This is a genomic window from Luteimonas terrae, assembly GCF_004358165.1.
GTDB classification, from domain to species: domain Bacteria; phylum Pseudomonadota; class Gammaproteobacteria; order Xanthomonadales; family Xanthomonadaceae; genus Luteimonas; species Luteimonas terrae.
Genome location: NZ_SMTG01000004.1, coordinates 1 through 227,614 on the forward strand (window position 1 = coordinate 1; position 227,614 = coordinate 227,614).

Genomic DNA, 227,614 nt, shown 5'->3' on the forward strand with positions numbered 1-227,614 from the left:
AGCGACTTCGAGCCCTCCCCCGCCTGCGGGGGAGGGTTGGGGGGGGGGCAAACCAGCACGTTGCAGGCGCGTCCGGCTCGGGCGGCACGCCACGTGCACGACGCGGTGTCCCGACGATCCGGCCGTTCGCCCCGATCTTGGCCCTCCCCCGCATGCGTGGGGAAGGCGCCCGCCCCGGCACGGACGGGGCGCGACAAAAACTCGCCATCCGAACCCCCGGAACCGCGCTGCAAAGGGCCTCCCACCCCGCCATAAACCCGTCGCCCCGCCTCTGGCACGCCGCTTGCCTGATCCGTGCGACACCCCGCCCATTGGAGGGCACATGGCCGATTTCCTGGGAATCCACGGCACCGCGCTCGCGATCCGCGAGCAGCGTCTGCAGCTGCTGGCCGCGAACATCGCCAATGCCGACACACCGAACTACAAGGCGCAGGACCTCGACTTCAACGGGGCCCTCAACGCCGCGTTGCAGGCGCAGCGCGGCGGGCCGCTGGAACCGGGCAACGCCATTTCCACCGCGGCCGGGAACGCGCATTACCTGCGGCCGAGCAGCCAGCCCAGCCTCGACGGCAACACCGTCGACGGCGACCGCGAAAACGCGGCGTTCGCGCAGGCCTCGCTCGAGTACCGGGCCTCGCTGTCCTTCGTCGAGGCCAAGGTCCGCGGCATGTTGACCGCGATCACCGGCCAGTAAGGAGACCGACCATGAGCAATCTGCCCATCTTCGACGTCGCCGGCTCGGCGATGACCGCGCAGTCGGTGCGCCTGAGCACCGTCGCCTCCAACCTCGCCAATGCCGATTCGGTGTCGGGCGATCCCAATACCGTCTTCCGCGCCAAGCAGCCGGTGTTCACCACCGAACAGGTCGGCAGCAATCCGGCGCTGCAGGGCGTGCGCGCGGCGCAGGTGCTCGACAGCCAGGCGCAGCCGATCAAGCGCTACGAGCCCGGCCACCCGCTGGCCGACGGCAACGGCTACGTCTATGCGCCGGATATCGACCCGGTCTCGCAGATGGTCGACCTCATTTCCGCCTCGCGCAGCTACCAGGCCAACGTCGAGGTGTTCAACAGCGCCAAGGAAACAGCGCTGGCCACCCTGAACATGGGCCGCTGACGGCCCGCCCCTTCGAGACCGCCATCATGGCCACCGTCGACACCACCACCCTGGCAGGCCTCGGCCTCACGCCGAAGCAGAAGCAGGCCGAGCCGTCCACCGGCGCGCTGGGCCAGGCGAACTTCCTGCGGCTGATGACCGAGCAGCTCAAGCACCAGGACCCGCTCAAGCCGCTCGACAGCCAGCAGTTCCTTGGCCAGCTGGCGCAGTTCTCCACCGTGCAGGGCATCGACCAGATGCAGACGGCGATGGGCTCGATGGCCAGCGTCATGGAATCCGACCAGACCCTGCGCGCGGCCACGCTCGTCGGCCACGACGCGCTGGTGGAAACCTCCAAGGTGCAGCTGGCGCCCGGCGCGCCGCTCAGCGGCGAGATCCAGGCGACCCGCGCGGGCGCGCAGACCATCGAGATCGTCGATTCGGGCGGCACCACGGTACGCAAGCTCACGGTGCAGGCCGACGGCGCCGGCGCCACGCCCTATCACTGGGACGGTCTGACCGATGCCGGCGTGCCGGCCTCGGGCGGCACCTACACCATCAAGGCGGTCGCGGGCAGCGCCGCCGACGGTGCCGGCACGGGCGAAGCCCTGTCGGTGCGCGTGAAGGCGAAGGTGGAGAGCGTCTCCATCGAGGCCAGCGGCCTGACGTTGAACATGGCCGGCATCGGCAGCCACTCGCTCGCCGCCGTCCGCCGCCTCGGCTGACCGCCGCTCCCCTCCTTTTCCCGATCCAGACTCGTTCCGGAGACCCAAGATGAGCTTCCGTATCTCGCTGAGCGGCATGAACACCGCTTCGTCCGACCTGAGCGTCACCTCGCACAACATCGCCAACGCCAACACCGTCGGCTTCAAGCAGAGCCGCGCCGAGTTCGGCGACGTGTTCGCGGTCTCGCCCTACGGCCTGGCCAAGAACGCCGTGGGTGCCGGTTCGCGCCTGCAGCGCGTGGCCCAGCAGTTCAACCAGGGCAACATCGACTTCACCGGCCAGGCGCTGGACATGGGCGTGTCGGGCCAGGGCTTCTTCACCCTGTCCAACAACGGCCAGACGGTCTATTCGCGCGCCGGCAACTTCACCACGGACAACAACGGTTTCGTGGTGAACCCGTCGGGCCAGCGCCTGCAGGTCTATTCGCCGACCGGCGACGGCCGCAGCTTCAACACCGGCAAGCTCGGCGATCTGCAGCTCGCCACCGGCGACGCGCCGCCCAAGGTCAGCACCAAGGTCAACGTGGGCGTGACCCTGCCGGGCAACGGCGCACCGCCGACCAACACCCCGTTCGACGCGACCGATCCGACCACCTACACTCACACCACCTCGCTGACGGTGTTCGACTCGCTGGGCGCGTCGCACTCCCAGGCGCTGTACTTCACCAAGACCGGCAACGCCAACGAGTGGACCGTGCAGACCCAGATCGACGGCGTCGACGTGGGCGGCCCGCAGACCCTGCAGTACTCCGACACCGGCGCACTGATCTCGCCGGCCGGCGGCAACATCGCCCTGCCCGCGCACACCCCGCCGGGCGGCGCCGGCCCGATGACGCTGTCGCTGGAACTGGGCAACTCGGTGCAGTACGGCCAGAAGTTCGCCGTGTCCGAGCTGACCCAGGACGGCTTCACCACCGGCAGCCTGTCGGGCATCTCGGTCTCGGCCGAGGGCGTGGTCCAGGCCAGCTACAGCAACGGTGTCACCAAGCCGCTGGGCCAGGTCGCGCTGACCATGTTCGCCAACCCGCAGGGCCTGCAGCAGGCCGGCGACAACGCGTTCTCCGAGACCTTCGAATCCGGCCAGCCCCTGCGCGGCGCCGCCGGCACCTCGCAGTTCGGCCTGGTCCAGGGCGGCGCGCTGGAAGCCTCCAACGTCGACCTGACCGAACAGCTGGTCAGCATGATCACGGCCCAGCGCAACTTCCAGGCGAACGCGCAGATGATCCAGACGCAGGACCAGATCACGCAGACGGTGATCAATCTGCGTTGATGAGGGGAAGCCGCGTCGTCCTCACCGGGCGATACGGTTGAAGTCCCTTGGAACCGCCCCTTCCCCCGCCCGCGGGGGAAGGCTGGGATGGGGGCAAAGTTTGGGGTCGCGAAAGCGAAGGGCATGCGCAACACGCCATGCGCTCGCATCATTTTTTCGCCTTCCGATGGTTTGCCCCCACCCAACCCTCCCCCGCGCGCGGGGGAGGGCTTCATTCGTCGCGCGATCGTTCTATATGCGCGATCCGGCTTTCGAGCCATCCATCGATCACGCTGCAGACGCCCTCCGGGTTCTGCAGGACATCGTGGTTCCAGAAACGCAGCACGTGGAATCCGCGGCGACGCAGGCACGCATCCCGACTCGCATCGGCACGCGAGCCGTTGTGCTGCCCACCGTCCACTTCGATCACCAGCGCCGGTTCCAGGCACGCGAAGTCGGCGATGAACGGGCCGACCGGATGCTGACGTCGGAAGCGGGCGCCGCATCGCTGGCGATCGCGCAGATGACGCCATAGCGCGATCTCGGCCGGTGTCATCGCGTGGCGGAGACGTCGAGCAAGATTCTGGCGTTGTCCAGTGCGCATCTGGATTCCCGACGGATGCCGGGCTGAAGCTCGATCAAGAGGCCGAACTGCGCCAGCGGATCATTGATCGCCCGAGCGTGGGGTTTGCCCCCACCCAACCCTCCCCCGCCCGCGAGGGAGGGCTTTTGCGGTCACGCGCCGGCGCGGAGACCTGCCCCTTCCCCCGCCTGCGGGGGAAGGCTGGGATGGGGGCAAGGGGTCAGGTCGAAGCATTCGGCAACGCAGGCGGGAAAGCACGCGAAAAGCCCACCGCGGCACAGGCCTTGCAAGTCCACTCCCATGGACAAGGCCCTCTACATCGCGATGACCGGCGCCAGCGCCACGCTGCGCGCCCAGGCGAACGTCGCCCACAACCTCGCCAACGTCGACACCGTCGGCTTCCGCGCGACCCTCAGTGCCACGACTGCGATGCCGGTCACGGGCGACGGTTTGTCGTCGCGTGTGGCCACGGCCGAACGGGTGGTCGGCGTGAGCAACGCCACCGGCGCGCTGAGCACCACCGGCAACGTGCTGGACGTGGCGCTCAATGCCGACCGCTGGTTCGCGGTGCAGGATCCCCAAGGCGGCACCGCCTACACCCGCGCGGGCGACCTGCGGGTCAGCCAGAACGGACTGCTGACCACCGGCAGCGGGCTGCAGCTGCTCGACGCCGGCGGCGCGCCGATGGCGATTCCGCCCAACGACGGCCTGGAGATCGGCGCCGATGGCACCGTGTCGGTGATTCCGCAGGGCTCGCCGCGTTCGTCGATGACCCAGATCGGCCGCCTGCAGGTGGTCGAGACCACGACGGCCGACCTCACCCGCGGCGAGGACAGCCTGCTGCGCGCGAACCCCGCCCGCCCGGCACCGCTGCCCGCAGCCGGCGCGGTGCTGCAGACCGGCGTACTGGAAAGCAGCAACGTCGATGCGACCGGTGCGCTGGTCTCGATGATCGAACTCTCGCGCCAGTTCGAGATGCAGGTACGCGTCTTGCAGGCCGGAGACGAGTCCGCGCGCTCGGCCAATTCGCTGCTGTCCTCGCGCTGATCCCACTTTCAGGAATAGACCGCCATGACCACACAGGCACTCTGGATCGCCAAGACCGGCCTCGACGCGCAACAGACGCGCATGGCGGTCATTTCCAACAACCTGGCCAACGTCAACACGACCGGCTTCAAGCGCGACCGCGCGAACTTCGAAGACCTGCTCTACCAGGTGCAGCGCCAGCCCGGCGGTGCGTCCTCGGAGCAGACCACGCTGCCCAGCGGCATGGCGACCGGCACCGGCGTGCGCGTGGCGACGACGGCGAAGTCCTTCGTGCAGGGCAACCTGTCGCAGACCGGCAACGCGCTGGACGTGGCGATCAATGGCCGCGGTTTCTTCGAGGTGCTGATGCCCGACGGCAGCAGCGCCTATACCCGCGACGGCGCGTTCCAGATGAACGCGGAAGGCGAGATGGTCACCAACGAGGGCTACCCGGTGCAGCCGGGCATCCAGATCCCCGAAGGCACGCAGAGCATCACCGTCGCCTCCGACGGCACGATCAGCGTCAAGCAGGCCGGCTCGAACGAATCCACCCAGATCGGCGCGCTCACCCTGACCGACTTCGTCAATCCGACCGGCCTGCAGTCGCTGGGCGGCAACCTCTACACCGAGACCACCGCGTCGGGCCCGGCGCAGACCGGCGCACCGGGCGAAGGCGGCGCGGGCCTGTTGATCCAGGGTTCGCTGGAAAGCTCCAACGTCAACACCGTCGAGGAACTGGTGTCGATGATCGAAACGCAGCGCGCGTACGAAACCAACGCCAAGGCGATCTCGACCGTCGACCAGATGCTCGGCTACCTCAACAACAACCTGTGATCGCGACCATGCGCCTGCTCCTGCCTTCCCTGCTGCTCGCCGCGCTGCCGCTGTCGGGTTGCGCGAGTTTCGTCGGCGACGTGCAGCCGTTCCCGGTGCACCCGGCGGCGGCCACCGCGGCTTACGGCCCACAGACCGCCTACGTGCAGCCGGTGTCCGGCGACGGCGGCGGTTCGATCTTCGCCGGCGCCCGCGACGGCAGCGGCAATCCGGGCATCCGTCTGTTCCAGGACAACAAGGCGCGCGAAGTCGGCGACCTGCTGACCATCGTGCTGGTCGAAAGCACCAGCGCGCGCAGCAATGCGCAGACCGGCATCAGCAAGAGCTCGACGATCGGCATGGGCGCGCCCACGATCTTCGGCCAGCAGGTCACGCTCAACGGCCAGAACGTGCTGCAGGCCGAAGTGGAAGCCGCGCGCCAGTTCGCCGGCCAGGGCAACTCGACCCAGAGCAACGCGCTCGCCGGCAACATCACCGTGACCGTCATCGAACGCCTGCCCAACGGCAACCTGCGTGTCGCCGGCGAGAAGCAGGTGCGCCTCAACCAGGGCGACGAACTCGTCCAGGTGCAGGGCATCGTGCGCGCCTCCGACATCGGTCCCGACAACCGCGTGTCCTCCGACCGCGTGGGCAATGCCCAGATCCTCTACGGCGGTCGCGGCGCGATGGCGCGCTCGAACGCGATGGGCTGGCTGGGCCGCTTCTTCAATTCCGCCGCTGCGCCCTACTAAAGGCCTGCCGACATGTTCTCCTCACGTCTCATCACCGCCGGCATCGCGCTGCTGGGCACGTTGGTGCTCGCACTGCCGGCCGCGCCGGCACACGCCGAACGCGTCAAGGACCTGGCGCAGGTCGCCGGTGTCCGCGGCAATCCGCTGGTCGGTTACGGCCTGGTCGTCGGTCTGGACGGCAGCGGCGACCGTACCTCGCAGACGCCGTTCACCGTGCAGAGCCTGCGCACGATGCTCGACCAGCTGGGCGTCACCATTCCGCCGGGCGTGAACCCGCAGCTCAAGAACGTCGCCGCGGTCGCCATCCAGGCCGAACTGCCGCCGTATGCCAAGCCGGGCCAGACCATCGACGTCACCGTGTCGTCGATCGGCAATGCAGGCTCGCTGCGTGGCGGCGCGCTGCTGATGGCCCCGCTGCGCGGCGCCGACGGGCAGATCTACGCGATCGCGCAGGGTTCGCTGGTCGTCAGCGGCTTCGGTGCCTCGGGCCGTGACGGCTCGAAGATCTCGGTCAACGCGCCCAACGGCGGCAGCATTCCCAACGGCGCGATCGTCGAGCGCGCGGTGCCGGGCGCGGCGCAGAGCGCGGCGGGCAACGTGACGCTGAACCTGCACCAGTTCGACTACACCACCGCCTCGCGCATCGTCGAAGCGGTGAACCGCAACTTCGGCGTCGGCACCGCGCAGGCGATCGACGGCGTGACCATCGAGATCACCCCGCCGGCGATGGACCGGATCGGCTTCCTCGCACAGCTCGAATCGCTGGACGTCTCGCCGGGCGCGGCCGCGGCCAAGGTCGTCGTCAACGCGCGCACCGGTACCGTCGTCATGGGCGGCATGGTCAGCGTGCTGCCGGCGGCGGTGTCGCACGGTTCGCTCACCGTGTCGGTGGTCGAGGGCGCGGCGATCAGCCAGCCCGAAGCGTTCTCGCGCGGCGGACAGACCGTCGTCGTGCCGCAGTCCACCGTCAGCGCCACGGCCGACGGCGGCAAGATGTTCATGTTCCAGGGCGGCACGTCGCTGGAATCGATCGTGCGTGCGGTCAACGCCGTCGGCGCTGCGCCGGGCGATCTGGTCGCGATCCTCGAAGCGCTCAAGCGCGCCGGCGCGCTGCGCGCCGAGCTCGAGATCATCTGACGACCCGCCATGCGTATCGCCGCCGCCAATGCCATGCCGCTGGATGCCGCTGCGACGCCGTCGCAGCCGCGCATCCGCGAAGCGGCGCGCGAGCTGGAAACCCAGTTCGCGCACATGCTGGTGAAGTCGATGCGCAGCACCACGTCGGGCGATCCGCTCGGCGGCGACAACAGTACGTATCGCGACATGTACGACCAGCAGCTGGCGCGCGAGATCACCAAGGGCAAGGGCCTTGGCCTCGCCTCGCAGATCGAGCGCCAGCTGCAGCGCAGCACCGGCGAAGCCGTCGACGAAATTCCGCTGGATACGCGTCTGCCCGGCACCACCGGCGCCGCGCCGATGCCGCTCGCGCAACCGCCTGCCGGCATGACACTCGGCATGGCGCCGTCGGGCGTGCTGTCGGGCGGCATGCGCGCCTACGGCATCGGCGGCACGATGCTGAGCGCTGCGCCCGGCGGCACGCTGGCACTCGCGTCGACCAGCAGCGGCGTCTCGCTGCAGGCGCTGCCGATGCCGGCCCTGCCCGCGCCGCCGGCCGACGCCGCGTTCGACAGCAGCGTCGCGCTCGACAGCAGCAGCCCGGAAGCCTTCGTGCAGTCGATCTGGCCGCACGCGCAGAAGGCCGCCGCCGAACTCGGCGTGCCGGCGAAGGCACTGGTCGCCCAGGCCGCGCTGGAGACCGGCTGGGGCCGGCGCCTGGCCGGCGAGAAGGGCGTGAACTCCAACAACCTGTTCGGCATCAAGGCCGGCAGCCGCTGGGGCGGCGACAGCGTCACCACCGGCACCCACGAGTACGTCAACGGCGTGCGCCAGAACGAGCGCGCGCGCTTCCGCGCGTATGCCTCGCCCGCCGAAAGTTTCGCCGACTACACGCGCCTGATCGGCAACGACCGCTACGCCGCCGCGCGCGGCACCGGCGACGACGTGCATCGCTTCGCCAGCGCGCTGCAGCGCGCCGGCTACGCCACCGATCCGCGGTACGCCGCCAAGCTCACCGCGATCGCCAACGGCCCGACGATCAGCAACGCGATCGCCGGCATGGAACAGCGCGCCCTGCCCGCCTACGACACCGGCCTGCGCTACGCCCAGTCGATGCCCGCGCCCGGCACGCGTCTTGCAGCGGCGGACATGGGCGGCACCGATGTCGGGCTGCTCGCGTCCCTGGGCACGCGCAACCGCATGCCGATGGGCCCGCGTTACTAGCCGTCGTGACCAGGCGTAAAGGACTCCGATGACCGGCATGCTCTCCACTGGCAGTTCCGCGCTGCTCGCGTTCCAGCGCTCGCTGGGCACGATCAGCCACAACGTCGCCAATTCCACGACCGAGGGCTACAGCCGCCAACGGGTGGATCTGGCCGCGCGCGCGGGATCGCCGACTGCCGGTGGTGGCTACATCGGCCAGGGCGTGGATGTCGCGCGCCTGCAGCGCTTGGCCGACGGCCTGGTGTTCGGCCGCCAGATCGACAGCAGCGGCGAGGTGGGCCGCCTGTCCAGCCTGGCGTCGATGTCCAACCGCATCGACACCCTGTTCTCCGACGGCTCCACGGGGCTGTCGCAGCCATTCAACGCGTTCTTCAACGCCAGTCGCGGCGTCGCGGCCGATTCGACCTCCACTTCCGCGCGCAGCGCCCTGCTGGCCGCGGCGCAGGCGCTGACCGCGCGCTGGAATTCGCTCGATACCCAGCTCGGCACGATCGAGGCGGAGACCGACGCCAGCCTGGTCGGCAAGATCGGCGACGCCAACCAATTGATGCGCGAGATCGCGAACCTCAACGCGTCGATCGCCGCCAGCGGCAACCTGGTCACGCCCGACATGCTCGACCAGCGCGATCTGCGCGTGGGCAAGTTGGCCGCGATCACCGGCGCCAGCGTGATCAAGGCCGACGACGGTTCGCTCAACGTGTTCACGCTGGGCGGCCAGCCGCTGGTGCTCGGTGCGAAAGCCTCGACGCTGACCACGGTGCAGGACGCCTATCACCCCGACCGCAAGCAGTTGGCGCTCGACACCGGCAACGGCACACCGGTGCGGCTGGCGGACAGCAACGTCTCCGGCGGGCTTGGCGGCATGCTCGAGTTCCGCAGCCGCGTGCTCGACCCGGCGCGCGCCGAACTCGGCCGGCTCGCCACCGTCATGGCCAGCGAGTTCAACGCCGCGCAGCGCGCCGGTGTGGACTATAACGGCGATGTCGGCACCGATCTCTTCACCTTTGCCCCGCCTCGGGTCGCCGGCAATGCCGCGAACACCGGCTCGGCCGCGTTCCTGACCGGCATCGCCAACGCCGGCGCGCTGACCGGACACGATGTGACGCTGCGCTTCGACGGCGCCGCCTGGACAGCGCAGCGTAGCGACACCGGCGCACCGGTGCCAATGAGCGGCAGCGGCACCGCGGCCGATCCATTCGTCGTCGACGGCGTGTCGCTGGTCATGAGCGGCAGCGCCGCCGCCGGCGACCGCTTCGCCCTGCGCCCGACCGCCGACGCGGCCGGCAGCCTGAAGCTCGCGATCACCGACCCGGCGAAGATCGCCGCGGCCGGCGCGATGACCTCGACCGGCGACCTCGGCAATCTCGGCAACGCACGCGTCGCGTCCACCAGCGTCACCAATGCCGGCACATTCGCCGGTTTCAACGGCGCGACCATCGAATTCCTCGACAGCACCCAGTACACGGTCAATGGCGCCGGGCCGTTTGCGTGGACGCCGGGCAGTCCGATCAACGACCCGGACGGTGCCTGGTCGATCACGCTCTCGGGCACGCCGTCGCCCGGTGACGGCTTCAGCCTCGGCCGCACGCCGGCGCGTTCGTCCAACAACGCAAATGCGCTGGCGTTCTCCGGCCTCGACACCGCCGGCACGCTCAACGGCGGCACGGTATCGCTGACGGTGGGCTTGAGCGAACTGGTCGCCAAGGCCGGCGTCGAAGCGCGCCATGCCTCGCTCGGTCTGGAAGCGCAGCAGGCCATCGACGCGCAGGTCACCGCCGAGCGCGAGTCGGTCAGCGGCGTGAACCTCGACGAGGAAGCCGCCAACCTGATGAAGTTCCAGCAGGCCTACCAGGCCGCCGCGCAGGTGCTCAAGACCGCCGACACGCTGTTCCAGACCCTGCTGGTTTCGGTCAGCCGCTAAGGAGATGCCATGACGCTTCGACTCTCCACCGCCGGCATCCACCAGCAGGGCCTGTCGGCACTGCTGCGCCAGCAATCCAACGTCGCCCGCGCGCAGTTGGAACTGACCACCCAGCAGAAGCTGATCAATGCCGCCGACGATCCGTCGGGCATGGCCAACGCGAAGCGCCTGGAACATGCACTGTCGACGCTGGAACAACAGGACAAGGATTCGGCGCTCGTCGAGCACCGGCTGCGTTCGCAGGAGCAGGCGCTGACCGATGTCGGCACGCAGCTCGATCGCGCGCGGCAGCTGACCGTGCAGGCCGGCAACGGCGCGCTGTCGGATGCCGACCGCGCGTCGATCGCGGGCGAGCTGCGGCAGATCCGCGAAGCCATCGTCGCCATCGGCAACCGCGACGACGGCACCGGCAACAGACTCTTCGCCGGCTCGCGTGATGGCGTGTCGCCGTTCGTGGTCGATGCCAACGGCGGCGTCAGCTACATCGGCGACGACGGCCGCAACCAGGTCGAGGTCGCGCCGGGCCTGCGCATCCGCGACACCGATCCGGGCAGCGACCTGTTCCTGCGCGTGCGCACCGGCGACGGCCTGAGTCGCGCGACCGCGGGCACAGGCAACACCGGCAGTGGCGTCCTGGGGAGCGCGACGGTGACCGATACGGCCGCATGGGCCGGCCGCAGTCTGAGCGTGCATTTCACCGCGCCCGATACCTTCGAACTGCGCGACAGCGCCGGGGCCGTGGTCGCCAGCGGCCCGTACGTCGCCGGCAGCACGATCTCGGGCGGCGGCATCCAGATGACGATCAGCGGCACGCCCGCGACCGGTGACAGTTTCACGATCGGCAAGGCGCCGACGCAGGACGTATTCGGCACGCTGGAGACGCTGGCGAATGCGCTCGATGCACCGGCGATCACGGCCAGCGAAAAGGCCGCGCGCCAGAACGCGATCAACCGCGCACTCGGCGACGTCACCGCGGCGCAGGATCATTTCCTCTCGGCACGCGCCGATACCGGCACGCGCCTCGCCGCACTCGACGACGCGACCGATGGCCGCGAGTCGTATGGCGTGAGCCTGGAGACGATGCTGTCGACCCTGCGCGACGTGGACCCGACCGAAGCCGCCAGCCGGCTCGCCCTGCAGTCGACCGCGCTCGAGGCGGCGCAACGCACGCTGATCAAGGTGCAGCAGATGTCGATCTTCCAGTTGCTGTAAGTGGTGCTCGGCTGCGGTCGGCCGTCGCTGCCAGCTGCGGATCGGCACCACGTCTCTTTTGGAACGCGTGACCGACCCCTTCCCTCGCCTGTTGGGGAAGGGTGGATGGCGGCAGACCCTCACGTCAGTAATCAGTCGGTGCCGAGCAGACGCGTTGCCCGCGTCGAAGATGTCGAGGTCTGGCCCTTCGCCCCCACCCAACCCTCCCCCGCACGCGGGGGAGGGCCGTGAAGCATGCGCGGTCCTCCGCTCAATGCGCCGCACACATCGCCGCAGGAGCGCGCCTGCGGGGCGCCCAAGGCCAGTGCGCCAAGAGAATAGTTGGAGCGCGCGCGAGCGCACTCGCGCATCGCGTGACTTCGCGGGCGCCGCCCACCGCAGGCAGAAGTGTCGTCCGGAAGGGTGGGTCGAGCGCAGCGAAACCCATTACCCCGCTACCTTCGAGTCCGCACGCGCGTGAGAAACGTGCCCTCGGAAGCGCGAAGGTTGTTTTGGTCCACAGCGCCCGGCCCACCTCCGGCATGGCAACGATGGGTGTCGCTGCGCTTTATCCATCCTGCGAAGCTGCCTAGCACCTTCCCGCATCTGGAAACAGCCCTGTCCGGCATCCCGCGAAAGAATATTGCGCATCCGCCCTAAAGGATCTTCCGGGGGTGCCGTTATCCATGTCAGCAGCGGCGAGGGCCAATCCCGGCCAACACCCTGCGGAACCGGCAAAGGCCCACTCGTCGCCGCCGGACCTACCCTCCAGGAGAGCTTCCATGTCCCAGATCATCAACACCAACGTGATGTCGCTCAACGCCCAGCGCAACCTGAGCGCGTCCGGCAACGACCTCGCCACCTCGCTGCAGCGCCTGTCCTCGGGCCTGCGCATCAACAGCGCCAAGGACGACGCCGCCGGCCTCGCCATCTCGCAGCGCATGACCACCCAGATCCGTGGCATGGACCAGGCCGCCCGCAATGCCAACGACGGCATCTCGCTGGCGCAGACCGCCGAAGGCGCACTGAGCACCATCGGCGACAACCTGCAGCGGATCCGTGAGCTGACTGTCCAGGCCGCAAACGGTACAAACTCGGCTGAAAATAGGGGCGCGATCCAGAAAGAGATCGATCAGCTCGGTGAAGAAATCACCCGCGTTCTTGGCAATACCACCTTCAACGGCGAGGCTCTTTTCCCGACAGCTGGCAAGACGTTCGCAATCCAAGTCGGTGCTAATGCGGGCGCGAATGACAAGATCGATATTGTGATCCCCCCAATCGCGATCACTGTGTCTGACTTTGACGTCGAGGCCACTGCCTTTGGTGCAGGTACTGGTGCTGCCACCACGATGACCGCAATTGACGATGCGCTCACGCTTGTGAACGAAGCTCGCGCCGATCTTGGTGCGGCGCAAAACCGCTTCAGCTCGGTCGTCTCGAACCTCTCGATCAACTCCGAGAACCTGTCGGCCGCCCGCAGCCGCATCCAGGACGCCGACTTCGCCAAGGAATCGGCTGCGCTGACCCGCAACCAGATCCTGCAGCAGGCCGGTACCGCGATGCTGGCCCAGGCCAACCAGAGCTCGCAGAACGTCCTCAGCCTGATCCGCTGATTGCAACACCGGGGCGTGGCCATCACCACGCCCCGTTCCGCTGCGGCTTCGACACCGAGGCCGCAGCGGAACGGGACCACCGCTTCGATCCTTCGCAATTCCCGCACACGACACAAGGCCCGCCATGACCGCAGACCTCGCCATCGCCATGCAGCAGACCGCGCGTCCGGCATGCGCAGGCGTGCAGGTCGGAGGGACGCGCTGATGGCACTGGGTGCAGTGGGCTCCGGCCTCGATCCGGCGACCACCGCCGTGCAGCTTGTCGCCGCCGAGCGCATGGTCGCCGACCAGCGCCACGCGACGACCGAAACCAAGATCAAGGCCGAAGTCTCGGCCGTCGCCTCGCTGCGTTCGGCGATGACGGCCCTGCAGTCCGCGGTGCGCACCTTGTCGACGCCCGCTTCGGGCCAGCCGCGCAGCATCGGCATGTCGGCGCCCAGCGGCTTCACCGCCACCGCAGCCTCCGGCGCACCGGTCGGGCAGTACCAGGTCGAAGTGAAACAGCTCGCCACAGCGCACAAGCTGGCCTCGGCCGGGCATGCGCCCGACGCGCGCTTCGGCGCCGGCACCCTGTCGATCTCGGCTGGCGAGCACAGCTTCGATGTCGAGATCGTCGACGGCAAGGACACGCTGGCCGATATCCGCGACGCCATCAATGCCAAGGCCGCCGGCAAGGGCGTACAGGCGAGTCTGGTGAACGGGGATGGCGGCACGCGCCTGGTGCTGACCGCGCTCGACGGCGGCACCGCGAATGCCGTGAGTGTCACCGCGACCGGTGCCACCGGTCTGACCGCTCTGGTGAGTGCCGACCCGCAGACCGGCACGACGACGCTGATCCCCGCGCAGGATGCGCAGATCGTCGTCGACGGCATCGCCCGCACCAGCGCGTCGAACACCATCACCGATCTGCTGCCCGGGATCAGCTTCACCCTGACCGAGGCAAAACCCGGCACCACGGTGCAGATGGACGTCGCCATCGACGCCGAGGCGCAACTGACGGCGGTCAAGACCTTCGTCGAGAAATACAACGCCGCACTGAGCACCATCACCAGCCTGACGTCCTACAACGAGGTCACCAAGACTGGCGCCGCGCTCAACGGCGATTCGATGGTGCGCGGCCTGACCCGGCAGTTGCGCGACATGGTGGGCAGCGAAGTCACCATGCTCAAGGACATGGGCATCGAGATCGCGAAGGACGGCAAGCTGACCCTGAAGGAAGACGACTTCAAGGTGGCCGTGGCCGCCGACCCTGCGCTGGTCACCAAGGCCTTCGGTACCGGCGACACGCTGGGCACCAAGCTGGGCAAGCAGATGACCGACCTGCTGGCCTTCGACGGTCCGCTCAAGACGCGTGACGAAACGCTTACCCAGCGCACCAGACAGCTGACCCAGCAGCGCGAAGCGCTCGACCGCCGCATGTCGCTGGCCGAGGCGCGCTACAAGGCGCAGTTCGTTGCTCTGGATGCGATGGTTACCCAGCTTCAAAGCACCAGTAACTTCCTGGCCCAGCAGCTGGCCACCTCGAAAAGCTCTTCGTGAGAACCGCCATGCACGCACGCAACTTCGCCAACCAGTACAAGCAGATGGGCGCCAGCAGTGCGGCGCTCGACGCCAGTCCGCACCAGCTCATCGCGATCATGCTGTCGACCGCGCGCGAGCGGATCCGTCTGGCCCTGGCCTGCCTGGAACGCGGCGACGTGCCGCGCAAGGCGCACGCGATCACCGATGCCTGCGCGATCATCGGCGGACTCAACAGTTCGCTGAACCTCGAAGCCGGCGGCGAGATCGCCGACGGACTGGCCGCGCTGTACGACTACTGCCAGCGCCGTCTGCTGGAAGCGAACCTCAACAACGACAGCTCGCCGTTGCGCGAGATCGATGACATCCTCGGCGACATCGAAGGCGCCTGGCGCCAGATCGCCCCGAAAGACTGAGCCATGGCCACCCAGCACCCCGCCCTCGACCGCGTGCCCGACCTGCCGGCCGATGCCGTGCGCGCCGCGATCGGTGCGGAGGACTGGGACACCGCCGCCGCGTTGCTTGAATCGCATCACGGCGAGATCGTTTTCGCCCTGTCGAAGGTCGACCTGAAGGTCAGCGCGCGCCAGCCGTGGCTGGATCTGCTGGCCGCGCACGATGGTCTGATCGGCGAACTGCGCGATGCGCGCGACGCCGCCTCGGCCGAACTCGCCCGCCTTGGCCAGGGTCGTCGCGGCGCCAACGCCTGGTTGCGGGAGCTCGCATGAGCACCGGCGCGCCGCTATCGCCTACGCAGGCGCACGAGGCGCTGTTCGGCGACATCCTCACCCTGCACGAAACCCGCGCGGCGACCTTCCTGCCCGGCGCGCTCGACGACGCCAGCCTGCAGCGCATCGCCCTGCAGGGCGAAGCCCTGCTGCGGGGCCTGGCCGTCATCGACGATGGGGCGCCGCGTGCCGACGACCCCGAGCATCCGGTCGACCCGGCCCTGCTGCGCATGGAAGCCAAGCTCGACGTGCTGACCCTGCTGATGACCGGCTTCGCCGCCTCGCAGGGCGCGCTGGATGCGCCGGTCGATCTCACCTGGTCGGCGCGAGGCGCCGAAGTGCTGGTGCAGGGCGCGTTCGCGATCGGCAGCGAAGGCACCTTCCGCATGGCCGCCAGCGAGTGGCTGCCGACGCCTCTGATGTTGCCGGCCAGTGTCATCGCCAGCGAAGCCGGCGACGGAAACGCGACGCGCGTCTGGCTGCGGTTCGGACCGCTGTCGCCTTCCATGGAAGACGCCCTCGAACGCCACGTGTTCCGCATCCACCGCCGCGAAGTGGCGGAAATTCGCCGGCGTTGATCGCACATCCCGCGTGATGTCCAGCCTGTCGCGTGATCTTGATCTTCGTTAAGGTACAGATCGGGGACACACGAGAACGGGGGCACGGACGTGATTCGGGTACTGATCTGCGACGACCACGCGCTGGTGCGCGCGGGTGTTCGCCGTCTGCTCGAGGCAATGGACGGCGTTGAGGTGGTGGGGGAATCCGGCAATGCGGACGACGTGGTCATGCGCGCCCGCCAGGTCCTGCCGGACATCGTGGTGCTGGACCTGTCGTTGAAGGGGCGCAGCGGGTTCGACGCGCTGACCGAACTGCGGCAGGCGGTGCCCGAAAGCGCCGTGGTGATCCTGTCGATGCACGAGGACGTGCTGCACGTCCGTGAAGCGCTGTCACGCGGCGCGCTGTGCTACGTGGTCAAGGACGCACCGCCGGCGGAACTGGAGATCGGCCTGCGCGCCGCGTCCAGCGGCCGCACCTTCCTGAGCCCGCAGGTCTCCGCACCGCAGCTGCGCAGCTATCGCGCCGAGCGCGCGCCCGGCGATGTCGAGAATCTGCCGCGGCGGCAACGCGAGATCCTCAGCGCACTGGGCGCCGGCCGCAGCACCAAGCAGATCGCCGCGGACCTGGCGATCAGCGTCAAGACCGTCGAGACGCATCGCTCGCGGATGATGGAAGCCTTGGGCTGCCGGAACGCCGGCGAACTGCTGCGGATCGCGATGCGGCATCACGATCGGCCCTGAGATCGAGTCGAGCCTTCGGATCTACGCGCGTCTGGCGCTGGCGCGTGAAACGGATGATCGTCGCGATCCCGACACCTCCGAAAATCGCGTGCGAGCACGCTTACACGGCGTGTCATGCGCGCTGGACGCCTCTGCAGAAGCTGGCGGACAACGCTTGAAGCCCTCCCCCGCTCGCGGGGGAGGGTTGGGTGGGGGCGAACGGCCCGATCGCGTTGACGTCAGGCAGCAGACGAAGGCTGGCATGCCTCCGACACAGGCTGCCGCACGAGCCGTGCGCCTCGTCCAGCTGATCGTTTGCCCCCATCCCAGCCTTCCCCCGCATGCGGGGGAAGGCGCGGTGCGCGAAAGCTGATGTCGTCGCTTTGTTAGGAAGAACCGGACGCCAGATGGCGCGACGGATTTCCCACACGTGCACCCGCGAAAATCGCGTTTGATGAGAATTTTCTGACACCGGTCACGGCACAGCTCTTGCCATGTGTCGCGGTCGCCGAGGCACGGTACGCAAATCACCCGAAAAACCGGTCTGTGATCGACATCACACGTGACCACGCACGTCAGATCGCGTCACTTCACCTCAGCCTCACGTCATTTTCACGACGCAAAGTAAGGGCACGCCTGACATGCCTACAGGAACGCCCTGAATGGGCGGCAGGTTTGCCCTGATTCGTGCGTCGAAAACCCGACTTCACCATATCTCCACACGCTGACACGGGGTCGGCACGGGGATTCGAAGTCATGAAGGGCACGCTTCGCGGCACGATGGCACAGGGCGTCAATCTGACGCCGCAGCTCCTCCAGTCGATCCGACTACTGCAGCTCACCTCGCAGCAGCTGGCCACCGAACTCCAGCAGACTCTTGAGCGCAATCCGCTGCTCGAACAGGACGAGCCGGAGCTGGAAACCGAATCCCCCGAATCCGACATCGCCGGCTTCGAAGCCGCGGCGTGGGACGAACTCCCCGAGCCGGCGTTCCTGGCGGGCATGGGCAGCAATGGCAGCTTCGGCGGCCTCGACGACGACGCCACCGCGCGCATCGCCGACGGCGAGTCGACCGACATGCGCCAGCGCCTGCTGTCGCGCCTGGCGCTGGAGTGGGCCGCCGGCGATCTGCCGCTGGCCGCGTTCTGGCTGGACCGCTGCGACGACAACGGCTACCTCGAGCAGTCGCTCGACGAACTGCAGGCCGAAGGCGAGATCGAGTTCCCGGGCCGCGCCGACGATCTGTCGGTCGTGCGCCAGCGTCTGCTGCACGGCGAGTGGCCGGGGATGGCCGCCGCCGATCCGACCGAATGCCTGTCTGCGCAGCTGCGCGTGCTGGCCGCGTCCGACGCGCGTTCGCTGGCCCTGCGCATCCTCGCCGACCATGTCGAACTGCTGGCCGCGCACGACGACACCGCGCTCGCGACCGCCCTATCGGTCGACGTTGCCGCCGTGCGCGACGCGGTCGCGCTGATCCTCTCGCTGCGTGCGCACCCGGTCGAAGCCCCGGCCTCGGTCGAGGACAGCCACATCGTGCCGGACGTCGTGACCTGGTTCGCCGGTGGCGCCTGGCGCGTCGCGCTGGGCCGCCACACCACGCCGCGCGTGCGCATCAGCGCGCATTGCGAGCGCGCGCTCGCCGGCAGCGACCACACCGTGCTGCGCGGCCTGCTCGACGAGGCCCGCTGGCTGGTCCGCGGCCTCGCCATGCGCAATGACACCCTGATGCGCACCGCGCAGCTGCTGGTCGAGCGCCAGCGCGGTTTCCTCGAGCAGGGCGACGAGGCGATCCTGCCGCTGACCCTGCGCGAAGTCGCCGACGCGATCGGCGTGCACGAGTCCACCGTCTCGCGCATCGTCGCCGGCAAGTACATCCAGACCCCGCGCGGCACGATCGAACTCAAGCGCCTGTTCGCCGTGCGCCTGGAAGGCGCCGACGTGTCGGGCAGCGCGGTCCGTGCGATGGTCAAGCGTCTGATCGACGACGAGCCGCGCCACGCGCCGCTTGCCGACGACGTCATCGCCGGCATCCTCGCCCGCCAGGGCGTGCGCATCGCCCGCCGCACCGTCGCCAAGTACCGCGACCAGTTGTCGATCGGCCCCGCCAAGGCCCGCTCGATCCGTTCCGCCGCTGCCCTGCAGGTCGCCGCCTGATGAACACCGCCCGCATCCTCGTCATCGAACAGGACATGGAGCGCGCGGAGCGCGTCGCGACCCTGCTCGAGTTCATGGAATACACGCCGCGCATCGTCGCCGGCCTCGAAGACCTGGACCTCAGCCGCGCACAGGCCGCCGACTGGCTGGCCGTGGTCGTGGGCGACATCGACGGCGCCGAGCTGGCCGGCTTCACCGCGTGGCTGTCGAAGCAGTCGCTGCATCCGCCGGTGCTCGAACTGCCGGGCCATGCGCCGGACGCGCTGTGGCGCTCGCGCCTGCACCGCCAGTCGGTGTGGGCCCTCGATTTCCCGCTGCGCCGCAGCCAGCTTCAGGACTGCCTGCAGCGCGCGGCCATCAACCATGCCGAAGCGCAGGCCCGCGCCGCGCGTCCGCAGAGTGGTCCGACCGGCCACAGCGCCGCCGCCGTGTCGCTCAACCGCATGATCGACCAGGTCGCGCCACACGACACCACGGTGCTGATTCTCGGCGAGTCCGGCACCGGCAAGGAAGTCGCCGCGCGCGCTGTGCACGACCGCAGCGCGCGTCGCGAGAAGCCTTTCGTTGCCGTCAACTGCGGCGCGATCCCGGCTGATCTGCTGGAGAGCGAACTGTTCGGCCACGAGAAGGGCGCGTTCACCGGCGCGCTCACCCAGCGCAAGGGCCGCTTCGAAATGGCCGAGGGCGGCACCCTGCTGCTCGACGAAATCGGCGACATGAGCCTGCCGATGCAGGTCAAGCTGCTGCGCGTGCTGCAGGAGCGCTGCTTCGAGCGCGTCGGCGGCACCGGCACCATCAAGTGCAACGTGCGCGTGATCGCCGCGACCCACCGCGATCTGGAATCGCGCATCGAGAACGGCCAGTTCCGCGAGGACCTGTTCTACCGCCTCAACGTGTTCCCGATCGAACTGCCGGCGCTGCGCGAGCGCACCGAGGATCTGCCGGCGCTGATCGCGGCGATCTCGCGCCAGCAGGCCGAACAGGGCCGCGGCCAGGTCACGCTGTCGGCCGATGCCGTCGCCACGCTGCAGCAGCACCGCTGGCCGGGCAACGTGCGCGAACTGTCGAACCTGCTCGAGCGCCTGGCCGTGCTGCACCCGGCCGGCACCGTGCGCGCCATCGATCTGCCGCCGCGTTACCGCGCCGCGCTGCCGACCGGCGAACTGCTCGACGAGGCGCCGGTACTTCGTCAGATCGCCGAACCCGACGCGCCGATCGCCCGTCTCGTCGCGGCACCGCCGCCGGCGATGCCGGCAGCGACCGTCGAGGCGCCGGCGCTGTCGTTCGACAGCCTGCCCAGCGAAGGCATTGACCTGCGCGACCACATCGCCGCGATCGAACTGCAGCTGATCCGCGCCGCGCTGGCCCAGGCCAATGGTGTCGTCGCGCATGCCGCGCCGCTGCTGGGTCTGCGTCGCACCACGCTGGTCGAAAAGCTGCGCAAGTACGGCATCGATCGCGAAGCCGACACCACCACGGCGGCTGCGGCAGGTTTCTGACGAGCCGCTGGCACGGGAATTGCCTGAACAGCGCAAAGACGCTGCGAAGCCACGCCCATGACCGACGCCATCTCCTCGATCCTCAGCCAGATCCGCGCCCACGAAACGCGCGCACGCGGCGATGTCGGCAACACGAATGCGATCGATGTCGGCCTCGGCAACGCCCAGCTGGGCCGCGTCGAAAGCGGCACGAAGGCACCCGGTTTCGGTGAGCTGCTGTCGGGCGCGATCGACAAGGTCAGCCAGACCCAGGCCCACAGCAGTGCGATGCAGACCGCGTTCGAGATGGGCGACCCGCGCGCCGACCTCGCCCGCACGATGGTGGCGATGCAGCAGTCCTCGGTCGCGTTCCGCGCGACGGTCGAAGTCCGCAACCGCCTCGTCCAGTCCTACCAGGACGTCATGAACATGCCGGTGTAAGTGCGACGCGCTGACTGCTCCGCCCCGCTCTTCCACCTCTCTTTCCAGCATTCCGAAGCCCGCCCATGAGCGCCGTCTCCGTACCCAACGCAGGACTCCCGAAGGCCGCCGCCGCGCTGCGCGACCTCGGCCGCTTCCAGGACATTCCGGTGGTGCGCCAGGCGGGGCTGTTCCTGCTGGTCGCGGCGACCATCGCGCTGGGCCTGTGGCTGTTCTTCTGGACCCAGAAGCCGGACTACGTGATGGTCTCGGCCGGTCTCGACGCCAAGTCGACCAGCCAGGCTGCCGACACGCTGCGCAGCGCGCAGATTCCGGTGAAGCTCGATGCCGCCACCGGCGGTCTGTCGGTGCCGGCCGACCAGGCGGGCGCGGCGCGCATGGCGCTGGCCTCCGCCGGCCTGACCGCCGCCGGCCCGGCCGGTTTCGAGGCGCTGCAGGGCGACCAGGGGTTTGGTACCAGCCAGTTCGTCGAGAACGCGCGCTACCAGCACGCGATGGAAATCGAACTCGCCCGCACCATTTCCAACCTGCGCCCGGTCCGCGAAGCGCGCGTGCATCTCGCGATTCCCAAGCCGTCGGCCTTCACCCGCCAGAACGAGCCGGCCAGCGCGTCGGTCGTGCTGCAGCTGCATGCCGGCCAGGCGCTGGAGCAGAGCCAGATCGACGCGGTCGAGCGTCTGGTCGCGTCCAGCGTGCCGGACCTCTCGCCCGAGCGTGTGACCGTGGTCGACCAGTTCGGCCGCCTGCTCTCCAGCCCGGATCCCGACAGCGCCGAGGCCATCACCGGCAAGCAGTTCGAACAGCAGCGGCGCCAGGAAGCGCTGTACGTGCAGCGCATCGAGGAACTGCTGGCGCCGATGACCGGCCCCGGCCGCGTCAGCGCCAAGGTCAGCGTGGACATGGACTTCGCGACCACCGAACAGGCCAGCGAGACCTACGGCCCGCAGGCGGCCATCGTGCGCAGCGAGCAGCTGTCCGAGAGCGGCAACCTCGGCGCCGCCGCGCCTGCGCAGGGTGTGCCCGGCAGTGTGGCCAACACGCCCAGTGCCGCCAACACCACGGATCCGACCAACCCGCAGGCGCAGACCGCGCAGGCGACCGCCACCGGTCCGGGCAGCCGCAGCTCCACGCGCAACTACGAGATCGACCGCACGCTGACCCACACCCGTCAGGCCGTGCCGCGCATCCGCCGCGTCACCGCCGCGGTGCTGGTCGACAACGTCGCCGGCGCGCCCGGCGCCGATGGCGCGGCAGGCGAAGCGCGTCCGCTCAACGAGGCCGAGATCACCCGCATCGAAACTCTCGTGCAGCAGGCGATCGGCTTCGACGCCCAGCGCGGCGACGCGGTCTCGGTGGTCAATGCGCCGTTCGCCCGCGAAGCGGTCGAAACGCCCGACGGCCCGCCGATCTGGCAGGACCCCAAGATCATCGAGATCGCCCGCATGGTGCTCGGTGGCCTGGCGGTGCTGCTGGTGATCGTGTTCGTGCTGCGCCCGGCCTTCCGCCAGCTGATCGGCACGCGCCAGCGCGGCGGCAGCGGCGAGCTGGTGCCGGCCGGTGCGGCCGCCGGTGCCGGTGGCACGACCAACCTCGGCACGGTGACCGCCGAAGTCGTCGACGACGACGAGGTGCCGGTGAAACTCTCGCCCGCGTATTCCCCGAAGCCGGCACTGCCGCCGGCCCCGGGTTTCGACCAGAACCTGCAGACCGCACGCGATGCGGCGAGCGCCGATCCCAAGCGCGTGGCCCAGGTCGTGCGCGAGATGGTGGCTTCCGATGGCTGATTCGACCGAACCCCTGAGCGGCACCCAGCGCGCGGCCGTCGTGCTGCTCTCGCTCGGCGAGGCGCAGGCCGCCGAAGTGCTGCGCCACATGGACGCCAAGGACGTGCAGAAGCTCGGCGTGGCGATGGCCACCGTCGGTGACGTCTCGCATCGCATGGTCGAGAAGGTCATCGGCGAGTTCGCCGACGTCATCACCCAGCCGGCGAAGATCGGCGACGGCGCCGACGAGTACGTGCGCGCGGTGCTCAAGCAGGCACTGGGCGAGGAACGCGCCAGCAGCGTCATCGACCGCATCCTCACCGGCCAGAACACGCCGGGCCTCGATGCGCTGAAGTGGATGGAGCCCAAGGCGATCGCGGATCTCGTGCGCCACGAGCATCCGCAGATCATCGCGATCGTGCTCGCGCATCTCGAAGGCGACCAGGGTGCCGAAGTGCTCAAGTGCCTGCCCGAAGCGCTGCGTGGCGACGTGCTGATGCGCGTGGCCACGCTCGACAGCATTCCGGCGCACGCGCTGACCGAACTCAATGACGTCATGGCGCGCCAGTTCACCGGCACCAAGACCGCCAAGCCCGCCGTCGTCGGCGGCGCCAAGGTCGCCGCCAGCATCCTCAACTTCATGGACGCGGGCAGCGACGAAACGCTGCTGCAGTCGATCAGCGAAGTCGACGGCGCGCTGGGCGACGAGATCCGCGACCTGATGTTCGTGTTCGACAACCTCGCGACGATGGAAGACCGCACGATGCAGGCGATCCTGCGCGAAGTGTCGTCCGACACGCTGGCGCTCGCGCTGCGCGGCGCCGATCCGCGCGTGCGCGCCAAGGTCACCGGCAACATGTCGCAGCGCGCGGCCGAGATCCTGATCGACGACATGGAATCGCGCGGGCCCGTGCGCCTGGCCGAAGTGGAAGCCGCGCAGAAGGAAATCCTCGCGCAGGTGCGCAAGATGGCCGAGTCCGGTGACATCACCCTGCAGACCCGTTCGGAGGACTTCGTCTGAACGCCGTCGCGCTCGACATGGACAACGCCGAACGCTGGATCGCACCCGGCTTCGGCGAACTGCCGCGCCCGATCCGCAAGCCGGTCGACGTGCCGCGCCCGCCGACCGCCGCCGAGATCGAGGCGATGCGCGAAGCCGCGCAGCAGGACGGTCACGCCGCCGGTTATGCCGCCGGCCTTGCCGCCGGCCAGGCGGAGATCGACCGTCGCATCGCGCAGTTGCAGGGCGTGCTCGACGGCTTCACCCGTCCGCTCGCGCGGCTCGATGGCGAAGTCACCGATGCCCTGTCCGACCTCGCCGTGCGCATCGCCGGCGCGCTGGTCGGTCGTGCGTACGCGGCCGATCCGACCCTGCTCGCCGATCTCGTGCGCGAAGCGCTCGATGCGGTCGGCAGCGGCTCGCGCGAGATCGAGCTGCGCCTGCAACCCGATGACTTCAACGTGCTCGCCCCGCACCTGTCCGGCCTCGCCGGCGTGCGCGTGACGCCCGACCTGTCGCTCGGACGCGGCGAACTGCGCCTGCACAGCGAAGGCGTGCGCGTCGACGGCACGATTGCTGCACGGCTGCAGTCGGTGATCGAACACATGCAGGCCGAGGACGCCGAACCGTGATGATGAGCCCGGCCCTGCAGGCGGCGAGCATCGCCGCGCACGACGACACGCTGGCCGGCTGGCACGGCGCGCGCAGCCTGCGCCTGGCCGAGCGCCTGCGCGGCGCGATGCCCGAGGCGCCGCATCGCGGCCTGGTACGCGAGGGCGTGCTGCGCCGCGCGGTCGGCCTGACACTCGAAGCCTCCGGTTGCACCGCGCCGCTGGGCTCGCGGTGCCGCGTGGCCACGTCGGGTGACCGCTGGGTCGATACCGAAGTCGTCGGCTTCTCCGGCGACCGCACCTTCCTGATGCCCACGGGCGATCTGCAGGGCCTGCTGCCGAACGCGCGCGTCATCGCCACGCGCACCAAGGGCGAAGTCGCCGTCGGCGAAGGCCTGCTCGGCCGCGTCATCGACAACGATGGCGAACCGCTGGACGGTAAGGGCCCGATCCGCGCCGAAGGCTACGTGCCGTTGGCCGGCACGCCGATCAATCCGCTGTCGCGCCAGCCGATCGAGGAATCGCTGGACGTCGGCGTGCGCGCGATCAACGCGATGCTGCCGATCGGCCGCGGCCAGCGCGTCGGTCTGTTCGCAGGCTCGGGCGTGGGTAAATCCACCCTGCTCGGCATGATGACCCGCTTCACCAAGGCCGACGTCATCGTCGTCGGCCTGATCGGCGAACGTGGCCGCGAAGTGCGCGATTTCGTCGAAGCGACGCTGGGCGAAGAAGGCCTGCGCCGCGCGGTCGTGGTCGCCGCGCCGGCCGACCGTCCGCCGCTCGCGCGTCTGCACGGCGCGCTGCGCGCGACCGCGATCGCCGAGTGGTACCGCGACCAGGGCCTCGACGTGCTGCTGCTGATGGATTCGCTGACCCGCTTCGCCCAGGCGCAGCGCGAGATCGGCCTGTCGGTCGGCGAGCCGCCGACCACGCGCGGCTATCCGCCGAGCGTGTTCGCCAAACTCCCCGCACTTGTCGAACGTGCCGGCATGGGCGCCGACGGGCACGGCTCGATCACCGCGTTCTACACCGTCCTCACCGAGGGCGACGACCAGCAGGAGCCGATCGCCGACGCCTCGCGCGCGATCCTCGACGGGCACATCGTGCTGACGCGTCGCATCGCCGAGTCCGGGCAGTACCCGGCGATCGACATCGAACAGTCGGTCAGCCGCGTGATGCAGGACATCACCGATGCGCCGACGCGCGAACACATCCGCAAGCTCAAGCGGATGATCGCCGCCTACGGTGCGCAGCGCGATCTCATCGCGATCGGCGCCTACCAGCGCGGCAGCGATCCGGTCGTCGACGAAGCCCTGCAACGCTGGCCCGCGATCCAACACTTCCTCGGCCAGGACGTGCGCGAATCCTCCGACGTGCCGGCCAGCCGTGAGGCGCTCGCGCGCCTGCTCGACGGCGGCGCCGGCCAGGCCTTTCCACTCAATCCGAATAACGCGAGCTGACCCGCATGCGTTCGCAACGACTCGACCCGTTGATCAAGGTGGTGCAGCAGCGCCAGGACGAAGCCGCGCGCCGCGTCGCCGAGCGCGAGAAGGTCGTGCGCGAGCAGCAGGACCGCCTCGAAGCGCTGCGCCGCTACGCCGACGAATACGCCGCATCGCCGGGGACGGCGAGCATCTCGCCGGCACTGCTGGTCAACCGCATGGCCTTCCGCGAGCGCTTGAATGCCGCGGTCGTGCAGCAGGCCGGCATCGTCGATCACAGCCGCCAGGTCAGCGACGTCGAACGTGCGCGCCTGCTGATCGCCAGTCGCGAGACGCTGGTGCTGGAAAAACTCGCCGACAGCTATCGCGCGCAGGAAGCCAAGGTCGAACAGGCCAAGGCCCAGCGCGAACTCGACGAGATCGGCGGCCGCCGCGCGCGCGCCACCGCCACTGCGGAGGATGCGTCGTGAGCACGGCTGCGCCATTGCCGATGTTTGCCGCGTCGCTGGCCGGCGCGACTGCCACGCCGGCTGCGCGCCCTGCCAATGCCGCTGCCGAAGGCGGCACCGATTTCGCACGTGTGGCCGCGGATCTCGCAGCTGCGCTGCAGATGGGCGGCGCCGCACCGACGCAGCCCACCACTGTCGCTCCGGATCCCGCCATGGCTTTGATGCTTCCCGCTGCGGGCACGTCCGCGCAGGCCACCGCCGGCACACAGCCGACGACGACCCGTCATGCGACGCCGGTGGAGGCGCAGCTCGACATGCGGCGTTTCACGAAGCCGGCGGATGCTGTCCTCGATCCGGCATTGACGACGTTGCCCGACGACGTCGCCGCGCTGCTGGCCGCGGCCCCGCAGCCGCCTGCCGACACCGCGGCGTCGCCCGACGACGCCCTGTCACAGCAGATGTTCGCGCTGCTGTCCGGTCTCGCACCGCCTGCGGTGCCGGCCGATGCGACGCCCGCGAGCGATGCCGCCGATGTGCTGGCAGGCATGCGGGCATCCACGCTGCCGATGCAGATGCCGACGACTGCGCAGAACGCGACGGGTGCTGTTGCTGCACCTGCCGTTCCGCTGCAGGCCACGGACGCCGGCGCCGACACATCCGCAGCGTCGGCGCTCGACCTGTCGTCGCTGCTGTCCGAACTGCCGGCGATGCCGCGCACGTCCGAGGTGGCCGCAGTCGCCACGCCGGTCGCCACCGCCGCAGGCGCGCAGATCGTTGCGGCCGCGATGCAGGACATGGCGCGCGAGGAAGACATCGCCACGATCGACAGCATCGATGCCCTGCCGCCGGGCATGCCGCTCGCGGTCCACGGTTCGATCCGTGGACCGAACCTGCCCGTCGCACCGTCGCCGCTGCAGATGCCCGCGCATCCCGATGCCGGCTTCGACGACGAACTCGGCGCGCGCATGGCCTGGGTCGCCGAGCAGAAGCTGGGCCATGCCGAGATCCGTCTCAATCCCGAACACCTGGGGCGCATCGATCTGAAGATCCAGCTCGAAGGCACCCGCGTGTCCGCCGAGTTCAACAGCGCCAACGCCGACGTGCGCCAGGCGCTCGAAGCGACGTTGCCCAAGCTGCGCGAGATGCTGGGCCAGCACGGTCTGCAGCTGGGTCACGCCGATGTGGGCCAGCGCCAGCAGAACGCACCGCAGTCGCAGGGGCAGAGCGCGCCGGCATTCGGCAGCGGCTTCGGCGACGAGCGTGCGAGCGCGAATGTCGCGGCATCGACGCCGGCGCCGGTCGTGCGCAGTCGCGGGTTGCTGGACGAGTACGCCTGAGACATCACGCCCGATGCGTGATCGCACGGGCTGACGGTTCGCCCCCACCCAACCCTCCCCCGCCTCGCGGGGGAGGGCTCGCGTTTCGCGCGCTCGCAGCGTGCCGCCCCTTCCCCCGCTTGCGGGGGAAGGTCGGGATGGGGGCAAGCCGTCGGATCGAGGCGGGATGAACCCGGGCGAGACCCGCGACGGTGAACCCCCCGTCGACTTTCCGGCGCCGGACGCCACACCCCACCGCCAACACCCCGGCACACGCCTTGCATCCGGTGGGTATCCATCCCCGGAGTCGTCCCGTGTCCGCTGCCCCTGCACAAGCCCCCGCCCCGAAGAAGAAGAGCAAGCTGCCGCTGATCATCGGCGCGGTGGTGCTGCTGGCCGGTGGCGCCGGCGGTGGCTGGTGGTTCACCCAGCACAATGCGCCTGCCGCGCATGCGGCCGAGGGTGAGGACGCCGCTGCGCCGACCACCGCCAAGGGGCCGGCCACCTACTTCGCGCTCGACCCGTCCTTCGTCGTGAACCTCGCCGACACCGACATGGCGCGCTATCTGCAGGCCGACGTGCAGCTGGTCACGCGCGACGCGGCCACGCACACCGCCATCGAGGCGCAGGCGCCGGCGCTGCGCAACCGTCTGCTGCTGCTGTTCGGCACCCAGACCGCCGCGCAGCTGGCCCAGCGCAGCGGCAAGGAGCGCTTGCAGGAGCAGGGCCTGGCCGAAGTGCGCAAGCTGCTGAAGGAAGAGGGCCAGCCGGACAAGGTCGACGGCGTGATCTTCACCAGCCTGGTCGTGCAGTGATGAGCAACGAGCTGCTCTCCCAGGACGAGATCGACGCGCTGCTGCACGGCGTCGACAGCGGCGCGGTGGACACCGATCCGCCGGCCGCGCCCGGTGAAGTGCGGCCCTACGATTTCGCGAAGCAGGGCCGCGTCGTGCGCGGCCGCCTTCCGGGCCTGGACGCGATCAACGAACGCTTCGCGCTGGCCTTCAAGGTCGGCCTGTTCAACCTGCTGCGGCGCTCGTGCGAACTGACGATCCGCGGCGTGGACGTGGTGCGTTTCGACGAGTACATGCACTCGATGCCGCAGCCGGCCAATCTCAACGTCATCCAGGCCCGGCCGCTGCGCGGCAACGCGCTGGTGGTGTTCGAACCGCGGCTGGTGTTCACCGTGGTCGACAACTTCTTCGGCGGTGGCGGGCGGTTCCCGGCCAAGGTCGCCGAGCGCGAGTTCACCCCGACCGAGCAGCGCATCGTGCAGCTGATGCTGCGCCAGGTGTTCACCGACATGGCCACCGCGTGGCTGCCGGTGCAGGCGCTGGAGTTCGCGCACACCCAGACCGAGAGCAACCCGCTGCAGGTCGAACTGATCGACCCGCGCGACCACATCGTCATCAGCCGCTTCAGCATCGCGCTCGACGGCGGCGGTGGCGATCTGCACATCGCCCTGCCCTACAAGATGCTCGAGCCGTTGCGCGACCACCTCGAGGCCACCGGCCCGCGCCGCCAGCGCAGCGACTCCGACGAGACCTGGGCGCGCCATCTGCGTGCCGGCGTCGAGGCCGCGGCGCTGGAGTGCAGCGTCTCGCTGGCGCATCGCCAGATCAGCCTGCGCGAACTGGCGCGCCTGAAAGTCGGCGACGTGATCCCGATCGAGCTGGCACGCCCCGTGCACATGAGCGTCGAGTCGACGCCGATGTTCGAAGGCGAGTTCGGCACCCACAACGGCTTCAACGCATTGAAGGTCACCCAGGTGAATTTCCCCCAGGTGGCCCCGTCCAACGATTCCCACGAGTTCCAGGCCGCGACCCCATGAGCACCGATCCCACCACCGCCGCATTCGATCCGCTGACCGCCGACGCCGGCTCACCGCCGGCGGGCGACCTGAATCTCGACGTCATCCTCGACGTGCCGGTGCAGCTGTCGCTGGAAGTCGGCCGCACCCGCATGCCGATCCGCAATCTGCTGGCGCTGACCCCGGGCGCGGTGGTCGAGCTGGAGCGCGCCGCCGGCGAACCGCTGGACGTGTACGTCAACGGCACGCTGATCGCGCACGGCGAAGTCGTGGTCGTCAACGATCGTTTCGGCGTGCGCCTGACCGACGTGGTCAGCCCCGCCGAGCGCATCAAGCGCCTGAAGTGACCGCGATGACGAGCGCCCTGTCCGCCCACGCCACGCTCGCCGCGGCGCAGGCCCCGGTGTCGGTGGGCGCCGCCGACACCTCGGCACCGGCCGACACGCCGGTCGCGGCGCCCGTCATCGCCACCGCCTTCGGCGCCGACGCCTTCGTCGTCGACATGCCGACAGCGTCTGTGACCGCGATCGGTCATGAAGCCGTCGCGGCGCAGACCACGGCCGCGGCCCAGCCGATCGGCCGTCCTGCCACCGACAGGACCGCGCAGGTCGTGCAGCCGGGCGCTGCATTGCCTGCCGCCGCGCCGTCGAGCGCCGGCAGCATCGGTGGCGCGGTCCTTGCACTGGTCCTGGTCGTGGGCCTGATCGTGGCGCTGGGCTGGTTCGCCCGGCGCATGCCGGGCATCGGCGGCGCCAGCAATCCGGCGCTCAAGGTGCTCGGTTCGCTGTCGCTGGGCCCGCGCGAGCGCGTGGTGGTGGTCGCCGTCGGCGACACGCAGCTGCTCGTGGGCACCGGCGCGACCGGCACCCGCGTGCTGCACACGCTCGAAACGCCCCTGCCCGTGCCCGAGGCGAAGCCGACACCGGTGTTCGCCCAGGTCCTCGCCCAACAGTTCGGAAAGAAGAAGTCGTGACCAGCCTTCGCGCCCGTATCGCCACGCTGCTGCTCGCCGTGCTGCTGCCGTTGTCCGGCGGCGCACTGGCGCAGACCGCGCCGTCGCCCGCGCCGGCGCCGATCGCCGTGCCCGCGATTCCCGACAGCGGCGCACCCGGCTTCGCCGATCTCGCCAGCCAGCCCATGCCGGCCGTAACGGTCGGCCAGGTCGGCGGTGAACCTGTGAGCATGCCGTTGCAGGTGCTGGCGCTGATGACCGGCATCACCCTGCTGCCGGCCGCACTGCTGGGCATGACCGCCTTCACCCGCATCATCATCGTGCTGGGCCTGCTGCGGCAGGCGCTGGGCACCGGCCAGACCCCGAGCAACCAGGTGCTGCTGGCGCTGGCGCTGTTCCTGACCTTCATGGTGATGACGCCGGTGTTCGACGCCGCATGGGCGTCCGGCATCGGGCCCTATCTCGACGGCAACATGGATTTCCGCACCGCGTTCGCCGCGGCCAGCGAGCCCTTCCGCGACTTCATGCTAGCCCAGGTGCGCGAGACCGACCTGATGACCTTCGCCGGACTTTCCAACAGCGGCCCGTACGCGAGTCCGCAGGACGTGCCCTTCGGCGTGCTGGCCGCGTCGTTCCTGACCAGCGAGCTCAAGACCGCGTTCGAGATCGCGTTCCTGATCTTCATTCCCTTCGTGATCATCGATCTGGTCGTCGCCAGCGTGCTGATGTCGATGGGCATGATGATGATGTCGCCGATGCTGATCTCCGCGCCGTTCAAGATCCTGCTGTTCGTGCTGGTCGACGGCTGGGTGCTGGTGGTCGGTTCGCTCGCCGCCAGCTTCAACGCGGTCTGATGTCATGACGCCCGAAACCGCACTCACCGAAATCTCCCGCGGCATGGAAATGGCGCTGGTCCTCGGCGGCCCGCCGCTGATCGCGGTGCTCGCGATCGGCGTGATCGTCGGCATCCTGCAGGCCGCCACCCAGATCAACGAGCCGACCATCGCGTTCGTGGTCAAGGCGATCACCCTGGTCGCGACCTTCGCGCTGGTCGGGCATTTCCTGCTCGGACGGATGGTGGCGTTCACCACCGAGCTGTTCCATCGGATTCCGCATCTGATCGGGTAAAGGCAGTGCCCGTCCGTAGGATGGGTAGAGCGCAGCGACACCCATCGTTGCGGTGCGCCCGCATGGGATGGAACAAGTCCGCGACTCGACGCTCGCCGAGCGCGCGTCGTTTCCTAAGCCGACTTGGCGAGATGCCCTGCCATGGGGACGAGACTCACAGTCCGCGCTATGGGTTCCATCCATGGAAGCCTTTTCGCTTCCAGACTGGCTCCATCCCCAGCTTCGCCGCGTAGATCCATATGCACATCACCATGAGTGCGGAAAATGCGAAGAGCAGAAAGAACGCTACCCCAACGGTCACGTCATTCGCGGTGGTCAGAGCGATCAAACCGCGGGATCTCAGGCTGATCGGTTCGCTGGCGTCTCTGTATCCGAAGGCCAGCAGGAGGGGCGGAAGGACTGCCATTACGAAGCCGCTTGCCCCTAAAGCAACTAGCTTTCCTGTCGACTCCGTGCGCGTGAGGTATGAACGCCGGCGATACGCGTGCAGAACGAAGCCGCCGGATACAAGCGGAAACAGGACCAACATGCAGAAGTAAAGGCTCGGCAGGTAATCGAGCGCAGGATTCCTCGCCTGAAACCCTGCAAAAGCACTGTCGGGAAGAAGCAATCCAGAGGCGACAAACGAGGTGACGTCGACGTGCACGACCGCTAACCCAATTGCAATGGCGAGGTAGATGCCACCCGACCAGAGCATAAGATCCGGCCCGTCATGCAATGGCCGCCGAAGCTCATTTCGTTTTTTGCGCATTGTTGCTCGCCCCCCGTTATCGCCCTATCGAAAATCGTATCGCGTTCCAGTAATACGCTCTGGGGCTCCCCTGTAAGTATTTGATTCCCAAAAGGGCGATGATGGGTTTCGCTGCGCTCTAGCCATCCTACGAATCGTCGCCCAGCGAACGCTGGGCCCATTTTGATCTTCGACCCGTTCGCGAAAATGGATCCCAGCTTGACCAGACATGCGTCTGTTGAAAGCCACTGGAACGACGGCAAAACCCGCTCTCCGCCCCCGGCACAGAACCTGCATCCCACCCGCGCAGCCTTCAGGCCGCGACTCCGGACCGCAGCTTCCCTCGATGGACACCGTCACCCTCACCACCTCGACCGGCGTCGATCTGTTCGCGATGCTGGCCGCCGTGCTCTGGTATGCGATCCGCATCGGTGCGGCGCTGCAGGTGCTGCCGGCGATCGGGGGCCGGACGATGCCGGTGCGGGCGCGCCTGATCCTGGTGATCGCGCTGTCGGCGACGATGAGCACGGTGCTGCCGGCGCCGCCGCCGATGGGCGTGGATTCGGCCACGGTGCTGGGCGTGCTGCGCGAGTTCACCGTTGGCATCGCCATCGGTCTGGTGCTGCGCATGGCCTTCGAGGCCGGGCAGCTGGCCGGTGAACTGGTCTCGCAGGGCATGGGCCTGTCGTTCGCGACCATGGCCGATCCGCTCAGCGGCGCGTCTTCGCCCGTGCTGTCGCAGTGGTTCTTCCTCGTCTTCTCGCTGCTGTTCTTCACCCTCGACGGGCATCTTGCGCTGATCGGGCTGCTGCACGACAGCTACGCCAGCCTGCCGATCGGCCAGGCGCTGCCGGACTTGCAGGCGCTGCTGTCGGCAGTGCCGGCATTCTTCGCGACCGCGCTGCGCGCCGGTGTGCTGCTGGCGCTGCCGGTGGTGATGGCGCTGCTGTCGGTCAACATCGCCTTCGGCGTGCTGTCGCGCGCCGCGGCGCAGCTCAACCCGATGGCGATCGGTCTGCCGGTCTCGCTGCTGACGGGTCTGATCCTGCTGATGCTGCTGATGCGCCAACTGCTGGCGCCGGTGCAGGCGCTGTTCGATTCGGCGTTCCTCGCCGCCCGCGGCCTGATCGGCTGAGGCCCGGGCGATGAGCGAGACCGATCAGGAAGACAAGACCGAACTTCCCACCGAAAAACGGCTCCGGGAAGCGCGGGAAAAGGGCAATGTGCCGCGCTCGCGCGAGCTGGCCAACGTGGCCGTGCTCGGCTGCGCGGTGCTGGCGCTCAAGGCCACGGCCGGCAGCATCGGCGCGACCAGCATGGACTGGATGCGCGGCGCGCTGACCATCGACCCGGCCATCCTCGGTACACAGGGGCGGCTGCTGCCCCACGCCGCCGGCCTGTTCGGAAAGCTGATGCTGACGATGGCGCCGCTGCTGCTGGCCGCCCTGGCCGCGTGCGCGATCGCCCCGGCGGCGATGGGCAGCCTGCGCTTCGCCGGCCAGTCGCTCAAACCCGATTTCAACCGCCTCAACCCGAAGAACGGCCTCGGCCGCATCTACGGCAAGGAAGGCATGGCCGAGCTGGTCCGCTCGCTGCTGCGCGTACTCCTGATCGGCGGGGTCGGCATCTGGATGGTCTACCACGCGTTCTCGTCGCTGCTGTCGATGCCGCTGGCCTCGCTGGAGCAGTCGGTCGCCGGCGGCGTGCACATGGCGATGAACGCCCTGCTGGCGATGGTCGGCGCGCTGGGCCTGCTGGCGCTGATCGACGTGCCCTGGCAGCACATCCAGTACCGCAACAAGCTGAAGATGACCAAGCAGGAAATCCGCGACGAGTACAAGGAAAGCGAAGGCAATCCCGAACTGAAAGCGCGCGTCCGCCAGGTGCAGGCGCAGATGTCGCGCGGCCGGATGATGGATGCCGTGCCGACCGCCGACGTGGTGCTGGTCAACCCCACCCATTACGCCGTCGCGCTGAAGTACAGCGCCGAAGACGGCATGCGCGCGCCGGTCGTCGTGGCCAAGGGCACCGACGAGCTGGCGCTGGCGATCCGCAGCATCGCCGACAGCCACCGCATCGCCATCGTCGAGGCGCCGCCGCTGGCACGGTCCTTGTACAGGCAGGCGCAGGTCGATCAGGAAATCCCGGTGAAGCTCTACGCCGCCGTCGCTCAAGTGCTGTCCTACGTGTACCAGCTGCGCGCCTGGGCGCCCGGCCGCGGGCCGATGCCGTCGCTGGCCGAGCTTGATGCCGGCCCCGAGGGCGCGATCGACTGGGATCCCATGGATAACGGCCCGATGTCCGGCAATGACGTCAAGGGACCGACGCGATGAGCGCACAGCCGGGTCGGTTCTCCGTCGGCGGCGCCATGGGCGCGGTGAGGAGCGGCGCCGCGGCGCCGGTCGTCGTGCTCGCGCTGCTGGCGATGATCATCATCCCGCTGGCGCCGCCGGTGCTGGACGCACTGTTCACCATCAACATCGCGCTGTCGCTGGTGGTGATGCTGGCGGTGGTCTACGTGCGCAAGCCGCTGGATTTCTCGATCTTCCCCAGCGTGCTGCTGCTGGTCACGCTGCTGCGCCTGGCCCTGAACGTCGCGTCCACCCGCGTGGTGCTGCTGCACGGCCACCAAGGCCCCGGCGCGGCCGGCAACGTCATCGAATCCTTCGCCCACTTCGTCATCGGCGGCAGCTTCGCGGTCGGCATCATCGTGTTCGCGATCCTGACGATCGTGAACTTCGTCGTCGTCACCAAGGGCGCGGGCCGCATCTCGGAGGTGTCGGCGCGCTTCATCCTCGACGCCCTGCCGGGCAAGCAGATGGCGATCGACGCCGACCTCAACGCCGGCGTGCTGACCCGCGAGGAAGCCAAGCTGCGTCGCCAGGAAGTCCGCGACGAGGCCGACTTCTACGGTTCGATGGACGGTGCCTCGAAGTTCGTCCGCGGCGACGCCATCGCCGGCATCCTGATCCTGGTCATCAATATCGTCGGCGGTCTGCTGATCGGCGTGATGTCGCACGACATGGGCTTCGCTGAGGCCGCGCGCACCTACGTGCTGCTGGCGATCGGCGACGGCCTGGTCGCGCAGTTGCCGGCACTGCTGGTCGCCACCGCGGTCGCGATGCTGGTCACGCGCTCGACCGGCGAGCAGGAGATGGGCGAGGCGGTGTCCAAGCAGGTCTTCGGCCACCAGCGTGCGCTGACCGTCTCGGCGCTGCTGATGTTCCTGATCGGCATCATTCCGGGCATGCCGAACCTGCCGTTCCTGATCCTGGCGGCGGTCCTGGGCTTCGTCGCGTGGAAACTGCGCGGCAAGCCGGAAGCCGAGGCGCAGGCCAAGCGCGAGGCCGAAGCCGTCGCCGCGAGCACCGCCGCCTCGCCGCTGGCCGAACTGAGCTGGGACGAGATCCGCCCGGTCGAACCGCTGGCGCTGGAGGTCGGCTACAAGCTGATCTCGCTGGTCGACAAGGCCCAGGGCGGCGAACTGCTGGCGCGTCTGAAGGGCGTGCGCCGCAAGCTGACCCAGGACATCGGGTTTCTCATCCCGGCCGTGCACGTGCGCGACAACCTGGAACTGGCACCCGGCGCCTACCGCCTGCTGGTCCACGGCGTGCCCGTAGCCGGCGGCGAGATCCACCCCGACCGCGAACTCGCGCTCGACCCGGGCCGCGTGTTCGGCCCGCTCGACGGCATTCCCGGCAAGGATCCGGCCTTCGGTCTGGATGCGACGTGGATCCTGCCGAGCCAGCGCGCGCATGCCGAATCGCTGGGCTACACCGTCGTCGACGCAGCGACCGTGGTCGCCACGCATCTGTCGCACCAGGTCCGCGAGCGCAGCGCCGAACTGCTGGGCCACGACGAGGTCCAGCAACTGCTGGCCACGCTGTCGAAAACCACGCCCAAGCTCGTCGAAGACCTGACGCCCAAGCTGCTACCGCTGTCGGTGGTGGTGAAGGTGCTGCAGTCGCTGCTGGCCGACCGCGTGCCGGTGCGGCAGATCCGCCAGATCGTCGAGACGCTGCTCGAGCACGGCGTGCACACGCAGGATCCCGCGCAGCTGACCGCCGCGGTGCGCGTGGGCCTGGGCCGCTTCATCGTCCAGGAACTCAACGGCATGGCCGACGAATTCCCCGTCTACACCCTGGCGCCGCAGCTGGAACGGGTATTGCAGGACTCGGTCAACGGCCAGGGCGCAGCGCTCGAACCGGGACTCGCCGAGCGTCTGCACCAGAACTTGAGCGAGTGCGTCACCCGCCAGGAGAGCCGCGGAGAACCCGCCGTGCTGCTCGTTCCCGGCGGGGTCCGCGCCTCGGTGGCGCGGCTCGTGCGGCACAGCGTCCCGTCGCTGTCGGTACTGGCCTACGCCGAGGTTCCCGAAGACAAGCGTCTGCGTCTGGTCGGCGCCGTGGGATGACCCGCGGCCCACGAGCCCGCCACTGACACGGTCGGCGCGCCGGAAATCCGGCAGCCGCGGAGAGGACCATGAAGATCAAGAGTTTCATCGCCCCGGACATGCGCACCGCGCTGCGGAAGATCCGCGAAGCGCTGGGCCCCGATGCGGTGATCCTGTCGACCCGCGGCGTCGCCGAGGGCATCGAGGTCGTCGCCTCGCTCGGTTACGACGAGGCCGCGCTGGCCCGCGTGCTGCGCGCCGCCGAGTCCGATGAAGCCGCGGCCGCGCCGGTCGCACCGGCCGCCGTCGAGATTCCGTCGCCGCCTGCCCGCGCCGCCGTGGTCGACCCGGCCGCCGCATTCGCCGCCGCGCTGGGCCAGGCCCGCGCCGCCGAACCGGTGGTCGCCCAGCCCGAACCGGCGTCGCTGCGCGAACGCGCCCGCGCCCGCCTGAAGGATGTCGACGGCCCCACGCTGGCCGAACTGACCTCGGCGATCCGCCCGGCCGCCGCCGTGGCCGAAGTCGCCCGCGCCCTGCCGCTGCAGGCCGAGCCGGCGCGCGCGACCTTCGCCGCGGCCAATGCCGAACTGCGCGACGACGCCCACGCGCTCGACGCACTGATCGCGAACGAGGCGCCGTCGTTTGCCTCGATGCTGACCAGCCGCATGCCGCAGGCGCCGCAGCCGATGGCGATCGAGGACTACGTCGAGGCCGTCATCGGCACGCCCGCGCCGCGTCCGGCCGTCGCCGCCGTCGCGCCGGTCGCCGCCGCACCGGCGCTGTCGCTGGTGCCCGCGCCGGAACCCGAGGCACCGGCCATCGCCGCGATGCGCGACGAGATGGCGCGCATGCGCCAGCTGATGGAAGCGCAGATGGCGCAGCTCGAGCGCGAGCGTCTGCGCGGCTCGCCCGCACGCGCCGCCGCGTTCGACGCGCTGCGCGCCTTCGGTTGCGAAGACGCGCTGGCGCAGTCGGTCGCCGCCCAGCTCGACCCGGCGTTGCCGGTCGACGGCATCCAGGGTCCGATGCTCGACGCCCTGGCGCGCACGCTCGAAGTCGCCGCCTGCGAGCCGATCGACGACGGCGGCGTGATCGCCCTCGTCGGCCCGACCGGCGCCGGCAAGACCACCACCGCGGCCAAGCTCGCCGCCCGCTTCGCCGCGCGTCACCGCGCCCGCGACGTCGCCCTGATCACCACCGATTGCGAACGCCCCGGCGCGCACGAGCAGCTGCAGGCACATGGCCGCAAGCTCGGCATCACCGTCTGCGAGGCACGCGGCGTCAACGGTCTGCAGCAGGCGCTGACCCAGCTGGCCGACTATCCGCTGGTGCTGGTCGACACGACCGGCTTCGCGCCCGGCGACCGCGCACTGTTCAACCAGATCCTGTGGCTGCGCACCGCGCGCAAGGTCCGCAGCCTGCTGGTGCTGCCGGCCAACGGCAATCCGCAGGACATGCACGATGTCATCCGCCGCTACCGCCCGTGTTCGCCGGAAGGCCTGATCCTGACCAAGCTCGACGAGACCGGGTATCTGGGTTCGGCACTGTCGGTGACGGTGCGCAACGGCCTGCCGATCGCCTACGTCGCCGACGGCCAGGACGCGACCGCCGACATCGCCGCCGGCAACCGCCTCGCCATTGCCCAGGCCATGGTCGCCGGCCGCCGTTCCACCGCCGCCCCCGATGCCAACACCGATTCCGCGTTCGAGACCCGTCATGCCGTCTGATGCCGCCACCGCAGCCCCCCGCGTCATCGCCGTTGCCAGTGGCAAGGGCGGCGTCGGCAAGACCACGACCTCGGTGAATCTCGCCGCGGCGATGGTCAACGCCGGCCAGCGCACGCTGCTGCTCGACACCGACCTGGGTCTGGCGAACGTCGACGTGCTGCTGGGCCTGTCGCCGCGCTTCACCCTGGCCGACGTGTTCGCCGGCCGCTGCGAACTCGCCGACACCATCCTCGAAGGTCCCAACGGGCTGATGGTCGTGCCGGCCGCCTCGGGCAAGCAGCACATGGCCCAGCTCAGCCCGCAGGAACACGTGGGCCTGGTGCACGCGTTCTCCGAACTCGACCGGCCGATCGACACGATGATCGTCGACAACGCGGCCGGTATCGCCGACGGCGTGCTGACCTTCTGCCAGGCCTCGCACGACGTGATCGTGGTGGTCTGCGACGAGCCGGCGTCGATCACCGATGCCTACGCGCTGATCAAGGTGCTCAACCGCGACCGCGGCGTGCAGCGCATCCAGGTGCTGTGCAACCAGGTGCAGGACGCGAGCGAGGGCCCGGCGCTGTTCGAGAAGCTGCAGCGGGTCACCACGCGCTTCCTCGACGTCACGCTCAACCACATCGGCTCGATTCCACGCGACGAATGGTTGCGCCGCGCCGTGCAGCGCCAGGAAGCCGTCGTCGATGCCTTCCCCTCGGCGCCGGCGTCGGTCGCCTATCGCGGCATCGCCCGCCGCGCGCGCAGCTGGCAGTCGCCGATGGTCGCGCGCGGCCATGTCGAATTCTTCGTCGACCGCATGGTCGCCGCCGGCACCGGACCCGATGGAGGCCTGCCTGCATGAACGCCACCGCCACCGCCTGCTATCGCGCGACCCAGACCGGCACGGCCGCCGACATCGTCGAACGGCATGGCGAGCTGGTGCGTCGCATTGCCCATCATCTGGCGGCGCGGCTGCCGCCCAGCGTCGAGATCGAGGATCTGGTGCAGGCCGGCATGCTCGGCCTGATCGACGCGACCCGAAACTACCAGGCCGACCCGGGCGCGAGCTTCGAGACCTATGCCTCCATCCGCATCCGCGGCGCGATGATCGACGAGATGCGGCGTGGCGACTGGACCCCGCGTTCGGTGCACCGCAGCTATCGCGACATGATCAAGGCGGTGCGCGCCGTCGAGCAGGAGACCGGCCGCAGCGCCAGTCCGGCGCAGGTCGCCGCGCACATGGAGATCACCCTCGACGAGTACCACCGCCTGGTCGAGGACGCCGCACGCGGCCAGCTGTCGAGCTTCGACGCACATCTTGAAGAACACGACGGCGAAGCCCGTCTGGCCGAACGCGACACCGCCAGCCCGGCGCGCGTGTTCGAGGACGACGCCTTCCGCGTCGCGCTGGTGGAGGCCATCGAAGGCCTGCCCGAACGCGAGGCGCTGGTGCTGTCGCTGTATTACGAGCAGGAACTGAACCTGCGCGAGATCGGCGCGGTGCTGTCGGTCAGCGAATCGCGCGTGTCGCAGATCCACGGCCAGGCCATGGTCCGCCTGCGCGCCCGGCTGTCGGAGTGGAAGCGGGATCCGGCAGAAGTCCTGGGGCACGAGTGAGGCAACTCCGAGCCCTCCCCCGCGTGCGCCCTGAGTGGCGGCGTGTCTCAGCGGGCGACCAGCTGAAGCCCTCCCCCGCATAGCGGGAGAGCGTTGGGTGGGGGCAGCCCTTTCGCCGCGGACCCGCGTCACCGGACGCGAGCATCGGCCGGCCATTCCGTCCTTCCTTCGACTCACCTCTTCGCCCACCCCGACCTTCCCCCGCACGCGGGGGAAGGCGCAAAGCGCGGCCATCGGCATTGGCCTTCACGGACCTGACAGTCCGTTCAGCGCCCTGCGCGCCCGCGGCCGTCCACGGCCCATCTCTTGCATCCCTCCAGCGCGTGACCGCCGTCGACGGAAATCCGTCGCCCCGGCCACCCGACGCCGGGGCGTGCCTGCGTGCATGGCCCCTCTTCAGAAATCCCGAACGCGACCGTTAACGATTCCATGGACAAGCTTTCCGTCATCGGTGTGGTGCTCGCGCTCGTTGCCGTGCTCATCGGCAGCGTGCTCAAGGGCGCGGGCCTGTCCAGCCTGTGGTCGCCGGCCGCCTTCGTCATCGTGATCGTGGGCACGGTCGCGTCGATCCTGCTGCAGACCAGCATGGTCACCTTCAAGCGCGCGCTCAAGCTGACCAAGTGGGTGTTCAAGCCACCGTCGCAGGACCGCGCCGCGATCCTCGCCAGCCTGGTCGAGTGGGCCAACACCGCGCGCAAGCAGGGCCTGCTGGGCCTGGAGTCGCAGGTGGCCGAACAGCAGGACGAATTCACCAAGAAGGGCCTGCAGATGGTCGTCGACGGCATCGCGCCCGACGCCATCCGCGCGGTGCTCGAAACCGACATGCACCACCAGAGCCAGGGCGACCTCGCCGCGGCCAAGGTATTCGAGGGCATGGGCATCTACGCGCCCACGCTGGGCATCATCGGCGCGGTGCTGGGTCTGATCGCGGTGATGAAGAACCTCGCCGATCCGAGCAAGCTCGGCGGCGGTATCGCGGCGGCGTTCACCGCGACCATCTACGGCATCGGCGCGGCCAACCTGTTCCTGCTGCCGATGGCCAACAAGCTCAAGGCGCTGATCAACGGCCAGAACGAAGAGCGCGAAATGATCGTCGAGGGGCTGATCGCGATTGCCCAGGGCGAGAACCCGCGCAACATCGAGTCGCGCCTCGCCGGCTACGTGCACCACTGACGCGGCCATGGCGAAGAAGCACGCCCACGAAGAACACGCGAACCATGAAGCCTGGGCGATCCCCTACGGCGACCTTGTCACGCTGCTGCTCGCGTTCTTCGTCGTGATGTACGCGATCTCCTCGGTCAACGAAGGCAAGTACCGCGCGGTCTCCGACTCGCTCAATGCCGCCTTCGGTGGCCCGCCGCGTTCGATCGAGCCCGTGCAGCTGGGTCGTACCCAGCGCCTGGGGTCGTCCTACGACCGGCCGTCGATGATGACCGCCGCGGCCAAGAACGGGCCGGCGCCGGCCAGCATGATGATCCAGCAGCGCCTGCAGCAGACGATGGACATCCCGCGCTACGCGACCGGGCCGGACATCCACGCGCACGGCGGCGCGCTCGACGGCGGCGTGTCCGGCGACGGCGCGGGCAGCGGGCGCAGCGGCGAGGGCGATCTGGTCTCGCTGGGCCGCAACATCCAGGAAGCGCTGTCGGAACTGGTCCAGAAGAACCTGGTGACCCTGCGCCGCGGGCAGAACTACCTGGAAGTCGAGATCCAGAGCGACATCCTGTTCTCCAGTGGTGTCGCGGTGCCCAGCAGCGCCGCGTCGGAGACCATCCGCAAGGTCGCCGGGGTGCTTCGCGAGGTGCCCAACGCCATGCGCGTGGAGGGCTACACCGACAACCAGCCCATCCGCAGCGCCCTGTTTCCCTCGAACTGGGAACTCTCGACCGCCCGCGCGGCCAGCGTGGTCCACATCCTCGCGGCCGAGGGCATCGCCCAGTCGCGCCTGGGCATCGTGGGCTATGGCGAATTCCAGCCGATCGCGGACAATGCGACCGTGGAAGGTCGTAACGCCAATCGCCGCGTCATGCTCGTGATCCTCGCCGCGCCGCAGGGGCCCGACGCCGTGCCGACGCAGGCGGCGATCGCGGCCGCACCGGCGCCGGTGCCCCTGGACGAATCCGCCGATCCGGCAGCAGGGGCGCACTGAGATGCGGATCTGGGCGGTCGCGAACCAGAAAGGTGGCGTCGGCAAGACGACGACCACGCTGTGCCTGGCGCGCAACCTGGCCGCCGACGCCCGCGTGCTGGTGGTCGATCTGGACCCGCACGCCTCGATGACCCGCGCCTTCGGCGTGCCGCGCCAGCCGCCGCCGATCGGCACCCACGAAGTCTTCGTCGCGCAGACCCCGTCGCTGGACGGCCTGTCGCGCACCACCGCGATCGAGCGCCTGCGTCTGGTCGCCGCGCAGCCCGCCTTGGCCACGCTGGAACGTCGCAGCGCGACGCAGCCGGGCCTAGGCATGGCGCTGCAGCGCGCGCTCGCCGGCGTGGCCGATCTCTACGATCACGTGCTGCTGGACTGCCCGCCGACGTTGAGCCTGCTGATGGTCAATGCGCTCGCGGCCGCGGACTGTCTGGTCGTGCCCACGCAGACCGATCCGCTGGCCCTGCACGGTCTGGCCGACATGCTGCGCACCGCCGACATGGTCGAACGCTCGCGCAAGCGTTCCCTGGTGCGCGCGGTGCTGCCGACGCTCTACGACGCGCGCACCGGCAGCGGTCAGCGCACGCTCGAGCATCTCTACGCCGGCTACGAAGGTCTGGTGTGGTCGGGCGCGATTCCGCTCGACACGCGCCTGCGCGATGCGCGCAGCATCGCCGGCAACGCACCGCTGAGCGGGCGCGGCGCCGACGCCTACGCCGACGCACTCGCCTGGCTGCACACGCGGATCGCAGCGCCGGCAGCGACGCCGGCCGAAGCGGTCGCGGCATGAGCACGCCGCCGTCCGACGAGGCGATGAGCGACTACGTCGAGGACCTGCTCGACGCGACCCGGGCCGAAGAAGATCCGCTGACCGGCCTGCCCAACCGCGCCGGCCTGCTGCGTGCGCTCGACACGCGCCGCGCCCAGCGGGTGCCGACCGCGGTGGCGGTGCTGGGCCTCGACAATTTCCGCTCCATCAGCGTGACGCTGGGCCCGGGCATGGCCGACACCATGCTGCAGGTCGTCGCCGCGCGCCTGCTGGCGCGTCTGCCGACCGATGCGTTTCTCGCGCGGCTCGACGGCGACGAGTTCGCGATCGCGCTGTCGGTGCTCGGCCAGAAGCCGCGCGCGACCGAAGCGCTGCTCAACGCGATCCTGCTCGATCTCGCCCAACCCTGCGAAGTCGACATGCACCGCGTGCATCTCGATGCCTGCGTCGGCGTGCTGCTCGACGCGGCCGACGACGAGGCCGCGCCCGGCCCGCTGATTCCCGGCACCGCCGACGACGATGGCGCCACCGACAGCCTGGAGCTGGTCGCCCGCGCGCAACTGGCGATGCACTACGCCAAGCGCAGCCGCGGACAAACCCTGCGCCGCTTCGAGCCGAGCATGCGCACCGAGGCGATCGACCGCCGCCGGCTGGACCTCGAACTGCGGCGCGCCGCCGGCGAAGGCGAGTTCGAACTGCACTACCAGCCGCAGATCGATCTGGAGACCGGACGTCCGACCGGCGCCGAGGCGCTGCTGCGCTGGCGCCATCCCGAGCGCGGCCTGCTGATGCCGGTCGACTTCATCGAAGCGCTGGCGATGAGCGGCATCGCCGCGACCGTGGGCTGGTGGATTCTCGACCAGGCCTGCCGCGACGCGGCGACGTGGCCGAAGATCGACGGCCACGCGATGACCGTCAGCGTGAACCTGTTTCCCTCGCAGTTCGGCCACGAGGATTTCCTCCACGAGGTCGACGCGGCGCTGCGCAACAGCGGCCTGCCGCCGCAGTCGCTGGAACTCGAACTCACCGAGACCATCGCGCTGCGCGACGACGGCGGTGCGGCGGCGACGCTGCAGGCGCTGCGCGGCCGCGGCGTCAAGGCGGCCTACGACGATTTCGGCACCGGCTATGCGTCGCTGTCGATGCTGCACCACCTCGCCGTGGACCGGGTCAAGATCGACCGCAGCTTCGTGCGCGACGTGATGGAGGACCGCGGCGATGCGGCAATCGTGCGTTCGATCCTGCTGATCGCGCGCAACTTCGACATGCAGGTCACCGCCGAAGGCGTGGAGTCGGCGCCGCAGGCCGACTTCCTGCGCAAGCTCGGCTGCGACGAGGTGCAGGGTTTCTATTACTCCCAGGCATTGCCGCTGGCCGACTTCGGCCACTGGCTGTCGGGCTACGAGCGCCGACGCGCGAGCATCGCCAGGATCGAGTAATCCCATGACACAGCGCGCGCCCGACTGGATGGACCGCATCGACGCCGAACGGCGCGCGCTCGCCCGCGACCTGCACGACGACCTCGGGCAGATCCTCAGCGCGCTGCGCATGAGTGCGCGCACGCTGTCCGAAGCGCTCGGCGAAGACCCGCGCGAAACCCTCGCCGACGACGTCGTCGTCTTGACCGAAGCCGCACTCGCACGCGTGCGCGCGGTCGCGCACGGCCTGCACCCGCCGCTGCTCGCCAGCCACGGCCTGCCGGCCGCACTGCAGGGACTCGCCGACGACGTGCCGCGTGGCGATGTCGACGTGCGCTTCGATGCCGACGCCGACCTGCCCAGAGCGACGCCGGAGGCCGAGATCGCCGCCTACCGCATCGCGCAGGAAGCGCTGGGCAATGCGCTGCGCCACGCCGGCGCGCGCTGCGTGCGCCTCGAGCTGTTCCGCCAGGGCGACACGCTGGTGCTGTCGATCACCGACGACGGCCACGGCCATGACCTGTCGATGGCGCCCGGATTCGGCCGCACCGCGATGCGCGAACGCGCAGCGCTGGTGCAGCTCGGTTTCGACGAAGTCTCGTCGCCGTCGGGCACGCGCATCGTACTGCAATTGCCGCTGGACGCCGGCACCGGTTGAGCGCGCGACCGCCGCGGCGCGGCTGCGCGGCGTTGCTATCATCCGCCCCCTTCAAACCCACACAGGACGTCGACGTGCATCTGGTCGTAGCTTGGGAACACGGCGACGAGGTCGCGCATCTGCAGGACGCGATCGCCGCGCGCGGACTGGACTGGCAGGTCAGCTGGCTGCCGCTCGACGACGCCGCCACCGGCTCGGCCGGCGACCTGCAACCCGACGCCCTGGTGTGCACTGCCGACAGCGGCTGGAGCCGCTGCCGCCTGCTGCTCGACGAGGTGCGCGTGCGCCAGCCGCATGCGGTGCGCATCGTGCTGATGGAAGCGGGCGACAACGCGCGCGCCGTCGACGCACTGGAACACGCGCATCGCGTACTGCCCGAACCGCTGGACGCGCGCACGGTGATCGAAGCGGTGCGCGGCGTGCTCGACCTGCAGGTGCTGCTCGACGACCCGCAGCTCAAGCGCGCGATCGAACGCGTCGGTGCGCTGCCCTCGGCGCCCAAGCAGTACCTCGCCCTGACCCGTCTGTTGCGCGACCCCGACGTCAGCACGCACGCGATCACCGCGATCATCGCCCAGGACCCGGCACTGGCCGCGCGCGTGCTGCGCCTGAGCAACTCGGCCTACTACGCGATCGGGCGCGAGATCGGCGACCTGCGCACCGCGGTCGTGCGCCTCGGCCAGGACGCGTTGCGCCGGCTGGTGCTCGCCAGCGAAGTGTTCGCATCGGGCGCCGACATGGACGGCATGCGCGAGCGCGCGCTGCGCACCTCGTGGCTGGCCTCGCAGATCCTGCCGGGCAGCGGCGCAGGTGTGGCCGCCACCGCCGGCCTGCTCGCCGACGTCGGCCGCCTGCTGCCGCGCGAGGCGCTGAGCGACGTGCCGCACAGCTACGCGGGCGCGTATCTGCTGGGGCTGTGGGGTCTGCCGACGCCGATCGTGGAAGCGGTCGCCTATCACCAGCACCCGACGCGCATGTCGGGCGCGTTCTGGATCACCGGCGCCGTCCACGTGGCCTCGGCCCTGGTCAACGGCACTGAGGTCGATCACGAGTATCTGCAGCGCGTCGGTGCCCTGCACCTGATGCCGCAATGGCGCGCGCTCGCCGCGGCGTCGCCGGCGGATGGGGGCGGGGCTGCGGCATAAGGCCATCTGCGCATCGCGCAGCGGTTCCGACGGATTGCATCACCGCCGCCCCAGTGAAAGCTGCGGCCCATCTCGATTCTCGGCTTTACCGCGAAAATGGGCCCCAGCGTCCGCTGGGGCGACGGGTTGCCTCAGGCCTTGAACCCGTCATGGATCGCGACGATGCCGCCGCTCAGATTGCGGTACTTGCAGCGCGCGAAGCCGGCCGTTTCCATCATGCCCCTCAGTTCGTCCTGCGGCGGATGCTTGCGGATCGATTCGGACAGGTACTGGTAGCTCTCGCTGTCGCGCGCGAACAGCTTGCCCAGGCGCGGCATGATCTGGAACGAGTGGAAATCGTAGATGGGCTTGAACCAGTCAGCCTTGACCGCCGAGAACTCGAGCACGCGCGCCTGGCCGCCGACCTTGAGCACGCGCAGCATCTCGCGCAGCGCGGCGTCCTTGTCGGTCACGTTGCGCAGGCCGAAGGCGATCGTCACCAGATCGAAGCTGGCATCGGGGAACGGCAGCGTCTCGGCATTGCACTGCACGTACTCGAAACCGCGGACATTGCCGCGGTCGGTCATGCGGTCGCGACCCACGCGCAGCATCGAGGCATTGATGTCGCCGAGCACCAGCTCGCCGGATTCACCCACGCGCGACTTCAGCAGCGCGGCGATGTCGCCGGTGCCGCCGGCGAGATCGAGCACGCGGTCGCCGGTGCGCACCTGCGCGGTGGACACGAAATAGCGCTTCCACACCCGATGGATGCCGAGGCTCATCAGGTCGTTCATCAGGTCGTAGTTGCCTGCGACCGAGGAGAACACCTCGCCGACCAGCTTCTGCTTCTCCCCGGTGGGGACGTCGCGGAAACCGAAGTGAGTGGTGCCGGGCTTGCTGGATTCGTCGCTCATGCGCCGATTATCCCTCATCCGGTGTCGAGGCGATCCGCAGCTTGCCCACGCGCCGGCGCTCCAGCGAATCGACGGTCAGGACGTAGCTGCCCACCGTGACCTCGTCGCCTTCAACCGGCATGCGGTCGAGCAGGTGCAGCACCAGGCCCGACAGCGTCACGTAGGTCGCATCGCGCGGCAATGCGATGCCGGTGCTCTGCTCCAGGTCATGCAGCGACATCGACGCATCGACCAGCCAGGTGCCGTCCTCGCCACGGCTGGCGCCGTAGTCCGCGTCCTGGGTGTCGACCAGATCGCCGGCGATCGTCGCCAGCAGGTCATTGGCGGTCACCATGCCCTCGATGCTGCCGTATTCGTCGACGACCACGGCCAGCGGAATCGGATGCGCGCGGATCTGCTCGAGCACGCGCAGCGTCGACGTGCCTTCGGGCACGACCAGCGGTTCGCGGACGAAGTCGGTGACGTTCAGCGCGCGGCCCTGCAGCACGCTCGACAGCAGATCGCCGCTCTGCACGATGCCCAGCAACTGGTCCAGCTCACCATCGCAGACCAGCAGGCGCGTGTGCGGCGATTCGACCAGACGCGCCGTGGCATGTTCGATGCCGCGGGTCGCATCAATCCATTCCAGATCGCTGCGCACCGTCATCACGCTCGACACGGGCCGCTCGGCCAGCGTGAGCACGCTGCGGATCATGTCGTGCTCGGCGGCCTCGAGACGTTCTTCGCCCTCGCCCTGCGGCATTTCGATCGTGCCGTCCTCGTCGGCGGCCGTCGGCCGCGTGCCGAGCAGGCGCAGCACCGCATCGGCCGTGCGCTGGCGGAACGGCAGCTGCTGCGCATGGCGCTCGCGATTGAAGCGCGACCACTGGTTGAAGGCCTCGACCAGGATCGAGAACGCGATCGCCGCGTACAGATAGCCCTTGGGAATCTTGAAGCCCAGGCCCTCGGCGACTAGGCTGAAACCGATCATCAGCAGGAAGCCCAGGCACAGCACGACGACCGTGGGGTGCTTGTTGACGAAGTTGGTCAACGGCTTGCTGGCGAGCAGCATCACCGCCATCGCGATGGTGACCGCCGCATACATCACGCCGAGGTGCTCGACCATGCCGACTGCGGTGATCACCGAGTCGAGCGAGAACACCGCGTCGAGCACGACGATCTGCGTCAGCACCACGCCGAACGACGCATAGACCCGCTTGGTGTTCGTCTGGCTCTGGTGCCCCTCGAGCCGCTCGTGCAGCTCCATCGTGGCTTTGAACAAGAGGAACACGCCGCCGACCAGCAGGATCAGATCACGTCCGGAGAATTCGTTGCCCCAGAGCGAGAACAGCGGCGTGACCAGACCGGCGATCCACGCCACCAGCGCCAGCAGGACCAGGCGCATCAGCAGCGCCAGCGACAGGCCGATGATGCGGGCCTTGTCGCGCTGCTCCGGCGGCAGCTTGTCGGCGAGAATCGCGATGAACACCAGGTTGTCGATGCCGAGAATGATCTCGAGGACTACCAGGGTCGCCAGCCCCATCCAGATCGTGGGGTCGGACAGCCATTCCATAGGTGTTCTTGCATCGCATCCTGGGGGGCCGGCGATTCTGCCACGCGTTCGTTAAGAATTCGCCGATGCGTCTCACGCTCGACCGCGACCGATGCGACAGGCAGACTCGCAGGCCCGTTCGTACCGGCCACCCACATGATCGCCACGCCCGACTACCGCGCCCTGCTCGACACCGCGATCGCCGAAGCCCGACAGGGCCTGGCCGAAGGCGGCATTCCGATCGGCGCCGCGCTCTACCACCAGGACGGTCGTCTGCTCGGCTGCGGGCACAACCGCCGTGTGCAGGAAGGCGATCCGTCGGTGCACGGCGAAACCGACGCCTTCCGCAAGGCGGGTCGCCAGCGTTCGTACCGCGACACCATCATGATCACCACCCTCGCGCCCTGCTGGTACTGCAGCGGCCTGGTGCGCCAGTTCGGCATCGGCACCGTCGTCGTCGGCGAATCGCAGACCTTCCAGGGCGGCATCGACTGGCTGCGCGAGAGTGGCGTCGAGGTCATCGACCTGCAGAGCAGCGAGTGCATCGAACTGCTCGGCAGCTTTGTTGCCGCGCATCCCGAGGTCTGGAACGAGGACATCGGCGAAGCGTGAGCGCCAGCCCGGACGTCTGCCGCGCTAGACTGCGCGCCTTCCGCGACCTGCCCCGGCCTGATGACGACCACGCCACCATAGCGCACGACCGCGCCGCCCCTCGATCCGGGCGTCGCTGCGCTGTGCCGCCACCTGCGTCGTCATCGCGTCGGGCACGCCGTGCCCGGCCTTCAGGGCATCCCCATGCATCCCCATTCGATTCCGCTGCGCCAGCAATGGCTCGGCAACATCCGCGGCGACGTGCTCGCCGGTCTCGTCGTCGCGCTCGCGCTGATTCCCGAAGCGATCGCGTTCTCGATCATCGCCGGCGTCGATCCGCGCGTCGGTCTGTACGCGTCGTTCTCCATCGCCGTGGTCACCGCCATCGTCGGCGGCCGCCCGGCGATGATCTCCGCCGCCACCGGCGCGATGGCGCTGGTGATGGTCACACTGGTCCGCGACCACGGCCTGCAATACCTGCTGGTCGCCACGGTACTGGCCGGCGCACTGCAGATCCTCGCCGGCCTCTTCAAGCTCGCCTCGCTGATGCGCTTCGTATCGCGCTCGGTCATCACCGGCTTCGTCAACGCGCTGGCGATCCTGATCTTCATGGCGCAGTTGCCCGAACTGATCGGCATGCCGTGGACGGTCTACGCGCTGTGCGCGGCGGGTCTGGCGGTCATCTATCTACTGCCGCGGGTGACGCGTGCGGTGCCGTCACCGCTGGTGGCGATCGTGCTGGGCACGGTGTTCGTCGCCGCGACCGGACTCGACGTGCGCACGGTGTCCGACATGGGCGCATTGCCCGACAGTCTGCCGGTGTTCCTGCTGCCGGACGTGCCGTGGACGTGGGAGACGCTGCGCATCGTGTTCCCGGTCTCGGCGACGCTGGCCGTCGTCGGCCTGCTCGAATCGCTGCTGACCGCGCGCATCGTCGACGACATGACCGACACGCCGAGCGACAAACATCGCGAATGCGTCGGCCAGGGCACGGCCAACATCGTCACCGGCTTCCTCGGCGGCATGGCCGGCTGCGCGATGATCGGCCAGTCGGTGATCAACGTGAAATCCGGCGGCCGCGGACGACTGTCGTCGCTGGTCGCCGGCACCGTGCTGCTGGCATTGGTGGTCTTCGCCGGGTCGTGGGTCGGCATGATTCCGATGGCGGTGCTGGTGGCGGTGATGATCATGGTGTCGATCGGCACCTTCAGCTGGCGCTCGCTTGTGGACCTGCGCCGGCACCCGCCCGGGTCCAGCGTGGTCATGCTCGCCACCGTCGCGGTGACCGTGGCCACGCACGATCTCGCCAAGGGGGTGCTGACCGGCGTGCTGCTGTCGGCGCTGTTCTTCGCACGCCGGGTCGGTCGGCTGCTCGATGTGGAGGACGCACTGGATGCCGACGGCACGCGCCATTACGTCGTGCGCGGCCAGGTGTTCTTCGCCTCGGCCAACGCGTTCGGCGATGCCTTCGACCTGCTCGAACGCGTGCCGCGCGTCGTCATTGATCTGACGCACGCACACTTCTGGGATCTCAGCGCGATCGGCGCACTCGACACCGTCGTGATGAAGCTGCGCGCGCGTGGCGTCGAGGTCGAGGTGCTGGGCCTCAATGCGGCGAGCGCAACGCTGGTCGAACGGCTGGGTGTGCACGACAAGCCGGGCGCGAGCGCGCCGTCCGGGCACTGATCGTTGCTCTTGAGCCCTCCCCTGCAATGCGGGGGAGGGTTGGGAGGGGGCGAACGATCAGATCGATGCGAAAGACGGCGACCCGCATTTGTATGCCGCTTGGTCCGGAAGTCGCTTGCTCTGACGGTTTGCCCCCACCCAACCCTTCCCCGTTCTACGAGGAAGGGCTCAAGCCTGCAGTCCGACTTCCTACTCCGCGCTTCGCCACAAGGTCGGCCAGTCGCCCGGCGCCGCGCCACCACAGCGACGCAGCGCGGCGTAGCCGCTGAGCACGAAGCGTTCGCCGTCGAAGACCCAGTGCGCCGACTCGCCGCAGTCGGCCAGGCCGCGTCCCTTGGCGAAGTGCGACAGCGTTGCGGTCGCGGGGTCGTAGCCGGCACTAGTCAGCAGCGCGAATTCGGGCATCGCCTGCACGTCGCCCAGATGCGGTGGCGACGGCGGCACGACGCGGGTGATGTCGCGGCCGTCGCGGCCCACGCGGAACACCAGGCTGGAGGTCTGGTACGCGCCGCTGTAGCAGGCGGTCAGCACCAGTGCGTGCGTCGCATCGAGCGGCTGTGCCTCGTCCTGGTCGCGGATGTCGAAGCCCTCGCGCGGCGCATCGCAGTCCGCCGCGCGCAGCACGTCGGCCGAGGCCTCGCGCACCGTGCGCACGAGACGTGCCGCATCCGCGTCCGACAGCGCCGCGGGCGCGGGCGCTGCCACCGGGCGCGGCAAGACAGGCGCTGCCGGCACCGCCGCGGTGTCGCGCTCGCCACGCCGCTGCCAGGCGTCGGGCGTATCGAGCCGCTGCTGCTGCTCGTCGACCAGCAGCAGGGCCGCGCGCAGCCCGGCGAGTGACAGCGCGCGTGCGCCGTCGCCGTCGCCACTCGTCAGCTGCGTGCCGTCGCCGACGAGATCAATGAAGCGCGCGATCGCCGCACCGTCGTCGAGGACCAGCGCATCCGCGTCGTCGACCTGCCACGGCAAGTCCCGCAGCGCGGATTGCACCCTGCCGTCGAGTCGCAGGGCCTCCGCCATCACCGCGCCGCCCTGGCTTTCCAGGCGCAACTGCTGCGCGCCGTCCGCGCCGGCATCGCGACGCAGCCGCAGCACGAGGCCGAAGTTGCCGTCGTCGGAGACGCCGAGGATTTCGCAGCGCAGGCCGTTGTCGCAGGCCACGGTGAAATCGCGCAGCTGGCGGTACAGCGGCTGGGCATCCGGCGTGGCCGCGGGCGCTTCGGCGGTGACGGTGGCCGGCGCATCGGGCGGCTGCGCAGTGTCGGTCGGGGTCGCTTCCGGCATGGATGGCGTATCCGGTGCACAGGCGACGAGCAACGCGGCGCACAGCAGGGAGATCGGGCGGAGCGCAAGGGGATGGGACATGCGGGACGGGTCCGGGATGGGCTGCGCACAGTCTGCGCGCCGCGCCTGCAACATTGCGTTGCGTCGCCCGGGGCTGCGACACACCGGTGCAGCAGGTGAATTGCCGCTCCACGGCGGCAGGTCCAGACTGCCCGCATGTCGCGTGACCCGTCCCCTTCGCCCGTGGCCCGACGCGACCGCTACGCCCCGCGCGACTGGGCGCCGCACGAGCGGCCGATGATGCCCGGCTCGCCCTCGACGCCGCTGCATTCCACGCGGCGGCGCATCGCCTACGGTCTGGTCGGCTTCGTGATCGCCATGACCGGTGGCCTCGGCAATGCGCTGGTCACCGCGAACCTGCTGAACCTGCAGGGCGCGCTGGGCGCCTATGCCTCGGAAGTCGCGTGGCTGCCGGCGGCCTATGTGATGACCAACGTGTCGATGAACATCCTGCTGGTGAAATTCCGCCAGCAGTTCGGCCTGCGGCTGTTCACCGAGGCCTTCCTGGTGCTGTACGCGCTGATCACGCTGGCGCATCTGTTCGTCAACGATCTGGGCTCGGCGATCGCGGTGCGCGCCGGCCACGGGATCGCCGGCGCGGCGCTCAATACGCTGGGCTTGTACTACATGCTGCAGGCGTTCCCGCAGAAGCATCGCCTGCGCGGGCTGGTAATCGGTCTGGGTATCGCGCAGCTGGCGCTGCCGCTGGCGCGCGTGTTCTCGACCGATCTGCTGGAGTTCGGCGAATGGCGCGGGCTGTACATGTTCGAACTGGGTCTCGCGCTGCTCGCGCTGGGCTGCGTGCTGCTGCTCAAACTGCCGCCGGGCGATCGCCACAAGGCCTTCGAGCCGCTGGACTTCCTGACCTTCGCCCTGTTCGCGCCCGGCATCGCGCTGCTGACTGCGGTGCTCGCGCAGGGGCGCCTGGCCTGGTGGACGGAGACCGCGTGGCTCGGCTGGGCGTTGGCGGCTTCGTTCGCACTGGTGACGGCGGCGATCGCGATCGAGCATCTCCGCGCACGCCCGCTGCTCAACACGCGCTGGCTGGCGACGGGTTCGATGCTGCGGCTGGCGCTGGCGATCGTACTGATCCGCATCGTGCTGTCGGAACAGGCGACCGGCGCGGTCGGCTTCCTGCAGGCGCTGGGCCTGGGCAACGAGCAGATGCGCATGCTGTTCGTGATCGTGCTGATCGGCAGCGTCGCGGGCCTGGCGACGAGTGCGCTGACGATCGACCCGGCCAACACCTGGCAACCGGTGCTGATTTCGCTGGCGCTGATGATGACCGGCGCGCTGATGGACGCGCAGGCGACCAGCGCCACGCGCCCCGAACAGATGTACGTCAGCCAGTTCCTGCTCGCCTTCGGCAGCACGTTCTTCCTCGGCCCGATGCTGATCGCCGGCATCGGCCCGGTGATCAGCCAGCCGCGCAACCTGATCAGCTTCATCGTGCTGTTCGGCATGACCCAGAACCTCGGCGGCCTGCTGGGCTCGGCGCTGCTGGGCACGTTCCAGACCATGCGCGAGAAGTTCCACTCCAGCGTGTTGACCGAGCACCTGACCCTGCTCGACCCGCTGGTCGCCGCGCGCGTGCAGGCGACTGCGAACGGCTACGCCGCGACGGTCGCCGACCCCGCCCTGCGCAACGCGCTGGCGGTGCGCGCGCTCGGCAGCGCGGCTACGCGCGAAGCCAACGTGCTGGCCTACAACGACGTCTTCCTGCTGATCGCCTTCATCGCGTTCTGCACGCTGGCGTGGATCATCACCTCACGGATCTGGGCGCGCCTGCGCGCGCCGTCCCCGACCGCAACACCGGACCCTGCATGAGTACGCCCGCACCCACGCCCGTCACGCCACCGCCCGCCGAGCAGCCGGCCGCGCCCTCGCGCCGCCGTCGAACGCTGCAGATCGCCGCCTTCGCCGCGGTCGCGCTGGTCGGTGTGCTGCTGGTGCTGTACGCCTGGCGCCTGCCGCCGTTCGGCAGCAGCGTGCAGAGCACCGAAAACGCGACGGTCCGGGGCCGCGTGACCCTGATCGCCCCGCAGGTCAGCGGTTACGTCACCCACGTCGCGGTCCAGGACTTCGAGGCGGTCAAGAAGGGCCAGCTGCTGGCGACGATCGACGACCGCATCTACACCCAGCGCTACGAACAGGCGCAGGCCAACCTGCGCATCCAGCAGGCCGCGCTGGCGAATGCTTCGCAGTCGCGCCGCAGCGCCGAAGCGGGCATTGCCCGCAGCGCGGCCGACATCGCCGCGACGCGCGCGCAGTCCGACGTCGCCGCGGTCGACCTGCGCCGTATCGAACAACTGGCCGCGCAGAAGCTGATCTCCGCCCACGACGCCGACCTCGCCCGCGCCAACAACGCGCAGGCCCGGGCCGCGGCCGCACAGGCGCGCGCGGCGCTGCAGATCTCCGAACAGGACGCGCGCAGCGTCGACGTCAATCGCGACAGTCTCGAAGCCGCGGTCGCGAGCGCGGAAGCCGCCGTCGCGCTGGCGAAGATCGACCTCGACAACACCCGCATCGTCGCGCCCGAGGACGGCCTGCTCGGCCAGGTGACCGTGCGCGAAGGCGCGCTGGTCAACGCCGGCACGCAGCTGATGGCGGTGGTGCCGGCCGACGTCTGGGTGCTGGCGAACATGAAGGAAACGCAGATGGTCGACATGCGCGTCGGCCAGCCGGCGCGCTTCACCGTCGACGCGCTCGGCGGCGCGACGCTGACCGGGCGCGTCGAGCGCATCTCGCCGGCGACCGGTTCGGAATTCAGCGTGCTGCCGGCGGACAACGCCACCGGCAACTTCGTCAAGATCGCGCAGCGCATCCCGGTGCGCATCGCTGTGGATCGCGACCAGCCACTCGCGGCGCGACTGCGGCCGGGCATGTCGGTGGTGGTGTCGGTGGATACGGCGGGGGAAGTGCGGGAGTGACCGGAGATGCCTTCCGACTAGCGGCGAGTTAGCGTGACGCTTTGCCGCCCGGGTTCCGTCATTCCAGCGGAAGCTGGAATGACGAGGCGAGAGATTCCAGCAGGACCAGACATTCGTCTTCTGAGAGTCGCTGGAATGACGAAAGGCGAGGATCTGGCGTCAGCGACGCACGTCAGCGCCCATCAACGCCGCCTCCATCAGCGGCTGCGCCCACGCCGGCATCGCTCCCAGCGCGTCGGCATCGTCCGCGGCCGGATACACCAGGTGCCCGTCCACCATCTCCAGCAGCAGCACCGGGTCCGGCACCGGTTTGCCGCGCGCGACCTCGACGCTGTTGTCGTAGACCCGCAGATGCGCCAGATGCGGCATCAGCGCAACGAGGTTCTCCCGCGCGCGGGTCCAGCGCGCGCGGATCTGCGCCTCGGGTATGTCGTGCCCACCGGCCTGGACGCGTGCGCGCACGCGGCCGATGTGCTGCTCGGCCGACGACAGTCCGCAGAACCACATCAATACGTCGTGGGTGCGCGCGGCTTCGGCGATCCTCGCCGGCACGGTGTTGCCGCCCAGGGTGGTCTCGAAGGCGTGGTCGTGGCCGCCGGCCAGCGCGACATCGAGCCGGCGCATGCCTTCCTGCCATGCGGCGGCGTTGGCCTCGGCCATGGCGCAGCCGGTGCGTGCGGCCAGTTCGCGCGCCAAGTCGTCGGGGTTGAACCAGGTCATGCCGGCCTGCGCGAGCAGGTGGCCGCCGATCGAACTCTTGCCGGCGCCGTTGACGCCAGCGAGCACGAACAGCACCGGACGCGGGAGTTGCTCGTGCACGATCGCGCCGTGCGCGGCACCCCGCTTGCGCGAACGGGTCACCGGTGCGGCCGCAGGCGTACGTGGCGGCGGCGCGCCCGGCTTGCGCCGCCCGCCGGGACGCGCGCGCGGACTCAATGCGAGGCGCCGGCCTTGACCTTGCCGCGCAGCGCGGCCGGCCGCGCCATCACATCGCGCAGGCGCGCACCGGCACCGGCCGCCTGCAATGCGGCCAGTCGGGCATCGAACTTCGCCTGCAGTTCTTCCAGTGCCGAACGCTGCGGCGCGGCCGCGGCATCAAGCGCGCGCAGCATGGCGTCATAGGTTTCGGCCGAGAGGATCACGGCTTCGGGCGTGTTGTGGTTCGTCACCACCACCTGTCCGTCGCGCGCGACGGACTTCATGACCCCGCGCCAGCCCAGCTTCTTGACGTCGGAGGCCGGCGTGCGCGGCAGCGCGTCGAGGGCATCGAACTTCGGTGCGACGGACATGGGCACGGCCTCCAGTGGACTGGAGGCCAATATACCCATTTTTCCCTTTCCGCGCCGTGAACCCGGCGCGGCGGCGGAACCTGCCGAAGGCCCGTTGCGGACACCGCGCGCGCCAGCCGGCGAGCGCAGCGGCGCCTCGAACGGCGGATTGTCAGAGGATGTAGCGGCTCAGGTCCTGGTCCTTCACCAGCTCGCCGAGGTGCGCATCGACGTAAGCGCGATCGATGACGACCTCGCCCCCCTTGTCGGGCGCCTCGAAACTCAGCGTGTCGAGCAGGCGTTCGAGCACGGTGTGCAGACGACGCGCGCCGATGTTCTCCTGACGCTCGTTGACATGCGCGGCGATCTCGGCGAGCCGGTCGACGGCATCGGGCGCGAAGGTCAGCCCGACGCCTTCGGTCTTGAGCAGCTGCACGTACTGCGTGGTCAGCGCGGCCTTGGGCTCGGTGAGGATGCGGACGAAATCCTCCTTGGTCAGCGCGGTGAGTTCGACGCGGATCGGGAAGCGGCCCTGCATCTCGGGAATCAGATCGCTGGGCTTGGCGAGATGGAACGCGCCCGAGGCGATGAAGAGGATGTGGTCGGTCTTGACCGAGCCGTACTTGGTGCTGACCGTGCTGCCCTCGACCAGCGGCAAGAGGTCGCGCTGCACGCCTTCGCGGCTGACGTCGGCGCCACTGCTGCCGCCTTCGCTGCGCTTGGCGACCTTGTCGATCTCGTCGATGAAGACGATGCCGTGCTGCTCGCAGGCCTCGATCGCCGCCTCGCGCACGTCGTCCTCGTTGACCAGCTTGCCGGCTTCCTCCTCGATCAGCTGCGGACGCGCGGCGCGGATGGTGAGCTTGCGCTTGTGGGTCTTGCCGCCGCCGAGGTTGGCGAACATCTGCCGCAACTGCTGGCCCATTTCCTCCATGCCCGGCGGGGTCATGAAGTCCATGCCCTGCCCGGCGCTGAGTTCGAGTTCGATCTCGCGATCGTCCAGATCCCCGGCGCGCAGCTGGCGACGCAGCTTCTGCCGCGTCTCCGATTCCTTCGAAGACGGTTCGGCGCCAATGTCGACGGTCGCGGTGGCCTGCGCGCCGAAACCGAAGCCCGGCTGCGCGGATTCGCGCCTGGGCAGCAGCGCATCGAGGATGCGGTCCTCGGCGCGCTCCTCGGCCTGCGTGCGCACGCGCACCTTGGCCTGTTCGCGATACAGCTTGACCGCGGTGTCCGCGAGGTCGCGGATGATCTGCTCGACGTCCTTGCCGACATAGCCGACCTCGGTGAAGCGCGTCGCTTCCACCTTCACGAACGGCGCATTGGCGAGCGTCGCCAGACGACGCGCGATTTCGGTCTTGCCGACGCCGGTCGGGCCGATCATCAGGATGTTCTTGGGCATGACCTCGTTGCGCAGATCATCACTGAGCTGCGCGCGGCGCCAGCGGTTGCGTAGCGCGATCGCGACCGCGCGCTTGGCCGCGTTCTGGCCGACGATGTGGCGGTCGAGTTCCTGCACGATCTCGCGCGGGGTCATGGTGGAAGAGCCGTTATTCGTCATTAGGGGCACACCGTGATTCGTAATTGGTGATTCGTGATTCGAAAGAGCGCTGCAGTGCCGTGACCCGAGAGAGGTGTTCGCTGTTACGAATCACCAATCACCAATCACGAATCACCAATCACAGCTCCTCGACCACCACGTTGCGGTTGGTGTAGATGCAGATGTCGCCGGCGATCTTCAGCGCCTCGGTCGCGACCGTGCGCGCATCGAGTTCGGTGTGCGCGAGCAACGCGCGTGCGGCCGACAGCGCATAGGAACCGCCCGAGCCGATGGCGATGATGCCGTCGTCGGGTTCGATGATGTCGCCGTTGCCGCTGATGATCAGCGAGGTCTCGGCATCGGCCACCGCGAGCAGGGCTTCGAGCTTTCCGTAGCGGCGATCGGTCCGCCAGTCCTTGACCAGTTCGACCGCCGCGCGCACGAGCTGGCCGCCATGCTGCTGCAGCTTGGCCTCGAACAATTCGAACAGGGTGAACGCGTCGGCGGCCGCGCCTGCGAAGCCGGCGAGCACCTTGCCTTCGCCCAGGCGCCGCACCTTGCGCGCATTGCCTTTCATGATGGTGTGGCCGAGCGTGACCTGGCCGTCGCCGGCCACGACCACCTTGTCGCCGCGACGGATCGAAACGATGGTCGTGGCGTGGAACACATTGGGATTCTGGCTGGGGTCCATGCGGCCTCCGTGGATCGAATCCACTGGATGGGGCCGCGCCCGGCGGGATCAAGGCACGCCGGTTCAAGCCATGCGCGCTGCGTCAGCCGGTCGCATCGGCCGCATCGCCGCGCACGCGCCGGTCGAGCCGCCGTCCGATGCGCACGCCCAGCACGGTTGCGATGCCCGACAGGACGATCGCCATCGCGTTCGCCGCGGCTGCGTCGCCGACCGAAATCTGTCCGCCGCCGATACGCTGCAGCACGAGCACGGTCGACACCCAGCCCACCGCCCACAGCACCAGCGCGGCCCGCATGAACGGTTGCCGCGCCGCGAACGCGCCGCCGATGGACGCCAGCAACGCGATCACGCCCGCCTGGATCGCCATCGTCACCGGCGCCACGCCCGACGGCATCGGCGGAAACATCGCCGCGGCGAACACGCCCAGCAGCATCTGCAGGCAGACCGAGACCGCGAGGCCGATGACGATGCGCAGGTTCATGCGTTTCTCCGGAAGGATTCAGGCCTTGCGCCGCTTCGCGCGTGGATGCGCGGCGTCGTAGACCTTGGCGAGGTGCTGGAAATCGAGATGCGTGTAGATCTGCGTGGTCGCGATGTCGGCGTGGCCCAGCAGTTCCTGCACGCCGCGCAGATCGCCCGAGGACTCCAGTACGTGACTCGCGAACGAGTGGCGCAGCAGATGCGGATGCACGCGCTTGAACAGGCCTTGGCGCTGCGCGAGTAAGCGCAGGCGCATCTGCACGGCGCGCGCGGTGATGGGACCGCCGCCGCGTCCGGGAAAGACCGGTGCGTCGTTGCCGCCGCCGCTCTCGGTGCGCCAGTCGCCCAGCGCGCGCAGTGCATGGCTGCCGACCGGCACGCTGCGCTGGCGGCTGCCCTTGCCGAGCACGGTGACCAGACCGGCGGCGAGATCGAGATCGCGCCAGCGCAGACCGACCAGTTCCGACAGGCGCAGGCCCGAGGAATAGAACAGTTCCAGCAGCGCACGGTCGCGCAGGCCCAGCGGCGCATCGACCGGCACTTCGACCAGCTGCGCGGCCTCGTCGACGTCGAGCACCTGCGGCAGCTTGCGCGGCGCCTTGGGCCCGCGCACGCCGGCGGCGGGATTGGCGACGATGTGTCCGTGCTTGAGCAGCCACTGGAAGAAGCTGCGAAACGCCGACAGACGCCGCTGCAGACTCTTGGGCGACAGGCCGCCGCGATGGCCTGCGGCGATGCAGGCGCGGATGGCCTCGGCATCGAGACCGCGCAGATCGGCGTGACCCTGCGCCTGCGACCAGTCGACGAGTGCGCCCAGATCGCGGCGGTACGCATCGAGCGTGTGCGCCGACATCCGCCGCTCGACCTGCAGGTGCGACAGGAACGCGTCGACGTCGGCGTGCATGACGGCAGGCGTCAGGCGGCGGGTTCGAACCGCCGCATCGCGGTCGCGAAGGCCTCGCCCATCATGCGCAGGAACAGCGTGCCCATGCCCGGATAGAACCGGTTGGCATCACGGCTGCCCACCGCGACCAGACCGATACCGGCCAGCGGCAGCAGGGCGCTGGACTGCACTTCGTCGACACGCGCGCCGTACAGCAGCGACTGCTTGTCGGGATGCAGGCGACCGCACAGCGGCTCTTCGTCCTTCAGGCAATCGGCGAAGGGCTGCAGCAGCCGGTCGTCGCGCGAGACGATCTGCAACCAGTCTTCATCCAGCCCCGGCACCGGCGCGAACAGCACGATGCGCACCAGATCGCCGTTGAAATCCTCGGCCAGCGTCGCGGCCAGCGCGCGCACCGTCGAGGCCGCGTCGGACTGGCGCATCAGCGCGAGCGTGAGCTGGTGCGTGCGCACCGCGAGCCTTTCGTTCTCCTGCGAGATCGCGAACAGGTCGCGCAGACGCTTGGACAACTCGCGGTTCTTGTCGCGCAGCACTTCGAGCTGGTAGCTCGCCAGCGACGCGGCCGGGCCGTCCTCGCGTGGCACCACCAGCGTGAGGGCGAGATCGGGGAACTGCTGCAGGAAGCGTGGCTGACGGCGCAGCCAGGCCGCGACCTCGTGTGCGCCGAGCTTTTCGGTGGTCTCGCTCATCTGGACAACTCCCCCTCGAAAACGAATGCGGCCGGGCCGGCCATCGACAGCGTCGCGTCGTCGGACGGCCAGTCGATCTGCAAGGTGCCGCCGGGCAACGATACGGCGACGCTGCGCGCGGTGCGACCGCGACGCGCGAGCACCGCGACCGCCGCGCAGGCACCGCTGCCGCAAGCCAGGGTTTCGCCGACGCCGCGCTCGAACACGCGCAGGCGGATGCGGTCGGGCGCGAGCACCTGCGTAAAGCCCACGTTGACCGATTCGGGAAACCACGGCGAGGCCTGCAGCGCGCGACCGATGCGGGCGACCTCCGCGGTGTCGACATCGTCGACCTCGATCACCGCATGCGGATTGCCCATCGACACCGCGCCGAACGCGACGTCGCCGATGCCGTCGACCGGCAGCGTGTACAGCGCCTGCGGCGTGGCGATGCCGGCGGTCGGAATGCGCGCCGGCGCGAACTCGGGCACGCCCATCGCGATGCGGTAGCCCGCGCCCGCGCGCGCGACCGCGTGCAGCCCGGCGGGACTTTCCAGTACGAAGTCATCGGAGCCCGCGCCATCGCGCACCAGCCAGGCGGCCACGCAGCGCGCACCGTTGCCGCACTGCTGCGAGGCGGAACCGTCCGCATTCCAGATGCGGTAACGCGCGAGCGCGCCGGCGGCGCGCGGGGCTTCCACGGTCAGGATCTGATCGCAGCCGACGCCGGTGTGGCGGTCGGCCAAGGCGCGGCACAGCTCGGCATCGGGCGGTGCGGCGTCGCCACGCAGGTCCAGCACGACGAAGTCGTTGCCGGCGCCGTGCATCTTGGTGAAACGCAGGGAGGACGTAGCGGACATCAACGCGGACGCGGAAACAGACGGACCGGTCGCAGGGTCACGGCGTTCCGGTGGCGGCGGGCACGTCGCGGATCACCGGCACCGGCGGCGGCGTTCCGTCGGTGGCGTCGTTCCGCATGCCGTCGGCATCGACATCGTCCGCATCGTCGCCGGCCTCGTCCCAGGCGGCATCCTGCTCGGCATCGAGCTGTTCCTGGGTCGGAATCGACGATTTGAAGATGTAGCGGCCGCGATCCTCCGGCGGCACTTCGCGGGGCGACAGCAGGTCGGCCTTGTTGCCGCAGGCGGACACCAGCAGCGTGGCGGCGAGGATCGGGATCAGACGGATGTGCATGCGCCGAAGTGTAGCCCGCCATGTGGCGCGCGACATCAACGGCGTTGGCGTGAAGATGACCGCGCGATGACAGCGCGCATAGGGGTCGGCCCCAGATTGTCCGGCCCTGCCACCCCGCCCAGACTTCCGGTATCCGCGCCGACAGGACCGCACGATGGGCATTCTCGATGGGCTGGGCAACGCCGCCTCGCAGGCCGGCGGTTTCTTCAAGGGCGCCGGCGAGGTGCTCTGGGAGACCGGCGAAGGCGTCGTGACCTTGGGCGGCAATGCGCTCAAGACCGGCTACGACCTCGGGCCGACCGGCTGGGCCGTCGACAGCATCACCGGGCTGTACGAGCAGGTCAGCGGACAGAGCGTCGACGCGCCGGACTGGCTGCCGTCGGCCGCGCGCGGCGGCGAGCGCATGGAAGCGGCGGCGGAAGTGGTCTCGACGCTCGCGCGCAATCCGGGACTGCTGATCGATGCGGTGGTCGACCCCATCAAGGCCGACTGGCAGGCCGGAAACTATGGCGAAGCCATCGGCCGCGGCGCGACCGAACTGGTGCTGGCCGTCGTCGGCACCAAGGGTGCCGACAAGGCGGCCAAGGGCGCGAAGGCCGCCGATGCGGCCGACACCGCCGCCGATGCCGCGCGCGTCGCCGAGCGTGCCGACGATGGCGGCGATGCCGGCCGCACCTCCGCACGCGGCGCCGACGACACCGACCTGGCCGATGTCATCGCCGATGCGCAGACCGATCGCACGATCGGCGGACGTCCGGTGCTGGCGTTCGAATCGATGGACGACTTCAACCTCGCCGCGAATGCCGCGCGTCCCGACACCGTCTACGAATTCGGCAACTATCGCTGGACCACCGACGACCAGGCCCGCGTGATCCGTGCCGAAGGCCGCGTGGACCTGGAACCGGTGGGCCGCAACGATGCCGGCCTGCAGCGCGACATCGGCAACGAAGGCCGCGCGACCGATGTGGGCTTCCACATCATCGCCGACCGTCTCGCCGGCCCGACCAATCGCCTGAACGTCGTGCCGGGCAACGGCAAGCCGATCGGCGATGGACTGCCCAACCTCAACAACGGCGACTACAAGCGTTTCGAGAACGAACTCGCGCGCCTGACCGAGGCCGGGCACGAAGTGGATATGCGGGTGAGCGCCCAATACAATCCGGGCAACACGACCAATCGCCCCGACACCTTCGTTGCGGAATATCGCGTGGACGGCGGCGACTGGATCGACCAGACCTTCCCCAACAAGTGATGCGACCGCCGAATGGATGATCTCAATGCCGCCTACGCGGAGACCGTGCGCGAAGTGGCCGCGAGCGTCCGCGATGTGAACGACGGCGAGTGGGGCAACCGCGACTGGCTGCGACTGGTCGTGGATTTCGAATCCGAGCCCGGCGATGCGCCGCGTACCAGCAGCATCTCGTTCGCGATCGCACGCGAAGGCGACGGTCCGCTGGAAAAGGTCTCGTTCCGCCTGTCGCCGGCAGCCAAGGCCGGCTTCGCACAGATCGGTCGCATCATGCAGGCGCAGAAAGGCCAGAGCTGGAGCACCAGCACGCTGGTGGTCGAGCGCGACGGGCGTTACGACTTCCAGTTCGCCTACACCGCGCCCTACCGCCTGTCGGGCAATCTCAACGACACGCGCTATCGCGATTATCTCGAGCGCTACAAGGCCGAAACGGGCGCGCCCTGATCGCGGTTTGCATGTGCCAGGCGATGGGCTTCGCTGCGCGCGACCCATCCCACGCAACTGCAAAGCACGATACCGACCGCAGGACGGGAGCGCGTAGCGACACCCGTCGCGCCGTATCCGGATCAGACGCGCGGCGGCTCCGGCCGCAACCACAGCCATGTCGCCACAACGGCCATGCACGCGATCGGCAAGGCGGTCATCCACCAGCGATGCGCCGTAATCAACAGCATCAGGGCGAGCAGAATGAGCGCGCAGGCGGCCATGGTCATGGTCGCCATCCACTTCGCGCGACGGCTGACTGCGCCGTGTGCCTGCCAGTCGCGGATCGATGGACCGAATCGCGGATGCTCGAGCAGCCAGCGATGCAGCCGATCCGAGCCGCGCGCCGCGGCCCAGGCGGCGATCAGCACGAACACCGTCGTCGGCATGCCCGGCACGAATACGCCCACGATGCCCAGACCGAGGCTGGCATAGGCCAGCAGCCACCAGGCCCAGCGGAAGCGCGTGCGACGTTGCATGGCGCGCATTCTATGCGGTGGCGCTGCATGCACCGGTTCAGAGCAAGCCAAGCGATGTCCGACGCTCTTGAGCCCTCCCCCGCTCGCGGGGGAGGGTTGGGTGTGGGCGACGCTCGGGTCGCACGCAGAAGGGCATCGCGCGACCAGCGATGTCCTGAGATCGTTCTTCAGGAGGCCTGACGGTTCGCCCCCATCCCGACCTTCCCCCGCTTGCGGGGGAAGGAGAAGATCACGGGTTATTCGATGCTGCGCGCATCCGGCACGCGCGCCGGGTCGGCCGCGGACTGCGGCACGCGACGGATCTTGGAGAGGTCGTAGCCCAGGTCCTGGATGCGCTGCATGTGCGCGGCGTAGTCCGCTTCGGGAATCGACGGCGTGCGGGCCATCAGCCAGACGTAATCGCGCTTGCTGCGGCCGACGATGGTCTGCTGGTAGTCGTCGTCGACGTAGACGATCACGTACTCGGCCTTGATCGGCCAGACGAACTGCATGCCCCAGATCGCGTTGCCGGTGTCCTCGCGGACGGTGCCGGTGGGATGCAGGGTCTTGATCTCCTCGTCGAAGCCCCCGTCGCGGTAGCGGAAGGTCGTGTCGACCTTGCCGTCGTCGCGCAGGGTATAGGTCTCGACCGAGTCGTAGGCCTCCTTCTCGAGGCGCGTCGGGATCTGCGCGATGACGTACCAGTCGCCCATGAAGCGTGCGACGTCGACGTGGTCGACCGGGGGAATCTGTTCCTTCACGTTGCCGCCTCCACAGGCCGCGAGCATGCCGGTGGCGATGCCCGCGAGGATCAGGCCGGCGGCGAAGCGCCGGTTCGGGGTTGCCATCTCACACCTCCTGTCGTGACCGCACCGTCGCCGCCCTCAGGCGGCGCGTGCGAACCGGTAATGGGCGACCAGCCACTGCTGGCCGTGCTCGTAACCGAACAGTTCCGCACACGACATCCAGAACATCCGCCAGCGCTGGAACCACAACTTCGCGCCTTCGGCCCCATAGGCCTGCTCCAGCACGCGCATCACCGCATCGCGGTTGCGGTCCTGGTTGGCGAGCCAGTGATTGGAGGTCTTCTCGTAATGCGTGCCATCGAGCAGCCAGCGCTGCTCGATGCCCAGGTCGCGTGTCTGGAAATGCAGCAGCGTGTCGGCCGCGGGCATCAGGCCGCCGGTGAAGAAGTGGCGACCCATCCAGTTGTCTTCGCCGGCGGTCTCGAAGGGGTACATCAACGTGCGGTGCGCGAAGATGTGCACGAACAGCTTGCCGCCCGGCCGCAGCCACGTGCCGATGCGCGACATCAGGATCTGGTAATTGCGCATGTGCTCGAACATCTCGATCGACACCACGCGGTCGAAGGCGTCGCTGTCGAGCTCCAGCCGGTTCACGTCGCAGGTGACCACGCGCACGTTGTCCAGCCCGCGCGCCTTGCATTGCGCCTCGATGTGCAGGCGCTGCGGTCGCGAGTTCGAGACGGCCGTGATGCGCGCCTTGGGAAAGTGCTCGGCCATCCACAGCGTCAGCGAGCCCCAGCCGCAGCCCAGCTCGAGAATGTCCTGGCCGTCGGCCAGCTCGGCGCGCTGGCCGTAGAGCGCCAGCATCGCCGCCTCGGCTTCATCCAGCGTCTCGGTGCCGGTGGGGTAGTAACAGCTCGAGTACTTGTAGCGCTTGCCCAGGCACAGCGCGAAGAATTCGGGCGGCAGCTCGTAGTGCTGGCTGTTGGCCGCGTCGGTGTGGATGGCCACGGCACTGGTGCGCAACGCATCGAGCAGCGCGCTGAAACGCTGCGACTGCGCTTCGAGCCCGCCCGTGCCCTCTTCCGACAGGCGTTGCGCGCACAGGCGGCGGATGCCCAGGCGCAACGCGGCATCGGGCACCAGGCCGCGTTCGGCCAGGCCGAGCAGGCCGGGCGCTGCGCTGTCGCGTTCGAGTTCGGTCACTGCGTTCATGCGGAGGATCCTGGATCGTCGGATTTGGGGAACCACGGAAACAGCATCGGCGTGCTGCGCTGGTAGGCGCGGTAGTCCTCGCCGCGCGAGCGCAGCGCCTGCTGCTCGGTGTAGGGAATGCCGCTGACGTAGCGCAGGAACAGGTACATCACCACCGGCCCGGCCAGCGACAGCCACCACAGCGGCGAACCGGCGGCGAGCACCACGTAGGTCAGCCAGTGCAGCCACTCGAAGAAGTAGTTCGGATGCCGCGAATAGCGCCAGAAGCCCTCGCGGCAGGTCCTGCCCTTGTTGGCCGGATCGGCGCGGAAGTCGGCGAGCTGGCGATCGGCCACCGCTTCGCCCCCGACACTGATCAGCCAGACCACGATCGCGGCCAGCAGTCCCAGCGACGACACCGGATTGGCCGCCACCGCGACGAAGGGCACGGCGAACAGCACGATCAGCAGGGCTTGCGCCTGGAAGAACAGGAAGAACTTCGCCTGGTCGCCGTTCCAGTGGTCCCGCAGGTAGGCGTAGCGCCCGTCCTCGTCCTCGCCGCGCACCCGCTTCCATAGATGCGTTGCCAGTCGCAGGCCCCACAGGCCACCGAGCACCGCGAGCAGGATGCGCGGCAGCGGCGCGCCGTCGCCGAGCAGCGCGACCAGCATCGCCGCGCCGCCGACGCCGCAGGCCCAGACCACATCGACGATGCCGGCGTTGTCGCGCGTCTTCTGCCAGCGCCAGGCCGCGGTCATCGCGATCGCCGCCAGCAGCCAGACCAGCAGCAGACTCCAGAACGGACTCATGACGCGCGCATCCGCACATGCCCGGGTTTACCGAACACCAGGTGCGACACGCCGATCGAACGCTCCCGGAAACCGCCTTCGCAATAGGCGAGGTAGAACTCCCACATGCGCTCGAAGCGCCGGTCGAAGCCCTGTCGGCGCACCTCGGTCAACTGCGCGAGGAAACGCTCGCGCCAGATCCGCAGCGTGCGTGCATAGGACGGCCCGAAGTCGTCCTGCTGCAGCAGCTGCAGATCGCTGGCCGCCGTCTTGGCCTGCAGCATCGCCGTGATCGACGGGATGAAGCTGCCGGGGAAGATGAAGCGCTTGATGAAGTCCACCGAATCACGCGCCTGCACGTAGCGGTGGTCCTCGATGGTGATCGCCTGCACCAGCGCGATGCCGTCGGGCGCGAGCAGACTGCCGAGCTTGCCGAAGTAGGTCTCCAGATACTGCGCGCCGATCGCCTCGATCATCTCGATCGACACCAGCTTGTCGTAGGTGCCTTCGAGGTCGCGGTAGTCCTGCAGCAGCAGGGTCACGCGATCCTGCAGGCCGGCCTGGGCGATGCGCGCACTCGCCAGCGCATGCTGTTCGCGCGAGATCGTGGTCGTGGTGACGTGGCAGCCGTAATGCCGGGCGGCATGCAGTGCGAAGCCGCCCCAGCCGGTGCCGATCTCGACCACCCGGTCGCCCGGACGCAAGGCCAGCAGTTCGCAGATGCGGTCAAGCTTGCGTGTGGAGGCGACTTCAAGGCTCTCCTCGTCGCGCTCGAACAGCGCGGACGAGTACATGAGGTCCGGGGACAGGAACAGCGAGAAGAAATCGTTGCCGAGGTCGTAGTGCGCGGCGATGTTGCGGCGGCTGCCGTCGCGCGTGTTTCTGCGCAACGCATTCCAGCCGCGCATCGCCCACCCGCCGACCCGCGCCACGCCCGTCTCCATGCCGTCGAGCAGATCGCGGTTGCGCACCAGCAGACGCACAAGGCCGACGAGGTCGTCGCACTCCCAGTATCCGTCCATGTAGGCCTCGCCCGCGCCGACGCTGCCGTTCGCCGCGACCAGCCGGTAGAAGGCGCCGTCGCGCACACGCACGTGGACCGGGCGGACCTGCGGATCGCCGAACATCTCGACGCCCTGCGCGTCCTCCAACTGCAACGCGCCGCCGCGCAGCTGCGCGAACTGCGCGACCAGCCGACCGCGCAGCAGCCGCTCCAGCGGGCCGAAGGCGCGCTGCACCGCATGTGCGGCGATCTGGTTCATCGGGAAGGCTCCTGTTCGGCGACGCCCGGAGGGCGTGGATGGTCGTGGACCGGATTGCGTTTGAGCCACAGGCGCAGTGCCTGCCAGTGGATCGCGGCCACGACCTGTGCGGTCATCGCCGGATAGCGCCACAACACGCGCGCCAGTGACACGGCGCCCAAGGGTCGCCGTTGCAGCGTCATGGTGGCGTCGAATTCGCGCACGCCCTCGCGCAGGACATCCATGTGCACGTGCAGATCCTCGACCGGCGGCGTCAGGCGCCAGCGGTAGCCGTGGTCCATGGCCATGAACGGCGAGACGTGGAAGCGTTTGTCGAAGTCCCATTGCAGCGCACGCCCGTGACGCTCGGCGTCGGCGGCCGGCAGGACGTAGGCGTGGCGCTCTTTCCAGGGCGTGTTGGTGATCTCGGCGACGATGCAGTCGAGCGTCGTACCGTCGGCCTGGTAGCAGTAGTAGAAGCTCACCGGATTGAAGACGAACCCGAAGTAGCGCAGATGCGTCAGCAGCCGGATCGGCCCCTCGGGCGCGCGCCCGAGTGCGGCCTGCACGCGCGCACGCACGGCGTCGATCAGCGGCAGCTCCGGCGGGCCCAGATAATCCTCACGGCGGAAGCGCGCGAGCGCCGGACGTCGGCTCGACCACAACCAGCGCCCGTCGAAGACGTGGTCGAGCTCGTCGAGATCCAGCCACAGCTGCGCCACGCGATACTCGAATGCGTGCGGCACCGGCCGGTGCCGGCGATGGCGCACGACGCCCTCGTAGACCGCGCTGTGCAGCGGCGCGGGGACGGGATCGCGTGCGCGCGACGTGGTCATGCCGCGCTCGCCACCGCAGGCGACGTGGCCGCCATGCCGGCTGCCGCCAGCGGCCCGAGCCCGAACGCGCGTGCGACCTGCGCCGCGCTGCGGATGCCGTCCTCGTGGAAGCCCCAGCCCCAGTAGGCGCCGGCGAACCAGGTCCGCCGCGTGCCCTGGATCTCCCCGCGCCGCGTCTGCGCGGCGACCATGGCCGCGTCGTACACCGGGTGCGCGTAGCGCATGCGCGCGATCACGCGCGCCGGGTCGATCGCCTCGCTGCGGTTGAGGGTCACGACCAGCGGCTCGGGACTGTCGAGGCCCTGCAGCAGGTCCATGCAGTAACTGACCGTGCACGCCTCGCCGGGCATTGCCGGCACATGCGCATTCCACGCCGCCCAGGCCTTGCGGTCGCGTGGCAGCAGACGGGCGTCGGTATGCAGCACGGTGTCGTTGTGCTGGTAGCGGATCGCGCCCAGCACCTCGCGTTCGGCAACGTCGGCATCGTCGAGCAACGCCAGCGCCTGGTCGCTGTGGCAGGCCATGACGACCTGGTCGAAGCGCTCGCTGCCGCCTGCCGTCGCGATCTGCACACCCGCCGCATCGCGGCGCACCGACAGCACCGGACAACCCACGCGCTCGCCCACCGACCAGCGCGCGCGCAGGGCATCGATGTAGCGCGACGACCCGCCACGCACCACCCGCCACTCCGGTCGCCCGGTGAGTTGCAGCATGTGGTGGTTGGCCATGAACTGGACGAGATAGCGCGCCGGGAAGTCGAGAATCCGCGTGGCCGGCGACGACCACAGCGCCGACGCCATCGGTACCAGATGCAGATCGCGGAAGGTGGCGCCGTAGCCGTTGGCCTGCAGGTACGCGCCGAGCGTCGGCCCGGCGTCGTCGCTCTCGAGCAGGGCCGGCGCCTCGCGGTAGAAGCGCCGCAGGTCGCGCAACATGCTCCAGAAGCGCGGCGACAGCAGGTTGCGGCGCTGGCAGAACAGCGTGTCCAGCGAGGTCGCGTTGTATTCGAGGCCGCTGGCGGCGTCGTGCACCGAAAAGCTCATCGTCGTCGGCTGCGACTCCACGCCGAGCGCGGCGAACAACCCGCTCAACAAGGGATAGTGCTGCGGGTTGAAGACGATGAAGCCGGTGTCGACCTGCAGCTCGCGGCCGCCGATCCGCACCGCGTGCGTATGCGTGTGGCCGCCCAGCCGCGTGTCGGCCTCGAACAGCGTCACGTCGTGGCGATGCGACAGCCACCACGCACTGGCGAGGCCGGCGATCCCCGAACCGACGACGGCGATGCGCTGGCTCATGCGCGCGCCTTCTCGTGCACCCAGGCCGGCACCGGCTTGAGATCGCTGACCAGCCGCAGCCACGACATCAGCTTCAGGCCGTACCAGGTCAGGTCGATCTCCCACCAGCGGAAGCCCTGGCGCGCGGTGCCGGGAAAGAAGTGATGGTTGTTGTGCCAGCCTTCGCCGAAGGTCAGCAGTGCCAGCCACAGGTTGTTGCGGCTGTCGTCACCGGTGTCGAAACGCTGGCTGCCGAAGCGGTGCGCGAGCGAGTTGATGGTCACCGTGGCGTGGAACAGCACGGTGGTGGAGATGAAGAATCCCCACACCAGCATCTGGCCGCCGCTGGTGCCCAGGCCCGGCGCAACGCGCTCGAGCAGCGCACCCAGTCCGAACAGCGCCGCTGCCAGCAGCACCGGCACGAGCGTGTCGAAGCGGTCGAGCCAGCGCAGCTCGGGATACTTCGCCAGATCCGGAATGCGCGACCAGTCGGTGCGGAAGCCCTCGCGCGTCAGGAACCAGCCCATGTGGCTCCACCAGAAGCCGTGCACGCGCGGCGAATGCGGATCGCGCTCGGTCTCGGTGTGGCGGTGATGGTTGCGGTGATGCGCGGCCCACCACAACGGCCCGCGCTGCACGCAGGACGCGCCGATCAGCGCGAACACGAACTGCACCACGCGCGACGTGCGGAAGGTGCGATGCGAGAAGTAGCGGTGGTAGAAGCCGGTGATCGCAAACATGCGCACCGCATACAGCCCAACCGCCACGGCGACGGCGATCGGCGACGCGCCGACCCAGAACACCGCCAGACACGCCAGATGCATGGCCACGAACGGCGCCGCCCGCAACCAGTCGATGCGGTCGTCACCTTCGCCGATCGGGTCCGCCTGCGCGCCGGTATCGAACCAGCGGCGCAGCGCGCCGGGGGACGTGCGCGCGCCGGTCACGGCGGCGCGGGGATCGCTCGGCATGGGAACTCCTGCGGACAAGGCATACAGAAGATACGCACTGCCGTGAAATCCGGATGCATGCCTTGCACGGCGCGATGCCGTGGCGCGCGGCCACGGCGATCAGTACGTCCTTCAGATCCGCAGTGCGCCGCTCGCGACGACCGGTCCCGTCGGTGCGCCCTGCGGTGCGCCACCCGGCGGTTCGAGCGAGACCGCCAGCGTCGCGCCTGCAACCAGCGCCGCGCGCAGCGTGTCGGGCACGTCGATGGCGCGCGTGCGATCGTGCGGCAGCAGGCCCAGCGACGCCGGTGCGCCGCCTTCGGGGATCAGCCACAGCTCGGCCACGCGTCCTTCTGCATCGACATCGGCCGGCAGCGGCACGACCAGCACCCGCCCGTGCGCGGCATCGACCGATGCGAGCCAGGCGGGCGAGCCGTCCTCGTGCGCCAGCGTGGTGACCGGTAGCGCGGTGGCGACCGGCGCAGGCGCAGGATCGGGTGTCGGCGCGATCACGACCGGCGTCTGGCGCGTGTCGTCGACCGGCACACGGCCTGCCAGTACCGCGACGATCGCGACCGCCGCCGCCAGTGCCGCCGCGCTGCGCCACAGCGCGACGCTGTGCCAGAGCCCTTCGGGCCTGGACGCCACCGGCGCCCAACCGAGCGCGCTGCGGATGCGCGGCCACACGTGCGCGGGCACGTCCGCCTCGGGCACGCCCGCAAGCCACGGCGCCAGACGTCGTTCCCAGTCGGCGACCAGACGCGCGAAACCGGCATCGTGCGTGAGGCGCGTTTCGACCGACGCGCGCGCATCGGCATCGAGCACACCCAGCACGTACTCGCCCGCGAGCAGATCCGCGCGCGGCGGCTCGGGGTCGCCGACGTCATCGATGCCGAAGTCGGAGTCGCGCATCGTCATGCCTCCAGACAGGCGCGCAGCTGCAGCAGGCCGCGTCGGATCCAGCTCTTCACCGATCCCAGCGGCGCGCCTGCGCGTCGCGCGAGTTCGTCGTAGGTCGAACCGTCGAAGAACGCGGCACGGATCAGGCGGCGGCGACGCGGCTCCAGGGTGTCGAAACACGCGTCGAGCCGGCTGCGATCGCCCGCCCGTTCGGTGGATTCCAAGGGCGTCTCGCCGTCGTCGGGCATCGCCTCCACCAGTTCGATCGGTGCCAGCGCATGCGCCGGGCGCGCGCGCAGCCGATCGATCGCGGTGTTGCGCGCAACCGTGGCCAGCCACGTCGCCGCGCCCGCGCGTGCCGGGTCGAACTGCGCGGCCTTGCGCCAGATGCGCACGTAGACGTCCTGCAACGCGTCCTCGGCCTCGTCGCGGTCGTGCAGCACGCGGATGCAGATGCCCAGCAGTCGGGACGCGCTTTCGCGATACAGGGCTTCGAAGGCACCGCGATCGCCCTCGGCCACGCGCCCCAGCCAGTCGTCCAGCCCGGTTCCGGGCGCTGTCGCGGTCGCATCGTGCTGTGGCATCCGGTGCGTGCATCCTGGTCGGGAACCGACGGCCATCCTCGTCGCAGACACGACGCCGCGCAAGCGGCGCGCGTGTCGACGCGGGCGCCGCGCACGTGCGACCGGGGGCTTCAGGTCGCGCATCGGCCGACGAGCGGATCCGCCAGCGCGGCGTCGACTTCGGACGCGGCGACGGCCGTGGCACGTTCCGGAAACACGATGCGCACATCGACCGGCCTGCCGCGCGCGTCCCGCACCGTGCCGGGCCCGGCGAACTCACGCAGGCGCCGGTCCTGCAACCCGTAGCGCAATTCGATCGGCGCGATCGCGAAGCCGAACCAGCGGTCGACCGACATCCGCAGGCGGCGTGTGCCGTCGACATCGCCCGCCGGCGTCACCCGCACCGGCATGAAGGCGAACCTTTCCGGCAGCAGGAACGACAGCCGCTGCGGCCCGCCGCCCAGCGCCGTCCACTGCGCGCGTACCGCTGCGTCGAAGCCTGCATCGATCACCGCATCCCCGGCCTGGGGCAATGGCTCGGTGCGCATGGCCTGACCGGCGCGCTGCACGAAGATCTCGCGATGTCCGTCGCGTGTGCGCACCCCTTCCCGGTAGCCGCTGCGTGCATCGTGGAACGCGAAGTCCGGCTGCGCATCGGCAGCGGTCGCCAGGACGGTCTTGCGCGCGAAGGCCACGCCATCCGGGCACTGGTAGAGCACGACCCGGCGTGCGACATCGCCCGTGCGATCGCGGTAGTGCACTTCCCGATAGAGCAGACGTCCGTCGTCACGCGACAGGGCGCGCGCGTCCTCGCGCTCGACGGCCGCCACCGGCAGGGCCGCGAGCAGGCCAACGACCAACCCGACGCAGCGCGCACCTGTGCGAGCGGACTGCAGCTTCGACATCTGGAACTCCCGTGGCGGATTGCACGGGACCTACGGGCGCTGCGCCCGTCACGGATGCAGCGGGTTCAGCGTGCGTCCACGGCCTGTCGCGCCAGCGCGGGATCGTCGGCGAACAGACCATCGATGCCGGCGTCGAGGAACAGCCGCATTTCCGCAAGCGCGCCGGCATCGTGACGCGCGTTCGCCGCGCCGCTGCGCAGACTGCGCGGGAGATACGCATTCTCGGGCCGGAAGGTGTAGGGCATGACCTTCAGGCCGGCCGCATGTGCGTCGGCCACCAACGTCGTTGCTTCGAGGCGGCCACCGCGGACGACCTCGCCGATCTGCGCCTTGTGCGGGCCGAGCCAGCGTGCGTACGTCGCTATGCCGCGCAGCCCGTCGGGCGTGAGCAGATCGCGATAGCGCGTATGGCCGCCCGTGGCCTCGACATCGGCCGGCCACGTGGCCGGATCGCTGATCAGCTGCAGCAGTGCGAGCGCCGGCAGCGGGTCTGCGCCGATCCGCGCCAGCGTGCGCAGGCTGTCGGGCTCGAACGACTGCACCACCAGCGGCACGCGCCGGGCGACTTCGTGCGTGGCCAGCGCATCGACGAGCGCCCGCTCCATCGGCAGACCGATGGCGCGGAAGTGCGTGGGGTGCTTGATCTCGGGAATCAGACCGATGTCGCGCCCGGAGCTGCGCACCAGATCGTCGAGCAGCGCCATGATCTCGTGCAGCGTGGGCACCGCGAACTGGCGGTCGTACCAGATGCCGCGCAGCGCAGGCAGCGGCTCGCGCGCACGCAGGGTCTTGAGTTCGGCCAGCGAGAAATCCTCGGTGAACCATCCGGTCACCTCGATGCCGTCGATGCGCTGGGTCCGCTTGCGATCGGCGAACTGCGGATGCAGGGCGACATCGGTGGTGCCGCCGATCTCGTTCTCGTGGCGCGCGACCAGCACACCGTCGCGCGTCATCACCAGGTCCGGCTCGATGAAGTCCGCGCCGTCCTCGACCGCGCGCCGGTAGGCCGCCAGCGTGTGCTCGGGCATGCGGGCACTGGCGCCGCGGTGGGCGATGACCAGAGGTTTCGCGGTGGCGGTTTCCGCGTGTGCGGGCCGGGCGGGCATCATCGTGGCGGCAGTGGCGATCAGCAGCGGCAGCAGAACACGCATCGGGGACATCGTGGGGTCGGGTCGACGGAAAGACCGGCCATCGTGTCAGCGCCAGATGTCAGGCCGGCGACGATTGCCGCGCGGCCGGCGCGGCGGCGAGAATGCGCGCATGGACATCTTCAAGGTTTTCACCCTCGAGGCCGCGCATCGGCTGCCCAACGTGCCGCCCGGGCACAAGTGCGCGCGGCTGCACGGGCATTCCTTCCAGGTGGAGGTGCACGTGTCCGGTGAACCCGGTCCCGAGACCGGCTGGATCATGGACTTCGGCGATCTGAAGGCCGCCTTCGCGCCGCTCTACGCGCAGCTCGATCATCACTATCTCAACGACATTCCCGGTCTGGAAAACCCGACCAGCGAGCGCCTGGCGATCTGGATCTGGGAGCGCCTGAAGCCCGCGCTGCCACAGCTGAGCGCGATCGTGATCCGCGAAACCTGCACCTCGGGCTGCCGCTACACCGGCCCCTGAGCCTGACGGCCACCGCCGCGCCGCGGCCCATAAGCAACTGATTCCGCTACAAAACTGAATGCCCGGCGACCGTTCGTCGGCTTCTTGTTGCAATGCAACATGGCTGCGGTATGCTGCACCGCACAAACCCGGCAGACCGCCGGCTCACGCAGGTAACCGCCATGTCGTTCCAGTTCAACGAGCAGTTCGCCGCCGCGTCGCGCCAGTTCGCCGATGCCGCCGCGCAGATCAACCACATCGCGCTCGACAATCTCCAGTCGATGATCGCGCTCAACGTCTCCACCTTCGGCGACAACGCCAATGCCACGTTCGCGTTCGCCAGCGAGGCGCTCGACGCCCGCGACCTCGACAGCATGAAGGCCCTGTGGCCGAAGGGTGCGCAGATCGCCCGCGAGAACGTCGAGCGTCTGGTCGGCACCGGCCAGGAAGTGATGGGCCGCGCCGTCAAGGCGCACGAGGCCATCGCCGAGATCGCCAAGTCGCACATCGAGACCACGACCGCCGACGTGCGCGCCGAGGCCGAGAAGGTCGCCAAGGCCGCTTCGAAGACCACCAAGCGCTGATCTGATCGATCGCGCTCATTGCGCCGCGGAGCGACGCTCCGCACCCGAACATCCAGGCGATCCCTCCCTCGCCCGGATCCGACCCGGCAGCCCGCACGCTGCCGGGTTTTTTTTTTATGCGCCGCGCACGGGCTGCGGTGGCAGGACCATGCGCGCCATCAGGCGTGCGCACAGTCCCTCGGGATCGGCCGTGCGCCCGGTGTGCACCGGCGAGACCTGGATCACCGCACTGCGTTTGGCGGTCAGCCAATGGAAACGCGCACGTGCCGGCAATGCGGCGATCGGCCCGCCATCGGCATCGCCGCGGCAGATGCGCACGATCGCGTCGAGATGCCGCTGCAGCGACGCTGCATCGGCGTGCGGGTCGAGCGCATACAGCCGCGCGACATCCAGCGACACGGCGGCTGCCAGCGTGCGTGCGCCATGGCAGGACACGATGACGCCGGCGTTGATGAATTCCTCGCGTTCGACCCGGGGCACGACCCGGATCACCGCGTAGTCATAGACCTGCTGCATACGCACGCTGTGCCTCCTCGACGAAGACCGCGCGGTGCGCGAGGCGCGTGCAGAAGAACGCGACATAGGCCGCGCGATGCGCGTCGGCATCGGCGAAGTGCGGCTCGCCGCCCAGCCAGTCGTCGGGCACCTGCGCGACGATGCGACGGATGTCGGCCTCGGTGATGCGCGCCGACAGCGCGGCATCGGCGGCCTCGAGCGCGGATGCGAACGGCAGCAGCACGTGATCGGCGACGCGCGCGAACGGGCCACTCGCGATGCGCGCCGCGCTGTCCCAGTCGTGGTGGAAGTACAGCGCGGCGCCGTGGTCGATCAGGGTGAGCTGGCGATGCCAGACCAGCAGGTTGGTATTGCGCGCGGTGCGGTCGACATTGCAGACGAAGGCATCGAACCAGACGATGCGCGAGGCGAGGTCGGCGTCGGGCGGATCGACCGCCGGATCGAAATTGATCGACGCGGGCAGGTAATCCAGCGCGAGATTGCAGCCGGCGCTCGCGCGGATCAGGTGCTGGATCTCCGGATCGGGTTCGGTCGAGGCCATGTCCGGGTCGAGACCGATGAAGACGATCTCCGGAATCGGCAGCCCGAGCAGGCGCGCGAACTCGCCGGCGATCAACTCGGCGACCAGCGCTTTGGGCCCTTGCCCTGCGCCGCGGAACTTCATCACGTACATGCCGTCGTCGTCGGCCTCGACGACCGCCGGCAGCGAGCCGCCTTCGCGCAGTGGCGTGACGTAGCGCGTGGCTTCGACACTGCGGATCACGCAGGCAACTCCGCCCGGCGCGGCAGCGACCAGTCGACCGGCGCGATGCCGCGCTTGCGCAGGAAGTTGTTGGTCTTCGAGAAATGTCCGCTGCCGAGGAAGCCGCGATGCGCCGACAGCGGCGATGGATGCGTGGTCCTGAGCACGCAATGCCGGTGGGTGTCGATGACCTTGCCCTTGGCCTGCGCGTAGCTGCCCCACAGCAGGAAGACCAGATCCTCGCGATCGCGATTGAGCACGTCGACGACGTGATCGGTGAACCCCTCCCAACCCTTGCCCTGGTGCGCGCCGGCCTTGCCTTCCTCGACCGTCAGCACCGCATTGAGCAGCAGCACGCCGCGCTTCGCCCACGGCATCAACCAGCCGTGATCGGGTCGCGGCAGCCCGAGATCGCGTTCGATCTCCTTGTACATGTTGTCCAGCGACGGCGGCACGCGCACGTCCGGTCGCACGGAAAAACACAGGCCATGGGCCTGTCCCGGCCCGTGATACGGGTCCTGCCCGAGGATCACGACCTTGACCGCGTCGAAGGGCGTCGCATCGAAGGCGGCGAAGATCTCCGGACCCGGCGGGTAGATCCGCGCGCCCGCCGCCTTGCGCGCGCGCAGGAACGCCGACAGCGCCTGCATGTCCTCGCGCAGCAGCCAGTCGCCGACGCGCGATTTCCAGGAGGGTTCGAGGCGGATGTCGGACATGTGAAATTCGATCGCGAAACGGCCGTCAGCGTAACGGCAATTTCCCTGTGGAGCGCGCTCGCGCGCGATCATGGAATGCAGTAAATCGCAGGATCATCGGAATGGCGCGCAAGCGCTTCCACGAAAAGCTGTAAGGACCTCAGCGCATCGCCGCCAGACGCAGCTGGAACAGCGTCTTCGTCGCCAGCACGCGTTCCTCGGCCGGCTTGACGACCAGATCGTTGGCACCGGCGCGCAGCAACCCGACCTGGTTCTCGAGATTGCCGTCGCCCGTCATCACCAGCACCGGCAGGCGCCGCTTGCCGTAACCGAAGTCGCGTCGCACCGCGCGCAGCAGATCGTGGCCGCTGAGTTCGCCCTTCAGATAGACGTCGGTCAGCACCAGATCCGCGCCGGGTGCCGCGGGACCGTCGCGGTACGCGTCGAGGTACGCAAGCGCGTCCTCGGCGCTGAGCACGTGGGTCACGCGCATCTGCTGCGCTTCGAGCATGCGCCGCGTGGCCAGCGCGACGGTGCGGCTGTCCTCGACGTAGAGCACGTGGGCGTCGGGAATCGGCTCGGGGCGCACGTAGCCGCGGATGAATTCCGCCAGCGCGCGATGGCCCAGCGCCTTGTCGAAATGGTCGGTGACGTCCTCGGTGAAACGCCGCGCTTCGAGATGCGACTGCGCATCACCCGAAACCACGATTACCGGCACGTAGCGCTGACCCGCCGCTTCGCGCACGCGCCGCGCGAGCTGCAGACCGTCACCGTCGGGCAGCGACAGCGCGGTGCTGACCAGATCGACCGGCGCGGCGTCGAGTGCGGCCACCGCATCGGCGAGGCCCGTGCATTCGATCACCTCGACACCGGCCAGCGACTGGCGCAGCACGTCGCCGATCAGGCGCCGCACCAGTTTCGAACCGTCGACGACCATCACCCGGGGCGCGTCGCCTGCGAGATGACGGAGGTCGTGCACGGCTCAGGTCTCGGTGGGCCGGGTCTGGCGCAGGAAATGCCCGGTGACGATGCCGCCGCCGAGCCAGCCGAGCAGCGTCGCACCGGCCAGCACCGCGACCACGCCCGCCGGGCCGAAGCCGCGCAGCGCGAACGTCGCGCCGTAGCTCGCGGCCAGTTCCGCCAGCGGCGGCTGCAGCGCGAGGCCGGCCACGGCCAGCAGGCCCAGCGCCACACCGCCTGCGGCCAGTCCGTACCAGGCGCCGAGATACAGGAACGGCCGGCGGATGAAGCCGTCGGTCGCGCCCAGCAACTGCAGCACGCCGAGTTCCTCGCGCCGCGACTGGATGTCCAGCCGCACCGTATTGCCAACGACCAGCAGTGCGCCGATCCCGAGCAGCGCCGCCAGCACCCAGACCACGCGGCCGCCGAAGCGCAGCCAGCCGTCGAGACGTTCGCGCCACTGCGCGTCGTGCTGGACGAGTTCCGATTCGGGCAGTGCGCGCAGCGACTCGGCCAGCAGCATCTCGTCGCCGCCGGGCGTCACGATCAGCACGTGCGGCAAGGGGTTCTCGCCGAGCACGTCGATCGCATCGCCGAACTCGCCGCGCTCGCGCAACTCGGCCAGGCCTTCATCGGGCGAGCGATGCACGACGCTGCCGACATCACTGCGCCCGCGCAGTTCGCGGGCCATCGTTTCAGCGCGCGCGCCGTCGATGTCCTGCTTGAGGAACACGCTGATCTCGCGCGAGGCGTCGATGCTGCCGCCCAGCCGACCGACGTTGTCGAGCACCAGCCACAGGCCCAGCGGCAGCGCGAGCGCCACCGCCATGACGCCGATGGTCAGCGCCGCCGACCACGGCTTCCTGAACAACCGCCCGAGACTGGCGAGCACGCTGTAGACGTGGTGGTCGAACCAGGTGCCGACCGGCGACGGCCCGCTGCGCGCGGGCTGGTTGCGGGGCGCCTCAGGCATCGGCGAGATCCTCCGGCGAGATGTCGTCGGCGAGCGTGCCGTGGTCGAGCACCAGCGTGCGCTTCTTCATGCGCTTCACCAGACCGAGATCGTGGCTGGCGATCAGCACACTGGTGCCGCGCTCGGGCATCTCGGCGAACAGCGCCATGATTTCGGCCGACAAAGTGGGATCAAGGTTGCCGGTGGGTTCGTCGGCGACCAGCAGGCGCGGCTCGCCGACGATGGCGCGCGCGATGCCGATACGCTGCTGCTCACCGGCCGAAAGCTGTGTCGGCAGCGCCCGTTCGCGCGCACCGAGCCCCAGCCGTTCCAGCACGCTGCGCACGCGCTTGCCGATCTCCGGCCGGCGCATGCCGCGCAGGATCAGCGGCAGCGCGATGTTGTCGAACACGCTGCGGTCGGCGAGCAGGCGATGGTCCTGGAACACCACCGCGACCTCGCGCCGGTGCATGGCGACCTTGCGGCCGCGGACCTTGAGCAGGTTGCGTTCGCCGAACACCACCGCGCCACGGCTCGGCCGCTCCGCCAGATGGATGAGCTTGAGCAGCGTGCTCTTGCCCGCCCCGGAGTGGCCGGTGACGAACAGCATCTCCCCGGCCGCCACCTCGAAACTGACCTCCGACAGCGCCACGTGGCCGCCGGGATACTGCTTGCTGACGTTGTCGAATCGCAGGACGCTCATGCGCGGGATTATTGCAGGGATCGCGTGCAGGGCGGCGTCATCGGAGCGGCGCGACGTACAGCTCCGTCCCCCGTCTACGGGGAGAAGGATGGGATGGGGGCGAAGCATGCGCGCCCATCTCTCTGCATCGAGCGCAATTCGTCGAATCGCTCGGATCGTCGCTGTCGCCATCCGAACGTTTGCCCCCACCCAACCCGTCCGGCCCGGCGAAGCACGCCGGGCATTCGATCGACCCGCGCGGCAGTGCCGCGCAGACGGGCCGTTCTCATCCCCCGCACGCGAGGAAGGGCGCAAGCAGAAGACGCGGCATCCCGTCCGGAACACACGGAACGAAAAAGCCCCGCCGGAGCGGGGCTTTTTTTTTTGAGAGCGGAACCGCGCCCAGGATCAGCGCGAATCGCCACCGGAGACCAGGCGACGCAGACCGCGTCCGATGCGGCTGAGCAGCGACGGGGCCTTCTCGGCGGCCGCGGCCGGTGCCGGACGCTGGGTCGGACGCACTTCACGCGGACCCTTGCCGCCGTTGCCGCCATTGCCGCGCGGCCTGGACTCGGCCGACTTCGCCTCGTTGCCCTGCGGCGCCGTGCCTTCCGCACCCTCGACCTTCTTGCCGCCACGGCGACGACGGCGCTTGCGCGGCGGACGCGACTCGTCCGGCATCGCCTGCGCGACGGCACCGGCGGCGTCGACGACCGGCTTGGCCGGCGCGGCCGCAGCGTCTTCGGCGGCGACTTCCGGACGCGGCGTGCGCGGCTTGCGCGGACCGCGCTCGCCACGGCCTTCGCCACCGCCCGAACGCGGGCCACGGCCACCCGGTGCGCCGCGACCGCCACCCGGACCGCCACGGCCACCGCCGCGCTTGGCATCCTCGGCGGCGCGCGCTTCGCGCACTTCCTTGAAGATCTCGCCGATGCTCTCGCCTTCCTCGGCGTCAACCTCCACGCCCTCGCGCGGCTTGCGCGGCAGCGCGGTCAGCAGTTCCTGCGTGACCGGCTCGGACGGAATCTTCTGCTCGATGTAGGCCTCGATGTCCGGCAGCGACATCGCGTAGCGCTCGCAGGCAAAGCTGATCGCGTCACCTTCTGCGCCGAGACGCGCGGTGCGGCCGATGCGGTGCACGTAATCCTCGGCGTCGAACGGCAGGTCGTAGTTGAAGACGTGAGAGACGCCGTCGATATGCAGGCCGCGCGCGGCGACGTCGGTGGCGACCAGCAGTTCGAGCTGGCCGGCCTGGAACTTCTTCAGCAGCGTTTCGCGCTTCTTCTGCGGCACGTCGCCCGACAGCACGCCGACGCGGTAGCCGGCCTTCTCCAGCGCGCGCGCGACGCGCTCCACGAAGGCCTTGGTATTGACGAACACCATGGTCCGCGCGCCTTCGCTGCGCGACAGCAGACCGATCAGCAGAGGAATCTTTTCCTCATCGGCCGGGTAGTACAGCTTCTGCCGCACCTTGGCCGCGGTGATGAATTCCGCCTCGACGACCAGCTTCTCCGGCTCGTTCATGTGCTCGTAGGCGAGCTCGAGCACGCGATGGCTCAGCGTCGCCGAGAACAGCAGCGTCTGGCGCTCGGTGCGGATCGGCATGCGCCGCAGCAGGAAGCGGATGTCCTTGATGAAGCCCAGGTCGAACATGCGGTCGGCTTCGTCGAGCACGCACATCTCGCAGGCGTGCAGGCTGACGACCTTGTGCTGCTTGACGTAGTCGATCAGGCGGCCGGGCGTGGCGATGATGACGTCGGCGCCTTCCTGCAGCATCTGGCGCTGCTTGTCGTAATCGACGCCGCCGTAGACGAGGGCGAACTTCAGGCCGAGCTGGCTGCCGAACTTCACCGCGTCCTTGTGGATCTGGATGGCCAGTTCGCGGGTCGGCGCCAGGATCAGCGCGCGCGGGTCTTCGGGCTTGCGCTCGGCCAGCGCCGGCTTCGACAGCAGGCGGTTGATGACCGCGACCAGGAAGGCCAGCGTCTTGCCGGTGCCGGTCTGGGCCTGGCCGGCGACGTCGCGCCCGTGCAGGGCGAGCGGCAGGGTCATCGCCTGGATCGGCGTGCAGCGGGTGAAGCCCGCGCCTTCGAGCCCGGCGAGCAGCGCCGGATGCAGGTCGAAGGACGAGAAGGTGATGTCGGTAAGAGGCTTGTCGCTCATGCGTAGGAATGTGTCCGGGCGTCGCCGGCTGGAGGGCGCCGCGTGCTTGCGTGGGAGACAGTCGCGACGGCAGACTGCCTGGGCGCAGGACGCGTGGGTCGTCCCGCAGGAGCGCCACCTTGATTCCGGTCGGCGATCCCCCATTTTACATCCATCCCGGCGCCGCTGCTCTGGCGGGCGCCCCGCCACCCGGAGATTCCCGTGAGCAATGCCGTGATCCACGCCAGCGATGCCGACTTCGACGCCACCGTTCTGCAGTCCGATGTCCCGGTGCTGGTCGACTTCTGGGCCCCGTGGTGCGGCCCCTGCAAGATGATCGCCCCGGCCCTGGACGAACTGGCAGGCGACTACGCCGGCCGCGCCAAGATCGTGAAGGTCGACGTCGACCAGAACCAGGCCACCGCGCTGAAGTACCACGTGCGCTCGATTCCCATGCTGCTGGTCTTCAAGGACGGCCAGGTGCAGGGCACCCAGATCGGCGCCGTCGGCAAGCCGCAGCTCGCCCAGCTGATCGACAAGGCGCTCTGATCGAGCGCCTTCGCGACGCGGTCACACCGGCCGCCGTCGCCTGAACCGACCGCGTCGCGCGTCTTGCCGCCGGTCGGGCGCAGTGCTAGGTTTGCGCTGCTCCGGCACGCCACAGGCGCGCCGCACCCATCTGGCGTCATTCCCTGACTTCCGTCATCCGCACCCGCCCGTCCCGGGCGCTCGCACCGAGCGAGGATTTTCCGCTTGTCCGACAACACATCCGATCCCGGCACGCCCGAGGGCGACACCGCCGTGAAGCGCGTCCGCAAGGCGCGCGTGGCCAAGAAGGCCACCGACTCCACCGCATCCGAATCCAGCCAGCCGCAGCTGCTGCCGGCCCAGGACGCACCCGCGCCCAGGCCGCAGGCCGCTGAAGCACCGGCACCCCAGACCGATGCGCCGAAGGCGTCGGGCGATGCCGGCCAAAGCGACATGCCGCGCAATGCGCAGGGCAATGGCCAGGGCAACGCGCCGCAGCAGGGCCAGGGCGGCGAACCGCGCCCGCAGCAGGGCGGCGGCCAGCATCACCACCAGAACCAGAACCGCCACGAGCAGGGCGGCGAGCGCGGCAACCGTCGCGACCGCTTCAAGAACCGCCGTGACCGCCAGCGTGGCGGCCGCGACGACGGCCTGCCGCAGGACGGCAACAACGATCACGTACAGCGCCTGCCGCCGCCGAACATTCCGGAAGGCTTCCCCCAGTACACGCTGAGCGATCTGAAGCAGATGCCGGCGCACAAGCTGTACGACATCGCCGACCAGCTCTCGATCGAAGGCCTGGCGCGCGCGCGCAAGCAGGACGTGATCTTCGGCCTGCTCAAGGTGCTGACCCGCCACGGCGAAGGCGTCGTCGCCGACGGCGTGCTGGAAATCCTGCCCGACGGCTACGGCTTCCTGCGCGCGGCCGAGGCGAGCTACCTCGCCGGTCCGGACGACGTCTACATCTCGCCCAGCCAGATCCGCCGCTTCAATTTGCGCACCGGCGACCATCTGCTCGGCCGCATCCGCTGGCCCAAGGACGGCGAACGCTACTTCGCGCTGTCGGTCGTCGACACCATCAATGGCGAGCCGCCGGAAGCCAGCAAGGGCAAGGTGCTGTTCGAGAACCTGACCCCGCTGTTCCCGCGCAAGCGCTTCAAGCTCGAGCGCGGCGACGGTTCCAGCGAGGACATCGCCGGCCGCATCCTCGATCTGATGGCCCCGCAGGGCAAAGGCCAGCGCGCCCTGATCGTCTCGCCGCCGAAGGCGGGCAAGACGATGATGATGCAGCAGATCGCCAGCGCGATTACCTACAACCACCCCGACGTGCACATGATCGTGCTGCTGATCGACGAGCGTCCGGAAGAAGTGACCGAAATGCAGCGCACCGTGCGCGGCGAGGTCATCTCCTCCACGTTCGACGAGCCCGCCGCGCGCCACGTGCAGGTCGCCGAAATGGTGATCGAGCGCGCCAAGCGCCTGGTCGAGCACAAGAAGGATGTCGTCATCCTGCTCGACTCGATCACCCGCCTCGCCCGCGCCTACAACAACGTCGTGCCCTCGTCGGGCAAGGTCCTGACCGGTGGCGTCGACGCCAACGCGATGCACCGCCCGAAGCGCTTCTTCGGCGCCGCGCGCAACGTCGAGGAAGGCGGCTCGCTGACCATCATCGCCACCGCCCTCGTCGACACCGGCAGCGCGATGGACAAGGTGATCTACGAGGAGTTCAAGGGCACCGGCAACTCGGAAGTGCACCTGGACCGCCGCATCACCGAAAAGCGCGTCTACCCGGCGATCAACGTCAACCAGTCGGGCACCCGCCGCGAGGATTTCCTCATCGAGCCGGACCTGCTGCAGCGCATCTGGATCCTGCGCAAGCTCCTCCACCCGATGGACGAGATCGCCGCGATGGAGTTCCTCCTCGACAAGATGAAGACCACCAAGTCGAACGAGGAATTCTTCTCGTCGATGAAGCGCTGACCGGCTCGCCGGTCTTCGCTGGACACGAAAAGGCCCCGCTCGCGCGGGGCCTTTTTCGCTGGCGCCGCCACTGCGGACGACGCGCTGGGACTTACCCTGCGTCGCGAATTGCGAACGCCGATTGTGCGGTGACGATCTGGCCACCGGCCTGCCCCTGCTCGGCGGCGACACATTCCGCGGAGCCGGTTCTCGAATCCTGCATGTTCTTCAACATCTCCCGCGCCTTGCGCGAGCCCGTGTTCGCCACCTCTAGGGTCACAGGCGTACTGACGCGGGTGGTAATCGCCCGACCATCCACCTGTTCCGGCAGCGCCTGCATGCCGGCGACCCACTCGCGGGCCATGCGTTCGAAGGGTGCACGGTTGCGCTCACGCGTGCTGTCGGCGAACTCGACGGAATCCAGGCTCGCGCTGCCGTCAGGCTGCACGGTGTAGTTCACCGTCATGCTCGCTGACAGTCCGCGCCGCGCCGCTTCCACTGGATAACGCGGTGGCGCGGGATACGCCGAGCCGTCCGCCAGGCCCGGACCGTGACTCCGATACTCGGCGGCCAAGTGCATCTGGTCGCCGGCCGCCGGCACCGCGCAGACACCGAAGACCACGTAGGTCACGCCGCCAAGCGGGCGCCCCTCGATCACTGCGGGCTCAAATGCGAGATCGCGCGCACGCGCCTCGACGAAATCGCGAAGACCTTGGGGCAGCCTGGGCGACGCTTCGATGTCGGTCGGCTGACCGCGTTCGTCGACGACGACTTTGACCATTGTGGGAAACGCCACGACCTCGGCAGCGCCACGTGCACCCGCCGGAGCCGCAATCGCGAACGCAAGAAGACTGCCGGTCAGCACTAGTGTATGTCGCATGGAACCTCCTTGTTCACGCCTTGGGCGCGGGGAAAAGGAAATCGAATGGTTCAGCCCTGGAACGGGGTCAACAGTTTGAAGCGCGAGGTTTCCGGCGTCACGCCGCCGGCCACCAGGGTGTCAGGACTGAAACCCGGCGGCGTCGGCGCGGCCCATTCCGGGCGCTGCTGCTGGCCGGGATGGTAGGCACTCCACTGCCCGTACGCGGTCTCCCGGTCATCGGCCAACCTGAAATCGACGGGCACGCGCACCACCCAGTAATCACGATTCGTGTCCTCACCCTGCTCCGGCGGGGTGAACGTCCAGTGCTTGAGCGCGTTGTCGATCGCAGTCTTCGACAATGTGTTGCGAATCATCTGCATCTGTCGTGCATTGCCGAGTGCGGTCAGATTGACCTGTTCGGCGACGACATCTTCAGCCTTGCCGTCGCGTCCGACCTTCACCAGCAGATAGACCGTGCCCTTGCCGCCGATCTGCGCGATGTTCATCGGGTAGCGCGGTGGACGCAGGTCGGAACGCCGCACGCTGGTGCGATCAGCATCCGAATATTCCTCGCCGAAATGCGCACTGGCGATGCGCACGTGCATATTGCCTTCGCTGTCGCCCACCGGTGTCGCGACCAGGCGCACACTCATCTTGGCGCGCGCAAGCACGGGCGCACCGTCGACGAGGACAGGCTCGAAGCGCAGCGCGGGAATCGCGCGTTCGATCAGATTGACCGCATGCGCCGGCAGTTTTTCCGGCTTGTCGAAGGCATGGCCGCTGACTTTGCCTTCTCGATCGATGTCGACGTGGCCCGTCACTAACATGGAGGCTTCGACTTCCTGGCGCGCCTGACGCGCACTTTGTGCATCGACGACGGGCGCGGCTCCAGCGAGAAACGCGAGGGCGAGCAGCGCGGAGAGCGTGCGGTTCATGGGTGCTTCCTGCAGAGGACCGGACGCCTGACTGTGCCGCCTCCGGGAGCGCGGAACAAGCCCGGGCAAACCCCGGGTCGTCAGCGCTGCTCGCGCAGGAACCGCGCCATCGACACGCCGTCGTTGCCCTGCGCGGGTGCGAACTCGGCGGCGACGTCGACGAAGCCGCGCATGACCGCAATCTCGCGCGGGGTGCGGTTGAGGGTGTCGCGCAGGTCCGGGTCGGCGCCGGCGCGGAGCAGGCGGCGGGCGATGCGCAGCTGGCCGTGCAGGCCCGACAGGTGCAGCGGGCCGAAGCCGCGCTGGTCCTGCGATTCCAGCGAGACACCCTCGTCGAGCAGATGCTCCATCGCCGCGAGCACCACATCCTCGTCGCAGGCGGTGCCGGGTTCGGCCCGGGCGCCGAGCAGCAACAGCAGGGGCGTCACGCCGCCGGCGGCAGGCGCGTCGACCTCGGCCCCGGCCAGCAGCAGCGTGTCGAACAGGGCGAGCAGACGCGGCCGATCGCGCGACGTGAAGCCGTAGAGCGCGGCGCAGTGCAGCGGCGTCAGGCCCTGCGCATCGGTCGCATGCACGTCGGCGCCGGCGGTCAGCAGACGCGCGGCGAGATCGGGCAGCCCGAGTGCGGCGGCGAGCATCAGCACGCTGACTTCGCCGGGCAGGCGCTGGTCGAGCGACACGCCATGCGCCAGCAGGCGATCGACGATGCCGGCGTGGCGCATGCTGACCGCCGCCGACAGCGGCGTCGCACCGGACTGGGCTGCGCGCGACGCGTCGGCGCCGCGCGACAACAGCAGTTCGACGACGTCGGCATGGCCACCGCCGGCCGCACGCAGCAATGCGGTGCAGCCTTGGCCGTCGACGGTGTCGACCGCGAACCCGAGATCCAGCAGACGGCGCACCGCTTCGGCATCACCCGCGTTCGCGGCGGCCGGCAGATCAGTCGCTTCCAAGGCGCGGCGCGGCAATTTCCAGCCGCGCCAGTCGAGCCAGTCGGCGAGATCGCGGCGACCGGCCGACAGCGCCACCCCCAGCGGCGTCTGGCCATCGGCGGCATGCGCGGCCGGCGACGCGCCGTGACGCACCAGCGTTTTGAGCGCGCCTTCGCGACCGAGTGCGGCGGCGAGATGCAGGGCGGTCATGCCGCGCGAATCGCGGGCATCGAGGTCGACGCCGTGATCGACGAGACGCTCGATCAGGCGCAGCCAGCCCAGACGCACGGCCAGCGACAGCGGCGGATCGCCACCGGGCAGCGCGGCGAAGGGATCGGCGCCACGCGCCAGCAGGTCGAGCGCAAAGGTTTCGAAGGCGCGCGCGGCCTGGTCGTCATCGGCGCAGGCGGCGAGATAACGCGCCAGGTTGCCGGCGCCGCCGGGCGACGCACCGTGGCGCAGCAGCGTCTGCAGGATCGGCAGCGTGGTCGGTGCAGACCCCAGCAGCGCGCACAGCGGCGGCCGACCGGACGCGTCCGCGACTTCGACATCGGCACCCTGTGCCAGCAGCCATTCGATGCGATCGAACGAAGGCGGCATCTCGGGATCGAGCAGCAGGCCACCGAGATCGCGCGCACCGAGCAGGCGCAGCAGCGGCCCCTGATCGTCGAAGCGGCCCTCGCGCAGGCTCGCGCGGAGCAGCAGCAACGGCGTGCGGTCGCCCGACGCGGCGCCGTCTTCCTCGTCGGCGATGCCGAGATTGGCCGGCAGCGGGTAGTCGGGATCGAGCAGGCGCACCAGCGTCCAGCGTCCGGTTTCGGCAGCACGGTCGACCGGCTTGCGGCCGTCGGCGTCGGCGATGTCCGCGGGCACCTCGAGTTCGAGCAGGCGCTGCACCATGGTCGCCGACGGCAGCTCCGCCGTGCAGGCCAGGGTCAGTGCGTTGCGGCCGGCGATGTCGACCGCCTGCACGTCGGCGCCGGCGGCCAGCAGCGCTTCGAGCGCCGACAGACGACCGCCGCGTGCGGCTTCGAGCAGCGGCGTGCGACCGTCGTTGTCGCGACCGCGCACGTCGGCGCCCGCGCCCAGCAGGGCAGCGAGAATGTCGTCGTGGCCGTGGAACGCGGCCACGTGCAACGCGCTGCGACGCTGCGCATCGCGCGCGTCGACACGCGCCTTCTGCTTGATCAGCAACTGCACACCAGCCGCATCGTCCTCGTCGCCGCCGGCCGCGGCGAGCAGCGCGGGCGTGCCGCCTTCGATCTCCGGCCTGGCGCCGCGTTCGAGCAGGAATTTCGCCAGCCGCCAGTTGCCGACCGCGCAGGCCATGCCGAGCGGCGTCAGCCCGTCCTGGTTGCGGGCTTCGAGTTCGGCCGCGGCATCGCGCAGCAGCGCGGCGACGCCGGGGTCGGAGCTGCGGGCCGCCAGGTGCAGCGGCGTGTTGCCTTCGTGATCGGTGATGCGCGGGTCGGCGCCGTTGGCCAGCAGGGTCATCACCGCGTCGGGGCGGCCATGCCAGCTGTCGCGCGTCGCCGCGAGCAGGGGCGTCATGCCCGCGTGCGCGGCATTGACGTCGACGCCGCGCGCGATCAGTTCCCGCAGCAGGCGCAGGTCGGGCAGCACCGCCGCCAGCACGGTGAGGCTGCGCTGGTCGCGGTCGTCGCCGGCCGGCAAGGCGCGCACGTCGGCACCGGCCTCGATCAGTGCCAAGGCGCGGTCCACGCGGCCGGCGCGGGCGGCTGAGTACAACGCGGCGTCCGGTGCGGCGTCCAGCGGTTCTTCGCTCAGCGCCACGGCGGGATCGCCCTGCATCTCGACGATCTGCATCGGCAGCGCGGCCGGCGGCACGATCCGCTGCAGCAGCACGTGCAGCCCCAGCCACACGGCACTGGCGACGACGGCGAAGGCGATGCGCGGGCCGACCGCCGCGGCCGGCAGCCAGGCCGGCACGAGCACCAGCGCGACGATCGCAGCGACGCACAGGGCTGCCCCGACGCCACGCCAGTTGCCGGTCTCGCGTTCGGACAGCGCGCGCCAGTGCGTGCGCAGATCGCCGCCCTCGCGCTCGACCGCATGCCACAGCGGCCAGGTGCGCCAGAAGCCGATCACCGCCAGGCCGACGGTCACGCTCAACGCGAGCGCCGCGCCGAGTTCGCCGCCCTGTCGCAACGCCGACAACGGCCAGGCGACCAGCACCGCGGTCGCGACCGTTGCCACGCCCCAAGCGCCGGCCAGCGACAGCAGATCGCCCTGCAGGGCCTTGCCGGCCGGCAAGGCGCGCGTGCGCCAGCCGCGCACCGCCAGCGCGAACGCCGGCTGCGCGAGTGCGCCAGCGATCGCGGCGATCGCACCGCCGACGACCGTCAGCGCGGCCAACACAAGGCCGGCCGCCAGCATGGCGAAGGGAAGACGGGACACGGCGTTCGCAGGCCGCGGTGCGGACTCAGGCATCGGTGCCCCAGTCCCCGGTCAGCGGATCTGCGACGACGCGCGGCGGCATCTGCAGGTGGAATTTCTGGGTGCGCAGTTTCTCGCGGACCGTCTCGACGATCTCGCGCGCGAGCTTGCGATCGGGCGTCAGCGCCACGTCGAGCACGAACGTCAGCGTGCCCAGCTGCGCGCGCACCGGCTCGGGCAGAACGTCGAATGCATCGCGCTCGGCGAGGTACACATAGGTGTCCGCCTTGCGCTGGCTTTTGTAGACGTAGGCGTGCATGGCCGGAAATCGCGGAAACACGCGGGATTGTGCGTCAAAAGCATCGCCATGGGTATGGCGATGCGCTTCGTTGCGGGCGCCGCGTCGACACCGTGTTCAGTGATAGCCGGCGTCGGCCGCCACCTTGCCGCGGAACACGCGGTACGACCATGCGGTGTAGCCGAGGATCAGCGGCAGCAGCACGACCAGTCCCGCGAGCACGAAGCCCTGCGATGAAGGTGGCGAAGCGGCTTCCCAGATGCTCAGCGACGGCGGCACGATGTTGGGCCAGATGCCCAGTACCAGCCCGAGAAAGCCCAGCCCGAAGAAGCTCAGCGTCAGCAGGAACGGACGCGCATCCCGACCTTCGCGCATCGCCGCGCGCCACAGCCAGACCGCATTGACCAGGGCGAGCACCGGCACCGGCGACAACCACCAGAAATTCCCGTCCTCGAACCAGCGCGCCATGATCCTGGAGTCGAGGAACGGCAGCCAGGCGCTGACCAGCCCCATGAAGGCCACGACCACCAGCACCAGCGGGCGCGTCAGCGTGCGCGCGATCTGCTGCAGGCGCCCCTCGGTCTTGAGGATCAGCCAGGTGCTGCCCAGCAATGCATAACCGAACACCACGGCCGCGCCGGTCAACATCGAGAACGGACTGAACCAGTCGAGCGCGCCGCCGGCGTACTTGCCCTCTTCCAGCGCCATGCCTTCGACCAGCGCGCCGAGGATCACGCCCTGCGCGAAGGCGGTGAGCAGCGAGCCCACGGCGAACGCGGCGCCCCAGAAGCGCTTGCCGCGCCGGGCCTTGAAGCGGAACTCGAACGCGACGCCGCGGAACACCAGCGCGATCAGCATCAGCAGCACCGGCAGATACAGCGCCGAGAGGATGATCGCGTAGGCGCGCGGGAACGCGGCCAGCAGGCCGACGCCACCGAGCACCAGCCAGGTCTCGTTGCCGTCCCAGATCGGCGCGGCGGTCGTCATCATGTGATCAAGCTGGCTGCCGTCCTCGGCGAACGGCGCCAGCACGCCCAGTCCCAGCACGAAGCCGTCGAGCAGCACGTACATCAATACGCCGAAGCCGATCACGGCGAACCACGCCACCGGCAGCACGGTCTGCAGATCGAACTCCATCAGTCGTCTCCCACCGGGCCGTCGGCCGCCGAGATCGGCCGCATCGGCGTGCGTTCGCCCGCGTCGTGGTCCGGGCCGTCGTCGAAGGGCTGCGGGCCCTTGCGGATCATCTTGAGGATGTAGCCGCCGCCCGCGCCGAACACGACCGCGTAGGCGACGACGAACGCGGTGAGCGAGATGATCACGCTGGTGCGGTCGATGTCGCTGACCGCGTCCGCCGTGCGCAGGAGCCCCTGGATCACCCAGGGCTGCCGCCCGAACTCGACGACGAACCAGCCGGCCAGCACGGCGATGAAGCCGCTCGGGGCCATCAGCCGCCATGTGTTCAAGAGCCAGGTCGATTCGAACAGCCAGCGCCGCCGCCACGCCCACAGCGAGACCACGGTCAGCAGCAGCATCGCCATGCCGATGCCGACCATCACGCGGAACGCATAGAACACCGGCGCCACCGGCGGCCGCTCGTCGCGCGGCACCGCGGTCAGTGGCGCGATCGTGCCGTCCCAGCTGTGGGTCAGGATCACGCTGCCCAGGCGCGGGATCGCGACCTCAAAATCGTTGCGCTCCGCCTCTGCATTCGGCACGGCGAACACCACCAGCGGCACGCCTGCGCCGGGCTCGCCTTCATGCCAGTGCGCTTCCATCGCCGCGAGCTTGACCGGCTGCACCTCGCCGGTCTTCAGCCCGTGCAGGTCGCCGACGACGATCTGCAGCGGCACGGTGATCGCCGCGAACGCGACCGAGAGCTTGAGCATTCGCGTGGCCGCATCGACGTGGTCGCCGCGCCGCAGATACCAGGCCGCGACGCCACCGATGACGAAGCACGTGGTGATGAAGGCCGCCAGCGCCATGTGCGCCAGGCGGTAGGGGAACGAGGGATTGAAGATGATCGCCATCCAGTCGGCCGGATGGAACACGCCGTCGATCAGTTCGTAGCCGGCCGGCGTGTGCAGCCAGCTGTTGGCCGAGAGGATCCAGAACGTCGAAATCAGCGTGCCCACCGCGACCAGGCAGGTCGAGAGGAAATGCAGCTTCTCCGAGACCCGGCCCCAGCCGAACAGCATCACCCCGAGGAAGCTCGCCTCCAGGAAGAACGCGGTCAGCACCTCGTAGCTCAGCAACGGTCCGAGGATGTTGCCCGCCGCCACGCTCAGCGCCGACCAGTTGGTGCCGAACTGGAAGCTCATGACGATGCCCGACACCACGCCCATGCCGAACGAGACGGCGAAGATGCGCGTCCAGAAGAAGTACAGCTCACGCCACACCGGATCGCGCGTACGCAGCCAGCGGAATTCCAGAAACGCCAGCCAGCTCGACAGCCCGATGGTGAAGGCCGGGAAGAGCACGTGAAAGGAGATCACGAATCCGAACTGGATCCGCGACAGCAGCAACGCGTCCAAGCCGGACGTCCTCGATCAAGCGCAGGGGTGGCCAGTGTCGGCGCGGCGTCGTGAAACGTGCGTGGGTCCGAACGTCGCATGCGACCCCATGTCGCGCCGGCCATGACCCTCGCCCGAGCGTGCCGGCGGGAGCGCCCGGTACACTGCGGCCCTCCTGTCACTCGTGGAACCGTCGAATGCGTCGACTGCCGTTGAGCTGGGTGCTCGCCTGCGCCCTCGTGTCCCCCATCGCCCTGGCGCAACCCGCGCAGCCGCTGACGATGGACCGGATCATGGCTGACCCGGACTGGATCGGCGCGCCGGTGGAACGCGCCTGGTGGCGCTGGGATGGCCAGTCGGCCTACTACGCGCTCAAGCGCGACGGCAGCAATGTGCGCGATACCTGGATGCAGCCGCTGGCCGGCGGCGCGGCGACGCGCGTCGAGGACAACGCCCGCGCCGATCTCGACGGGCAGGACCCGATCGTCGATGCCACCGGCACGCGCATGGCGTTCATGCGCAACGGCGACATCTTCGTGCGCGACCTGCGCACCGGCGCGCTGAGCCAGGTCACGCGCACCGAGGCGCCCGAAGCGCAGGCCCAGTGGACGCCGACCGGCGGCCTGATCTGGCGCGCCGGCAACGACTGGTTCGGGTGGGATGCCCAGCGCGGCACCACCCAGCTCGCCAGCCTCAAGGCCGAGGACGATCCGGCCAAGCCGCCGAAGGCCGACGATCTGCGCGATCGCCAGCTGCGGATGATCGAGACCCTGCGCGTCGAGCGCGACCGTCGCGACGAACTGCGCACGCAGAACGAGGCCTGGCGTCGTGGCGACGCCACGCGCGCGCCGGGCCCGGTGTTCCTGGGCAAGGACGTGACCATCGCCGGCAGCGCGCTGTCGCCGGCCGGTGACCGCCTGATCGTCGTCACCACCGCCAAGAGCGGCGACGAAGGCCGCGAAGGCAAGATGCCGCGCTACGTGACCGAATCCGGCTACGAGGAATTCGAGGACGTGCGTACGCGCGTGGGTCGCAACGACCCGCTGGCACAGACGCTGTGGCTGGTCGACCTCGCGACGGGCGGCGTGCGCGAACTCAAGACCGACACGCTGCCGGGCATCGCGACCGATCCGCTGGCCGACCTGCGCCGCGCGGCCGGCAAGGACGCGCTCAAGGGCAACCGCCCGGTGCGTCTGGAACTCGACGGCCGTGGCGGTGGGGGCGGCGCGATCCGCTGGAGCCTTGATGGCCGCAGCGTCGCGCTGTCGATCCATTCGGTCGACAACAAGGACCGCTGGCTGGCGACCGTCGATCTGGCCGCGGCCACGCTGCAGAACCGCGACCGCCTGACCGACGCCGCCTGGATCAACTGGGATTTCAACGAATTCGGCTGGCTGCCCGACAACCGCACGCTGTGGTTCCTGTCCGAGTCGTCCGGCTATTCGCATCTGTATCTCAACGACGGCGGCCGCTCGCGCGCGCTGACCTCGGGCGAGTGGGAAGTGTCCTCGCCGGTGATGTCGCGCGACGGCAGCCGCTTCTTCTTCCTGTGCAACCGGCAGTGGCCGGGCCGTTACGATGTGTGCAGCGCTTCGAACGGCACCGTCGCCGAGGTCACCCGCACCGGCACCATCGACGACTTCAGCCTCTCGCCCGACGAGACCCGTCTGCTGCTGCGCACCTCCAGCAGCTACACCCCGCAGCAGCTCGCCGTGGCCGATGTCGCCGGCGGCGACGTGCGCGTGCTCACCGATACCCGCACCGCCGAGTACAAGGCCTACGACTGGCTCCAGCCCGAGTACGTGCAGGTGCCGTCCAAGCATGGCGCGGGCACGGTGTGGGGCAAGTTCTACGGCCCGAAGACCTACGAGCCCGGCCGCAAGTATCCGGTCGTGCTGTTCGTGCACGGCGCCGGCTATCTGCAGAACGTGCACGAGCGCTATCCGAACTACTTCCGCGAGCAGATGTTCCACAACCTGCTCGTGCAGCAGGGCTACATCGTGCTGGACCTCGATTTCCGCGCGTCCAGCGGCTACGGCCGCGACTGGCGCACGGCGATCTACCGGCAGATGGGTCATCCCGAGCTCGAGGATTACCTCGACGGCATCGACTGGCTGGTCGACCACCACCAGGCCGATCGCGACCGCGTGGGCATCTACGGCGGCAGCTACGGCGGTTTCATGACCTTCATGGCGCTGATGCGCGAGCCGGGCACGTTCAAGGCCGGCGCCGCGCTGCGCCCGGTCACCGACTGGTCGCAGTACAACCACGCCTACACCGCCAACATCCTCAACACGCCCGACATCGACCCCGAGGCGTATCTGAAGTCCTCGCCGATGGAATACGCCGATCGCCTGCAGGACAATCTGCTGATCGCCCACGGCATGATCGACGACAACGTGTTCTACAAGGACTCGGTGATGATGGCGCAGCGCCTGATCGAACTGCGCAAGGACAAGTGGGAACTGGCCAGCTACCCGATGGAGCGCCACGCCTACCAGCATCCGGCCTCGTGGTACGACCAGTACCGCCGCATCTACGAGCTGTTCGAGCGCACGCTCAAGTGACATCGGGCGGGCCGCTGCCGGCGTTCGAGCTGCTGCGGCCCTCGCCGTGGAAGATGCTGGCCCTGCTGGCGATTTCCGCGGGCTTCGTCTGGATGGCGGTCGCGATCGGCGACCGCAATCTGCTGTTCGCGTGGATCTGCGGCGGCTTCTTCGGTGTGTGTGCGCTCATTGCCCTGGTCGCGCTGCTGCCCGGCGCGAACCATCTGCGGCTCGACGCCGACGGCCTCGAGCTGCGCTCGCTGTTTCGGGTGACCCGCTGGGGCTGGCGTGATGTGCTGCGTTTCGGTCCCACGCGGGTCGGCCTGCACACGCTCGTCGGCGTGGACTTCGCCGACCACGTCGACATCGCGCGGCGGATGCGTCGGCTCAACCGTGGCTTGAGCGGCTTCGACGGCGCCCTGCCCGACACCTTCGGCCATCGCGCCGCAGATCTGGCGGCAAAGCTCGAGCGCTGGCGCGCGGCCCACGCCTGATCCGCCCACGCCCGTTCGATTGATCAGGATCAATGCCGTCCGGCGGGCGCCGCCTACAATGGCGCCATGAACGATTTCGACACCGTCCGCGACTATCTCACCGGCCTGCAGGACCGCATCTGCGCGGCGATCGAGCAGGCCGACGGCCAGGCCCGTTTCGTCGAGGATCTGTGGCAGCGCGCCGAAGGCGGCGGCGGTCGCACGCGCATCCTGCGCGACGGCGCGGTGTTCGAGCAGGCGGGCATCGGGTTTTCCGACGTGTCGGGGACGGCCCTGCCGCCGTCGGCCAGCGCCAACCGCCCCGAACTCGCCGGCGCGTCGTGGCGGGCCTGCGGCGTGTCGCTGGTGTTCCATCCGCGCAACCCGCACCTGCCGACGACGCACGCCAACGTGCGCCACTTCCGCGCGACACGTGACGGCGAGACCGTCGCGGCGTGGTTCGGCGGCGGCTTCGACCTCACGCCGTTCTATCCGGTGGATGAAGACGTGCTGCACTGGCACCGTGTCGCGCGCGATCTGTGCGAACCCTTCGGTGGGCAGACGCGCTACGACGCGCACAAGACCTGGTGCGACGACTACTTCTTCCTCAAGCACCGCAACGAGACGCGCGGCGTGGGCGGCCTGTTCTTCGACGACCTGCACGAAGATCCCGCGCACGATTTCGCCTATCTGCAGGCGGTCGGCGACGGTTTCCTCGACGCCTATCTGCCCATCGTCGAGCGTCGCAAGCACACGCCCTACGGCGAGCGCGAGCGCGAGTTCCAGCTCTATCGCCGTGGCCGCTACGTCGAGTTCAACCTGGTTTACGACCGCGGCACGCTGTTCGGGCTGCAGTCGGGCGGGCGCGCCGAGTCGATCCTGATGAGCCTGCCGCCGCGCGTGCGCTGGGAATACGGCTTCGCACCGGACGCCGGCAGCGACGAGGCGCGCCTGGCCGACTATCTGCGTCCGCGCGACTGGCTCACCGAACTGGCTTGAACGCGATGCATCGCGATGCGGACGCGCCCGCGGAGGCCGCGCATGACAACCTGCGCGTGCTGTACGCCGACGCGCACCTGCTCGCGTTCGACAAGCCCAGCGGCCTGCTGTCGGTCCCGGGCCGCGGCGCCGACAAGTCCGATTGCGTCGCGACCCGCGCGTCGGCGCAGTGGCCGGATGCCCGCGTCGTCCATCGGCTCGACCAGCCGACCTCGGGCGTCATCGTGCTCGCGCGCGGGCTGGAGATGCAGCGCACCTTGAGCGATGCCTTCGCGCAGCGGCGCGTCGACAAGCGCTACGTCGCCATCGTCGACGGCTGGCCCGAAGACGATGCCGGCGTGATCGAGCTGCCGCTGATTGCCGACTGGCCGAACCGGCCGCGGCAGAAGGTCGACGCGACCGTCGGCAAGCCCGCACTGACCCGCTGGTCGGTACTGTCCCGCGAGATCGCCACCGACGGCACGCGCTGCGCGCGGCTTGCCCTGTCACCCGAAACCGGCCGCAGCCACCAGTTGCGCGTGCATCTGCAGGCGATCGGACATCCGATCCTGGGCGACGCGCTGTATGCCGAAGAGGCCGCGCAGGCACGTGCGCCGCGACTGTTGCTGCACGCCGAGGCGTTGTCGCTGGTGCATCCCGCGACCGGCGACGAACTGCGGATCGAATCCCCGTTGCCGTTCTGAGGCCGCGGATTCGTGCGAGCGCTCGCGCGCGGCCCTGCACTACGGACGGCCGCAACGACGCCTGCATCGCGCGCAAGCGCGCCCACCGAACAGGTGGATTCCCGTGGCGGCAAATCGCGGACATAAAAAAGCCCCGCAGGCAGGGGGGGCCTACGGGGCTCGGGGAACCGGGCGCGGGGAGACGCCTGATGGTTCCGGTCGATCACTCCAGGGGAAGGGAGGGATCTGCGACAGACCTTGCATCTGTCGAGGGTTATGAGAACACCCGGCGGATGGATGGATCGTGAAGATAACGGTTAATTTTCTGTTGGATTCAGGACGCATTTACTCCGCATCCGCTTCCGGAGCCGCGTCGCCAGAAGCGGCACAATGCAGCACGGACCGAGACGCTCAATGCGCCTCGTCCCAGTTCACGCCGACGCCGCTGTCGACGACAAGCGGCACCCGCAGTTCGGCCGCGCCGATCATGCGCTGCACGACCTCTTCCAGAAGCGTGTCGACGAACCCGGTGTCGGCCTCGAACACTAGTTCGTCGTGCACCTGCAAAATCATCTTCGCCCGGTCCGCGTGCCCGGCGATCCAGCCGTCGATCGACACCATCGCCCGCTTGATGATGTCCGCCGCCGTGCCCTGCATCGGTGCATTGATCGCGGCGCGCTCGGCGCCGGCGCGCTGCGAGGCATTGCCTTTCTGGATGAAGTCCAGCGTCAGGCGCCGGCCGAACACGGTTTCGACGTAGCCCCGCTCGCGCGCCTGCTGCCGGGTGCGCTCCATGAAATCGCGCACGCCCGGATACCGCGAGAAATACAGCGCGATGTAGTCCTGTGCTTCGCCGCGGCCGATGCCCAGATTGCGGGCCAGGCCGAACGCGCTCATGCCGTACATCAGGCCGAAGTTGATCGCCTTGGCCGCGCGACGCTCGTTCTGGGTGACCTCGTCGAGCGTGCGGCCGAACACTTCGGCCGCCGTTGCGCGATGCACGTCGGTGCCGGACTCGAACGCGCGCACCAGACCCGGATCCTCGGACAGGTGAGCCATGATCCGCAGCTCGATCTGCGAGTAGTCGCAGGCGACCAGGCGCCGCCCTTCCGGCGCGACGAAGGCGCGCCGGATGCGACGCCCGTCGTCGGTGCGGATCGGAATGTTCTGCAGATTGGGATCCGACGACGACAGCCGCCCGGTCGCGGCGCCGGCCTGGTGGTAGCTGGTGTGCACGCGACCGGTGTCGGCGTTGATCATCTCCGGCAGCTTGTCGGTGTAGGTGCTGCGCAGCTTGGTCAGGCCGCGGTACTCGAGAATCACCCGCGGCAGTTCGTGCTGGTCGGCGATCGCTTCGAGCGCCTCCTCGTTCGTCGACGGCTGGCCCTTGGGCGTCTTGACCGCGGCCGGCAGCTTCAGCTCGTCGAACAGCAGCGCGCCCAGTTGTTTGGGCGAATCGAGATTGAAGGTGCGCCCCGCGAGTTCGGTCGCCTTCTGCTGCGCGGCGAGCATGCGCCGCGAGAGGTCGGCGCTCTGCCGGCGCAGTTCCTCGACGTCGACCCTCACGCCGTTGGCCTCGATGCGCGCGAGCACCGGCACCAGCGGCATCTCGATCTCGCCATAGACGCGCGACAGGCCGGCGTCGGCCTCGACGCGCGGCTTGAGCACGCGGTGCAGGCGCAGGGTGATGTCGGCATCCTCGGCCGCGTACTTCGTGGCGTCGTCGATGGCGACCTGGGCGAAGGAGATCTGCTTGGCGCCCTTGCCGGCGACCTGTTCGAACGTGATCGTGTCGATGCCCAGATGGCGCTTCGCGAGCGCGTCCATGTCGTGGCGGGCGATGCCGGCGTCGAGCACGAAGCTTTCCAGCAGCGTGTCGTCGGCGTAGCCCTGCACCTCGACGCCATGGCGGCGCAGCACGTGGATGTCGTACTTGCCATGCTGGCCGAGCTTGCGCTTGGCGGGATCGGCCAGCAGCGGCCGCAGCGCGTCGAGCACCAGCGCGCGATCGAGCTGCGCCGGTGCGCCGGGATAGTCGTGCGCCAGGGGGATGTAGGCCGCGCGGCCCGATTCGACCGACAGGCTGATGCCGACGAGATTGGAGCGCATCGCATCGAGCGCATCGGTCTCGGTGTCGAAGGCGAACTCGTCGGCGGCCTGCAGCTTGGCGATCCAGTCGTCGAGCGTGGCCTGCGTCATCACCGTTTCGTACTCGCCGGGACCGGCCAGTGCGGGATCGAGCGCGGCCGGCGCCTGTGCGGGGGCAGAACCTGCGGCTGCAGGTGCGGACTCGAGCACGCCACCGTCGAGTTCCTTCAGGGCCTGGGTGAAGCCGTAGCGCGCATAGAGACCGCGCAACGCATCGGCATCGCGCGGACGCAGCACCAGCGTCTCGGGCATGCAGTCGAGCGCGACGTCGGTCTTGATCGTCGCCAGCTCACGACTCAACGGCAGCTGCGGCAGCGCTTCACGCAGGTTGTCGCCGATCTTGCCCTTGATGTTCGCCGCGTTCGCAATCACGCCGTCCAGCGATTCGTATTCGGCCAGCCATTTCGCCGCCGTCTTCGGGCCGCACTTGGGCACGCCGGGAATGTTGTCGATGCTGTCGCCCATCAGCGCGAGCATGTCGACGATCTGGTCGGGGCGCACGCCGAACTTGTCGAGCACGGCCGCGTCGCTGTCCATGCGGCTGCCGCTCATGGTGTTGACCAGGGTCACGCGCGGACGCACCAGCTGGGCAAAATCCTTGTCGCCGGTGGAGATGGTCACATCGATGCCGGCCTCGCTGCCCTGCAGGGCCAGCGTGCCGATCACGTCGTCGGCCTCCACGCCGGCCACGCGCAGGATCGGAAAGCCCAGCGCCTCGACGATCGCGCACATCGGCTCGACCTGCGCGCGCAGATCGTCGGGCATCGGCGGGCGGTTGGCCTTGTACTGGTCGTAGAGATCGTCGCGGAAGGTCCTGCCGGGCGCGTCGACGACGAAGGCCGCGAAGTCCGGCGCCTCCTTGATCGTCGCGCGCAGCATGTTGACGATGCCGAACAGCGCGCCAGTGGGTTCGCCGTCGGCATTGGTCAGCGGCGGCAGGGCGTGGAAGGCGCGGTACAGGTACGAGGACCCGTCGATCAGGATGAGGCGTTTCATGGCGGCGATTCTACCGCCGCCCCCGACGCAGCCCGTGAGAACCTCCCCTATGTCCTGCTGCGCTTGCCTGACGGCGCGCGTGCGGTACTCGGAATGCTCACGTACCGTTCGTACGCTGCGCTTCCTGCGTTCCGCCACACGCCGTCAGGCTGCGCTCGCGACGGACATTGGGCAGGTTCTGCGACGCATCACCCCGGCGCGATCCACGCCCGCGCATACTGTCGGTCCATCGCCGACGCGCAGGAAGGACACCGCCATGCACACGACCCGACTGCCCCTGCTCGCCGCCGCCCTGCTCGGCCTGGCTGCCTGCGCCACCACAGGCTCCGGCGCGTTCCCCGAAGGCATTTCGCCGGATGCCGAACAGGTCACGCGCACCGAGTCCAACGGCGACCAGATCATCGAGTACCGCATCAACGGCCAACTGCGCGCGGTGCAGGTCGTGCCCTCGCGCGGTCCGGCCTACTTCCTGTACGACCGCAACGGCGACGGCAGCATCGACGGCGATCGCGACGACGTGCCACAAACCTATTTCAAGCTGTTCGGCTGGTAATCCGTTCGTGGCCGAGGCGTTGCGGGTCGCGCTGGTCGGCTACGGCCTCGCCGGGCGCGTCTTCCATGCGCCGTTGATCGCGGCGACGCCCAGGCTGTGGCTGCACACCGTGGTGTCCAGCGATGCGGACAAGGTGCATGCCGATTACCCGGACGTCCGGGTGATCGCAACACCGCAGGCGGCCTTCGACGATCCGGACATCGATCTCGTCGTCATCGCATCACCGAATGCCACGCATGCGCCACTGGCGATCGCCGCGCTGCGGGCCGGGCGGCATGTGGTCGTCGACAAGCCGTTCGCGATCGACCTGGACGAGGCGAGCGCAGTCGCCGAGGTCGCGCGTGCATCGACCGGCCTGCTCACGGTGTTCCACAACCGTCGCTGGGATGCGGATTTCCTCGCATTGAGGGCGCTGCTCGCCGACGACGAGATCGGCGACATCGCCGAAGTGCATTCGCATTTCGATCGATTCCGCCCGGTCGTGCCCGATCGCTGGCGCGAGCGCAGCGGTCCCGGTGCGGGCCTGTGGCTGGACCTCGGACCGCATCTGGTCGACCAGGCGCTGCAGCTGTTCGGGTTGCCGGAGGCGGTGCAGGCCGACATCGCGATCCAGCGCGCGGGCGCCGAGGTCGACGACTGGTTCCATGTCGTGCTGCGCTATCCGCGCCTGCGCGTGGTGCTGCATGCGGGCGCGATGGTGCCGGGTGCCGGCCTGCGCTTCTCGGTGCACGGCACGCGCGGCAGCTGGTTCAAGCATGGGCTCGATCCGCAGGAAGCGGCGCTGCGCGATGGCGCAGTGCCCGGCGGCGACGATTGGGGCGTCGACCCGGCGCCGGGCCGGCTGCTGCGGGTGCAGGGCGACGGCACGATAGTCGAAGGCCCGTCTCCCGCGCCTGCGGGCGACTACCGCGCGTTCTATGCAGGTGTGCGCGATGCGATCCGCAGCAGTATCGCGCCGCCGGTCACGCTGGCCGAAGCGCTCGATGTGATGCGGGTGCTGCAGGCTGCAATCGACAGCGCCGCGAGCGGACGCATCGCGATTCTGTAGGAGCAACTGTCTTCCTACCCCGGTATGACGATCCATTCAGTCCTGTCGCGCGCCATGGCATTGAGCCGGGTCAGCAGCACGCGCATGCAGGCAGTGACGGCGAGCTTGGCGCACTTGCCATTGCTGCGTAGCCGGTCGTAGCGGGCCTTGAAATCCGGCTGTTTGCGGATCACCGACCAGCACGCCATGTACAGCACGTTGCGGATTGCCATGCGGCCACCGCGGATACGGCGCTTGCCGCGCTTCTGGCCGCTGTCGACGTTGTAGGGCGCCAAACCGGCCAGCGCCGCAATCTGCCGACGGTCGAGCTGGCCCAGCTCGGGAAGATAGGCCAGCAGGCTCGCCGCGGTGACGTCTCCGATGCCGTCGATAGCCAGGAGCCGGTCTCACAGGTCCGAGTCGATGCGCTGGCGTGCGCGAACAATGTCCTTTTCGAGCGCCTTGATCTGCTTGCGCAGGTAGCCGATGTGCTCGATCAGCGAATCGCGCACGCGCGGCAGCGTGGCCTGCTGGAGCCGACGACGTTCGTCGTCGCGGCACTGGATCAGCTGCGAACGTCGCTGCACCAGCGCCCGCAAATCCTCCTGTGCCGGACTGGGATCAATGCGCGTCTGCACGACGACCTCGGCCATCCGGGCCAGCATGGCCGCATCGATGGGGTCAGTCTTGGCGATCCGACCCATGGCCTGGGCGAAGGCCTTGGCGCGACGCGGATTGATCCGGGTCACTGGCAACCGGGCATCGACCAGGGCCCGCATCAAGGCCCGCTCGTACCCGCCGGTGGCCTCCAGCAGGATGTTCTCGACCGGGCGCGCATCGATCAGGGCGAGCAGTCGGGCAAAGCCGACCGCCGTGTTGGGGATGCTGAGCGAACAGCCATCCGGCAGCAGGTGAATGGCCAGCGTGGCCTTGGAGACATCGATACCGATCCGAAGCGACATGGGAATCCGTAGACTGGGCGACAGGAGAGAGCCGCCTCGTTCCTACCCACGCTTGTGAAGTTCGAGCTTGGGCTCGTTCAACTGTTCGGGCTTGGGAACGAGGTCGATGTGCGGCCGCCCTGGCTCCTACACGTGCTCGAACACTGCGGCCTGTCGGCGTGCCGCACATCGCTCTCCACCCAAACACTACCCGCGGATGCAGACACAAGCGGCCCATGGCCGCGATGGCTCTACCGGTAAAGCTTCATCGCGGCCATGGGCCGCTCCTACATGGGCAGCGGGTGCGTAGCGCATCGCGACGATGGGTTTCGCTGCGCTCTACCCATCCTACGAACAGCGGATACGAAAACGGCGCCCCGGAATCCGGGGCGCCGTTTCGGTCTCACACGATGACGCCGCTTACTTCTGCAGCAGCTCACCCACCAGCGCGTCGGCGCCGTACACCGACTTCAGCGATTCGATGATCGCCGCGCTGTGCACCGACACCGTGCGGTTGAGCGTGGGGTCGTACCAGAAGCTGCCGCCCAGCGAGTGGATGTTGCCGTCGAAGGCCAGGCCGATGACCTGGGCGTCGCGGTTAATCACCGGGCTGCCGGAGTTGCCGCCGATGATGTCGTTGGTGCTGACGAAGTTGAAACGCGTGTCGCCAGCGATCCGGCTCTGCGCATCCAGCCAGCGCTGTGGCAGCGCATACGGCTCTGCCCCGGTGTTGCGCGCGAACACGCCGGCCATCGTAGTGAACGGCTCGATGGACTTGCCGTTCTCCTCCCAGCCGGCGACATCGCCATACGACAGGCGCAGGGTGAAGGTCGCATCCGGATACACCGTGGTGCCGAGCTTGTCGAAGCGCACCTTGGCGATCTGCGTGGCGGCGCGCGATTCGATCGACGACACCTCCGACTCCTGGCGCTGGCGCACCGCGCGTGCGGCGGCGTCGATCGTGCGGGCGACGCGGATGAAGGGATCATCCGAAGCCTCGACCGCGGCCGCACCACCCGCCCACAGACGCTCGCGCTCGGCGACGTCGGCCAGCTTCGAGCCTTCGACCAGCGCCTTGGCGACCTGCGCCGGCGACTGCGTGCCGAGCACCGACTTCACCAGCGGATCGTCGGTGCCGAGCAGCTCGCGGAACTTGGTCAGCGACCAGGTCAGCTTGGCGATCTCGAACTCCGGATACACCGGCGCGCTGCTCATAAGCGTCTGCCGCAGGCGGCCCTGGCCGGCCTCCTGGAACTCGGGCAGGCGCGCATCGTTGGGCTTGGCGCGTTCGGTGCCGCCGCGCAGCAGCACGCGGGCGATGCCGAACAGGCGCGAATCGAAGGCACGACCCTGCTCGAGCAGCATGTAGGGCACGGCCAGCTGGCGTGCGACGACCTGCGCCGCTTCCACCTCGTTCCACGGCGCCGCGTCGACACCTTCGCGCAGGCGGGCTTCCTCGGCGCGCTTGCCGGCGAACACCTGCGGGTCGAGCAGCGCCTGCAGCTGGCCGCGGAAGACCTTGTAGCTGTTGTCGGTGAAGGTCAGATCCGACTGCGCCTGACGCGTGGCCTCCTCGCCGATGCGGCCGTACTGGCCCAGCATCGCGCGGCGTTCGGACAGCCACAGCAGGTTGTTGATCAGGCTGACGTCGCGCACGGTTTCCAGCTGCGCCACGGTGAGCTGGCGCTGGGTGCGGCCGGGGTGGCCGGTGACCATCACCAGTTCGCCGGCCTCCGCGCCCTCGGGCTTCAGCGTGAAGTGGTGCTCGACGTTCGCCGGCTTGCCGTCCTCGTAGGCGCGCAGCAGGGCGGCGTCGAGGTTGTAGCGCGGGAAGTTGAAATTGTCGGGATCGCCACCGAAGAAGCCGACCGAATATTCGGGCGTGAACACCAGGCGCACGTCGGAATAGCGGTGGTAGCGGTAGAGGTGCTGCTGGCCGCCGTTGTACAGCTCGACCACGTCGCAACGGGTCTTGGCCTCGTCGCTGCCGACGCACTCCGATTCGATGCGTCCCTTCTCTGCGTTGCGGGCTTCCACATACGCCTGGCCCTGCTTGCCCTCGGCGGCCTTGGCGATGCGGGCGCTGACGTCGGTGATGCCGCGCAGCACGTTGAGTTCCTCGGCCGGGCACTGCAGCTCTTCACCACGCGCGTCGGCGACGAAGCCGTCGTTCTGCAGGTCGCGCTGTGGCGAGGACAGGCCCTGCACGCAGCCGACCACGCAGTGCGCATTGGTCAGCACCAGCCCGTCGGGCGACACGAACGAGCCCGAGCAGCCGCCGGCCAGGCGCACCGAGGACTGCATCGCGTGATCGATCCAGTTCTGGTCGGGCGAGAACTGGAACTGCTGCTGCAGCTGCGCCTTGGGCAGGTTGTCGAGCGTCCACATGCCTTCGGCCGCGAAAGCGGCGGGTGACAGCAGCAGACCGCCGACGGTGGCGGCGAGCAGGGTGCGCGCCCGGCGGGCGGCGGGGGGCGTGGGTGACGCCATGGACGAGTCTCCGGATCGGGGCGGCCGGGTCGCGGCCGTCGGGCCGCCCAGCGTACCCGTGCGCGATGCCGCGGGCGTGGCCGGAAGGTCATGGATCGTCCGTTTGGCCGCCCGCGCGTATTCACGTAGCATGCACACACGCGCGACGCACGGAGGCGGTCGCCGACGCCCGAGGATCCGATGACCCCCGAACGCCGCAGCCCCGACGCTCCCGACCACGCGGCGCTCCGCGCCGGCCTCACCGCCGCGCAGGCGAGCGCCATCGCCACGCTGGAACTCTTCGGCTGGACCTTGCGCTTCGTGCGCCGGCCGCTGTTCCGCGACCCCGTGCCGGTGCTGTTCGACAAGGACGGTACGCGCTGGATCGTCGTCGATGGAGACGGCGCACTGGACGAGAATCCAGACTTCGAAATCCGCGAATGAGTCGACTGGTGGCGATGCCACCGGTTCAGCTGAATGCGGATCGCCCTCACACCGGCCTCGCTAGCATCCCGCCGTCATCTACGACTGGAGCGACCGATGTCTTCGTTCTCGATCTATCTGGTGGGCATGCTCGTGCTGATCGGCGGCCTGGCCTACGGTGCCCATCTCGCCGGCCTCGCGCCGCAGTGGATCGGCGTCGGCGTGGTCGTGCTGCTGGGCCTGGGCATCGTCAAGGCCGTCTCGCGCACGCGACGCCCGGATCCGCCGTCGGCCTGATCGACGACCGGCGCCCGGGGACCCGTTCGATGTAAGTCGTGCGCGTCGCAGGGTGATGCGTGGCGGCGCGCAAGGGACGCAGCGCCCCACCGGTAGGTGCGCATCCCGCGCATCGCACCCGCGGCAGATGGCAGGCCCGACAGGCCGAGGGCCAGGTACTCAGGCCGGCTCCAGGTTCGCGTAGGCCAGCACGAGCCACTTGCTGCCGGCGTCGTCGAAATTGACCTGCACGCGTGCATGCGCGCCGTCGCCTTCGATGTCGATCACGGTGCCGGCGCCGAACTTGGCGTGGGTCACGCTCTGTCCGATGCGCACGCCCACCGACGGCGCCAGGCTTGCGTGGCCCATGTCGCGCTGGCGCTGCGGGAAGCTCGCGCGCGTAGCCTGCACCTTCGGGCGGACTTCGTTGAGCAGCGCCGGCGGAATCTCGCGCAGGAAGCGTGAGGGCACGCCGAACATGTCCTGGCCGTGCAGGCGGCGCGCCTCGGCATACGTCAGCACCAGCTTCTGGCGCGCGCGGGTGATGCCCACGTACGCGAGCCGGCGCTCTTCCTCGAGGCGCCCGCTCTCTTCGGCGGTGCGTGCACTCGGAAACAGGCCTTCTTCCAATCCGACCAGGAACACCAACGGGAATTCGAGGCCCTTGGCGCTGTGCAGCGTCATCAACTGCACGCCGTCCTCGCCGGCCTGGGCCTGGCCTTCGCCGGCTTCGAGCGAGGCGTAGGCGAGAAACGCGACCAGTTCGGTCAGCTGCGCGCTCTCCTCGTCGTCGCCGCGCACGAAGCGCGAGGCCACCGAGACCAGTTCGTCGAGGTTCTCGACGCGCGAATCGGCGCTGCCCTTAGACTCGTTGGTGTAGTGCACGCGCAGGTTCGAACGCGCCAGGACATGGTCGATCTTGTCTTTGAGCGTGAGCTCGGCGAGCTCGGCCGTGAGCTGGTCGATCAGCTGCGCGAACCCGGCCAGCGCGTTGCGCGCGCGACCGGTCAGCACGTTGCCCTGCGCGCAGCGGATCGCCGATTCCCACAGCGGAATGCCCTGCGCGCGCGCCTGCTGGCGCACTTCGTCGAGCGTGCGCTCGCCGATGCCGCGCGGCGGGGTGTTGACCGCGCGTTCGAACGCCGCGTCGTCGTCGCGATTGGTGACCAGGCGCAGATAGGCCAGCGTGTCCTTGATCTCGGCGCGTTCGAAGAAGCGCACGCCGCCGTAGACGCGGTACGGCACCTGCTCGGCGACGAGCTGTTCTTCCATCGCGCGCGACTGCGCATTGCTGCGGTAGAGGATCGCGATGTCGCCGTGCGAACCGCCGTCGCGCACCCACTGCAGCGCGCGCTCGACGACGTAGCGGGCCTCGTCGATCTCGTTGTAGGCCGCGTAGAGGTCGATCGGATCGCCCTCGCCGCTGTCGGTCCACAGCTGCTTGCCCAGGCGCTCGGGGTTGTGCGCGATCACCGCATTCGCCGCGCCCAGGATGTTGGCCGTCGAGCGGTAGTTCTGTTCGAGGCGGATGGTCTCCGCGCCGGGGTAATCGCGCAGGAAGCGCTGCACGTTCTCGACCTGCGCACCGCGCCAGCCGTAGATCGCCTGGTCGTCGTCGCCGACGATGAAGACCTTGCCGGTCTCACCGGCCAGCACGCGCACGAAGGCGTACTGGATGGCGTTGGTGTCCTGGAACTCGTCGACCAGCAGGTGGCCGAAGCGCTGGCGGTAATGCGCCAGCAGCGCAGGCGTGTCGCGCAGCAGCTCGTGCGCGCGCAGCAGGATCTCGGCGAAATCGACCAGACCCGCGCGGTCGCAGCGTTCCTGGTACAGCGCGTAGGCCTTGCGCATGACGTCCGACCATTCGTCGGCGCCGTCCTGGATGTGCTGCGGGCGGCGGCCCTCGTCCTTCTGCGCGTTGATCCACCAGGCGATCTGCCGCGGCGGGAAGCGCGCATCGTCGAGTTCGAGCTGCTGCACGACGCGCTTGACCAGCCGCAGCTGGTCGTCGCTGTCGAGGATCTGGAAGCCTTCGGGCAGCTTCGCGTCCTGCCAGTGCAGGCGCAGCAGGCGGTGCGCCAGGGCGTGGAAGGTGCCGATCCACATGCCGCGCGCGCCGTTGCGCAGCTGCGCGTCGACACGGTGCCGCATCTCGGCCGCGGCCTTGTTGGTGAAGGTCACGGCGAAGATGCCGTGGGCCGGCACGCCGACCACCTCGTTGAGCCAGGCGATCCGGTGCGTGAGCACGCGGGTCTTGCCGCTGCCGGCGCCGGCGAGCACGAGATAATGGGAATCGGGGGCGGTGACGGCCTGGCGCTGCGCGGCGTTGAGGCCGTCGATGAGGTGGGACACATCCATCGCGCCATTCTACGCGGTCGCCGTCGCCGGACCTGCGACGGCTCAGGGCGTGCCGGGAGCCTCCAGCAGCGCCAGCACGTCTTCGAACGGCATCGGGCGCGCGAACAGATAGCCCTGCAGTTCCTCGCAGCCGTGCGTGGAGAGCCACTCCCATTGCAGGTCCGTCTCGACGCCTTCGGCGGTGGTGCACAGGCCCAGCCGCTGGGCCATGCGCAGGATCGCGTCACAGATCGCCTCGTCGTCCGGGTCGCGGCCCAGGTCGCGCACGAACGAGCGGTCCAGCTTGACCCGGTGCAGCGGCAGGCGCTTGAGGTAGGCGAGACTGGAATAGCCCGTGCCGAAGTCGTCGATGGCGATGCAGGCGCCGGCATCGCGCAGCGTGGCCATGTCGCGGATCACCGCGTCCGGACTGGCCATGACCACGCTTTCGGTCAGTTCCAGTTCGAGGATGCCGGCCGGCAGCGCAAAGGCCTGCATCACCGACAGCACGTCCTCGACCAGCCCCTGCTGGAACTGCGCGGCCGAGACGTTCACCGCGATGCGCAGATGTCCCCAGCCGTGCGCGACGAGGATCTGGTGATGGCGCGCGGCTTCGCGCAGCACCCAGCGGCCGATCGGCACGATCAGCCCGCTGTCCTCGCAGACCGCGATGAACGCATCCGGCGTCAGCAGGCCACGCTCGGGATGACGCCAGCGCAGCAGCGCCTCCATGCCGACCGGCTGTCGCCGGTGGTCGAACTGCAGCTGGAAGACCAGCGCGAACTGGCCGGTCTGCAGCGCGTCTCGCAGCTGCGAGACCAGCGCGAGCCGTTCGCTGGCCTGGGCGCCGAACTCGTCGCGATAGGCGACGACGCAGTTCCGGCCGAGCTGCTTGGCCTGGTACATCGCCTGGTCCGCGTGGCGCAGCAGCATCGCCGGATCGTCGCCGTCGCCGGGGTGCCGGCAGTAGCCGATGCTGGGCGTGATCTGCAGCGAGGCGGTGCCGATCTCCATCGGCTGCGACAGCGCCTCGAACACCGCTTCGGTTGCACGCGCGACGGCCTCGCGGTCGACCGCGTTCAACACCAGCACGAACTCGTCGCCGCCGAAGCGCCCGACCGTGTCGCCGGGCTCGAGCGCCGCGCGCAAACGCCGGGCGACGGTGCGCAGGACTTCGTCGCCGCTGGCATGGCCGAGGCTGTCGTTGATGAGCTTGAAGTCGTCGAGATCGACGAACACCAGACCCACGCAGCCCTCGCCGGCATCCGCGCGCGCCACCGCCTCGCCCAGCCGCGCCATCACCAGTTCGCGGTTCGGCAGGCCGGTGAGCGCGTCGTGCGTGGCGCGATGCGCGAGCGCGTCTTCCACGCGGCGCCGGTCGCTGATGTCGTTGAGGATGCCGACGAAATGGGTGAGCGCGCCGTCCTGGTCGCGCACCGGCGCCATGCGCAGCTCGTTCCAGAACGGTGACCCGTCGCGCCGGTAGTTGCGGATCTGCACGCGGATCTCGCGCGCCTGCGCGATGGCGTCGCGGATATCGGCACTTGCGGGCTGGTCGCGCTCGTCGCCCTGCAGGAACCGGCAGTTGCGGCCGATGCAGTCTTCGGCCTGCCAGCCGGTGATGCGCGAGAACGCGGGATTGACGTAGACGATGGGGTCGTCGGCGGCGCGCGCATCGGTGATGACGATGCCGTTCTCGGTGGCCTCCACCGCGCGGCGCAACAGACGCAGGTCCGATTCGTCGCGGCGCTGGCGGGTGACGTCGAGCATGCCGCCGACCACGCGCACCGCGGTGCCGTCCGCATCGCGCAGGATCAGCCCGCGATCCTCGACCGTGGCGTAGTCGCCGTTCTCGCAGCGCAGCCGGTACTGCGCGCTCCATTCGGTACGGCCGTCGACGATGGCGGCCTGAAGATCGTCCCCCACACGCGCGGCGTCGTCGGGATGCATCAGCGCTTCCCAGCCGGCGATCGTCGCGGCGTGGATGCGCCAGTCCCAGCCGTACTGCGTGGTGAAGCCGTCGTTCCACCACAGCGTGCCGCTTGCGACGTCCCAGTCCCAGATCGCGTCGCTGGTGGCCCGGGCGACCATCTGGAAGCGCGCCTCGGTGCGCGCGCGTTCGGCTTCCACGCGTTCGCGATCGCTGGTGTCGAGCGCAAGCACCAGACGCGCCGGCCGGCCGAGGAACTCGAGACTGCTCGAATACACCATCACCCAGAACGTGCTGCCGTCGCGGCGGAGGTGCTGGAAGCGCCGACCGATGTGCGCCGCCGGCGCGCGCGCGACCTCCCGGCGGATGGCCTCGCCATCCATGCCGACGGTGATCGCATCGGCCTGCAGTGCGAGGAATTCCTCGCGCGTGTAGCCGTATTCGGCGATCGCCGCGTCGTTGACGGCCAGCATCCGCAGCGTCTCGCGGTCGTAGACCAGCGCCGGCAGCGGATGCTGTTCGTAGAGGTAGCGGTATTGCGCTTCCACATCGCGCACGCGCGCGGCCAGATCGACGATCTCGCCCTCGGAGCGGGCGATGTCGGCGCTCAGGGCCCGCTCGCGGCGCTCGCCCACGACCAGCATGCGCACGCCTGTCAGCCAGGCCAAGAGCAGCAGCACACCGCCGGTGGCGAGCGCGGCCACGAACCCCCACCAGCCGGCGAGCAGATCGTTGCGCGCGACGCCCACGGTGGCGATCAGCGGATAGCGCTCCAGTGCCCGGAACCCGATCAGCCGCTGCGTGTGGTCGAGATCGCTGCGGCCCTCCAACAGGCCGGCGTTGGACAGGTTCACGCCGTGCGTGAACAGCAGCGAGTGGCGCAGGTCGGTGCCGGCGAACCGGTCTTCGGCATCGGAGCGGGTGACGATGCGGCCGTTGCGGTGGATGAAGTTCGCCGTGCCGCTGCGCCCCATGTCGAGTTCGCGCAGCAGCGCGTGCAGGGGCGCGACCCGCAGGTGCCCCGACAGCCAGCGCGTCGGCGCGCCCGGTTCGCCGGTGACGGGACGGGCGAGCGGCAACACCCAACCCGCGCCGTCGGCCGCGCGCACCGGGCCGCCGACCTGGAGGCGCGCATCGCCGGTATCGGTCGCGAACGCGGGCCGGTCGTCCACCAGCGCGAGATCCTGCAGGTCCGGGTGCCGCGCGCGCACGCCGCGGACGGCTTCTTCGGCCAGGGCCGCGCCCGCCTCCGGCGCCTGCTGGCGGATCACCTCAAGATCCGCGGCGATACCGCCGAAGGCCCGCTCGAGATTGCCCAGCGTCAGTTCGAGGTTGCGCGCAAGGCCGGCCGAGATGTCCAGCACGTAACGCTCGCCGGCCTCCTGGCGGACGCGCAGATCGTTCCAGGCCACCACCCAGCCGGCGGCGCAGACGCTGGCCACCAGCAGACCGCCGATGAGCAGCGCACGGTTGCGTCGACGGCGCGTCCGCACGCCATCCGACTGGTTCCGACTGACTGCCCCCTGATCCCGCATTGCGGCCCGACGTCCCCGTGTCATGGCACCACGATGCTGCCACAGTTGCCGCCCAAGGCGGCGTCGGGATCAGCGGACGATGCTCAGTGTCCGATGTGCTCGCGCTTGGCCGCGCCCTGGGTCATCAGGCGGTCGGTGTAGGCGATGCCGATCGCCGAGAGGATGAAACCGCCGTGGATGATGGTCTGCCACATCACGCCGGCGGTGGTGACCTTGGTGCAGGCCGGCGCGGCCAGCGTCAGCCCGGCGGCGATCGCCTGCGCGTGCGCGGTCGCGGCGGCGATGAAATCGGTCGAGCCGCACACCGGCAGGCCCACTTCGCCGGCGGCGATGAAGGTCTTGAGCAGGTGGATCGAGGAGATGCCGATGATCGCCATCGCCAGCTTGACCTTGAGGACGCTGGCGTTGACGTGGCTCAGCCACTCGGGCTGGTCGGGGTGGTTGTGCAGGCCGAGGCGCGAGACGAATGTCTCGTAGCCGCCGACGATCACCATCACCAGCAGGTTGGAGATCATGACCACGTCGATCAGCCCCAGCACCAGCAGCATGATGCCCTGCTCGGTCAGGCTGTTGGCGCCGTGCACGAGGTGCCAGAGTTCCTTGAGGAACAGGAACACGTAGACGCACTGCGCGACGATCAGACCCAGATACAGCGGCAGCTGCAGCCAGCGCGAACCGAAGATGACGTAGGACAGCGGGTTCAGGCGCGGCGGCGGGGCGGACAGGGTCGACATCGTGGCTGATCGAAGTGTGGGGTGCGCGGAATGTAGCGAGCGCCCATGACTTTGCCAATCGCCTGACCGGTCGGTTTGATTGGCGCTGTGAATGCGCAGCCGACCCCGCGGCAGCCCGGTGTTGCAGCGCAATGCCGGCGTTGTCGAACAGTCGCGTCCTGTCGCGCAGGCGGCGCGCCCTCCACCTTGTGACGGGTATGGAAAATTGACAGCGTTGTCAGCAGCCCGGTACAACGCAAACCGCGGTGCCGCCGGTATCGCGTCCACGATTTGGGAGGATCGAGGATGTCGTCGACCCGCGTGCAACGGCGGTCGGACGCGGCCGTGACCGCGTCTGCGCACACAGACCGGTTCGCAGTCCGCGCGCTCAGCGCGCGGATGTGGCGGTCATCGAATACGGCGCCTGCGCCTGTGTGCCCGGCCACGCCCGCGACGGCTCGGCCTGCATCGTGAAGCGCAGCTCGCCGCCGGCCAGGATCTCCTCGTGACGCAGGAATGCGCGCTCCAACGGTTTGCCGTCGAGCGTCGCCGCGCCGATGTAGCCGTGTCCCTGCTCGAGACCGTCGGCGACGATCGTGAAGCGCTTGCCGTTCGGCAGCCGCAGGCTCGCGCGCGGCAGGAACGGCCGGCCGATCACGTATTCGCCGCTGCCCGGCGCGACCGGGTAGAAGCCCAGCGCGGTGAACAGGTACCAGGCGGACATCTGGCCGAGGTCGTCGTTGCCGGCGAGGCCGTCGGGCCGGTCGGCATACTGCGTGTCCATGATCTGCTTGAGCCGCGCCTGCGTGCGCCAAGGCTGCCCGGCGTAGGCGTACAGATACGCGACGTGGTGGCTGGGCTCGTTGCCGTGGGCGTACCAGCCGATCAGGCCGGTGATGTCTTCCATGTGTTCGAAGATCGCCGGGTCGACCTCGGCCTCGAACGCCGCATCGAGCTTGCCGAGCAGCGCATCGGCGCCGCCGTGCGCGGCGACGAGGCCGGCGACGTCGTGCGGGACGTACCACGAGTATTGCCAGGCGTTGCCTTCGGTGTAGTCGGTGCCATAGCCACTGGCGGTCGGATCGAAGGGCGTGCGGAAACTGCCGTCACGGTTCTTCGCGCGCATGAAGCCGGTCTGGGCGTCGAAAGCGTTGCGCCAGTTCGCCGCGCGCGCGTCGAAGTCACGCGCAACCTCGTCGCGGTGCATCGCCTGCGCCATGCGCGCGATCGTCCAGTCGCCGTAGGCGTATTCGAGCGTCTTCGACGCCGCCTCGCCCTCTTCATCGATCGGCACCCAGCCCAGCTCCATGTACTGGCGCAGGCCGTCGTAGGGCCCGTAGGACGCGCTGGCGACCATCGCGTCGAGCGCCTCCTCGGCGTCGAAGCCGCGGATGCCCTTCAGATACGCATCTGCGATCACCGGCACCGCGTGGTAGCCGATCATCGTCCATGTCTCCTGCCCGTGGAACGACCACACCGGCAGGATCCCGTAGGGGCTGTGGCGCCGGTGCGCGAGCAGCGAATTGACGAAGTCGGCGTTGCGCTTCTCGGGCTGCACGATGGTCAGCAGCGGATGCAGGGCGCGATAGGTGTCCCACAGCGAGAACGTCGAGTAGTGGTCAAAGGCCTCGGCCGTGTGCACGGCCTGGTCCGGTCCGCGGTAACGACCGTCGGCGTCCATGAACAAGGTCGGCCCGAGCAGCGTGTGATAGAGCGCGGTGTAGGCGCTGCGGCGCTCGGCGTCGGGCGCTTCGACATCCAGCACCGACAGCGCGTCGATCCACTTGGCCTTTGCCGCAGCGTGCACGCGGTCGAAATCGAAGTCCGGCACTTCGGCATCGAGATTGGCAATCGCACCGGCCTCGTCGACCGACGAGATCGCGACCTTGACCACCAGCGGCGCGTCGAGCTTGCCGAAGTCGAAGGTGCCGACCAGCTGCCGGCCCTCGATCTGCGCACGCTCGCCGGGCACGCGGTCGGCCGGCGGCGCGAAACCCTTGTAGGCGATGTCGGTCTCGGTGTTGTGGAAGGCGTGGCCGGTCGGCGGGCGCGAGAAGCGCATCGCGAAGTACAGCTGCCGACCCGGCGCCCAGCCGCGCGTTTCGCGAAAGCCCGTGACGGTGCCGTCGGGCATCTGCCGCAAGCGCGACCACAGGATCTTACCGGGGTAGTCGTACATCGACGTCCGCAGGTCGAGCAGCACACGCGCGTCCTCGTCCGCCGGGAAGGTGTAGCGGTGCACGCCGACCCGCGCGCTCGCGGTGAGTTCGGCGCGCACGCGGTAGTCATCCAGCGTGACGGCGTAGTAGCCGGGGCGCGCGATCTCGTCGTCGTGGCGGAAGCGCGAGGTGTAGCCGCTGCCGGGCGTGTCGGGATCGCCACGCTCGAGCTTCTCGGGGCCGGTGACCGGCATCAGCAGCACGTCGCCGAGATCGGAATGGCCGGCGCCGGAAAAATGCGTGTGCGAGAAGCCGACGATGCTGCTGTCGTCGTAGCGATAGCCCGCCGCCCAGTCGTAACCCTGCGCGCGCGGCTGGATGCGCGTGTCCGGGCTCAGCTGGACCATGCCGAAGGGCACCGTCGCACCCGGGAAGGTGTGGCCTTCGCCGCCAGTGCCGATGAAGGGGTCCACCGAGTCGTAAGCCTTGGCGCCCACGTCGCGCGCTTCCGCCAGCGCCGGTCCCGCGCCCAGCAGCACACCCATCGCCATCGTCATCGCTGCGCCCCACCTCGCCATCGCGGCCTCGTCTGGATCGGTTCAATGGCCGCGAACCTAGCATCGGCGCGCGATCGCCGCATGTTGCGCCGCAGGATGCCGTCGGTGCGCCCGCCGGTCACCATGCGCGCTTCTGAACCGGTTCAATCGCCTTCGATGACGCCACAGCGCCGCGTAACCTTGGCCGATATCGCCGCCGCCTGTGGACTGTCCAAGGCGACGGTGTCGATGGTGCTGCGCGACAACCCGCAGGTGCATCCCAATACCCGCGCCCGGGTACGCGCCGAGCTGGACCGGCAGGGCTACGTCTATCACCGCGGTGCCGCCAGCCTGCGTCGCGCCGGCGCCGTAAATGCGGTCGCGCTGGTCGTCAACGATCTGGCCAATCCGTTCTTCGCCGAATTCGCCGCAGGCGTCGACGCCGCGCTGGCCGAAGCCGGCCACGTGCTGCTGCTCGGCAGCACCGGCGAATCGGTCGAACGCCAGCACGCGGTGCTGGCCTCGCTGGTCGAGCACGACCCGGCCGCATTGATCCTCTCGCCCGCCGAGCACAGCAGCGCCGCCCGCCTGCGTCGCGTGCTCGGTGCGCGCCTGCCGGTGCTGCTGTTCAATCGCAGGCTCGACGGCGACGGTCCGGGCGACTGGGACTACCTCGCGCTCGACAACCGCGCCGGTGCGCGTCTGGCGACCGAACACCTGCTGGCCCGAGGCCACCGCGCGATCGCGTTCTTCGGCGGCCATCGCGATTCGAGCTCCTGCAGCGAACGCCGCGAGGGCTATCGCGACGCGCTGGCTGCGGCTGGCATCACGCCCGACCCCGCGTGGCTGATCGAGTGCGCGCCGACCCGCCAGGAGGCTGCGCGCCAGACGCCGGCGCTGTTCGTGCGCGATCCCGCGCCGACCGCAGCCGTTTGCTACAACGACGCCGTCGCGCTCGGGCTGATGGCCGGCCTTGCCGCCTGCGGCCGCCGCGCCGGCGCCGATTTCGCCGTCGTCGGTTTCGACGACATCGCCGAGTCCGCCTTCGCCACGCCGGCGCTCACCACCATCGCCACCGAACCGCGCGCACGCGGGTTGCAGGCCGCGCGCCTGGTGCTCGCGCGCCTGCGCGGTGAGTTGCCCGCATCCCCCCACACCACGATCGCTCCGGTCGCATTGCAGGTCCGTGCCAGCACAGCCGCCGCGCCCGACAGCCCACTCCAGTCGTCCGTCCAGGCCCGAGGTCCCGCCGCATGAGCCCGCCCAAGCACACGATGTCCAACCCCGCCGCGATCGCAGTGGTCAGTCTGATCTTCTTCACCTGGGGTGGCCTGACCAGTCTCAACGACGTGCTGATTCCGCACCTCAAGGCCGTGTTCTCGATGAACTACGCGCAGACGATGCTGATCCAGTTCACGTTCTTCGGCGCGTATTTCCTGATGTCGATGCCCGCCGGCGCGGTGGTCGCGCGGGTGGGCTACAAGGCGGGCATCGTGATCGGCCTGGTCATCGCCGCGATCGGTGCGGCGATGTTCTATCCGGCGGCACGACTGCCGTCGTATCCGGTGTTCCTCACCGCGCTGTTCGTGCTCGCCAGCGGCATCACGCTGCTGCAGGTCGCGGCCAATCCATACATCAGCCTGCTCGGCCGGCCGGAAACCTCGCACAGCCGGTTGAATCTGGCGCAGGCGCTCAACTCCCTGGGTACGACAGTGTTCCCGCTGCTGATCGGCCCGCTGATCCTGGTCGGCGCGGTGCTCGGCGCCGACGAGATCGCCGCGATGGGCGCCGCCGAACAGGCCGCGTATCGCGCGGCCGAGGCGCGTTCGGTCGAGATGCCCTATCTGCTGCTCTCGGGCGGCCTGTTGCTGATGGCCGTGTTCGTGCTGCTGATGCGCATTCCGAGCTTGCGCGATTCCACCGAAGCCAGCCCGGCCGTACATCACACGTATCTGGAAGCCCTGCGCAAGCCGCACCTGCGCTGGGGCGTGCTGGGCATCTTCTGTTACGTCGGCGCGGAAGTCGCGATCGGCAGCTTCCTCATCAACTACATGGCCGAGCCTGAAATCGGCGGCCTGAGCGAAGCAGCGGCTTCGCGCTTCCTCGCCTTCTACTGGGGCGGCGCGATGGTCGGCCGCTTCATCGGCGCGGCGCTGATGACGAAGATCGACGCGCGCAAGCTGCTCGGCTTCGCCGCCGGCATGGTCTGCCTGCTGCTGGTGGTCACCATGACCACGACCGGCAGCGTGGCGATGTGGAGCGCGCTGGCGGTCGGCCTGTTCAACTCGATCATGTTCCCGACCATCTTCACCACTGCGATCGAACGCCTGGGCACGCTGACCAGCAAGGCCTCGAGCCTGCTGGTGATGGCGATCGTCGGCGGCGCGATCATCCCGTTGGTGCAGGGTGCGCTGGCCGATCGAATCGGCATCCAGCACGCGTTCGTCGTGCCGCTGGTCTGCTACGTCTACATCATCTGGTACGGCTTGCGCGGCTCGCGCCTGAGCGGCGCCGAACTGGCCGCTGCTGCGACGCCGGCGCCGCGTCCGAGCGCAATGCACTGATGGAAGAAGTCGTGCAGACATCGGCGCGCCGCACGATCGCCTGCTTCGGCGAAGCGCTGATCGACTTCCGCGCCGAGCGGGCGGACAACGGCCAGCGCCGCTTCGTCGAACAGCCCGGCGGCGCGCCGGCGAACGTGGCCGTCGGCGTGGCTGCGCTCGGCGGTCGCGCGCGCTTCATCGGCATGCTGGCGCAGGACATGTTCGGAGATGCACTACAGGCAGCGTTGTCCGCGCGCGGCGTCGACATCTCGCAGGTGCGCCGCACCCATGAGGCGCCGACTGCGCTGGCCTTCGTGTCGCTGGCCGACGACGGCGAACGCAGTTTCAGCTTCTATCGCCCGCCGGCCGCGGACCTGCTGTTCACCGAGACGGACTTCGCCGGCAACGCGTTCGACGATGTCGCGATCCTGCACGTCTGCTCCAACAGCATGACCGCGCCGGCGATCGCCGCCACCACCTTGCAGGCGATGTCGCGCGCCGATGCCGCAGGCGCATTGGTCAGCCAGGATCTCAACCTGCGCCCCGCCCTGTGGCCACGCGGCGTCGATCCGTCACCGACGTTGTGGCAGGCGCTCGCGCGCGCCGCGCTCGTGAAGCTCAGCCACGAAGAACTCGCGTTCCTGACCGGCGACGGCGACATCGCCGCGACGGTCGCCCGCCTGTTCGCCGGCGACACGCAGGTGCTTGTCGTAACCAACGGCGCAGCGCCCCTGCGCTGGTGGACCCGGACGCGGGCCGGCAGCGTCGATACATTCCGCGTCGATCCGATCGACACCACCGCCGCCGGGGATGCCTTCGTGGCCGGCCTCCTGCATCGGCTGGTCGAACGCGGCGTCGACCGCGGCGGTCTCGTCGCGGCATTCGAGGACGACACGCTGCGCGCCGACCTGTTGCGTCACGGCGCCGCCGCCGGCGCGCTCGCCACCACCCGCCACGGCGCGTTCGATGCGATGCCCGACACCGCTTCGTTGCGCGCCCTGCTGGAGACCACGTCTTGAACCTGCCTGCCACACCAACGCCCGACTTCACCGCACAGGCCACGCTGCGCGCGCACATCGCCGATACGATGGCGTTCTATCACCCGCGCGCGATCGATCCCGACGGCGGCTTCTTCCATTACTTCCGCGACGACGGCAGCGTCTACGACCGCGGCCATCGCCACCTCGTCAGCAGCACGCGCTTCGTCTACGACTACGCGATGGCGGCGGCCGAGTTCGCCGATTCGCGCCACGCCGACGCCTGGCGCAACGCCGCGATGCACGGTCTGCGCTATCTGCGCGAGGCGCATCGCGATCCCGAGCGCGGCGGCTACGCGTGGACCCTGCGCGACGGCAAGGTCGAAGACGCCACCCGGCACAGCTACGGCATGGCCTTCGTACTGCTGGCGTGTGCGAGCGGTCGCAAGGCCGGCCTGCCGACCGCGGCATGGATGGACGAAACCTGGGACCTGCTCGAACGTCACGCCTGGGACGCCGACGCGGGCCTGTACCGCGACGAGGCCGATGCCGCCTGGCGCTACAGCGGCTACCGCGGCCAGAACGCGAACATGCATCTGTGCGAAGCGCTCATCGCCGCGCACGAAGCCGGCGGCGACGCGCGTTACCTGCAGCGCGCGCTCGTCCTCGCCGACCACATGACCCGCCGGCAGGCCGCCTTGTCGGGTGGCCTGGTCTGGGAACACTGGCACGCCGACTGGTCGGTCGACTGGGACTATCACCGCGACGATCCCAAGCATCTGTTCCGGCCCTGGGGTTTCCAGCCCGGCCACCAGGTCGAATGGGCCAAGCTGCTGCTGTCGCTGCGGGCGCATCTGGGCGCCGACGCACCGGACTGGCTGCTGCCGACGGCGCGCCATCTCTACGACATGGCGCTGATGCACGGCTGGGACCCCGAACACGGCGGCATCGTCTACGGCTTCGCGCCCGAGTCGCTGCGCGATGCCTCGCCCGCACCCGGCGCCACGCCACCGGATCTCGCGTCCGGGACGATGTTCTGGTGCGACGCCGACAAGTATTTCTGGGTGCAGGCCGAAGCGATCGCCGCCGCGTGGCGTCTGTTCGATGCGACTGGCGACACGCGGTACCGCGACGATTACCTGCGGCTGTGGGACTACGTGTGGCGACATTTCGTCGACCACGTACACGGCGCCTGGTTCCGGATCCTCGATCGCGAGAACCGCAAGTTCGACGACCTCAAGAGCCCCGCCGGCAAGACCGATTACCACACGATGGGCGCCTGCCATGACGTACTGGCGGTGATGCGCGGCGCGCACGGCAGGCAGCTCGGCGCCTGACGGATCCCGCCTCGTCGCTTCGTGCACAGCGCATGACCCACTCCGGATACGCGTGCACCGGCGGGTCTGCACTCCGCCCAACGCCTCCTGTTCCAGCGCAGTCCACGGAGTCGCTGGAAGCTGCTGCAATGCAACAGAAAGGCTCTTTATCCGCGGGTTCCGCCGCCGATTCGCTCCCGCATGCGCCGCCCCGTTGACAACGCTGTCAACCTGACATCCAATCCGCGCTGTTGCACAACGCCCGCATCCCCCGGACGCGCGGGCACACGACCAGACCGCATGTGAATCCTTGGGAGGGGAGATCCATGAAGCACTCGCACGCCGCGCCTAAGAAGCGGCTTCTCACGTCCGCGCTCCTGTTTGCGCTCGCACCGCCGCTCGCCGCGCAGGTCGCGGAACCGAACGAAGTCCAGACCCCGTATAGCGCCGCCAGCGACGATGCCACCGAGCTCGATCGCGTGACGGTGACCGGCATCCGCGGCAGCCTGCTCTCGTCGATGAACCTCAAGCGCGACGCACAGGGCGTCGTCGACGGCATCGTCGCCGAGGACATCGGCAAGTTCCCGGATACCAACCTTGCCGAATCCCTGCAGCGCATCTCGGGCGTGTCGATCGACCGCTCGCAGGGCGAAGGCTCGCGGGTCACCGTGCGCGGCGTCGGCCCGGACTTCAATCTGGTGCTGCTCAACGGCCGCCAGATGCCGGCGTCGAGCATCGAGGCGACCAACGCCTCGAACTCGCGCGCGTTCGACTTCGCCAATCTCGCCTCCGAGTCGATCTCCGGCGTTGAGGTCTTCAAGACTTCACGCGCGGCCACCGCCACCGGCGGCATCGGCGCGACGATCAACATCAAGACCGCGCGCCCGCTCGAAAGCGAGCCGCTGGCGAACGTCGGCATGAAGGCCGTGCACGACAGCTCGGTCGACAACCTGCCCAAGCAGATGCAGGGCGAGAAGTGGACCGGCGAGATGTCGGGCATCTTCAGCACCAAGACCGACGACGGCCGTTTCGGCATCGCGCTCAGCGGCAGCTACCAGGAACGCGACTTCGGCTACAACGAAGCCGCTGTCGGCGGAGGCTGGTACGCGTTTCCCGGCGGCGAAGGCCCGCTGGCCAACGCCGAACCGGCGGCAAATGCGACCAATCCGCCCGGCCCCGGTGACATCTATTCGATCCCGCAGAACCTGATCTACGCGCTCAACGGCGTTAGCCGCCAGCGCACTAACGGTCAGGCCACGCTGCAGTGGGCACCGACCGACACGATCACCGCAACACTCGACTACACCTACGCCGAGAACCGTATCCAGCAGCGTCGCCACGAGCTGTCGACTTGGTTCAACCAGGCTGCGTCGCAGACCTCGTGGACCGACGGCCCGATCGCTGCGCCGATCAGCTACACCGAGTACGCGGGCTGCTTCAATCCGGCGACCGAGCAATGGACCGCCAGCGACGCCATGGGCGTCTGCCCGGCCGGTTTCGAAATCCGCCCGGGTGACTTGGCGATGGCCGGTGCGCAGTTCGCGACGAAGAACGAGAACAAGTCGGTCGGCTTCAACGTGGAATGGGCCGCCACCGATTCGCTGGACTTCGAGTTCGACTTCCATCGCTCCAGCGCCGAGTCGGGCGCAGACAGTCCGTACGGTTCGAACAACGTGATCGGCACCGCCGCTTTCGCACGCGGCGTGACCAACGTCGACTTCAGCGGCGACTTCCCGGTGCTGTCGGTGATGCTGCCGCCGGGCCAGACCTCGGTGTCGCCGAGCGAGATGATGGTCACCGGTTCGTCGTTCCGTAACAGCTACATGAGGTCCGAGGTCGACCAAGGCCAGGTGCGCGGCACCTTCCGTTTCGCCGATTACTCGCAGCTCGACTTCGGCGTCGCCTACACCGAAGTCAACAACCGCACTGCCTACAACTTCACCCAGCGCGACGACTGGGGTGGCTTCGGCGGTGGCGCTGCGGACTACGCGGACGATCTGTGGATCCCCGGGAACATCAGCCAGTACTTCGACCAGTTCTCCGGCAGCGGCAACGCCTTCGGCCAGTTCTACCTGTTCGACTTCGACAGGCTGCGCGCCGCGGCGATCGCCGCGCGTGGTGGTGACGAGTCCGCCTACCTGCCACCGGACAACTTCACCACCGACCGTCGCACGACCGAAAAGTCGAAGAGCGCCTACGTGCAGTGGAGCAACACCTGGGATCTTTCGATGCCCCTCAGTGTGGCCGCCGGCGTGCGTTACGAGGAGACCGACATCACCTCCAGCGCACTGGTGCCGATCGCGACGGGTCTGGTCTGGACCGGCGCCAACGAGTTCTCGGTCCAGTTCGGCGACCCCGATTTCACCACGCTGCGCGGCAAGTACGAATACTGGCTGCCCAGCCTCGACACCAGCCTCAAGATCACCGAGGACATGGTGTTGCGCGCCAGCTACGGCCACAGCATCGGCCGTCCGCAGTGGAACCACATCCAGGGTGGCCAGACGCTCGACTCGTTCGCAGGTTACGAGGGCGGCACCGGCTCGCAGGGCGACCCCGGCCTCAAGCCGCTCGAGTCGAAGAATCTCGATCTGTCGTTCGAGTGGTATTACGGCGAGGGCAGCTACGTATCGGTGGGCTGGTTCCGCAAGGACATCGACAACTACATCGGCACCTCGGTCGTCGAGACCTCGCCGTTCGACCTGACCACGCCAGTGGGCGGCGCCTACTTCAACGAGGCCGTTGCCAATGGCTGCGCAGTGGGCGGCACCGACTTCCGCAATTGCGTGCGCCAGTACATCTTCGCCAACCATGCCGGCGACCCGGGTGTCACCGTCACCGGCGTCGATCAGAACGGTCAGCCGACCGGCACGATCGCCGGCCTGCCCGGTGATCCGTCGGCGGTCTTCCGCGTGTCGGTGCCGATCAACCGCGATTCGTCGCAGCTCGACGGCTGGGAGCTCAATGTCCAGCACATGTTCGGCGAGTCCGGTTTCGGTCTCTCGGCGAACTACACCATCGTCGATTCCGATCTGACCTACGACAACTACAACCTCGGCGACCAGTTCGCGATGGTCGGCCTCAGCGATTCGGCCAACCTCGTCGGCTTCTACGACAAGGGGTCGTGGCAGGTGCGTGCGGCCTACAACTGGCGCGACGAGTTCCTGTCGAGCACCTACGACAGCTGGCGTCCGAACCCGGTCTACGTCGAGGCCTACGGCCAGCTGGATCTGAATGTCAGCTACCAGGTCAACGACAACTTCTCGGTCCACGCCGAGGCGATCAACCTGACCGACGAGACCATGCGTTCGCATGGTCGCAACGAGCGTCAGGTGTTCTACGCCACGCAGACCGGCCCCCGCTACATGGTCGGGTTCCGCTACAAGTTCTGATCGCGACACACTGCAACACGACGACGCCCGCATGATCGCGCATCATGCGGGCGTCGCTTTTGACGGGAATCCGCCATGCGTGCCCGCCTTCCAGATCCCGCCCGCATTCCCGAAGCGCCTGCTGGCGCATCGCTCGAGGCCCTGCGCGAAAGCACGACGCCGGTCGTCATTCGCGGCCTCGCAGCGGGTTGGCCTGCCGTCGCCGCTTCGCGCCGGGGGCCGCTCGATGCGATCGTCTACCTGCGCGAACTCGCCAGCGACGCGGCGCCCGCGACGGCGACCATCGCGCCGCCGGAGGCAGGCGGCCGGATCTTCTACGACGTATCGATGCGCGGCTTCAACTTCCGCCACGAACAGGTGCCGGCCGGGGTCGCGCTCGCCACGCTGGCACGCGAACTCGACAACGCGAACGCGCCGATGATCTATCTCGGTGCCACCACGCTCGATACCTGGTTTCCGGGTTTCGCGCGCGACAATCGCATCGACTTCGGTGATCGCACGCCGCTGGCGAGCATCTGGATCGGCAACCGCACCCGCGTGCCCGCGCATCACGATCTACCCGACAACCTCGCATGCGTGGTCGCGGGCCGCCGTCGCTTCACGCTGTTTCCGCCGGAACAGATCGGGAACCTCTACATCGGTCCGCTCGACGTCACGCCGGCCGGACAGCCGGTCAGCCTCGTGGATCCGCAAGCGCCCGATCTCGAACGATTTCCCCGTTTCAGCGAGGCTTGGGCACATGCGCAGGTCGCCGAACTCGGCCCCGGCGATGCGGTCCTAATTCCCAGCTTGTGGTGGCACGCCATCGACGCGCTGGACGGCTTCAACGTGCTGGTGAACTACTGGTGGCGACGCACGCCGGACTGGATGGACGCCCCATTGAACGCGTTGATGGCCGGTCTGCTCGCGATCCGCCAGTTGCCCGCGCACGAGCGCGCGCACTGGAAACACATGTTCGACCACTACGTCTTCGACGCGGACCACACGACTAGCGCGCACATTCCCGAGACCGCACGCGGTGTGCTCGCGCCTTTCGATGAAGCCGGCGCCGCGAATCTGAGGCGCCTCCTGCGTCAGCGCCTCGAGCGGTAGGGCAACACCGGACGCTTCAGCGCCTCACCGGCCCCGTCGACCTGCGCACCTGCAATTCGTAGGGCAGTTCCAGCGTCTGGCCGGCCTTGTCGTCGCGGATCGCCTTGAGCAGTTCCAGACAGGCCACGCGGCCCATCTCGCGGCTCGGCTGACGCACCGTGGTCAGCGCCGGATAGATGTGGCGGGCGATGGGCATGTCGTCGAAGCCGCAGACCGACACGTCCTTCGGCACCGACAGGCCGCGTTCGCAGATCGCGCAGATCGCGCCGGCTGCCATGTCGTCGTTCGCGGCGAAGATCGCGGTTGGCGGCTGCGGCAGATCCAGCAGCTTGTTGGTCGCGTCGACGCCCGACTGGTGGAAGAACTTGCCCGCGACGACCAGGGAGGCATCGAAAGGGAGGCCGGCCTGCTTGAGGCCGTCGCGATAACCGGCCAGACGCCAAGCGCTGGCACCGTGCGCGGCATGGCCCTTGATGTGGGCGATGCGACGATGGCCGAGCCCTGCGAGATGCAGCACGACGTCGCGCGCGGCGCTGCGCTCGTCGACCACCGCGCCGATGCGCCGGTGCTCCTCCTTGGCCGAGACGCTGGCGTAGGGAATGCCGAGCGCCTCGAGGCGCGCGAGCAGCTTCACGTCGTCGGTGATCGGCGGCGTCAACACCACGCCGTCGATCTGCGACTGGGTGATCATCGATTCGACCTTGGCGACGATGTCCTTGGCCGTGTAGTCGACCGGCGCGAGCATCAGGTTGTAGTGCTGCGACTGGCAGGCGTCGAGCACGCCCAGCTCGACCTCCATCAGGTAGTTGCTCGACGGGTTGTCGTAGACCATCGCGACGAGATACGAGCGACGGCCTGCGAGCAGCCGCGCCGATGCCAACGGCCGGTACTGCAGCTTTTCCACCGCAGCCTCGACGGCCACGCGCGTGCGCTCCGACACGTTCGGCTCGTTGTTGAGCACGCGCGAGACGGTCTTCATCGACACGCCCGCCGCCTCGGCGACATCCTCGATCCGCACACGCATGCTGTTCAATCCGGCCTGTCCGCCCCGGTCGCGCATTCTGCCAGACCCGGTGCATCATCGACGTACGTTCCGTCGGGCGCGCTATGACGCCCTGCAGCAAGCCTGTGCCGCCGCGCGCCGGTATGCTTGCCGCCTGCTGACAACGCTGTCATCGCTGCCTCGCAGCCTGGCGCCCGCCTTCCACTCCTTCCGGAGCCCTTCGATGATCCAGTCGCATCGCCCCGCCGCCCGCCCGTCCGTCCGTCGCGCCCTGTTGCCCGCGATGCTCGCCGCCCTCGTGTTCGGCGCCGGTTGCGCGCGCGACGAGACGCCCGTCGCCGCCGCTACGCCCGGGGCGCCTGCCGCGGCCCCGGCGGATGCCGGCGCGATCGACCCGGCGAACTGGCCCGACACCGCGTGGCCGCTGGCCGAAGACGCGGCGATGGAGCAGAAGATCACCGAACTGATGGCGACGATGACCGTCGAGGAGAAGGTCGGCCAGATCGTCCAGGGCGACATCGCCGACATCACGCCGGACGACCTGCGCAAGTACCGCCTGGGCTCGATCCTCGCCGGCGGCAACTCCGACCCGGGCGGCCGCTACGACGCCACGCCCGCCGAGTGGCTGGCGCTGGCCGACGCGTTCTGGGAAGCGTCGATGGACACCTCGGGCGGCGGCAAGGCGATCCCGGTGATCTTCGGCATCGACGCCGTGCACGGGCAGAGCAACATCGTCGGCGCGACGCTGTTCCCGCACAACATCGGTCTGGGCGCGACGCGCAATGCCGAGCTGATGCGCGAGATCGGCCGCGTCACCGCCATCGAAACCCGCACCACCGGCATGGAGTGGGCGTTCGCGCCGACCGTCGCCGTGCCGCAGGACGACCGCTGGGGCCGCACCTACGAGGGCTACTCCGAATCGCCGGACGTCGTCGCGGCGTTTGCGCCGGCCGTCGTCGAAGGCATGCAGGGCAAGGCCGGCTCGCCCGATTTCCTCGACGACCACCACGTCATGGTCTCGGTGAAGCATTACCTCGGCGACGGCGGCACCGCCGGCGGCAAGGACCAGGGCGAAACCGCGGTCACCGAGGCGCAGCTGCGCGACATCCACGGCGCGGGCTATCCGCCGGCGATCGCCGCGGGCGCGCAGGCGGTCATGGCCTCGTTCAACAGCGTGCACGGCCAGCGCATGCACGGACACAAGGCGCTGCTGACCGATGTGCTCAAGGACCGGATGAACTTCGGCGGTTTCGTCGTCGGCGACTGGAACGGCCACGGCCAGCTGCCGGGCTGCACCACCACCGATTGCGCGTCCACCTTCAACGCCGGCCTCGACATGGCGATGGCGCCCGACAGCTGGCGCGGCCTGTACGACAGCACGGTCAAGCACGTGCAGTCGGGCGAGATTCCGATGGCGCGCCTCGACGATGCCGTGCGCCGCATCCTGCGCGTCAAGTTCCGCATGGGGCTGTTCGATGCGCCCAGGCCATCAGAGCGCGCGCTCGGCGGCAAGTTCGAACTGCTCGGCGCGCCCGAGCATCGCGAAGTCGCGCGCCGCGCGGTGCGCGAATCGCTGGTGCTGCTGAAGAACGACGGCGTGCTGCCGCTGGCGCCGAAGCAGCGCGTGCTCGTCGCTGGCGACGGCGCCGACGACATGGGCAAGCAGTCCGGCGGCTGGACGCTCAACTGGCAGGGCACCGGCACCAAGCGCGCCGATTACCCGAACGCCGACACCATCTGGGACGGCATCCGCGCCCAGGTCACCGCGGCCGGCGGTACCGCGCAGCTCGCGGTGGATGGCAAGTACCGGCAGAAGCCGGACGTGGCGATCGTCGTGTTCGGCGAAGACCCGTATGCGGAATTCCTCGGCGACCTGCCCAACCTGCTCTACAAGCCCGGCAACGATGCGGACCTCGAACTGGTCAAGCGCCTGCGCGCAGAAGGCATTCCGGTGGTGTCGGTGTTCCTGAGCGGTCGTCCGCTGTGGATGAACCGCGAGATCAACGCGTCCAACGCTTTCGTCGCCGCGTGGCTGCCGGGCTCGGAAGGCGCGGGCGTCGCCGACGTGCTGCTGCAGGGCGCGGACGGTAAGCCGCAACACGACTTCAAGGGCAAGCTGAGCTTCTCGTGGCCGCGCCGCGGCGACCAGTACGTCAACAACGTCGGCATGGAGGGCTACGACCCGCTGTTCGCGTTCGGCCACGGCCTGACCTACGCCGATGACGGCAACCTCGCGCCGCTGCCGGAAGAGTCCGGCGTCAGCGCCGAGGACGGCAAGGAGGCCGGCTACTTCGCACGCGGTGTGCCCGGCCCGGGCCTGCGCCTGGTCGTGACCGGCGCCGACGGCCGCGGCGCCGACGTGCTGCATCCGCGCGTCGCCACGCCGGACGGCACGCTCACGCTGGCCGCGGTCGACTACAAGACCCAGGAGGGCGCGCGCCTGCTGACCTGGACCGGCAATGCCACCGCCGAACTGCTGTCGCATTCGCCGTTCGATCTGGCCCGCGAAACCAATGGTGATTCGCTGCTGCTGGCGACGCTGCGCGTGGATGCCCTGCCCGCTTCGAACGACGTCGTGCTGTTCGCCGGCTGCGGCGAAGGCTGCAAGGCCGAACTGCCGATCGGCCAGTGGCTGTCGACGCTGCCGCGCGGCGAGTGGGTGACGGCCGGCGTGCCGCTGAAGTGCCTGACCACGGCCGGCCTCGATGCCGCGCGCGTCAGCACCCCGTTCGCGATCCGTGCGCCGGCCGGTCTGACGCTCGGCATGGCCGATATCCGCATCGGCACCGAGGCGACGCACCGGCTCGACTGCAAGACGCAGTAAGCGCTGAAGCGATCCACGCCTTCCCCCCGCCTGCGGGGGAGGGCGTCGTTCACCACAGACGCCGCCCATACAGGCGGCGTCGTCATCTCCGCGCCCCAAGCCCCACCACCGCAACGCTGCGTGCGCCCTGCCTCCACGCCGGCCACGGGTCACGCGCCTAGACTCGACGCACCTGCCTGCGGAGCGCTGTCCCATGATCGATTTCCACTACTGGCCCACCCCCAACGGCCACAAGGTCACCCTGTTCCTCGAAGAAGCCGGTCTCGACTACAGCATCCACCCGGTCAATATCGGCAAGGGCGACCAGTTCAGGCCCGAATACCTCGCGTTCTCGCCGAACAACAAGATGCCGGCGATCGTCGACCACGCGCCCGCCGACGGCGGCAAGCTCCAGACGGTGTTCGAGTCCGGCGCCATCCTGCTGTACCTGGCCGAGAAGACCGGGCAGTTCCTGTCGACCGATCCGCGCGTGCGCATCGAGACGCTGGAATGGCTGTTCTGGCAGATGGCCGGCCTCGGGCCGATGACCGGCCAGTACGGACACTTCAACGTCTACGCCCCGGAAAAGATTCCGTATGCCATCGAGCGTTACACCAACGAGGCCAACCGCCTGCTGCAGGTGCTCGACACGCACCTGAAGGGCCGCGACTTCATCGCCGGCAACGCGTACTCGATCGCCGACATGGCCACGTATCCGTGGATCGGCGTCTACGACAAGGCCCCGATCGACATGACGCCGTATCCGGAGGTGCAGCGCTGGCACGCCGCGATCAAGGCCCGCCCGGCCACCGCACGCGCCTATGCGAAGGCGAAAGAGATCAATCCCGACGCCGGCAAGGCGATGAGCGACGACGAGAAGAAACTGCTGTTCGGGCAGGGCCGTCGCTGATCGGCACCGCATGGCGGGATGCATCGCCACGCATTCCCGCCTAGCATCGGCCGACCCACCGGATCAGGGACGACCGATGCGATCGATCGCCATGCTCACGACAGCCTGCCTGCTCGCAGGCTGCGTCTCGACTTCCCAATCACCCGTTGCAGCCGACATCGCGCGTTGTGACGCGCTCGCGGGTCCCGGCTGGCAGCGCATCGACCCGCCGGAAGTTGCAGCGGAACTGCTGACGCTCGCCCATGTCCCCACCGCGCCGGCGCTGGCGCGGTGGTACATCGCCGCCGACGGCGCCCATGCCGCCTGCGTGCCGCCCGAAGCGGCCGCAATGTGTGGCCACGCGCTGCACATCTTCCAGCCGCAGGTGCATCGGATGTGGGGCTGGTCGGACAGCACGGTGCGCCGCGAGGCCTGCGCGGCCGGCTGATGCGCCGCGGCAGGCGCGGTGCGGGGACCCGATACACTCCCCGCATCGCTCCACTGGACCTGCCATGCGCTCCGTACTCGCTGCCGCCGCCCTGATGTTCGCCACCACCTCCGCGCTCGCCACCACACCACCCGATACCGGCCTCACCCTCGAAGCCATCACCGGCGATGCGCCGCTGTCGGGTCCGACGCTGATGAAGCCGCAGGTCGCACCGGACGGCTCGCGCGTGACGTTCCTGCGCGGCAAGGACGCGAACCGCAACCAGCTCGACCTGTGGGAATACGACACCGCCAGCGGGCAGACGCGCATGCTGGTCGATTCCAAGATCGTGCTACCCGGCGAGGAGACGCTCAGCGATGCCGAGAAGGCGCGCCGCGAACGCCAGCGCATCGCCGGCCAGTCGGGCATCGTCGATTACCAGTGGGCACCGGACGCGCAGCGGCTGTTGTTCCCGCTCGGCGGCGAGCTGTATCTCTACGACCTGTCGAAGACCGGCACCGACGCGGTGCGCAAGCTCACCGACGGCGGCGGCTTCGCCACCGACCCCAAGGTCTCGCCGCAGGGCGGCTTCGTCAGTTTCGTGCGCGCGCGCAACCTGTGGGTCATCGATCTCGCCACGGGCGCCGAGCGCCAGCTCACGACCGACGGCAGCGACGTCATCGGCAACGGCGTCGCCGAGTTCGTTGCGGACGAGGAAATGAACCGCCACACCGGCTACTGGTGGGCGCCCGACGACAGCGCGATCGCGTATGCACGCATCGACGAATCGCCGGTGCCGGTGCAGAAGCGCTACGAGGTCTATCCCGACCGCACCGAAGTCGTCGAACAGCGGTATCCGGCTGCCGGCGACGACAACGTGCGCGTCACGCTGCACGTCGTCGCGCCGCAGGGCGGCGAGGCGCGCGACGTCGATCTCGGCAAGGAGACCGACATCTATCTCGCCCGCGTCCAGTGGCGTGATGCGCAGCGCCTGACCTTCCAGCGCCAGTCACGCGACCAGCAGACGCTGGAGCTGATCGAGACCACGCTGGCCACCGGCGCGCAGCGCACCCTGGTCACCGAGCGCAGCCGCACCTGGGTGCCGCTGCACGACAGCCTGCGCTTTCTCGACGATGGCCGGTTCGTCTGGTCGTCCGAACGCGACGGCTACGAGCATCTGTACCTCGCGTCCGAAGACGGCCGCCGCATGACACAGCTCACGCAGGGCGCGTGGCCGGTGGACGAGCTGCTGGCCGTCGACGAGGCGGCCGGTCTGGCCTACTTCCGCGCCGGCATGGTGTTCGAGGACGGCAAAGCCGTGCCGCGTGCGACCCAGTCGCGAATCTACAGCGTCGGACTCGACGGCAAGCGCGCCTATACCGCGCTGTCGACCGAGCCCGGCATGCATGGCGCCAGCTTCGCGCGCAACGCGTCGGTCTACGTCGACAGCTGGTCGAACACCACCACGCCGCCGCAGATTGCGTTGCATCGCGCCGATGGCACGAAGCTCGCCACGCTGGTCGAAAACGACCTGTCGGCCGCCGACCATCCCTACGCCCCGTTCCGCGCCGCGCAGCGTCCGACCGAGTTCGGCACGCTGACCGCCGCCGACGGCCGCACGCCGCTGCACTACTCGCTGATCAAGCCGGCGGATTTCGACGAGACGAAGCCGCATCCGGTCGTGGTGTTCGTCTACGGCGGCCCGGCCGCCCAGACCGTGCTCGACAGCTGGCCGGGGCGCGCGGATGCGAGCTTCCACCAGTACCTCGCCCAGCAGGGCTACGTGGTCTTCTCGCTCGACAACCGCGGCACGCCGCGTCGCGGCCGCGATTTCGTCGGTGCGCTGTACCAGCGCCAGGGCACGGTGGAGGTCGAGGACCAGCTGCGCGGCGTCGAGTGGCTGAAGTCGCAGCCGTGGGTGGACGGCAACCGCATCGCGGTCAACGGCTGGTCGAACGGCGGCTACATGACGCTGATGCTGCTGGCCAAGGCGCCGGAAGCCTATGCCTGCGGCATCGCCGGCGCGCCCGTCGCCGACTGGGCGCTCTACGACACGCACTACACCGAGCGCTACATGAACCTGCCCAAGGCCAACGTCGCCGGCTATCGCGAGGCCAGCGTCTTCACCCACGCCGGCAACATCAAGCCGAACGCGCTGCTGCTGATCCACGGCATGGCCGACGACAACGTACTGTTCACCAACGCCACGCAGTTGATGAGCCAGCTGCAGCAGGCCGGCACGCCGTTCGAGCTGATGACCTATCCCGGCGCCAAGCACGGTCTGCGCGGCCGCGACGCGCTGCACCGTTATCGCACCAGCGAGGCCTTCCTCGCACGTTGCCTGACGCCCTGAGGAACACGCGCATGTCGACGCGCCCGCCGCCGTTGCCGCCGCACGTACCGCCCGCGGCAGCGGCGCCGCGCGGCTGGTGGCAGCGCCACTGGAAATGGGCATTGCCGGTCGTGGTGGTGGGCGTGTTCGCGATGCTCGTCGCGTGCGCGGCGGGACTGCTGTTCGCGCTGCGCGGCACGATGATGGGGTCGGACGTCTACCGCGACGCGATGGCGCGCGCGGTCGCACATCCCGAACTCGTGGCGGCGCTGGGCGAGCCGGTCGAAGCGGGCTTCATGCCGATGGGGTCGATCAGCCGGTCCAACGAGGACGGCGGCTCCGGCCGCGCCGATCTGGTCATCGGCTTGTCCGGCCCGCGCGGCGAAGGCCACCTTGTCGCGACGGCCGATCGAAGACTCGGCGCCTGGACCTGGGAATCGCTGGTCTTCGTGCCCGAGGGCGGCGGTGTGGACGACGCGATCCTGATCGCCGACGAGCACGAGCCGGTCGAACACCACGCCGCATCGGCACCGTGACATCCGGGCCATTGCCCGCGCGCGCACGAGCGCATACGGTCGGCGCCTGACCTGCCGCCCGGAGCCCCGCATGAAACCCCTCGTCCTCGCGATCGCCCTGTCGCTCGCCACGCCGTTCGCCGCGTTCGCCCACACCGACGAGGCCAAGGCCGCCACGGCCGCATCGCAGGCGGCCGCTCCCGCCTGGGTCGCACGCAGCAACGCACTGGCGCAGATCCTGATCGACGCGCAGGCGCCGTTCCAGCCCGAGTCGGCCGGCTTCTTCGGCATTCCGGGCTACGACGACCAGGTCGCCGATTTCGGACCGGACAATGCCGCCCGATATCGCACGGCGATGGCCGGCGCGCGCGCCAAATTGCAGACCCAGCTCGAACTCGAGCGCGACGCCAACGTGCGCCAGGACCTGCAGATCCTGCTCAAGAGCATCGACGAGAGCGTCGAGGGCAGCACGCTCGAGGAGTGCTACCTGCTGCCGTGGACCGATGCGCCGGAGCTGGTCTTCAGCGGCATCAACGGCCTGCTGTCGGCGCAGACGCCGCCCGAGCGTCGCGCGCACGCGTTGGCGCGCCTCCAGCGCTACGCCGGCCTGACCGAAGGCAGCACGCCCATCACCACGCTCGCGCGCCAGCGCTACGAGGAGCGCCTGTCGAATCCCGAGCTGCTGCAGCCGACGAAGCTCGAAGTGCAGCGCGCGCTCGACAGCGCCGACACCTACATCGCCGGCATCCGCGAACTGTTCGAGGAATACAAGATCGAAGGTGCCGAACCGGCGCTCGATGCGATGGCTAAGGAAATCACCGCCTACGCCGACTGGACCCGCCGCACGGTGCTGCCGAAGGCGCGCGAAGACACGCGCCTGCCGCCCGAACTCTACGCCTTCGGGCTCAAGCAGTACGGCACCGATGTCGACCCGCAGCTGCTGATGCAGCGCGCGCAACTGGCCTTCATGGAAATCCGCGCGCAGATGCAGCAGCTCGCGCCGCTGGTCGCGAAAGAGAAGGGCATTGCAGCGACCGACTACCGCGGCGTCATCACCGCGCTCAAGCGCGACACGATTCCCAACGACGAGCTCGAAGCCAGCTACCGCGACGTCATCGACGCGATCGACCCGATCATCGAGCGCGAGAACATCGTCGACGTGCCGCAGCGGCAGATGCAGATGCGTCTGGGCTCGGAAGCCGAATCGGCGGCGTCGCCGGCGCCGCACTTCCGCCCCGCGCCGCTGGTCGGCAATACCGGGCAGCAGGGCACCTTCGTGCTGCCGCTGGGCAATCCGGGCGGCGACGGCGCGGGCGATGCCTACGACGACTTCAACTTCGACGCCGTGCGCTGGACGCTCTCGGCGCACGAAGGCCGTCCCGGCCACGAACTGCAGTTCACCGCGATGGTCGAGCGCGGCGTGTCGCTGGCGCGCTCGATGTTCGCGTTCAACTCGGTCAACGTCGAAGGCTGGGCGCTGTATGCCGAGGCCGAACTGGTGCCGTACGAGCCCCTCGACGGCCAGCTGATCGCGCTGCAGTTCCGCCTGCTGCGCGCCGCCCGCGCGATGCTCGATCCGATGCTCAACCTGGGCCTGATCGACCGCGAGCGCGCCGGCCGCGTGTTGACCGAAGAGGTCATGCTGTCGCCCGCGATGGCGCGCCAGGAGCTGGACCGCTACACCTTCAACGCGCCGGGTCAGGCGACCAGCTACTTCTACGGCTACACCCGCATCCTCGAACTGCGCATGCGCACCGAGCTTGCGCTGGGCGAGAAGTTCGATCGCCGCGCCTTCAACAATTTCCTGCTCGACCAGGGTCTGCTGCCGCCCGACCAGCTGGCCGAAGCGGTGGAGACCACGTTCATTCCGGCGCAGTTGAGGCGCTGAGCGGCTTGTGCCCGTTCCGCGCCGGACAGCGCGGAACGCGGCGCCCTCAGCGCAGCCGCGCCAGGATCCGTTCATGGCCGATCAGCCGCGCCCAGCGCGCGCCGATGTCGAGCCAGCAGACGTAGGCCGCCTCGCCGGCGATGCGCCACAGCGTCGCCGGGTGCCACGGCAGCGCAGGTTCAGCCGCGCACAGTTCCCAGTCCAGCCCGAGGCCGCGGGCGAACAGGGCGCAGCGCGCGAGGTGGTAGCGGCTGCTGAGCAGGGTGACCTGCCGGTGCGGCGCGTCGGGATCGACCGCCGCGGCGGTCAGCAGGCTGCGGGCATTGCGCAGGTTCTGCAGCGTGTCGCGCGAAGCGTCCTCGAGCACCAGCGGCGCGTCGTCCGGCACGCCGAGCGCGTGCAGCGCATCGCGGGCGAGGGCCGCCTCGGTCGGCCGGCCGGCGGGGCCGCCGCCGAGCAGCAGCACGCTGGCCGGCGTGTGCGAGGTCCACAGCGAGGCCGCGCGCGACAGCCGGGCCTGGAAGTCGGCATCCAGCCGGCCCTGCGGCGCATGCTTGCCGAACACCAGCACGCATTCGCCGCGCACCGGCACGCTGGGCGCGTTGCGGGCCACCCGCCACACGTGGACGACATAGCCCAGGTAGACCAGTCCGCAGCTCAGCAGACAGGCCGCCGCGGTCACCGCGAGCGTATGCAGCGCATCGCGATCGGACAGCATGTTCAGGCGGTGCAGCAGGCGGGTGCGGGCCATCGCGCGAGGGGGTCTGCAAGGCGTCCGGGCCGGGGCGGACCCTGCAGTCTAGCCTCACCGCCCTGTGGCTATACTCGGGCGCTTGATTGCCCCGGACCTGCTGCGTGCCTGAACCGTTGTCTCCGTCGCCGATGCCGGCGATCGCCATCCGGGCGTTCACCGCCACCACCGCACTCGGCCGGGGCAATGCCGCCCAGGCCCAGGCCCTGCGCGAGCGCCGTGGCGGTCTGCGCCGCAACGATTTCGGCGCGACGCCGCTGCCGACCTGGATCGGCCGCGTCGACGGCGTCGAAGACGCCCCGCTGCCCTCGGCGCTGTCGCGCTGGGAGTGCCGCAACAACCGGCTGGCGTGGCTGGCGCTGCAGCAGGACGGCGTGCAGGCCGCGCTCGACGCGCTGGTCGGCAAGTACGGCGCGGATCGCATCGCACTGGTCGTCGGCACGTCGACGTCCAGCATCGGCGCGAGCGAGGAAGGCTATGCACGGGCCGAGACCGGCGACGATGGCGTGCGCCGCTTCCCCGACGATCTGGCCCGCCCGATCGTGCACACCCCGCATTCGCTCGGCGATTTCCTGCAGCACGCCACCGGGTTGCGCGGTCCCTGCATCACGGTGGCGACCGCGTGCTCGTCGAGCGCCAAGGTGTTCGCGCAGGCGGCCCGGATGATCGAGGCCGGCCTCGTCGATGCGGCACTCGTCGGCGGCGTCGACACGCTGTGCGGCAGCGTGCTGTTCGGCTTCAACGCGCTGGGCCTGGTGTCGATCGAGCGCTGCCGTCCCTTCGATGCCACGCGTGACGGCCTGTCGCTCGGCGAGGCCGGCGGCTTCGCGTTGCTGGAACGCGCCGCGCCCGGCGAGACCGGCCTGCAGCTGCGCGGCTACGGCGAGTCCAGCGACGCCCACCATATGTCGGCGCCGCATCCCGAAGGTCTCGGCGCGACCCTGGCGATGCGCGGCGCCCTTGCACGTGCCGGCATCGATGCCGCCGAAGTCGGCTATCTCAATCTGCATGGCACCTCGACGCCGGCCAACGATTCGGTCGAAGCGCGCGCCGTCGATGCCCTGTTCCCGGCCTCGCTGCACGCCAGTTCGACCAAGGGCTGGACCGGCCACACGCTGGGCGCGGCCGGCATCGTGGAATCCGTCGTCGCGCTGCTGGCGCTGGAGACCGGTCTGCTGCCGGGCATCCTCGACAGCACGGTGCGCGATCCCGCCTGCGGCCCGCAGATCCGCTTCGACAATGCCGAGGCCGACATCCGCTACGCGATGAACAATTCCTTCGGCTTCGGCGGCAACAACTGTTCGCTGGTGTTCGGCAAGGTGGCGGCATGAGCACCGGGACCGCAGCGAACGCCCTGTCGGCGACGATCGCCGGCATCGGCTTCTGGGCCGACGGCCTGCCGGACTGGGCGACCGCACGCGCATTCGCGACCGACGGCTCGCGTCCGGAATCGGCACCGTCGCGCCCGTCGCCGCAGCTGCTGGCGCCGAACGAACGCCGTCGCGCGCCCGGCTCGGTCGCGGTCGCACTCGACGTGGCGCAGGCCGCGTGCCGGGATGCGGACATCGCGCCGGAGACGCTGCCGTCGGTATTCGCCTCGACGCACGGTGACCTGGGCATCACCGATTACATGTGCGACACGCTGGCGGCCGATCCCACCGCGATCTCGCCGACGAAATTCCACAACTCGGTGCACAACGCCGCGGCCGGCTACTGGACCATCGGCACCGGCTGCACCGAAGCGACGACCGCGATCAGCGCCTACGACGCGACCTTCGCGCAGGGCCTGATCGAAGCGATGATGCAGCTGGCGACGGGCGCGCCGGCGGTGCTGCTGGTCGCCTACGACACCGCGTCCAGCGGCCCGCTGGGCACGCTGACGCACAGCGAAGGCCTGCTCGGCGCGGCGCTGGTACTCACGCGCGACGGCGCCGGCCCGCGCCTGACCGCCACGCTGCGCGACGGCACCGATCTCGACCTGCCCGGCCCGCTCGGCACGCAGGCGCAGGCCAACGCGATGGCGCAGATGCTGCCGCTGTTCGACGCACTGGCCACCGGCGGTTCGCGCGCGGTCCTGCGCGCGGGGCCGCATCGCACGCTGTCGGTGGAGATCGACGGCGCACGCGCGGACGCGCAGTCATGACCGGCCAGCCGCATCTGCATCGCGGCAACGTCGCGATCGTGATTCCGGCGCTCAACGAGGCGCTGCGCATCGACGAGGTCGTCAGCGAAGCGCTGGTGTACAGCGAACACGTGATCGTGGTGGACGACGGCTCCGACGACGCCACGCCCGACATCGTCGCCGCACTGCCGGTCACGCTGTTGCGCCACACCCGGCGCATGGGGAAGGGGCAGGCGCTGCGCGACGGTTTCGCCGAAGCGCGCCGCCGGGGCTTCGCGGCCGTGGTGACGATGGACGGCGACGGCCAGCACCGCGCCAGCGACATTCCGCGCCTGATCGCCGCGGCCAATGCGCACCCCGACTGCATCGTCAACGGCGCGCGGCTGAAGAAGCGCGGCACCCAGCCCTGGTACCGCCGCATCGGCAACGACTTCGGCGACTGGGGCATCGCCTGGGGCTGCGGCTACCGCATGGTCGACACGCAGAGCGGCCAGCGGCTGTATCCGGCTTCGGTGCTCGCGCTCGACGACGTGCCCGGCGAAGGCTTCGTGTTCGAAGCGCAGATCCTGATTAGCGCCGCGCGCAAGCTGGGATGCGGCGTGGTGTCGGTGCCGGTGGAGACGCGCTACCACTGCGCGGATTCCGACGAGCAGTTCCGCAAGAGCCATTTCCGCCTGTTCCGCGACCTGTACAACATCACCTCGCACGTCATCGGGCAGGTGGTGTCGCATGGTCAGCTCCTGCGCGTCTATCGCGACACGCGCGCGCATCCCCCCGTGATCTACGACCCCGGCGCCGACACCGACGCCGTGCTCGCCCCCGAACCCATCCAAGGAGCAGGTTGATGCACGACGCCGCCGACACCCGTACCACCGGACCGCGCGATCACCACGCGGACGTGGCGATTCTCGGGGGCGGTCTGGCCGGCCTCACCCTGGCGATGCAGCTGCGCCAGCGCCATCCCGACCTCGCGGTGACGGTGATCGAGCGGCGCGCGCATCCGGTGCGCGAGGCTGCGCACAAGGTCGGCGAATCGAGTGTCGAGATCGGCGCACATTACTTCGCGCACACGCTGGGCCTGCGCGAGCATCTGGAGACCGAGCAGATCCGCAAGTTCGGGTTCCGCTTCTTCTTTTCCGAAGGCGCCGACAAGGTCGACCGCTGCACCGAGCTCGGCGTCAGCCAGCTGATGCCCACGCCCTCGTGGCAGATCGACCGCGGCCGCTTCGAGAACCATCTGGGCGAGCGCGCACGTGCACTGGGCGTGCGTTTCGACGACGACGCGGTGGTGCGCGGCCTCGACATCGCCGATGACGACGGCGACCACGCGGTCCGCATCGAACAGGCCGGCGAAACGCATACCGTTACCTGCCGCTGGCTGGTCGACGCCAGCGGCCGCGCAGGCCTCGTCAAGCGCAAGCTCGATCTGGCGATGGCGAACGACCACAACGCCAATGCCGTGTGGTGGCGCGTGGACGGCATCGTCGATCCCAACAGCTGGTCGCAGGATGCGCACTGGCTGCAGCGCTGCGATCCGCCGGACCGCTGGCGTTCGACCAACCACATGTGCGGCCCGGGCTACTGGTTCTGGCTGATTCCGCTGTCGTCGGGCGCGCATTCGCTGGGCATCGTCTGCGACGCGGACATGCACCCGCTCGACACCATGAACACCCACGCCAAGGCGATGGACTGGCTGCGCACGCACCAGCCACAGGTCGCCGCCAGCCTCGACAGTACCGAGCACACGCTGCAGGACTTCCTGTTCCTGCGGCACTTCTCCTACGGCGTGAAGCAGGTGTTCTCGCGCAACCGCTGGGCACTGACGGGCGAGGCCGGACTGTTCCTCGATCCGTTCTATTCGCCGGGCAGCGACTTCATCGCGATCAGCAACACCTACATCTGCGACCTGATCGAGAAGGAACGCGCGGGCACCGACATCGGCCCCTACGCCGAGCTCTACCAGCAGCTGTATTTCTCGTTCTACGAGAACACGCTCACCCTCTACCAGGACCAGTACCCGCTGTTCGGCGACGAGCAGGTCATGCCGGTCAAGGTGATCTGGGACTACACCTATTACTGGGCGCTGCTGGCGCCGTTGTTCTTCGCCGAGCGCCTGACCGACCTGGCGACGCTGGGCCGCCTGCGCCCGGCATTCAATGAAGCACGTGCGTTGAACCTGGCGCTGCAGCCGCTGCTGCGCGAATGGGGCGCGCGCAACACCGCGCGAGGCCGGGCGCCGGCCTCGCGCCTGCTCGACCAGTTCCACATCGGCTGGTTCCGCGAGATGAACAGCGCGCTCAACGACACGCTCGACACCGAAGCCTTCGTCGCCCGCATCGCCGACAACGTCGCGCGCATGCGCTGGCTGGCCGCCGAGATCCTCGGCCGCGCCCGCCAGGATCACGCCGACATCGACGATCACGGCCTCGACGCACTGCTCGCCGACACCACCGATGTGCCGGTGTCGCTGGGCGCGAACTGGTACGCCGACGCCGCCTGATCCGCCTGCCGGAGCACTGCGCATGACCACGCTCCTGTTGTTGCAGTTGGCCGTCATCCTGCTGGCCGCACGCCTCTGCGGTTGGGTACTCCGCCATTTCGGGCAACCGGCGGTGATCGGCGAGATGGCCGCCGGCCTGCTGCTCGGCCCGGTGGTGTTCGGCGCGTGGATGCCGGAGGCGCACGCCGCGCTGTTTCCCGCCGCGTCGCTGCCGCCGCTGTCGGCGCTGGCGACGCTCGGCCTGGTGCTCTTCATGTTCGTGGTCGGCGCGGAACTGCGCGCGGTCGAGGGCACGAAGGCGCAGGTGCGCGCAGCCGGCCTCGTCGGTGCATTGGGGATCTCCTTGCCGCTGGCGATGGGCCTGGCGATCTCGCCCTGGCTGCATCCGCGCTTCGCGCCGGAGGGCCTTGGCTTCTGGCCGTTCGCATTGTTCATCGCCGCCGCGATGTCGGTCACCGCGTTTCCGGTGCTGGCGCGCATCCTCAAGGATCGCAACCTCACCCAGACGCGCGCAGGCCGTCTGGCGATGAGCGCGGCGATCATCGACGACGGCTTCGTCTGGATCTTCCTGGCACTGGTGCTGACGCTGGCCGGTGGCCACACCGGTCCGGGCATCGAAGTGGCGGCGACTGGTGCGCTGATCCTGGTCGCGGTCGCGTTCCTCGTGCTCAAGCCGCTGTATGCGTGGCTTCTGAAGCGCGGCTGCGACGAAGACGGCGCCCCCACCCGCGGCACACTGGTCGCGATCCTGATCGGCCTGGTCGGCTGCGCGGCCTTCGCCGAGGCGATCAGTCTGCACGCGGTGTTCGGCGCCTTCGTGTTCGGCGTCTGCCTGCCGCGCGACAACAGGCTGGTGCACCACCTGGCCAAGGCGTTCGAACCGGTGTCGATGCTGCTGCTGATGCCGATCGTGTTCGCGCTGGCCGGCCTCAACACCACGCCCGAGGCCTTCGTCGGCGCGGGGCTTGGCGCGTTCGCGCTGATCCTGTCGGTCGCGATCGCCGGCAAGATGCTCGGCGGGACCATCGGCGCGCGGCTGTCGGGTTATGACTGGCGCGACAGCTTCGCCGTCGGGTCGCTGATCAATGCGCGCGGACTGATGGAACTGGTGGTGCTGAAGATCGGTCTGGATGCCGGCCTCATCGGGCCGGAACTGTTCACGCTGATGTTCGGCATGACCCTCGTCACGACGGTCATGACCTCGCCGCTGCTGTCGTTGTGGGCGCGCCGCGGCGAAGGCGCGGCACTGGCCGATCGGTCCAGGCCGCGCTGAGTACGGTCAACGCGCCGGCGGCGGGGTCGCCGGTGCAGGGGGCATCGCGGTTTCCGGCGGCGGATTGGCCACCCAGATCGCCACGCCGCTGGCGTACTTCTGCTGCGGGCTGATGTCCACGCCGACGCCGGCCGAGGAGAACGTGCGACCGCCGCCACGTCCCAGCCCGCCGCCGACACTGACGCCGCCGCTGCGATACCCGTCGGCCGTGCCCTGGAACAACACGCCGTTGGCACCGAGCTTGGCCGCTTCGGCGCGCAGCTTGCGCAGTACCGAATCGACCTTGTTCTGCTCGCCGTAGGTCAGCGCGCCGCTGCTGGTGTTGAGGATCGCGATCTCCTCGTACTGGCCCGGCGGCGGCCCGTGATAGATGCGAACCTGCGCCGGGTCGATCGGCGCGCGCGGCGTGCCGGTCAGCACGTGGGAGCTGGCGCAGCCGGTGACCACGACGGCGGCGAGCGAGAGCAGCATCAAGCGGAAGGCGCGCATGGCGATTTCTCAGTTCGGGTGTGCCCGGATGGGCGCCCGACGATCATCGGGCCGACGACCTGAAGCCGGCGTGGATGACGCGCGCTCAGCCGCCCTGCCCGATCCGGGCGCCGTCGACGGGGTTCCGCAGCCAGCGCTTGATGTGCCAGGTCAGCGCGCGGAAGTTCGCGTTCATCTGGAAACAGCCGCTGGTCATGCCGCCACCGCGCCCCTGCATGACGCCGTTGAAGCCCGACACGCGCGTGCCGTCCTCGTACAGCGCGCCGCGCACGCGCAGCGTCTGGGTGTGTTCGATGAACCAGTTGCCGCCCCAGATGGCATCGACGATCTCGACCTTGAGCACGCGCCCGTGCATGTCGGCCAGCGGCGTCTGCGCCGGCTCGGCGACCTTGCGCAGCTCGCGGATCAGGGCGGTGTTGAAGTTGCCTGCGATGTCGCAGTTGTCGAGGATCTCGGCATCGATGTCGGCGCCCGCGACGACCGGCACCGGTACTTCGAGACGGATCTTCTCTGCGGCTATCGCGGTGCCGGCGAGCGTGCAGCCGATCGCGATCAGACAGGTCAGCGGAAACAGGCGCATCGATCGATACTCGTCCCTGGAGAAGTGGTGCGTCAGCCCATGCCGCCGTTGACGCCGATGACCTGGCCGTTGATGTAGCCGGCCGGTTCCGAGCACAGGAACGCGACCAGCGCCGCGACCTCGTCGGGCGTGCCGGCGCGTGCGGCAGGCACGATCTGCTTGATCGTCTCCTGCGGAAACGCGTCATCGGCCATGCTGCCGGCGATCACGCCCGGTGCGACCACGTTGACGGTGATGCCGCGGCTGGCCATCTCGCGCGCCAGCGACTTCGACGCGCCGTGCAGCGCGGCCTTGGCGGCGGCGTAGTTGGTCTGCCCTCGGTTGCCGGTCACCGCAGCGACCGAGGACACGTTGACGATGCGGCCCCAGCGCTTGCGCGCCATCGGCAGCAGCAGCGGCTGGGTGACGTGGAAAAAGCCGTGCAGCGACACGTCGATGACCCGCGTCCACTGCGCCTCGGACATGCCGGCCATCGGCGCGTCGTCGTGGATGCCGGCATTGTTGACGACGACCTGGATCGGCCCCGCTTCGAGCAGCGCGTCGAGCGCGCGACGCACGGCCGCGCCATCGGCGACATCGAACACGACAGCTTCCGCGCTGCCGCCCGCCGCGACGATGTCGGCGACGACCGTCCCGGCCCGTGCGCGATTGCCGTTGGCATGGACGATGACGTGGAAGCCATCGGCGGCGAGGCGCCTGCAGACCGCGCCGCCGATGTCGCCGCTGCCACCGGTGACGAGGGCGCGACGTGCGGATGTCGTGGATTCGCTCATGTGGCGATTGTAACGAGCCGCCGACACGTGCGACGACCGCAGGATGGGCAGAGCAAGGCGAAACCCATCATCGCCATGAGCGTTCGTGCGATGGGTTTCGCTGCGCGCCACCCATCCTGCAAAGCGACTATTGCGCTGGCCCCAGCATCACCGCCGCACGCCCTTCGGCGAGCAGCACGCCATCGCAGCTGATCCGGAACGCGTACTGCTGGCTGTCCTCCGACTCCACCAGCACCTCGGCCACGCATTCGAGATCGCCGGCGAGATCGTCGACGTACGCGACGTGCAGGTGCACGCCCCGCAAGGCGACCAGCATGCCCGGCCGCACCGGCGCGCCGCTGGCCTGCCCGCGCAATCCGCCGTGCACGGCCATCGCCTGCGCGCCGTATTCGCACAGATGCAGGGCGCGCAGCCGGCCGTGGCTGCGCAGCGGGTTGTCGGCGGCGCGATGACTCGCGCTGTGCAAAGTCACGCGCGCGTCGTTCCATTCGGTGACCGCATCCCACAGGCACATCGCGCCCTGGTGCGGAATCATCGCCAGGATCGCGTCCCGATCGACGACGCTCATGGAAGCAGCTCCGCACGCGCGGCTTCGATCGCCGCACGCTGGCGCGCAACCAGCAGCGACAGCACGAAGTTGCACAACACGCCGAGCGCGACCGTGCTGCCGATCGCGCGCAGCACCGGAATCGACGACAGCGCGAGCAGGCTGAAGACCAGCAGGGTCATCAGACTGCAGACCAGGATCGCGTGCAGCGTGCGGATCTGGTCGGCACGATCGTCGCCGGCGTGCTCGAAGAACAGCGCGTAATCGAGGCCGAGGCCGGCGGCGAGGATCAGCGCGACCAGATGGAACAGGGTCAGTTCGACGCCGGCCAGTCGCAGCACGGCGACGATCACCAGCAAGGTCAGCAGCGTCGGCAGCAGCACGCGCCAGACGCGGCGCGGGCTGCGCAGCGCGATCCACACCGTGCCGACCAGCAGCACCAGCGCGACGGCCATCGCCGCGAGCACGCGGCCGCGGTATTCGACCACCAGCGATTCGGACGCGGCCTTCATGTCGAGCAGGCGCACGTCGACATCGGCGGTGCGCGCCTGCGCGGCGAGTGCCTCGACATCGGCCGGATCGTCGAGACCGCTCAGCGAGACCAGCGCGGTCGAGCGGTCGTCGTGCTCGAGCAGCAGGCCCGACACCGCCGTCGCCAGCGGCGAGCCCTCCAGATCGGCGCGGGTAAGGGACGCGGCCGATTTCGCGCGGGCGACGTCCTCGACGAAGGGTTCGAACGCATCCTCGTTGAATTCCGAACCGGCCAGTGCCGCGGCGAGCATCGTGCGCAGCGTCGCGTCGTCCGGCAGCGCGGCCTGTCGTGCGCGCTGGACGTCCGCGGCGGGCAGATAGCGCGCGGCCATGTCGTAGCCGTCGAGATGCCCGTCGGCGACCAGCGCATCGAGCGCTGGGCGCAACGCCGCCGTCGCGTCGAGCACGGCATCGCTGCCCCGCGCCTGCGCGACCAGCACGTAACGCACGTCCGGCGCGCCGAGTTCGGCGCGCAGCTCGGTGTCGCGCTGCATCGAGGCCGGATCGACCGGCGTCAGCTTCGACAGGTCGTTCTGCCAGAACACGCCGGGGCTCCAGGCGATCGCGGCGACGGCGGCGAGTGCGAGGACCGCCAGCGACCACTTCGGTCGCGGCAGCGCCTCGATGCGATGCCACAGGCGCTGCAGGCGCGGCGAATCGGCGAGATCCGGCGGCGACGGGTCGACCAGACCCGGCAGCAGATAGCGCGTGGTCAACGCGGCGATGCCCAGCGCAAAGATCGTGAACACCGCGAGCTGGCGCAGGCCGTCGACGCCGGAGAACAGGAAGGTCGCGTAGGCGATGCAGGTCGCGACGACGCCGGTCGACAGCGCCGGCCACAGCCCCCGCACGTTGCGCCACGGCGACAGCCCGGCGCGCTGGTGGCTGAAGAAGTGGATCGGATAGTCCTGCACCACGCCGATCAGGGTGAAGCCGAAGGCGATGGTGATGCCGTGTACGCCGCCGGGGAACAGCAGCGCCACCGCGGTGAGGCCGGCGATGCCTGCACTGGCGAGCGGCAGCACGCCGAGCAGCGGCATCTTCCAGCTGCGATAGGCGATCAGCAGCAGCAGGATCAGGCCGATGGTGTCGACCATGCCGATGCGCTGCGCCTCGGCCTGCGTGCGGCCGCCGATGTCGACCGAGAACGCACCCGGACCGACGACGTCGAGGGTCGCGGTGCTGCCGGCGGCCTGCGTGGCGAAGGTGTCGCGGATGGTGCCGACCGCGTCGAGCTGGCCGGTCGGATCGAAGCCCGCCGCGCGCGTTTCGACCAGCAGCAAGGCCTGCGTGCCGGCCTTGTCGAACCACACGTCGTGCAGGCGCTGCGGCGCGCCGGCCGGCTGCCAGGCCTCGGCGAGCGCGAGGACTTCCAGCGTGGGATCGGATGGTATCAGGGGCTCGACGAGCCCCGCGGCGGGGGAACCGAGATCCTGCAGGCGCGCATCGAGCGCCTCGCGCAGCGTGTCGGCGTCGAGCGGCGCGGCGTCGAAGCTCGACGTCAGCAGATAGCGGTACGGCAGCAGGTCTTCGGGAAACGCATCGAGTCCGGCTTCGCCACCGTTGGTGACCAGCGTGTAGCGCGGGTCGTTGACCAGCGCGTCATGCAGTGCGCGCGAACGGTCGGCGAGTGCTTCGGGCGCTTCGCCCGAGATCGCCAGCATCAGCAGGCGCGAGCCCGGCCCGTCGCCGAGTTCCTCCATCAGCAGCCGCTGTTCGGGCGTGCGCGCATCGGGCAGGAAGCGGCGCAGGTCGCCGCTGAACTCCAGTCGGGCGCTCGCGAGCCAGCCCAGTGCGAGCAATGCCAGCAACCACAGGGCGGCCAGCGTCAGCCGCAGGCCGGGGCGCTGCAGCAGGCGGTCGCGGAATCCGGGCCGCCCGCTCAACGCGGGACGTCGTGGCACAGCCGCTGCGCGGCGTCGAGCGAGTCGACCGCAGCGGCGGCGGTCGCGGCGCTGCCGAGCAGCGTCGGTTGCGCATCCCCCTGCTTCGGGCGCGTCTCGATGCAGCGCAGTTCGGCGTCGCGGCCGCGCAGCACGATGGCGGTCACGCGACCGGCCAGGCGGGCATCGCGCGGGCTCAGGGTCAGCGTCCAGTCCGCCGGCACGCCGTCGGCCTCGAGGGCGTAGACGGTTTCCAGCGCCTTGCGGTCCCCGGCCAGCAGCGCACCGAAGCTGCCCTGCAACGCAGCGAGCTCGGGCACGCGCGCCAGCGAGAACGTGCGCGCAGCGCGGCCCTCGCGGGCGATCGTCGCCTCGGTGCCGCGGATGGTCGTGGTCTCGACGTAGGGCGTGCGCACTTCGCGCACCAGCGTGTCGGCGTCCGGGCGGCGGTATTCGCCCGAGAGCACCAGCGGGCGCTTGAGCATCGACGACACGCGCAGCTCCACGAACGGCGTGGCAGTGGCGCCGTGCTGGGTCAGGCGCTGCAGGATCCAGTCGGCGTCCACGCTGCGCGGCGCGACGGCGGCCGGCGCCGGCACGCGGTCGCGCGACTGGCTGGCGCGCTGGGCGCCGTCAGCGCTCTGGGTCGCCGACCAGGCCGGCGCTGCGAGCATCGCCAGCAGCAGGCAACCCGCCTGCCACCGGTGCGGAAACGTGCGGGGCATCGGCGCCATTCCAGAAGTCATAGAAGTTGAACCAGTTGTAGGGAGCGCTGCGGGCGTGATGTTCGAGGCGCGCGGCATAACGGTGGATGAGCGCGGACACGCCCGCCTGGCGCTCGCGACGCGGCAGGTCGATGCCGTCGCTGAAAGGCTCGAACACCAGGTCGTAGCGGTTGCCCCCACGGTACAGGCCGAAGGCCAACATCACCGGCGCCTTCAGCACCGAGGCGAGCAGCCAGGGCGCCACCGGAAACGGCGCCGGCGCACCGAGGAACGGCACCGGCAGCGTGGCGCCGCCCTCCTGGCTGCGGTCGACCAGCAGCGCGACCATCGCGCCCTGCGCCAGGCCGTCCTGGATCGCCAGCGCCACCGACGGGCCGTCGGCACCCGCGTCGATGACGGTCGCGGCGACCTCCGGGTTGAGCGCTTCGAGCAGCTCGGTCATCGCCTGACCGTGCGCGCGGTCGAGCACGACGCGGATCTTGTAGTCGGGCCGCTGGCTGGCGAGCACGCGCAACACTTCGAAACTGCCCAGATGCGAGCCGAACAGCAGCACGCCGCGGCCCGTGTCCAGATGCCCGTGCAGGATGTCCAAGCCCTGCGCGTCGACGTCGAAGCGACGCGTGTTCTCGCTGAGCAGGAACAACCGGTCCAGGATGGTCGCCGCGAAGGTGCGGAAGTGCCGCGCGACCTCGCCCAGCCGCGCGGGCCGGCCGAACATGCGCGACAGGTAGCGCCGCGAATCGCGACGTTCGGCACCCCGGCGGATCATGAAGTACAGCGAGATCGGATACAGCAGCGCGCGTGCCGGCGCCCGTCCGCAGTTCGAGGCGAACACCAGCAGCGATCGCAACGCCAGCCGCCCGCCGCCCTCGCGGCGCGCCTTCCACGCGCTGCTCATGCCTGCGCGAGACCGTCGGCGACGACGTCGCCACTGGCGAGCAGCACGCCCGCGCGCTCCACGCGGAAGCGCCAGCGCGGCGCGCCGTCGCGGCGCATGTCCTCGAGCACGATCGCCGCCGCTTCCCCCGGCAGCAGCGGCTGCACGAACTTCACCTGCGGCAGTCGCAATGCGTCCTGCGGGCCGTATGCGGCTTCGATCGCGTCGATGACCCGGTCGAGGATCACCACGCCCGGCACCAGCGGCCGGCCGGGAAAATGGCCGGGCAGGCAGGGATGCGCGGCATCGACGACGAACACGTGCGACGTCATCGCTCAGCGCCTGCCGAGCATCGCGGCCACGGCGTCCTGCGCTTCGCGGGCGACGGCCTGCCGGCCGGCGGCGCCGGCGCGGCCTTCGACACGGATCGGCGTGCCCACGGTGGCACGCATCGGGCCGCGGCAGGTGCGGAAGAAGCCGGTCGGCGGCAGCACCTTGCCGGTGCCGTGCAGCGCGATCGGCAGCACGTCGACGCCGGCGTCGATCGCCGCCTGGAACGACCCCGACTTGAACTCGCCCAGACGGCCGTCACGCGAGCGCGTGCCTTCGGGAAACAGGCACAGCGACTTGCCCGAACCGAGCAGCCCGCTGACCTGGCGCCGCAGCAGCGGCCCGGCGCGGCGGTCTTCGCGGCTGATGAAGAGCATGCCGGTGGCGCGCGCGTAGGTGCACAGGAACGGCACGCGGCGCATCTCGTCCTTGAGCAGGAAGCGCAGCGGCACCGGCACGGCCATGAACAGCACGCAGATGTCGAGCAGCGATTCGTGGTTGGCGACGACGAGGTAGGGGCGGTTCCAGTCGACCGCTTCGGCGCCTTCGACCGTCAGACCACCCGCGGGCCCGACCAGACCCGGCGCCCAGTGCGTGCGCGCCATCTCCAGCGCGAGCTCGGGCCGGCCGGTCAGCGCCTGCCGGATCAGGGACACGCTGATCCAGCCCGCCGTCCATAGCAGGGTGTACAGGCATTCCAGGACGTTGATCGCGCGTGCGGACAGGGCCGCGAACGCCGCGGCCCCGGTTGCGGCACGGGTCTGTCGGTATTCCATCGGGCGACAAGGATATCGCGTGTGACAGCCGCAAATCGCGCCGTTTGCGTTCAGGCGCCGGCTTCAGCGCAGCAGATCGCGCCAGAACATCGGGCCGAGCCCGGCCAGCTTGCGCAGAAATCCGAGAAATCCGTCATAGCGACCGGGGAACCGCCGCTTGCGGTACGCGAACTCGACGATGAAGAACCCGCCGATGACGCCGTAATTGAGCAGGTTGGCCCACAGCGACCACTGCTCCTGGGTGATCGGCAGCGGCGAGGGCACGCCCAGGCTCTCCAGCAGGCCGGACGGACTGGCGATCAGCGCCAGCGTCAGGCTGGCGCCGGCCATGCCCAGCAGCACGATGGCCCAGGCCGCGGTCAGGCCGCGGGTATAGCGCTGCAGATCGGGCGCGAGCGCGGCGGCATCGCCGGCCTCCTCGATGCCGACCACGATCCGCGTGATCAGCGGCACCGAGCCGGGCCTGAGCGTGCGCGCGAAGATCCATGCGATGCCGACCACGAACACCACCGGCACCAGCAGCAGCGGCAGCGCGGCATGGCCCGCGTCGTAGAGCCCCCACGCGCCCCAGAGCAACAGGGGCGTCGCGACGAACGCCAGCGGGCGCCGCGCCAGCAGCGGCTCGACGACGAACATCGCGATCAGCGCAACGAGTGCGCCGAGCGCGAGGCCGTCGTGCTGGAAGACGCTCGCCAGATGCGCCAGGGCCGTGTATCCGAGCCCCAGCAGCAGTTGCAGCAGCAGGATCAAGTGGTGCGGTGCTGCTCGACGTGCGCGGAGAGCGCACGCAGCGAGGCGAAGATCTTCCGGTTCTCGTCGTTGTCCGAGCGCAGCTGGAAGCCGTAGCGCTTGCTGATCGCCAGCGCCAGCTCCAGCGCATCGATCGAATCCAGACCCAGGCCAGCGTTGAACAGCGGGGCTTCGGGATCGATGTCGGCCGCCTGCACGTCCTCCAGGTTCAGACTCTCGACCAGCAGGTCGGCGAGGGCGCGTTCGGCTTCGGTTTGGGCGGACATCGGGACTTCCGGGACAGGACTGGGGTGCAACGATCCGGCATCGGCACCGCGCGTGCAAGCGCTGCGGACCGCCTACGGGGCTTGCCGCTATCATGCGCGACTGTCCGCACGCCGCCTGCAGATCCACGATGAACCCGACCCCGCCCCCGACCGCAAGTGACACCGCCGAGCGCGCCAGGCTCGACGTCGACGTGCTGGTCATCGGCGGCGGTCCGGCGGGCACCACCGCGGCCACGACGCTGGCCCGGCGGGGCTGGAAGGTCCTGCTGCTGGAGAAGGACGTGCATCCGCGCTTCCACATCGGCGAGTCGCTGCTGCCGATGAACCTGCCGATCCTCGAACGCCTCGGCGTGCTGGAGCAGGTTCGTGCGATGGGCACGCTCAAGCTCGGCGCCGATTTCCCCGTGCACGACGCCGACGACACCACCCACGTGTTCCGCTTCGACCGCGCGCTCGATCCCAAGTTCGGCTACGCCTTCCAGGTGCGCCGCTCCGAGTTCGACGCGATGCTGTTCGACAATGCGCGCGCCAACGGCGTCGACGCGCGCATGCGGGTCAAGGTCGAGTCGCTGGTCCACGATGCCGACGGGCGTCCGACGGGCGCGGTCGCGCGCGATGCCGAAGGCGACCGGCTCGATGTCACGATGCGCTACCTCGTCGATGCCAGCGGCCGCGACACGTTCCTGGGCAGCAGGCTCAAGCTCAAGCGCAAGAGCACCAAGCACCAGTCGGCGGCGATCTTCAGCCACTTCCGCGGCGTGCAGCGTCGCGATGGCGACGATGCCGGCAACATCACCGTCGACCGTTTCGAATACGGCTGGTACTGGCTGATTCCGCTCGGCGACGACGTCATGAGCGTCGGCGCGGTGTGTTTCCCCGAGTACCTCAAGCAACGCCAGGGCCTCGACAACGAGACGTTCCTGATGCGCACGCTGATGCGCACGCCGTCGGTGGCCCGGCGGATGGCCGGCGCGGAGCGCGTCGCCCCGGTCCATGCCACGGGCAACTACTCCTACGACTGCACGCGCATGACCGGCCCGGGCTGGGTCATGGCCGGCGATGCATATGCCTTCATCGATCCGGTGTTTTCCTCGGGCGTGTATCTGGGCATGAACAGTGCCGAACATGCCGCCGATGTGGTCGACGGCAGCCTGCGCGACCCCGCCTGCGAACACGCCCTGCAGCGCGCGATGGAACGTCGCCTGCGACGCGGCCTGCGCCACTTCAGCTGGTTCATCCATCGCTTCACCACGCCGGTCATGCAGCGCCTGTTCGCGGCGCCGCGCAACGACTGGCAGCTCGAGCAGGCCGTGATCTCGATGCTGGCCGGCGACGTTTTCGACAATCCCGCGGTGTTGCGCCGCCTGCGCCTGTTCCGCCTGGTCTACGCGGTCAATGCGATCGCGATCGCACCGGCGGCATTGCGCGGCTGGTTCGCGCGCCGTCGCCAGGTCCGCGCGCAGTTCCGTGGCGACACCCTGCACGAGGGCAATCCGTGAGCCTTCCCGCACCGTTGCATCCCGATCCCCTGCCCCAGCTGCGCGTCGACTACGTCGACGATGCCGCGCCGGCCGACCTGCTCGCCCGCTCCGACGTCCTCGCCGTGTTCGGCTTCGGCGATGGCGCGCCCGCGCTCGACGACCCGCGCTGGCTGCGCGTGCCGCTGCAGCCACACGGCGGCGCGCCGCTGGAAGTCTGGCGCGGCCAGGCACCGGTCCGATCGGGCCGCGACGGCGACATCGCCTGGGCGACCGACGGCCACCTGCTGTTCGGGGCGATCGAAGTCGACGAGCCCGATGGCCACACCGGCGCGGGCGACCACAGCGGCATCCTGCTGGCCGCCGAGCGCGCCTACCGCGAGATGACCCGCCACATCGGCGCGGGCGAATTTCCGCATCTGCTGCGGATCTGGAACTACCTCGACGCGATCACCCACGGCGACGGCGATGCCGAACGCTACCGCCAGTTCTGCGTGGGGCGCGCGCGCGGCCTGGGGTCGTTCGACACCGCGACGCTGCCCGCGGCCACCGCGATCGGCCGTTGCGACGACGCGCGCCGGATCCAGGTCTACTGGCTGGCCGCGCGTGTGCCCGGCACGCCGATCGAGAACCCGCGCCAGGTCAGCGCCTACCAGTACCCGCGCCAGTACGGGCCGCAGTCGCCGAGCTTCGCCCGCGCGATGCTGCCGCCGGCTGGTAGTGCGATGCCGCTGATGCTCTCGGGCACGGCCAGCGTCGTCGGCCACGCGTCGCGGCACGAGGGCGAACTGCTGGCCCAGCTCGACGAGACCTTCGCCAACTTCGACGCGCTGATCGGCTCGGCGCGCCAGCACCGCCCCGATCTGCCGGTCGCCTTCGGTCCCGGCTCGCGGTTGAAAGTCTATGTACGCGATGCGTCGGACCTGCCGGCGGTGGCCGAGGCCTTCGACGCGCGCTTCGGCGACCGCCTGCCGCGCGTGCTGCTGCATGCGGCGATCTGCCGGCGCGAGCTTGCCCTGGAGATCGACGGCGTCCACGACGTCGGCTGATCGCACCGTCGTGGGAGCGCGCTTGCGCGCGATACGTGCTCGGGGCACGCCTCTATCGGAATCGCGACCAAGGGTCGCTCCCACATCGGCCGACCTCCCTGCGACACGCCGTCGCAGGAGTTCGCCGGGTACGCAGGCGTAGAATCCGCCCCATGGCCCGACTCGATACCCGCATGCGGCGGATGCGCCGCGACGACTTCTCGCGCCGGTTGATGCGCGAATCCACGCTGACCGCCGACGATCTGATCTACCCGGTGTTCGTCCACGAGGCCGACGGCCGCGCGGCCGTGCCCTCGATGCCGGGCGTCGAGCGCCTGTCGATCGACGCGTTGCTGCGCGTCGCCGAGTCCGCCAGCGAACTGCGCATTCCCGCGCTCGCCCTGTTCCCGGTCACCGCGCCGGAGGCCAAGTCGCTCGACGCCATCGCCGCCTGGGACGACGACGGCCTGTGCCAGCGCGCGATCCGTGCGCTCAAGTCGCGGTTCCCGGAGCTGGGCGTCATCACCGACGTCGCCCTTGACCCCTACACCTCGCACGGCCAGGACGGCATCACCGACGACGCCGGCTACGTGGTCAACGACGTCACCGTCGACGCGCTGGTGCAGCAGGCCCTGAGCCACGCACGCGCCGGCGCGGACGTGGTCGCGCCCAGCGACATGATGGACGGCCGCATCGCCGCGATCCGCGAGGCGCTGGAAGCCGACGGCCACGTGCACACGCGCATCCTCAGCTACGCGGCCAAGTACGCCAGCGCGTTCTACGGCCCCTTCCGCGACGCGGTGGGATCGTCGGGCGCACTCGGCAAGGCCGACAAGTCGACCTACCAGATGGACCCGGGCAATTCGGACGAGGCGATGCGCGAGATCGCGCAGGATCTCGACCAAGGCGCCGACATGGTCATGGTCAAGCCGGGCATGCCGTACCTCGACATCGTGCGCCGCGCCAAGGACACATTCGGCGTGCCGGTGTTCGCCTACCAGGTCAGTGGCGAGTACGCGATGCTCAAGGCCGCCGCCGCCAACGGCTGGCTGGACGAGCGCAAGTGCGCGCTCGAAGCCCTGCTCGGCTTCAAGCGCGCCGGCGCCGACGGTGTGCTGACCTACTTCGCGCTCGACGCGGCGCGCTGGCTGCGCGAGGGCTGAGCGCGGCCTTTTCGTCGCAGGACGCTCCCCGCTGACGCCGCAATCTTGCCGCTAGACTGGCGCGGCGCCACCACCGGCGCGCCGCCCATCGAGCCTTCCATGTCGCCAGCCCGCCACGCCGTGTTCGGCCATCCGGTCGTCCATTCGCTGTCCCCGCGCATCCACGGCGCGTTCGGCGCGCAGACCGGGATCGCGGTTGCCTACGAGGCGATCGATGCGGGGCCGGCCACGTTCGCCGATGCGCTGGCGGCGTTCGCGGCCGCGGGCGGCACCGGCGCCAACGTGACCCTGCCGCTGAAGGAGCTGGCGTTCGACCTGGCCGCGACGCGCAGCGAGCGCGCCGAGCGGGCCGGCGCGGTCAATACGCTGGTGCGTCGCGGTGAGACCTGGCATGGCGACAACACCGACGGCGCGGGGCTGGTCCGCGATCTCACCGACCGCCGCGGGCTCGACCTGCGCGGTCGTCGCACGTTGTTGATCGGCGCAGGCGGCGCGGCGCGCGGTGTCGCGCCGGCACTGCTCGATGCCGGCATCCCCGATCTCTTCGTGGTCAACCGCACGCCGGCGCGCACCGACGCGCTGGCCGATGCCCTGGGCGAGCCGGGACGCGTCCATCCGCGCCATTTCGAACAGCTCGGCGAGCTGGGCGAGTTCGAGCTGATCATCAATGCGACGTCGGCGGGACGTGGCGGCACGTTTCCGGCGCTGCCGCGTTCGCTGGTGGGCATGCGCACCGTGGCCGTCGACCTCAGCTATGGCGAAGCCTCGGTGCCGTTCCTCGCCTGGGCACGCGCGCACGACGTGCGCGATGTCATCGACGGACTGGGCATGCTGGTCGAACAGGCCGCCGAGAGTTTCGAGCTGTGGCACGGCGTGCGACCGGAAACCGCGGCCGTGTTCGAGGCGCTGCAGGCGCGCAACGCCTCGCTGGTCACCGCGGACTGACGCGCATGGCCCTCCAGGACATCGGGATGATGATCATCGGCCAGCTGCCGGGACGCCTGCCCGTCATCATCGCGCTGGTGGTCGGACTGGTGCTGGTCGCGCAACGCCGTGCGCTGTCGCCCGCGTCGCGCAAGCTGGGCGTGCTGGGCTTCTGCGTGCTGCTGGCCGCCAACCTGCTCGGCCTGATCGCCTGGCCGCTGGCGCAGGCCTGGATCATCCATGCGGCGATGCCGGCATCGCAGATGTCGATGGCATTCGCGCTGCTGTCGGTGCCGCTGGCACTGCTCGATGCCGCCGGCCTGGTGTTGCTGGCACTGGCGATCGTGCGCCGCGCGGACTGACCCGAGTGGATTGCCGGGACGGCTGCGCGGCCTGCTGCATCGCGCCTTCGATCACGTCGCCGATTCCCGGCATGCCGGACGGCAAGCCGGCAGGCGTGGCCTGCGTGCAGCTCGACGACCGGCTGCGCTGTCGCCTGTTCGGACGGCCGGAACGACCGGCCTTCTGTGGTTCGCTGCGCCCGGCGCCCGACATGTGCGGCACATCGCGCGCCGCGGCATTCTCGACGCTCGAAGCACTGGAGCAGGCCACGGCGCCCTGAGGGCGTCTGCCCCCGTGTCCGACCTTCGCGGGCACAGCAGACGATCGACTCGAAACACCCTCCACGAAAAAGGGCGGCCGAAGCCGCCCCATCTGTGACCTGCGTGGCGCCTCAGCGGCCCTTGCGCGCGTCGTCGTTGGCCTTGCCAACTGCGCTCTGCACCTTGCCCGCGGTCTTCTGTGCCTTGCCGGCGACTTCCTTGGACGTGTTGCCGGTGACCTTGCCCGCGATTTCCTTCGCGGTGCCCTTGACCTGGTTCTTCATGCCTTCGGTGCGGTTCTTGTCCACGTGTCGACTCCAGACCTGCCGGATTGCAGGGTGGGAACGATATGCGCCCTTGCACGCAACGAAGTGGTGAAGAAACATCCGTGGTCGTGCGATTCCGCGTTGCCGCTCAGCCAGGGTTACAGAATCGGCGCCCCGCCGGTCACGGCATAGCGTCCGCCGCTCATGTAACTCGCCTCGTCGGAGGCCAGCAGTACGTAGATCGGCGCGCACTCGGCGGGCTGCCCCGGGCGCTTGAGCGGCACCTGTTCGCCGAACGAAGCGACCTCGTCGGGCGGCATGGTCGAGGGAATCAGCGGCGTCCAGATCGGGCCGGGGGCGACCGAGTTCACGCGGATGCCCTTGTCGGCCAGCAACTGCGCGAGCCCGGCGCTGAAGTTGGCGATCGCGCCCTTCGTCGTGGCGTAGGGCAGCAGCGTTTCCTTGGGCTTGTCGGAATTGATGGAACTGGTGTTGATGATCGACGCGCCCGGCTTCATGTGCGGCACAGCGGCCTTGCACAGATGGAACATCGCACTGACGTTGACCTGGAAGGTGTAGTCCCACTTGTCGTCGGGAATCTCGTCGAGCGAGGTGTAGCTCATCTGGTAGGCGGCGTTGTTGACCAGCACGTCGATGCGCCCGAACGTGTCGATGGTCTTCTGCACGATCGCCCGGCAATGCGCAGGGTCCGCAAGATCTCCCGGCACGAGTTCGCAGCGGCGACCGGCTTCTTCGACGAGGCGCTGCGTTTCGCGCGCATCCTCGTCCTCGCTCAGGTAGCTCACCAGCACGTCGGCGCCTTCGCGTGCGTAGGCCAGCGCCACCGCGCGACCGATGCCGCTGTCGCCGCCGGTGATGATGGCGACCTTGTCCTGCAGGCGGCCGCTGCCCCGGTAGCTGGATTCGCCGTGGTCGGCGGGCGGGTCGAGCTTCTTCTCGACGCCGGGCACCGGTTGCTGCTGGGCGGGCTGGTTCATCGTGGACTCCTGCGGTCGGGGGCCTGCACGCTCGCGCGTCCGCCGTCGCCCGTTCGTGAATCCCGGCGGCTCGAAGCGCTGCGTTCGCACGCGCGATGCGATGTGACCGTGCGCACGCTTGGCCGAAAGGCCAATGCCCGCATCGCGCGAAGCATGATGGTGTGTGGGCACGGGCTGCATCCCCCACGTGGCCCGCCGTCCGGCGCCGCCGGGTGTGACCGTCACGGATGGCCCGAAGGGCCGGGAGGGATGCGATGTCGCTGTACTCCGATCGCCGCGATGCGCGGCTGCTGCGCCTGCTGATGATCCTGTTCGTCTGTGCGCTGTCAGGCGCTGCACAGGCCGCCTGCCGCGATGCGGTGGTGCTGGTGCACGGCAATGCCGGCACACCGACGCAGTTCGACAACACCTACATCGAGCTGCGTGCGCGCGGCTGGCGCGAAGACGAGATCCTCCGCCCCGCCTGGGGCAGCCGCACCTGCGCGGCCTGCAATGATCACGCCGGCAGCGAAGAGATTCCGGTGCGCGATGCGCTGGTCGAGGCCATCGCGCGTTCGTGCACCGGCAAGATCGACGTCATCGCGCACTCGATGGGCGTCACCCTCGCGGCGAAGCAGATCGTCGGCTACGGCCTGGCCGGTGACGTCGATGCCTTCGTCGGCATCGCCGGTGCGTGGCGTGGCCTGTGGAGCTGCGGCAGCTATCCGTGGAACGTCGCCACCTCGACCTGCGGCGCGCAAGGCCTGTCGGTCGGCAGCCCGCTGCTGGCCTCGCTGGCGTCGAGGCCGCTTGCGATGCGCACCCACTCGATCAAGTCCTGGATCGACCAGATCGTCTGCTACGGCGGCGTGTGCACGGTGGGCGGGCGGCACAGTTCCGAGATCGACGGCGAGACCGCCAGCTACACCTTCGCCACCGGGCATTTCGGGTTGCTGACCGACACCGCGGTGTTGCAGGTCGATCTGATCGACTGACACGCCCCACGGCGTCTTCAACGCGCCGGTGCGATGCTCGCCACCTCGTCGCGCTGGAGACGCCGTCATGCCACGTCGTATCGCATTCCACAGCATGGCCGTCGCACTGCTGTCGACCGTCCTGCTCGCCGGATGTGCTGCCACGCGCGAGTCGGTGCGTCCTGTGTCGATACAGTCACCTGCGCTGCCTGCCACACCCGACGTCGCCTGGCCGCAGACCTTCGCCGCGGTGCAGGCAGCCTGGCTGTTCGAGGACCAGAAGGCCTTTGCCGACGCGGTGCCGCGCAGCGACCCGCGCATGATCGAAGCCGAGTACGCGCGCACGCACGGCGAGTCGGGTTTCGACATCCGCCGGTTCGTCGAACGCCATTTCGTGCTGCCGGCGCCGGTCACCGCCACACGCGTCGAATCGCACGACACGTTGCGCGCGCACATCGACGCGCTGTGGCCACTGCTCACGCGCACGACCCCGTCGCCCGCACCGCACGACAGTCTGCTGCCGCTGACGCAGCCCTATGTGGTGCCCGGCGGCCGCTTCCGCGAGATCTACTACTGGGATTCCTATTTCACGATGCGCGGCCTGGTCGAAAGCGGCGAGCACGCGCGGTCGCGGGCGATGCTGGAGAACTTCGCCGCGCTCATCGACACCTGGGGCCGCGTGCCCAACGGCAACCGCAGCTACTACCTCAGCCGCTCGCAGCCACCATTCTTCTCGCACATGGTGATGCTCGAGGCGCGCGACGATCCCGCGCTGCCGGTCCGCTATCTGCCGCAGTTGCGCCGCGAGCACGCGTTCTGGATGGACGGCGTCGACGCACTCGCGCCGGGCCAGGCACAGCGTCGCGTGGTGCGGCTCGCCGATGGCAGCGTGCTCAACCGCTACTGGGACGACCGCGACGCGCCGCGTCCGGAATCCTTCGTGCAGGACCGCGAGACGGCGGCTGCCGGAACGCGGCCGTATCCGCAGGTCTGGCGCGAACTGCGCGCCGGCGCGGAGAGCGGCTGGGACTACTCGAGCCGCTGGCTCGACGACCCGATGCGCCTGGACAGCATCCGCGTCACCGCCATCGCGCCGGTGGATCTCAACAGCCTGCTGCACCATCTCGAGACCACGATCGCCAGCGCCTGCGCGCAGGCCGGTGATGCCCGCTGCGCATCCGACTTCCGCGCGATGGCCGACGCGCGCCGCAAGGCGATCCACGGCCACCTGTGGCACCCCGACGGCTATTACGCCGATTACGACATCGAACGCCGCGCGCCCCGTCCCGGCATCACGGCCGCGGCGCTGTTCCCGCTGCACGCCGGCATCGCGACGGAAGCGCGTGCGCAGTCCACCGCGCGTCACGTGGCGGCGCAGCTGCTCGCCCCCGGCGGGCTGCTGACCACGCCCATCGACAGCGGGCAGCAATGGGACGCCCCCAATGTCTGGGCGCCCCTGCAATGGATCGCGGTCGACGGCCTGCGCCGCAGCGGCGGGAACGCGCTCGCCGAGACCATCGCAGCGCGCTTCGTGGCGAATGCAGGCACGCTGTTCGCGCGCGAAGGCAAGCTGGTCGAGAAATACGACGGCGACGGTGCGCTGCAGGGCGGTGGCGGTGGCGAGTATCCGCTGCAGGACGGCTTCGGCTGGTCCAACGGCGTGGTGCTGTCGCTGTTCGCGCTCTACCCGGCGCTGGAACGCGAGGTGGATCGCACGACGCGCGCGGCACGTGGCACCGCCCAGGCCGTATCCGCCACGCGTCGAGCGGTTCGCCACACGACGACGCCGCACCCGTCCGGGTGCGGCGTCGTCGGCACACGCTGCGGCTTTACTTCGCGAGGAAGTCGATCAGCGCACGATTGAACGCATCCGCGTGGCTGGCGTTGAAGCCGTGCGGCGCATCGGGCACGACGACCGCTTCGCTGCCGGCAATCGCCGCATGCGTGCGCTTGCCCGAGCCCTCGTAGGGCACGGTGCCGTCGCTGTCGCCGTGCAGGACCAGCGTCGGTACGGTGACCTTCTTCAGGTCCTCGCGGAAATCCGTCGTGCCGAAGGCCTTCATGCAGCCCAGCGCGGCGGTCTGATCGGACTGCTTGCACAGCGCGATCGCCTCCTGCCGGGTCTGCTCGTCGACCTTCAGTTCGCCGTTCGCGCTGAAGAAATCCTTGGTGAACCCGTCGAAGAAGGTATCGCGGTCCCGCTTCAGGCCGTCTTCCATTTCCTTGGCCTTGTCCTGCGTCAGCGGCCCGTCCGGGTTGTCGTCGGTCTTGAGCATGTAAGGCGGCACGGCCGCGGCGAAGACGACGCTGTGGAGACGGTCTTCGCCATGGTTGGCGATGTAGCGCGCGACTTCGCCGCCGCCCATCGAGAAGCCGACGAGGGTGACGTCGCGCAGATCAAGGTCTTCCAGCACACCGGCCAGATCGGCGGCGAGCGTGTCGTACTCGTAGCCGTCGGCCGGCTTGTCCGAGCGCCCGAAGCCGCGGCGGTCGTAGGCGACGACGCGATAACCGGCATCGCGCAGCGGGCCGGTCTGGGCCTTCCACGATTCGGCGGACAGCGGCCAACCGTGGATCAGCACGACAGGGCGGCCGGTGCCGCCGGTGTCGTCGATGTGGAGGCGCACGCGTGGGGTGGAGGGGACTGCGGACATGGGAATTCCTCTGTAAGTGGTGGAGCGGTCGGAAGCGCCATCAGCGCACCCGCGCCATACCGGCCCGGTGAAAAGACCGCGCCCGCATCGCGCGCCGTTCAGCGCAGTCGCAGCCGCATGACGTCAACTTTTCGTTGATAACGATAATTAGTCGCATTAATATTCCGATCGAACCGGCAGTCCGCCGGCATCCGTTCGAAGGAATCTCCTGTGTCCCACCGTGTCCTGCGACCCGCGAACCCGCGCGTCGTCCGCTGCGCCCTGTCCGTTTCCCTGTCACTGGTTCTGTTTCCCGCGCTGGCAGAGGACGCGCCGTCCGCGCGCACGCTCGACACGCTGGTGGTGACCGCCGACGCGTTGGACCGCGACGACAGCCGTCCGGGCACGGTGTCCACCGCGACCAAGACCGCGCTTGACCCGAAAGACGTGCCGCAGACCATCAACACGCTCGAAATGAGCAAGTCCAAGGTCTACGGCCTCAACGACCTCAGCGTGCTGCTCGATGGCACGCCGGGCGTCGACACGACCTACGACATGCGCGGCGACGGCATCCTGCTGCGCGGCTTCGAGGCCGACTCCAACGACATCTACCGCGACGGCGTGCGCGCCGCGGGCCAGGTGCGTCGCAGCACCGCCAACGTGGACCGCATCGAGATCGTCAAGGGCCCGGCGTCGGTGCTCTACGGCCGCGGCCTCGGCGGCGGCATGGTCAACCTGATCAGCAAGCAGGCGCGCTTCGACGGCATCAGCAGCGCCAACGTGCGCTTCGGCAGCTGGAACAACCAGGGCGGCACGCTCGACATCAACGAAGTGCTGTCGCCGCAGTGGGTCGTACGCCTGACTGCCGACTACGAGGAAGCCGACAGCTTCCGCCGCGGGATCGCCAACGAGAACCGCATGGTCTCGCCGAGCGTGCTGTTCGACAACGGCCGTGGCCTGACCTGGCTGGGCCAGTACACCTACGACCAGATCCACCGTGTCCCGGACCGAGCGCCGGCCTACGACGCGCTGCCGGCCGACGTGCCGCATCGCATCGCCTACGCGCATCCCGACGATTTCGTCGAGGACACGCTGCGCTCGGCGCGCTCGGTGCTCGACTACCGCATCGGCGACGACTGGTCGGTGAAGTGGACAGCGACGATGAGCGAAACCGGCCAGGACTTCGATCATCTCTATGCCGGCACCTACTGCGGTCTGGACGGTCGCCTGCTGAGCACCGGCCGTCCCTGCACCACGCGCGGGCTGATGACATTCACCCGCGCCTGGCAGGAGACCGAGAACCGCGTGCTGAGCAACACCGTCGACCTGACCGGTCGCCTGCGCACCGGCACGCTCGAACACGATCTGCTGGTCGGCATCGAGGACAGCCGCGAACAGCGCAATCCCGACCTGTCGACATCGCTCGCAAGTTCCGACCCGTCGCTGGCGTATCCGTACGGTGTGGATCCCTACAACCCGCAGTGGATCGCACCGAAGACGCCGCGTGGCGCGGCGCGCACATCCAACCGGCATCGCGCCGAATCGCAGGCGCTGTACGTGCAGGACCTGATGCATCTGGGTGATCACTGGAAGGTCCTCGCCGGCGCCCGCTTCGACCGCTTCGACTTCCGCACCACCAATCGCATCACCAGCCAGACCCGCAGCTACGACGGCACCACGCTGAGCCCGCGCGTCGGCCTGATCTGGCAGCCGGTCGAGGCGCACAGCGTGTATGCGTCCTACAGCAAGAACTTCGCGCCCTACGGCGGTCGCGGACTGATGAGCGTGGCTGTCGCCGAGAACGCGGTGTTCGACGAAGAGCCGCAGTACTCGCGGCAGATCGAGGCCGGACTCAAGAGCGACTGGCTGGACGGCCGTCTGTCGTCGTCGCTCGCGGTCTACGAGCTCGAGCTCTACAACGTGCGGTATCGCCCCGATCCCGAGAACGAGCCCTTCACCTGGGCGGTCCGCGGCAGCGAGCGTTCGCGCGGTGTCGAGGCCAGTCTGATGGGCCGTCTGGCGCGCGACTGGTACATCCGCAGCGGCTTCGGTCTGCAGGAAGCCAAGGTCGTCGAAGACAAGGTGACGCCGGCGAACGAGGACAAGTACCGCATCGGCGTGGCGCGCAGGACCGGCAACGCCTTCATCCGCTACGCCCCCGAAGGCGCGTTCTACGCCGAAGCGGGCGTGACCTATCGCGGCCCGGTGTTCAACAACGCGGCCAACACCAGCGAGCGCGCCGGCTATACGCGCTGGGACGCGTCGCTGGGCTGGCGCGTGATGCCGTGGACGGTGACGCTGGCGGTGACCAACCTCACCGACACCGACTACTGGCGTTCGACCAGCATGCCGGGCGCACCGCGCACCGCGCTGGTCAGCGTGAACTACGTGTTCTGACGCGGCGCGGGTTGCAACGGAAAACGGGCGCCTCGCGGCGCCCGTTTTTTTTGTCATCTCATACCGCGTGGATCAGAACGCGTATTCCGCGGTCAGGCCCAGCAGCGCGGTCGAGCGCTTGGGACCTTCGAACTTCACGCCGCTTACCGGATCGCGCACGTCGCCGGCCTTGGCGCGGTAGTAGTCGTAGTGCACACCGATGCTGAAGTTCTCGGTGGCATTCCAACCGGTGCCGACGCCGGCGTACCAGCTGTTGCGACCGTCGCTGCCGCCGCTTTCCAGACCGAGGTCCTGGCCGACCGAGTTGTAGTAGTCGATGTTGTTGTCCGAGGCGCGGAAGAAACCACCGCGGCCGCTGACGTACCAGGCCGGCGTCACGTTGAGGCGGGCGTTACCGCCGACCTGCCAGCCACGCAGCGCGTTGCGGTCGCTACGCTGGTTCACGTCGTCGCCGTTGTTGATGTTGCGGACCTCGATGTTGCCCAGGTCCGTGTAACCACCCTCGACACCGAGGCCGAAATTCTGCGAGAGCTTCCAGCGGTAACCGCCGACCAGGCCATAACCGGTCTTGCGGCCGTCGCGGCTCTCGAACACGTTGAAATCGCCGGTGCCGAAACGGCCGGCGGTGCCGCCGTCGGTGCGACCGACGTTACCGGCCACAAAGGCGTTGCCCTGGCCAACCTGCAGGTCCGGGCGATAGGTGTCGCCGCCGGTGCTCTGTGCGAAGGCGGTCGGTGCGCACAGCGCGGCCGCGATCGCGGCGGGAATGAGGAGCTTCTTCATCGGGGCCATCCTTTCTTGGTCTTGGATGCGCGCAAGGCGCGCGCATCTGCGGGGGAGTCGCACAACGCCAAAGGGCGTCGCGGGCCGCAGTAAAGACCGCAGAGCCTGAAGCGCACACAAACCTTCACGCGCCCTCGACGGATTCGCGTCGTCCACGTTCAAGTTGTGTTTACGCCGATGAGGAACTTCGCGGTGCGACACATCGCGCGCCTTGACGCAGGTCACGCGTACGCGACGTGCCGCACTTCGGGAACGCCTGGATCAGGGCGCCTGCACATCCGTTGCGGGCGGCGCGTCAACGCCATCGATGCGCGCTTCGATCTCGAACATGCCCGTGCCCCCGCCCAGACTTTCCACGCGCACCGCATAACGGCCGGCACGCAGCGACTGCGACAGACGCGAGTTGGTCCCCGAGCCGCCGTCATCGTCCTCGAAGTTGCCGCCCGGACCTTCGACGTACAGCACCGTGTCGAAATCTTCCGAGCGCGCTTCCAGTTCGACCTGCGCATCGCGCGGCACGTCGAGCACGAACCGGCGACCACTGGCGTTCTCGACACGCGCGACCGCAACGCGTCCGGACACCAGTGCGCTGCCGTCACCGGTGACCATGCCGCCTGGCAGCGGCGCGTACCGCACGGCGAGGTTGAAGTCGCCGCGATCGCTGCCGCCCTCGAGCGCCGCTGCATTCATCGTGTAGGTGCCCGGCTCGAGATACAGACGCAGCATCGAATCGGTGCTGCCGCCGCTGTCATCGTTCTCGGCGTCGACGCCGGGACCGCGCACGCGCAGCACCGGATCGAACACCGTCGACGCCAGCGTGATCGTGTACAGGCCGGCGCGCTCGACCTGCAGCGTGTAGTCCTGCGCCTGGCCGGTGAGCCAGTCCATGATCGCGCCCTCGCCCATCAGCGGCTTGCCGTCGTAGGCGGTGATGGTCTTGGCGGCGAGGGTGAACGGACCGAAGGCATTGGCGCCCTCACCGCTCACGGCCACCACGTAGTCGCCGTCGGCGTCCGCGCGGAATGCCAGCGCGCCGCCACTGCCCTGCGCCACCATGCGCTCGTCCTTGAACACCGCCAGCGTGCCGGACAACGCACCGGCCAGCGACACCGAGACCGCCTGGTCCTGCGTCAGCGCGATCGAGAACCGCTGATAACGACTGCCGTCGCTGTAGTTGAGGCCGCTCGACGAGGTGATCTCGCCGCGCGCCTCGCCGTCGAGGGGCAGCGGCGTGGTCTGCGTCGCATCCGCTGTGGCAGTCGCAGCCTTGTCGTCGTCTCCCGGGAACTTCACGCCACAACCCGACACCAGCAATGCAGCCGACACGGCCGCCGTCAACGCCAACACACGCATGCGATCGATCCCGGATCAAGGACGCGGCGCGTCCGGAAGCTGGATTCTCGTCGATGCACGCCGTTCCCGACAGAGGTCCAGGCCGGGTCGGGTACGATGCCCGCCCGCCTGCCGGACCCGCGCAATGCCCCACGTCCCCACGCCGCTGCTGACTCGCGACATCGCCGACGCGATGCGGTCCGCGCGCGATGCCGGGGCGTCGACGTGGCAGGGCTCGCTGGATCTCGGCCGCAGCGTCGAGGCTGTGCAGTTCGTCGACGGCTACTGGACGTGGCGCGGCAGCGCGTTCCCGTGGCCGGACGTGCTCAAGGACCGCACGATCTACGCCTTCGACGGCGATGCCTGGTCGGCGGTGTCACGCTACGGCCGCTCGCTGATCAAGCTGGTGCCCACGCAGTGGGGCACGCCGACGTTCGAGATCGACGGCATCAAGATGCTGGTGTCCGCGCGCATCGCGCCGATGGACGATGCCAGGCAGAAGGTCGCGCTGGTCGCGCCGCGCGGCAAGATCGTGCTCGACACCTGTGGCGGCCTGGGCTACTTCGCCGCGGTGTGCCTGGACGCGGGCGTGGCGCGCATCCGGTCGTTCGAGAAGAACGAGGACGTGTTGTGGCTGCGCACGCTCAACCCCTGGTCGCCGGATCCCGACTCCGCCGAGGCCGGTGGCCGCCTGCAACTCACGCAAGGCGATGTGTCGCAGGCGATCGCCGACATCGCCGACGCCAGCGTCGATGCCGTGCTGCACGACCCGCCGCGTTTCGGCATTGCCGGTGAACTCTACTCGCAGGTGTTCTACGACCATTTCGCCCGCGTGCTGCGCAAGGGCGGCCGCCTGTTCCACTACACCGGCGCGCCGAACCGCCTGACCAGCGGCCGCGATGTCCCGCGCGAAGTCGCGCGGCGGCTGGAGAAATCGGGCTTCCGGACCGAATTCGCGCTGGACGGCGTGCTCGGGGTCAAGCGCTGAGGCAGTGCGGCGGCGCGTGGCCGCCTGCCAGGCGGACGCGGTGCTCGGTATGGAACAAGGCCACCGGATGCGCGGGCATCCGGTGGCCTGAACGCAGCGCGTCGCGACACTCTGCCGGCTCCGGTCAGAACTGGTAGCGCACCCGCAGGCCGTAGGCGCGCGCATCGTTGAGGAAGCGGATGTTGAGCCGCGAGCCCACGATCGCCTTCTGCGAGACATCGTTGTCGAGCAGGTTGCTGCCGTAGAGCTCGTAGCGCCAGCGGCCGTCGAGGGACGTCAGGCCGATACCGGCATTGAGCGTGACCTCGCCGCGCTGGCGGTCCGGGAAGCCCGCCTCGGCGGCCGACTCCCCACGGACGAATTCACCGGCCTGGTCCACGTAGGCCACGTCGCGATTGTTGTACTGGGTGAGGTAGTAGGCCGAGCGATAGGAGGCCAGCAGCTGCCAGTCCAGCGAACCGAACGACAGTTCGGTCATCTGCTGCAGACGCACGTTGCCGGTGAAGCGCGACGCCAGCGGCAGCTCGTTGCCGGTCAGGTCGATCAGCGACGTCACGCCGCCGGCGGCGTAGTTCTGGCTGCGCGCATCGCCGACCGTGCCTTCCTTGATCTCGCTGTCGAGCGCCAGCGCATTGACGTGCAGCATGAAGCCGCCACCGAAGCGCGTCACGCTCTCGGCTTCGATGCCGTAGATCGCCGAACGTCCGATGTTGCGGTTGACCAGCGAGTAGCCGGCCGGCTCGCCATCGTTGTTGAGCGAGATCACCGTCAGGTCCTGGAACACCTGGTCGGTGTAGTCGTAATAGAAGGCGCTGACGTTGAAGGTGCCCGGACGTCCGAACCAGCGGTGGCTCATCTTGCTGCCGATCTCGTAGGCCTTGATCGACTCGGGACTGAAGGTCTCGGGAATCACGTTGACGTCGAAGGTGTCGTTGAAGCCGCCCGACTTGTGGCCCGTCGACACCGTGCCGTAGAGCATGTGGTCGTCGCTGAGGTCGAACTCCACACCGGCGCGCCAGTCGTTGAACTGGAAGCGGCTCTCGCCGAACTGCTGCGAGGGAATCGCATTGACCTGCACCCAGGGCTGATACGGACAATCGATGGTGTCGCCGCCGATGTCGGGACGGTCGACGCAGCCGAAGTCGCCCCCGTTCGCCACGCCGCCGATCTGCTCGGCGATGGTGTCGCGCTGGCCGTGCTGCAGGATGCCCTGCAGCAGGAAACGCGCCATGTCGGCCTGCGAGGTCAGCCCGGTGACGTCGAAGTTCGGCCGCTTCATGAAAGCGGGCCTGAAACCCTCGGTGCCCAGGCGCGTGGCGAAATCGCCGCCCTGGCCCGGCAGGCCCAGCGCCCAGTTGCCACCGATGCCGTAGCGCGATTTGGCTTCGCGCGTGCGGCGCACGCCGGCTTTCAGGCGCGTGCGGTCGTTGAGCTCGAACGTGCCGTCGGCGAACAGTGCGGTCGAACGGCCGTTGACGCGCGGCATCGTGAACTCGGTGCCCGAGAACCACGTGCCCTTGTCCGACAGCGAGAGGTAACCGACCTGCTGGTCCTCGTTGAAATGGAAAGCGCCGCCGGTCCACTGGAAGCGACCGTCGCCGGACGAGGACAAGCGCAGTTCGTGCGTGGTCGACTGCGACAGCGTTTCCCAGTACTGGGTGGAGAAGTTGTCGTAGTCGAAGCCATCCGGATTGCCTGGCCCACGCGGGCTGACATCGCGGCCCGGCCACAGGATGCCTTCGCTCGCGGCATTGGTCTGGCGGTAGTCGACGTCGCGGTAGCTGGTGTTGTACTCGGCGACGATCGGGCCGAAGTCGTAGCTCACGTTCGCCATCGCACCCCAGTTGGTGCTGTCGAGGGTGCCCTGGGCGCCACGGTAGACGACGTTACGCAGGTCCAAATCCTCGGGCGCCAGGCCCGGGCTGTCGGGGCAGGTGTCGGGGTCGGCGCTGCCGCAGGCCGCACTCCAGATGTTGGCGCCCGGATAGCCGGTGCCGCCTTCCTTGCCCATGTCGGCCATTGCGAACACGCTGAGCTTGTCGTCGGGCTGGTAGAGGAACGACACGCGGCCGCCCTTCTCGTCCTGGATGCCGGCCGGATCGAGGCGCGGATCACCGGCATTGCGGAAGGAGCTGTCCTTCTCGACCGAGTAGCCGGCGAAGCGCAACGCCGCCCAGCCGCCGAGCGGCAGGTTCAATGCGAACTCGCCGGCGCGATGATCGCGGTTGCCCGCTTCGACCTGCGCATAGCCGCCAAAGTGTTCCAGATCCGGACGCTTGGTGACGATGTTGAGCGAGCCGGCGAGCGCGTTGCGCCCGCGCAGCGTGCCCTGCGGGCCCTTGTTGATCTCGACGCGTTCGACGTCGTAGAACATGCCGCCGAGACCGCGCGGACGCGCGATGTAGGCGCCGTTGATGTGCGGCGCCGCGCCCGGATCGCCCAGCTCGGTGTTGTTGGCCGAACCCACGCCACGGATGAAGATTTCCAGGTTGCCTTCCTGGTTGGACATGCTCAGGCCCGGCACCACGGTCTGGATGTTCCGCAGCTCGTTGTTGATGCCCAGCGCGCGAGCGTCGTCCCCCGAGATCGCCTGCGCGGTGCCGGCGTACTTCTGCAGATCCTGCTCGCGGCGCTCGACGGTGACGATCACCGCATCGAGCGTCGATGCTTCGTCGGCCGCCGGCGGCGTGGTCGTGGTGGCGCCGTCCTGCGCAGCGGCGCTGAACACCATCGAGGCGAAGGCGAGCGGCGTGAGCGCGAGGCGCAGCCGCGAATGGCGAAGTCGGTCCATGTGATCCCTCCCCAGGGCGTTTCGAAACATCGGATGCGCGCGGAAACACGCGAAGGGCGCGACTGTCGGGCCCGATGACAACGCTGTCAAGTTGCAGGGCAACAGTGGCCGCGCCGATCGAGACGGAAATCGAAGACGCGTTTCGGGATCACGTGCGCAGCTGACACTGTGCAAGCGGTTGTTTCCGATTGAAGCGCTCAGTCGCGCGATCGCGACAGCAGCCCGCGTCGGCGGAACCATATCTCCGCGGGAACCGTCGTCAGCGGCGGCACCGCGGCGAGCAGTGCGATCAGCACCGCCCACAACGGCCAGCGCAGGCGGAGCCATGCGAACAGGCTGACCGCGAGGTAGAGCAGGAAGGCCGCGCCGTGCAGGCGCCCGAAGAACCAGACGCCGAGGTCGGTGGTCTGCGTGCCGTACTTGAGCAGCATGCCGACCAGCAGGCCGGCCCAGGTAAAGGCCTCGAAGAATGCGACGGCCGCGAACACGCGGCCCGTGGTGGACAAAGGGCGTGGAGACACGGGCAATCCTTCGACGGGGGCGTGCAGTCTATCGGCGTCATGCAACCGGCGATGCCGGGCGTTGACGCGGGCCTGCAGTAGGATCGCCACTCCCCCGCAACGCCGAGTCCGCCATGACGGCCACGTCCATTCCGACTCTCGACGAAGCATCGCGCCAGCGTGCGCTAGACCGCTATCACGTGCTCGACAGCCTGCCCGAAGGTGCCTTCGACGACATCGTCCAGCTCGCCGCCACGCTGTGCGGCACGCCGACCGCGCTGATCTCCCTGCTCGACCACGACCGCCAGTGGTTCAAGGCACGCACCGGCTTCGACGGCACGCAGACCGATCGCAGCATCGCGGTGTGCGATCACGCGATCCGCTCGCCCGACACGCTGATGGAGATTCCCGATCTCAGGCAGGACGCGCGCTTCGCCCACAACCCGCTGGTCGACGGCACGCAGGGCGACGCGCGGTTCTATGCCGGCATGCCGCTGGTGACACCGGACGGCGCGGCGATCGGCACGGTCTGCGTGCTCGACGACACGCCGCGGCATCTCGACGACGCGCAGCGCGCGGCGCTGCAGGCGCTCGCGCGCCTGACGATGACGCTGTTCGATGCCCGCGCCCGCGAACGTGCGCACGAACACGAAGCCTTCGTGGCGACCGTCGTCGCTGCGCCTGCGCCGGATGCGCACGCCGCGCCCGCGACGACCCACTACACGCTCGCACTGCTCGAACTGCAGGACCTCGCCGGCACCGTCGCGCGCCTGGGTGAGCGCGGCACCGAAAAGCTGCTGCAGGAACTCGATGCGGCCCTGGAAGCGGCGCTGCCGTCGGGCGGGACGGACGCGGTGAGCCGCAGCAGCGGCAGTGGCGAATACGTCGCGGTGCTGCATGGCGGCGACGCGGCGCGCACGCTCGAACGGCTGCAGGCCGAAATCTCGGCGCGTGCCCACGCACACGGGCTCCGCTTCCTCACCGGCACCACGCAGGGCACCGCCCGCGAGCACACTGGCGCGGTGTTCCTGCGCGCCGAGGCCGACCTGCTCGACCGCAAGGCGGCGCAGACACCGCACTGAGCCCGGGACCGATGCCCGGGTCACACGCGGATCACTCCCGCGTCGCCACCCTGTCGGTCCCCACCCGATCGATGGAACCGTCATGAAGATGTTGAGGATCGTGGCCGCAGGCGCCCTGAGCTATTTCGCCTACCGCAGCTGGAAGCGCAACCGCGACGCGCAGGTCGTCGAGCCGCAGCCAGCCACCCGTTCGTTGCGCGACGACGGCGCGCGCACCGCGCCGCACGGCGACCCGCTGATTGCCGAGGAAGATCTCGACGTGTCCGTGCCGCGCAGCACGTCGCATTCGAGCCCGGGATTCGGCGCGCCCTGAGGCTGCCTTGCACGCCGACCGCGCGGCATTCCTCGCGCGGTCGGCGCCGGCCCCACCGAGACGACCTGGGCGATCGGCGGATACGTGCCGGTCGCGCATCGCGCCGCGTCGATGACTCAGTCGCGCCGTATCTCCCGCCACCAGGCCTGCGTCGGCGCGGGTGCCAGCAGATCGAGACGCTCGCCCATGCGCGGCGTCGCCAAGGTCACGCCGCGATCGGCCGCCACGCGCGTGACGCGCTCGAACGGGTCGTCCCAGGCGTGCATCGCCAGATCGAAGGTGCCGTTGTGGATCGGCAGCAGCACGCGCGCGTCGAGATCCAGGTGCGCCTGCACGGTCTGCTCGGGCAGCATGTGCACGAACGCCCAGCGGTGGTCGTAGGCGCCGGTTTCCACGGCCGCCACGTCGAACGGTCCGAAGCGCCGGCCGATCTCGGCGAACCCGTCGAAGTAGCCGGTGTCGCCACTGAAGAACACCTTGAGCCCGGCGTCGCCCGGTGCGCGCGCGGGATCCTCGATCACCCACGACGCCCACAGCGTGCGGTCACCGTCGAACAGTCCGCGTCCGGAAAAGTGCTGCGCCGGCGTCGTGGTGAAACGCAGCCCGTCGATCTCCACGTCCTGCCACCAGTCGAACTGGCGCACCTTCTCGCGCGGTACGCCCCAGGCGATCAGCCGGTCGCCGACACCCAGCGGCGTCAGGAACACGTCGGCCCGTTCGCCCAGCGCGACGACGGTCTCGCGGTCGAGATGGTCGTAGTGGTCATGCGACAGCACCACGCCACGCAGCGGCGGCAGGTCCGCGAGCGCGATCGGCGGTGCATGCCAGCGTCGGGGACCGGCGAATGACACCGGCGACGCGCGCTCGGCGAACACCGGGTCGGTGATCCAGAAGCCGCCGCGCAGCTTGAGCAGCAAGGTCGAGTGGCCCAGGCGCCAGAGACTGCGGTCCGGCGCGGGGGCGAGTGCATCCCGTGTCAGCGGCTGCACCGGCGTCGGCAGCGGCGGCGTGGTGCCGCCTGGCTTGTTGAACATGAAGTCCCACCAGAGCTTCATGCCCTTGGCGAAGCCCATCGGCGGACGCGGCGTGGGATTGGTGAACCGGCCGTCGCCGGCCTGCGGCGAGGCTGCGTAGTCGGCGACGGGCTGGCTGGTGCGGACGTAGGACAGGGTGCAGGCGCTCACGGCGAAGACTCCAAGGACGAGGGCGGACAGCAGGCCGGCACGTCGCAGACGACGGGAACGCGGGTGTGCGGCGTGCGATGGGCGGGACATGGCGGGATCCGGGCAAGAACTACACCGTGCAGTGTAATTATGCGATCCGGAAAGTAAACCCCCCGGTGTAAACTTGCCGCATGGCCCGCGCAGACGACATCCCGACCCGCCTCACCGACCGCAAGCGCGCGGCGATTCTCGAGGCGGCCGTGGCCGAGTTCCGCAGCGCCGGCTACGAGGCGACCACGATGGACCGCATCGCCGCGGCCGCCGGCGTGTCCAAGCGCACCGTCTACAACCACTTCCCCAGCAAGGACGCGCTGTTCCTGCGCATCCTCGAAGAGATGTTCGCGCGTGGCATCGGCGGCCCCGACCTCGCCTATCGCGCCGACCGCCCGCTGCGCGCGCAGCTGATGGAACTGGTCGAACAGAAACTGCGCCTGCTCGACGATCCGCATTTCGTCGATCTCGCACGTGTCGCCATCGCCGCCGGCCTGCATTCGCCCACGCTGGCGCGCGACATGCTCGAGCGTCTGGGCGACCGCGAGGAAGGCATCACGACCTGGGTACGCGCCGCGGCCGCCGACGGCCGCCTGAAGACCGACGACCCGCTGTTCGCCGCGATGCAGTTGCAGGCGTTGGTGAAAGGCCCCGCGTTCTGGCCGCAGATGTCGATGGGCCAGCCGGCGCTGGATGCCGCGCAGCAGCGGCAGGTCGCCGACGGCGCGGTCGACATGTTCTTGGCGCGCTACGGCTGAAACGCCGGTCTCAGGTTTCCGGCGAGCCGTAACGCAGCCACAGGCTGGCCATGCGTTCGTCCTCGAACACGCGGGCATCGAGCCCGGCGCCCATGGCCGACAGCACGCAGTACTCGACCGTGTCGAGCCCATGCGGTTTGACGTGGGCGATGCGCAACTGTCCCAGCCGCGGTCCGATCTCGGCGACCAGCTGCTTCCACTGCGCCTCCGACATCGCCGGGCCGCGCAGCTCGTCGATCAGCAGCAACAGCTGCGCCGGTCGGTCTTCGATCGCGTCGGCGATCGCGTTCCAGTACGCCACGGCGTTGTCGAACGACGCGGTACCGCGCACGCGGACGTAGAGCAGGCCGCCGGCCTGGCGGCTGACATCGATGGCGGGATCCTCGTGCCGCATCTGCCTCTCCCCTCGTCAGCTGGAACAGCCTACCGGGCAACTCCTCCCGGGCAACGTCGTCGCCAGCGTCCCGCGGACACCGGCGCGCAACGCTCACGCCTGCATCAGGGCCCGCACTGCCACTGGCCCTGGATGCTGCGGCTGGCCCCGTCGGCGCGCAGGTAGGTCAGCGTCGCCGGGCGCGGCGGGGACTCGCCGCCACCGATGGCCTCGCCGGTCTCCTTGATGCGGATGGTCTTGACCTGACCGGTGAAGGTGGGATTCCGCGTCATGCCATTGAAACCGCCCGGCGCGCGCACCGGCTCCACATAACCGGCGACCTTGACCACGCCCTGCGCCGGCGAGTCGCTGCCGACATCGCCCTTGGCAAGCAGCAGCGGCTGCGCACCCGCTTCGGCGAAACTGCAGGCGAGTTCGCCGGCCAGCGCGGCTTGCGTCATGTCTGCCTCGGTCAGCACGTCGAGCCGGATCTCCGAACCGTCGCCGCCGTTCGTGTCTCCGCCCGCCGCGTCAGATGCGGGCGCGGCGGCGGGCGCGTCGACCGGCGCCGGTGCCGGTGACGGCGCAGGCGATGGCGCCTGCGGATCGGCCGTGGCCGCGTCGGGGGCCGAAGGCGCACACGCGGTCAGCGCCGCAGCGGACACCAGCGCGCAGGCGAGCGCCTTCGCGATCGACGCGACGCGGAACGGTTGCAGGATGTCGGACATCGAAAACCTCTTCGGTGGAATCGCGCGGACGCGATGCGGGTCTCAAGGGTGCGTGCGCGGAGCTTCGCGCCTTGTGAAACACCCGGCACCCGGCTGATCCCGCGCGACGGCATGACACCCGCACATGCCGCGCTCGCGCCATGGGAGCCGCGGCGATACTCTGGCGCGATCCACGCGGCGGCGCCGGTCCGGTGTCGGCGCCTCCGCATTCCACGCTTCCGCGAGCCCGCCTTGACCTCTCCGTTTTCCAACAGCATCGCCGGCGTGCGGGATACCCAGCGGGTGGAGATGGCGCTGGCCGCGGGCGCGATCCTCGGCACCTGGTTCTGGGACGTCGTGCGCGACCGGGTCACCGTCGACACCGCCCTCGCCCATGCGTTCGGGCTGGACCCGGCCGAGGCGGGCCGCGAGCTGCCGCTGTCGGCCCTGCTCGCCTCGGTACACCCGGACGACCTCGCCGGGCTGCAGACCGCGATCGCAGCCGCGCTCGCCCGCGGCAGCGGTTACGAACACCAGTACCGCGTGCGCAATGCCGAAGGCGAATACCGCTGGATCGAGGCCTTCGGCCGCGTCGACGTCGATGGCGCGGGTACCGCTACCGGGTTCCACGGCGTGCTGATCGACATCGAGGAACGTCGCCGCATCGAGGCCGAGCGCGACGAGGCCCAGACCCTGCTGCGCTCCTTCGTCGAGGCCGCGCCCGGCGTGGTGTATGCCAAGGATCGCGGTGGCCGGATCGTCATCGGCAACCACGGCACGACCGAACTGATCGGCCGGCCGCCCGAGGCCTATATCGGTCGTACCGATGCCGAACTGCTGGCCGATGCCGCGCAGGCCGCCGAGATCATGGCGACCGACGAACGCATCATGTCGAGTGGCCAGTCCGAGCAGCTCGAGGAACTGGTGAGTTTTCCCGATGGCCGACGCGCCTGGTGGCTGTCGACGAAGGCGCCGCTGCGCGCTGCCGACGGCACCGTCGTCGGACTGGTCGGCACTTCGCTGGACATCACCGACCGCAAGGCCGTAGAAGCGCGGCATCGCGAGATCGAGGAGCGCTACCGGCTGGCCGCCCGCGCCACCAACGACGCGATCTGGGACTGGCGCATCATCGACGGACAGGTGATCTGGAACGAGGCGCTGGCCACGCTGTTCGGCCACACGGTCACCGTGTCCGACGCGCAGTGGTGGCTCGACCACATCCACTCCGACGACCGCGCGCGCATCGACACCAACATCCACGCGATCATCGAAGGCGACGGCACGGCGTGGACGGACGAGTACCGGTTCCGCCGCGCCGACGGTAGTTACGCCTCGGTGCTCGATCGCGGCACCGTGCTGCGCGGCGACGGGGGCGAGCCGCTGCGCATGATCGGCGCGATGCTCGACCTGTCGGCAAGCAAGGCGGCCGCCGCTGCGCTTGCGGAGAGCGAAGAGCGCCTGCGTCTGGCCACCGAGGCCGGCGACATGGGCTTCTGGGACGTCGACCTGGTCAACGACGTGCTGATCTGGCCCGCGCGCATGAAGGCGATGTTCGGCATCTCGCCGGACGCGCCGATCTCGATGCAGGATTTCTACGACGGCCTGCATCCCGACGATCACGACGCCACCGTGGCCGCCTTCCGCGCGGCCGCCGATCCCGCACAGCGCGCGCTCTACGACATCGAATACCGCACGGTCGGCAAGGAAGACGGCGTCGTGCGCTGGGTCGCCGCCAAAGGACGCGGCCTGTTCGACGGCGGGCGCTGCACGCGCGTGCTGGGCGTGGCCATCGACGTCACCGCGCGCCGCGCGGCCGATGCGCGGCTGCAGGAGCTCAACGAACGGCTGGAGACGCGCGTCCGCGAGGAAGTCGCCGAGCGCACGCGTGTCGAGGACGCACTGCGCCAGAGCCAGAAGATGGAGGCCGTCGGCCAGCTCACCGGCGGCATCGCCCACGACTTCAACAACATGCTGGCGACGATCATCGGCCCGCTGGATCTGCTGTCCAAACGCATCGGCGAGGACGACGTGCGCGCGCGCCGCTACATCGACACCGCGATCGACGGCGCCACGCGCGCCGCGCAGCTGGTGCGGCGCCTGCTCGCCTTCGCACGCCAGCAGCCGCTCCAGCCCGAGGCCGTGGACGCGAACCGCCTGATCGTCGACATGTCCGACTTGCTCGAACGCTCGCTGGTGGCCGGCATCCGCATGGACACACGACTGGCCGACGATCTGTGGCTGGCGCACGTGGACGCCAACCAGCTCGAGAACGTGATCCTCAATCTCGTGGTCAACGCCCGCGATGCGATGCCCGGCGGCGGACGCCTGACGATCGAAACGGGGAACTGCCGGCTCGAAGACACGCTCGATGTCGACCTGCAGGATGTGCCTGGCGGGGAGTACGTGCTCATCACCGTGCGCGACACCGGCACCGGCATGACGCCGGCGGTGATGGCCAAGGCCTTCGATCCGTTCTACACGACCAAGCCCGTCGGTCAGGGCACCGGCCTCGGCCTGTCGCAGGTCTACGGCTTCGTCAAACAGTCCTCGGGCCACCTGAAGCTGTGGTCCGCGCCGGATGAGGGCACCGTGTTCAAGGTGTATCTGCCGCGCTGGATAGACCGCGCCGGTTGACGGACGGCTGTGTCGGCATCCCGCCCAACGCCGGGATGCATCGTCTCCCTGCAATCCGATGCCGGGATCAAAGGCCATCCGTTTCGCGCCTCCGACAGGACGCAAGACGGTCAACGCAATGCCGCCACGTCGCCGATCATGTCCGTAGCGGCGCAGCGCCGGGAGCACGATGAAAACTCTGGTCCTGGGTGGTTACGGCAACTTCGGCGCCCGCATCTGCCGGGCGCTCGCGCAGGATCCACTGATCGAGCTGCTGGTGGCCGGACGGGATGCGCAACGCGCGCAGACGTTTGCCGACGCGCTGGGCGGCAGCGCCCGCGGTGTCGCCATCGACATCGCGGCCCATGACTTTCCGCGAGCGCTCGCGGCGCTCGGCGTCGGCCTGGTCATCCACACCGCAGGTCCTTTCCAGGCACAGGGCTACGCCGTCGCGCGGGCCGCCGCGCGCGCCGGTGCGCACTACATCGACCTGGCCGACGGCCGCCGCTTCGTCTGCGATTTCCCCGCCGCATTGCAGGACAGCTTCGCGGCCGCCGGGCGCGTCGCGATTACCGGGGCGAGCACGGTGCCGGCGCTGTCGTCGGCGGTGATCGAGCATCTGTCCGAAGGCTGGCAGGCCCTGCATGCGATCGACATCTGCATTGCACCTGCGCAGACCGCACCACGCGGCCGGGCCACGCTGGCCGCGGTACTGAGCTACTGCGGCAAACCGATCGACATCTGGCGGGACGGAACATGGACGCAGGCGCCCGGCTGGGCCACGCCCACCCACGTCCGCTTCAAACGCCTGCAACCGCGCATCGGCGCGCTGTGCGACATCCCCGATCTCGAGCTGTTCCCCGCGCGCTATCGCGTGCGCGACACGGTGATGTTCCGCGCCGCGCTCGAAGTGGGGGCCACCCAGCGCGCGTTCGCGGGCATCGCCGCCCTGCATCGCGCCGGTCTGCTGCCGCGGCCCGAACGTCTTGCCGGCCTGCTCGATCGCGTCAGCGCACTGGCCGACCCCTTCGGCACTGCGCTCGGCGGCATGGTCGCGCGTATCGATGGTCTCGACGCATACGGCCGTCCCGCATGCCGCGCCTGGCACATCGCCACCGATGACGACCACGGCCCCGAGATTCCGTGCATGGCGACCATCCTGCTTGCCAGACGATTCGCAACGGGCGAGGCCCTGATGCCCGGCGCGTATACCGCTGCCGGCCAGCTGCAATTGAACGCCTTCGCGCCGGAATTCGCGAAGTGGGGCATGGTCACAGACGTCGAGGACGAGCCCAGGCCATGCTGACGGCAAAGACGACCTTGATCTATTGATCGCCGAAACGCGGCGACCGGTTCGACATGCGCGCTTCACGCGCACGCTGCGGCCTTGCGGGAACGCTGGGCGTGCCATGCGTCCTGCCCGTGTTTTCCACATTCGCCCATGTCCGCGCCGCTGACGCCCGACGGCCGGTATCTGGTCGTGCGCGGACGGCTGTGGCGCGCGAGCAATCCCGCACTGTCGGACGATGCGAGGCGTGACGCCGTGTCCGCGCTGATGGACGCGCGACGCGCGGTCAAACATGCGCGGCAGACGCAGGACGCAGACGCGCTTGCCCGCGCGCGTCGCGCCGTCGATGCGGCCAAACATACACTCGGCGAGCGCGGGCCGGTGTGGTGGACCGACGGCGCGCCGGACTACAACCGGCGTCTTGCGAAGAACACACCTTACGCCGACTGGTTCGCCTCGCTCGACTGAAGTGGACGCCTGCGTCGCCTGCCGTCACGCGATACACGCGCAGATGAAACGCGCCTGTCCGCGCGAGAGGAGCCGATGACTGAATGCACGCGCCTCGCTCCGGTTTCACGACGGGGCGGGCAGCGTCGCGTCTCCCCTCCACACCGGACACCTCCGATGTCGCAGCCGAACACGACGCCCTCGAACGACGACACCGATCTCACGCAGCCGGGCCGCCGTCCGGACCACGGCGACGCGCAGCCCGGTCAGACCGGCGCGCCGGGCCGCGACACGCCGTCCGACCACACGACCGACGTGCCCGACGACGAGGCGTCGCCGGGCACGCCGGACTGACCCAACCACCCGCTCTTTTCCACCACGGAGACAACACCATGGGACTTCTGAGAATCGCCACCGTCGGCGCGCTGGGCTACTTCGCCTACCGCGCGTTCCAGAACCGGACCAGCGCCGCGATCGCCGCGGATGCCCACGACGACGACACCGCCGCCGACGCCACCAGGGACGTCGATACCGACGACGACGCGATCACGGAGGATGAGCCGCAAGGCGACGTCACGCCCAGCGCAGGGACGCGACGCACGTCCTGAGTCGCAGCCTCATCAAAAAAACTTTTCAACGGAGCCATCGATGGATTCCATCAACCGCAACCAGCCCGAGCACAATCGCGAAGACCTCAGCGCGCGGGACGCGATCACTCGCATCCGCGACATGTCCGAAGACGCGGAGTCCTGCTTCTTCTGCACCAACCCACTGTCCGACAGCGACACCGGCGGTACGCGTCCGATGTCGATCGAACAGGCCGACGACGACGGTGCGCTGTGGTTTCTCAGCAGTGCGGACAGCCGCAAGAATGCCGAGATCCAGGCCGACCCTGCTGTGCGCCTGTATCTGCAGTCGTCCAAACATTCGGGCTTTCTCGCCCTCGACGGCCACGCCAGCATCAGCCGCGACAAGGCGAAGATCGATGCGCTGTGGAGCCCGATCATGAAAACCTGGTTCACCGACGGCAAGGACGACGCGCGCATCACGGTGATCAAGGTGACGCCGACCACCGGCTACTACTGGGACAACAAGCACGGCGATTTCGTCGCCGCGACGAAGATGGCGATCGGCGCCGCCATCGGCCGCACGCTCGACGATTCGATCGAAGGCAACGTCACGCCGTGATGCAGACGGCTGCGGTGATGCCGCCCGCGGCATCACCGTCGCTCAGAGATAGGTCCAGCTCTGTCCTTCGCCACCGTGCGAACGCACGCGCCACAGCCACGTCGACAGCCGCTCCTTCGAACGCGTGCGCATCAGCAGGCGCGGACCCAGCTTGACCGTACTGGTCGTCTCGACCATCGCATGGCGGCCGCCCGGAGCGATGTCGATGCGGGTGATCGCGTAACTGAGGTCCAGCGCCAGCAAGCCGCCGGTCCGCTCGGACAGCGAACGCATGATCGAAAACGCCTCACGCACGTTCCTGCAGCCGTCCTCGCGCAACGTCGCGATGCGCGCGCCGGGGTCGGCGACATGTTCGATCATGTGCAGGCTGAAGTCGTGCGCCATCGCGTCGCAGACGAAGCGGCTGTCGAACGTCCGGGTCGCGGCGAGTGACGCTTCCATGTGGGCGCGCACCTGTGATTCGTCGATGCGCTTGGAGTGTTCGTAGGCCACCACGCCACCGACCACCAGCACCATGCCCAGCACGAGCTTTCCCAACATCGCGTGTCCTCCATGACCGCTGTTCGAGGCGCCGATGACGCCGTTCTTGCGCCGGCAGTCCTCGCCGTGCGTCCGCATCGTAATCCCCTGCCGGTCCGGACGCTATGGAGCCCTGCCGATTACTTCAGGCCCGCGCGTGACCGCCGACGCGGGTGTCGTAGTCGCGCAGGAATTCCTGCAACGGCACCAGGGTCTTCGGCGGCAGATCGGCGTCCAGCAGCGGCGCGAGGTGGCGGTGGGCGTGCAGCCAGCGCGCCATGAAACGTCGGGCCTGGCCGGGCGAGGCCGCCGTGCCGACGTGTTCCCGGCGGCGCCATTTCAGCCAGTAGCGGCCGTCGGAGTACACAGCGCCGACGGCGTGACCCTTCCAGGTCAGCAGGGTCATGCCGGCGCAGGGGCTCCAGGCGTACTGCATCGGAATCGCCCGCGGCGCCCGCCGGGCCACGGTGATCTCCTCGCGCAACAAGGGGTCGGTCTGCCAGTCCACGGCGACAGCGTGTCGCCACGCCGGCGCAGAAGCTGAGATGACGCGGCGCCGATGGGCAGCGACGCTGCAGCCGCTGCAGTCCGATCGATCAGCCGCCCTTGAAGACGGTCTTCTGGCCGATGGCGCGGGTGTTGGCGGTGGGCTTCGCCAACCCGGGGATCAGGAAGTCGGCCGCGCTCAGGCCCTGCCGGGTCTTCGACACCAGCCACAGCGGCATGCGGCCGCGACCGGACCAGGTGTTGCGCCGGTTGTGCGGGTCGCGGTACTTCGCCGCCACCTTGCCGGACTTGCGTCTCGCCGCCTTCCGCGGCGCGGCCTGCGTCGCCTGCGTGCCGACGAGCTCTTCGATGCGGTAGCCGCAGTCGGCCGCGAAGGCGATCAGTTCGGCGCGGACCACCGCGATGGGCCGGCGACGCGCCAGCAGCGCCCTGCGCTTTTCGGCGGCGGCAATGAGGGCATCCAGCTCGCGCGAGGTCAGCGCGTCGACATCGATCTTCATGGCGGGGAGCGTCGGGGCGGGCCGGGCGGGTGTCAAGCGTTCCCGCAATGGACACCCGCCATGCGGCGGAGGTCCTGGTGTCTGCCCGTCAGGGGCCGCCTGCCGCAGTCGCGCCCCGGCCGCATCCGGCATGTCGGTGCTGACGTACATGCACGGCGATGTCGAATCCGTACGGACGCGCGCGTCGCAGTGGGCTAGCATCCCGTCAGCCGCCGACCCATGACTCACCATGCGCCTCGCCGACTTCATCGAACAGCATCTGGACCGGATTCTCGAAGGTGCCATTGCCTTCGCCCGGACGCAGGCGCCTGCCGGCGTGGCCTTCAGCGAGAAGGAACTGCGCAACCATCTGCCGGAGATCCTCAAGGCCGTCGTCGGCGATCTGCGGACCGCACAGACCGCGACCCAGCAGCACATCAAGTCCGAGGGACGCGCGCCTGCCAAGGCCGGCCCGGAGACGGCGGCCACCTATCACGGGCGCACGCGCGCGATCGCCGGCTTCGGCATCAATCAGATGATCGCCGAGTACCGTGCGCTGCGCGCCGCGGTGCTGCGCTTGTGGGCGGAGGACTCGGCGCTGGTCACCGAGTCCATTGAGGACTTGGTGCGTTTCAACGAAGCGATCGACCAGGCGGTGGCCGAATCCCTGGCGGAATTTTCGTCGGAGGTGGAATCCTGGCGGCAGATCTTCCTCGGCGCGCTGGGGCACGATCTGCGCGGCCCGCTCACTGCGGTGGTGTTCTCGGCCGACGTGCTGGCGAGCAAGCTGCGCGAGACCCCGCACGCGCGGCAGGTCGATCGCATCCTGGCCGGCGGGCTGCGCATGACCCAGCTGCTCGACGACCTGCTGCGTTACAGCCGTAGCAAACTCGGCGACGGCATGGTGATCCACGCGCGGGACTGCGAGCTCGCGCCCGCGCTTGCCGAGGAGGCCGAACTCCTGCGTGCCGCGTTGCCCGACACGACCCTCCACTTCGAATCGCACGGCGACACGCACGGCCGGTTCGACACGTCGCGCGTGCGCGAGGCGCTGCACAACCTGGCCACGAATGCCGCGAAGTACGGCGAGCAGGACACCGCGGTCACGATCGAGGTCAAGGGCCAGGACGACCACGTGCTGGTCGCGGTGACCAACCACGGCGCGCCGCTGAGCGACGATGCGCGGCGGGTCATGTTCGATCCGCTGCGTCGGGGCTCGAACAAGGCCAAGAGCAGCGAAGAGGTCAGCCTGGGGCTGGGTCTGTTCCTGGTGCGCGAGATCGCGCGTGCGCATGGCGGCAGTGTCGATGCGGCGTCCGCGGACGGCCTGACGACGTTCTCGATCCTGCTGCCGCGTGATGGTGTGGCCCGCAAGGGCGATACCGCGGCCGCGCCGATGGTCGACGCCTGAGGCGCTTTCAGCAGGGCGCGCCGTGCCCCGGATAGGCGAGCACGCATTCGTCCGGCAGTCCATGTTTCTTCGCGACGCCGTGCAGGCGCGCGTTGACCCGGTGCCGACCCGCCTCGTCCAGTCCTTCGTGCAGCGCGAGCGAGGTGTTGCAGAAGCAGACGATCTTGCGAAGCCTGCCGTCTTCGCCGTCGCCGTGGCGCCCAAGCTCCTTGTCGAGATCGTCGATTGTCGCGATGAGCTGGTCGTGTTCCATGGCGGACTCCAGAGAATGGGCCGACCGTAGGCCGCCATGTGTCGCGGCCCCGTGCGCAAGATGTGCGCGCCGCGTCACGGGCTGACGCGTGTCGACGGCCGCACCCGCTTACCGTGTCCGCTTCGAGCGCGCGACCTGAATGTTCAACGCCGTGAGGGCGGCCTTGATGCGCCGCATGTCCTACTCGCGCCCACATCCCCACGATGGCGCTTGGACATGCAGACCGAAGGCACCTATCAGCTCGTCGCGGTCGTCGGCCGCTCGACCCGTCAGCCCGACCTCTGGCAGTCGGAGGGTTTCGTGCACGCGCCCGGCGATATCGATCCCGTCGCCACCGTCTTCGCCGGCGACACGTTCGAGACCTGCGCGGTGGCCAACGCCGCGGGCATCGAGGCCGCGCGGCAACTGGCGATGACGCTGGCCCCCGGTCTCACCAGCGCCGACCGCGTCGCCGCCTGAGGCGTCAGTCCAGCGCGTCCCAGTCCGCGGGCGTCAGCGTGCCCAGCGTTTCGAGCAGGGGCCGGCCGAACAGGTAGCCCTGGTACAGCGGCACGCCCAGCGCGCGCAGGTGCCGGTATTCCTCGACGGTCTCCACACCCTCGGCCAGCAGCGTGCAGCCCAGCGCATCGGCGATCTGCACCATGCCGCGCACGATCGCACTGCGCGCGGCGTCGCGGTCGATGCCGCGCACCAGTGCGATGTCCAGCTTCAGCAGGTCCGGCTGGAAATCGGCGAGCAGACTCAGGCCCGCATAGCCGGCGCCGAAATCGTCGATCGCGGTCAGGAAGCCACGGCTGCGGTAGTCGCGGAAGATGCGCATCAGATGCGCGCGGTCCTGCACCTGCTCGGACTCGGCGGTCTCGAAGATCAGCTTCTCGGTCGGAAAGCCGTAGGTCTGCGCGGCCATCAGCGTCAGCCGGATGCAGGTCGCCGGCTCGTAGACGGCATTGGGAAAGAAGTTGATCGACAACCGCTGGCGCAGCTCCAGGCGGGCCGCCGTCTCGATGGCGCGCACCCGGCACGACTGGTCGAAGCGGTACAGCTGTTCGGGCCGTACCTGCGCGATCACGTCGGCCGCGCCGCCGCCGTCCGGCGTCCGCACCAGCGCTTCGTAGCCGAAGATCGAGCGGTCTCGCGCGTCCACGATGGGCTGGAAGGCCATGCGGAAGTCGAATTCGAGCCGGTCGTCGCCGCTGCAGGCGCGACAGGGCGGCGGAACGGGCGCACCGCCCAGCAATTTGTCCAGATACACGGCATGTCCCCGAAAGCGCAGGTACGCGACGCGTCCCGTCGACGACTGTATAGACGCACAGGAGCGGACTGTGTGCGTTACCGCACATCGGACCGGCGTCGCGCTGCAGGGATTTCACTTCGGCCCCTGCGCTGCAGGCCTAGGCTCGCGTGCCCACCCACGAGGACGCCGCCATGAAGACCCGCATCACCCTGCTCGCCGCCGCGCTGACGCTCGGCCTGTCCGCGTGCAACAACCAGGACCCGGCGAACGACACGACCGGTCTGGACGTCGAGACCACGGCCGTCGAACAGGGACCTGCGAACGCGCGCGACACCGATGGCTCGGCGGCTGACGGCGCGATGACGGGCGCGGGGCAACTGGCGGATGTCGACCGCAAGGCGCTGATGACCGTCGAGGCGATCGATGCCCACGAAATCGCCGCTTCGGAAGATGCCCTGTCGAAGAACGTCGAGGGCGATCTGCGGGCGTATGCGGAGACGCTGCGCGACGACCACACGCGCAACCTCGACGCGACGCGTCGGCTGCTCGATGCCGGCGTGCGGGGCGAGTACGCCGCGCAGGCGGCGCGCACGCCGGCCGTGACCGGATCGACGGAAGCCTCGCCTCCGGAAGACACGCACGCTGGCGCACATGACGAACGCCCCGCCGATCCCGGGATCGACGCGATGCGCCAGCAGCACGACGCCGAGCGCAAGCGCCTCGCCGCGCTCGACGGCGACGCGTTCGCCGCGGCGTGGCTGGAGGCGATGGTCAAGGGCCACGAGGGCGCGCTGACGAAGATCGATGCGCTGCTGCCGACGGCGACGCACGAAGGCGTCGGCCGTCACCTGCGCGACACCCGCGACGCCGTCGCCGCGCATCTGGACACCGCGCGCGAACTGCAGAAGGCGCGCTGACGACAGCGCCCTGCCACGCGATGCAGGCGCGCCCGCCTGCATCGCGCGGCGCCTCCGTGCGTATCGGACGCCGCTTTGCGCGCGTCGAAAAAATTCACGTTTGCCGCGCGCCGCACAGCATCTGCTGGGGAATCCCCGACCAGCCTGGAGCCAGTCCGATGCGCGACATCCTCAAGACCCTTGCCGACGAGCACGACACGCTGCGGTCCTTGTTCGAGCAGATCAATGCGACCACCGACCGGGCCGAGAAGAAGCGCACCGAACTGCTGCAGAAGATCGAGGCGAACCTGATTCCGCACGCCAAGTGGGAGGAGCTGGTGTTCTATCCGGCCTTCGCCGAGCGCGCCTCGCACGACCAGCTTTTGCAGCACGCCGAAGCCATCCAGGAACATCGCGCCGTCGAGCTGACCGTGCTGCCGGACCTGCATGCCGCCGACAAGACCTCCCGCCAGTTCGCCGGTTCGGTCAAGGTGCTGTCCGAGTTCATCACCCATCACGCCGACGAAGAGGAAAGCGAGATGTTCAAGGCCGCGCGGCAGCTCTTCACGCCCGCCGAGCGCGCCGAGCTCGACGAACAGTACGAAGCGTGGAAAGCCTCGCCCGCGGCCGCCGGGCTGACCTTCCATGCCAAGGCCAAGACCGCGCTGAAGTCGATCGTCCGCAACCCCAAGGCGCCGGGCTGAGCGCGAGCCTGATGCGGGTCAGCGCCACGTGCCGAGGCGCTGCGCCAGTTCTCGCGCGAGCCGACGCCGCGCGAACGGCCCTTGGATCTGTGTGGCCTTGATGCTGGTCGCGCACAGCCGCGTGACGCCGACGCGGGTCTCGACGCGATAACCGCGCGAGGCCGCGCACAAGGCGGCGCCGGCGGCGGTGATCGTGACCACGGTGACTTCCAGGTGCGACAACGGCATGTCCGCCTGCACGTCCGGATTCTCGGCGCAGGCGCGCTCGATCAGCGTGCGGAAGCGACCGATGTCGATCTCCTCGCCACTGCGCAGCGGACCGACATTCGTCGCCCCGCGCGCCTCGTCGAGTCCCGCCTGATCGTCGCCGGGCAGACGCTCGTTGCGCTCGGGGATCACCGCACGGACGCGACTGCCGTCGGGACGCGTGAGGTCGAGCATGATGTCGAGCAGATAGATCGGCTCCAGGCCCAGATTGGTGACCAGGCAATGCGCCGCCATGCCGCGTCCGGCGCCCGACGTGATCAGGATCGACGGCCGGCGCTGGCGGCGGTAGCTGGCCAGGAACGCGGTCAGATAGACCACCCAGATCAAGGCCGTGAGTCCGGCCATGGCCGCGGAGGTCAGGGGTGCGTAATCGAGCAGGGACTGCAGCATCGTCGGGCGTGGGGAATGAGGCGGGCCGGCACTGTGTCGCGCGCGCGGTTCGCGTGGCGCGAATCCCGGAGGATTGCGACCTGCACGGATCCAGGCCGGCTCGATGCGCGCAGTTTCTGCGCATCCACGGTGCCAATTGCCTGTTCAGCCGCACGGCGAATGAACGACCTCGCGGTCGATAGGCCGTCGCGACGTTTGCGTCCGGGTGTCTGCCTCTAAGATCGCGGTGCGCACAGGGGCGCACCGGAGTCCGACATGCACACGCGCGAATACGCAGCTGCGTCGCTCGCAGAACTTGCCGAGGAGCTCGACCGGCTCACGCGTCTGAGCGCGTCGGCCGAAACGCTGTTCGCGGCGTATGACCACACCGCCCGCGCGGTCCGCGATCTGGTGTCCGAAGAGTTCCGCCCGTGGGTCGAATCGGAACTCGCACAGGTGCGCGCGAGCTACGGCATCGACGAAGGCGGTCCGCTGCAGGCGGGTATCGAGGCGGTCTCGGAGTTCCTGTCCGAGCTTGCGCCCGAGCCCGCACCCGATGCCGGCGGCGAGGCGGCCGAGCCTGCGCCCTGAGCCGGCGACACGCGCGCCCGCCAGCGGTCACCCCAGGTTCTGACGCACCGTCCGCAGCAGCGTGTTGAGGTTGAACGGCTTGGGCAGCATGTCCATGCCTTCGCCGAGGAAGGCCTGCCGGTTCTGCGCATTCTCGGCATAGCCGGTGATGAAGAGCACGCGGATGCCGGGCTGCTGCTCGCGCGCGCGGTCGGCGAGTTCGCGGCCGCTGATGCCGGGCAGGCCGACATCGGTCAGCAGCAGGCTGAAGCGGTGTTCGGCGAGCGCGACCAGTGCGGCATCGCCATCGGCGCAGGCGACGGCGTCGTAACCGGCATCGACCAGCGCTTCGAGCGTCATCGCGCGCACCGACGCGTCGTCGTCGACCAGCAGGATGCGCTCGACGCCGCCCGCCGGCGCTGCATCGTCCTGCGCGACCGTCGCCTGCGGCACTTCGCCACGCGGGATCAGCAGTTCGATCGTCGTGCCCTGGCCGACGGTGCTGTGCACGCGCGCGGTGCCGCCGCTCTGGCGGGCGAAGCCGTAGGTCATCGACAGGCCCAGACCCGTACCCTCGCCGATCGGCTTGGTGGTGAAGAACGGCTCGAACACCTTGTTGACGATGTCGGCCGGAATGCCCGGGCCATCGTCGGTCACGCATACGCTGACGTAGTCACCGGCAGCGAGGTCGCCGGTCGCGGCCAGCGACGTGGGCCTGGCGGCAATCGTGATGTGTCCGTGGCGATTGAGCGCGTCGCGCGCGTTGATCACCAGATTCAACAGCACGTTGTCGAGCTGGTCGGGATCGGCCACGACGCAGAGCCCCTCGTCGGGCAGATCGAACGACAACCGCACGTTCTCGCCGATGGACTGGGCGAACAGGTCCGACAGCGCGCGCACGCGTGCGCCGATGTCGAAGGACGCGGTGTCGAGCGACTGCTTGCGCGCGAAGGCCAGCATGCGCTGGGTCAGCGCCGCGGCGCGCATCGCGGAGTTGAGACCCAGTTCGACGTAGCGCGGAATGCGGTCGAGCCGCTCGCGTTCGAGCGAGGTGTTGATCATGTCCAGCGCACCGATGATGCCGGTGAGCATGTTGTTGAAATCATGGGCGATTCCGCCGGTCAGCTTGCCCAGCGAATCCATCTTGCGCGCCTGCTGCAGCTCGATCTCGGTGCGCTGGCGCTCGGCGATCTGCACCGCGAGTTCGGTCGTCGCCGAATCGAGCTGGATGCGGTGCGCTTCCTCGCGTGCGAACTGTTCGGTCTGGTCCTCGACGTACAACAGGCCCACGCCGTGCTCGTTGTAGGGCGTCACGCGCCACTCGGTGATCCGCGGCCCGCCGGGCATGTGCAGCGTGAACAGTCCGCGCCAGCTGGCGTCGTTGCGCAGCGCCTCCTGCAGACCGGTCACCGGTTGCTGGCCGAACAGCGCCGGCAATCCGTCCACGCCCGCCTCGGCGAGCAGCTTGGCGAACGCCGGGTTGGCGTCGCGGACCTCCAGCGTTTCGGAGACCGCGGCGATCGGCGCGCCGATGTTCTCGAAGATTTCGCGGAACCGGGCCTCGCTGCTGAGCAGCGCTTCTTCCGTGCGTCGCACGCGCAGCAGGGTGCGCAGCGTGGCCAGCAGCACGTCGTGGTCGACCGGATGGATCAGATAGGCGTCCGCACCGGCGTCGAGACCGGTGATCAGATCGCCGGTCTGGATGGCGGCCGCGGACACGTGCACCACCGGCAACAGCGCCGTCGCCGGCGATGCGCGCAATGTGCGCACCAGGTCGAAGCCGCTCATGTCCGGCAGGTTCACATCCAGCACCAGCGCGTCGTAGTTGCGCTGTGCGATCTTCGCCAGGCCGTCGGTGCCGGTGCCGGCCTCGTCGACGTGGTAGCCGTAGCGTTCGAGCACGCGGCGGACGGAATAGCGGGTGGTGACGTTGTCGTCGACCACGAGGATGTCAGCGGGCGTCATCGGCCTCTCCCGTCTCGAGTTTGATCGGCACGATCACGTGGAAGTCCGAGCCCTCGCCCACCGTGCTCTGCACGCCGACGCTGCCGCCCAGCAGTTCGGCGAACCGCTTGCACAGCGCCAGGCCGAGGCCCGTGCCGCGCACGCGCTTCTGGATCGGCGAATCGACCTGCACGAAATCCTCGAACAGCGCGTCCAGCATGTGCGCAGGAATGCCGATGCCGGTGTCGCGCACGCTGAAGCGGATGTGCGCCTCGCCTTCCGGACGCGCCGACACCACCACGCGACCTTCCGGCGTGAACTTCAGCGCGTTGGAGATGAAGTTGCGCAGAATCTGCGCGAGCTTCTTGTCGTCGGTGAACAGCATCGGCAGTTCGGGCGGCGCCTCGAAGCGCAGGTCGACGGTGCCCGCGCCTTCGGTCAGCGGCCGGAACATGCCGCGCAATGCCGAGAACAGGTCCATCAGGTCGAACCACGCCGGCGAGATGGAGATGCGACCGGCTTCGATCTTCGCCAGATCCAGCAGGTCGTCGACCATGTCGCGCAGTTCGATCGCGCCGGCGCTGATGAAGCGCACCTGCTTGAGCTGCTCGTCGTTGAGCGGCCCATCCATGCCGTCCTCCAGCAGGCGCGTGATGCTGAGGATCGAGCCCAGCGGCGTGCGGAACTCGTGGCTCATGTAGGACAGGAACCGGCTCTTGAGCTCGGACACTTCCTTGAGCTGGTCGGCCTGCTGGTCGAGCTCGGCATACAGCGCCAGCACGCCCTGGTTGGTTTCGTCCAGTTCCGCGCGCAGCGCGGCATTCTCGGCCTGCTGGCGTTGCAGCGCGGCGGCCAGATCTTCGTGCTCAGCCATGAGGCGCCTCCAGACGGACGGCGACGATGCCCGTGTCGTCGCGTCCGCGATCAAAATCCCGATGCAGCACCGCCACGATCAGTGCCGGATGCCGGTGTTGCAGACCTTCGTACCGCTTGAGGTCCCAGCGCGTCTGCAGGCCGTCGCTGTGCATCAGCAGCAGACTGCCCGGGCGTACGTCGAAGCGGAACGGCTGCGCGCGCCGGTAGTTGGAACCGACGATGCCCGGATGCGAGGGCAATTGCCGGGTCACCGCGCCCGACAGCAGCGTGGCCGCGATGTTGCCGGCGCCGGCGAACGTGCCCTGGCCGCTGCCGGCCTCCAGACAGAACACTGCCGCCGCGCCACCACGCGTGCGCGACATCCGCGCATGCATGCGCGCGAGGTAATCGTCGGCCGCGAGCCCGGGGAATTCCGCGATCACCGACAGCCCCAGATCGGCGGCCTCGCTGGCCTGCGGGCCGTGGCCCAGTCCGTCGAGGATCGCGGCGACCAGGCGGTCGTCGTCCCAGCGCAGGCTCCAGCCGTCGCCGCAGACCGATTCGTGCCGCATCGGCGCGCGCAGCGCGCCGTAGCCCAGATCGCGGTCCTGCGATTCGGCAGCGTAGATGCGCGACAGCACCACCGCGCCGACCGCATCGGACCAGGCCTCGAAGACCGTCGACTGCCGCTGGATCGCGCCCAGTCCCTGGCCCTGGCTGCCGGCGGTGGAGTAGCCGTCTGGCAGGCACTGCGCCAGCGAGAATCCGGGCCCGCGATCGACGCCGCAGATCTCCACGCCCAGGCCCGCGCTGCCGCGGATCAATGACAGCAACACGCGGCCGCCGCCGCCATGTCGCAACACATTCGTGGCGATCTCGGTGGCCGCCAACCCGACACGCCCCGCATCGAGCGCGTCGAAGCCGGCCAGCGTGGTCAGGCCCAGCGCCTCGCGACGCACCTGACCGACCTGCGTGACCTCTTCGACGGGGACGACGCGCGTGGCAGGACCGGTGAAGCTCAGGCCCATTTGGTGATCGTCACGCGGGTGCCGCGGCCGGGTGCGCTGTCAAGTTCGAACACGTCGACCAGGCGACGCGAACCCGACAGCCCCAGCCCCATGCCCTTGCCCGAGGTCCAGCCGTCGGTGAGCGCCTGTTCGATGTCCGGAATGCCCGGACCGTCGTCGACAAACTCCAGCAGCACGCCGCGGCGCGTGCCGTTCTGCGCCGCGTCCCAGCGCATGTGCCCGCCGCCGCCGTAGACCACGGCGTTGCGGGCCAGTTCGCTGGCCGCGGTGATCAGCTTGGTCTGGTCGACCAGCCGCAGGCCGCAGGCGACCGCCGCCTGGCGCGCCGCCTGGCGTGCGAGCACGACGTCCTGCTCGGTGCGGACCGGAATCTGGCCGCTTGCGCTCATGGACGCGTGTCGTCTTCGAGCTGGATCAGCCGCATGCCGCGCTCGACGTTCAGGGCCGTGCGCACGCCGGGCAGGGTCAGGTTGAGTTCGACCAGCGTGATCGCCACCGCCGGCTGCATGCCCACCACCACCGTGCGCGCGTCCATGATGCTGGCCTGCGCGGAGATGGTCGCGATCATGCGGCCGATGAAGGAATCGACGATGTCGAGCGCGGAAATCTCGATCAGCACGCCACGCGCGGATGTCGCGCGGATGCGTTCGGCGAGATCGTCCTGCAGCTGCAACGCCAGCTGGTCGTGCATGTCGACCTGGATGGTGACCAGCAGCACGTCACCCATCTGCAGGATCGGGATGCGCTCCATATCAGACGGCCTTGGTCACGATCTGGCCGGTGCGCTTGAGCGCCAGCGCCAGCGCATCGGCCAGGTTGGCCTTGGTCACGATGCCCTGCAGATCCAGCCCCAGATGCACAATCGTCTGCGCGATCTGCGGACGCACGCCGCTGATGATCGCGTCGGCGCCCATCAGGCGGATCGCGGTGACCGTCTTGAGCAGGTGCTGCGCCACCAGCGTGTCCACGGTGGGCACACCGGTGATGTCGATGATCGCGATCTCCGAACCGGTCTCGACGATCCGCTGCAGCAGCGATTCCATGACGACCTGGGTGCGCTGCGAATCGAGCGTGCCGATCATCGGCAGTGCCAGCACGCCTTCCCACAGCTTCACCACCGGCGTCGAGAGTTCCAGCATTTCTTCCTGCTGGCGCTGGATGACCTCTTCGCGGGTCTGCTGGTAGGCCTTGACCGTGTGCAGGCCCAGCGTGTCGAGCAGGTCCGACACCGTGAGCAGCTCCCGGCCCAGTTGCTCGGGCGCGTTGCCGTAGGTCGCGTGCACGCGCTCGAACAGCGGCCGCTTGAGGGAGAAGATCAGATTAGCGGTTTCCGAGGAGCTGAAACCCTTCTGCACGCGGTCGCGGGAAAAGTCCTCGAGGAAGTTGCGCGTGTCGGCCCACTCGCGGCCCTGCAGGTTGCCGACATCGGTCGTGCCCATCGCGTCGATCAGGAGCTTCCAGAACTCGCGCACCTGCGGGGTGAGTTCGCGCATCGAACTGCGGCTGTCCTGGGCACCTGCGGTCAGGTTGGTCAGCCAGGCTTCGATGATGGCGTCCTGATGGCTGCGGATGGCGTCGAGGGTCTGCTGATCGAGAGCGGGCATGCGGAATTCCTGCGATGGGCGGACGGCGCCGGGCGAGGCCGCGAACGCCGGTGGAAAGATGCGCAGCGTAGCTGAATTCACAGTCCCGGTCGGGTGATTTCAGCGCCTGGAAGGCAGGCGGATGTGGCCGTGAAGCCTGCGTGATGAGCCGCGCCACAGGGCGCCTCGAGCCATTTGATTTCCCGCGCACGGATCGCCCGGGGGATCTCCGTGCGACCCCACGGCTCCAAGCTGGCGACTGCCGGACCGACCGGGCACTCTCTGCCGGCATGCAGCCGGCAGATCGCGCATCCGTGCGGCGCGACATAACGTCGCAGGACGCCGCCAAGCGCGTCACCGCGCGGACCCCGCCGATATAATGCGCAGCACACAGTCGCTGCGCGCCGGACACCCTGCCTGACGCCGTCTGTCCCGATCGATTCGACGACCGTTCGAACCGGCCACACGCACTCCGGAAGCAGCGTTTCGAAGTCGTGCGTACGCCCCACGTCACGTGGCGTCGAGTGACCGTCCGGACCGCATTCCCATGTACGACTGGTTCCCCATCGTCTTCATCGTCTTCAAGGTGGTCGTGCTCGGCACGGGCATGTATTTCGCCATCAAATGGCATCACGACCAGGCCAAGCAGGACGCCGAAGAGAAGAAGCGCGAACAGGAGCGCGTGAACGGCAACCGCGACACCGACGCCGGCGACGCCTGAGCGTCTGCCGGATCGCGCGCGCACGGATCGATCCACGCAGACCCGGAGCGCTGTCGACGCGCCGCCGGACGTGATTCAGACGTGTGCGCGCAGCTTGGGCGAGCTGCTGGCGTTACGCACCTCATTTGCGGAATCGCCCCATGCGCCTGTCCGTTCTCGCGTGTCTTCTGCTCGCTGTCTTCGCGCAGGTGCAGGCGGCCAAGGCGTCGGAGACCGCGGCCGTGCCCGGAGGCGATTCCCGCATCGGCATTCTCGAACGGCACCTGCTCGATCGCGCCCATGCTGCTGCGTCACGAGGCGCCGGACGGCGCCGGTTGTCACACGCAGAATCATGGGGTGCGCATCGGCAGTGCGACGCTGGCGACCACCGTTCCGCCGTCGCTGTCGAAGCGCAAGCCGATGCCATGCCGCTCGCAAAGTCGCTGGGCGATCCCGAGCCCGAGGCCGTAGCCGCCGCTGTCTGCACCCTTGACGAAGGGCTGGAATGCGTCTGCCGGCACCGCTCGGGACGGGTTGGAGATCCGTAGCCAATCGCCATCTGCGCGGATCTCCACGACACCGGCGCGTGTGTGCGTGAGCGCATTGCCGATGAGATTCGCCAGCACGATCCGCAGGACGCCTTCAGGCACCCGCGTGCAGAGAAGGTTCGACACGTCGATACGCACCTCGACATCGGATGAAGCCGGCTGCGAGTGGTCGACCACCACGCGCTCCACCAGAGGCAGCAGTGCAACTTCCACGGCCGGCTCCGCGTTGGCATCCTCGCGCGCCAAGGCCAGCAGTGTGGTCACGGTCTGTTCGAGCTGCTGCGCCGACTGACGCACGTGCTCGACCTGTGCGCGGATGCCGTCGTCCAGATCCTCGCGCGCGCCCAGTCGCTCGCAGGCGCTTCGGATCACCGCCAGCGGGGTGCGCAGTTCATGGCTGGCGTCGCGAGTGAAGGCGCGCTCCCGCGTCACGAAATCTTCCACGCGCCGGATCAGCCGCTCCAGCCCACGTGCGAGCGTGCCGACCTCATCATCGGGAAATCCGGTGGAGAAGTCCGCAGGCAGTTGCGAGGGCGATGCCGTATCGACCAATCCGGCCAGACGCGACAGCGGCGCCGTCAATCGATGCGCCAACCACGCACCTGCCGACAGCGCGAGCGCCAGCACGACCAGACTCGACCAGCCCAGCCACTGTGCGATGCCACCGCGCATCGGACGCACCACCAGTTGTCGGCTGACCTCCGCCACGAGCCAGGCCGGCGCGACGCCCGGGGCCGGCTCCAGACTGTGGAAGTGATAGTGGCGGCCTTCCAGCCCCGGAAACTCGCGGCGCCAGGGCTCCGCTTCCAGCTGCGCCGAGAGCCCATCCGGCAAGGTGCCCGGCTCCACATACAACTGGAGGAACGGCAGCGATGGCGCCCGCCACTCGCCATGCGCCGCGTGGTGCGCCAGCTGCGCCTCCGCTTCCTGCTGCAACAGCCCTTCGAAGGACCGGTCCTCGACGAGGTACGCGAACAGGACCACGTAAAAGCCGTACAGCGCCGCCACCAGCAGCGCAAAGCCGGCAAATGCGTACATCAGGCGATTGCGCAGGCGCTTGCGTCTCGGCGCATGGCTCATGCGTCGGCCTCCAGCCGGAAGCCGACGCCATGGATGGTCTTGAGCATCGGCACGGCGAAAGGACGGTCCAGGACCTGTCGAAGGCTGTACAGATGCGTGCGCAGCGGATCGGACTCGGGTGGCGCGTCGCCCCAGATGCGCTCGACCAGCTCGCTGCGCGTCAGCGTGCGCGGCCAGGCCTCGACCAGTGCGAGCAGCAGATGGCGGGCTGTGTCCGGCAACTGCAGCACCTGTCCTGCACGCTCGATGTGTCCGCTGCGCCGGTCGATGCTCAAGGTGCCGATTCGCATCACGTGCGACGTACCTGCCCGGTGACGCTGCGACAGCGCAAGGCAGCGTGCCAGCAGCTCGGCCGTCGCGAAGGGCTTGACCAGGTAGTCGTCGGCGCCGCTTTGGAAGCCCGCCAACTTGTCGTCAAGGGCGTCGCGTGCGGTCAACATCAACACCGGCACATGCCGATCGGCCTCCACACGCAGACGTTCGCAGACGCGCAGTCCGTCCAGACCCGGCAGGCCGAGATCGAGCACCAGCACGTCCGGTGGATCCGCCAGGGCCGCCTGCAGGCCGCTGCTGCCATCGGCCGCGAAATCGACGGTGAGCCCCGCCTCGGAGAACGCTGCCTCGAGATTACAGCGCAGGGCCGCGTTGTCCTCGATCACCAGCAGCCGCAAAGCGGGTGTGCGCATTCGTCAGCCGTCGATCCGTTGAAGGAGTGTCTCAGCCTGTTCCAGGCCCGGCGACGCTTCCAGTACCTGAAGTACCAGACGCCTCGCCTGGGCATGCTCACCCAGACGCAGGTGCGCCTCTGCGGCGGCGAGTTCGAGTTGCGGCTCGCGCATGTACGGCAGCGCGAGCGTCATGGTCTGCAATGCGGGACGCAACTGCGCGGCATCGTCACCCGCTGCCTGCGCCTGGTAGTAGCCGAGGATGCCGATCAGTTCGACATGGAACTGCCCGGGTGCCTGCGCCAGTGCGGCAGTCGCCGCGTCGAGCTCGCCACGACGCAGGCGCTCCACCAGCGCCATGCTCTGTTCGTCGCGCCAGAGCGTGCGCGCCACGGGTGTCCGGCCCAGCCCGCGCACGATGGCCTCGGCAACCGCAGGCGTCGAGTACGGGTTCTGTCCCGTCACCAGACGGCCATCCACGACCAGCCCCGGCATCATCAGCGGCGATTCGCTCCACAGTGCGCCTCGCGCACGCAGGGCATCCTCGAGCAGCCAGGGGAACTCGGCCGCCCACTTCTTGCCGAACAGCGCCTCCTCCTCGTTGGTGAAGCCGGTCATGTGACGCCCGGCGACGAGCGCGCTGCCATCGCCCAGACGCACGTCGACCAGCGCGGCCGGCCCGTGGCAGACCGCCGCAACGACGGCGCCGTTGTCCCAGGCATCGGCGATCAGGCGCTGCAGCGGGACATGCCCCGGCAGATCGAACATCGCGCCCTTGCCGCCAACGACATAGATGGCCGCGTAGTCACCGGCGTGCAGATCTTCGATCCGGCGCGTGTCGGCGAGCCGGCGCATCGCATCGGTATCGGCCAGCAGGGCCGCATTGAACAGTTCGTCAGGGTTGTACTTGTCCGCTTCGACAGGCCCGCCTTGCGGACTGGCGACTTCGACCGACAGACCGTTGGCTTTGAAGATCAGCCAGGCTTGCGACAGCTCGTCGAACTCGTAGCCCGGGCGCGTCTTGCCGGCATCGCGGCCCTCGCCGCTGAGCACGATCAACACGGTGTCGGACGCTCGCGCATGCGCAGGCAGGTACAACGTCAACACGAGGAGGAAAGACAGCAGGTATCGGAACATCGGGGTTCTCCGGATCGGGCGACAGGTCCAGCGTCGCGCCACCGGATCAAGAGAACTTCAAGACACGGCGCCTATAACTCGAACCGGTAACTCAGCTTCACCGCCAGCTGCTCGTCGTCGCGCAGCGACAGGCTGTCGTAGAGCGCGTCGTCGACGCCGTCGCTGCCGGGCGCTCGCGCGTAGCCGCCGCGGGCGTAGACCACGTAGAGATAGGACAGCGGCGCCAGTTCGTAGCGGTAGCGCACCTGGAAGCCCAGGTTGCGCACGTTGAAATCGTCGACGGCATCGGTGGCCGCGATGGGATTGCCGGCCGGGTCGAAACGCCAGGCGCCGGTGGCGCGCGCGCCGATGCCGATGGCCTGCAGCTTTACCCGCAGTTCCTGCCGCGCGTCGAGCGTCCAGTCCAGGCCGGTGTTGAAGCGCGTCTCGCGGCCGTCGAACGTGCCGATCAGATCCGGACGATCGGCGCCCTGCCAGATCAACCAGTCCGGTCGGCGGATCACGATCACCTCCGCGTTCAATCGGAACGCGTCGCTGACGAAATAGGTGCCGCCCAGCCAGCCGGCGTGCCCGAAACGATCGTTGCCGGCCAGTCCGCCGCTGAAGAGTTCGACGCCGTACTCCGGCGCCCAGTTGCCTTCGCGCGGACGCTCGTATTCCCAGGTCGCGCTGATGTTCTCCGGCAGCTTGACCAGACCGTTGCCGCGCAGCAGCTGGTCGTTGACGCCGGCGCTCTCGATGTCGATCTGGAAATCGCCGCTGCCGCCGTTGCGCAGCTGGCTCTGCCGGCTCATGCGGAAACGGTCGTTGAGCTTGTCGCCGCGGTCGTTGTGATTGGTGCTGACGCGCCAGCGCCAGTCCACCGATGCGTTGCGCGAGGTCTCGGGCAGATCGGTGAAGCGCTTGCGCACTTCCCAGTGCAGGTAGTTGGTGCTGGCGCGCGACAGGTAGCCGAAGTCGTTGAGCTCGAGGTCGTGTCCGAAGTGCATCGCGATCCACTGCTGCCGCCAGCCGTCGTCCATCTCGTAGTCGGCCCACAGCGTCGCGCCGAGATCCTGCACGGTGTCACCGCCCTGCGCGATGCGGCTGCCGATCAGGCGGCTGCGCACGTTCCAGCGTTGCGTGGGCCGCCAGTTGTGATCGACGCCGAGCACGGTCGCCTCGCGGCCGCGGAAGGGATCGTCCACGCGGGTGAGCATCGCGCCCAGGTTCTGGGTTTCGAAGTCGCGCACCAGGCGCAGCGCCTGGTAGCTGCGACCGGTCGGGCCGTCCTCCTCGGCCGCGAACACGCCATAGTTCGCGCGCCCCAGGCTGCCGTTGAACTTGACCGCCGCATCGATGTCGCCGGTGCTGCCCACGCGTCGCGTGTAGAGCAGCTGGCTGAAGTCCGACGGCGTGGTGAACTCGAAGATGCCCTGGTTCTCGGTGAAGAACGGGCGCTTGTCGCTGATGAAGGTCTCGGTGGCGCTGAAGTTCACCACCAGGTCGTCGCTTTCGACCTGGCCGAAATCCGGGTTCACCGTGGCCGCCAGCTGGAAGCGGCTGCTCGGCTTCCAGAACACGTCGACGCCGGCGTTGAAGTCGCTGCCCGTGCGCACGTTGTCGTACAGGCCCGAGGCATATGGCGTCACCGCGAGCAGCGACTGGCTGTAGGCCTGCACGGTGATCGGCGCGAAATCGGACAGGAATCGCGGGCGCTCGAAGCTCGCCACCGGCCAGGCCATGCGTTCGCCGGTCGAGCCGATCACGCGTGCCAGGAAGACCTTCAAAGTGCGCATGCCCTCGGGTCCGTCGCGCATCGGTGCGGTGTGCCAGGGAATCAGCACTTCTACCGACCAGCCATCGGCGTCCTCGGACACGGCGTGCTGCCATTGCCCGTCCCAGTCGCTGTTGAAGTCGTTCTGGTTGGTGATGATCTCGTCGGCGATGCCGCCACTGGCGCTGACGGTGAACGCATAGCCGGTGCGGCCGTCGCCGTCGAAATCGATGAAGACGTTGACCCGGTCCACCTGTTCGTCGAAATCGCGCTGCAGCTTCTGCCGGCTCAGCGGCACGTGCGGCGGCTGCAGATTGCGGAAGGCGACGGCCAGCCCCTCCGGCGTCGCGAGCACCCAGGCCTCGGTCGACAGCGAACCGGGCTCGCCGGTCAACGGCTGCACCTTGCGGAAGTCGGTGATGCGCTGCGCGCCCGCCCACTCGTCGGCGTCGATGCGGCCGTCGATCTCGACCGCCCACGCAGGGGCGCACGCGACCGCAAGCGCGGCCGGCAGCAAGCGGCTCAACCGTCCCAACGCCCCTCTCCCTCGATTCCCTTGAAGACGCGCGCAGGCTACTGACGGCCACCGGCGGCCAGCGCCTGCCATCGGTCATGGCGACTTCCGGCGCGGCGCAGCGCGCGTCGCATGTCCGGCATGTCCGCGGCTGTCGGCGCTACAGGAGCTCGATCAGCAACAGCCCGAGCAGGAGATACGCGAGCGCAAGCAGCGCCATCCGCGTCCACTCGCTCCGATCGAAATGGAAGAACGGAAAATTCCCCAGACCATCGAGCGGCGACCATTTCGCCACACCCGTCCGGCGGTAGTAGCGATCGACGACCCGGTTGGCCGATACCAGCCAGACGATGACCAGGACGATGGCGGCAATATCCCTCATGAGCATCCGTGCGACGCGCCGCAGATGTCGGCGCACCGCATTGTGGCCTGCCCGGCGACTGCCGTCCGCGCCCCCTAGGGACACCCCCAATGCCGGCCACACGCACGGCGTCCTAGCATCCGGTCTTCCTCCGACCCGCGCGGCTCCTCCATGACTTCGATCTACGGCATCAGCGCCCAGACCTATCACCGTCTGCCGCCCGAGGACCAGGCCTCCGTCCGGGCCAGCTTCCAGTCGCAGCAGACGCCAGCCGCGCCTGCGCCACCGGCAGCCGAGCCGCTGCCCGCGCCTACCGTGGCCGGTGCGACCACGGCGCAGGATGCAGTCGCCGCGCTGCATGCCCTGCCCACGCCCAACCACGCCGACCTCGGACAACTGCGCCTGCCGCCGGAAGATCGCCAGTCCATCGTCGACAGCCGCAACGCTGTCTACAACGCCACGCGCGCCGAGGCCGCACAGGCCGCGATCGATCGTCTGGCACCGCAGCGCAGCGACTACGACGCGCTGCCGCCGGCCACGGCCAACATGGAGTTCCAGTACGCGCAGCAGGCCTGGGCGCAGAACCCGTACGCGAACGAGCTGCAGCGGATCGTCGATGAAGCGACGGCATCGCCGACCGACATCCCGGCCTATCTCGATGCCGGCAGCAGCGCCGCGGACACCGCGCAGTTCACCCCCGCGCAGATCCGCGGCGCACTCGCCGCCGTCGGTGTGGACATTCCGGCAGACGCCAGCGGCGAAACGTTGCAGGCCGCGCGCGAACTGCTGGCGACGTTCCCGGTCGACGTGCTGGCGACCGCCATCAATCCGGGCAGCCAGGTCAGCTTCACGCAGGGCGCCGGTCTGGGGACACCCAACCTCGTCGGTCCGTCCGTCGGCTTCGACGTGCAGGCCGGCGCCGAGGTTTCCCTTTCGGACGTGACCACAGGCGTGGACTTCGCGCAGACCCAGCGCTTCGAGGCATCGGTCACCGTGCAAGGTGGCGCGGGCGTCGACCTGAGCAAGACGCCGCTGCAGCGCCTGTACGGATGGGCGGACAAGCTCGACCGCCTGCCCGATGCCGCGCGCGATCTGGCCAACGCCTCGCCCGTTCTCCGGCAGGTATTGAAGGGTCTCCCGGTGTCGGGGTCCTACACCGAGTTCACCGGCACGCAGCTCAGCTACGAAGCCACCGTGACCGCAGCCCAGGGCGCGCAGGTGGCAGACGGCAATGTCGATGCGCTGCCCAATCCGCTTGACCCATTGAACATGGCGTCTGGCACCTCGGTGCTGATGCGCGGCCAGGCCCTGACCGGCAGCCAGTTCGAGGCGAACTACAAGGCCTTCACGCTCGGCGGCACCACGACCGAGCTGTCCGGACTCGGCTTCGGCGTGACGCGCCTGGAAGGTTCGGTGGTCGAGATCTACTCGGGCCCGGTCGAGACGGTGGAGAACGCGTCGTTCTTCGGCCTTGGCCGGCAGGGCACACTGGCCGTCGGCTTCGGCAGCGAACTGAGCATGGAGTCGCGCGAGATGCAGATCGCACGCCTCGACCTGTCCACTGCGGAAGGCCAGGCCGCATACCAGGCCTTCGTCAGCGGTGGCACGATTCCGGACTGGGCGCCGCCGGGCGTGCAGCAGTCGGGCACCACCGAGGTGTTCTCGCATGATTACGCCCGCAGCGTGGGCCTGCAGGTGGGTGGTCTGTCGGTCGGTCTTTCGAGCGAGTCCACCGGCACCATCACCCAGACCCGCTGGGCCGACGGCACCACCGACTACACCAACACCTACACTTCGGCCACGGGCATCACCAGCGAGGTGACCTCGACGGTCAATGCCGACGGCACGCTCAATCACGACGACGCCATCTGGCGCATCGTCTATGCCGACATCGACCCGGCTTCGGCCAATTACATCGAAAGTGCCTACGACCCCTCGCAGGCTAACGATTTCGCCGACCACAACCAGCACGTCCAGTTGCAGATGACGAGCGCCGACCTGATGCAACTGCGCGACATCGCGCGCACATACGTCGGCACGCAGATGGATCCCGGGATCCTCGAAGAACTCGACAGCGGCGTGCGCTCGCCGAACCCGTTGTCGCCGGAGCAGGCGATCGCCATCGCGCAAACGCCCGACGAGGTCTTCGCCGCGCTCACCAACAGCGACAACGGCACGGCATACGCAGAGGCCTTGCTGGCACTCAGCTCCGGTGCCGATCCGATGCCGGGCAGCGTCAGGCTGGCCTCGGCAGACTGACGTCACGCGCACAGCCGCCCGGGGGCGGCTGTGTAGCTTGGCCGGGCTACCGTCGTCCCCGCTCTCCCCCCCGACCCCTGGGCAGCCCGGCGATGCATCTGGCTGGCAGCGGGACACGCCGAGACCTGATTGGTCGGGCCCACGGCCGGCCCACAAATGCATTTATCGCGCGCTCAATAATTAATTGATCGATCAATTATTATTTTGCGAATGACCTCGAAGACAACCCGGCGCGGCCCCGGCCGCCCCCAGGCCGATGCCGAGCGCCGCGAGCGGGCGCTCGATGCGGCGCTTGCCTGCTACGTACGCCGCGGCATCGGCGCGACGACCCTGCGCGACATCGCCGGCGAGGCGGACTGCACGCCCGCGCTGCTGCATTACTACTTCGGGGACGCTGCCGGCCTGCAGGCCGCGGTGATCGAGGCACGGCTGATGCCGGTGTTCGCCGATGTGCGCGACACCCTGCTCGGCATGCCCGACGCCAGCCTGAAGACGGTGCTCACCGCGTTCGTCGATCACATCTGCGCGCTGATCGAGCGGCACCCCTGGATGCCGGCGCTGTGGATCCGCGAGGTGGTCAGCGAAGGCGGCGCGCTGCGCGATCTGATGCTGACGCGACTGGCACCCGAGATCAGCGCAGTGCTCGTGCAGCGCATCGCCGCCGAGCAGGCCGCCGGCCGACTCAATGCCGCGCTCGACCCGCGCCTGCTGATGGTGTCGCTGGTCGGGCTGACGCTCTTCCCCGCTGCCGGCCTGCCGATCTGGCAGCAGCTGTTCGCCGATGCGCCGCTGCGCGTCGACCACATCCGCACCCACGCGCGCGCGTTGATCGAGCGCGGTCTGGAGCTCGCATGATCCGCATCTTCCCCGCGCACGGCATCGCGGCCGTGGCGCTCGTGGCCTTCGCCCTCGCCGGCTGCACGCGCGCGCCGGCCGAAGCGCTCGGCACGCTGGAATACGACCGCATCACCCTGCCCGCGCCTGCCGCCGAGCGCATCGTCGACATCGCCGTGCGCGAGGGCGAACGCGTCGAAGCCGGCGCGCGCGTGCTCACGCTCGAACACACGCGCGGCGATGCCCAGCTCGCGGCGGCGCAGGCCGATGTCGCGCGCCAGCGCGAGGCGCTCGACGAGCTGCGCAACGGCGCGCGTGCCGAAACGGTCGCGCAGGCGCGCGCGAATCTCTCGGCCGCGCAGGCGCAGGCCCGCGATGCACGCGCGTATTTCGAGCGCCTGCGTCCGCTCGGCGGACAGCAACTGGTGTCGCAGGCCGACGTCGATCGCGCACGCGCGGCCATGGGCAATGCGGATGGCCAGGTCGCCGCCGCGCAGGCCGCGCTCGACGAACTGCGCAACGGCGCACGGCCCGAACAGGTGGCGCAGGCGCAGGCCGCGCTCGGCGCCGCCGAAGCGCAGCTGGCCGCGCAGTCGTATTCGACAGAACGCCTCGACGTGGTCGCACCGCGCGCCGGTCGCGTCGACAGCCTGCCGTATCGTCTGGGCGACGAAGCGCCGATCGGCGCGCCGCTCGCGGTGATGCTGGTCGGCGACCAGCCCTACGCCCGCGTCCACGTGCCCGAACCGCTGCGCGCAGGCATCGAGGTCGGCGATGCGGCGACGGTGCTGGTCGGAGCGAACGGCGAACGCCGTTACAGCGGCCGCGTGCGCATGATCCGCGCCGAGCCTGCGTTCACGCCCTACTACGCGTTGACCGGCAAGGACGCCGCGCGCCTGAGTTATCTCGCCGAAGTGCAGCTCGACGACGCCGCCGCGTTGCCGGCGGGTCTGCCGCTGCGGGTGCAGTTCGATGTCGTCCGCTGAGTCGCGCGATGACAGCGCGCACGCAGGCGACGATGCGATCCACGCCCGCGGCCTGGTCAAGCGCTTCGGCGATCTGGTCGCGGTGGATCACGTGGATCTGTCCGTGCCGCGCGCCAGCGTCTACGGCTTCCTTGGGCCGAACGGCTCGGGCAAGTCGACGACCATCCGCATGCTGTGCGGCCTGCTGACGCCGAGCGCCGGCGACATCGAGGTGCTGGGCCTGCGCATTCCCGAACAGGCCGACGCGCTGCGCTTCCGCATCGGCTACATGACCCAGAAGTTCTCGCTGTTCGAGGACCTCACCGTGCGCGAGAACCTCGAGTTCCTCGCCGCCGTCTATGGCCTCTCGCGCGCCGCCACCCGCTCGCGTGTCGATGAACTCGTCGAGCGCTACCACTTCGCCGACCGGCAAAAGCAGCTGGCCGGCACGATGAGCGGCGGCCAGAAGCAGCGCCTGGCCCTGGCCGGCGCGGTGATCCACGCACCCGAGCTGCTGTTCCTCGACGAGCCGACCAGCGCGGTCGATCCCGAATCGCGTCGCGACTTCTGGGAGTCGCTGTTCGAACTCGCCGATGCCGGCACCACGCTGCTGGTGTCCACGCACTACATGGACGAAGCCGAGCGCTGCCACCGCATCGCGATCCTCGACCGCGGCGTGCTCGTCGCCGATGGCGCACCCGGCGATCTTGCCGACGATCTGCGCGGTCGCAGCCTGTCGGTGCGTGCCGCGCAGCCCCGGCGCGCGCAGCAGGTGCTGTCCACGTTGCCGGGCGTGCTCAGCGTCGCGCAGATCGGCAACGACCTGCGCGTGCTGTCGGTGCCGGGTGCGGACAATGCCGAGGTCGTCGCGCGCGCTCTGCACGCCGCCGGCCTGCAGGCGGAGGTCGACGCGGTGTCCGCCAACCTGGAAGACGTGTTCGTCGCCGCCACGCGCAGCCGCGAAGGCGCGGGAGACGCATCGTGAGCGCGCTGCGCCGCATGTGGGCCGTCGCGCTGAAGGAGCTGCGGCAGATGCGCCGCGACCGCATCAGCGTGCTGATGATCGTGATGATCCCCGTCGTCGATCTGCTGCTGTTCGGTTACGCGATCAACTACAACCCGCGCAACCTGCACGCCGCGGTCGCCGACCAGGCGATGACCGCGACCTCGCGCGCCGCGGTGATGGACATGACCGCGACCGGCATCATCCGCCTGCACGACGTGGCCGACACACCACAGGCGCTGGTCGACATGCTCCGGCGCGGCGAGGTCAGCGTGGGCATCGCGATTCCGCCCGACTACGAGCGCCGTCTCGCCGATGGTCGCCCGGCCGTGCAGGTGATGGTCGACGGCACCGACACCGTCGTGCAGGCCGCCGCCAACCAGCTGGCGCAGATGCCGCTGGAACGTCCCAACGGCGGCCGCATCGCGCCGGACGCGCCGCAGATCGAAGTCGTGAGCTTCTACAACCCAGAGCGGCGTTCGGCGGTCAGCATCGTGCCCGGCCTGATCGGCCTGATCCTCACCATGACGATGATGATGTTCACCGCCATGGCGGCGGTGCGCGAGCGCGAGCGCGGCAACATGGAACTGCTCATCGCGACGCCGCTCAGCCGCAGCGCGCTGATGGTCGGCAAGGTGCTGCCCTATGCGGTCATCGGCCTGATCCAGACCACGCTGATCCTGGTGCTGGGGTTCTGGTTCTTCGACGTGCCGCTGCGCGGCAGCCTGCTCGACGTCTATATCGCCTCGGTGCTGCTGATCCTGGCCAACCTGTCGATGGGCCTGCTGATCTCGAACTACACCAGGACGCAGTTCCAGGCGATCCAGGTGGCGATGCTGGTGTTCCTGCCGTCGATCCTGATCTCGGGTTTCATGTTCCCCTTCGCCGGCATGCCCGATGCCGTGCAGTGGGGCGCCGAAGTGCTGCCGATGACCCAGTTCCTGCGTCTGATCCGCGGCGTGATGCTGCGCGGCGCCAGCATCTGGGAGCTGTGGCCGGCGGTGCTGGCGCTGGTCGGGTTCACCGTGGTGACGATGGCGCTGGCGATCGCGCGCTTCCGCAAGCGGCTGGACTGAAAGGCCGCATTGCTACCCTTGCGGTCGACACCGCCGCAAGGAGCGCTCGCCCGTGACTCGACCGACCTCGCATGAAGCCTAAATCGACGCCGCGCCCGAGGCGTTTCGCGACGCGTTGCGCCAGTTGCGCGACCAGCTCGCAGGTGCACTGCCGGACGCGGAGGCCGTCATCAAGTACGACATGCCGGGTTTCCAGATCGGCGATGCGGTCGTCGTGGGCTACGCGGCCTTCAGCCGGCAGTGCGGGCTGTACGTCGACCCGGCCGCCATCGCCGCGTGCGCGGACGCGATCTCGGCCGCGAAACTCAAGGCCACCAGGACCGGCGTGACATTCAGCGCGCGCCACCCGATGCCCGAGGCGCTGGTGATGCGTCTGGCCCACGCATCGCGCAAGGCGAAAGGCGTCTGACGACACTTTGCTGCCGTCGCAGTTGCGTCAGTCGTCGCCCGCTGGCGGTTGCGGTCTGATCCACTCGACCTCCAGCCGGAAATCGCCGGCCTGCCCATCGGCGATCAGCAGGCCGACTTCCTCGACCTTCGACAGGTCGAGCGCGGGGCCATCGAGGACGGTGCCGCGCCAGGTCGGCACCATGTCGGCAAACACGACGGTCGCCTCGATCCACTCGTTCGCACGGGTCTCGAAGTCGCCGCGCCATGACACGCGCGAATCGCGATATCGCGCGTCCGTCGACAGACGCAGCTGGTAGACGCGCCCATCGCCGCGGACGCGCAGACGCATCGCGGTCGCATCGCGCAACTCGAAGGCGCCGCGGACGCGGATCGACGCGAAGCCACCGTTGTCTTCCAGCGACGTCGTGCCCGAGAACCGCAGCAGGCCGCCCTGCACCTCGACGCGGCTGCGCGAGTGTCCGCCCATGACGTCGTCGTTGCGCGTGAACCACTGCGCGTCGGTCGACCCGACCGGAAAGGCAGGCGACGTGCTCATGCGACCTCCAGCACGACCTTGCCGAAGTGCGCGCCGCTCTCCAGATACGCATGCGCGGCCGCGGCCTCGGTGAGCGGGAAGGTGCGGTCGATGATGGCGTTGACCCGGCCTGTCGCGACCCACGGCCAGACCACGCGTTCGACCGCCACCGCCAGCCGCGCCTTCTCGTCGGCGCTGCGCGGTCGCAGCGTGGACCCGGTGATGACCGCCTGCTTCTGCATCAGCCGCATGACCGGCACCTGCAGCGTCGGCCCGCCCAGCGAGGCGATGTAGACGATGCGGCCTTTCGGGTTGAGCGCATCGAGCGTTACCTCGAAGGTCGGCGCGCCGACCATGTCCAGCGCCACGTCGATGCCGCCATGTGCCTTGGCGACCGCGCCGAAGTCCGACGTCGACGTGTCGACCGACACATCCGCGCCGAGTGCCCGGGTCTGCGCGGTCTTCTCGGCACCGCGGCTGCTGGCGATGACATGCGCGCCGGCGGCCTTGGCCATCTGGATCGCGGCGACGCCGATACCCGAGGTCGCGCCGTGCACCAGGAGCCACTCGCCGGGCTGCAGCGCGCCGTGCTCGAAGACGTTGGCGTACACGGTGAACACCGTTTCCGGCAGCGCCGCCGCGTGCACCCAGTCGAGCCCTTCGGGCATGGGCAGCACGTGTCGCGCATCGGCCACCGCGTACTGCGCGTAGCCGCCACCGCCGAGCAGCGCACAGACCCGGTCGCCGGTCTTCCAGCGTCCCGCGCCCTCGACGATCTCGCCAGCGACTTCCAGCCCCAGGGTGTCGGGCGCGCCGGGCGGTGGCGGATACGTGCCACCGCGCTGGGCGATGTCCGGCCGGTTCACGCCCGCGGCGCGCACGCGGATCAGCACCTCGCCCGCCTTCGGCACCGGCCGCGGCAGCTGTACCGGGTGCAGGGCATCGGCGTCACCGGTGCCATCGCGGATGGCGATGGCGGTCATGGAGGGGTCTGTCATCGCAAGTACCTGCAGTCGCGGAGGTCGCCACCTTAGGCGCGTGCGCGTGGTGGCCGGGTGTGGCCGGCGGCGCCCGTTGGTGTCGCGTCAGCCTGCCCCCACGTTGCACCCCCGCGGCTGTCGCGCGATGCGGCCGCATCGGTTAGGTTCACTGCTCCATTCGACAAGGACGTTGTCATCATGCGCATCCCGCCCCTCGCAACCGCACTGACCCTGGCCCTCGCACTGACGGCGACACTGCCCTCCCTCGCACAGGCCCACGCGAACACGGCGCCCACCGCAAGCTATGTCACCGAACGCCCCGTGGCCGATGCCCGCGACTGCCTCGCCATCATCTTCGGCGCCATCGCACGGGAGGGCTACGACGTGGCCTGGATGGGCGAGAGCGCGCGGCCGGTGGTGTGGGTCACGAACCAGCACATGCTGCTGGCCTCGGTGCATCTGCAGGAAACGCCGGAAGGCACCCGCGTCGACTATCGCGCCGAGCGCCCGCCGCAGGCGCAGGATTTCGAGAAGGCGCTGATGACCTGCAAGTGAGGCACGGTGCCGGCCAAGGCACCGGTGCCGGTACCACCCCCCCCCCCGCAATCAGCTGTCGGACCGCCGTACCTGATCCAGGCGCAAGAGCTTGGGCGTCACCACCGGAATGGTCAGCATGGTGCTCATCACCGCCATCAGCAGCAGCGCGGTGAACGTGGCGCTGGAAATGATCGCCTTGTCCAGCAGGATGTTGGCGAAGATGATCATGATCAGCGCCTTGGTCTGCAGCAGCCAGCCGATCAGCGAGGCCTCGCCCGGCCGCCAGCGCAGGATGCGCCCGGCCAGATGCACACCCGCCAGCTTGCCGGCGACCGACGCCACCAGCAGCACCAGCGCGGCGGCAAACACCGTGACGCCGCCGACATCCCACTGCGTGCGCAGACCGGTGCTGAGGAAGAACACCGGCATCATCACCAGCAGCACGTTGTGGCGCAGGCGGTCCATGTCGCCCTGGTCGAACCAGTCGGCGTCGATGACCACGCCGGCCAGGAACGCGCCCACCATGAAATGCAGGCCCGACCAGTCCGCGCCGAACGCGCACACCGCCAGCCAGATCAGCATCACGTACCAGCGGTCGCGCTCGGGCAGTGCGCGCATCAGCTTGCGGAACAGCACGCAGGCCACGCCGAACGCCAGCAGGAAGCCCACCTGCCGCCCGATGCGCTCCCAGTCCAGCAGCACCAGCGCCAGCACGCCCCAGATGGCGATGTCGTCGAGGCTGGCGTAGCGCAGGATGCGCTGGCCGATCGGCTGCCGCAGGATCTCCAGCTTCTCCATCAGCAGGATCAGGATCGGCAGCGCCGTCACCGCGCAGGCCATGCCCACGCCCACGACGAACTGCCACGGCTGACCTTCCAGGCCCATCCAGCCGGGAAAGCGCAGCATGCCCAGCGCGGCCAGCGCGCCGAACACCAGCGGCACGCCCAACGCGAGCCCCGCGGTGATGCCGCTCTCGCGCCGGTTCGCCCAGGCCTTGCTCAGATCCAGCTCGATGCCGGCGATCAGCACGAACAGCATCACCGCCCACGCGCCCAGGCCATTGAGGATCTGCACCACCGGCCCGGTGAACACGAAGCTGTAGTACGCCGGAAACGCCGCGCCCAGAATGCCCGGTCCCAGCAGGATGCCGGTGATGATCTGCACGACCACCAGCGGCGCGAAATACTCCGTGCGCCCCACGCGCCAGATCAGATACGGCACGCAGAAGATGATCGCCATTGCGATCAGGAACACTTCCATGGTGGTGACGGCATGCATCGGGCGGGCGCCTGTCCGGGTTGTCAGGCGCGGAGTATGCGGAGTGCCGGAAGCACCGCAAAGAGGCGGGACCAGCTACGGCCCGCCGGAGACAGAGCCCGGCTGAAACGCCCAGCGCAGCAGGTGCTGCTTGCCAGATCGGTGCCGACACGTTCTCCAGCAACACGGGAATCTCAGAAACTGAGCCGCAGATCGGTTCTCATCATGCACCCGCTGTTCCCCCACGGGACAGATTCGGACACAATGTCCACCTGATTCCCGGAGTGCCGATGAACACCTATTCGCTGATCGACTACACCCTCGAGCGCTACACCACCCGGGAGGTCGCGATGGCGCTGGGGGTGGACGCACGCACCGTGCGCCGGTGGCAGACACGGGAGACCGAGCCGCCGCCGTATGTGGACGACGCGATCCGTCAACGTCTGCTGCCTCTGGCCAGCAACGCGTCCAGTGAGCCGGCCGCTTTCACGTTCATCGATCTGTTCGCCGGCATCGGTGGAATGCGACTCGCATTCGAGGGCCAAGGCGGGCGCTGCGTGTTCACCAGCGAATGGGACCCGTACGCACGCAAGACCTACGCAGCCAACTTCAACGATGGCCCGGATCACGTCTTCGCCGGCGACATCACCGCCGTCCATGAAAAGGATGTGCCCGATCACGACGTGCTGCTGGCCGGTTTCCCGTGCCAGCCGTTCTCGATTGCCGGTGTCTCGAAGAAGAATGCGCTCGGGCGTCCGCACGGGTTCGCGGACAAAACGCAGGGCACGCTGTTCTTCGATGTGGCCCGCATCATCGCCGAGAAGCGACCGAAGGCCTTTCTGCTCGAGAACGTCAAGAATCTTGCCAGCCACGACAAGGGGCGCACCCTGTCGACGATCCTCGATGTCCTGCGCAACGAACTCGGTTACACCGTCACCACGAAGGTGATCAACGGCAAGCACTTCGTGCCGCAGCATCGCGAGCGCATTATCATCGTGGGCTTCCGGGAAGACGCCGGTTTCTCCTGGGAAGGTCTGGATCTGCCCGAGATCGAAACCGCGCCGAAGCTCGCCAGCATCCTCCATCCGCAGGATGGCTCCGAGCCGGAAAGCTGGACGTTCCTGGAAGGCGCCAAGCGCAAGGTGTCGGCCAACTACACGCTGTCGGACAAGCTCTGGGCCTACCTGCAGAACTACGCGGCCAAGCACCGCGAGAAGGGCAACGGCTTCGGCTTCGGCCTTGTCACCGCCAAGGACACTGCACGCACGCTGTCCGCGCGCTACTACAAGGACGGGTCGGAGATCCTCGTTTCGCAGGGCACGAAGAAGAACCCGCGCCGCCTGACGCCGCGCGAGTGCGCCCGGCTGATGGGCTTCGACGACACGTTCCGTATCCCGGTTTCGGACACGCGCGCCTATAAGCAGTTCGGCAACTCCGTCGTGGTGCCCGTTATCGCGAGTGTTGCGAAGTTGATGGCGCCTCTGCTTGAAGAAGCCGCAACGAAGAAGCCTGCGAAGACACGCAAGGTCGCCTGACGGGATGGACATCATCAGTCCGGAGCGGCGCTCCGCGCTGATGTCGCGGGTGCGAGGTAAAGACACGAAAATCGAGCTGGAGGTCAGACATGGCCTGCATGCGCTCGGCTTCCGCTACCGGCTGGGCGGCGCAGGACTGCCCGGTCGTCCGGACATCGTGTTGCCCAAGTTCCGCACCGTAGTGTTCGTGCACGGCTGCTTCTGGCATGGACACAGCTGTTACCTGTATCGCCTGCCCAAGACACGGACGGAGTTCTGGGAGGCGAAGATCGACGCCAACCGGCAGCGCGATGCACGCCAAATCGCCCAGCTGCGGCAGGCAGGATGGAAGGTGGAGACCGTCTGGGAATGCGAGCTTCGCAACCGGTCGACGGAAGAGCGGGCGGAAGTCATCATGGCGCTCGGAGCACGTATCAGAGCAAGGGAAACGGATGACCACCCAGCAGAGCCTGGACCTTGACCCGGTAAACCGGGTTGCCGAATCAGCCGCTGACGGCACACCGCTCTGGTGGAAGATCCAGGGGCTGGTGGAGGACAGCAGCAGGCTTTTCGTCAAAAAGCTTTCACGCAACGACACCTCGTGGGCGGATGACAGCGGCAAGCACCAGGCTGGTTTCTACATTCCCCGGCAGATCCGCGAAGCTGGTTTCTTTCCCGAACTGCACGCCGGAAATGCCGACAAGCCGCATATCTTCCACGCCGAGTTCGGCGTGCTGTGGCCACAGACCGGTGAAATCACCACATCGGGCATGCGGCATTACGGCAACAAAGGTCCCGAGACACACTTCACCAGGCTTCCGAAAGCGCTGTTCCAGGCACTGACGCCCGCCTCGATCCTGCTCGCCGGCAGGTTCACAGAGCCGACCGCCGGTTGCGACTACTGGATCGTGGTTCTGGACTCCGCCCGTGAAGAGGCGGAGCTTCTGGAAACCGTCCTCGATCTCCGCTCGGATTTCCACAATGGCATCTTCGAGGCCGCCGCATTCGCGCAGGCTTCGCGTCTGCAGCAGGACGAGAAGCAGGAGCTGATCGAACGGTTGCAGCATGCCCTGCGCACAGGCTCGATGGAAGCCGTGATGCGCGATTACGGTGGAATCCCAGACCCCGCCTCCATCGCGCGCGATGCGCGACAGAAGTGGCTGCGTGACAACGAGTACGCAAGCTTCGACCCTTGGGTTATTCCCCGTCCGGGCGACGCGATCATGGAGATCAGTCGCGATATCGAGTTTACGCTGTATCGCCGCTATGAGCTGCGGCGTCGCGCAGCAGAACTTGTCGCCTTGCTCGCCGGCAAAGGCGACCTCGTCTCGTCGATCGTCCATCACTTCGCCGACATCGATCGAGTGTTCCTGAGCGCAAGTCAGCAGCGCAAAACGCGTGCCGGCCGCTCTTTCGAACACCACATCGCAGCCAGCCTCTCTGCAGGCAACATCAGATTCGTCGAACAGGCTGTGACAGGTGGTCGCCGGCCGGACTTCGTGATGCCCGACCTCGAGACCCTGCAACGCAACGACCGTCAGCCAGTGGATGCATTGGTCGTCGCCGCGAAGACCACCCTTCGTGAGCGGTGGAAGCAGGTAGGGAGCGAGCGACTCAACTGCGACGTCCTGCTGGCGACGGTCGACGATCGCGTGGCGGCAACTTCGATTCGCGAGATGGCCGAGGTCGGTATCCGACTTGTTGTGCCGGAGTCGTTGAAAGAAAGCAAGGAAACCGACTATTCGACGCAGTCGAGCGTGATCTCCTTTCGCGAGTTCTTCGATATGGAGATCAGAAGCTCACGAGTCCACCTTTTGGAAAATTCCGAGCCAAGTGCTGCGAGGTGAACCTGCTCTCTCAATCTAACACTTAGGCCTGAGTGATTCAGCCGAGTACCAGCCCACTTTGTCCAAGTCAGGACATTGAGGGATAATCGGTAAGCCGTCTTATCTAGATTAGGGACGGCACTTTTGACAAATGGATCGTCGTCCCGAGGCTGGCTCGGGGAATTTGGAAGGGGAGCAATAACTGTGGCTCATTGGCAATTCCGCCCTCTGAATCCTAACGAGACTTCGGGGGCAAGCATTTCAGACGACAATTTCGCAGACGAAGAGCGCAGCAGCGTTGAAATTCTTGTTCGGGAAACGCTTCAGAACCCCTTGGATGCTCGCAGCAGTGACAGCGTCGTTCGAGTGGAATACAAGCTGGTAGAGGTTGATCTGGCTAGGAGCGAGTTCGCAAGATCCATTTTTTCAGACGACTGGGTCAAGCACTTTCGCGCCGGCGGTCTTATCGAGGACGAAGAACGCCCGCCAAGGATGAATTTCCTCGTCATTGAGGACTTTGGCACAACTGGACTGGAGGGCTGTTATACAGATTCATCGCGAGAAGGATCGACCGAGAATTGGAACGCTTTCTGGTTCCGCGAAGGCGAAGGCGCCAAAACGACCCGATCCAATGGGGGCGCGGGGCAAGGAAAGATCACTTTATATCTTGCCAGCAAATTGCGGAGTGTCTTCGCGCTGACCAAGCGCAGATCCGACAATAGAGAACTTCTGTTTGGTTGCTGCCGCTTCCGACGAAACTACAAATTCGACGGCGACAGCCGCCGCTGGGCGCGCGAAGCACGCTGGGGATCAACCAGTAATTCCGAAGAGCTAGCAAAGCCCATCTTGCAAGTTCCGATGCTGGACGGAACGAAGAAAGAGCTTGGCTTATCCAGGGGTGACGATGCCGGCACGACTTTCATGGTTCCAATGCCTAGCAATGACATCACAGAATCCAATCTCCGCAACGCCATTATTAATGAATTTTTCTTCGCCATTAATAGAGGCCGATTGGTTGTAAAGGTAGGTGATACCACGCTCGACAAGGATAGCGTCGCCGCCGTGGCTGACAGCATGGGAAAAGATTGCCGACTGACCAAGGGCTATCGTAGGTTCCTTGCACTTACGGCCGATAACACAAACACATCTGCAACGGCGGCAGCCAAAGACTTCTGGACAAAGGAAACAAAGCTTAATCCAGCAGCTTTCAAGGAGTCCGAACTGGCGGAATTGAAGGCCAGATTCGAGAAGTCCGAGTTGATTTGCGTTGACTTCCCTCTCTTGGTAAAGAAGAAGGAACCAAGGGAGACTTCATTCTCGAGTTTTCGCGTTTTCCTTCAAAAAGACGAAAACGCCGAGCAGAGCCAAGAGCTCTTCGTACGGCAAGATTTAGGAATTGACGGCGAAAAACGATTGAAAGCAGCACGAACTATCGCACCGGTCATGGCGCTGACCTTCATTCAAGATCCAAAGCTTTCGGACTTGCTGGTCGCAGCTGAAGAGCCTACCCATCGCAACTGGAATGCCAGACGCCCCAAAGTCGTAAGCTTGTATTCGTCGCCCAACGACGCTTTGAATGCGGTACGTAATGCCGCCCTTCGACTGGTGCAACTGATTTCACCGGAGGGGAAGAAGGATGAGACGGCACTGGCTGTTTACTTCGCAGATCCGAATTCCACACCAGCGAATCGTAATGGTGGCACCGGACCGGCGCCAGTCGCAGTGGGAGGGGACCCGCCGCTGCCAGACGGAATTCCAAAGCCAAAGCCTAAGCCAATCAAGTTGGATCTAAAGAAGGATGGCTTTGAGGTTCGAGCCAAAACTGCGAACGGCTTTAGTTTCCCGATTGATTGCAAGGTAACGCTAGCCTACGCCACGGCGGTAGGTGACGCCTTCAAGCTTTGGGATGCTGCCGATTTCTGGATTGGCGATGAAGCAGCCTACCCGCGGCTTAGCGCAGACGTTTCCGAGTTGAACACGAATCTCAATGTCTTCAGTTTTCGCTTGAACAGCGAAAGCGCTTGGCTCTCTGTTTCCGGATTCGATCCTAACCGACAGCTCGAAATTCGCACCAGATATCAGGAGGCCTCCGATGGGGCAGATAACGAGGACAACTAACCCGACTGGCCTGAGGCAGATCGACAAAAAGAACTTCATCGTTCGCGTGAAAGATGATGGCCTTGGCGGGCGCGTTTTCTGGATCGATTACTTCAACTATCTCTCTGCGAAGCTCGATGCCACTGTTCAAATCAGCTGCATTGCGCATGCCGGTAATACCGAGGAATCATTCGATCTTGGCTCGGTTTCCGACTTCAACAAAGAGCCATTGAGTCTTCGCACTCTGGCTACCGACAAGCCTTTGAAATTCCGCTTCATCTTCAATAATCCAGGTGAATCGCTGCTCATCGGCTACACCGATGGGGTAAGGGCATTGGATGAAGCCGGCAAGCTTGGTTCCAGCCTAGTGGACATCGAGCCAACCAGCTTGCATGGCGTTGCTTGGAAGTTGGTACTTCCTGAAGGCACTGGCGCAGGTGAGAAGCCGAACGTTCTGGTAGAAAAGTCGCTGTTTCCGACTGCGGTATCCGCAGCCGGCCACCCTTGGTTCGGTGTACTAGTCATGCCTGAGGTGATGCGACAGATCGCCATGTCGATCGCTGAGAACCCGTCTGCGCTCGATGACTCTGAGTCGTGGCTTGCGCCTTGGGCTGACTTCATCTCCTCTCTGGATATGGAGCCTTCTGTAGAACTCGAGGAGGATGACACGATTGCGCAGATCGCATGGGCAGACGAAGTAGTCCACAAGTTTGCCGGAAAGGGCATCTTCAGACATCACATGAGCAACGCCTTGGCCGAAATGAATGGTGAAAAATCATGACGATACCGGTCAGATCACTGAACGATGTCGGCCTCGCCAAGTTTTCCGCATGGCTGGACAACCCCACCACCCCAGCGCCCAAGACGCTATTGGAAGATGATTCCGCCAGCGAATTCGTCGATGGTGGACATTTAATTGACCCTTCCCTTCAGTTCCAGACCAGCTACGAGGCGGGTCGATATTTGTCCCATGAGGTTTTCAGCGGAAACCCGGACAGATTTTCTTTACTGTCAAATCACGGACTTTGGGCATGGATTTCGCTTGTCCTCATCGACAGTTTGGTGAAGAAGGGAAGCGGTAAAGATGCTGGAAAGCCTTTGGCCAAGCCGCACTACATCATGGATTCACCGCGCTTGGCCTACCGCCTGATCACAAGGACTGCGTGGGACTTGGTGAATCTGCATGGAGATGCTGCCAAGGTGGCTTTGGGCTCGTCGAGATCACCTTGGGGCGAAATGGCCGAGCAGATGACGGCGCGCCAAGAGATTTATGCACACCGCAGTTTCTGGCCGGTAGCCAATGCGCTTTATGCAGCACCCGACGGCTCCGTGAAGAAAGGCGTGACTTCGCAGAGATCAAGGCAAGCACGCAGCGACCCGAAAAGCAAAGCAGGGCTAGGCGGAATACGCCGCCTGCCCTTCACCTTCAAACAGTTTGAGCGTACTTACAATTTGCGCCGGATGACGGGGGATGAAATCACCAGCCTGCTGCCGCCCGAATATCAGCGATGGCGCAGAGACTAGACTCGTGATCTTGCCTAGGTAAGCTGCGTCTCAGCTTTTCCGCTCGGCAACGCTTCCCAGTTCTAGTCAAGAAAAAGAAGGGCGGCCGCTTGGCCGCCCTTCTTGGTCTCAGCGCTGAAAATCAAACCCCAACCGGATTCGCCTTCTCCGGATCGATCTTGTACAGCTTGATCGCCCGGGCCACATCCTTGCCGGTCATCTTGCCGTCCTTCATCAGGCCCTCAATCGCGGCCTGGGCGATGTAGTAACGGTCCACTTCGAAGTGACGGCGCAGGTTGGCGCGGGTGTCCGAGCGGCCGAAGCCGTCGGTGCCGAGCACGGTGTACGTTGCCGGGACGAAGGCGCGGATCTGGTCGGCGAACGCGCGGACGTAGTCCGTCGCGGCGATGACCGGGCCCTGGCGGCCTTCGAGCAGCTGGGTGACGTAGGCTTTGCGCGGGGTCTTGGCTTCGGGGTTGAAGCGGTTCCAGCGCTCGGCATCCCAGCCGTCGCGACGCAGCTCGGTGAAGCTGGGGCAGGACCAGATGTCGGCGGTCACGCCGAAATCCTTGTCCAGCAGCTCGGCGGCGGCCATGGCTTCGCGCAGGATGGTGCCCGAGCCCAGCAGCTGCACGCGCAGCTCGCCCTTCTTGGCCTTGCCGGCGTCCTTGAGCAGGTACATGCCCTTGATGACGCCTTCGGCCGCGCCTTCCGGCAGTGCCGGGTGGCCGTAGTTCTCGTTCATCAGGGTGAGATAGAAGAACTCGTCCTCCTGCTGGTCGAGCATGCGAGTCATGCCGTACTGCAGGATCACCGCCACTTCGCCGGCGAAGGTGGGGTCGTAGGCGCGGCAGTTGGGGATGGCGCCGGCCAGCAGATGGCTGTGGCCGTCTTCGTGCTGCAGGCCTTCGCCGTTGAGCGTGGTGCGGCCGGCGGTGGCGCCGAGCAGGAAGCCGCGGGCGCGCATGTCGGCCGCCTGCCAGGCGGAGTCGCCGATGCGCTGGAAGCCGAACATCGAGTAGTAAATGTAGAACGGCAGCATCGGCACGTCGTTGGTGCTGTAGCTGGTGGCCGCGGCCATCCACGAGGCGAACGCACCGGCCTCGGTGATGCCTTCTTCCAGCACCTGGCCGGCCGCGTCTTCGCGGTAGTACATCAGCTGGTCACGGTCGACCGGCTTGTACTTCTGGCCCTGCGGGGCGTAGATGCCCAGCTGGCGGAACAGGCCTTCCATGCCGAAGGTGCGGGCTTCGTCGGCCACGATCGGCACGACGCGCTTGCCCACTTCCTTGTCGCGCAGAATGATCGACAGCGACTGCACGAAGGCCATGGTGGTGCTGATCTCGCGCTCGCCGGTGTCCTGCATCAGGCGGTCGAAGACCTTGAGCTCCGGCGCCTTGAGGGTCTCGGTGCTCTTGCGGCGACGCTGCGGCAGGAAGCCGCCCAGCGCCTGGCGACGCTCGAGCATGTACTGCACTTCCTCCGAATCCTTGCCCGGGTGATAGAACGGAATGGCACCGTCCTTGAGCGCGGCATCGCTGACCGGAATCTTGAAGCGGTCGCGGAACGTGCGCACGGCTTCGTCGTCGAGCTTCTTGGTGTTGTGGGTCGGGTTGAGCGCCTCGCCGGCGCTGCCAAGGCCGTAGCCCTTGACGGTCTTGGCGAGCACGACGGTCGGCTGGCCCTTGGTGTCCATCGCGTTCTGGTAGGCGGCGAAGACCTTGTGCGGATCGTGGCCGCCGCGGTTGAGGCGCCAGATGTCGTCGTCGCTGAGGTTGGCGACGAGGTTGGCGGTTTCCGGGTGCTTGCCGAAGAAGTGTTCGCGCGTGTACGCGCCGCCGAAGGCCTTGCAGTTCTGGTACTCGCCGTCGACGGTTTCCATCATCAGCTTCTTGAGCATGCCGTCCTTGTCCTTGGCCAGCAGCGGATCCCAGTAGCTGCCCCAGACGGTCTTGACGACATTCCAGCCGGCGCCGCGGAACTGGCCTTCCAGCTCCTGGATGATCTTGCCGTTGCCGCGCACCGGGCCGTCGAGACGCTGCAGGTTGCAGTTGATGACGAAGACCAGGTTGTCGAGGCCTTCGCGGCCGGCAACCGAGATCGCGCCGAGGCTTTCCGGCTCGTCGGTCTCGCCGTCGCCCATGAAGCACCAGACCTTGCGGTCCGACTTGGGCATCAGGCCGCGCGCTTCGAGGTACTTCCAGTAGCGCGCCTGGTAGATGGCGGCGATCGGGCCCAGACCCATCGAGACCGTCGGCACCTGCCAGTAGTCGGGCATCAGCCAGGGGTGCGGATAGGACGAGATGCCCTGGCCGTCGACTTCCATGCGGAAGTGGTCGAGCTGGCTTTCGGTGAAGCGGCCTTCGAGGAACGAGCGGGCGTAGATGCCCGGCGAGCTGTGGCCCTGGGTGGCGATGACGTCACCGGGATGGTCGGCCGACGGTGCGCGGAAGAAGTGGTTGAAGCCCACGTCGTACAGCGTGGCCGACGAGGCGAAGCTGGCGATGTGGCCGCCCAGGTCGCCCGGCTTGCGGTTGGCGCGCACGACCATCGCCATCGCGTTCCAGCGGATGATCGAGCGGATGCGCCACTCGAGCTCCGGGTTGCCCGGCATCTTCGGCTCGAGGTGCGTGGGAATGGTGTTGACGTATTCGGTGGTCGGCGCGAACGGCAGGTGCGCACCGGCGCGGCGCGTCAGCTCGACCATGTTCTCCAGGATCTGGTGCGCGCGCTCCGGGCCGCCGACGTCGATGACCGCTTTGAGCGACTCGATCCATTCGCGGGTTTCGGTCGGATCGGGGTCGTTCTGCAGGACGTCGTTCAGCCAGTTCATTCGGTTCTCCAGCGCGGCACGCGTGGCCGCGGTGCATGGGGGTCTTCGGACCGTGAATTCTAACAGGGGTGACACCGGGCGCCGGACGGTGGCGAACGGTCCGTTGCGCGGGTGGTGACGGTCCGCCATGATCCCGTGTTCAGGGGAGGATGCGGCATCATGCGCGACCACTCCGCCCGCGCGCCCGAACCCTCCGATGCCTGCTGCTGAAACCTCCCTGCTGAGCCGTTGGCGCCTGCCCGTTCTGGGTGTGGCGATGATCGCGATCGTGCTGGGTCCGTTTCTGATCATCCGCTCGGCCAGCAACGAGGCCGACTACGCCACCGAAAAGGTCATCCACACCCGCGAGGTGGAGTCGCTGATCCAGACGGTCGCGGCCGATGCACGTAGTCTGGAAGCGGCGGCGATGACGCTGGTGCGCGGCATCGACAGCCCGCTGCTGCGCCAGCGCATCGAGGACGCCCGCGCGCGCGCGCTGCCCACCGTGGACGCGGTGCTGGCGCTCACCCGCGACAACCCCGAGCAGCAGGCGCGCCTGGGCGCGCTGCGCAGCAATCTCGAACAGCGCCTGGCGCGCATCGACACGGTGATCGCTGCGGGCGAGACGGCCACCGACGACCAGATCGACAACATGGTGGTGCTCAACCCCATCCAGCGGCTGGTGATGGACATCGTGTCCAACGAACAGGCGCTGCTGGACGAGCGCATCGCGCGCGCCGACCGCGCCGAGCGCAATGCCGACATCGCCAGCTGGACGGCGATGCTGGTGCAGCTGGCGCTGCTGCTGGGCGTGAGCTACTTCGCCCTGCGCGCGCAGAGCGGCCAGCGTGACGCCGAGACCCTGGCCATGCGCGCGAGCAACCGCGCGGCCGTGGTGCTCGACAGTGTGCGCGAGCCCATCGTGCTGATCGACGGCAACCAGCGCGTAGTGATGCACAACGCCGCGTTCGCCGAGCTGTACGGCGTGGGCGAGGAAATCCGCGGACAGAAGCTCGACGACGTGGGCGAAGGCGCCTGGGACAACGCCGAGACCCTGCGCCGCCTGCACGACGTGCTGGCCCGCGACCGCGAGCTGTGGGATTACCGTCTCAGCCAGTCCACGGTCGACGGCATCGAACGCACGATGCTGCTCAACGCGCGGCGCATGCCGCTGCCCGACCGCGACGACGCGGTGGTGCTGGTGACCGCGTCGGACGTGACCGCGCAGACCATCAGCGAGCGCCAGATCCGCGAGCTCAACCAGCAGCTCGAAGGCAAGGTGGAGCAGGTCTCCGACGTCAACCGCGAGCTGGAAGCCTTCAGTTATTCGGTCTCCCACGACCTGCGCGCGCCGCTGCGCCACATCGCCGGTTTCGCCGACAAGCTGGGCCGGCACCTGGGCGAGAACGTCGACGAGAAGACCACGCATTACCTGGGCGTCATCGGCGGTTCGGCGCGGCGCATGTCGGCGCTGATCGACGACCTGCTGGTGTATTCGCGCCTGGGCCGCAGCGCGCTGCGCCTGCAGAGCGTGGACCTGCAGTCGATCGTCTCCGACACGCGCGCGATGCTCGATTCGAACGCCGCGGCCGAGCATCCCGATCACCGCATCGAATGGCACATCACGCCGCTGCCGATCGTGGTCGGCGACGAGAACATGCTGCGGCAGGTGTGGCTGAACCTGCTGGGCAACGCGGTCAAGTACAGCACCGGCAGCGAGCCGGCACGGATCGAAGTGGACTGCCGCCGCTCCGACGACGGCGGTTACACCTTTACCGTGCGCGACAACGGCGCCGGCTTCGACATGCAATACGCGGGCAAACTGTTCGGCGTGTTCCAGCGCCTGCATTCGGCCAGCGAGTTCCCCGGCACTGGCGTCGGCCTGGCCAGCGTGCGGCGCGTGCTCGGCCGCCATGGCGGCCGCATCTGGGCCGAAGCCGAGCCCGGCAAGGGCGCGGCGTTCCACTTCACCCTGCCCGCCTCGACCAGCGAGACGGGTTCGACCACTTCTTCCGGACACTGACATGAGCGAAATCCGCACGATCCTCCTCGCCGAGGACAGCCCGCACGATGCCGAAATGGCGATCGATGCCCTGCGCGAGGCCCACCTCGCCAATCCGATCGTGCACGTGGAGGACGGCGTGGAAGCGCTGGACTACCTCTTCATGCGCGGCAAGCATGCCGGCCGCACGCCGGGCGATCCGGCAGTGCTGCTGCTCGACATCAAGATGCCGCGCATGGACGGCCTGGAAGTGCTCAAGCAGCTGCGCGAGCACGAGACGCTCAAGCGCATGCCGGTGGTGATCCTGTCCTCGTCGCGCGAAGAGAGCGATCTGGCGCGCAGCTGGGATCTGGGCGTCAACGCCTACGTGGTCAAGCCGGTGGACGTGGACCAGTTCTTCGAAGCGGTGCGCACGCTCGGCAAGTTCTGGGCCGTGCTCAACGAAACGCCCGACGAAGAGTGATGACCGACGCCGCGCCGCTGCGCGTGCTGATCGTCGACGATTCCCGCGACGACGCCGAACTGACCGAACTGGCCCTGCGCGATGCGGGCATCCCGGTCGAGGTGCGTCGCGAGTACGGCGAATCGGGCCTGGTGGACGCGCTGCGCGAGTTCCAGCCGCAGCTGCTGCTGTCGGACGTCAACATTCCCGGTTTCTCTGGGGCCGAAGCGATGCACCTGACCCGCGCGATGCGACCGGGTGTGCCGGTGGTGTTCCTGACGGGTTCGGCCATCGGCGCGCCGGGCGAAGAACTGCCCGAAGGCGACGCGCTGGTGTTCAAGGACGAACTGGAACTGCTGCCGGATGTGGTGCGGCGGTTGGTGGGTGCCTGAGAGCTCAGCGCCTGTTCGCGTGACGGGTTTTGCTGCGCTCTGCCCGTCCTGCGAAGCAATCCGACACCTTTGATCCTTAGACCTCCCTCGCGTGCTGGGGGTAAGAGCGGTCCGCTGACGCGGCACCGCCGCGTGGCCTATAAACGACCGGCGTGCTTCGCCGGGCCGGACGGGTTGGCTGGGGGCAAACGATCAGATCGCGGAAACGTCGCGCATCACGCGACTCGTAGGTCGCCTGGAATCATTCCGTTTTTAGCGGACGCATTGCCCCCATCCCGGCCTTCCCCCGCATGCGGGGGAAGGAGCAGGGCGATGCGTGCTTCGAGCCCTCCCCCGCATGCGGGGGAGGGTTGGGTGGGGGCGAACCGTCAGATTGCGGACAGCGAATCACGCGACTCGTAGATGTTCCGAAATCATTCCGTTCTTAGCGGACACTTTGCCCCCATCCCGGCCTTCCCCCGCGCGCGGGGGAAGGAGACAAGCGCGAGCAGCGCAGATTGTGCGCTTCTGATCGCAGATCACGTCACGGCTGACGCACCGCGCCGACACGGCGCGAACAGGTCGAGCGCTGGCGAATACGCTTGCGTGCGCACGTCGAATGCGCCGAGTACCAAATGGAATAGCGCGTCGTGGCTCGTCGGCTGCGCGGCACGTGCGCGCAGGCACTGCATGTCCAGACCCAGATCGCCGGCGAGACCCGATGACACCCACGCCACCATCGGCACGTGCAGCTGCTGGGCGGGCGCGATCGCATACGGGGCGCCATGCAGATACAGGCCGTACTCGCCCAGCGATTCGCCATGGTCGGACACGTACAGCAGCGCGGCGTCATGGCTGTCCTGCTGCTGCACGATGTCGAGCGCGTGGGCGAGGAATGCGTCCGTGTAGCGGATCGCATTGTCGTACGCGTTGGCGATCTGCACCGGCGTGCAACGGCTCAGTTCGGCGGTGCGGCAGGCGGGCTTGAAGACTTCGTAGGCCGCCGGATAGCGCTCGAAGTAGTTCGGCCCGTGGTTGCCCAGCTGGTGCAGCACGATCAGCAGATCGCCGGGGGCGGCGTCGATGCGCGCGCGCAGGCCGCGCAGCAGGATGTCGTCCAGGCAGCGGTCGCCATCGCACAGTGCCGGCGCGTCGGCGGCCTGCATGCGTTCGATGCCGGTGCCGTCGCAGACGCCCTTGCAGCCGGACTGGTTGTCGCGCCAGCGCACCTCCACGCCGGCGCGCGCGACGACGTCGAGCAGCGACTCGTGGCTGCGGATCGCCGCCTTGTCGTAGTGCCGGCGGCCGTAGGCCGAGAACATGCACGGCAGCGAGACCTCGGTACTGGTGCCGCAGGATTCGACGTCGCTGAAATTGACCACGTCGCGGCGCGCGAGCTCGGGCGTGGTTTGCCGCGCATAACCGTTCAAACCCCAGTTTTGCGCGCGCACGGTCTCGCCGACGACGAGTACCAGCAGACGCGGTTTCTGCCCCGGTGCGCGCAATGCGCGCGCCGCATCGGCGGCCACCGGCAGGCGCTGGCCCGCCGGCGGTTCCGGCGCCTCGGTCAGCGCCCGCACCGTGGAGACGACGAGATTGCCGGGCGTGATGCGATAGCGCAGCGCATGGTCGCTGCGCATCAGCGCGAAGATGCCCTGCGAGGACAGCAGCATCGCCACGGCCGCCAGCAACGCCATGCCGCCGAGAAACAGCGCGCGCGTTGCGATCGCCTGACGCCACGGGCGTTGCGCGGTGCGCACCCAACCCAGTGCCAGCAGTGGCGGGCCGGCCTGCAGCAGCACGTGCAGCACCAGCCACGGCGAGAACAGCTCGCGGCTTTCGGCCGGGTCGGTGTGCAGCACGTTGAGCATCATCTCCACGTCGAACAGCACCGCGTAGTGGCGCATGTAGAACGTGCCGACGGCGGTGGCGACGATCAGCGCCGCGAGCAGCGGCCGCAGCGCGCGACCGATCGCGAAGATGCCCAGCAGCAGCGCGTGCAGCGCGAACACCGCGACCGCCAGCGAGGCCAGCAGTCCCGGCGATGCGCCGTCATGCACGGCGGCCTGCCAGAAGCCGCCGTTGCAGATCGCCACGAAGTACAGACACACGCCGGCGAGCGCGGCTTCGGACGTCACCAGCGGCCGTGCGAGCCAGCCGCTGCGCTGCACCTGCGCGAGCGGGCCGTGCCATGGCCGCACGCTCACGGGTGCACCTCGCGCAGGCGGTGCGCGATGGCGGACGGCTGCATTGCGTTCGAAGCGCGCTCGGCGTCGCGCAGTTGCGCGTACAGGCAGATGCGCGCCGACGCGGCTGCCACCAGCCAGCACAGCGTCAGCGACCACAGATCGTGCGAGAGAAAGTGCGCGCCCCGCAGTTGCTGCACGAGGCCGAAGACCGCGCCCAGCGCGAGGCCGGTACCCAGCGCCGCGTGCCGCCAGCGACGCAGCGCGGGACCGGCGGCGCTGCACGCGAAGTATGCTGCCACCCATGCATATCCGGCAGCCGCATGCGCGGCGGGGAAGCACGCGGCGGCGCCCATCGTTGCCGGACGCGAGGCGAGTGGCGACAGCCAAGGACGCGCGCCGCCATAGCGCTGCAGATCCCACGGGCAGTCGATGCCCGTGTGCGATTTCAGCCAGGCCACCAGCAGGCAGGCCAGCGGCACGGCGGTCAGGAGATAGCCCAGCGGCGCGCGCCAGGTGCGTGGCACGGCGCCGGTCCAGCTCAACGCCCACGCGGCCACGACCGCGAGCCAGCACGCGATGCTCAGACGGCGCCCGCCGGTGTGCACCAGCCCGGCACTCCACCACGCATCGCGTGCCAGCCAGTGGCCGCCCTGCCAGGCGTAGAGGCGGTCGGCCCAAGCGGCATCGACGCCTAGCGCCGCGATGCCAGCGGTCAGCAGGACCGCCGCGATCAGCACGCCGAGCAGCGCCGGCGCGCGCGTCAGGGTGGCGGGACTCACAGCACGCAGATCCACATCGCGGCGTGCAGCAGCAGGCTCAACGTGACCGCGGCCGAACCGGCGTCTTTGGCCTTGCCGCTGAGTGCATGCCAGTCGGACCCGATGCGATCAACGACCGCCTCGATCGCGGTGTTGAGTAGTTCGACGACGAGCACCAGTCCCAGCGTGGCGACCAGCAGTGCGCGCCCCAGCGGCGCCAGATCGAGCGTCGCGATCAGCACCAGCAGCGGCACCGCCAGCACCACTTCCTGCCGGAACGCCGCCTCGGTCCGCCAGGTCGCGACCAGACCGCGCCAGGAATGCCCGGTCGCCCGCAGCAGACGCAGGGCACCGGTGGAGGAAGCAGAAGACATCGGCCGACTCCGCCGGGGAACCGCCCCGGCTTGCGCGGCGCAGGATCGGCAGGGCCACGTCGGAACGCGGTCGGAGAGATGTTGGCTGGGGATTAAGGCGCGCGAAGGCGGCGCTGCGATCTGGAAGCGGACGGTGGAATCAGCCAACGCGTTGATGGCCTGGGATCACTCCATCCTCGGCGGACGTTTCGCCCCCATCCCAGCCTTCCCCCGCGCGCGGGGGAAGGGGCGGGTCAATGGGCGCTTCGAGCCCTTCCCCGCTCGCGGGGGAGGGTTGGGTGGGGGCAATCGATCAGATCGCGGAACGTCGAATCACGCGACTCGTAGATGGTCTGGAATCATTCCGTCCTCGTCGGACGCTTTGCCCCCATCCAAGCCTTCCCCCGCACGCGGGGGAAGGAGCAGATCAGTGCGCGCGTGGGGCGTCACCCGCGGTCCGGGATCCGGTATCGAGCAGATCAGGCGTGCTTCAAGCCCTCCCTCGCTTGCGGGGGAGGGGTGGGTGGGGGCGAACGGTCAGGTCGCTAAACGTCGAATCACGCGACTCGTAAAGGTCTTGGAATCATTCCGTCCTCGGCGAACACTCCGCCCCCATCCCAGCCTTCCCCCGCAAGCGGGGGAAGGAGCAACGTGCGCGCGCCGGCATTACGCGCGCTGCGCTCAGCTTTCCGCCAGCTGTGCCTTGCGGATCTGCGCGTCGACCGAGGCGATCGCGGTCATGTTGATGACGCGGCGCGGGGTGGCGGACGGGGTGAGGATGTGCGCGGGCTTGTTGACGCCCATCAGGATGGGCCCCAGCGCGGCGCCGCCGGTCATCACGCGGATCATGTTGTAGGTGATGTTGGCTGCGTCGATGTTCGGGAACACGAACAGGTTGGCGCGGCCGCTCAGCGTGGTGCCGGGGAGCATGCGGCGACGCAGAGATTCGTCCCATGCGGTGTCGCCCATCATCTCGCCGTCGAACTCCAGCTTCGGCGCGCGACGCACGAGGATCTCGCGCACTTCGCGCATCTTGCGGGCGCTGGGGTCGTCGTGGCTGCCGAAGTTGGAGTGCGACAGCAGCGCGATCTTCGGCTCGATGCCGAACAGCTTCAGGCGGAACGCGGCCTGGATGGTGCTCTCGGCGATCTGCTCGGCGCTCGGATCGGGCTGCACGTGGGTGTCGACGAAGAACCACAGGCCCTGGTCGTTGACCACGCCGGTCATCGCCGAGGTGCTCTGCAGGCCCGGGTCGAGGCCCAGCACGCTGCGCACGTAGCCGAGCTTCTTGTGATAGCGGCCGACGATGCCGGTGATCATGGCGTCGGCTTCGCCGCGGTCGACCATGATCGCGGCGATCAGCGTCGGGCGCGAACGCAGCAGGTTCTTCGCCGAATCCGGGGTCACACCACGACGCGCGGTCAGCGAGTGGTAGTGCTGCCAGTACTCGTTGAAGCGGGGATCGTCATTGATGTTGGTCAGTTCGAAATCGCGACCCGCGACCAGGCGCAGGCCCAGGCGCTTGATGCGCATGTCGATGACGTCCGGGCGGCCGATCAGGATCGGCGTCGCCAGGCCTTCGTCGACGACGGTCTGCACCGCGCGCAACACGACCTCCTCTTCGCCTTCGGCATAGACGATGCGCTGGCGATCGGCACGCGCGCGGTCGTAGACCGGCTTCATGACCAGACCCGTGCGGTGGATGAACTGGCCCAGCTTCTCGCGGTAGGCGCGCATGTCCTCCATCGGACGCAGCGCGACACCCGAGGCCATCGCGGCTTCGGCGACGGCCGGGGCGACGATGGTCAGCAGACGCGGATCGAACGGGCGCGGAATGAGGTACTCGCGGCCGAAGCTCGGAATCTCTTCGCCATAGGCGCTGCCCAGATCGCTGGCTTCGGCCTTGGCCATCTGCGCGATGGCGTGCACGCAGGCGAGCTTCATCGCCTCGTTGATGCCGGTCGCGCCGACGTCGAGTGCGCCACGGAAGATGTAGGGGAAGCAGACCGCGTTGTTGACCTGGTTCGGGTAGTCGCTGCGACCGGTCGCGATGATCGCGTCCGGACGCACGCGCTTGGCGTCCTCCGGCATGATTTCCGGATACGGATTGGCCAGCGCGAGGATCACCGGGTTCGGCGCCATCGTCTCGACCATTTCCGGCTTGAGGATGCCGCCGGCCGACAGGCCCAGGAACACGTCGGCGCCGGCCACGATCTCGGCCAGAGTGCGCTTGTCGGTTTCGCGCGCATAACGCGCCTTGGCCGGGTCCAGATCCGCGCGACCGCTGTGGATCACGCCGTCGCGATCGAAGGCGAGGATGTTCTCGGGCTTGAGGCCCAGCGCGACCAGCATGTCCAGACAGGCGATGCCTGCCGCGCCCGCGCCGGTGGTCGCGAGCTTGACGTCCTCGATCTTCTTGCCGGCCACTTCCAGCGCGTTGACGATCGCCGCCCCGACGATGATCGCGGTGCCGTGCTGGTCGTCGTGGAACACCGGAATCTTCAGTCGCTCGCGCAGTTTCTGCTCGACGATGAAGCACTCGGGCGCCTTGATGTCCTCGAGGTTGATGCCGCCGAAGGTCGGCTCGAGGCTGGCGATGATCTCGACCAGCTTGTCGGGATCGCGCTCGTCGACCTCGATGTCGAACACGTCGATGCCGGCGAACTTCTTGAACAGCACGCCCTTGCCTTCCATGACCGGCTTGCCGGCCAGCGCGCCGATGTCGCCCAGGCCCAGCACCGCGGTGCCGTTGGAGATCACCGCCACCAGGTTGCCGCGCGCGGTGAGTTCGCTGGCGGCGTTCGGGTCCTTGACGATCTCCTCGCAGGCGTAGGCCACGCCCGGCGAATAGGCCAGGGCCAGGTCGCGCTGGGTCAGCATCGGCTTGGTCGCGCTCACGGTGATCTTGCCGGGCGGCGATGCGCGGTGATAGTCGAGGGCGGCCTGGCGGAACTCGTCGTTGGACATCAGCGTGGGGTCTTCACTGGAAAACAGGGGGGACCGGGATTCTAACCCCGGGCCCGCGCCGAGACCCGACGCGGGCGGATGGTGGCGGTCGAAGGCTTCAGAACACGACCTGGGTGCGGACGTTGAACGTGTGGCCGCTGTCCTGGCCGGCGAAAGTGCCGACCTGGTTGTCGGTGTTCCAGCGCACCACGTTGAACATCACCCGCGACCAGTTGTTGAGATACCAGTTCAGGCCCAGCGTCCAGGCATCGCCCTCGCCGCCGCGCCGGGCATCGGTGAAGTCGTACTTGTCCCAGCGCGCGGCCAGTTCCCAGGCCCCGATGCCACCGTCGGTGACCGGGCGCGCGACGCGGGTCGTGCCCCAGACACCCGAGCGGGCGCTGAAGCCGGGCTTCTCGCCGGTGATCAGCCAGCCGGCGTAGGCCGAGTGCGCTTTCTGGTCGACATCGCCGACCGACGTGGAGCGCAGCGTGGTCTCGCTTGTTTCGGCGAAGGCCCAGAAGTTGCGGAAGGTGCCGCCCAGTTCCGCGCCCCAGACACGCTCGCCGGTGACGTCGTTGATGGCGCTTGCCGACACCCGCACGTTGTCGTTGAAACGCGAGGCGACGCGCGGCGTGCGGTTGATGCGGTTAGTGTCCGCGCCGTATGCCTCGTGCACGTACCAGCCGCCGACGTGCAGGAAGCCAGCCGCACGCTTGATCGGGTTGATGTGGCCGCGGAACGCGTAGGTCAGCGAATCGCTGTTGTCGCCCGTGTTGCCGACGTCGTCGCCGGTGATGCCGAAGGTGGTGTGCCAGTTCTGCCCGATCATCTTCATCTGCACGCCCAGGCCGAAGTAGCCGCTGGCGGGCATGCCGACGCTGGCCACCGCGTTGCGCTCCATGAAGGGCGTGCGCGTGAGCGTGGTGCTCGAATCGATGGCGCGATCTTTCAGCTTGTTGCCGACGTAGAACTCGGTGGGAATGCTGCCCAGCCGCGTGTCCCAGCTCAGATAGGCGTCCGACAGGCTGACGGTGTTGTTGGAAAGTTCGGCATCGATCTTGTACCCCAGCGGCCCCATCGTGCCTTCCGCGCCCAGACGCGCCTGGCGCAGGTTGGTGCCGGTGATGTTGCGCGCG

General features: G+C 68.8%; 216 protein-coding genes (1 of these 216 cut by a window edge). 120 read left to right on the forward strand and 96 right to left on the reverse strand.

What is annotated here, in order from left to right; genetic code table 11:
- The first annotated feature begins 322 nt into the window (after nt 1-322).
- From flgB to flgE, 4 genes are read left to right on the forward strand one after another with little or no spacing between them, the layout of a single operon-like run.
- Entirely contained in the window at nt 323-694 is a 372-nt protein-coding gene (flgB, locus tag E2F49_RS09200) for a flagellar basal body rod protein FlgB (protein WP_133393635.1), read from the forward strand.
- An 11-nt stretch (nt 695-705) separates the two neighbouring features.
- The gene (gene flgC, locus E2F49_RS09205) at nt 706-1,113 is read left to right on the forward strand and encodes a flagellar basal body rod protein FlgC (RefSeq protein WP_133393636.1); all 408 of its coding nucleotides are present in this window, start codon (nt 706-708) and stop codon (nt 1,111-1,113) included.
- Between the two features lie 26 nt (nt 1,114-1,139).
- On the forward strand, nt 1,140-1,817 hold the full coding sequence (locus tag E2F49_RS09210; RefSeq protein WP_133393637.1) for a flagellar hook assembly protein FlgD: 678 nt from the start codon (nt 1,140-1,142) through the stop codon (nt 1,815-1,817).
- A gap of 49 nt (nt 1,818-1,866) precedes the next feature.
- The gene (gene flgE, locus E2F49_RS09215) at nt 1,867-3,087 is read left to right on the forward strand and encodes a flagellar hook protein FlgE (protein ID WP_133393638.1); all 1,221 of its coding nucleotides are present in this window, start codon (nt 1,867-1,869) and stop codon (nt 3,085-3,087) included.
- A 211-nt stretch (nt 3,088-3,298) separates the two neighbouring features.
- On the opposite strand, the gene E2F49_RS09220 is transcribed toward flgE, so the two are convergent.
- Nucleotides 3,299-3,670, reverse strand: a complete 372-nt coding sequence (locus E2F49_RS09220; RefSeq protein WP_133393639.1) for an endonuclease domain-containing protein — start codon at nt 3,668-3,670, stop codon at nt 3,299-3,301.
- Nucleotides 3,671-3,949: 279 nt separating this feature from the next.
- On the opposite strand from E2F49_RS09220, the gene E2F49_RS09225 reads away from it, so the two are divergent.
- The 28 genes from E2F49_RS09225 to E2F49_RS09360 all read left to right on the forward strand — a co-directional run bounded on the left by E2F49_RS09225 (nt 3,950) and on the right by E2F49_RS09360 (nt 31,375).
- Nucleotides 3,950-4,696 (forward strand): flagellar basal body rod protein FlgF, encoded by a 747-nt coding sequence (locus E2F49_RS09225; RefSeq protein ID WP_133393640.1) that lies wholly within the window; start codon nt 3,950-3,952, stop codon nt 4,694-4,696.
- 24 nt (nt 4,697-4,720) lie between these two features.
- Nucleotides 4,721-5,509 (forward strand): flagellar basal-body rod protein FlgG, encoded by a 789-nt coding sequence (flgG, locus tag E2F49_RS09230; RefSeq protein WP_055251610.1) that lies wholly within the window; start codon nt 4,721-4,723, stop codon nt 5,507-5,509.
- Between the two features lie 8 nt (nt 5,510-5,517).
- Nucleotides 5,518-6,240, forward strand: a complete 723-nt coding sequence (gene flgH, locus E2F49_RS09235) for a flagellar basal body L-ring protein FlgH (RefSeq protein ID WP_133393641.1) — start codon at nt 5,518-5,520, stop codon at nt 6,238-6,240.
- 12 nt (nt 6,241-6,252) lie between these two features.
- Complete coding sequence (locus tag E2F49_RS09240; protein WP_133393642.1) at nt 6,253-7,377, forward strand: flagellar basal body P-ring protein FlgI; 1,125 nt, start codon at nt 6,253-6,255, stop codon at nt 7,375-7,377.
- A 9-nt stretch (nt 7,378-7,386) separates the two neighbouring features.
- Nucleotides 7,387-8,580: a flagellar assembly peptidoglycan hydrolase FlgJ gene (flgJ, locus tag E2F49_RS09245; RefSeq protein ID WP_133393643.1), complete on the forward strand. Its 1,194-nt coding sequence runs from the start codon at nt 7,387-7,389 to the stop codon at nt 8,578-8,580.
- Between the two features lie 28 nt (nt 8,581-8,608).
- Nucleotides 8,609-10,501, forward strand: a complete 1,893-nt coding sequence (flgK, locus tag E2F49_RS09250) for a flagellar hook-associated protein FlgK (protein WP_133393644.1) — start codon at nt 8,609-8,611, stop codon at nt 10,499-10,501.
- A 9-nt stretch (nt 10,502-10,510) separates the two neighbouring features.
- Complete coding sequence (gene flgL / locus E2F49_RS09255) at nt 10,511-11,713, forward strand: flagellar hook-associated protein FlgL (RefSeq protein ID WP_133393645.1); 1,203 nt, start codon at nt 10,511-10,513, stop codon at nt 11,711-11,713.
- A gap of 761 nt (nt 11,714-12,474) precedes the next feature.
- On the forward strand, nt 12,475-13,305 hold the full coding sequence (locus E2F49_RS09260; RefSeq protein ID WP_133393646.1) for a flagellin N-terminal helical domain-containing protein: 831 nt from the start codon (nt 12,475-12,477) through the stop codon (nt 13,303-13,305).
- Nucleotides 13,306-13,509: 204 nt separating this feature from the next.
- Complete coding sequence (gene fliD / locus E2F49_RS09265; protein WP_165971184.1) at nt 13,510-14,844, forward strand: flagellar filament capping protein FliD; 1,335 nt, start codon at nt 13,510-13,512, stop codon at nt 14,842-14,844.
- An 8-nt stretch (nt 14,845-14,852) separates the two neighbouring features.
- The gene (gene fliS / locus E2F49_RS09270) at nt 14,853-15,239 is read left to right on the forward strand and encodes a flagellar export chaperone FliS (protein ID WP_055251599.1); all 387 of its coding nucleotides are present in this window, start codon (nt 14,853-14,855) and stop codon (nt 15,237-15,239) included.
- Nucleotides 15,240-15,242: 3 nt separating this feature from the next.
- On the forward strand, nt 15,243-15,551 hold the full coding sequence (locus E2F49_RS09275; protein ID WP_133393648.1) for a hypothetical protein: 309 nt from the start codon (nt 15,243-15,245) through the stop codon (nt 15,549-15,551).
- The gene (locus E2F49_RS09280) at nt 15,548-16,129 is read left to right on the forward strand and encodes a PilZ domain-containing protein (protein ID WP_133393649.1); all 582 of its coding nucleotides are present in this window, start codon (nt 15,548-15,550) and stop codon (nt 16,127-16,129) included. The genes E2F49_RS09275 and E2F49_RS09280 overlap by 4 nt, the downstream gene beginning before the upstream one ends.
- A 93-nt stretch (nt 16,130-16,222) precedes the next feature.
- Entirely contained in the window at nt 16,223-16,852 is a 630-nt protein-coding gene (locus E2F49_RS09285; protein ID WP_055252109.1) for a response regulator, read from the forward strand.
- A 735-nt stretch (nt 16,853-17,587) separates the two neighbouring features.
- Complete coding sequence (rpoN, locus tag E2F49_RS09290; protein ID WP_133393650.1) at nt 17,588-18,985, forward strand: RNA polymerase factor sigma-54; 1,398 nt, start codon at nt 17,588-17,590, stop codon at nt 18,983-18,985.
- A complete protein-coding gene (locus tag E2F49_RS09295) occupies nt 18,985-20,484 on the forward strand; it encodes a sigma-54 dependent transcriptional regulator (protein WP_133393651.1) in 1,500 nt (499 codons plus the stop codon). The genes rpoN and E2F49_RS09295 overlap by 1 nt, the downstream gene beginning before the upstream one ends.
- Nucleotides 20,485-20,541: 57 nt before the next feature.
- Complete coding sequence (gene fliE / locus E2F49_RS09300) at nt 20,542-20,904, forward strand: flagellar hook-basal body complex protein FliE (RefSeq protein WP_055251588.1); 363 nt, start codon at nt 20,542-20,544, stop codon at nt 20,902-20,904.
- A gap of 65 nt (nt 20,905-20,969) precedes the next feature.
- On the forward strand, nt 20,970-22,688 hold the full coding sequence (fliF, locus tag E2F49_RS09305; protein ID WP_133393652.1) for a flagellar basal-body MS-ring/collar protein FliF: 1,719 nt from the start codon (nt 20,970-20,972) through the stop codon (nt 22,686-22,688).
- A 13-nt stretch (nt 22,689-22,701) separates the two neighbouring features.
- Nucleotides 22,702-23,688, forward strand: coding sequence for a flagellar motor switch protein FliG (gene fliG / locus E2F49_RS09310; RefSeq protein ID WP_055252107.1), 987 nt, complete (start codon nt 22,702-22,704; stop codon nt 23,686-23,688).
- 17 nt (nt 23,689-23,705) lie between these two features.
- Complete coding sequence (locus E2F49_RS09315) at nt 23,706-24,299, forward strand: FliH/SctL family protein (RefSeq protein ID WP_133393654.1); 594 nt, start codon at nt 23,706-23,708, stop codon at nt 24,297-24,299.
- A 2-nt stretch (nt 24,300-24,301) separates the two neighbouring features.
- Nucleotides 24,302-25,738, forward strand: coding sequence for a flagellar protein export ATPase FliI (gene fliI / locus E2F49_RS09320; RefSeq protein WP_243713552.1), 1,437 nt, complete (start codon nt 24,302-24,304; stop codon nt 25,736-25,738).
- A 5-nt stretch (nt 25,739-25,743) separates the two neighbouring features.
- On the forward strand, nt 25,744-26,190 hold the full coding sequence (fliJ, locus tag E2F49_RS09325) for a flagellar export protein FliJ (RefSeq protein WP_055251581.1): 447 nt from the start codon (nt 25,744-25,746) through the stop codon (nt 26,188-26,190).
- On the forward strand, nt 26,187-27,506 hold the full coding sequence (locus E2F49_RS09330; RefSeq protein WP_133393655.1) for a flagellar hook-length control protein FliK: 1,320 nt from the start codon (nt 26,187-26,189) through the stop codon (nt 27,504-27,506). Before fliJ ends, E2F49_RS09330 begins: the two co-directional genes overlap by 4 nt.
- Before the next feature lie 293 nt (nt 27,507-27,799).
- On the forward strand, nt 27,800-28,300 hold the full coding sequence (locus E2F49_RS09335) for a flagellar basal body-associated FliL family protein (RefSeq protein WP_133393656.1): 501 nt from the start codon (nt 27,800-27,802) through the stop codon (nt 28,298-28,300).
- A complete protein-coding gene (gene fliM, locus E2F49_RS09340; RefSeq protein WP_425481364.1) occupies nt 28,297-29,316 on the forward strand; it encodes a flagellar motor switch protein FliM in 1,020 nt (339 codons plus the stop codon). Before E2F49_RS09335 ends, fliM begins: the two co-directional genes overlap by 4 nt.
- Entirely contained in the window at nt 29,313-29,642 is a 330-nt protein-coding gene (fliN, locus tag E2F49_RS09345) for a flagellar motor switch protein FliN (protein WP_133393658.1), read from the forward strand. The genes fliM and fliN overlap by 4 nt, the downstream gene beginning before the upstream one ends.
- Before the next feature lie 5 nt (nt 29,643-29,647).
- On the forward strand, nt 29,648-30,268 hold the full coding sequence (fliO, locus tag E2F49_RS09350) for a flagellar biosynthetic protein FliO (protein WP_243713553.1): 621 nt from the start codon (nt 29,648-29,650) through the stop codon (nt 30,266-30,268).
- Nucleotides 30,265-31,101, forward strand: coding sequence for a flagellar type III secretion system pore protein FliP (fliP, locus tag E2F49_RS09355; RefSeq protein WP_425481365.1), 837 nt, complete (start codon nt 30,265-30,267; stop codon nt 31,099-31,101). The genes fliO and fliP overlap by 4 nt, the downstream gene beginning before the upstream one ends.
- 4 nt (nt 31,102-31,105) lie before the next feature.
- Nucleotides 31,106-31,375 carry a flagellar biosynthetic protein FliQ gene (locus tag E2F49_RS09360; protein ID WP_055251568.1) on the forward strand — a complete coding sequence of 90 codons (270 nt, stop codon included), beginning with the start codon at nt 31,106-31,108 and terminating at the stop codon, nt 31,373-31,375.
- 166 nt (nt 31,376-31,541) lie between these two features.
- Here the strand turns inward: E2F49_RS09360 and E2F49_RS09365 are convergent, their stop codons facing one another.
- The gene (locus tag E2F49_RS09365) at nt 31,542-32,126 is read right to left on the reverse strand and encodes a hypothetical protein (protein WP_133393659.1); all 585 of its coding nucleotides are present in this window, start codon (nt 32,124-32,126) and stop codon (nt 31,542-31,544) included.
- A 325-nt stretch (nt 32,127-32,451) separates the two neighbouring features.
- Here E2F49_RS09365 and fliR point away from each other — a divergent pair, with 325 nt between their 5' ends.
- The 12 genes from fliR (at nt 32,452) to E2F49_RS09425 (ending at nt 45,957) form a co-directional block, all read left to right on the forward strand.
- Complete coding sequence (gene fliR / locus E2F49_RS09370; RefSeq protein WP_133393660.1) at nt 32,452-33,240, forward strand: flagellar biosynthetic protein FliR; 789 nt, start codon at nt 32,452-32,454, stop codon at nt 33,238-33,240.
- 10 nt (nt 33,241-33,250) lie between these two features.
- Nucleotides 33,251-34,438, forward strand: coding sequence for a flagellar biosynthesis protein FlhB (gene flhB, locus E2F49_RS09375; RefSeq protein ID WP_133393661.1), 1,188 nt, complete (start codon nt 33,251-33,253; stop codon nt 34,436-34,438).
- Nucleotides 34,435-36,519: a flagellar biosynthesis protein FlhA gene (flhA, locus tag E2F49_RS09380; protein WP_133393662.1), complete on the forward strand. Its 2,085-nt coding sequence runs from the start codon at nt 34,435-34,437 to the stop codon at nt 36,517-36,519. The genes flhB and flhA overlap by 4 nt, the downstream gene beginning before the upstream one ends.
- Before the next feature lie 68 nt (nt 36,520-36,587).
- Complete coding sequence (gene flhF / locus E2F49_RS09385) at nt 36,588-38,225, forward strand: flagellar biosynthesis GTPase FlhF (protein WP_133393663.1); 1,638 nt, start codon at nt 36,588-36,590, stop codon at nt 38,223-38,225.
- Nucleotides 38,215-39,066, forward strand: coding sequence for a MinD/ParA family protein (locus tag E2F49_RS09390; RefSeq protein WP_208004846.1), 852 nt, complete (start codon nt 38,215-38,217; stop codon nt 39,064-39,066). Before flhF ends, E2F49_RS09390 begins: the two co-directional genes overlap by 11 nt.
- Complete coding sequence (locus E2F49_RS09395; RefSeq protein ID WP_055251556.1) at nt 39,063-39,821, forward strand: RNA polymerase sigma factor FliA; 759 nt, start codon at nt 39,063-39,065, stop codon at nt 39,819-39,821. The genes E2F49_RS09390 and E2F49_RS09395 overlap by 4 nt, the downstream gene beginning before the upstream one ends.
- 429 nt (nt 39,822-40,250) lie before the next feature.
- Nucleotides 40,251-40,994, forward strand: a complete 744-nt coding sequence (locus E2F49_RS09400) for a flagellar motor protein (RefSeq protein ID WP_055251554.1) — start codon at nt 40,251-40,253, stop codon at nt 40,992-40,994.
- A gap of 7 nt (nt 40,995-41,001) precedes the next feature.
- Nucleotides 41,002-41,970, forward strand: coding sequence for a flagellar motor protein MotB (locus tag E2F49_RS09405; protein WP_133393664.1), 969 nt, complete (start codon nt 41,002-41,004; stop codon nt 41,968-41,970).
- A gap of 1 nt (nt 41,971) precedes the next feature.
- Nucleotides 41,972-42,757 carry a ParA family protein gene (locus E2F49_RS09410; protein ID WP_133393665.1) on the forward strand — a complete coding sequence of 262 codons (786 nt, stop codon included), beginning with the start codon at nt 41,972-41,974 and terminating at the stop codon, nt 42,755-42,757.
- Nucleotides 42,754-44,175: a putative bifunctional diguanylate cyclase/phosphodiesterase gene (locus tag E2F49_RS09415; protein ID WP_055251550.1), complete on the forward strand. Its 1,422-nt coding sequence runs from the start codon at nt 42,754-42,756 to the stop codon at nt 44,173-44,175. Before E2F49_RS09410 ends, E2F49_RS09415 begins: the two co-directional genes overlap by 4 nt.
- A gap of 4 nt (nt 44,176-44,179) precedes the next feature.
- The gene (locus E2F49_RS09420) at nt 44,180-44,812 is read left to right on the forward strand and encodes a sensor histidine kinase (protein WP_133393666.1); all 633 of its coding nucleotides are present in this window, start codon (nt 44,180-44,182) and stop codon (nt 44,810-44,812) included.
- 74 nt (nt 44,813-44,886) lie between these two features.
- A complete protein-coding gene (locus tag E2F49_RS09425) occupies nt 44,887-45,957 on the forward strand; it encodes an HDOD domain-containing protein (RefSeq protein WP_055251546.1) in 1,071 nt (356 codons plus the stop codon).
- Between the two features lie 131 nt (nt 45,958-46,088).
- On the opposite strand, the gene ubiE is transcribed toward E2F49_RS09425, so the two are convergent.
- On the reverse strand, nt 46,089-46,850 hold the full coding sequence (gene ubiE / locus E2F49_RS09430; RefSeq protein ID WP_133393667.1) for a bifunctional demethylmenaquinone methyltransferase/2-methoxy-6-polyprenyl-1,4-benzoquinol methylase UbiE: 762 nt from the start codon (nt 46,848-46,850) through the stop codon (nt 46,089-46,091).
- Nucleotides 46,851-46,857: 7 nt separating this feature from the next.
- Entirely contained in the window at nt 46,858-48,402 is a 1,545-nt protein-coding gene (locus E2F49_RS09435) for a TerC family protein (RefSeq protein ID WP_133393668.1), read from the reverse strand.
- A 135-nt stretch (nt 48,403-48,537) separates the two neighbouring features.
- On the opposite strand from E2F49_RS09435, the gene E2F49_RS09440 reads away from it, so the two are divergent.
- Nucleotides 48,538-48,993 carry a nucleoside deaminase gene (locus tag E2F49_RS09440; protein ID WP_133393669.1) on the forward strand — a complete coding sequence of 152 codons (456 nt, stop codon included), beginning with the start codon at nt 48,538-48,540 and terminating at the stop codon, nt 48,991-48,993.
- Between the two features lie 183 nt (nt 48,994-49,176).
- A complete protein-coding gene (locus E2F49_RS09445) occupies nt 49,177-50,658 on the forward strand; it encodes a SulP family inorganic anion transporter (protein WP_208004848.1) in 1,482 nt (493 codons plus the stop codon).
- Nucleotides 50,659-50,847: 189 nt separating this feature from the next.
- Here E2F49_RS09445 and E2F49_RS09450 read toward each other — a convergent pair whose 3' ends face one another.
- Nucleotides 50,848-52,023, reverse strand: a complete 1,176-nt coding sequence (locus E2F49_RS09450; protein WP_165971185.1) for a DUF1176 domain-containing protein — start codon at nt 52,021-52,023, stop codon at nt 50,848-50,850.
- Between the two features lie 216 nt (nt 52,024-52,239).
- On the opposite strand from E2F49_RS09450, the gene E2F49_RS09455 reads away from it, so the two are divergent.
- Both E2F49_RS09455 and E2F49_RS09460 read left to right on the forward strand, forming a co-directional pair.
- Nucleotides 52,240-53,829 carry an MFS transporter gene (locus E2F49_RS09455; protein WP_243713580.1) on the forward strand — a complete coding sequence of 530 codons (1,590 nt, stop codon included), beginning with the start codon at nt 52,240-52,242 and terminating at the stop codon, nt 53,827-53,829.
- Nucleotides 53,826-54,932, forward strand: a complete 1,107-nt coding sequence (locus E2F49_RS09460) for an HlyD family secretion protein (protein WP_133393672.1) — start codon at nt 53,826-53,828, stop codon at nt 54,930-54,932. Before E2F49_RS09455 ends, E2F49_RS09460 begins: the two co-directional genes overlap by 4 nt.
- Nucleotides 54,933-55,091: 159 nt before the next feature.
- Here E2F49_RS09460 and E2F49_RS09465 read toward each other — a convergent pair whose 3' ends face one another.
- The 9 genes from E2F49_RS09465 to E2F49_RS09505 all read right to left on the reverse strand — a co-directional run bounded on the left by E2F49_RS09465 (nt 55,092) and on the right by E2F49_RS09505 (nt 61,677).
- Complete coding sequence (locus E2F49_RS09465) at nt 55,092-55,751, reverse strand: ATPase (protein WP_133394090.1); 660 nt, start codon at nt 55,749-55,751, stop codon at nt 55,092-55,094.
- Nucleotides 55,752-55,864: 113 nt separating this feature from the next.
- Nucleotides 55,865-56,221, reverse strand: coding sequence for a type II toxin-antitoxin system prevent-host-death family antitoxin (locus tag E2F49_RS09470; protein ID WP_165971186.1), 357 nt, complete (start codon nt 56,219-56,221; stop codon nt 55,865-55,867).
- A 151-nt stretch (nt 56,222-56,372) separates the two neighbouring features.
- The gene (hslU, locus tag E2F49_RS09475; protein WP_133393674.1) at nt 56,373-57,761 is read right to left on the reverse strand and encodes an ATP-dependent protease ATPase subunit HslU; all 1,389 of its coding nucleotides are present in this window, start codon (nt 57,759-57,761) and stop codon (nt 56,373-56,375) included.
- A 118-nt stretch (nt 57,762-57,879) separates the two neighbouring features.
- A complete protein-coding gene (gene hslV, locus E2F49_RS09480) occupies nt 57,880-58,431 on the reverse strand; it encodes an ATP-dependent protease subunit HslV (protein ID WP_133393675.1) in 552 nt (183 codons plus the stop codon).
- 82 nt (nt 58,432-58,513) lie between these two features.
- Nucleotides 58,514-58,912: a hypothetical protein gene (locus tag E2F49_RS09485; RefSeq protein ID WP_133393676.1), complete on the reverse strand. Its 399-nt coding sequence runs from the start codon at nt 58,910-58,912 to the stop codon at nt 58,514-58,516.
- A gap of 18 nt (nt 58,913-58,930) precedes the next feature.
- Complete coding sequence (xerC, locus tag E2F49_RS09490) at nt 58,931-59,815, reverse strand: tyrosine recombinase XerC (protein WP_133393677.1); 885 nt, start codon at nt 59,813-59,815, stop codon at nt 58,931-58,933.
- A gap of 11 nt (nt 59,816-59,826) precedes the next feature.
- Nucleotides 59,827-60,504, reverse strand: coding sequence for a DUF484 family protein (locus E2F49_RS09495; RefSeq protein WP_133393678.1), 678 nt, complete (start codon nt 60,502-60,504; stop codon nt 59,827-59,829).
- On the reverse strand, nt 60,501-61,343 hold the full coding sequence (dapF, locus tag E2F49_RS09500) for a diaminopimelate epimerase (protein ID WP_133393679.1): 843 nt from the start codon (nt 61,341-61,343) through the stop codon (nt 60,501-60,503). The genes E2F49_RS09495 and dapF overlap by 4 nt, the downstream gene beginning before the upstream one ends.
- A 37-nt stretch (nt 61,344-61,380) precedes the next feature.
- Nucleotides 61,381-61,677, reverse strand: a complete 297-nt coding sequence (locus tag E2F49_RS09505; RefSeq protein WP_133393680.1) for a hypothetical protein — start codon at nt 61,675-61,677, stop codon at nt 61,381-61,383.
- Between the two features lie 154 nt (nt 61,678-61,831).
- On the opposite strand from E2F49_RS09505, the gene E2F49_RS09510 reads away from it, so the two are divergent.
- Nucleotides 61,832-62,929: a DNA/RNA non-specific endonuclease gene (locus E2F49_RS09510; protein WP_133393681.1), complete on the forward strand. Its 1,098-nt coding sequence runs from the start codon at nt 61,832-61,834 to the stop codon at nt 62,927-62,929.
- A 12-nt stretch (nt 62,930-62,941) separates the two neighbouring features.
- Nucleotides 62,942-63,370 carry a hypothetical protein gene (locus tag E2F49_RS09515; protein WP_133393682.1) on the forward strand — a complete coding sequence of 143 codons (429 nt, stop codon included), beginning with the start codon at nt 62,942-62,944 and terminating at the stop codon, nt 63,368-63,370.
- Between the two features lie 122 nt (nt 63,371-63,492).
- Here the strand turns inward: E2F49_RS09515 and E2F49_RS09520 are convergent, their stop codons facing one another.
- The 12 genes from E2F49_RS09520 to E2F49_RS09575 all read right to left on the reverse strand — a co-directional run bounded on the left by E2F49_RS09520 (nt 63,493) and on the right by E2F49_RS09575 (nt 74,415).
- Nucleotides 63,493-63,888, reverse strand: coding sequence for a YbaN family protein (locus E2F49_RS09520; RefSeq protein WP_133393683.1), 396 nt, complete (start codon nt 63,886-63,888; stop codon nt 63,493-63,495).
- A gap of 236 nt (nt 63,889-64,124) precedes the next feature.
- Entirely contained in the window at nt 64,125-64,715 is a 591-nt protein-coding gene (locus tag E2F49_RS09525; RefSeq protein WP_133393684.1) for a lipocalin family protein, read from the reverse strand.
- Nucleotides 64,716-64,751: 36 nt separating this feature from the next.
- Entirely contained in the window at nt 64,752-65,828 is a 1,077-nt protein-coding gene (locus tag E2F49_RS09530; RefSeq protein WP_133393685.1) for an SAM-dependent methyltransferase, read from the reverse strand.
- Nucleotides 65,825-66,616: a DUF1295 domain-containing protein gene (locus E2F49_RS09535; RefSeq protein ID WP_133393686.1), complete on the reverse strand. Its 792-nt coding sequence runs from the start codon at nt 66,614-66,616 to the stop codon at nt 65,825-65,827. Before E2F49_RS09535 ends, E2F49_RS09530 begins: the two co-directional genes overlap by 4 nt.
- Entirely contained in the window at nt 66,613-67,857 is a 1,245-nt protein-coding gene (locus E2F49_RS09540) for an SAM-dependent methyltransferase (RefSeq protein WP_133393687.1), read from the reverse strand. The genes E2F49_RS09535 and E2F49_RS09540 overlap by 4 nt, the downstream gene beginning before the upstream one ends.
- Nucleotides 67,854-68,672: a DUF1365 domain-containing protein gene (locus E2F49_RS09545; protein WP_133393688.1), complete on the reverse strand. Its 819-nt coding sequence runs from the start codon at nt 68,670-68,672 to the stop codon at nt 67,854-67,856. Before E2F49_RS09545 ends, E2F49_RS09540 begins: the two co-directional genes overlap by 4 nt.
- Nucleotides 68,669-69,967, reverse strand: coding sequence for an NAD(P)/FAD-dependent oxidoreductase (locus tag E2F49_RS09550; RefSeq protein WP_133393689.1), 1,299 nt, complete (start codon nt 69,965-69,967; stop codon nt 68,669-68,671). The genes E2F49_RS09545 and E2F49_RS09550 overlap by 4 nt, the downstream gene beginning before the upstream one ends.
- Nucleotides 69,964-70,917, reverse strand: a complete 954-nt coding sequence (locus E2F49_RS09555) for an acyl-CoA desaturase (protein WP_133393690.1) — start codon at nt 70,915-70,917, stop codon at nt 69,964-69,966. Before E2F49_RS09555 ends, E2F49_RS09550 begins: the two co-directional genes overlap by 4 nt.
- Before the next feature lie 111 nt (nt 70,918-71,028).
- Nucleotides 71,029-71,808 (reverse strand): anti-sigma factor, encoded by a 780-nt coding sequence (locus tag E2F49_RS09560; protein WP_133393691.1) that lies wholly within the window; start codon nt 71,806-71,808, stop codon nt 71,029-71,031.
- 2 nt (nt 71,809-71,810) lie between these two features.
- The gene (locus tag E2F49_RS09565; protein WP_133393692.1) at nt 71,811-72,380 is read right to left on the reverse strand and encodes a sigma-70 family RNA polymerase sigma factor; all 570 of its coding nucleotides are present in this window, start codon (nt 72,378-72,380) and stop codon (nt 71,811-71,813) included.
- Between the two features lie 110 nt (nt 72,381-72,490).
- Nucleotides 72,491-73,264: a hypothetical protein gene (locus E2F49_RS09570; RefSeq protein ID WP_133393693.1), complete on the reverse strand. Its 774-nt coding sequence runs from the start codon at nt 73,262-73,264 to the stop codon at nt 72,491-72,493.
- Nucleotides 73,265-73,329: 65 nt separating this feature from the next.
- On the reverse strand, nt 73,330-74,415 hold the full coding sequence (locus tag E2F49_RS09575; protein ID WP_243713554.1) for a glycerophosphodiester phosphodiesterase family protein: 1,086 nt from the start codon (nt 74,413-74,415) through the stop codon (nt 73,330-73,332).
- A 109-nt stretch (nt 74,416-74,524) separates the two neighbouring features.
- Here E2F49_RS09575 and queD point away from each other — a divergent pair, with 109 nt between their 5' ends.
- Both queD and E2F49_RS09585 read left to right on the forward strand, forming a co-directional pair.
- Entirely contained in the window at nt 74,525-74,881 is a 357-nt protein-coding gene (queD, locus tag E2F49_RS09580) for a 6-carboxytetrahydropterin synthase QueD (RefSeq protein ID WP_133393695.1), read from the forward strand.
- A gap of 161 nt (nt 74,882-75,042) precedes the next feature.
- Nucleotides 75,043-75,444 (forward strand): phasin family protein, encoded by a 402-nt coding sequence (locus E2F49_RS09585; RefSeq protein ID WP_133393696.1) that lies wholly within the window; start codon nt 75,043-75,045, stop codon nt 75,442-75,444.
- Nucleotides 75,445-75,558: 114 nt separating this feature from the next.
- Here E2F49_RS09585 and E2F49_RS09590 read toward each other — a convergent pair whose 3' ends face one another.
- From E2F49_RS09590 to rhlB, 7 genes are all read right to left on the reverse strand, one after another.
- A complete protein-coding gene (locus tag E2F49_RS09590; protein WP_208004869.1) occupies nt 75,559-75,960 on the reverse strand; it encodes a DUF3037 domain-containing protein in 402 nt (133 codons plus the stop codon).
- Nucleotides 75,944-76,720, reverse strand: coding sequence for a HipA family kinase (locus E2F49_RS09595; RefSeq protein ID WP_133394091.1), 777 nt, complete (start codon nt 76,718-76,720; stop codon nt 75,944-75,946). The genes E2F49_RS09590 and E2F49_RS09595 overlap by 17 nt, the downstream gene beginning before the upstream one ends.
- Nucleotides 76,720-77,418: a uracil-DNA glycosylase gene (gene ung, locus E2F49_RS09600; RefSeq protein ID WP_133393698.1), complete on the reverse strand. Its 699-nt coding sequence runs from the start codon at nt 77,416-77,418 to the stop codon at nt 76,720-76,722. Before ung ends, E2F49_RS09595 begins: the two co-directional genes overlap by 1 nt.
- 139 nt (nt 77,419-77,557) lie before the next feature.
- Nucleotides 77,558-78,376 (reverse strand): response regulator, encoded by an 819-nt coding sequence (locus E2F49_RS09605; RefSeq protein ID WP_133393699.1) that lies wholly within the window; start codon nt 78,374-78,376, stop codon nt 77,558-77,560.
- Between the two features lie 3 nt (nt 78,377-78,379).
- Entirely contained in the window at nt 78,380-79,330 is a 951-nt protein-coding gene (gene ftsX / locus E2F49_RS09610) for a permease-like cell division protein FtsX (RefSeq protein ID WP_133393700.1), read from the reverse strand.
- Entirely contained in the window at nt 79,323-80,012 is a 690-nt protein-coding gene (gene ftsE, locus E2F49_RS09615; RefSeq protein WP_055251483.1) for a cell division ATP-binding protein FtsE, read from the reverse strand. Before ftsE ends, ftsX begins: the two co-directional genes overlap by 8 nt.
- A gap of 387 nt (nt 80,013-80,399) precedes the next feature.
- The gene (rhlB, locus tag E2F49_RS09620) at nt 80,400-82,298 is read right to left on the reverse strand and encodes an ATP-dependent RNA helicase RhlB (protein ID WP_425481367.1); all 1,899 of its coding nucleotides are present in this window, start codon (nt 82,296-82,298) and stop codon (nt 80,400-80,402) included.
- Nucleotides 82,299-82,355: 57 nt separating this feature from the next.
- Here rhlB and trxA point away from each other — a divergent pair, with 57 nt between their 5' ends.
- Nucleotides 82,356-82,682, forward strand: coding sequence for a thioredoxin (gene trxA / locus E2F49_RS09625; RefSeq protein WP_133393702.1), 327 nt, complete (start codon nt 82,356-82,358; stop codon nt 82,680-82,682).
- A gap of 204 nt (nt 82,683-82,886) precedes the next feature.
- The gene (rho, locus tag E2F49_RS09630; protein ID WP_133393703.1) at nt 82,887-84,641 is read left to right on the forward strand and encodes a transcription termination factor Rho; all 1,755 of its coding nucleotides are present in this window, start codon (nt 82,887-82,889) and stop codon (nt 84,639-84,641) included.
- A gap of 91 nt (nt 84,642-84,732) precedes the next feature.
- Here rho and E2F49_RS09635 read toward each other — a convergent pair whose 3' ends face one another.
- The 6 genes from E2F49_RS09635 to E2F49_RS09660 all read right to left on the reverse strand — a co-directional run bounded on the left by E2F49_RS09635 (nt 84,733) and on the right by E2F49_RS09660 (nt 92,578).
- Nucleotides 84,733-85,401, reverse strand: a complete 669-nt coding sequence (locus E2F49_RS09635) for a TonB family protein (protein WP_165971187.1) — start codon at nt 85,399-85,401, stop codon at nt 84,733-84,735.
- A gap of 149 nt (nt 85,402-85,550) precedes the next feature.
- On the reverse strand, nt 85,551-86,417 hold the full coding sequence (locus tag E2F49_RS09640; RefSeq protein WP_133393705.1) for an energy transducer TonB: 867 nt from the start codon (nt 86,415-86,417) through the stop codon (nt 85,551-85,553).
- An 80-nt stretch (nt 86,418-86,497) separates the two neighbouring features.
- The gene (locus E2F49_RS09645) at nt 86,498-89,746 is read right to left on the reverse strand and encodes an ankyrin repeat domain-containing protein (protein ID WP_425481377.1); all 3,249 of its coding nucleotides are present in this window, start codon (nt 89,744-89,746) and stop codon (nt 86,498-86,500) included.
- Nucleotides 89,747-89,792: 46 nt separating this feature from the next.
- On the reverse strand, nt 89,793-90,065 hold the full coding sequence (locus E2F49_RS09650; RefSeq protein ID WP_133393707.1) for a YcgL domain-containing protein: 273 nt from the start codon (nt 90,063-90,065) through the stop codon (nt 89,793-89,795).
- Nucleotides 90,066-90,161: 96 nt separating this feature from the next.
- Nucleotides 90,162-91,181, reverse strand: coding sequence for a cytochrome d ubiquinol oxidase subunit II (gene cydB, locus E2F49_RS09655; protein ID WP_133393708.1), 1,020 nt, complete (start codon nt 91,179-91,181; stop codon nt 90,162-90,164).
- Nucleotides 91,181-92,578: a cytochrome ubiquinol oxidase subunit I gene (locus tag E2F49_RS09660; protein ID WP_133393709.1), complete on the reverse strand. Its 1,398-nt coding sequence runs from the start codon at nt 92,576-92,578 to the stop codon at nt 91,181-91,183. The genes cydB and E2F49_RS09660 overlap by 1 nt, the downstream gene beginning before the upstream one ends.
- A 185-nt stretch (nt 92,579-92,763) precedes the next feature.
- Between E2F49_RS09660 and E2F49_RS09665 the strand changes: the two genes are divergently transcribed.
- From E2F49_RS09665 to E2F49_RS09680, 4 genes are all read left to right on the forward strand, one after another.
- Nucleotides 92,764-95,124: a S9 family peptidase gene (locus E2F49_RS09665; RefSeq protein ID WP_425481378.1), complete on the forward strand. Its 2,361-nt coding sequence runs from the start codon at nt 92,764-92,766 to the stop codon at nt 95,122-95,124.
- Nucleotides 95,121-95,597 (forward strand): PH domain-containing protein, encoded by a 477-nt coding sequence (locus E2F49_RS16375; protein WP_165971188.1) that lies wholly within the window; start codon nt 95,121-95,123, stop codon nt 95,595-95,597. The genes E2F49_RS09665 and E2F49_RS16375 overlap by 4 nt, the downstream gene beginning before the upstream one ends.
- Before the next feature lie 66 nt (nt 95,598-95,663).
- On the forward strand, nt 95,664-96,575 hold the full coding sequence (gene hemF, locus E2F49_RS09675; protein ID WP_133393711.1) for an oxygen-dependent coproporphyrinogen oxidase: 912 nt from the start codon (nt 95,664-95,666) through the stop codon (nt 96,573-96,575).
- Between the two features lie 5 nt (nt 96,576-96,580).
- A complete protein-coding gene (locus E2F49_RS09680) occupies nt 96,581-97,258 on the forward strand; it encodes an RluA family pseudouridine synthase (RefSeq protein ID WP_133394092.1) in 678 nt (225 codons plus the stop codon).
- Between the two features lie 390 nt (nt 97,259-97,648).
- On the opposite strand, the gene polA is transcribed toward E2F49_RS09680, so the two are convergent.
- A complete protein-coding gene (gene polA / locus E2F49_RS09685) occupies nt 97,649-100,381 on the reverse strand; it encodes a DNA polymerase I (RefSeq protein ID WP_133393712.1) in 2,733 nt (910 codons plus the stop codon).
- Nucleotides 100,382-100,637: 256 nt separating this feature from the next.
- Here polA and E2F49_RS09690 point away from each other — a divergent pair, with 256 nt between their 5' ends.
- The gene (locus E2F49_RS09690; protein WP_133393713.1) at nt 100,638-100,934 is read left to right on the forward strand and encodes a DUF2782 domain-containing protein; all 297 of its coding nucleotides are present in this window, start codon (nt 100,638-100,640) and stop codon (nt 100,932-100,934) included.
- A 7-nt stretch (nt 100,935-100,941) separates the two neighbouring features.
- On the forward strand, nt 100,942-101,982 hold the full coding sequence (locus tag E2F49_RS09695) for an oxidoreductase (protein ID WP_133393714.1): 1,041 nt from the start codon (nt 100,942-100,944) through the stop codon (nt 101,980-101,982).
- 14 nt (nt 101,983-101,996) lie between these two features.
- Here the strand turns inward: E2F49_RS09695 and E2F49_RS16560 are convergent, their stop codons facing one another.
- The 3 genes from E2F49_RS16560 to E2F49_RS09705 form a co-directional block, all read right to left on the reverse strand.
- Nucleotides 101,997-102,359 carry a transposase gene (locus E2F49_RS16560; protein WP_208004871.1) on the reverse strand — a complete coding sequence of 121 codons (363 nt, stop codon included), beginning with the start codon at nt 102,357-102,359 and terminating at the stop codon, nt 101,997-101,999.
- Nucleotides 102,360-102,368: 9 nt separating this feature from the next.
- Entirely contained in the window at nt 102,369-102,923 is a 555-nt protein-coding gene (locus E2F49_RS16565; RefSeq protein WP_208004851.1) for an IS110 family transposase, read from the reverse strand.
- A 399-nt stretch (nt 102,924-103,322) separates the two neighbouring features.
- The gene (locus E2F49_RS09705) at nt 103,323-105,392 is read right to left on the reverse strand and encodes a S46 family peptidase (RefSeq protein WP_133393715.1); all 2,070 of its coding nucleotides are present in this window, start codon (nt 105,390-105,392) and stop codon (nt 103,323-103,325) included.
- Nucleotides 105,393-105,572: 180 nt separating this feature from the next.
- On the opposite strand from E2F49_RS09705, the gene E2F49_RS09710 reads away from it, so the two are divergent.
- The gene (locus E2F49_RS09710; RefSeq protein WP_133393716.1) at nt 105,573-105,815 is read left to right on the forward strand and encodes a hypothetical protein; all 243 of its coding nucleotides are present in this window, start codon (nt 105,573-105,575) and stop codon (nt 105,813-105,815) included.
- A 96-nt stretch (nt 105,816-105,911) separates the two neighbouring features.
- Nucleotides 105,912-106,091 (forward strand): hypothetical protein, encoded by a 180-nt coding sequence (locus tag E2F49_RS09715; protein WP_055251447.1) that lies wholly within the window; start codon nt 105,912-105,914, stop codon nt 106,089-106,091.
- A 159-nt stretch (nt 106,092-106,250) separates the two neighbouring features.
- Here E2F49_RS09715 and uvrD read toward each other — a convergent pair whose 3' ends face one another.
- The 4 genes from uvrD to E2F49_RS09735 form a co-directional block, all read right to left on the reverse strand.
- Entirely contained in the window at nt 106,251-108,428 is a 2,178-nt protein-coding gene (uvrD, locus tag E2F49_RS09720) for a DNA helicase II (protein WP_133393717.1), read from the reverse strand.
- Nucleotides 108,429-108,470: 42 nt separating this feature from the next.
- Nucleotides 108,471-111,830 carry an EAL domain-containing protein gene (locus tag E2F49_RS09725; RefSeq protein WP_133393718.1) on the reverse strand — a complete coding sequence of 1,120 codons (3,360 nt, stop codon included), beginning with the start codon at nt 111,828-111,830 and terminating at the stop codon, nt 108,471-108,473.
- A 125-nt stretch (nt 111,831-111,955) separates the two neighbouring features.
- Nucleotides 111,956-112,597: a TIGR00645 family protein gene (locus tag E2F49_RS09730; RefSeq protein ID WP_055252087.1), complete on the reverse strand. Its 642-nt coding sequence runs from the start codon at nt 112,595-112,597 to the stop codon at nt 111,956-111,958.
- 376 nt (nt 112,598-112,973) lie between these two features.
- Nucleotides 112,974-115,322, reverse strand: coding sequence for a GH92 family glycosyl hydrolase (locus tag E2F49_RS09735; protein ID WP_133393719.1), 2,349 nt, complete (start codon nt 115,320-115,322; stop codon nt 112,974-112,976).
- Between the two features lie 135 nt (nt 115,323-115,457).
- Here E2F49_RS09735 and E2F49_RS09740 point away from each other — a divergent pair, with 135 nt between their 5' ends.
- From E2F49_RS09740 to E2F49_RS09765, 6 genes are all read left to right on the forward strand, one after another.
- Nucleotides 115,458-116,537, forward strand: a complete 1,080-nt coding sequence (locus tag E2F49_RS09740) for a LacI family DNA-binding transcriptional regulator (RefSeq protein ID WP_133393720.1) — start codon at nt 115,458-115,460, stop codon at nt 116,535-116,537.
- Complete coding sequence (locus E2F49_RS09745; RefSeq protein WP_055251442.1) at nt 116,534-117,844, forward strand: sugar MFS transporter; 1,311 nt, start codon at nt 116,534-116,536, stop codon at nt 117,842-117,844. Before E2F49_RS09740 ends, E2F49_RS09745 begins: the two co-directional genes overlap by 4 nt.
- Entirely contained in the window at nt 117,844-118,842 is a 999-nt protein-coding gene (locus E2F49_RS09750; protein WP_133393721.1) for a carbohydrate kinase family protein, read from the forward strand. Before E2F49_RS09745 ends, E2F49_RS09750 begins: the two co-directional genes overlap by 1 nt.
- Complete coding sequence (locus tag E2F49_RS09755; RefSeq protein WP_243713556.1) at nt 118,839-120,137, forward strand: AGE family epimerase/isomerase; 1,299 nt, start codon at nt 118,839-118,841, stop codon at nt 120,135-120,137. Before E2F49_RS09750 ends, E2F49_RS09755 begins: the two co-directional genes overlap by 4 nt.
- Nucleotides 120,138-120,442: 305 nt before the next feature.
- A complete protein-coding gene (locus tag E2F49_RS09760) occupies nt 120,443-123,505 on the forward strand; it encodes a TonB-dependent receptor (protein WP_133393722.1) in 3,063 nt (1,020 codons plus the stop codon).
- 75 nt (nt 123,506-123,580) lie between these two features.
- On the forward strand, nt 123,581-124,597 hold the full coding sequence (locus E2F49_RS09765) for a cupin-like domain-containing protein (protein WP_133393723.1): 1,017 nt from the start codon (nt 123,581-123,583) through the stop codon (nt 124,595-124,597).
- 16 nt (nt 124,598-124,613) lie between these two features.
- Here the strand turns inward: E2F49_RS09765 and E2F49_RS09770 are convergent, their stop codons facing one another.
- On the reverse strand, nt 124,614-125,621 hold the full coding sequence (locus E2F49_RS09770; protein WP_133393724.1) for a LacI family DNA-binding transcriptional regulator: 1,008 nt from the start codon (nt 125,619-125,621) through the stop codon (nt 124,614-124,616).
- 202 nt (nt 125,622-125,823) lie between these two features.
- On the opposite strand from E2F49_RS09770, the gene E2F49_RS09775 reads away from it, so the two are divergent.
- The 6 genes from E2F49_RS09775 (at nt 125,824) to E2F49_RS09800 (ending at nt 134,454) form a co-directional block, all read left to right on the forward strand.
- The gene (locus E2F49_RS09775; protein WP_243713557.1) at nt 125,824-128,424 is read left to right on the forward strand and encodes a glycoside hydrolase family 3 protein; all 2,601 of its coding nucleotides are present in this window, start codon (nt 125,824-125,826) and stop codon (nt 128,422-128,424) included.
- 193 nt (nt 128,425-128,617) lie between these two features.
- On the forward strand, nt 128,618-129,313 hold the full coding sequence (locus E2F49_RS09780; RefSeq protein ID WP_133393725.1) for a glutathione binding-like protein: 696 nt from the start codon (nt 128,618-128,620) through the stop codon (nt 129,311-129,313).
- Between the two features lie 76 nt (nt 129,314-129,389).
- A complete protein-coding gene (locus E2F49_RS09785) occupies nt 129,390-129,740 on the forward strand; it encodes a hypothetical protein (protein WP_133393726.1) in 351 nt (116 codons plus the stop codon).
- Nucleotides 129,741-129,804: 64 nt separating this feature from the next.
- A complete protein-coding gene (locus E2F49_RS09790; RefSeq protein WP_133393727.1) occupies nt 129,805-132,072 on the forward strand; it encodes a S9 family peptidase in 2,268 nt (755 codons plus the stop codon).
- 11 nt (nt 132,073-132,083) lie between these two features.
- Complete coding sequence (locus E2F49_RS09795) at nt 132,084-132,587, forward strand: cytochrome c oxidase assembly factor Coa1 family protein (RefSeq protein WP_133393728.1); 504 nt, start codon at nt 132,084-132,086, stop codon at nt 132,585-132,587.
- 70 nt (nt 132,588-132,657) lie between these two features.
- Entirely contained in the window at nt 132,658-134,454 is a 1,797-nt protein-coding gene (locus E2F49_RS09800; protein ID WP_133393729.1) for a DUF885 domain-containing protein, read from the forward strand.
- A 46-nt stretch (nt 134,455-134,500) separates the two neighbouring features.
- Here the strand turns inward: E2F49_RS09800 and E2F49_RS09805 are convergent, their stop codons facing one another.
- A complete protein-coding gene (locus E2F49_RS09805) occupies nt 134,501-135,205 on the reverse strand; it encodes a YdcF family protein (protein WP_055251415.1) in 705 nt (234 codons plus the stop codon).
- Between the two features lie 131 nt (nt 135,206-135,336).
- Between E2F49_RS09805 and E2F49_RS09810 the strand changes: the two genes are divergently transcribed.
- From E2F49_RS09810 to E2F49_RS09830, 5 genes are read left to right on the forward strand one after another with little or no spacing between them, the layout of a single operon-like run.
- On the forward strand, nt 135,337-136,536 hold the full coding sequence (locus E2F49_RS09810; RefSeq protein WP_133394095.1) for a beta-ketoacyl-[acyl-carrier-protein] synthase family protein: 1,200 nt from the start codon (nt 135,337-135,339) through the stop codon (nt 136,534-136,536).
- Nucleotides 136,533-137,348, forward strand: coding sequence for a beta-ketoacyl synthase chain length factor (locus E2F49_RS09815; protein WP_133393730.1), 816 nt, complete (start codon nt 136,533-136,535; stop codon nt 137,346-137,348). The genes E2F49_RS09810 and E2F49_RS09815 overlap by 4 nt, the downstream gene beginning before the upstream one ends.
- Nucleotides 137,345-138,172: a glycosyltransferase family 2 protein gene (locus tag E2F49_RS09820; RefSeq protein ID WP_133393731.1), complete on the forward strand. Its 828-nt coding sequence runs from the start codon at nt 137,345-137,347 to the stop codon at nt 138,170-138,172. Before E2F49_RS09815 ends, E2F49_RS09820 begins: the two co-directional genes overlap by 4 nt.
- Nucleotides 138,172-139,827 carry an NAD(P)/FAD-dependent oxidoreductase gene (locus E2F49_RS09825; protein ID WP_133393732.1) on the forward strand — a complete coding sequence of 552 codons (1,656 nt, stop codon included), beginning with the start codon at nt 138,172-138,174 and terminating at the stop codon, nt 139,825-139,827. The genes E2F49_RS09820 and E2F49_RS09825 overlap by 1 nt, the downstream gene beginning before the upstream one ends.
- Before the next feature lie 16 nt (nt 139,828-139,843).
- Nucleotides 139,844-141,100, forward strand: a complete 1,257-nt coding sequence (locus E2F49_RS09830) for a cation:proton antiporter (RefSeq protein ID WP_133394096.1) — start codon at nt 139,844-139,846, stop codon at nt 141,098-141,100.
- 6 nt (nt 141,101-141,106) lie between these two features.
- Here E2F49_RS09830 and E2F49_RS09835 read toward each other — a convergent pair whose 3' ends face one another.
- From E2F49_RS09835 to E2F49_RS09885, 11 genes are all read right to left on the reverse strand, one after another.
- On the reverse strand, nt 141,107-141,589 hold the full coding sequence (locus E2F49_RS09835; RefSeq protein WP_133393733.1) for a hypothetical protein: 483 nt from the start codon (nt 141,587-141,589) through the stop codon (nt 141,107-141,109).
- 85 nt (nt 141,590-141,674) lie between these two features.
- Nucleotides 141,675-142,169, reverse strand: coding sequence for a hypothetical protein (locus tag E2F49_RS09840; protein WP_133393734.1), 495 nt, complete (start codon nt 142,167-142,169; stop codon nt 141,675-141,677).
- Nucleotides 142,170-142,201: 32 nt separating this feature from the next.
- Complete coding sequence (gene fabG / locus E2F49_RS09845; protein ID WP_133393735.1) at nt 142,202-142,942, reverse strand: 3-oxoacyl-ACP reductase FabG; 741 nt, start codon at nt 142,940-142,942, stop codon at nt 142,202-142,204.
- A 127-nt stretch (nt 142,943-143,069) separates the two neighbouring features.
- Complete coding sequence (locus E2F49_RS09850) at nt 143,070-143,510, reverse strand: hotdog family protein (RefSeq protein ID WP_133393736.1); 441 nt, start codon at nt 143,508-143,510, stop codon at nt 143,070-143,072.
- A complete protein-coding gene (locus tag E2F49_RS09855) occupies nt 143,507-145,906 on the reverse strand; it encodes an MMPL family transporter (protein WP_243713558.1) in 2,400 nt (799 codons plus the stop codon). Before E2F49_RS09855 ends, E2F49_RS09850 begins: the two co-directional genes overlap by 4 nt.
- Nucleotides 145,903-146,628, reverse strand: coding sequence for a LolA-related protein (locus E2F49_RS09860; protein ID WP_243713559.1), 726 nt, complete (start codon nt 146,626-146,628; stop codon nt 145,903-145,905). The genes E2F49_RS09855 and E2F49_RS09860 overlap by 4 nt, the downstream gene beginning before the upstream one ends.
- Entirely contained in the window at nt 146,537-147,526 is a 990-nt protein-coding gene (locus E2F49_RS09865) for a lysophospholipid acyltransferase family protein (protein ID WP_055251395.1), read from the reverse strand. Before E2F49_RS09865 ends, E2F49_RS09860 begins: the two co-directional genes overlap by 92 nt.
- Complete coding sequence (locus tag E2F49_RS09870) at nt 147,523-147,837, reverse strand: ApeI family dehydratase (RefSeq protein WP_133393737.1); 315 nt, start codon at nt 147,835-147,837, stop codon at nt 147,523-147,525. Before E2F49_RS09870 ends, E2F49_RS09865 begins: the two co-directional genes overlap by 4 nt.
- A gap of 3 nt (nt 147,838-147,840) precedes the next feature.
- Complete coding sequence (locus E2F49_RS09875) at nt 147,841-148,611, reverse strand: lysophospholipid acyltransferase family protein (protein ID WP_082387669.1); 771 nt, start codon at nt 148,609-148,611, stop codon at nt 147,841-147,843.
- Between the two features lie 63 nt (nt 148,612-148,674).
- Nucleotides 148,675-149,361: a COG4648 family protein gene (locus tag E2F49_RS09880; RefSeq protein WP_243713560.1), complete on the reverse strand. Its 687-nt coding sequence runs from the start codon at nt 149,359-149,361 to the stop codon at nt 148,675-148,677.
- On the reverse strand, nt 149,358-149,627 hold the full coding sequence (locus E2F49_RS09885; protein ID WP_055251389.1) for a phosphopantetheine-binding protein: 270 nt from the start codon (nt 149,625-149,627) through the stop codon (nt 149,358-149,360). Before E2F49_RS09885 ends, E2F49_RS09880 begins: the two co-directional genes overlap by 4 nt.
- A 128-nt stretch (nt 149,628-149,755) precedes the next feature.
- Between E2F49_RS09885 and E2F49_RS09890 the strand changes: the two genes are divergently transcribed.
- The 6 genes from E2F49_RS09890 (at nt 149,756) to E2F49_RS16385 (ending at nt 154,842) form a co-directional block, all read left to right on the forward strand.
- Nucleotides 149,756-151,126, forward strand: a complete 1,371-nt coding sequence (locus E2F49_RS09890) for an NAD(P)/FAD-dependent oxidoreductase (RefSeq protein ID WP_133393738.1) — start codon at nt 149,756-149,758, stop codon at nt 151,124-151,126.
- A complete protein-coding gene (locus tag E2F49_RS09895; protein ID WP_165971189.1) occupies nt 151,123-152,154 on the forward strand; it encodes a chorismate transformation FkbO/Hyg5 family protein in 1,032 nt (343 codons plus the stop codon). Before E2F49_RS09890 ends, E2F49_RS09895 begins: the two co-directional genes overlap by 4 nt.
- A 152-nt stretch (nt 152,155-152,306) precedes the next feature.
- Nucleotides 152,307-153,296: a porphobilinogen synthase gene (gene hemB / locus E2F49_RS09900; protein WP_133393739.1), complete on the forward strand. Its 990-nt coding sequence runs from the start codon at nt 152,307-152,309 to the stop codon at nt 153,294-153,296.
- A 99-nt stretch (nt 153,297-153,395) separates the two neighbouring features.
- Nucleotides 153,396-154,241 (forward strand): shikimate dehydrogenase, encoded by an 846-nt coding sequence (aroE, locus tag E2F49_RS09905; protein WP_133393740.1) that lies wholly within the window; start codon nt 153,396-153,398, stop codon nt 154,239-154,241.
- Nucleotides 154,242-154,246: 5 nt separating this feature from the next.
- The gene (locus E2F49_RS16380) at nt 154,247-154,582 is read left to right on the forward strand and encodes a hypothetical protein (RefSeq protein WP_165971190.1); all 336 of its coding nucleotides are present in this window, start codon (nt 154,247-154,249) and stop codon (nt 154,580-154,582) included.
- A 5-nt stretch (nt 154,583-154,587) separates the two neighbouring features.
- Nucleotides 154,588-154,842, forward strand: coding sequence for a YkgJ family cysteine cluster protein (locus tag E2F49_RS16385; RefSeq protein ID WP_165971191.1), 255 nt, complete (start codon nt 154,588-154,590; stop codon nt 154,840-154,842).
- A 111-nt stretch (nt 154,843-154,953) separates the two neighbouring features.
- On the opposite strand, the gene E2F49_RS09915 is transcribed toward E2F49_RS16385, so the two are convergent.
- Both E2F49_RS09915 and E2F49_RS09920 read right to left on the reverse strand, forming a co-directional pair.
- The gene (locus E2F49_RS09915) at nt 154,954-155,130 is read right to left on the reverse strand and encodes a CsbD family protein (protein WP_082387666.1); all 177 of its coding nucleotides are present in this window, start codon (nt 155,128-155,130) and stop codon (nt 154,954-154,956) included.
- Nucleotides 155,131-155,246: 116 nt separating this feature from the next.
- Entirely contained in the window at nt 155,247-156,086 is an 840-nt protein-coding gene (locus E2F49_RS09920; RefSeq protein ID WP_133393742.1) for an SDR family oxidoreductase, read from the reverse strand.
- Between the two features lie 254 nt (nt 156,087-156,340).
- Here E2F49_RS09920 and E2F49_RS09925 point away from each other — a divergent pair, with 254 nt between their 5' ends.
- Entirely contained in the window at nt 156,341-157,060 is a 720-nt protein-coding gene (locus E2F49_RS09925; RefSeq protein WP_133393743.1) for an alpha/beta hydrolase family protein, read from the forward strand.
- A 67-nt stretch (nt 157,061-157,127) separates the two neighbouring features.
- Complete coding sequence (gene treA / locus E2F49_RS09930; protein ID WP_133393744.1) at nt 157,128-158,903, forward strand: alpha,alpha-trehalase TreA; 1,776 nt, start codon at nt 157,128-157,130, stop codon at nt 158,901-158,903.
- Here the strand turns inward: treA and E2F49_RS09935 are convergent.
- The gene (locus tag E2F49_RS09935; RefSeq protein ID WP_133393745.1) at nt 158,869-159,693 is read right to left on the reverse strand and encodes an alpha/beta fold hydrolase; all 825 of its coding nucleotides are present in this window, start codon (nt 159,691-159,693) and stop codon (nt 158,869-158,871) included. The two genes, treA and E2F49_RS09935, sit on opposite strands and share 35 nt — an antisense overlap.
- A 210-nt stretch (nt 159,694-159,903) precedes the next feature.
- Here E2F49_RS09935 and E2F49_RS09940 point away from each other — a divergent pair, with 210 nt between their 5' ends.
- On the forward strand, nt 159,904-162,069 hold the full coding sequence (locus E2F49_RS09940; protein WP_133393746.1) for a TonB-dependent receptor: 2,166 nt from the start codon (nt 159,904-159,906) through the stop codon (nt 162,067-162,069).
- A 72-nt stretch (nt 162,070-162,141) separates the two neighbouring features.
- Here the strand turns inward: E2F49_RS09940 and E2F49_RS09945 are convergent, their stop codons facing one another.
- Both E2F49_RS09945 and E2F49_RS09950 read right to left on the reverse strand, forming a co-directional pair.
- Complete coding sequence (locus tag E2F49_RS09945) at nt 162,142-162,852, reverse strand: outer membrane protein (protein ID WP_165971192.1); 711 nt, start codon at nt 162,850-162,852, stop codon at nt 162,142-162,144.
- 261 nt (nt 162,853-163,113) lie between these two features.
- The gene (locus tag E2F49_RS09950) at nt 163,114-164,205 is read right to left on the reverse strand and encodes an ABC transporter substrate-binding protein (protein ID WP_133393748.1); all 1,092 of its coding nucleotides are present in this window, start codon (nt 164,203-164,205) and stop codon (nt 163,114-163,116) included.
- Nucleotides 164,206-164,329: 124 nt separating this feature from the next.
- Here E2F49_RS09950 and E2F49_RS09955 point away from each other — a divergent pair, with 124 nt between their 5' ends.
- Nucleotides 164,330-165,172 carry a class I SAM-dependent methyltransferase gene (locus E2F49_RS09955; protein WP_133393749.1) on the forward strand — a complete coding sequence of 281 codons (843 nt, stop codon included), beginning with the start codon at nt 164,330-164,332 and terminating at the stop codon, nt 165,170-165,172.
- A gap of 124 nt (nt 165,173-165,296) precedes the next feature.
- Here E2F49_RS09955 and E2F49_RS09960 read toward each other — a convergent pair whose 3' ends face one another.
- Nucleotides 165,297-167,963 (reverse strand): TonB-dependent receptor, encoded by a 2,667-nt coding sequence (locus E2F49_RS09960; protein WP_133393750.1) that lies wholly within the window; start codon nt 167,961-167,963, stop codon nt 165,297-165,299.
- A gap of 197 nt (nt 167,964-168,160) precedes the next feature.
- Nucleotides 168,161-168,469 (reverse strand): DUF3817 domain-containing protein, encoded by a 309-nt coding sequence (locus E2F49_RS09965; RefSeq protein WP_133394101.1) that lies wholly within the window; start codon nt 168,467-168,469, stop codon nt 168,161-168,163.
- 128 nt (nt 168,470-168,597) lie between these two features.
- On the opposite strand from E2F49_RS09965, the gene E2F49_RS09970 reads away from it, so the two are divergent.
- Nucleotides 168,598-169,545 (forward strand): GAF domain-containing protein, encoded by a 948-nt coding sequence (locus E2F49_RS09970; protein WP_133393751.1) that lies wholly within the window; start codon nt 168,598-168,600, stop codon nt 169,543-169,545.
- 82 nt (nt 169,546-169,627) lie between these two features.
- Nucleotides 169,628-169,858: a hypothetical protein gene (locus tag E2F49_RS09975; protein ID WP_133393752.1), complete on the forward strand. Its 231-nt coding sequence runs from the start codon at nt 169,628-169,630 to the stop codon at nt 169,856-169,858.
- Between the two features lie 116 nt (nt 169,859-169,974).
- On the opposite strand, the gene E2F49_RS09980 is transcribed toward E2F49_RS09975, so the two are convergent.
- A complete protein-coding gene (locus tag E2F49_RS09980) occupies nt 169,975-171,132 on the reverse strand; it encodes an MBL fold metallo-hydrolase (protein WP_133393753.1) in 1,158 nt (385 codons plus the stop codon).
- A gap of 80 nt (nt 171,133-171,212) precedes the next feature.
- Here E2F49_RS09980 and E2F49_RS09985 point away from each other — a divergent pair, with 80 nt between their 5' ends.
- On the forward strand, nt 171,213-171,830 hold the full coding sequence (locus E2F49_RS09985; protein WP_133393754.1) for a TetR/AcrR family transcriptional regulator: 618 nt from the start codon (nt 171,213-171,215) through the stop codon (nt 171,828-171,830).
- 10 nt (nt 171,831-171,840) lie between these two features.
- On the opposite strand, the gene E2F49_RS09990 is transcribed toward E2F49_RS09985, so the two are convergent.
- Together E2F49_RS09990 and E2F49_RS09995 are read right to left on the reverse strand one after the other, a co-directional pair.
- Nucleotides 171,841-172,224, reverse strand: a complete 384-nt coding sequence (locus tag E2F49_RS09990) for a hypothetical protein (RefSeq protein WP_133393755.1) — start codon at nt 172,222-172,224, stop codon at nt 171,841-171,843.
- A 104-nt stretch (nt 172,225-172,328) separates the two neighbouring features.
- Nucleotides 172,329-172,931 (reverse strand): hypothetical protein, encoded by a 603-nt coding sequence (locus E2F49_RS09995; protein WP_133393756.1) that lies wholly within the window; start codon nt 172,929-172,931, stop codon nt 172,329-172,331.
- Nucleotides 172,932-173,162: 231 nt separating this feature from the next.
- Here E2F49_RS09995 and E2F49_RS10000 point away from each other — a divergent pair, with 231 nt between their 5' ends.
- The 6 genes from E2F49_RS10000 to E2F49_RS10020 all read left to right on the forward strand — a co-directional run bounded on the left by E2F49_RS10000 (nt 173,163) and on the right by E2F49_RS10020 (nt 178,446).
- Nucleotides 173,163-175,544 (forward strand): PAS domain-containing protein, encoded by a 2,382-nt coding sequence (locus tag E2F49_RS10000; protein WP_243713561.1) that lies wholly within the window; start codon nt 173,163-173,165, stop codon nt 175,542-175,544.
- Nucleotides 175,545-175,713: 169 nt separating this feature from the next.
- Nucleotides 175,714-176,829 carry a saccharopine dehydrogenase family protein gene (locus E2F49_RS10005; protein ID WP_133393757.1) on the forward strand — a complete coding sequence of 372 codons (1,116 nt, stop codon included), beginning with the start codon at nt 175,714-175,716 and terminating at the stop codon, nt 176,827-176,829.
- A 135-nt stretch (nt 176,830-176,964) separates the two neighbouring features.
- Entirely contained in the window at nt 176,965-177,279 is a 315-nt protein-coding gene (locus tag E2F49_RS10010) for a hypothetical protein (protein WP_133393758.1), read from the forward strand.
- A 156-nt stretch (nt 177,280-177,435) separates the two neighbouring features.
- On the forward strand, nt 177,436-177,612 hold the full coding sequence (locus E2F49_RS16390; RefSeq protein WP_165971193.1) for a hypothetical protein: 177 nt from the start codon (nt 177,436-177,438) through the stop codon (nt 177,610-177,612).
- Nucleotides 177,613-177,650: 38 nt separating this feature from the next.
- Complete coding sequence (locus tag E2F49_RS10015; RefSeq protein WP_133393759.1) at nt 177,651-177,866, forward strand: hypothetical protein; 216 nt, start codon at nt 177,651-177,653, stop codon at nt 177,864-177,866.
- A 40-nt stretch (nt 177,867-177,906) separates the two neighbouring features.
- Nucleotides 177,907-178,446: a pyridoxamine 5'-phosphate oxidase family protein gene (locus tag E2F49_RS10020; RefSeq protein WP_133393760.1), complete on the forward strand. Its 540-nt coding sequence runs from the start codon at nt 177,907-177,909 to the stop codon at nt 178,444-178,446.
- Nucleotides 178,447-178,488: 42 nt separating this feature from the next.
- Here the strand turns inward: E2F49_RS10020 and E2F49_RS10025 are convergent, their stop codons facing one another.
- From E2F49_RS10025 to E2F49_RS10035, 3 genes are all read right to left on the reverse strand, one after another.
- Nucleotides 178,489-178,986, reverse strand: coding sequence for a hypothetical protein (locus tag E2F49_RS10025; RefSeq protein WP_133393761.1), 498 nt, complete (start codon nt 178,984-178,986; stop codon nt 178,489-178,491).
- 124 nt (nt 178,987-179,110) lie between these two features.
- Complete coding sequence (locus E2F49_RS10030) at nt 179,111-179,473, reverse strand: hypothetical protein (RefSeq protein WP_133393762.1); 363 nt, start codon at nt 179,471-179,473, stop codon at nt 179,111-179,113.
- A gap of 88 nt (nt 179,474-179,561) precedes the next feature.
- Nucleotides 179,562-179,972, reverse strand: a complete 411-nt coding sequence (locus E2F49_RS10035; RefSeq protein ID WP_055251333.1) for an H-NS histone family protein — start codon at nt 179,970-179,972, stop codon at nt 179,562-179,564.
- A gap of 229 nt (nt 179,973-180,201) precedes the next feature.
- On the opposite strand from E2F49_RS10035, the gene E2F49_RS10040 reads away from it, so the two are divergent.
- Nucleotides 180,202-181,362: a sensor histidine kinase gene (locus E2F49_RS10040; RefSeq protein ID WP_133393763.1), complete on the forward strand. Its 1,161-nt coding sequence runs from the start codon at nt 180,202-180,204 to the stop codon at nt 181,360-181,362.
- A 7-nt stretch (nt 181,363-181,369) separates the two neighbouring features.
- Here the strand turns inward: E2F49_RS10040 and E2F49_RS10045 are convergent, their stop codons facing one another.
- Nucleotides 181,370-181,615, reverse strand: a complete 246-nt coding sequence (locus E2F49_RS10045; RefSeq protein ID WP_133393764.1) for a hypothetical protein — start codon at nt 181,613-181,615, stop codon at nt 181,370-181,372.
- A 210-nt stretch (nt 181,616-181,825) separates the two neighbouring features.
- Here E2F49_RS10045 and E2F49_RS10050 point away from each other — a divergent pair, with 210 nt between their 5' ends.
- Nucleotides 181,826-182,074 carry a hypothetical protein gene (locus E2F49_RS10050; protein WP_165971194.1) on the forward strand — a complete coding sequence of 83 codons (249 nt, stop codon included), beginning with the start codon at nt 181,826-181,828 and terminating at the stop codon, nt 182,072-182,074.
- Between the two features lie 4 nt (nt 182,075-182,078).
- Here the strand turns inward: E2F49_RS10050 and E2F49_RS10055 are convergent, their stop codons facing one another.
- A complete protein-coding gene (locus E2F49_RS10055) occupies nt 182,079-182,861 on the reverse strand; it encodes an EAL domain-containing protein (RefSeq protein ID WP_425481379.1) in 783 nt (260 codons plus the stop codon).
- Between the two features lie 179 nt (nt 182,862-183,040).
- Here E2F49_RS10055 and E2F49_RS10060 point away from each other — a divergent pair, with 179 nt between their 5' ends.
- Together E2F49_RS10060 and E2F49_RS10065 are read left to right on the forward strand one after the other, a co-directional pair.
- On the forward strand, nt 183,041-183,766 hold the full coding sequence (locus E2F49_RS10060) for a DUF4142 domain-containing protein (protein ID WP_133393766.1): 726 nt from the start codon (nt 183,041-183,043) through the stop codon (nt 183,764-183,766).
- Nucleotides 183,767-183,786: 20 nt separating this feature from the next.
- A complete protein-coding gene (locus E2F49_RS10065) occupies nt 183,787-184,449 on the forward strand; it encodes a hemerythrin domain-containing protein (protein ID WP_243713563.1) in 663 nt (220 codons plus the stop codon).
- Between the two features lie 18 nt (nt 184,450-184,467).
- Here the strand turns inward: E2F49_RS10065 and E2F49_RS10070 are convergent, their stop codons facing one another.
- On the reverse strand, nt 184,468-185,106 hold the full coding sequence (locus E2F49_RS10070; protein WP_133393767.1) for a hypothetical protein: 639 nt from the start codon (nt 185,104-185,106) through the stop codon (nt 184,468-184,470).
- A gap of 255 nt (nt 185,107-185,361) precedes the next feature.
- Here E2F49_RS10070 and E2F49_RS10075 point away from each other — a divergent pair, with 255 nt between their 5' ends.
- Entirely contained in the window at nt 185,362-185,676 is a 315-nt protein-coding gene (locus tag E2F49_RS10075; protein ID WP_133393768.1) for a hypothetical protein, read from the forward strand.
- A gap of 27 nt (nt 185,677-185,703) precedes the next feature.
- On the opposite strand, the gene E2F49_RS10080 is transcribed toward E2F49_RS10075, so the two are convergent.
- Genes E2F49_RS10080 through E2F49_RS10105 form a run of 6 tightly spaced genes read right to left on the reverse strand, consistent with a single transcriptional unit; the run spans nt 185,704 to nt 191,086 of the window.
- Entirely contained in the window at nt 185,704-187,620 is a 1,917-nt protein-coding gene (locus tag E2F49_RS10080; protein WP_133393769.1) for a hybrid sensor histidine kinase/response regulator, read from the reverse strand.
- A complete protein-coding gene (locus E2F49_RS10085) occupies nt 187,607-188,473 on the reverse strand; it encodes a sensor histidine kinase (RefSeq protein ID WP_133393770.1) in 867 nt (288 codons plus the stop codon). The genes E2F49_RS10080 and E2F49_RS10085 overlap by 14 nt, the downstream gene beginning before the upstream one ends.
- A complete protein-coding gene (locus E2F49_RS10090; RefSeq protein WP_133393771.1) occupies nt 188,466-189,482 on the reverse strand; it encodes a SpoIIE family protein phosphatase in 1,017 nt (338 codons plus the stop codon). The genes E2F49_RS10085 and E2F49_RS10090 overlap by 8 nt, the downstream gene beginning before the upstream one ends.
- Nucleotides 189,473-189,871 (reverse strand): anti-sigma regulatory factor, encoded by a 399-nt coding sequence (locus tag E2F49_RS10095; RefSeq protein ID WP_055251309.1) that lies wholly within the window; start codon nt 189,869-189,871, stop codon nt 189,473-189,475. Before E2F49_RS10095 ends, E2F49_RS10090 begins: the two co-directional genes overlap by 10 nt.
- Complete coding sequence (locus E2F49_RS10100) at nt 189,868-190,233, reverse strand: STAS domain-containing protein (protein WP_133393772.1); 366 nt, start codon at nt 190,231-190,233, stop codon at nt 189,868-189,870. Before E2F49_RS10100 ends, E2F49_RS10095 begins: the two co-directional genes overlap by 4 nt.
- Nucleotide 190,234: 1 nt before the next feature.
- Nucleotides 190,235-191,086, reverse strand: a complete 852-nt coding sequence (locus tag E2F49_RS10105) for an STAS domain-containing protein (RefSeq protein WP_133393773.1) — start codon at nt 191,084-191,086, stop codon at nt 190,235-190,237.
- Between the two features lie 526 nt (nt 191,087-191,612).
- On the opposite strand from E2F49_RS10105, the gene E2F49_RS16395 reads away from it, so the two are divergent.
- Nucleotides 191,613-191,786, forward strand: a complete 174-nt coding sequence (locus E2F49_RS16395) for a hypothetical protein (RefSeq protein ID WP_165971195.1) — start codon at nt 191,613-191,615, stop codon at nt 191,784-191,786.
- A 329-nt stretch (nt 191,787-192,115) separates the two neighbouring features.
- Here the strand turns inward: E2F49_RS16395 and E2F49_RS10110 are convergent, their stop codons facing one another.
- The 5 genes from E2F49_RS10110 to E2F49_RS10130 all read right to left on the reverse strand — a co-directional run bounded on the left by E2F49_RS10110 (nt 192,116) and on the right by E2F49_RS10130 (nt 197,883).
- Nucleotides 192,116-193,393, reverse strand: coding sequence for a sensor histidine kinase (locus E2F49_RS10110; protein WP_133393774.1), 1,278 nt, complete (start codon nt 193,391-193,393; stop codon nt 192,116-192,118).
- On the reverse strand, nt 193,390-194,064 hold the full coding sequence (locus tag E2F49_RS10115; RefSeq protein WP_208004875.1) for a response regulator transcription factor: 675 nt from the start codon (nt 194,062-194,064) through the stop codon (nt 193,390-193,392). Before E2F49_RS10115 ends, E2F49_RS10110 begins: the two co-directional genes overlap by 4 nt.
- A gap of 18 nt (nt 194,065-194,082) precedes the next feature.
- The gene (locus E2F49_RS10120; RefSeq protein ID WP_133393776.1) at nt 194,083-195,195 is read right to left on the reverse strand and encodes a DJ-1/PfpI family protein; all 1,113 of its coding nucleotides are present in this window, start codon (nt 195,193-195,195) and stop codon (nt 194,083-194,085) included.
- Nucleotides 195,196-195,266: 71 nt separating this feature from the next.
- Nucleotides 195,267-197,486, reverse strand: coding sequence for a DUF5916 domain-containing protein (locus tag E2F49_RS10125; RefSeq protein ID WP_243713564.1), 2,220 nt, complete (start codon nt 197,484-197,486; stop codon nt 195,267-195,269).
- Between the two features lie 139 nt (nt 197,487-197,625).
- Complete coding sequence (locus tag E2F49_RS10130) at nt 197,626-197,883, reverse strand: hypothetical protein (RefSeq protein WP_133393777.1); 258 nt, start codon at nt 197,881-197,883, stop codon at nt 197,626-197,628.
- A gap of 114 nt (nt 197,884-197,997) precedes the next feature.
- On the opposite strand from E2F49_RS10130, the gene E2F49_RS10135 reads away from it, so the two are divergent.
- From E2F49_RS10135 to E2F49_RS10160, 6 genes are all read left to right on the forward strand, one after another.
- A complete protein-coding gene (locus tag E2F49_RS10135) occupies nt 197,998-200,085 on the forward strand; it encodes a hypothetical protein (RefSeq protein WP_133393778.1) in 2,088 nt (695 codons plus the stop codon).
- A 210-nt stretch (nt 200,086-200,295) separates the two neighbouring features.
- Complete coding sequence (locus E2F49_RS10140; RefSeq protein ID WP_133393779.1) at nt 200,296-200,940, forward strand: TetR/AcrR family transcriptional regulator; 645 nt, start codon at nt 200,296-200,298, stop codon at nt 200,938-200,940.
- Nucleotides 200,937-201,905 (forward strand): HlyD family secretion protein, encoded by a 969-nt coding sequence (locus tag E2F49_RS10145; RefSeq protein ID WP_133393780.1) that lies wholly within the window; start codon nt 200,937-200,939, stop codon nt 201,903-201,905. The genes E2F49_RS10140 and E2F49_RS10145 overlap by 4 nt, the downstream gene beginning before the upstream one ends.
- Before the next feature lie 37 nt (nt 201,906-201,942).
- A complete protein-coding gene (locus E2F49_RS10150) occupies nt 201,943-202,869 on the forward strand; it encodes an ABC transporter ATP-binding protein (RefSeq protein WP_133394106.1) in 927 nt (308 codons plus the stop codon).
- A gap of 14 nt (nt 202,870-202,883) precedes the next feature.
- On the forward strand, nt 202,884-203,963 hold the full coding sequence (locus E2F49_RS10155; RefSeq protein WP_133394107.1) for an ABC transporter permease: 1,080 nt from the start codon (nt 202,884-202,886) through the stop codon (nt 203,961-203,963).
- 115 nt (nt 203,964-204,078) lie between these two features.
- Entirely contained in the window at nt 204,079-204,372 is a 294-nt protein-coding gene (locus E2F49_RS10160) for a DUF1801 domain-containing protein (RefSeq protein WP_208004853.1), read from the forward strand.
- Between the two features lie 27 nt (nt 204,373-204,399).
- Here the strand turns inward: E2F49_RS10160 and E2F49_RS10165 are convergent, their stop codons facing one another.
- Nucleotides 204,400-204,909 carry a CIA30 family protein gene (locus E2F49_RS10165; RefSeq protein WP_133393781.1) on the reverse strand — a complete coding sequence of 170 codons (510 nt, stop codon included), beginning with the start codon at nt 204,907-204,909 and terminating at the stop codon, nt 204,400-204,402.
- On the reverse strand, nt 204,906-205,886 hold the full coding sequence (locus E2F49_RS10170) for an NAD(P)H-quinone oxidoreductase (protein WP_133393782.1): 981 nt from the start codon (nt 205,884-205,886) through the stop codon (nt 204,906-204,908). Before E2F49_RS10170 ends, E2F49_RS10165 begins: the two co-directional genes overlap by 4 nt.
- A 180-nt stretch (nt 205,887-206,066) precedes the next feature.
- Between E2F49_RS10170 and E2F49_RS10175 the strand changes: the two genes are divergently transcribed.
- The gene (locus tag E2F49_RS10175) at nt 206,067-206,423 is read left to right on the forward strand and encodes a hypothetical protein (protein ID WP_133393783.1); all 357 of its coding nucleotides are present in this window, start codon (nt 206,067-206,069) and stop codon (nt 206,421-206,423) included.
- Nucleotides 206,424-206,474: 51 nt separating this feature from the next.
- Here the strand turns inward: E2F49_RS10175 and E2F49_RS10180 are convergent, their stop codons facing one another.
- Complete coding sequence (locus E2F49_RS10180; protein WP_133393784.1) at nt 206,475-207,683, reverse strand: cation:proton antiporter; 1,209 nt, start codon at nt 207,681-207,683, stop codon at nt 206,475-206,477.
- A gap of 20 nt (nt 207,684-207,703) precedes the next feature.
- Here E2F49_RS10180 and dcm point away from each other — a divergent pair, with 20 nt between their 5' ends.
- From dcm to E2F49_RS10210, 6 genes are all read left to right on the forward strand, one after another.
- The gene (gene dcm / locus E2F49_RS10185; protein ID WP_279487346.1) at nt 207,704-209,197 is read left to right on the forward strand and encodes a DNA (cytosine-5-)-methyltransferase; all 1,494 of its coding nucleotides are present in this window, start codon (nt 207,704-207,706) and stop codon (nt 209,195-209,197) included.
- Between the two features lie 4 nt (nt 209,198-209,201).
- Entirely contained in the window at nt 209,202-209,657 is a 456-nt protein-coding gene (locus E2F49_RS10190; RefSeq protein ID WP_133393785.1) for a very short patch repair endonuclease, read from the forward strand.
- Complete coding sequence (locus tag E2F49_RS10195) at nt 209,629-211,023, forward strand: type II restriction endonuclease (RefSeq protein ID WP_165971196.1); 1,395 nt, start codon at nt 209,629-209,631, stop codon at nt 211,021-211,023. Before E2F49_RS10190 ends, E2F49_RS10195 begins: the two co-directional genes overlap by 29 nt.
- 345 nt (nt 211,024-211,368) lie before the next feature.
- A complete protein-coding gene (locus E2F49_RS10200; RefSeq protein ID WP_165971197.1) occupies nt 211,369-213,120 on the forward strand; it encodes a hypothetical protein in 1,752 nt (583 codons plus the stop codon).
- Nucleotides 213,095-213,880, forward strand: coding sequence for a hypothetical protein (locus E2F49_RS10205; protein ID WP_133393788.1), 786 nt, complete (start codon nt 213,095-213,097; stop codon nt 213,878-213,880). The genes E2F49_RS10200 and E2F49_RS10205 overlap by 26 nt, the downstream gene beginning before the upstream one ends.
- A complete protein-coding gene (locus E2F49_RS10210) occupies nt 213,877-214,623 on the forward strand; it encodes a hypothetical protein (protein ID WP_133393789.1) in 747 nt (248 codons plus the stop codon). Before E2F49_RS10205 ends, E2F49_RS10210 begins: the two co-directional genes overlap by 4 nt.
- Nucleotides 214,624-214,744: 121 nt before the next feature.
- Here the strand turns inward: E2F49_RS10210 and aceE are convergent, their stop codons facing one another.
- Nucleotides 214,745-217,435 (reverse strand): pyruvate dehydrogenase (acetyl-transferring), homodimeric type, encoded by a 2,691-nt coding sequence (gene aceE / locus E2F49_RS10215; RefSeq protein WP_133393790.1) that lies wholly within the window; start codon nt 217,433-217,435, stop codon nt 214,745-214,747.
- A gap of 196 nt (nt 217,436-217,631) precedes the next feature.
- Here aceE and E2F49_RS10220 point away from each other — a divergent pair, with 196 nt between their 5' ends.
- From E2F49_RS10220 to E2F49_RS10230, 3 genes are read left to right on the forward strand one after another with little or no spacing between them, the layout of a single operon-like run.
- Nucleotides 217,632-219,437, forward strand: a complete 1,806-nt coding sequence (locus E2F49_RS10220; protein ID WP_133393791.1) for a sensor histidine kinase — start codon at nt 217,632-217,634, stop codon at nt 219,435-219,437.
- 1 nt (nt 219,438) lies between these two features.
- Nucleotides 219,439-219,879, forward strand: a complete 441-nt coding sequence (locus E2F49_RS10225) for a response regulator (RefSeq protein ID WP_055251279.1) — start codon at nt 219,439-219,441, stop codon at nt 219,877-219,879.
- Nucleotides 219,879-220,250, forward strand: coding sequence for a response regulator (locus E2F49_RS10230; protein ID WP_133393792.1), 372 nt, complete (start codon nt 219,879-219,881; stop codon nt 220,248-220,250). Before E2F49_RS10225 ends, E2F49_RS10230 begins: the two co-directional genes overlap by 1 nt.
- Before the next feature lie 518 nt (nt 220,251-220,768).
- On the opposite strand, the gene E2F49_RS10235 is transcribed toward E2F49_RS10230, so the two are convergent.
- The 5 genes from E2F49_RS10235 to E2F49_RS10250 form a co-directional block, all read right to left on the reverse strand.
- Entirely contained in the window at nt 220,769-222,436 is a 1,668-nt protein-coding gene (locus E2F49_RS10235; protein WP_243713565.1) for a phosphoethanolamine transferase, read from the reverse strand.
- A complete protein-coding gene (locus tag E2F49_RS16635) occupies nt 222,433-223,197 on the reverse strand; it encodes a phosphatase PAP2 family protein (RefSeq protein WP_243713566.1) in 765 nt (254 codons plus the stop codon). Before E2F49_RS16635 ends, E2F49_RS10235 begins: the two co-directional genes overlap by 4 nt.
- Nucleotides 223,194-223,550 carry a diacylglycerol kinase gene (locus E2F49_RS10240; RefSeq protein ID WP_133393794.1) on the reverse strand — a complete coding sequence of 119 codons (357 nt, stop codon included), beginning with the start codon at nt 223,548-223,550 and terminating at the stop codon, nt 223,194-223,196. The genes E2F49_RS16635 and E2F49_RS10240 overlap by 4 nt, the downstream gene beginning before the upstream one ends.
- A gap of 660 nt (nt 223,551-224,210) precedes the next feature.
- Nucleotides 224,211-226,496, reverse strand: coding sequence for an NADP-dependent malic enzyme (locus E2F49_RS10245; RefSeq protein ID WP_133393795.1), 2,286 nt, complete (start codon nt 226,494-226,496; stop codon nt 224,211-224,213).
- 97 nt (nt 226,497-226,593) lie between these two features.
- A protein-coding gene (locus E2F49_RS10250) for an OprO/OprP family phosphate-selective porin (RefSeq protein WP_133393796.1) crosses the window boundary here: on the reverse strand, nt 226,594-227,614 show its 3' portion. The gene runs 452 nt beyond the window's last position; 1,021 of the gene's 1,473 nt are visible here — the last part of the coding sequence; the start codon falls outside the window, past its right edge; its stop codon occupies nt 226,594-226,596.

Bases quoted from the DNA above. Each gene is read 5' to 3' on its own strand.
- E2F49_RS09415 (WP_055251550.1), top strand. From the start codon at position 42,754: ATGAGCACGCCGCCGTCCGACGAGGCGATGAGCGACTACGTCGAGGAC.
- aceE (WP_133393790.1), bottom strand. From the start codon at position 217,435: ATGAACTGGCTGAACGACGTCCTGCAGAACGACCCCGATCCGACCGAA.
- E2F49_RS09550 (WP_133393689.1), bottom strand. From the start codon at position 69,967: ATGAGCCAGCGCATCGCCGTCGTCGGTTCGGGGATCGCCGGCCTCGCC.
- E2F49_RS09780 (WP_133393725.1), top strand. From the start codon at position 128,618: ATGATCGATTTCCACTACTGGCCCACCCCCAACGGCCACAAGGTCACC.
- E2F49_RS10135 (WP_133393778.1), top strand. From the start codon at position 197,998: ATGACTTCGATCTACGGCATCAGCGCCCAGACCTATCACCGTCTGCCG.
- polA (WP_133393712.1), bottom strand. From the start codon at position 100,381: ATGAAACGCCTCATCCTGATCGACGGGTCCTCGTACCTGTACCGCGCC.
- E2F49_RS09450 (WP_165971185.1), bottom strand. From the start codon at position 52,023: ATGTCCCATCCCCTTGCGCTCCGCCCGATCTCCCTGCTGTGCGCCGCG.
- E2F49_RS09545 (WP_133393688.1), bottom strand. From the start codon at position 68,672: ATGACCACGTCGCGCGCACGCGATCCCGTCCCCGCGCCGCTGCACAGC.
- E2F49_RS10175 (WP_133393783.1), top strand. From the start codon at position 206,067: ATGCGCATCCCGCCCCTCGCAACCGCACTGACCCTGGCCCTCGCACTG.
- E2F49_RS10140 (WP_133393779.1), top strand. From the start codon at position 200,296: ATGACCTCGAAGACAACCCGGCGCGGCCCCGGCCGCCCCCAGGCCGAT.
- E2F49_RS09715 (WP_055251447.1), top strand. From the start codon at position 105,912: ATGTCTTCGTTCTCGATCTATCTGGTGGGCATGCTCGTGCTGATCGGC.
- E2F49_RS10035 (WP_055251333.1), bottom strand. From the start codon at position 179,972: ATGAAGATCGATGTCGACGCGCTGACCTCGCGCGAGCTGGATGCCCTC.
- E2F49_RS09840 (WP_133393734.1), bottom strand. From the start codon at position 142,169: ATGCGCCTGTTTCCGCTGACCTGTCTGATCGCGATCGGCTGCACGCTC.
- E2F49_RS09970 (WP_133393751.1), top strand. From the start codon at position 168,598: ATGACGGCCACGTCCATTCCGACTCTCGACGAAGCATCGCGCCAGCGT.
- E2F49_RS09530 (WP_133393685.1), bottom strand. From the start codon at position 65,828: ATGAACGCAGTGACCGAACTCGAACGCGACAGCGCAGCGCCCGGCCTG.
- E2F49_RS09985 (WP_133393754.1), top strand. From the start codon at position 171,213: ATGGCCCGCGCAGACGACATCCCGACCCGCCTCACCGACCGCAAGCGC.
- E2F49_RS16565 (WP_208004851.1), bottom strand. From the start codon at position 102,923: ATGTCGCTTCGGATCGGTATCGATGTCTCCAAGGCCACGCTGGCCATT.
- E2F49_RS09645 (WP_425481377.1), bottom strand. From the start codon at position 89,746: ATGCTGGCGGCCGGCCTTGTGTTGGCCGCGCTGACGGTCGTCGGCGGT.
- E2F49_RS09980 (WP_133393753.1), bottom strand. From the start codon at position 171,132: ATGTCCCGCCCATCGCACGCCGCACACCCGCGTTCCCGTCGTCTGCGA.
- E2F49_RS09540 (WP_133393687.1), bottom strand. From the start codon at position 67,857: ATGAACCAGATCGCCGCACATGCGGTGCAGCGCGCCTTCGGCCCGCTG.
- flgB (WP_133393635.1), top strand. From the start codon at position 323: ATGGCCGATTTCCTGGGAATCCACGGCACCGCGCTCGCGATCCGCGAG.
- E2F49_RS09810 (WP_133394095.1), top strand. From the start codon at position 135,337: ATGCCGGCGATCGCCATCCGGGCGTTCACCGCCACCACCGCACTCGGC.
- E2F49_RS09750 (WP_133393721.1), top strand. From the start codon at position 117,844: ATGGAAGAAGTCGTGCAGACATCGGCGCGCCGCACGATCGCCTGCTTC.
- E2F49_RS09555 (WP_133393690.1), bottom strand. From the start codon at position 70,917: ATGCCGAGCGATCCCCGCGCCGCCGTGACCGGCGCGCGCACGTCCCCC.
- E2F49_RS09690 (WP_133393713.1), top strand. From the start codon at position 100,638: ATGCACACGACCCGACTGCCCCTGCTCGCCGCCGCCCTGCTCGGCCTG.
- E2F49_RS09820 (WP_133393731.1), top strand. From the start codon at position 137,345: ATGACCGGCCAGCCGCATCTGCATCGCGGCAACGTCGCGATCGTGATT.
- E2F49_RS09280 (WP_133393649.1), top strand. From the start codon at position 15,548: ATGAGCACCGGCGCGCCGCTATCGCCTACGCAGGCGCACGAGGCGCTG.
- E2F49_RS09405 (WP_133393664.1), top strand. From the start codon at position 41,002: ATGGCGAAGAAGCACGCCCACGAAGAACACGCGAACCATGAAGCCTGG.
- E2F49_RS09795 (WP_133393728.1), top strand. From the start codon at position 132,084: ATGTCGACGCGCCCGCCGCCGTTGCCGCCGCACGTACCGCCCGCGGCA.
- E2F49_RS10205 (WP_133393788.1), top strand. From the start codon at position 213,095: ATGGGGCAGATAACGAGGACAACTAACCCGACTGGCCTGAGGCAGATC.
- E2F49_RS10015 (WP_133393759.1), top strand. From the start codon at position 177,651: ATGGGACTTCTGAGAATCGCCACCGTCGGCGCGCTGGGCTACTTCGCC.
- uvrD (WP_133393717.1), bottom strand. From the start codon at position 108,428: ATGGATGTGTCCCACCTCATCGACGGCCTCAACGCCGCGCAGCGCCAG.
- E2F49_RS10100 (WP_133393772.1), bottom strand. From the start codon at position 190,233: ATGGAGCGCATCCCGATCCTGCAGATGGGTGACGTGCTGCTGGTCACC.
- E2F49_RS10070 (WP_133393767.1), bottom strand. From the start codon at position 185,106: ATGCTGCAGTCCCTGCTCGATTACGCACCCCTGACCTCCGCGGCCATG.
- E2F49_RS09590 (WP_208004869.1), bottom strand. From the start codon at position 75,960: ATGCAGCAGGTCTATGACTACGCGGTGATCCGGGTCGTGCCCCGGGTC.
- E2F49_RS09800 (WP_133393729.1), top strand. From the start codon at position 132,658: ATGAAACCCCTCGTCCTCGCGATCGCCCTGTCGCTCGCCACGCCGTTC.
- hemB (WP_133393739.1), top strand. From the start codon at position 152,307: ATGGCCCGACTCGATACCCGCATGCGGCGGATGCGCCGCGACGACTTC.
- E2F49_RS10210 (WP_133393789.1), top strand. From the start codon at position 213,877: ATGACGATACCGGTCAGATCACTGAACGATGTCGGCCTCGCCAAGTTT.
- E2F49_RS09390 (WP_208004846.1), top strand. From the start codon at position 38,215: ATGCCGTCTGATGCCGCCACCGCAGCCCCCCGCGTCATCGCCGTTGCC.
- E2F49_RS09400 (WP_055251554.1), top strand. From the start codon at position 40,251: ATGGACAAGCTTTCCGTCATCGGTGTGGTGCTCGCGCTCGTTGCCGTG.
- ftsE (WP_055251483.1), bottom strand. From the start codon at position 80,012: ATGAGCGTCCTGCGATTCGACAACGTCAGCAAGCAGTATCCCGGCGGC.
- E2F49_RS09920 (WP_133393742.1), bottom strand. From the start codon at position 156,086: ATGAACCAGCCCGCCCAGCAGCAACCGGTGCCCGGCGTCGAGAAGAAG.
- rhlB (WP_425481367.1), bottom strand. From the start codon at position 82,298: ATGGGGGATCGCCGACCGGAATCAAGGTGGCGCTCCTGCGGGACGACC.
- E2F49_RS09240 (WP_133393642.1), top strand. From the start codon at position 6,253: ATGTTCTCCTCACGTCTCATCACCGCCGGCATCGCGCTGCTGGGCACG.
- fliJ (WP_055251581.1), top strand. From the start codon at position 25,744: ATGCGTTCGCAACGACTCGACCCGTTGATCAAGGTGGTGCAGCAGCGC.
- E2F49_RS10080 (WP_133393769.1), bottom strand. From the start codon at position 187,620: ATGACGCCCGCTGACATCCTCGTGGTCGACGACAACGTCACCACCCGC.
- E2F49_RS09220 (WP_133393639.1), bottom strand. From the start codon at position 3,670: ATGCGCACTGGACAACGCCAGAATCTTGCTCGACGTCTCCGCCACGCG.
- E2F49_RS09420 (WP_133393666.1), top strand. From the start codon at position 44,180: ATGACACAGCGCGCGCCCGACTGGATGGACCGCATCGACGCCGAACGG.
- E2F49_RS10075 (WP_133393768.1), top strand. From the start codon at position 185,362: ATGCACACGCGCGAATACGCAGCTGCGTCGCTCGCAGAACTTGCCGAG.
- E2F49_RS09410 (WP_133393665.1), top strand. From the start codon at position 41,972: ATGCGGATCTGGGCGGTCGCGAACCAGAAAGGTGGCGTCGGCAAGACG.
- E2F49_RS09440 (WP_133393669.1), top strand. From the start codon at position 48,538: ATGATCGCCACGCCCGACTACCGCGCCCTGCTCGACACCGCGATCGCC.
- E2F49_RS10120 (WP_133393776.1), bottom strand. From the start codon at position 195,195: ATGTTCCGATACCTGCTGTCTTTCCTCCTCGTGTTGACGTTGTACCTG.
- E2F49_RS09510 (WP_133393681.1), top strand. From the start codon at position 61,832: ATGGGCATTCTCGATGGGCTGGGCAACGCCGCCTCGCAGGCCGGCGGT.
- E2F49_RS16395 (WP_165971195.1), top strand. From the start codon at position 191,613: ATGTACGACTGGTTCCCCATCGTCTTCATCGTCTTCAAGGTGGTCGTG.
- E2F49_RS16380 (WP_165971190.1), top strand. From the start codon at position 154,247: ATGGCCCTCCAGGACATCGGGATGATGATCATCGGCCAGCTGCCGGGA.
- E2F49_RS10195 (WP_165971196.1), top strand. From the start codon at position 209,629: ATGACCACCCAGCAGAGCCTGGACCTTGACCCGGTAAACCGGGTTGCC.
- E2F49_RS09805 (WP_055251415.1), bottom strand. From the start codon at position 135,205: ATGGCCCGCACCCGCCTGCTGCACCGCCTGAACATGCTGTCCGATCGC.
- E2F49_RS09945 (WP_165971192.1), bottom strand. From the start codon at position 162,852: ATGAAGAAGCTCCTCATTCCCGCCGCGATCGCGGCCGCGCTGTGCGCA.
- ftsX (WP_133393700.1), bottom strand. From the start codon at position 79,330: ATGCCTGAGGCGCCCCGCAACCAGCCCGCGCGCAGCGGGCCGTCGCCG.
- fliN (WP_133393658.1), top strand. From the start codon at position 29,313: ATGAGCACCGATCCCACCACCGCCGCATTCGATCCGCTGACCGCCGAC.
- flgJ (WP_133393643.1), top strand. From the start codon at position 7,387: ATGCGTATCGCCGCCGCCAATGCCATGCCGCTGGATGCCGCTGCGACG.
- fabG (WP_133393735.1), bottom strand. From the start codon at position 142,942: ATGAGCGAATCCACGACATCCGCACGTCGCGCCCTCGTCACCGGTGGC.
- E2F49_RS09360 (WP_055251568.1), top strand. From the start codon at position 31,106: ATGACGCCCGAAACCGCACTCACCGAAATCTCCCGCGGCATGGAAATG.
- E2F49_RS09790 (WP_133393727.1), top strand. From the start codon at position 129,805: ATGCGCTCCGTACTCGCTGCCGCCGCCCTGATGTTCGCCACCACCTCC.
- E2F49_RS09760 (WP_133393722.1), top strand. From the start codon at position 120,443: ATGAAGCACTCGCACGCCGCGCCTAAGAAGCGGCTTCTCACGTCCGCG.
- E2F49_RS09520 (WP_133393683.1), bottom strand. From the start codon at position 63,888: ATGCAACGTCGCACGCGCTTCCGCTGGGCCTGGTGGCTGCTGGCCTAT.
- E2F49_RS09445 (WP_208004848.1), top strand. From the start codon at position 49,177: ATGCATCCCCATTCGATTCCGCTGCGCCAGCAATGGCTCGGCAACATC.
- E2F49_RS09560 (WP_133393691.1), bottom strand. From the start codon at position 71,808: ATGCGCGACTCCGACTTCGGCATCGATGACGTCGGCGACCCCGAGCCG.
- E2F49_RS09865 (WP_055251395.1), bottom strand. From the start codon at position 147,526: ATGAGCAGCGCGTGGAAGGCGCGCCGCGAGGGCGGCGGGCGGCTGGCG.
- E2F49_RS10040 (WP_133393763.1), top strand. From the start codon at position 180,202: ATGCGCCTCGCCGACTTCATCGAACAGCATCTGGACCGGATTCTCGAA.
- E2F49_RS09710 (WP_133393716.1), top strand. From the start codon at position 105,573: ATGACCCCCGAACGCCGCAGCCCCGACGCTCCCGACCACGCGGCGCTC.
- E2F49_RS09875 (WP_082387669.1), bottom strand. From the start codon at position 148,611: ATGGAATACCGACAGACCCGTGCCGCAACCGGGGCCGCGGCGTTCGCG.
- E2F49_RS09225 (WP_133393640.1), top strand. From the start codon at position 3,950: ATGGACAAGGCCCTCTACATCGCGATGACCGGCGCCAGCGCCACGCTG.
- E2F49_RS09825 (WP_133393732.1), top strand. From the start codon at position 138,172: ATGCACGACGCCGCCGACACCCGTACCACCGGACCGCGCGATCACCAC.
- E2F49_RS10170 (WP_133393782.1), bottom strand. From the start codon at position 205,886: ATGACAGACCCCTCCATGACCGCCATCGCCATCCGCGATGGCACCGGT.
- E2F49_RS09460 (WP_133393672.1), top strand. From the start codon at position 53,826: ATGAGTACGCCCGCACCCACGCCCGTCACGCCACCGCCCGCCGAGCAG.
- cydB (WP_133393708.1), bottom strand. From the start codon at position 91,181: ATGGAGTTCGATCTGCAGACCGTGCTGCCGGTGGCGTGGTTCGCCGTG.
- E2F49_RS09640 (WP_133393705.1), bottom strand. From the start codon at position 86,417: ATGAACCGCACGCTCTCCGCGCTGCTCGCCCTCGCGTTTCTCGCTGGA.
- ung (WP_133393698.1), bottom strand. From the start codon at position 77,418: ATGTCCGACATCCGCCTCGAACCCTCCTGGAAATCGCGCGTCGGCGAC.
- E2F49_RS09260 (WP_133393646.1), top strand. From the start codon at position 12,475: ATGTCCCAGATCATCAACACCAACGTGATGTCGCTCAACGCCCAGCGC.
- E2F49_RS09705 (WP_133393715.1), bottom strand. From the start codon at position 105,392: ATGGCGTCACCCACGCCCCCCGCCGCCCGCCGGGCGCGCACCCTGCTC.
- E2F49_RS10010 (WP_133393758.1), top strand. From the start codon at position 176,965: ATGTCCGCGCCGCTGACGCCCGACGGCCGGTATCTGGTCGTGCGCGGA.
- E2F49_RS10090 (WP_133393771.1), bottom strand. From the start codon at position 189,482: ATGGGCCTGAGCTTCACCGGTCCTGCCACGCGCGTCGTCCCCGTCGAA.
- E2F49_RS09275 (WP_133393648.1), top strand. From the start codon at position 15,243: ATGGCCACCCAGCACCCCGCCCTCGACCGCGTGCCCGACCTGCCGGCC.
- flgG (WP_055251610.1), top strand. From the start codon at position 4,721: ATGACCACACAGGCACTCTGGATCGCCAAGACCGGCCTCGACGCGCAA.
- E2F49_RS09470 (WP_165971186.1), bottom strand. From the start codon at position 56,221: ATGTCCGTCGCACCGAAGTTCGATGCCCTCGACGCGCTGCCGCGCACG.
- E2F49_RS09775 (WP_243713557.1), top strand. From the start codon at position 125,824: ATGATCCAGTCGCATCGCCCCGCCGCCCGCCCGTCCGTCCGTCGCGCC.
- E2F49_RS10240 (WP_133393794.1), bottom strand. From the start codon at position 223,550: ATGTCTTCTGCTTCCTCCACCGGTGCCCTGCGTCTGCTGCGGGCGACC.
- E2F49_RS09860 (WP_243713559.1), bottom strand. From the start codon at position 146,628: ATGCCCCGCACGTTTCCGCACCGGTGGCAGGCGGGTTGCCTGCTGCTG.
- E2F49_RS10180 (WP_133393784.1), bottom strand. From the start codon at position 207,683: ATGCATGCCGTCACCACCATGGAAGTGTTCCTGATCGCAATGGCGATC.
- aroE (WP_133393740.1), top strand. From the start codon at position 153,396: ATGTCGCCAGCCCGCCACGCCGTGTTCGGCCATCCGGTCGTCCATTCG.
- E2F49_RS10190 (WP_133393785.1), top strand. From the start codon at position 209,202: ATGGACATCATCAGTCCGGAGCGGCGCTCCGCGCTGATGTCGCGGGTG.
- E2F49_RS09650 (WP_133393707.1), bottom strand. From the start codon at position 90,065: ATGCACGCCTACGTCTACAAAAGCCAGCGCAAGGCGGACACCTATGTG.
- flgE (WP_133393638.1), top strand. From the start codon at position 1,867: ATGAGCTTCCGTATCTCGCTGAGCGGCATGAACACCGCTTCGTCCGAC.
- flgL (WP_133393645.1), top strand. From the start codon at position 10,511: ATGACGCTTCGACTCTCCACCGCCGGCATCCACCAGCAGGGCCTGTCG.
- flgK (WP_133393644.1), top strand. From the start codon at position 8,609: ATGACCGGCATGCTCTCCACTGGCAGTTCCGCGCTGCTCGCGTTCCAG.
- E2F49_RS09950 (WP_133393748.1), bottom strand. From the start codon at position 164,205: ATGCGTGTGTTGGCGTTGACGGCGGCCGTGTCGGCTGCATTGCTGGTG.
- E2F49_RS09515 (WP_133393682.1), top strand. From the start codon at position 62,942: ATGGATGATCTCAATGCCGCCTACGCGGAGACCGTGCGCGAAGTGGCC.
- E2F49_RS09745 (WP_055251442.1), top strand. From the start codon at position 116,534: ATGAGCCCGCCCAAGCACACGATGTCCAACCCCGCCGCGATCGCAGTG.
- E2F49_RS10025 (WP_133393761.1), bottom strand. From the start codon at position 178,986: ATGTTGGGAAAGCTCGTGCTGGGCATGGTGCTGGTGGTCGGTGGCGTG.
- xerC (WP_133393677.1), bottom strand. From the start codon at position 59,815: ATGCACGCCGACGTCGACGCGTTCCTGTCGCACCTGCAGGTCGAGCGG.
- E2F49_RS09960 (WP_133393750.1), bottom strand. From the start codon at position 167,963: ATGGACCGACTTCGCCATTCGCGGCTGCGCCTCGCGCTCACGCCGCTC.
- E2F49_RS09765 (WP_133393723.1), top strand. From the start codon at position 123,581: ATGCGTGCCCGCCTTCCAGATCCCGCCCGCATTCCCGAAGCGCCTGCT.
- flgC (WP_133393636.1), top strand. From the start codon at position 706: ATGAGCAATCTGCCCATCTTCGACGTCGCCGGCTCGGCGATGACCGCG.
- E2F49_RS10045 (WP_133393764.1), bottom strand. From the start codon at position 181,615: ATGGAACACGACCAGCTCATCGCGACAATCGACGATCTCGACAAGGAG.
- fliS (WP_055251599.1), top strand. From the start codon at position 14,853: ATGCACGCACGCAACTTCGCCAACCAGTACAAGCAGATGGGCGCCAGC.
- E2F49_RS09770 (WP_133393724.1), bottom strand. From the start codon at position 125,621: ATGCGTGTGCGGATCGAGGATGTCGCCGAGGCGGCGGGCGTGTCGATG.
- hslV (WP_133393675.1), bottom strand. From the start codon at position 58,431: ATGGACCCCAGCCAGAATCCCAATGTGTTCCACGCCACGACCATCGTT.
- E2F49_RS10095 (WP_055251309.1), bottom strand. From the start codon at position 189,871: ATGAGCGCAAGCGGCCAGATTCCGGTCCGCACCGAGCAGGACGTCGTG.
- E2F49_RS10220 (WP_133393791.1), top strand. From the start codon at position 217,632: ATGCCTGCTGCTGAAACCTCCCTGCTGAGCCGTTGGCGCCTGCCCGTT.
- rpoN (WP_133393650.1), top strand. From the start codon at position 17,588: ATGAAGGGCACGCTTCGCGGCACGATGGCACAGGGCGTCAATCTGACG.
- E2F49_RS10225 (WP_055251279.1), top strand. From the start codon at position 219,439: ATGAGCGAAATCCGCACGATCCTCCTCGCCGAGGACAGCCCGCACGAT.
- E2F49_RS10145 (WP_133393780.1), top strand. From the start codon at position 200,937: ATGATCCGCATCTTCCCCGCGCACGGCATCGCGGCCGTGGCGCTCGTG.
- hslU (WP_133393674.1), bottom strand. From the start codon at position 57,761: ATGACGAATAACGGCTCTTCCACCATGACCCCGCGCGAGATCGTGCAG.
- flgH (WP_133393641.1), top strand. From the start codon at position 5,518: ATGCGCCTGCTCCTGCCTTCCCTGCTGCTCGCCGCGCTGCCGCTGTCG.
- fliO (WP_243713553.1), top strand. From the start codon at position 29,648: ATGACGAGCGCCCTGTCCGCCCACGCCACGCTCGCCGCGGCGCAGGCC.
- E2F49_RS09570 (WP_133393693.1), bottom strand. From the start codon at position 73,264: ATGTCGAAGCTGCAGTCCGCTCGCACAGGTGCGCGCTGCGTCGGGTTG.
- E2F49_RS09815 (WP_133393730.1), top strand. From the start codon at position 136,533: ATGAGCACCGGGACCGCAGCGAACGCCCTGTCGGCGACGATCGCCGGC.
- E2F49_RS09210 (WP_133393637.1), top strand. From the start codon at position 1,140: ATGGCCACCGTCGACACCACCACCCTGGCAGGCCTCGGCCTCACGCCG.
- E2F49_RS09995 (WP_133393756.1), bottom strand. From the start codon at position 172,931: ATGTCCGACATCCTGCAACCGTTCCGCGTCGCGTCGATCGCGAAGGCG.
- E2F49_RS09635 (WP_165971187.1), bottom strand. From the start codon at position 85,401: ATGGTCAAAGTCGTCGTCGACGAACGCGGTCAGCCGACCGACATCGAA.
- E2F49_RS10005 (WP_133393757.1), top strand. From the start codon at position 175,714: ATGAAAACTCTGGTCCTGGGTGGTTACGGCAACTTCGGCGCCCGCATC.
- E2F49_RS09890 (WP_133393738.1), top strand. From the start codon at position 149,756: ATGAACCCGACCCCGCCCCCGACCGCAAGTGACACCGCCGAGCGCGCC.
- E2F49_RS09870 (WP_133393737.1), bottom strand. From the start codon at position 147,837: ATGACGTCGCACGTGTTCGTCGTCGATGCCGCGCATCCCTGCCTGCCC.
- E2F49_RS09585 (WP_133393696.1), top strand. From the start codon at position 75,043: ATGTCGTTCCAGTTCAACGAGCAGTTCGCCGCCGCGTCGCGCCAGTTC.
- E2F49_RS16390 (WP_165971193.1), top strand. From the start codon at position 177,436: ATGTCGCAGCCGAACACGACGCCCTCGAACGACGACACCGATCTCACG.
- E2F49_RS09485 (WP_133393676.1), bottom strand. From the start codon at position 58,912: ATGAACCTGCGCATCGTCATCGGCCTCGCGGTCTCGGTCTGCCTGCAG.
- E2F49_RS09925 (WP_133393743.1), top strand. From the start codon at position 156,341: ATGTCGCTGTACTCCGATCGCCGCGATGCGCGGCTGCTGCGCCTGCTG.
- E2F49_RS10085 (WP_133393770.1), bottom strand. From the start codon at position 188,473: ATGGCTGAGCACGAAGATCTGGCCGCCGCGCTGCAACGCCAGCAGGCC.
- E2F49_RS09315 (WP_133393654.1), top strand. From the start codon at position 23,706: ATGGACAACGCCGAACGCTGGATCGCACCCGGCTTCGGCGAACTGCCG.
- dapF (WP_133393679.1), bottom strand. From the start codon at position 61,343: ATGTCCGCTACGTCCTCCCTGCGTTTCACCAAGATGCACGGCGCCGGC.
- E2F49_RS10230 (WP_133393792.1), top strand. From the start codon at position 219,879: ATGACCGACGCCGCGCCGCTGCGCGTGCTGATCGTCGACGATTCCCGC.
- E2F49_RS09735 (WP_133393719.1), bottom strand. From the start codon at position 115,322: ATGGCGAGGTGGGGCGCAGCGATGACGATGGCGATGGGTGTGCTGCTG.
- ubiE (WP_133393667.1), bottom strand. From the start codon at position 46,850: ATGAGCGACGAATCCAGCAAGCCCGGCACCACTCACTTCGGTTTCCGC.
- treA (WP_133393744.1), top strand. From the start codon at position 157,128: ATGCCACGTCGTATCGCATTCCACAGCATGGCCGTCGCACTGCTGTCG.
- E2F49_RS09955 (WP_133393749.1), top strand. From the start codon at position 164,330: ATGCCCCACGTCCCCACGCCGCTGCTGACTCGCGACATCGCCGACGCG.
- E2F49_RS09680 (WP_133394092.1), top strand. From the start codon at position 96,581: ATGCATCGCGATGCGGACGCGCCCGCGGAGGCCGCGCATGACAACCTG.
- E2F49_RS09455 (WP_243713580.1), top strand. From the start codon at position 52,240: ATGATGCCCGGCTCGCCCTCGACGCCGCTGCATTCCACGCGGCGGCGC.
- E2F49_RS10245 (WP_133393795.1), bottom strand. From the start codon at position 226,496: ATGTCCAACGACGAGTTCCGCCAGGCCGCCCTCGACTATCACCGCGCA.
- E2F49_RS09395 (WP_055251556.1), top strand. From the start codon at position 39,063: ATGAACGCCACCGCCACCGCCTGCTATCGCGCGACCCAGACCGGCACG.
- E2F49_RS09435 (WP_133393668.1), bottom strand. From the start codon at position 48,402: ATGGAATGGCTGTCCGACCCCACGATCTGGATGGGGCTGGCGACCCTG.
- E2F49_RS10155 (WP_133394107.1), top strand. From the start codon at position 202,884: ATGTGGGCCGTCGCGCTGAAGGAGCTGCGGCAGATGCGCCGCGACCGC.
- flhF (WP_133393663.1), top strand. From the start codon at position 36,588: ATGAAGATCAAGAGTTTCATCGCCCCGGACATGCGCACCGCGCTGCGG.
- E2F49_RS09365 (WP_133393659.1), bottom strand. From the start codon at position 32,126: ATGCGCAAAAAACGAAATGAGCTTCGGCGGCCATTGCATGACGGGCCG.
- E2F49_RS10060 (WP_133393766.1), top strand. From the start codon at position 183,041: ATGAAGACCCGCATCACCCTGCTCGCCGCCGCGCTGACGCTCGGCCTG.
- hemF (WP_133393711.1), top strand. From the start codon at position 95,664: ATGAACGATTTCGACACCGTCCGCGACTATCTCACCGGCCTGCAGGAC.
- E2F49_RS10065 (WP_243713563.1), top strand. From the start codon at position 183,787: ATGCAGGCGCGCCCGCCTGCATCGCGCGGCGCCTCCGTGCGTATCGGA.
- E2F49_RS09565 (WP_133393692.1), bottom strand. From the start codon at position 72,380: ATGCCACAGCACGATGCGACCGCGACAGCGCCCGGAACCGGGCTGGAC.
- E2F49_RS09575 (WP_243713554.1), bottom strand. From the start codon at position 74,415: ATGCGTGTTCTGCTGCCGCTGCTGATCGCCACTGCCGCCACGATGATG.
- E2F49_RS10020 (WP_133393760.1), top strand. From the start codon at position 177,907: ATGGATTCCATCAACCGCAACCAGCCCGAGCACAATCGCGAAGACCTC.
- E2F49_RS09850 (WP_133393736.1), bottom strand. From the start codon at position 143,510: ATGAGCGTCGTCGATCGGGACGCGATCCTGGCGATGATTCCGCACCAG.
- fliR (WP_133393660.1), top strand. From the start codon at position 32,452: ATGGACACCGTCACCCTCACCACCTCGACCGGCGTCGATCTGTTCGCG.
- E2F49_RS09835 (WP_133393733.1), bottom strand. From the start codon at position 141,589: ATGCGCGCCTTCCGCTTGATGCTGCTCTCGCTCGCCGCCGTCGTGGTC.
- fliF (WP_133393652.1), top strand. From the start codon at position 20,970: ATGAGCGCCGTCTCCGTACCCAACGCAGGACTCCCGAAGGCCGCCGCC.
- E2F49_RS09885 (WP_055251389.1), bottom strand. From the start codon at position 149,627: ATGTCCGCCCAAACCGAAGCCGAACGCGCCCTCGCCGACCTGCTGGTC.
- E2F49_RS09505 (WP_133393680.1), bottom strand. From the start codon at position 61,677: ATGCACATCCGTCTGATCCCGATCCTCGCCGCCACGCTGCTGGTGTCC.
- flhA (WP_133393662.1), top strand. From the start codon at position 34,435: ATGAGCGCACAGCCGGGTCGGTTCTCCGTCGGCGGCGCCATGGGCGCG.
- fliI (WP_243713552.1), top strand. From the start codon at position 24,302: ATGAGCCCGGCCCTGCAGGCGGCGAGCATCGCCGCGCACGACGACACG.
- E2F49_RS09495 (WP_133393678.1), bottom strand. From the start codon at position 60,504: ATGAGCGAGACCACCGAAAAGCTCGGCGCACACGAGGTCGCGGCCTGG.
- E2F49_RS09935 (WP_133393745.1), bottom strand. From the start codon at position 159,693: ATGTCCGCAGTCCCCTCCACCCCACGCGTGCGCCTCCACATCGACGAC.
- flhB (WP_133393661.1), top strand. From the start codon at position 33,251: ATGAGCGAGACCGATCAGGAAGACAAGACCGAACTTCCCACCGAAAAA.
- E2F49_RS09785 (WP_133393726.1), top strand. From the start codon at position 129,390: ATGCGATCGATCGCCATGCTCACGACAGCCTGCCTGCTCGCAGGCTGC.
- fliD (WP_165971184.1), top strand. From the start codon at position 13,510: ATGGCACTGGGTGCAGTGGGCTCCGGCCTCGATCCGGCGACCACCGCC.
- E2F49_RS10110 (WP_133393774.1), bottom strand. From the start codon at position 193,393: ATGAGCCATGCGCCGAGACGCAAGCGCCTGCGCAATCGCCTGATGTAC.
- E2F49_RS10105 (WP_133393773.1), bottom strand. From the start codon at position 191,086: ATGCCCGCTCTCGATCAGCAGACCCTCGACGCCATCCGCAGCCATCAG.
- E2F49_RS09740 (WP_133393720.1), top strand. From the start codon at position 115,458: ATGACGCCACAGCGCCGCGTAACCTTGGCCGATATCGCCGCCGCCTGT.
- queD (WP_133393695.1), top strand. From the start codon at position 74,525: ATGGACATCTTCAAGGTTTTCACCCTCGAGGCCGCGCATCGGCTGCCC.
- E2F49_RS09990 (WP_133393755.1), bottom strand. From the start codon at position 172,224: ATGCGGCACGAGGATCCCGCCATCGATGTCAGCCGCCAGGCCGGCGGC.
- E2F49_RS09525 (WP_133393684.1), bottom strand. From the start codon at position 64,715: ATGGCAACCCCGAACCGGCGCTTCGCCGCCGGCCTGATCCTCGCGGGC.
- E2F49_RS10165 (WP_133393781.1), bottom strand. From the start codon at position 204,909: ATGAGCACGTCGCCTGCCTTTCCGGTCGGGTCGACCGACGCGCAGTGG.
- E2F49_RS09535 (WP_133393686.1), bottom strand. From the start codon at position 66,616: ATGAGTCCGTTCTGGAGTCTGCTGCTGGTCTGGCTGCTGGCGGCGATC.
- E2F49_RS09975 (WP_133393752.1), top strand. From the start codon at position 169,628: ATGAAGATGTTGAGGATCGTGGCCGCAGGCGCCCTGAGCTATTTCGCC.
- E2F49_RS09295 (WP_133393651.1), top strand. From the start codon at position 18,985: ATGAACACCGCCCGCATCCTCGTCATCGAACAGGACATGGAGCGCGCG.
- fliE (WP_055251588.1), top strand. From the start codon at position 20,542: ATGACCGACGCCATCTCCTCGATCCTCAGCCAGATCCGCGCCCACGAA.